Source organism: Allomuricauda sp. MMSF_3307, assembly GCF_030733585.1.
GTDB lineage: Bacteria > Bacteroidota > Bacteroidia > Flavobacteriales > Flavobacteriaceae > Flagellimonas.
On sequence record NZ_JASHIQ010000003.1, the window covers coordinates 288,357 to 519,042 of the forward strand.

The window sequence follows — 230,686 nt, forward strand, 5'->3', positions numbered from 1 at the left end:
CGTCAATATCTTGATTCCAGAGGTGAAACAACTGATGCCGGAAAGCATCCAGAAATTGTTCAACGACAATATCAAATACCACATTAATCCAACCGGAAAGTTTGTGATTGGCGGACCGCACGGAGATGCCGGTCTTACCGGGAGAAAAATCATTGTGGATACTTACGGGGGCAAGGGAGCCCATGGGGGTGGAGCCTTTAGCGGAAAAGATCCAAGCAAAGTGGATAGAAGTGCGGCCTATGCTGCACGCCATATGGCCAAAAACTTGGTGGCCGCAGGGGTCGCAGGAGAAATTTTGGTACAGGTGAGCTATGCCATCGGGGTGGTAGAACCAACGTCCATTTATGTGGATACGTACAACTCCTCCAACGTGGATATGAGCGATGGTGAAATTGCCAAAAAAGCTTCCGAGCTCTTTGATATGCGTCCGTTTGCCATCGAGAAACGTTTAAAACTCCGGAATCCCATATATCTGGAAACAGCGGCTTACGGACACATGGGCAAAGAGCCCAGAACAGTAAACAAGGTTTTTGAATCCCCGTACAATGGGCGTATTGAAAAAGAAGTGGAACTCTTCACTTGGGAAAAATTGGATATGGTGGATAAGGTAAAGGAAGTCTTTGGCTTATAACCCATCAACATCAATAAAACAAAAAGGGAGCTTTCAGGCTCCTTTTTTTATTGGCATACTCTTCCGAACTTTAGTAGCTTTAGCCTATCAAAAAATTAAACGTATGAGAAGTTCGTTCAGAGTCCTGTTCCTTGGAATGTTTGTGTTGTTGGTCGCGGTTGGTTGTAAAAAGACCGTCAAAACGCAAATCGAAACAGTAGATACCTATGTAGCCGATAATTACACCAAAAAAGAGGTTGACATTGAGATGAGGGACGGCGTTAAACTTCATACGACTATTTATTCCCCTAAGGATACCTCAAAGAAGTATCCTATCATCATGCAGCGCACGCCGTACAGTTCTAGACCCTACGGTGAAGAAAACTTTAGGATCAAAATCGGCCCCAATGAGCATTTGATGAAAGAGGGGAATATTATCGTTTACCAAGATGTAAGAGGACGATGGCTGAGCGAAGGCCATTATGTGAACATGAGGGCTTACATTCCCAACAAAACCTCCAACGATCAGGTAGATGAGAGCTCTGATACCTACGATACCATTGAATGGTTGGTGAACAACGTAGAGAACAATAACGGAAATGTGGGTGTTTGGGGGATTTCTTATCCCGGTTATTATGCAACATACGCTACCGTGGATGCGCATCCAGCGTTAAAGGCCGCCTCCCCCCAAGCCTGTATCGGTGATTTCTTTTTTGATGATTTCCACCATAATGGAGCCTATTTGTTGAGCTATTTCAGGGCAACCTCGCTCTTCGGGACCCCACGGCCCAATGGGGATGCACCCATCGATACGGCATGGTATACCTTGCCCAGCTTGCCCACGGAGGACCAATATCAGTTCTTTTTGGATGCAGGCCCCTTGAAAAATCTCGATTACTTTTTTGAATACGAAACGGCGGATACCCCAACAATGCGACCAGAAGGTGTGACCGATGATTTCTTTTGGAACGAACTCAAGGAGCATCCGAATTATGATGAAATGTGGCAGAGCAGGGGACTGATACAACATTTAAAGAATGTAAAGAGTAGTGTGGCCACCATGATCGTAGGCGGCTGGTTTGATGCCGAGGACCTATACGGACCGTTGGAAACCTATAAAAACATTGAACAATACAACAAGGACAATTACAATACCATGGTGTTCGGACCATGGGACCATGGAGCTTGGGCAAGGGACAAGGTGCGCAATGCCGTAGGCAATTATTATTTTGGAGATTCCATTTCATTATTTTATCAAAAGGAAATTGAGACCAAGTTTTTCAATCACTTTTTGAAAGGGGAGGGAGACAAGGATTCTGGCCTGCCCGAAGCATATGTGTTCGATTCAGGAAAGAAGGAATGGAAAAAATATGATACATGGCCACCAGAGAATGCCACCAAACAGACCATGTACCTTTCGGACAACCAAGAACTCACCACCGAACAAAAAGAAATCAAGGGAATCCAGTTTATCAGCGACGTAAAGAAGCCCGTTCCGTATTCCGAAGATGTAAAAACGGTATTTACTCCACGTAAATACATGACGGACGATCAGCGTTTTGCGGCCCGTCGTTCCGATGTGTTGGTTTTTGAAACCGATGTCATGGAAGAAGATTTTACGCTGGCGGGAGATATTATGGCCAAATTGAAGGTAGCCACTACGGGCACCGCCGCCGACTGGATCGTAAAGGTCATTGATGTGCACCCACCGGATGCCGAAACCAATGAGGAAATGCAGGACCACCTAAAATTGAGCAATTACCATTTAATGGTGAGGAGCGAGGTGCTTCGCGGCAGGTTCCGAAATAGCTTTTCCGATCCGGAGCCCTTCACGCCCAACGAGAAAACCGATGTGAACATTAAGCTTCAAGATGTGTTCCATACCATTAAAAAGGGGCACAAATTGCAGATTCAGGTACAGAGCACCTGGTTTCCGCTTATTGATTTGAATCCACAAACTTACGTGGACAACATCTTTAAGGCGGACGAATCCGATTTCAAGACACAGACCCATACCGTGTTTACCGATTCCAATATTGAGTTTACGGTATTGAAATAAAAAGCTATTGGTGAGGTCGATTTTTGAAAATTTCCCAAAAGATTAGGAAAATCGACCTTTCCATCAGTATATTTGTCCACGAAGTTCAAATATGTATTGTAAGTTATCAAGAAAGGTGGAGGGAATAGACCCTTTGAAGCCTTAGCAACCCTTGACGCTTGTCGAGAAGGTGCTACATTCTATCCCTCAGGGAATAGATAACAACACGGGTAGTTTCTGCCATCTTTTCTTATAACCTTATTTTTTAGTAATCATCGGCCCTTGGGCCTATCACTTTTTTGTATGGATTTAAGGCATTTGGCCATATCGGATTTTAAAACAGCAACCGGGTCTGTTCAGGACCTAGAATTGTCATATCAGGTCTTTGGGAAGCCCTTGCACACTGCACCGATTGTTTTGGTTAATCATGCACTCACTGGGAATTCCAATGTGGCAGGAAAAGATGGATGGTGGTCCGATTTGATCGGGGAAGGAAAATGTATCGATACGGACACATACACCATTTTGTCCTTTAACATTCCGGGCAATGGTTTCGATGGTTTTGTGATCGATAACTACAAGGATTTTGTCGCTGCCGATATAGCAAGGATATTTTTATGGGGATTGAAGGAACTCGAGATTGCAAAGTTGTTCGCTATTATAGGTGGCTCATTGGGAGGTGGAATTGCTTGGGAAATGGCAGCTCTCAACCCAAACATTACGGAACATTTGATTCCGGTGGCATCCGATTGGAAATCCACGGACTGGCTCATTGCCAATTGTCAGATTCAGGAACAATTCTTGGTCAATTCCAAACAGCCTGTGCACGATGCGCGCATGCATGCCATGTTGTGTTACCGTACTCCGGAATCCTTTAAAGAACGATTTAAGAGAAGCACCAATGAAGAACTCAAGGTGTTCAATGTGGAATCCTGGTTGATGCACCACGGTAAAAAATTACAGGAGCGTTTCCAATTGTCCGCCTATAAGTTGATGAACCAACTATTAAAGTCAATCGACATTACTCGGAACGGTGAAGAAGCCTTTAAGGCTTTGCAGGAGAGCGATACCAAAATCCATATCATTGGGGTCAATTCCGATCTGTTCTTTACTGCCGAGGAGAACAAGGAAACCTTTAAGCGATTGGCACAGGCGAATACGAATGTGACCTATGGGGAGGTACAATCCGTGCATGGACATGATGCTTTTTTGATGGAGTTTGAACAACTGGAAAAGTTATTGGAGACCGTTTTTCAGCAAAATACGGAGCGAATCAAAATTTTGAAGTTTGGCGGAAAGTCCTTGGCCAACGGGGAGGGAATTGACCGAGTGTTGAACATCATCCATAAAAGATTTGACGAGAAAGAACACTTTGCCGTGGTGGTATCCGCCCGTGGAAAAGCTACGGACCAGCTGGAGAGCTTGTTGGAAAAGGCGTCCAAAGGCGCAGACTTTGATGCAGACCTTAAAAGGTTTGTCGACTATCAAAAGAACAATTTCGATGGCGTAGACCTTTCAGAAGAACTGGCTACGATTGAAAAGATACTGAGAGGCGTCGCCTTAACGGGTGATTACAGTTTAAAGACCAAGGATGAGGTGCTATCTTTTGGCGAATTGTTGTCCGCCAAATATGTAACCGCCGCGCTCAATGTCAGGGGATTAAAGGCAAAGCTTTTTGATTCGAGGAAGTTGATCACTACGGACGATAACTATAGCAATGCAGAGGTGGACCAAGGCACATCCAAGGAAAATGTGCTCCGGTATTTCCATGAATTGGAAAAAGATACCATTCCCATTGTTACTGGGTTTATCGGTTCCAACCGGAATGGCTCCACAACAACCTTGGGCAGAAATGGAAGCAATTATTCCGCTGCCCTATTGGCCAACTTTTTGGATGCGGGCGAGTTGATCAATTATACCCATGTGGACGGTATTTTTACCGCCAATCCGGATTTGGTGGAAGATGCCCGCCTGATCGATGTGATATCCTACGGAGAAGCCAACGAATTGGCCAACTTTGGGGCAAATATTTTGCATGCGAAGACCATTATTCCCCTTATTGAAAAAAATATACCCTTGCGCATTTGCAATACTTTTAATGATGATAACCAAGGGACATTGATCGGCCCAAAGACCGAAAACGGCGGAATCAAATCCCTTTCCGTACTGGACCATATGGCACTCATCAATTTGGAGGGCAGGGGATTGCTCGGTAAAGTGGGGGTGGACATGCGAATTTTCAGGGCCTTGGGCCAAAATGGAATCAGTGTGGGCATTGTATCACAGGGTTCCTCTGAAAGGGGGATTGGCTTGGTGGTCGATGCCTCCAAGGCAGATAAGGCCAAAAAGGTGCTTGACCAAGAGTTCGAAACCGATTATTCCTCCCAGGATATCAACCAAATCTCCGTAGTTAAGGATGTTTCGGTCATTTCCATTGTGGGAATGGACCTGAGCAGCTTCCACAAACCCTTTAATGCCTTGGCCAAAAACCAGATTATTCCGTTGTTGTTCAACAATACGGTTACGGGCAAGAACGTGAGTATGGTGGTCAAAAAATCTGATTTGAACAAAGCCATCAATGTCATTCATGGACAGATTTTCGGTATTGCCAAAAAAATCAATCTGGCCCTCTTTGGGCATGGTAATGTGGGGGGTACGTTGATCAGCCAAATATTGGATTCAAAAAACAACATTGAGGAGCGAAAGGGTATCGACCTTAAGGTGTTTGCCGTAGCCAATTCCAGAAAGGTACTTCTAGATGCTTCGGGCGTGGGATCGGATTGGAAAGAACGTTTGGAAAAGGAAGGTCAGCCCTATCAACTGGAAGACATTACGGCCTTTGCCAAAAAGTACCATTTGGAGAACTTGATCGCCGTGGACAATACGGCAAGCAAAACTTTTGTGGAGCAATATGAGCCGTTGATTGCCCATGGTTTTGATTTGGTCTCTTCCAACAAGATAGCGAATACCCTGAACTTTGAGAAATACAGGTCCATACGAAAATGCTTGGACAAAAACCAAAAACAATACCTCTATGAAACCAATGTGGGAGCAGGTCTTCCCTTGATAGATACCATCAAACTATTGCACCTTTCCGGGGAGAACATTACAAGAATCAAAGGTGTATTTTCGGGATCACTGTCCTACATTTTCAATACTTTTTCTGGGAAGGAAGTGGCATTTTCCGAAATTGTTAGGGAAGCGATGCAAAAAGGCTTTACGGAACCCGACCCGAGGGAAGATTTGTCAGGTAATGATGTCGGACGAAAATTGTTGATTTTGGCCCGCGAGTTGGATCTTCAAAATGAGTTTTCCGACATCAGTGTGCAAAACCTGATTCCCAAAGAACTTCAGACCTTGGAGTTTGAACAGTTTATGGAGCGCATTGATGAAATGGACCATAACTACAAGGGAATCAAGGATAGCCAAGAATCGGGTCACGTGTTGCGTTATGTGGGCGATTTGCATGGCGATTTGCAGCAGGATAAGGGGATTTTAGAAGTGAAGTTGGTTTCCGTGCCCAAAGAAAGTGCTTTGGGACAGGTAAAAGGTTCGGATTCCATTATCGAAATTTATACAGAATCTTACGGAGAACAGCCACTGGTGATTCAAGGCGCTGGCGCCGGCGCAGCGGTGACAGCTAGAGGCGTCTTCGGGGATATTTTACGGATAGCGGAGAAAGTGTAGCTTGAGCATGTTTCAAAGGAAAGAAATGAGTTAGTGAATGCAGTGGATAAGCGTAGTCGAAATAGCTAGTTGAAAAAATCGTAACGGTGGCTGAGCGTAGTCGAAGCCACACTGAAAAATGAAAGGATACCTCTACATATTGGAGTGCTCAGATGGAAGTTACTACACCGGCAGCACTATTGATTTGCAGAAACGAATAAATGAACATCATAATGGCCAAGGTGCAAATCATACGAAGAAAAGATTGCCGATTAAGTTGGTATATGTAGAAGAGTATTTAAATATTGCAACGGCTTTTGAACGTGAAAAACAAATTCAGGGATGGTCGAGAGCAAAGAAGGAAGCATTGATAACTGGAGATTTTGATGCGCTACCAAATTTGTCGGAGTGCAAAAACGAGACGAATTTTAAATATTATAAGGAGAAAAAATAAAGTGGCTTCGACTACGCTCAGCCACCGAAAAAAGTAAAGACAATGAAAGACAAAAAATTCGAAACAAAAGCCATACGCACACAAATGGAGCGCAGTCAAAATTTGGAGCATTCCAGTCCTATTTACATGACTTCAAGCTTTGTTTTTGAGGATGCCGAAGATATGCGTGCGTCTTTTGCAGAAGAAAAGGAACGAAATATTTACTCCAGATATTCCAACCCCAACTCCTCCGAGTTGATCGATAGGGTTTGCCAAATGGAGGGAGCGGAAAGCGGTTTTGCCTACGCCTCGGGTATGGCAGCGGTTTTTTCGACCTTGGCCGCAATGTTGGATACAGGGGATCATGTGGTTTCGTCCAAAAGTATTTTTGGCTCTACCCATACCCTGTTCACCCAGTTTTTTCCGAAATGGAATATCCAAAGCAGTTATTTTGATGCCAATGACCTTTCGGAAATCGAAGGATTGATTCGGCCCAATACCAAAATTCTTTATGCAGAAACTCCGACAAACCCTGGAGTGGACGTCCTGGATTTGGAGGAACTGTCTCGAATAGCCAAGAAACACGGGCTCATTTTTATTGTTGATAACTGCTTTGCGACACCCTATTTGCAACAACCCATAAAATTTGGTGCGGACTTGGTCATCCACTCCGGCACCAAACTAATGGACGGTCAAGGAAGGGTCTTGGCTGGTATCACCGTGGGTAGCGGAGCATTGATGGATAAGGTATACCGCTTTTCCCGAATAACTGGTCCTGCATTGTCGCCCTTCAACGCCTGGGTGCTATCCAGAAGTTTGGAAACCTTGGCGATTCGTGTGGATAGGCATTGCGAAAACGCCCTGAAATTGGCTACCTACCTGGAAGGCCATGATAAAATTGAATGGGTCAAATACCCATTTTTGAAGTCACACCCCAAATACGAAATAGCCAAAAAGCAGATGAAAGCAGGAGGCTGTGTAGTTGCCTTTGAAGTGAAGGGAGGCCTGGAAGCTGGTCGGAATTTTTTCGATAGCATACAACTGTTGTCCCTGTCCGCCAACTTGGGCGATGCTCGAAGCATTGTTACGCACCCTGCATCCACCACACATAGTAAACTGACTACCGAAGAGCGCAATGCCGTTGGTATTTCTGATGGAATGGTTCGGGTGTCGGTAGGTCTGGAACACATTGACGACATTATAGCGGACATCGCCCAAGCATTGGGCTAATCTTTCTGGCGGCGGGTTTTGCCCATGCAGTGTTAATTTTTCCTATCTTCGTAAGATGCTCTCCAAGAAGACAAAATACGGACTTAAGGCACTTACCTATCTCGCAAGAGTCGAGGGACGGGAACCTGTTCAAATTGCCGAGATCGCCAAGTGTGAGAACATTTCCCAAAAATTCTTGGAAAGTATTTTGCTTACCCTGAGACGCAATGGACTGTTGGGCTCCAAAAAAGGAAAGGGTGGTGGATATTATTTGATCAAAGACCCCAAAGAAATCCAAATGACCACTGTGATGCGGGTTTTGGAAGGACCGATAGCCATGGTGCCCTGCGTAAGCCTGAATTTCTACGAAAAATGTGACGATTGTCCCGATGAGGAAGAATGTTCCGTTCACAAACTGATGCTCAAGGTACGGGACAGTGCTCTTGATGTCTACCGAAATAACTCCTTGGCTGATTTACTCTGATAAGTTCCTGATCAATCTATTTTTTTGAATTCGAAATCCCTAAAGCCCATCTTCATTTTGGATAGTCTACTAAAACTATGGGGTAAACGGAAATTTAAGATAGAATTTGCTTTTCGTTCCCAAAATAAAGTTTACTTTTGAAATTCCTATTAAAACTATAGACTTAATATTTTATGGCACTTGATATAGACTTAGAATACTACAACAAGCAATTTAGAGGAATACCCCCCGAAGAAATAATCAGTTGGGCTTTGCAATTGTCAAAGAGAAGAATAGTTACAACAAGTTTTGGAAAATATTCAGCTGTACTTTTGAATACATTTAGTATAGAGGATCCAAACATTGATGTAGTTTGGTGTGACACGGGTTATAATTTACCGGAAACTTATGAACATGCCTCATATTTGACAAAATTACTCAATCTAAATCTTCATACCTATGTTCCAAAGGAAACAAAGGCTTACACGGAGCATCGTTTAGGTTTTCCCTCTGTTGATCAGCCAGAACATATAGAGTTTTCAGAGATTGTTAAGCTAGAGCCTTTCAGAAGGGCGCTGGCAGATTTTAAGCCAGACATTTGGTTTTCTAACATAAGAATACGTCAGACTGAATTAAGAAGCTCCAAAGATATCCTCAGTTATAGCAAAGAGGGCATCCTGAAAATTAGTCCCTTTTACTATTGGTCCGATGAAGACTTGGATGCCTATCTCGAGCAACATAATCTACCAAAAAACAGTACATATTTTGATCCAGTCAAAGCTTTGGAGAGCAGGGAGTGTGGTATTCATTTACAATAAATAATAAGATAGATTGCTTTGGAATTTTGTACTGATTTAATCTGAATTCCTTCATGATCTAGCAAAATAATTGATTATGCAAAGCTTTAGAACAGAGATAGAAAACCCGGTGGTTGAGAAGGACATCATCGAATTGGAGAAGAAGATTCGTCAGTTCAAAGGTGGTGAAATGGACGAGGAAAAATTCCGTAGCCTGCGTTTGGCACGTGGGGTTTATGGACAACGCCAGCCTGGGGTTCAGATGATTCGAATCAAGTTGCCCTACGGAAAAGTCACATCCAACCAATTGCTCCGTATTGCCGATGTTTCCGATGAGTATTCCAGAGGAAGGTTGCATATCACCACCCGACAGGATATCCAAATCCATTATGTCGATTTGGAACGCACTCCAGAACTTTGGGCCCAGTTGGAAAAGGACAAGGTTACCCTAAGGGAAGCCTGTGGAAACACGGTAAGGAACGTAACTGCCAGCGAAACAGCTGGAATCGATGTGGACGAACCCTTTGATGTTTCTCCCTACGCCCAGGCCGTTTTTGAGTATTTTCTTAGGAATCCCATAGGACAGGAAATGGGAAGGAAGTTTAAGGTCTCCTTCTCCGCAAGCGATGCCGATACTGGACTTTCCTACATGCACGACCTAGGCTTTATTGCCAAGGAAAAGGATGGTGAAAGAGGTTTTAAGGTAATGCTCGGAGGTGGATTAGGTTCACAGCCGCGGCATGCCGATGAATTGTACAGCTTTTTGCCCACCGACAAAATCATCCCGTTGATGGAAGGGGTCATCCGTGTGTTCGATAGGTACGGGGAACGAAAAAGTAGAGCAAAGGCCCGAATGAAGTTCTTGCTGAAGGATTTGGGTCTCGATGGTTTCAAAAAGTTGCTGGAAGAAGAACAATTGGCGATTCCACATCATACCTATCCCATCGAAATCGATAGTTATCCTGAAGTTAAGGTGGCCGAGGTAGAAACGCCAAAAGTGGTTATTGAGGATAAACAAGCCTTTGAGGCCTGGAAATCCACCAATTTGGTGCCCCAAAAACAAGAGGGCTTTGTGGCTATCGGAATCAAGGTACTTTTGGGAGATTTCTATACCGACAAGGCACGCGAACTGGCCCAATTGGTTCAAGACTATGCGGCCGGAGAGATTCGTTTGTCGCTCAGACAAAATATATTGATTCCCTACGTGAAGGAGGAATTGGTTCCCTTCTTTTATCAGGAACTTCAAAAACTTGGTTTTGCCGAAGCGGGATACAATAAAGCATTGGACATAACCGCTTGTCCTGGCACCGATACCTGTAATCTGGGCATTGCCAGCAGTACCGGAATCGCAGCCGAACTCGAAAGGGTCATCAAGGCGGAATATCCACAATACATTAAAAATCCAGATGTTGTCATCAAGATCAGCGGGTGCATGAATGCTTGCGGACAGCACAATATGGCACATATCGGTTTTCAAGGAATGTCCGTGCGTACCAAGGATAAGTTGGTTGCACCTGCGCTTCAAGTGTTGTTGGGTGGTGGAAATTTTGGTGATGGTAGGGCCAGATTCGCGGATAAAGTAGCCAAAATCCCGAGCAAAAGAGGGCCACAAGCGCTACGTCTTATTTTGGATGACTTTGAAGCCAACGGAAATGGAGCTTCGTTCACCGATTATTACGAGGAAAAGGGGCAGCTTTATTTCTATGATTTCCTAAAGCCATTGACCGATGTTGACAACCTCACCCAAGATGATTTTATTGATTGGGGGAACGAAGAAAAATATAAAAAGGAGATAGGTATTGGGGAATGCGCTGGGGTTATTGTAGATCTTGTCGCCACCCTCTTCCTAGAAAGTCAAGAGAAAATTGACAACGCAGAAGAAGCTATCCAAGAAGGTAAATGGGCAGCCAGTATCTACTATTCCTATCAATCCATAGTCAATTCTGCCAAGGCTTTATTGACAGCCGAAAAAGTGAAGACCAATACCCATGCCAGTATCGTCAAGGATTTTGATGAACTGTATGTGGAATCAGGAAAAATAGCCTTTGAGGGCGGGTTTGCCAATATAGCCCTTCAATTGAACAAGAACGAACCGTCTGAAGCCTTTGCAAAATCCTATGTGCAAGACGCCAAGGAGGTATTGCAACGATTGGAAGCGTTCAGGAAAATGGAGTTGGAACATGCATAGAGGAAAATTGACCGTAGTGGGCGCAGGTCCAGGAGATGTGGATTTGATAACGCTCAAAGGGGTGAAAGCGCTGCAAAATGCCGATGTGGTGTTGTACGACGCTTTAGTGTCCAACGAACTATTGGAATATGCTCCCAAAGCCGAAAAAATATTTGTAGGCAAACGCAAAGGTTGTTACTCGTACCAACAAGCTCAAATCAATGATTTGATTGTGGAACGCGCAACGCAAGGATGGCACGTGGTCCGATTAAAGGGGGGAGACCCTTTTGTTTTTGGAAGGGGAGCCGAAGAAATGGAGCATGCCGCAGCCTTTGGGGTAGAAGTGGATGTGGTTCCAGGTATTTCGTCTTCATTGTCCGTACCCGCTTCACAAAACATCCCAGTCACCAAAAGGGGAGCAGCGGAAAGTTTTTGGGTAATCACAGGAACCACGAAAGAACATAAACTGTCCAACGATGTGGCTTTGGCAGCCAAATCAAATGCCACCGTGGTCATACTTATGGGAATGTCCAAACTTGGGGAAATCATGCAGCTTTTCAAAAAGGAAGGTAAAGAGGATACCCCAGTGGCCATTATTCAAAACGGAACCACGGAACACGAAAAAATAGGAATTGGCACTGTTGCTTCCATGGAGAACAAGGCAAGGGAGCAGCAGTTGTCCAACCCAGCCATCATTATTATTGGCGAGGTGGTCCACCATCGTCAGAACATATTGGATATCCAACATAGATATCAACATCAGGACATAAAATTGCACGAAAAAGTTTAGTCAAAATGTAAGCTCGAGAAGCCGGCTGCAGCAGGCATGCAGTAGAGAGCATTTAAAATTAGAATTATGATCAAAACAGATATCATTATCATAGGAGCCGGTCCAACCGGACTGTTTACCGTTTTTGAAGCAGGATTGCTCAAGTTGAAATGTCATTTAATCGATGCCTTGGCACAGCCTGGCGGGCAATGTTCCGAGATATATCCAAAGAAGCCCATTTACGATATCCCTGCCTATCCAGAGATTTTGGCGGGTACTTTGGTGGATAAGCTCATGGAGCAAATAAAACCTTTTGAGCCAGGTTTCACCTTGGGCGAGCGTGCGGAGACTTTGGACAAACAAGAAGACGGTTCTTTTATCGTGACCACGAACAAGGGAACCCAGCATCATGCCCCGGTTGTTGTTATTGCGGGCGGTTTGGGCTCGTTTGAACCCAGAAAGCCCCTTATTCCCAATATTGAACTTTTTGAAAGCAAAGGGGTGGAATATATGATTAAGGACCCGGAGCAGTTCCGGGACAAAAAAGTGGTCATATCCGGTGGTGGCGATTCTGCCTTGGATTGGGCCATTTTCTTGGCCGATGTGGCTTCAGAAGTTTCTTTGGTACACCGAAGAAACGAGTTCCGCGGAGCTTTGGATTCGGTTGAAAAGGCACGCGAACTCGCCAAACTGGGCAAGATTCAACTCTACACCATGGCGGAAGTAAAAGAGGTACACGGAAAGGAAGATTTGCATGCAGTAGTTATTGAATACAACGATGGTGAAAAGGAATCGACCTATGTGGAAACCGATTACTTTATCCCGCTGTTCGGACTCTCCCCAAAATTGGGGCCATTGGGCAACTGGGGGTTGGAAATCGAAAAAAATGCCATCAAGGTGAACAATGCCAAGGATTATCAGACTAACATCCCAGGGGTATTTGCCATTGGAGATGTGAATACCTATCCGGGCAAACTCAAGTTGATTCTGTCCGGGTTTCACGAAGCGGCCGTGATGTGCCAATATGCGTATCAAATCATCAACCCCGATAAAAGATTTGTGATGAAGTATACCACCGTTGGGGGCGTACAAGGGTTTGATGGTTCCAAAAAAGAGGCCAAAAAAGAAGTGGTGCAGAGCATCAACTAATAAAATTAGATGTTTTTAGAAGCGAAAAGCCTTCCGAAAGCGATTTTGGGAGGTTTTTTTGTTTTTGACTGGCGAGTACCGTTTCTTTGCAGTTCAGTTCATGTATAAATTGAAAGTGTTATCAAGAAAGGTGGAGGGATTGGACCCTTTGAAGCCTTAGCAACCCTCGTCTTCGAGAAGGTGCTACATTCTACCCCGGTCCGCAATTTGTTTGGGGGCCACATGGAGCGTATTCATACCTAACATGGGTATAGGGGGAAGGATAACGAAACGCATACCGCAACGTATCCACACACTTTTCTTGATTTCGCCACATCCTTCTTTTGAAGGAAAACTATGTTATGGGAAAAATTGAAGACATATTGAAACAGCGGATTTTAGTGTTGGATGGAGCCATGGGTACCATGTTGCAGCGCTATAAATTCAAGGAAGCCGATTTTAGGGGTGAACGGTTTAAGGATTGGCCAAGTGATCTGCAGGGCAACAACGACCTGTTATCCTTGACCCAACCCGATGCGGTGAAGGAAGTCCACCGCAAGTTTTTGGAAGCAGGGGCGGACATCATCGAAACCAACACCTTTTCTGGGACCACCATAGCCATGGCCGATTATGGCATGGAAGAATTGGTCTACGAACTGAACTATGAGTCGGCGAAGCTTGCCAAGGAAGTGGCGCAAGAGTTTACCGATAAAAATCCCGATAAACCGAGGTTTGTGGCGGGTAGTATTGGGCCTACCAACAAAACGGCCAGTATGTCGCCCGATGTGAACGACCCGGGTTTCCGCGCTATTTCCTTCGATGAGCTACGTAAAGCATACAAACAGCAAATTGAGGCCCTTCTCGATGGTGGTGCCGATATTTTGTTGGTGGAGACTATTTTTGACACGCTGAACGCCAAAGCAGCGCTTTTCGCCATAGAAGAGGTGAAGGAAGAACGAAACATCAATGTGCCAGTGATGGTCAGTGGAACCATCACCGATGCTTCAGGCAGAACATTGTCCGGTCAGACTGCCGAAGCATTTCTCATCTCTATTTCGCACATTCCCATTTTGTCCGTAGGTTTCAATTGCGCTTTGGGAGCCAAACAGTTGGTGCCCCATTTGGAGGTGGTGTCGGCAAAATCGGAATTTGCCATATCTGCCCATCCCAATGCAGGATTGCCCAATGCCTTTGGGGAGTATGATGAAACTCCAGAACAAATGGCAATTCAAATAAAGGAGTACGTGGAAAAAGGATTGGTGAACATCGTAGGCGGTTGCTGTGGCACCACTCCGGAACATATCAAAGCCATTGCAGAAGTCGTAAAGAATTATGAACCTCGAAAAGTTTTGACGCACGCATAGCGAAGGCCTATGACAACGAATAAAGAACAACGATACCTAAAATTATCGGGTCTTGAGCCCTTGGTCGTCACCCCGGAAAGTAATTTCATCAATGTGGGGGAACGTACCAATGTGGCAGGTTCCAAACGTTTTTTAAGGCTCATCAAAGAAGAAAAATTCGATGAAGCCTTGGATATCGCCCGCGAACAAGTGGAGGGTGGGGCCCAGATCATCGACATCAATATGGATGATGGCCTTATTGACGGCAAGGAAGCCATGGTCAGGTTCTTGAATTTGATCGTTTCCGAACCCGATATTGCCCGTGTACCCATCATGATCGATAGTTCCAAATGGGAAATTATCGAAGCCGGTCTTCAAGTAGTGCAGGGGAAATGTGTGGTCAACTCTATCAGCTTGAAAGAGGGCAAGGAAGAGTTTATCCATCATGCCAAATTGATCAAGCGATACGGTGCAGCCGTGATCGTAATGGCTTTTGATGAGGTGGGACAGGCGGATAATTATGAGCGCCGTATTGAAATTGCGAAGCGTTCCTACGATATTTTGGTCAACGAGGTGAATTTTCCTCCCGAGGATATCATCTTTGACCTGAACATTTTTCCCGTGGCCACGGGTATGGATGAGCATAAGAATAACGCCATCGACTTTATCGAGGCCACACGCTGGGTGCGGGAAAACCTGCCCTATTGCAGCGTTAGTGGTGGTGTGAGTAACGTATCCTTCTCCTTTAGGGGGAACAACCCCGTTCGTGAGGCCATGCACTCCGCCTTTTTGTTCCATGCCATCAAAGCTGGAATGAACATGGGTATCGTAAACCCGACCATGTTGGAGGTGTACGATGATATCCCAAAGGATTTATTGGAGCACGTGGAGGATGTACTGCTCAACAGGCGCGACGATGCTACCGAACGATTGCTCGAATTTGCAGAGACCGTTGTGGGAACAGCCAAGGAAAGCAAGGTCGATTTGTCTTGGCGGCAAGACCCGCTCCAGGATCGGATTACCCGGGCCTTGGTGAAGGGCATTGACCAATATATCATCGAAGATGTGGAGGAGGCCCGCCAACAGGCAGCCAAACCTTTGGAAGTCATCGAGGGCAACTTGATGACGGGAATGAATGTAGTAGGTGATCTGTTCGGCAGCGGAAAAATGTTTTTGCCCCAAGTGGTCAAATCCGCCCGTGTGATGAAAAAGGCCGTAGCTTATTTGACACCCTATATTGAGGCTTCCAAAGACAAGAATGCCAAGGCAGCCGGAAAAATATTGATGGCCACCGTTAAAGGTGATGTTCATGACATCGGAAAGAATATCGTAAGCGTGGTCCTGGCTTGCAACAATTATGAAATTGTGGATTTGGGCGTGATGGTTCCTCCAGAGAAAATCATCAACAAGGCCAGGGAAGAGCAAGTAGATGTTATTGGGTTGAGCGGACTCATTACGCCTTCATTGGACGAAATGGTGTTCTTGGCCAAGGAGATGGAACGCCAAAACTTTGATGTTCCCCTTTTGATAGGTGGCGCCACAACAAGTAAGGCACACACGGCGGTAAAAATCGACCCACAATACAGTCAGTCCGTGGTGCATGTCAACGATGCCTCAAGGGCCGTTACCGTGGTGGGGGATTTGCTTCAGGAAGAAACCTCGGCCAACTATAAAAAATCCATCAAACTGGATTACGAAAGTTTTAGGGAAAAGTTTCTAAAACGTGGCAAGCAAAAGGAATATTTAACCTTGGATCAGGCTAGGAAAAACAAGCTTCAAATCGATTGGAAGCCATCGGACATCAAAAAGCCAAACCAATTGGGTATTGAGGTTTGGGACGATTTTGACTTAAAACAATTGGTAGATTTTATCGATTGGTCCCCATTTTTTAGAAGTTGGGACTTACATGGAAAATATCCCGATATTTTGACCGACGAAGTCGTAGGCGAGCAGGCCAAAGAGCTGTTTGAAGATGCGAAGGTACTTCTACAGCGAATCTTGGACGAGAAGTTGTTGAAGGCCAAGGCTATTTTTGGATTGTTTCCGGCCAACCAAGTCAACGAAGATGATATTGAAGTGCACTTGTCACCTCGAGCGCAATCGAGAGGGGATGAATCGGATGCGCTAGAAACGACAAAAGATTCAACCTTCCTGTTTAGGACCCTTCGCCAGCAAACCAAAAAACGGGCTGGGGTGCCCAATATCGCCCTGGCGGATTTTATAGCGCCCAAAGCATCGGGAATTCAGGATTATATCGGTTGCTTTTGTGTAAGCACAGGATTTGGAACACAGGAATTGGCTGCGGAGTTCGAAAAGAACCATGATGATTACAACTCGATTATGATCAAAGCCTTGGCGGATAGGTTTGCCGAGGCGTTTGCCGAATATCTGCATAAAGAGGTACGTACCAAACACTGGGGCTATGCCGTTGACGAGAATTTGGACAACGATGAATTAATCAAGGAAAAGTACCGTGGCATCCGACCAGCACCAGGCTATCCTGCCTGTCCCGACCATTTGGAAAAGCTCACCATTTGGGAAATGATGCAGGTTGAGGAAAGAATAGGGGTAAAGCTCACCGATAGTCTGGCCATGTGGCCCGCTGCTAGTGTCAGCGGGTATTATTTTGCCCATCCCGAGGCCAAGTATTTTGGTTTGGGAAAAATAAAACAGGACCAAGTTCAGGATTTTGCCGAACGAAAACATATAACTTTGGAGAAAGCCCAAAAATGGCTGGCTCCCAATATTGTTGATGAATAACCGATGAAGATTACCGACCACATAAAAAAGGCGAACGGCGAAACCCTTTTCAGTTTTGAAATTGTGCCGCCCGTAAAAGGAAAGAGCATTCAGGAACTGTACAACAACATCGACCCTTTGATGGAGTTCAAACCTCCGTTCATTGATGTGACGACCTCTCGCGAAGAATACATCTATAAGGAAAAAGATGGTCTGTTGGACAAAAAACTGATTCGTACCCGTCCCGGGACCTTGGGCATTTGTGCTTCATTAAAGCACAAGTACGATGTGGATACCGTTCCCCACGTGCTGTGTGGTGGATTTACCAAAGAGGAGACGGAGTATTTGCTGGTGGACTGCCAATATCTGGAGATTGAAAACGTGATGGCCTTGCGCGGAGATGCCCGAAAGGAAGAAAAGTATTTTACTCCCACCAAAGGCGGACATCAATATGCGACAGAGTTGGTTGCACAAATTCAGAACATCAATAAAGGAAATTATCTGCACGAAACTTTTGAGTCAAGCGAGTTGACCAGTTTTTGCATTGGTGTGGCAGGATACCCTGAAAAACACATGGAAGCCCCATCGCTTCAATCTGATCTTAAACGTTTAAAGGAGAAGGTGGATTTGGGAGCGGATTATGTGGTAACCCAGATGTTTTTCGATAATAAAAAATTCTTTGCTTTCGTAGAAGCGGCCCGAGAAATGGGAATAGACGTGCCCATTATTCCGGGTATCAAACCGATTGCCGTAAAAAAACACCTTCATTTATTGCCTCAAGTGTTTCGGGTGGATATTCCGCAAGAACTCATTGATGCCGTGGAGGCCTGCAAGGACAACAAGGAAGTCCGTAAAGTGGGTGTAGAATGGGCCATTCAACAATCCAAGGAACTTCGGGATGCAGGAGTGCCCGTGTTGCATTACTACTCCATGGGTAAATCGGATAATATCATGGACATAGCTCGGGAACTTTTTTAATTTCCTACTTTAGCGTCCCATGAAGCACCTACTGTACTTGGTTTTTCTGTTGTTTTTTTGCTTTGGATTTGCCCAAGACGGTGACATTCCCAAGAAGTATACCTTGGATATCAGCCAATTTTATGGTTCCATTCTTCTACACAATCCGGATATTTCCCATTTGATTACCAATCACCCTGGCGGGGTTATTATCGGTTTCAACAGGAAACGATTCGGTCACGAAGATTGGGAAGCCGATTTGGGATATCCCGATACCGGTTTTTCTTTTGTTTATCAGGATATGAACAATCCAACCCTGGGTAAGCATTTTGGATTGTATGCGCATTATAATTTTTATTTCTTCAAACGGAATTTACAGTTTAGGGTCGCGCAGGGTATCTCGTATAACACCAATCCGTACGACAGGACTGAAAATTTCAGGAACAATGCCTACGGTACCCATTTGTTGAGTTCCACCATGTTGATGTTCAACTATCATAAGGAGAACATTTTAGCTGGACTGGGCTTTAAGGCTGGGATTTCCCTGTTACATTACTCCAATGCCAATTTTAAGGCACCCAACACCTCCACCAATACGATGGCTTTCAATTTTGGGCTCACGTATAATCTGAACCAAGCCGTAGAGCTGGACTATTTGGAACCTGAACCCAAGGAAAGAATCAAAGAGCCCATCCGATATAATTTGGTGCTTCGTGGCGGGGTCAATGAGAGCGATGTCATCAACATGGGGCAATATGGCTTTGCCATAGTTTCGGCCTATGCCGATAAACGATTGGGTAATCGCAGTGCCATTCAACTGGGAACCGATATCTTCTTTTCAAATTTTTTAAAGGAATTGATAAGATATCAATCCATTTCTTTTCCCGAACTTGAGGTAGCCCCCGATACGGATTATAAAAGGGTAGGGGTTTTTGTTGGTCATGAACTGTTCGTGAACAAATTGAGCGTAGTGGCACAATTGGGGTATTATGTATATTATCCCTTCGATTTTGAAGGTAGGGTATATAATCGGATAGGGTTGAAACGGTATTTTGGGGATAGGGTTTTTGGCGCCGTGACCCTAAAATCGCATGGGGCGAAGGCAGAGGCCATTGAATTTGGAATAGGAATACGATTATGAAAAGGGTACAGTACGAAATACAAAATACGAAGTGTCCCCTTGAGGGGACTTTAGGGGTGTTTTTGATACTGTTCACCTTTCTGTTAATCTCTTGCAACGGTGACAATGTTCCCGACTGCTTCCAAAACGCCGGTGATTTGGTGCGCCGACCCATCGAAGTGTCGGATTTTAGCAAGATTACCGTTTTTGAAAACCTCAATTTGGTCGTTAAACAGGGTGAAGCATATAGCGTTGAAGTGGAAACAGGGGAATATTTGCTCAACGAGGTTTCTGCTGTGGTAGAGGACGACCGTCTCATTCTACGGAACGAAAATGGCTGCAATTTTGTACGGGACTATGGGCTGACCACAATTTATGTGACTGCTCCCAACCTCACCGACATACGCAGCAGCACCGGACTTTTAATTTCAAGCGATGGGGTGTTGAATTACCCCAATCTCAATCTGGTGGCCGAAAGTTTTAATAATCCCGAAGCAGACACTACGGATGGTTCTTTTGATATGCACCTTAGTGCTACCAACGTGAGGATTGTGGTAAACGGCATTGCTTATTTTAAACTTCGTGGGGAATCGGAAAATTTTACTGTTAGTGTAGCAGCTGGAGACTCAAGAATTGAAGCTGAAAATCTAGTTTCAGAAAATGTAAATGTCAATCACCGAGGTTCCAATGATGTTTTTGTGAATCCGCAGCAACGCTTATCGGGCGTTATTCGGGGAACGGGCAATGTAATCAGTGTCAATACCCCGCCAGAAGTGGATGTGGAAGAAATTTTCAATGGTCGATTGATTTTTCAGGATTGACATTCATCTTCAAAAACAATCATTTTTCTCTTTATTTTCGATGTTCAAACTGACTCTTGGGAAATTTCTTTTCACATATTAAAAATCTCTTTACACCTCTTCCAAAGGTCAAATCTTTGAACGGACTTGTTGGATGGCAAAAGGCAGATGCGCTATTCCACAATTTGGTCGCTGAAAAAAAAGTGCCTGGTTTGGCAGTGTCCATCTTGGAAGATGGGCAAACCATTCTCGAAAAAGGATATGGCTTCGCCAATTTGGAAAAACGAAAAAAGGTACATCCCAAACGTACGGTTTTCCGCATCGCAAGTATTTCTAAGTGTATTACCTCGCTCGCACTGGGTAAAATGGTGGAAGATGGTGTGTTGGATCTGGATGAATCCTTTTATACTTACGTGCCTTACTTTCCAAAAAAAAAGTATGATTTCACACTTCGCCAATTGGCCAGCCACACCGCTGGTATTCGAGGCTATCGGGGAAAGGAATATGCATTGAATCAAGATTTTTCCATTAAAGAAGGGATTGAAATCTTTAAAAACGACCCACTTTTTTTTGAACCCGGTACCAGTTATCTGTACAATAGTTTTGATTTTGTATTGTTGTCCTTGGCCATGCAAGAAGCTAGTGGAATTCCATTTGATCAGTATGTAGATGAGCATATTTTGATGCCTTTGGGCTTGAAAAATACGTTTCCACCACCAGAAAATGTCAGTTTGAGCACCCAAAAGCGGTCCGGGCAGACAGCTGAGAACATAGCGCAATTCTACACTAAAAGAGGATTAGGTTTTTCAAGGGCAGTTGAGGTAAATAACACCTACAAACTGGCAGGCGGTGGCTATTTGTCCACCTGCGAGGATGTGTGCAAATTGGGACAGGCTATCATGGAACAAAAGTTGCTCCAAGAAGCGACCTATGAACAATTGTTGACTTCAACGATCATTGACGGTAAACCGACCTATTATGGATTGGGATTTCAAGTGAGCCAAGATGCCAAAGGAAGGCCCTTTGTGGGTCATGTGGGCAATAGCGTTGGCGCATACACCAATCTTTTTGTGTATCCGAAGCACAAAAAAGTAATTGCTATTTTGATGAATTGTACCGACCCCAAGGTGCAGCCAATTTTGGATGAAGCAATCAACGCTCTTTTTGAGCATCCAACCGTTTAGACCTTGCTAGCTAGCTGCTCCTCAATTTCAAGAGCATAGGTTTTGCACAAATCAAAAGTATCGGTAATGTCTTTCATGGTAGTTCGCGGGTTGATGAGGCACATTCGCAATACCACTTGGCCATTCAAAATGGTAGTGACGAGCATGGCCTTGCGTGACTCCATCACTTTTCCGGAAATGTATTGGTTGATACTGTCCAACTCCTTCTCCGAGTACGTTTTGTTGATGGGGTTGTACCTAAAATTGATGACAGCCAAGGTGGCCGGGTACACCACTTCCCAACTTTTGCTGCCGCGAAGCATGGTTTCCACTTCTTCGGCCAAATCGATGTTGTAGGTAATGGCATCTCGGAACTCCTTCAAACCAAAGGTTTTTAAGGACATATAAAACTTTAAGGCCCTAAATCTTCGGGTCAGTTGGATACCATGATCGTAAAAATTGATCTCCGAGGTATTGCCTTCGATGTCCCTTAAATATTCTGGCTTTTCGGTAAAGGTATGGCTCAGGTTTTTATGGTTTCGGACCAAGAGGCACCCCATTTCGTACGGTTGAAAGAACCATTTATGTGGATCTACGGTTAAGGAGTCGGCTTTTTCGATACCTTTCATAGCTTGCTTGCCCTTTTGGGATAAGATCGCCGCTCCTCCGTAAGCACCATCAATATGGTACCAGATATCCTCTTTCTTGCAAATTTTTCCCAATTCTACCAAGGGGTCAACAGTTCCGGTATTGGTGGTTCCTGCAGTTGCTATCAAACAGAATGGTTGAAGACCCTCCAGCCTATCTTTGGCAATACAGTTTTTCAGTTTGTTCACGGAAAACTTGAGTTCGTTGTCGGTAGGGATGATTCTAATCTGTTCCTTTTTGAAGCCAAGTGCACGAATGGCTTTGATATTGGAAGAATGTGCCTGATCGGAAAGGTAGATGACGGCTTTTGAAAAGTCATCCCCACATTTGATCCTGCGAGCCGTGACCACTGCGGTGAGGTTGGCCATGGAGCCTCCACTGGTAAAAATACCCCCGCCCTTTTTCTTGGGAAAACCAAAAATCTTCAACAGCCATTGAATGGTAACAATCTCCAGCTCTGCTGCTGCCGGGCTGGCTGCCCATCCTCCAGAAAAAATATTGTAGCCTGTTGCCAAGGCATCCGCCATCACACTGATATAATTACTGGGACCGGGAACAAAGGAAAATGATTTAGGGTGGGCCATATTCGCACTATTGGTCATCACCTTTTCCAAAACAAAGTGCAGTACCTGCGATGGGTCGGTACCCTCTTCGGGAGCCTCCTCCAAAAACAAAGAGTCCATTTCTTCGCGGGAGCCGGAAGCTACGGGCATTTTCTCTGCTTGTGTGGCATAGTGTTCCACAATGGCATCAACAACCTCATACCCGTATTTTTGCATTTCCTCTTTTGAAAGTTCCAATCTGGCGCTGTTCTTCTTCATATGTCCAATATCTTCTGGACTGCAAAAGTACCATATTTGGAACGGTTTTCCATCTGATTTGGAGGTCTTCTGCCCACAAATCGGATAACGGGAAAACTAAGAAGTAAGTTCGGTGAAAAGGCTTTCGAGGTTTTTGTTTTTTCTGCTGAGTTGGAGTGTCTTTAATTTATTGTCGTGTGCAAAATCAAAAACAGCAGGCCGCATGTCCTTGGAAGTGCCAAAAGTGATTTCGTAGATAAAACCACCGGTATTTTTTACTTTGGAAACATCGGGTAGTTGTTGCAGTAACTGTTCCTCCACCCGATAGTCAAATTCCACTTCGATGATTTGTTCTTCTGCCTCGCGAAGTTCCTCGAGCTTTTTATCGGCCACCAATTGCCCTTTGTTAATGATGATCACACGGTCGCAAACGGCCTCTACCTCCTTCATGATATGTGTGGAAAGTAAAATGGTCTTTTCCTTTCCTATCTCGCGAATCAATTTTCGGATTTCGATCAATTGGTTGGGGTCAAGCCCTGTGGTGGGCTCATCCAAAATAAGGACTTCGGGATTGTGCAGCAAGGCCGCCGCAAGCCCAACCCGTTGACGGTATCCTTTGGATAACTGACCTATTTTTTTATGCGCTTCTGGGGTTAACCCGGTTTGTTCGATTACCTCTTGGATTTTGGATTTATCCACCTGATATACATCTGCATTAAAGGCCAAATATTCCTTCACGTACATTTCAAGATAGAGTGGGTTGTGTTCTGGAAGGTACCCGATACTTTGTTGAACGGATTTTTCATCGTTCAACACATCAAATCCGTTTACGGCCGCCTCCCCTTGGTCTGCCTTGTAGTAGGTGGTCAAAATCCGCATCATGGTAGATTTCCCGGCACCGTTAGGGCCTAGAAAACCAACAACTTCCCCTTTGTTGATGCTAAAAGAGACATTGTCCAATGCCTTTTGTGTACCAAAGGTTTTTGTAATGTTCTGAACAGTGATGGACATTCCGTTGAATTCTTTGATTTCAAAAATACACTTTTAGTCATTGTAAACCTTACATTTCAAAAACCAGAAAATGAGACGACGCTTTTATGGAAATTAATGGAAGCATCAGTATTCGTAAAAAAGTATCATTTCTATAAAATAATGTGCAGCGAAAATGTCTTTTTTGAAAAAAATCAAAAAAAATTTGGGAATCTCTGGGTCTTTCCAATTGAATACCTAAATTAGCCGACAATTAACAACAAGATGACAAACACGTATTTCTGGAACCGTTTTTATTTTTACTTCTTTTTTGAGAGGGAAGCGGGACTGTTATAGATACGTTTAAAGTATAACCACTATATAAAGTCCCGATGCATCGGGACTTTTTTTTTTGAATGAAATCCAAGTTGGTAATAGCCAATTTGATGATTGAATTCATCCCGAACTGCTGCCAGCAGGCAAGGTGTTTCGGGATCTAACAAACAAAAAGTATGTCTTTAAAAGTCGCCATACAAGGAATCAAAGGATCGAACCATCATCAAGTGGCCATCGATTTTTTTGGAGAAGGAATTGAACTATTGGAATGCAATTCCTTTGATGCGGTAATCGACAGTTTGTTGGTAGGTGCGGCTGATAAGGGCATTATGGCCATTGAGAATTCCATAGCGGGGTCCATCATTCCCAATTACAATTTAGTGTACCATAATAATATCCACGTAATCGGGGAGCATTATTTGAACATCCATCACAACCTTATGGTGATGAAGGGAAAAACCTTTGATGACATTCAAGAGGTACATTCCCATCCGATGGCTTTATTGCAGTGCAAGGAATTTTTCAAGGCCCATCCGCAGATCAAACTGGTAGAAAGTGTGGATACCGCGGAGACGGCAAAGCGGATTCAAGAGGAAGGATTAACGCATATTGCTGCGATAGCCCCTAAAATGGCTGCCGACCTCTATGGTTTGGAAATTATTGCAGACAACATCCAGACGATTGTCAACAACTCCACAAGATTCATCATCCTAAAAAAGCAGAACAAAGTACTCCCGGAGGAGGAAATCAATAAAGCATCCCTTCGGTTTATCACCGATCACAAAAGAGGGAGTTTAGCCACCGTGTTGAACGTGATGAGCGATTGCAACATGAACCTGACCAAAATCCAGTCGTTGCCCGTGATCGAGACTCCTTGGAAATACGCCTTTTTTGTGGATGTCACTTTTGATGAATACGAGCACTTTGCCAAAACCAAATCCTTAATGCAGATCATGGCAGAGGATTTCAAGGTATTGGGAGAATATAAAAATGCATTGTTGTAATGGTAACAGCTGATCGGTTAAATAGTGTAAAGGAATACTACTTCTCTACCAAATTGAGAGAGGTTAGGGGATTGATGGCCCAAGGGAAGCCCATCATCAATATGGGGATAGGCAGTCCGGATTTGGCACCATCTCCTCAGGTATTGGAAACGCTTCGGAATTCCATTATCGATGCAGGTGCGCACCAGTACCAAAGCTATCAGGGTTTGCCACAATTGAGGAAGGCCATTGCCGATTTTTATCAGCAAAAGTTCGATGTAGCAGTGGAGCCAGATTCTGAAGTTTTGCCATTGATGGGGTCTAAAGAGGGCATCATGCATATCAGCATGGCTTTTTTGAACGAAGGTGATGAGGTGTTGCTTCCCAACCCTGGGTATCCTACCTATGCATCCGTGACCAATTTAGTGGGGGGTGTGCCGGTCACCTACGACCTTAAGGAGGAAAATGGCTGGTTTCCCGATTTGGCCGAACTGGCTAAAAAGGACCTCTCCAAAGTAAAATTGATGTGGATCAGCTATCCGCATATGCCAACGGGCGCCACCGCCACCATGGAACAATTGGAATCTTTGGTGGATTTTGCCAAAAGGAACAGCATCCTATTGGTGAACGACAATCCGTACAGCTTTGTGCTATCCAATAATCCAACCAGTATATTGTCCATTGAGGGAGCAAAGGAACATACCTTGGAACTCAATAGTTTGAGCAAGACCTTCAACATGGCCGGATGGCGTGTGGGGATGGTGCTGGGCAGTGCAGCCCATATCACAGCAATTTTGAAAGTAAAGAGCAATATGGATTCGGGGATGTTCTATGGCATTCAAATGGGGGCGATTGCTGCTTTGCAAAGTGGCCCTGAATGGTTCGAGGCCTTGGATAGGGTGTATTCCACAAGACGCGAACTGATGTTTGAATTGGCGGATACCTTAGGATGTACTTACGATAAAAATGCAGTGGGAATGTTTGTTTGGTGCAAGCTGCCGAAAGGGGCTTTGCCATCTGAGGAATTTATAGACCAGGTCTTATACGACAAGGACATATTTATTGCGCCAGGGACCATTTTTGGTAGCAATGGTGAGGGCTACATCAGGTTTTCGCTATGTGTGAAAGAAGAAAAGATCAAAGAAGCCATTGCAAGATTTTAAGATATGAGAGTAGTCATTATAGGAGTTGGATTGATTGGCGGTTCTTTTGCAAAGGATGTAAAAAAACTACATCCCGAAGCGGAAATTATTGGTGTGGACACAAGTGATGCCCATCTCGATGAGGCCTTACAACTTGGGATAATCGATAAAAAAGGAACCTACGATTCACTGGCTACGGCAGATTTGGTCTACGTGAGCATTCCTGTAAACGTATTGGTCAACGAATTGCCCAAGATATTGGATGCTGCAGGCGATGAAACCGTGGTAATGGACGCTGGCTCCACCAAACGTTTAATCTGTGAGCAGGTCGCCGAGCACCCAAAGCGAAGGAACTTTATGGCCTGTCACCCTATCGCTGGAACGGAGTTTTCAGGTCCCACAGCAGCTTTGGAGGGGTTGTACGCTGGCAAAACAATGATTATTTGCGAGGTGGAGAAAACAGCCTTCAAGCTTCAAGAAAAGGCATTGGCCATTTTTCAGGATATCGGAATGCGGATACGGTATATGAATCCCGAAGCGCACGATAAACATATCGCCTACGTCTCCCATTTATCACACATTAGCTCTTTTATGTTGGGAAAGACAGTTATTGAGAAGGAGAAAAATGAGCGTGATATTTTTGACATGGCGGGAAGTGGTTTTGAGAGCACCGTTCGCTTGGCGAAAAGTTCACCCGATATGTGGACCCCCATTTTTGAACAGAACAAGGACAATGTGGTGGAAACTTTGGAGGAGTACATTCAGAACCTTACGGCTTTCAAACAACTGATTTTGGACAACGATTTTGAGCATGTCCATCAAGAAATGAGCAATACCAATAGAATAAAACAAATATTAAAAGGAATACCACTTACAAAAAAATAGGACGTATTATGGAAAACAAAAAGGAAATGAGGAAATGGTTGGATGACATGAACTTGGGTCATCCCTTGGTAGTAGCGGGACCGTGCAGTGCGGAAACCGAAGACCAAGTATTAAAAATAGCACACGAGCTAAAGGATACCGATGTGAGCTATTACCGTGCCGGAATCTGGAAACCAAGAACGCGTCCAGGAAACTTTGAGGGAGTTGGGGCCATTGGTTTGAAGTGGTTGCAGAAGGTAAAGGAAGAAACTGGGCTGAAAACTGCTACGGAGGTTGCCAATAGGGCGCACGTGGACTTGGCTTTGGAGCACGACGTGGATTTGCTCTGGATCGGGGCACGTTCCACCGTAAGCCCGTTCATTGTCCAAGAAATAGCGGATGCGTTGGAAGGGACTGATAAAGTTGTTTTGGTTAAGAATCCCGTTAACCCGGACCTCTCGCTTTGGCTGGGAGCTGTGGAACGGTTGTCCTCCGCCAATATTGAAAAGTTGGGTGTGATCCACAGAGGATTCTCTACCTACGAAAAGACCAAATACCGGAATATTCCAGAATGGCAATTGGCCATCGAATTGCAGACCAAATTCCCTGATTTGCCCATCATTAACGACCCAAGCCATATTACCGGAAAACGCGACATGGTCTTTGATGTATCGCAAACCGCATTGGATCTCAATTTTGATGGATTGATGATAGAGACGCATTACGACCCGGACAATGCCTGGAGCGATGCTGCACAACAGGTTACCCCTAAAACATTGGTGCAAATCATGAAAGACCTTAGAATTCGAAAGGAAACCGATGAAGAAGCGGAATACAATAACAGTTTGAGTAACCTTAGGGCACAAATCGATGTGCTGGACAACCAATTGATCGATCTTTTGGGCAAACGAATGAAGGTTGCCGATGGTATTGGCGAATTGAAAAAACAACGAAACGTAGCCGTACTTCAAAGCAACCGTTGGAACGCTATTCTGGGCAACATGATCTTGGAAGGCGAGCAGCGAGGTTTGAGCGAAGAGTTTGTTTTGAAAATGTTCAAGGCGATTCACCAAGAATCCATCAACCACCAAGAAAAAATCATCAACGCCTAGGCGGATTTTTCATCAGGTTGATTGCAAAGACTGTTTGTGGTCCCGATAAATTCGGGTTTGCAAACAGTTTTTTTGTTTCAAACTGTAACAAAACAAGAGAAAGCACATCTCTTAAGCGTAAAAACACTTTATCATGAAAAAATTATATACACTAAGTCTTCTTTTATTGCCCTTGGTCATGTTTTCGCAACGAATCATTGATACCGAGGTAGGTGAATTCAACAAAATCAAGGTTTTTGATTTGATCGAGGTCAATTTGATCCAATCCAATGAGAACAAAATTATGATCAAAGGATGGAATGTCGATGACATTAAATGGACCAACAAAAATGGAACTTTGAAGCTGCGCATGCAGTTGGACAAAAAGTTTCAGGGGGAGGACACCATGATTGAAGTCTATTACACAAATTTGGATGTCATCGACGGCAACGAAGGTGCCCAGATTACCTGTAACGAGATGGTTCAGAAAAGCAAAATTGAATTGCGTGCCCAAGAAGGTGCCACCATCCGTATTGGAATGGATGTGGATTATGCCGACATACGTGCTGTGACAGGCGGTATCGTGAAAGCTTCAGGTTTGGCCAAAAACCAAACCGTTGTCATAAACACCGGCGGTATTTTTGAAGGTAGGGAACTACGCACCAGTACCACAGATGTAAAGATTTCCGCAGGTGGCGAGGCCGATGTATTTGCTTCTGAGCTGGTGGATGTCAATGTTAGGGCAGGCGGCGATGTACATGTTTACGGAAATCCGCAAACGGTGAACAAAAGAACCTTTGTGGGCGGAAGGGTCTACATTAAGAATTAATAAAACTTGTTGTCTACAAAAAAAAGCCCTCCAAGTTTTGGAGGGCTTTTTGGTTTTACATCGGTCGGTAAGGTTATTTTCTAAAAATATATCGGGTAATGAAAATTCCTTGTCCATCCCCTTTTCCGCCTTCACTCTCCACACCACTTACCACAAAGGCCAGTTCCCACCCGTTGGAAATCATATCGTTGATCATGGAAGTGATCACGGCATCGTTGGCTGCGATATTCTGGAATCGGATACCACCGAGGTTATAGAAGTTCAAAAGTTTGGTCTCCTCAAAATTCTTCACACGGATTTCACTTCGGTCAGACTTGTTTCGTGTGTTGTCGTCTTCCGTTTGTACAGTGGTGAATTCCTTGTAATCTTTCTCTTCCAAAGCGTTGATGATTCTAGATCTTCCCAAACCATTGGGGACGATGGATTCAACACTGGTAATGACCCGGTACTGCTGTGCACTCATGGTAAAACTTGCTGCAAACATGACCACAGCAGCCAAAATGATTTTTTTCATAATAGATTAAGTTAATGATTGTTAAAACTATTGATAAAGATATATAACGAAGAAGATGGAATATTGTTTCTTTGTAATCAAAATATAAACAAAAAGTGAACGGAACTGTTTATAAATCAACGGGAAGCTGGTACACCGTAAAATCCTCGGAGGGAGTATTTTATGAGTGCCGAATCAAAGGAAAGTTCCGTACCCAAGGTATTAAAAGCACCAATCCCGTTGCTGTGGGGGATATGGTCGAGTTTGAGTTGGAAACGATTGGCGATGAAACTGTTGGGATAATTTCAGCTATCGAAGATCGAAAAAACTATATTGTCCGTAAATCTGTGAAGCTTTCCAAGCAGACCCACATTATTGCCGCCAACTTGGACCAGGTATTTTTATTGGTCACTTTGAACAATCCACCAACCTTTACCAGTTTTATCGATCGCTTTTTGGTGACTGCCGAGGCTTACGACATTCCCGTGGTGCTGCTATTTAACAAGATGGACGTTTACTCCGAGGAGGAACGGTTCGAAGTTGACTGGTTAATGAACCTATATACCAAAATAGGGTACGCATGCCTTCAAATTGAAGCCAAACAGGGCTCGAATGTAGATAAAGTAAGGGAACTGATGCTTGGCAAAACCAGCATGTTCGCTGGGCACTCGGGGGTAGGCAAGTCAACCTTGGTCAATGCCTTGGAACCTGGACTGCAACTCAAGACCGCGGAGATTTCCGAGCAACATATGCAGGGACAGCACACCACCACTTTTGCCGAGATGTACGACCTTTCTTTTGATGCCCGTATCATTGACACGCCCGGTATCAAAGGTTTTGGCATTGTGGATATGGAGAAAGAAGAAATTGGAGACTATTTTCCCGAGTTTTTTGCATTAAAATCCGAATGTAAGTTCAATAATTGTCTCCATTTGGACGAACCTAAATGTGCCATTAAGGAAGCTTTGGAGCGCGATGAAATAGCCGCTAGCCGTTACCGAAGCTATGTTCAGATGATAACTGGGGAAGAAGATCAAACATATAGGTAGGGAATATTATGAGAGCTGTATTGCAAAGAGTATCCAAAGCAAGTGTTACCGTAGATGGTCAGGTCGTTTCCTCCATCGGGGACGGTCTCTTGGTACTATTGGGGATTGAGGATGCTGATGGCCAAGAAGATGTGGAATGGTTGGCCAATAAGATGGTGAATCTGCGCATCTTCAATGATGAAAATAATGTGATGAACCGATCGGTGGTGGATATTGACGGAGAAATTATCGTGGTGAGCCAATTTACCCTGCATGCCCAGACCAAAAAGGGAAACAGACCTTCCTATATCAAAGCGGCAAAACCTGAGGTTGCGATTCCCATGTATGAAGGATTTGTAACGGTTTTGGAGCAAAAGCTGGGAAAGAAGGTGGGTACAGGTATTTTTGGGGCCGACATGAAAGTGGAACTTCTGAATGATGGTCCGGTGACCATACTAATTGACACAAAAAATAAAGAATAAGTGCTTTTTATCGAAAAAAAGCTCGTTATTGTAGGAAATTAACCACTTTAGCGTTGTCCTAAAAAAGATTTCCTACAACCAATGCGATTTTATTTTCTATTCCTCTCAACCTTACTTTTTCAGTATTCATTTTCCCAAGATTACAGTCTAACATCCATCCCCAAAGAACTATTGGATAATGCCGATGCCGTAGTTCGTTTGGATAAAATGGACGTAGTTGTCGAAGCTCTGGACAAGATGACCATAACCAGCAAGCGTGTCGTCACCGTTCTTAACGAAAATGGGGATGAGCATGTACATGCTTTTGCCTTCTATGAAAAAAATGACAAGGTTTCCAACTTGGAGGCCATTGTTTATAATGCGAGTGGTGAGGAAATCAAAAAAATAAAGAAAAGGGATTTTTTGGACCAAAGTGCCATTAGTGGGGGAACGCTCTATTCCGATTCAAGGGTTTTGGTCATGCGCTATACCCCTTCTCAATATCCTTATACCATCGAATTTAGTAAAGTCTATACAACTCCTAACACCGCTTTTGCCCCGAATTGGTCCTTTTTGGATGATTATCGGGTGGGTACCGAGAGAAGTGAGTTTTCCTTTACCGTGGAGAACGGCATACCCTTCAGACATAAGGAAGTGAATTTTGGTGACTACGGGATTGCTGCGAAAGAAATGAACAATGGCATTTCGTACGAGGCTAAAAACTTGGTGCCCATGGAGCGGGAACCATTATCCCCATCGTTTCGCAATCTTGTACCCCAAGTAAAAATAGCTATGAACGAGTTTCATTTGGAGGGAGTCAATGGTAGGGCCACCACCTGGCAGGAGTTGGGCAAGTGGATGAACGATGAGTTGTTGGCGGGCAGGGATGAGTTGTCCGAAGCCACGATTACTCATGTAAAAAACTTGGTAAAAGACATATCCGATCCTTTGGAGAAGACTAGGATCGTGTACGATTATGTACAGGAAAATACCAGATACATCAGTGTCCAGCTCGGGATAGGCGGCTGGATGCCCATCAGTGCATCAGATGTAGACCGCGTAAAGTATGGAGACTGCAAGGGGCTTACCAATTATACCAAGGCACTGCTGAAGGCTGTAGGGGTCGAGTCCTATTATACAGTCGTGCATGCGGGAAGACAGATCAGACATTTGGACAAGGATTTTCCTTCTATTCAAGGGAACCATGTTTTTTTAAACGTACCCTTGGAGAACGAAGAAATTTGGTTGGAGTGTACCAGCCAAACCACTCCCGTAAACCATTTAGGGACGTTTACCGATAATAGAAATGTACTAAAAATAACCCCACAGGGTGGAGAATTGGTGCGGACCAAAAGAAATCCAGATGAAGAAAATTATCAACTTACCAAGGCAGATGTTCAAGTGGGAAACCAACGGAATGTAACCGGACATGTACAAATATATTCAAGGGGATCCCAGTACGACCAAAAATATTGGCGAACCACAAACACACGATCGGAGCAGGAGGAATTTTACAAATCATACTGGAGCTACGTTCAAGATTTGCAGCTTGGAGAGGTAGCCTATCAAAATAATGAAGATAAGATCGAATTTCTGGAAACGGTTGATTTTAAGGCCGACAATTACCTTTCCAGTGCGGGTGACAAACTCTTGTTCGCACCCAACATTTCCAACAGAAATTTGGGGGTTCCCGATAGAGTGAGAAACAGAAAAATGCCACTGATCATTTCTAGGGGATATTTGGATGAGGATGAGTTTACCATCCGTTTGCCCGAAGGCTATGTTGTGGAAACCTTGATACTTCCCATAGAAGAAGATACCAAGTTTGGTTCCTATGCCGTATCTGTTGAGCCAAAGGAACCTGGGGTCCTTGTCTATAAAAGGCGACTGCTCATCAAATCAGGAGAGTATCCAAAGGAAGATTATAAACTATATCGGGATTTTAGAAAGAAGGTCGCCGGATATGACAACGCAAAAATCGTTTTAAGTAAAAAGAAGTCATGAAATTAAGATTGTTTTTTCTGCTTTTGCTAGCTCAGCAAGCAGTGGTAAGTGCCAAAGAAGTAAAATTTGGAAAAGTGTCCGAAGAGGAGGTATCAGCAACACAACATGCCCTCTATCCAGAGGCCAATGCGGCAATATTGCACAAAAATGAATGGGTACGTTACAATTATCAGTATGAAACAGGCTGGAGCCTTGTGAGAGAGGTGCATTACCGGATTAAAATCTACAACAAGGAGGGGTTTGATTGGGCCACCCTTCAAGTTCCACTGTATGCAGGAGGTACCAATAAGGAGGATATTTCCAGCATAAAAGGGTTTACCTATAATATGGTGAATGGAAAAGTTGTGGACACCAAATTGAAGAATGACGGTGTTTTTATTGAAGAAGTAAACGAATACAGGAACAAGGCCTCCATCACTATGCCAGAAGTTAAGGAAGGTAGTGTGTTGGACATTGAGTATAAAATTGTATCTCCCATGTACTGGAGTATCGATGAGTTCAAATTTCAATATGATATTCCCGTGGACGATGTAGAAATACGATTGGAGATTCCGGAGTATTTTTACTTTAAGCAATATAGCAGGGGATTTCATGCCATCAAGTTTGATCAATCCAATGAAAATAGAACGATTAATGTTTCCTATAGAAGCTCTGATCAAACGGGCAGCCTAGGGAGAACCACACGAACAAGTGGGACCCTAAACTTTTTAGAAAACATCTATACCATGAAAGCTTCCGGTATTCCTGCACTGCTGGAGGAAAAATATACCAGCAATATCAACAATTTTAGAACATCGATAAAATTTGAACTGGCTTCTACCCGTTTTCCCAACCAACCATTTAAAAACTACAGTTTAACCTGGGAGGATGTGGCCAAATCCATTTACGACTACGACAGTTTTGGAGATGAGCTGAACAGGAAAAACTATTTTGATGATGATGTGGACCAAGTTCTAAATGGGCTTTCATCCGATTCAGAGAAGGCAATGGCCCTATTCCAGTTTGTAAAGAACAAAATGAACTGGGATAATTTTGTAGGTGTGGGCTGCAGCAGCCAAGGCATTCGTAAAGCTTATAAAGAAGGCAAGGGCAATGTGGCCGAGATCAATCTGATGCTTATAGCCATGCTTCGGTATGCCGGATTGCAAGCAGATCCTGTCTTGGTAAGTACAAGGTCACATGGTATCCCTTTACTGCCTACCAGCGATGGCTTCAATTATGTAGTGGCAGGGCTCCAGCTCGATAATGGCTTTGTACTTTTGGATGCGACCGAAAAAAATGCATTTCCCGATGTGCTGCCCATGCGTGCGCTGAACTGGTTTGGCAGACTGATCAAAGAAGACGGTACTTCTGTTCAAGTAGACCTTACCCCAAAAACAAAATCACTCGATGCTGTTATGATGAGCGTTGACCTAAACGATGATGGTTCCATTCATGGTAGGTACCGTCAGCAGTATACCGCAAACAATGCCTTTATTTTCAGGAACAATTTTGGGGAAGGATCCGAGGATTCATATTTGGATGAGTTGGAAAAGCGGTATGGCGACCTGGAAATTTCGGATTTTGAACTCCAAAATCAAGACGACTTGTCCAAACCTGTCGTCCAAACGTTCAGCTATAGCAAAGAATCAGCCTATGAGGAAATAGCAGGGAAACTATACCTATCACCTCTTTTTTATCTCACTACCAGTGAAAACCCCTTCAAAACAGAAAAGAGGGAGTTCCCTATCGATTACGGATATCCTTGGACGGATAAATACTTGATTACCATCAATATTCCCGAAGGATATGCCGTAGAGTCAATCCCGGAACCCATTGCGGTTGCCCTTCCCGAAAACATGGGACAGTTTACGTACATCATATCTGCCGAAAACAACATCATCAACGCCCGTGTCGAAACTGAACTTAACACCCATGTGATTCCAGCCAGTTATTATCCAGATTTAAAGGAGTTTTACGGTCATATCGTGAAAAAGGAAGCTGAAAAAGTAATCCTTACCAAACTGTAGCACACCTATGAAAAAAATAGGGATTCTCTTGCTGCTTCTGCAGCATATGGTTTTGCAGGGACAGCAATTGGAATTTGGGGAACTGACCATTTTCGAATCTGCATTCAAGACCTATGAAAAGGACACGACCGCCCATGCAGTGTATCTTTTTGAAAAAGGAGACAATTTCTTTGAAGTTAGGCGAGGGTATGTCTGGTTGATAAAAAAGTATCATGCCAAAATCAAGATATTGGACAAAAAGGGGTTTTCGGAGGCAGATATCCGTATTCCCTACTACCATTCCGATACGGGTACTGAAGAGGTAAACGATATTAGAGCCATAACCCATACAGATGGCTTAAAGCACATTGTGATGGACAATAATATATTTGATGCCGAAGTCAACGAACATTGGTCGGAGAAAAGATTTACCTTTTCCAATGTGCAGGAAGGATCTATTTTGGAATTTACTTATGAAGTTCAGTCCCCATTTTTTTATAACTTAAATGGATGGGATTTCCAAGATGACATTCCCAAGGTTTACACGGAGTATAATGCTAAGATCCCTGGAAACTACAGTTATAACCGATCTTTATTTGGAAACCTGCCCTTAACGGTAAATGAAGCAACAATAAAAGAGAATTGCTTTAGTATTCCCAACGTCAATAAACAAGCGGACTGCGAGGTGCTCAAGTACGTTATGGAAGATGTGCCTGCTTTTAAAAGTGACGAGGAATATATGCTTGCCGCTTCTAATTATCAATCTCGTTTGGAGTTTGAGCTATCCGAATACCTGAGCTTTCGGGGCGTTAAAGAGCGGTATACCAAATCTTGGAAAGATGTTGATAAGGAATTTAGATCAGATCGTGATATCGGGGGGCAACTTAGAAAAAAGAATTATTTTGAACGAAACGTACCAATAGACATTATCACTGGTGCGGAGGAAGAGTCGGAAAAGGCAATCAATCTTTACAACTTTGTGAAATCCCATTATTCCTGGAACGGAAAGTTTGGAATCTTTCGGGACAATAATGTGAAAAAAGCATTTGACGAGGGTGTTGGCAACGTAGCGGAAATCAACATTACTTTGATCAATCTGCTCAATGCTGCAGGAATGGATGCCGATTTGATGTTGCTCTCCACAAGGGCTCACGGGCTTCCAAAAAGAAGCCATCCAGTAATGTCGGATTTTAATTATGTAATTGCGAAACTCGATATTAACGGAACCACATATCTTTTGGATGCCACGGAAAAACAGCTTCCCTTCGGAATGCTTCCCTACCGTTGCCTAAACTATTATGGAAGGGTTATGGACCTCGATGGGGAAAGTTATTGGTACGACATCGAATCACCCAAAGGGAATAGCAAGGAAGTGATGCTCCAGCTTGACCTAAATTTAGAAGAGGGCACTGCGCGAGGAACTTTCGATGAGATGTCCCGAGGATATGAAGCCTACTTCAAAAGAATCCATTTATCAAGTATTACCAATCAGCAATATTTGGATGAGGTGGAAAAGAATACCAATGGTGACTTTTACATAGATCAATATGAGCTGGATGCCGAGAAATCCAATGACAATTTGTTAATGGAACATTTTAGCTTCGAGTTGGAAAACTTGGATACTTCTTCCAGCATTTATTTTAACCCGTTTTTGATTCGCTTTTTCCAAAGTAACCCTTTCAAAAGCTCAGAGAGGAACTACCCTGTCGATTTTGGGTACCTTCGCAATTACAAGTACATGGCCAACATTACTATCCCAAAAGGTTATCGGGTGAAGAGCCTTCCAGAAAACAACAACTTGGTACTTCCGGGAGGGAGCGGAGTGCTTAGGTTCAACTGTTCTACATCCGAGAACAATGTCATCATTTTCTTTAACCTTCAATTGCGTTCAACACAATACAAAAGTGAGGGCTATTTATTTATAAAAGAGTTGTTTGAACAGGCTGTGACCAGCATCAACCAAAGTTATTTGGTGTTTGAAAAGGTCTAAAAGAGTATTGTTAGTACCTTAGTGCAGATTTTAAATTCCTCTGAGGTGAACATAGAAAATGCACAAAAAGCGGTTGATGAATGGATCAAAAATCACGGGGTCCGATACTTTAACGAACTGACCAATATGGCCCAGCTCACCGAAGAGGTGGGAGAGGTGGCACGAATAATCGCCAGACGCTACGGCGAACAAAGCGAAAAGGAATCCGACAAGGCCAAAGATTTAGGGGAAGAACTCGCCGATGTGGTCTTTGTGGTGCTTTGTTTGGCCAATCAAACGGGCATCGACCTGCAAAAGGCTTTTGATAAAAAGTTGGACCTAAAGACCAAACGTGACCACGACCGTCATCAAAAAAACAAAAAGCTCAAATAAAGTTGGCCCGCTGACAGGACATTAGGCCTGTTTTTTCTAGTTTTGACCATTCATGCAAACCCAAACGAATTGAAACTCCAACTTTCAGCACCCGACCACAAAAAAATCCAAAAGTCCATTGCTATTACCGGCTCCAAGAGTGAAACCAACCGCTCCTTGTTGTTGCAGGCACTGTTTCCCAATATCAAAATTGAGAACCTTTCCAATTCGGATGATGGAGAAGTCATGCAGAAAGGATTGGGCAAATCCGAGGGTACAGTGGATATTCACCATGCAGGAACAGCCATGCGTTTTTTAACCGCCTATTTTGCTTCGCAAGAAGGCAAGCACGTAACCTTAACGGGTTCAGAACGTATGCAGGAACGACCTATCAAAGTTTTGGTCGAAGCATTACGTTCCTTGGGTGCGGATATCGAATACCTAAAAGAGGAAGGCTACCCTCCCTTGAACATCAAAGGGAAAACATTGGAAAAAAGTACAGTTTCACTACCGGCCAATATCAGTAGCCAATACATTTCAGCCTTGTTGCTGATTGCCCCGAGCCTGAAAAACGGACTAGCCTTGGAACTTGTAGGCAAGATCACATCGGTACCCTATATCAAAATGACCCTGGCCCTTTTGGAACAAATTGGGGTTGAAACGACTTTTGAAGGAAACAAAATCACCGTGGCACCCCAAAAAGCTGTTTCCGATACCATCTTGGTGGTGGAATCCGACTGGAGTTCCGCCAGTTATTTTTACAGCATAGCGGCCCTCTGCGAAGCAGGTTCGGAGATTCAACTGGCTTCTTACAAAAAGAATTCCCTGCAAGGGGATAGCATTTTGGCCGCAATCTATACCAGTTTCGGAGTCGAGACCTCTTTTTCCAACAACTCCATTGTGCTGAGAAAAACCACAGCTCCCATTGTAGATCATTTGGAGTATGACCTGTCCAATGCCCCGGATATTGCACAGACCATTGCAGTGACCTGTTTGGGTTTGGGCATAGGTTGTCATTTGACTGGATTGCACACCCTGCCCATAAAGGAAACGGACCGATTGGCCGCATTGCAGACCGAATTGGGTAAGTTTGGGGCCAAAGTGGAAATTGATGCCGAGAGCTTGACCCTTCACCCGCAAAAGCACTTAAAACCAGAAGTTTCGGTCGATACCTATAACGATCATCGAATGGCGATGGCCTTTGGACCACTGGCCCTCAAGGCTGATTTTACCGTGAACGATGCCGAAGTGGTTTCCAAATCCTATCCCGATTTTTGGAGCGACCTAAAGGCGCTTGGATTCCTGGTCCAAGAATTGTAATCCACATTTAATCATCAAATTACTTGACATCCGCTATGGGTAGGTTGTATATTTGCCCCTCTTTTAAAAAATCGAAAAAAAGTCCACATGAAATTATCAAACTTCAATTTTGAATTGCCTAAAGAGTTATTGGCAGAATATCCTGCGGAACACAGGGACGAATCCAGACTAATGGTGGTTCACCGTGATAGCGGAAAAATTGAACATAAAATGTTCAAAGACCTTGTCGATTATTTTGATGAAGACGATGTCTTGGTCTTGAACAACACTAAGGTATTTCCAGCCCGACTTTTTGGAAACAAGGAAAAAACAGGAGCCCGTATCGAGGTTTTCTTGTTGAGGGAACTAAACCAAGAACAGCGTTTATGGGATGTCTTGGTAGATCCAGCAAGGAAGATCCGTATCGGTAATAAACTGTATTTTGGGGAGGACGAAAGCTTGGTGGCCGAGGTTATCGATAATACCACATCAAGAGGTAGGACCCTACGTTTTCTTTACGATGGCTCTTACACTGATTTTAGAAGAAAATTGAGGGAATTGGGAGAAACCCCACTTCCAAAATACATCAAAAGGGAAGTCACACCAGAAGATGAGGAACGCTACCAGACCATTTATGCCAAGCATGAAGGTGCCGTAGCCGCCCCAACTGCAGGACTTCATTTTTCCAAGCATTTGCTCAAGCGATTGGAAATTAAAGGTATCAACTTTGCCGAGGTTACCCTTCACGTAGGATTGGGGACTTTTAATCCGGTTGAGGTGGAAGACCTGTCCAAGCACAAAATGGATAGCGAGGAGTTGGTCATCGATGAAAAGGCCACCGAAATCGTAAATACGGCTAAAGCCAATAAAAGAAAAGTATGCGCTGTGGGGACCACGGTGATGAGAAGTTTGGAAAGTGCCGTTTCATCCGAGCATACGTTGAATACCTTTGAGGGCTGGACCAACAAGTTCATTTTTCCTCCTTACGAATTCAGCATCGCGAATTGCATGGTGACCAACTTTCACTTGCCCAAATCCACCTTATTGATGATGATTTCGGCATTTATGGGGCACGACCTCATGAAAAAGGCCTACAAACAAGCCATTTTGGAAGGTTACCGCTTCTATTCATACGGGGATGCCATGCTGATTCTGTAAAACGGAATATTCATAAAACAGAAATCCCGTTCGCTTATGGCCAACGGGATTTTTTCTTGCTTATCTTTAACTAGTGGAAGTCAAAAAAAAGGACATAAGGGCATTGACCAAGGAGCAGCTCCGCAATTTTTTTGTGGAGCAGGGCGATAAAGCATTCCGGGGCAACCAAGTCTATGAATGGTTGTGGCAAAAGTCTGCCCACGATTTTGATGCTATGACCAACATCTCCAAGGAAACCCGTAAAATGTTGGAGGATAATTTCGTGATCAACCACATTCGGGTGGACCAAATGCAGCGCAGTTCGGATGGTACCATAAAAAATGCGGTGCGTTTGCACGATGGTCTGGTCGTGGAGTCCGTTCTGATACCCACCGAAACCCGCACCACGGCATGTGTTTCCAGTCAAGTGGGCTGTAGTTTGGATTGCCGATTTTGTGCTACCGCACGTTTAAAGCGGATGCGAAACCTGAATCCCGATGAAATCTACGATCAAGTGGTGGCGATAGATAACGAGAGTCGATTGTATTTTGACCGTCCGTTGAGCAACATCGTTTTTATGGGGATGGGCGAACCCTTGATGAACTACAACAACGTGCTCAAGGCCATTGATAAGATTACATCGCCCGAGGGACTCGGTATGTCTCCGAAGCGCATTGTGGTTTCGACCTCCGGCGTACCCAAAATCATAAAAAAAATGGCAGATGAAGAGGTGAAATTTGGTTTGGCCGTTTCCCTACACTCCGCGATAGACGAGGTTCGCACCTCCATAATGCCCTTTAATGCCACATTCCCTTTGAAAGATTTACGGGAATCCTTGGAATATTGGTACAGCAAGACCAAGAACAGGATTACCTACGAATATGTGGTGTGGAAAGGAATCAACGATACCCAAGAAGCAGCCGATGCCTTGGTCAAGTTCTGCAAGTTTGCCCCTTCAAAAGTAAATTTGATAGAGTACAACCCCATTGATGACGGCGAGTTTCAACAAGCCTCCAATCAAGCGGTGGAAATGTACCAAAATACCTTGGAACGCAACGGAATCACGGTCACCATCCGCAGATCTCGTGGAAAGGATATCGATGCCGCCTGTGGTCAGCTAGCAAACAAGAGCTAGTTTTGAGACAAGGGACAGGAGACAGGAGACAGGAGACATTTTGTTTTTCCATTTTTCCCTTTCACCTTTTCCCGTTCACCCTTGGTCCTTATTCCCTGCAAATCATCGATAGTTTGAGGACTGTATCTTAAAACTCGGATTTCATTCCACCAACTCTTTCATTTTCCCTACTTTTAGGGTTTCAAAATCAAACACCACCCGTTACGTTGAAAATCGTTTCGCAGATAAGGGAGCCCATTGAGAATGAGATGCAGCTTTTCGAGGAAAAATTCCTCAAGTCCATGTCCTCCAAAGTCGCATTGTTCAATAGGATTACCTATTACATAGTCAACAGAAAGGGCAAGCAAATGCGCCCGATGTTTGTTTTTTTGACCGCCAAATTGTTGAACGGCGAAGTCAACGAACGGACCTACACCGGAGCTTCCATTATTGAGTTGATACATACTGCAAGCTTGGTTCATGACGATGTAGTGGACGACAGCAACAAGCGCAGGGGCTTTTTCTCCATCAATGCCCTGTGGAAAAACAAAATTGCCGTTTTGGTGGGGGATTTTCTGTTTTCCAAAGGCCTTTTGGTCTCTTTGGAAGGCAAGAACTATGATTTATTGCACATTATTTCCAATGCCGTTCGCGATATGAGTGAAGGGGAACTCCTCCAAATCGAAAAGGCAAGACTTTTGGATATTACGGAAGAGGTGTATTATGATATCATCCGGCAAAAGACCGCCACTTTGATTGCCGCCTGTTGCAGCATGGGAGCCTGTTCCGTGCGTCCCGATTCGGAAGAAGTGGAAACCTTTCGGAAATTTGGGGAACTCTGTGGCATGGCGTTTCAAATAAAGGATGACCTTTTTGACTACGGCGCCGAAAAAATCGGCAAGCCCACCGGAATCGATATCAAGGAACAAAAAATGACCCTTCCTTTGATCTACGCCTTAAACCAGAGTGATAAGGAAAAGAAAAAGTGGTTGATCAACTCCATCAAAAAACACAATAAAGACAAAAAGCGCGTCAAGGAAGTCATTGCCTATGTGAAGGAAAAAGGTGGACTCGATTATGCGGTTGTGAAGATGTTGGAGTTCAAGGATGAAGCCTTGGCCATTTTGGACAATTACCCTGATTCCGAATACAAAAGTGCCCTCAAACTTATGGTCAACTACGTGGTAGACCGAAAAAAATAATTTTTAATAAATTGAAAATCAATATTTTAATGAAAATTTTTAATTTTCAGGCAACTATTTGTGTTTGTATCCCGTCTCTATTAATAGAAGCACTTTTGTAAACCAAACTTTTTTGAAAATCATTACGCTACATAGCAACGAAAAGCAGTTGATCAAGAAATCGATCAAGGGAGACCCACAGGCCCAAAAGGAGCTGTACGATAGGTTTTCCCCTAAAATGCTGAGCGTTTGCAGGCAGTACATTAAGGACCTGCATTTTGCCGAGGACGTGATGATCAATGGATTCGTTAAGGTATTCAACCATTTAGGTTCGTATCAATTTAAGGGCAATTTTGAAGGTTGGATTCGAACCATTATGGTGCGGGAAAGCATTTCCTATTTGCGGAAAAGACAGTTTGTGGTCTACGATGATGAAATCATGGAGGAAACAAAAGACATTGATTTTGGACAGAATAACGGTCTTTTGGATGTGGAGTATGTGCAGCATTTGATCGATGGACTGCCCGAAGGTTATAAAGCGGTGTTTTTGTTGTATGCCATGGAAGGGTATGGGCACAAGGAAATCGCCGATATGCTCGAAATCTCCGAAGGCACGTCAAAATCACAACTGTTCAAGGCCCGAAAGATGCTTCAGGAAAATTTGAATTTAAAAGGAATGTCGCCCAAATCACAATCGGCGAACAAACAATAAGGGATATGGATAAATTGGAAAAACATATCAAGGAAAAACTGGAGGAGCGAACCATTGCACCGTCCGAAGGTGCTTGGGACAAGATTGCTTCACAGGTCAAAGGACCTTCGCCCAAAAGGAGAACCCCTTGGTTGCTATATGCCGTCGCCGCCAGTGTGGTGGGTGTGGTATTGGTGTCGGTTTTCTTTTTCACGAACGAGTCACCCAGAGTAGAGGAAAACCAAGTAGTGGAAACGGCAACAAAACCCGAAACCACGATTGAGCCCGAACAAAATACTAATGTCGAACCTCTTGAGGAATCAATGGAAGTTGTCGGGATTGAGGTTGACTCCAAGACTGCCGAGCTAGAGGAGCCTTTGAATCTCGAGCAGCCTTTTTCCAACGATAGGGTAGCGGAGGAAGAAACCAAAACCCCGTTAAAGGATGAAATTTTAATCAACTCGGATGCGTTGATTGCCCAAAAAGTGGAAGAAGTGGTGGCACAGGTAGAACTGATGGAGCATGCGCATCAGGATGTGACCGATGCCGAAGTAGACTCCCTTTTGAGGGCGGCCCAGCGCCAAATCTTAACGGATAAGCTGTTCACGGAAAGCGGCTCTGTCGATGCCATGTCGCTGCTGGCCGAAGTGGAAGACGAGCTGGACGAAACGTTCCGTGACCAAATCTTTGATGCACTCAAATCAGGTTACCTAAAATTACGTACTGCGGTGGCAGACCGAAATCAGTAGAATTATTCATCAATCAAGTCAAACCTCTTACAACTTCCTGCCCAAACGGCAGGAAGGAGGGAGGTTTATAATCCAAAAACAATCATGAAAACAATTGCATTTTATTCAATCATCTTAGTCTTGTTCCTTGGTTCCGTAGCGGCTTTTGGACAAGAAGATTATCAACAGAAAATTGAAGCGCTGAAGTTGGAAAAACAGCGCATCATTGAACAAGAGAAAGAAGCCTTAAAATTGGAGGTAAGGGATATCAATCAGCGTTTGGACAATGGGGATATCACTGAAAACGAAGCTAGGGTTTTGAAGGAAGAAGTGGCCAAACAACGAGCCCTGAACATTGAAAATCGCGTGGCCATTATCGATAACAGAATTGCCTTGCTGGAACGAAACAAAGGGGAGGTGTTGACCTTAGCCGAAACGGATACCATTTATGATGATTGGGGACGTTTGGGTATCCTTATCGATGGCAAACCGATTATCAGCTTTAGACGAAATCCAAGAAAGCGGGAGATTAAATACGATAGGCGAACGTATTCCGATTTTGTCATGGCCGTTGGTTTAAACAACGCTTTGATTGAAGGGCAGTCCTTGAACGATACCCCCTATAAAGTTGGAGGAAGCCGTTTTTTTGAAATGGGCTGGCAATGGCGTACCAGGGTCTTTAAAAATTCCAATTGGCTTCGGTTCAATTATGGCTTTTCTTTTCAGTTCAATGGCCTAAAACCTGACGGGAACCGAATCTTTGTTCAAGAGGGAAACCAAACCGTTTTGGAGGAATTCGAATTTGATTTGGATAAATCCAAGTTCCGAATGGACAATCTAGTTTTTCCCGTTCATTTTGAAGTTGGTCCCTCGCGATTACGAAAAACGGAGCGTAGCATGCGATACTCCATCAGAGATCAATTTAGACTTGGTTTTGGGGGCTACGGCGGATTCAACCTTGGCACTCGTCAAAAATTAAAGTACAATCGCGATGGCGAAAATGTAAAGGACAAGCTCAAAAGGGATTACAACAGTAGCGACCTTATCTATGGTGTGAGCGGATACATGGGCTTCGATGGGGTGTTGCTTTACATCAAATATGATTTGAACCCAATTTTCAAGGATGCCGAAATCAAACAAAACAATATATCACTGGGCCTTCGGTTTGATATATAACCACTCCAATGGGTTAGCTAACGGTCGGGTTTCCCGGCCGTTTTTTATTTCAGTAGGGCCTGTTCCATTTCTGGCGTAAAATCTTCCTTGTAGTAGACTTTTTTGCAGTGGGAACATTCCGCATAGCGGATATTATTGATCGTAAATAGCGGAATCCAGAACAAATGGGCATAGTTGGGCTGTGCCACGGCTGTCAATGTCCCAGTTTGGCTGCAATAGGGGCAAGTTGCGTGGGTAAGTACCTTGGTCTCTTTTTTGCCGGGTCGTGTTCCAAAAAATAGAATCATGGCTATTGGATGTTGATATGTTCAAAATTAGGGTTTCCCAAATGATTAAAGAAAAATGAATTTCGTTTTTAATTATTTTCTACATTCGCCCACATTTTTGAAGCATTGAACGCCTATCACGGTTTGGAGGATTGGTTGTCCTGGATGGATGACATCTCCAGTAAGGATTATGTGATTATCGACCACTTTCTGAGGGACGAGCTTTATACGGAGATCAAAACTTTTTTTCTCGGTAAGCTGCCCAGTTTTAAGGAAGCGGGAATAGGTGCCCATGCCGATCATCAAATCGACACGAAAATACGGGGGGATTTTACCTATTGGTTGGACAGGAACCGTGACGCCCAATTAACGGGCTATTGGAGCCTGCTGGATGAGACGATGCACATTTTTAACCGTTATTGCTATCTCAGTCTATCGGGATATGAATTCCATTTGGCCCATTACCCATTGGGTGGTCATTACGATAAGCATTTGGACCAGTTCGAAAACCGTAACAACCGGATGATTTCCATAATTATCTATTTGAACGATGACTGGAAACAAGGGGATGGTGGCGAGCTCGAAATCTTCGAAAAAGATGGTTCCAGTTTTTTGGTAGAGCCCTTGGCGGGCCGCTGTGTTATGTTTAAAAGTGCCGAAGTACCCCATGCAGTGCTCAAGGCCCACAAAAGTAGATTTAGCCTTACGGGATGGTTGTTGCACCAACCCTCTTCGGTGGGCAAATTGTTCGTATGATCAATCCTTTTTGTACGGAATCTGTTTAATGAGTTCCTCGTTTTGCCCACTAGTGGCGCTATAGGACATCACCATGGTGCCCTTGGTGCCGTCCTTTGCCTCAATGGCAAATACAGTAGACTGATCGCCCGGATTGGTCATTCCCTCAAACCGATAGGAATCGATGATCTGTAGGTCATCAGGCTGATACTCCCTTTTGGAATAGAGTGCCTTAATGCACGTCTCGTCGGCCTCAAAATCCTCTTTATATCCGTCCTCTTGTGTCAATGTATTTATTGCTTCTGAAAGTGTTGTAAAACTATGTCTGTCCATATATGTTGATTATGTTTTTAATCGGTTCGAAAAACTGAGGACCTGTTCCTTAACTTTGGTCCAATCCGTGTATTCATGGTCTTTGTCCGTATCCACGGACCCTCCTTCTTTTTTGGCAATGGAACGCATGATCAGCTTTTTGAAATAATTATATTTTGTGTATTTCAAAGCGCCTGCGATATGCCAAACGGTTGCAGTGTTCCATTGCGTTTCTTTCAAAAAGTCCTTGGCTACCTGTGCTATCTCTTCGTGTTCCTCTTTGATGGACGATGCCATGGCCATACTCACCGAAAAAAAAGCCGTTGGCATGCTATTCAAGGTGTCTAAATGTTCCAGTACATATTCCTTGATCAAGGTGTTGTACTTCTGTACATGTACGGAGCTCCCGATAAGGGCAGCATCAAAATCGTTCGGGGCGGGAGGTTCCTCCACAGCGTTGGCAATAGCTACTTGATGGCCTTCCTCCTGAAGAACCTGTTCCATAAACCGGGCAATTTTTCGCGTTTGCCCTTCCACGGTGCCATAAATGATCAAGATTTTCATGAGAACTTAGGTATTGGTTAAACTCCCCTAAGTTCTTGAATATCTTCTTTAAGTTACATGATTTTGGTCAGTTGACCATCCAAAACCATCATAATTTCCCACCTACAATGGGCAGGGTGAGTGTAGTTCCTTCCAAATCTACGGTCAATTCGGTGCCGGGCTCCGGCCAGAGGGTGAATTCCTTGTCGCTGGAGAATATCATCAAGCCAATTTGTTGCCCCTTTGGGATTATTTGGTCATCGGGCATCAACTCAAATTCCATTTCATAAAATTTCCCTGGAACCAAAGGTTCACTCTCGGTCAATGACCGATAGTTTTGAGGGTCGGCCCATCCACGCGTGATGATGTTATCGGTAATTTTGGTGTTCAGGGCTTCCGACCATGGCAATGAAACCAACCATACGGATAAATTGGCAGCAGGTTTGCTACTGGCCATCTTGATCTTGATTTTGGGTATGCCGGAGATGTGCACATCCTCGGTTAATATTGGAGTGACATATAGTAATCGGTGTTCGGTGGTCTCCGCTTTTGCCAAACTGGAGCCTGAAAAGGAATAATTGTCCACCAAGGTCTCGGTTCCAGCATTATCTGGTTTATCCGTAGACAATCCACCTTTTCCTGGGGCTCCTGGACTTAGGTAAAGTGTGACATCCTTGGCATCCGGATTGGGATAGTCTGCATAGGGCGTTGGGTTGTCCTTTGCATCATTTTCCCTCACGATCCATGCTTTGGGGTCGTTTTCCACCCCGTTTTCTACCCCGTACAGGTAACGGGTAAACCAGCGGTTCATCATCGAAATGGGAGGTGGGCCACCATGTCCGTTCTGATGATAATAAATTTGGACAGGCAATCCCATTTCTTTGGCTTTTTTATAAATCCGATAGCTGTGTTCGGGCATTACGTTCCAGTCGTTAAAACCGTGCGACATTAATAAGGCCGCTTTCATGGGTTTCATGTTGTTCAGATAATCCCTTCCGGCCCAAAAGTCATTGTAATCACCGGTAATACGATCGAGTCCGTTCTTCATTTCCGTATCACGGATTACTTTATTGTTCCGTGCTCTTTTGGATTCGTCACCGCTGTGGATAAAATCATAAAGCACATCAATATCTTCACCCAAATACCCTCCTGGAGACCGAACCAATCCATTGGAACGGTAATAGTGGTAATAGGAAGTGTTCGGGGCAATGGGGATGATGGCTTCCAGTCCATCGACTCCCGTTGTAGCGGCCGCCAATGGTAGGGTCCCGTTGTACGAAGTACCCGTCATGCCCACCTTTCCAGTGGACCAATAGGCCTTCACTTCTGTATCCCCATCCCTTTCGGTATAGCCTTTGGCCCTTCCATTGAGCCAATCGATAACGGCTTTTGGGGCAAGGGATTCATTGTCGCCGCCCACAGTTGGAGCACCGTCCGATAGCCCTGTGCCCGGGGAGGAAGAATGGACAACGATATAGCCTCTGGGCACCCATGTCATCACTTGGGAGTTTGAAATAATGGGGCGTTCCCCAACACGTGTCACGTTGGGATGTGTTCTCGGTTTTGGAGCTTCTCCCAGTTCGTGTTTTACGTCCCAAAAAATACCTTTATCCATTCCTGCGGTACCTGCATAATAGGGACTTGATTCATAAATTACGGGAAATTGTAGTCCTTCTGTTTCGGTTTGTTCCGGTCGTGTGACATCTACGTGCATACGGTCTAGTTTTCCGTCACCATCCGAATCAAACTCCGTTTCTACCCAAAGGTCGTGGCGAATCCATTTGCTGGGGTCGGAAAAGGCTTCGACCACTTGTGCTTCGCCATTTTCGATAATGGGACCCGCTTTTTTGGCCATTTGGCCGTAGGCAGATACAATAAAAGTCAATAGTATGGTGGTGATGGCCCACCGAGTACTTGCCATTTTTTTGATCTTCATATTTCTTCTAATCTATTTTACTTGCTTCAACGGCAAGAGCCTCTAAGATACAAAATGTAAAAGATGGAATTCCTTCTTGTATTCACCAAAAACATTGTTTTTATTTACCTTTAACCGCTAGATTCATAAAGTACCGTGATTTCAAAAACCACCATAGACCAAGTATACGAGACTGCCCGTTTGGAGGAGGTCATCGGTGATTTTGTACAATTGAAGAAATCAGGGTCCAATTTTAAGGGATTGAGTCCTTTTACGGATGAACGGACCCCTAGTTTCATGGTTTCTCCAGTGAAGCAGATATGGAAGGATTTCAGTAGCGGGAAAGGAGGCAATGTGGTGGCTTTTTTGATGGAGCACGAACATTTTACCTATCCCGAAGCCATAAAGTACCTGGCCAAAAAATATAATATTGAGGTTGAGGAAACCGAACAGACCAATGAGCAAAAGGAGCAGGCCAACGAGCGGGAAAGCATGTATCTAGTCTCGGAATATGCCCAAAAGTACTTTGCCCAGACCCTTTGGGAAAGCGAACCTGGAAAGGCCATAGGGCTGTCGTACTTCAAGGAACGTGGGTTCACGGACGAGACCATCAAAAAGTTTGGCCTTGGCTATAGTTTGGATGAGTGGGAGGCCTTTACCAAAACCGCCTTGGATAAAGGGTATCAGTTGGAGTTTTTGGAAAAAACAGGGCTTACCATTGTCAAGGAACAGGCAGGGGGCGAGAACAGGACCTTTGACCGTTTCAAAGGGCGGGTCATGTTCCCCATCCATTCCATGAGCGGCCGGGTGCTCGGTTTTGGTGGGCGTATTTTGACGAATGATAAGAAAGCCGCCAAATACTTGAACTCGCCCGAAAGCGAGATTTACCATAAAAGTAAGGTGCTCTACGGCATTTATTTTGCCAAACAGGCCATTGCCAAAGAGGACAACTGTTTTTTGGTGGAAGGGTATACGGATGTCATCCAAATGTACCAAAGCGGTATTGAGAATGTGGTATCCTCCAGTGGAACCGCATTGACCCCCGAACAAATTCGGCTCATCAATAGGTTGACCAAGAACATTACCGTTCTTTTTGATGGTGATGCTGCAGGACTTAGGGCTTCCCTTCGCGGTATCGACCTTATCTTGGAACAGGGGATGAACGTAAAGGTGTGCACTTTTCCGGAGGGCGAGGACCCCGATAGTTTTTCAAAGAACAATACCTACGAGGATTTAGTGGCATATCTGGAGGGGAATGCCATGGACTTTATCCAGTTCAAAACTTCCTTGCTGGCCAAGGAAGCCGCCAACGACCCTATCAAAAGGGCCGATACGGTGCGGGATATTGTAAACAGTATCAGTAAAATCCCCGATCGTATCCGACAGGAAATTTATGTGCAGGAATGTGCCAAGATGATGCAGATTTCCGAAGAAGTCCTGTACAATACCTTGGCGCAGCTTGACAAAAAGCATCAAACCGATACGGCAAAAAAGGCCAAACAAGAACAGAAGGCCTTTGAAGTGGTCAAGAACGATGCAGTGGTGGAAAAGGTGGATGTCCAGCACGAGTTGGAGCGGAAAATTATAGAGGTCCTATTGTTGTATGGTAACCAAAAGCAGGAATTTGAGGACTTGGTGCTGAAAGAAAACGAAAATGGTGAATTGGTGCTGGAGCCCGAAATTGTGGAGTCCAAAGTATATGAAAAAGTGTATTTGGACCTTCAGGATGATGAGATTGAACTGACGAATGAGCAGTTCAAGACCATTTATTACAAATTGATAGAGCGGCTGAACGAGGATACCGAATTTTCGGTGAGTACCTTTTTATCGGAACTTGATCAAGAAATCGTTGCCGAGGTGTCTTCCATATTGATGGAGGAGGAACAATATGTGCTCCATGATTGGGAGCGACGGGACATTTATCCCAAGGAGAAAAAAATAGGAGTGGCACAATTGGTAGGGGAGACCATTCTAACCCTTCGATGCAACCTTATTAAAAACCGTATTGAAAAGCTGAAGGAAAAAACACAGGACCACGTGGGCGACAATACCGAAATTTTGGAGGAAATCATGAACTACCTTCAACTTAACAAACTCCTTAATGCCAAATTGAACCGCGTACTTTCCTAAACGTAAAAACCCTTTCCAATACAATTGAAAAGGGTCAATACAATAGTTGGTTTGGTTGGGTATTTCTAATAGAGTTCCAGGGCTTTGGCCTGTTGTAGCAAGTCCACCAAATTATCCACGTTCAACTTCTTCATCAATCGTGCTTTGTAGGTGCTTACTGTTTTTTCATTCAGATTTAATCCCTCTGCTACTTCTTTGTTTCGTTTACCGCTGGCCAAGAGTTTCAATACTTCAACTTCTCGGGAAGAGAGTTTCCTAAAGAATCTTCTTGGTTTTTGGGTACTTTCGTCGAAGGCAAGTCTTTGGGCCAGTTCATTGGTGATGAACATATTGCCTTCGCTTACTTTTCTTACGGCTGAAATAATGTACTCCAAATCGGCAGTTTTGGAAAGGTATCCGTAGGCACCGGCTCGTATGGTGCTCAAGGCGTACACATCTTCGGATTGTCCGCTGTACATCAAAGTTTTAATGTCAGGGAAATCCTGTTTCATCTTTCTTAGGGTGGCAATTCCGTTGATCTCGGGAATGTCCATCTCCAAAATAACTACATCGGGGGTTATGGATTTCAATGTATTAAAAAGCTCTTCGGTAGTTGATACGTCTGCAATGATTTCAATGTCAGAGCTGGATTCAAGTACCTTTTTGATACCAAGCCTTACAACCGGATGGTTATCAGCTATCAATACTTTTATCATTTTCTTAAGATTTGTTTAATGAATGGTTAGTGGCTAAAAACTTACAATAATTAGCAAGCAAGATAACAATTTAATCATGTAAAAGTGTAATTTTTTTCTTAAAACCATAGTTTTTATATGGTTTTTTTCGTCTTAATCTAAGGTTTTTAGGGTGAACCGCTACTTTAAATTACTTGGAATTTCACAAATGGGAATCGGAACCATCTTGTGTTTGTTGGCGGTGTTGTATCTTTTATAAATAGTGAAAACTTCCTTTTCCCGACCCGTAAAATCGGCTGCGGTTTTACCCTTATCGTCCATGTCCATCGCCCATTCCAGTTCGGGGTACGATGCCCCTATTTGGTCTTCGTCCGTTCTGCTATCTCCCCAGAGTCCATCGGTGGGGGCTGCCTCCATGATATCTTGGTTGACACCCAGCACTCTTCCTAGTTCGTACACTTCTGTTTTGACCAGGTCGGCAATAGGGGAGAGGTCTACACCGCCGTCACCATATTTAGTATAGAAGCCTACGCCAAAATCTTCAACCTTATTCCCGGTTCCCGCTACCAAATACCCTTTTAGGGCAGCAAAATAATATAAGGTTGTCATCCGGAGCCTTGCCCGGGTATTGGCAAGCGACATCATCCGTTCCTCCTCATCATCCACTTTTGGGAAAGCACCCACCAAACTGTCAAAGACGGGAGTAAGGTCAACGGGTTGTCTGGACACATTGGGAAAGTTTTCCATCAACCAATCAATATGTCGGTCCGCACGGGTTACCTGATTTTTACCTTGGTGAATCGGCATTTCCAAACACAAAAGGTCCAATCCGGTTTTGGCACATAAGGTAGAGGTGACCGCAGAATCGATACCTCCCGACACCCCAATGACAAAACCCTTGCACTTGGCATTTTCGGCATAGTCCCTTAACCAATCAACAATATGTGCGATTACCTTTTCTGTTTGCATATCTTCCTATTTAGATTCAATAATTTACCTTTGTGCCCTGTAAATTTAAACCCTGTACCCTTAAAAATGAAGCGGTTGTTGAAATACTTTAGGAATAGGATAGGTCATGGGATGCCTTTGGCTCTTATCTTGGTGCTTTGGTCTTGTGGGGAAACCGATAAAACGGAAGCAGAAATCGATAAAATTGCCGTTGATCTCCGTATTTCAAGGTTCGACCAAGAATTTGCCGATGCCTCTGCTACGGAAATACCCGAATTAAAGGCAAAATATCCTTATTTGTTCCCGGAACAGTTTCCCGATAGTGTATGGGTGGCCAAGTTGTCGGATACCATTCAAATTGAGCTTTCCGAAGAAGTGGACAAGGCTTTTGGAGATTTTGAAGAGGAGGCTGCCGATTTGGAGTCGCTGTTCAAGCACATTAAATATTATTTTCCAGATACGGAGATACCGCATATTGTAACCTTGACTTCAGATGTGAGGTACGAGAACCGAATTATATTGACAGACACACTTTTGCTTATCGGCCTAGATAACTATTTGGGCGAAGACCATCACTTTTACGAAGGAATGCAGCGCTACATTGCTGCTTCTTTGGATAAAAAGTTTTTGGCTTCGGATGTGGCCAATGCCTTTGCCAAAAAGGTGATTTCTTATCCAAGGAACCGGACGCTTCTCTCCCGTATGGTCTATTATGGCAAGGAATTGTACCTGAAGGATAAATTGCTTCCATCGGCTACGGATGCCCAAAAAATTGGCTACTCGGAAGAGCAAATGGATTGGGCCACGGCCAATGAGGAGCAAATGTGGACCTACTTTGTGGAGCGCGAGCTGTTGTACAGCACAGACACAGGTTTGGACCGTAAATTTCTTGACCCAGCACCCTTCACAAAATTTGGTCTGGAGCTGGACAATGAATCCCCACCACGTTTGGGAAGGTACATGGGGTGGCAAATTGTGCGGGCCTTTATGGAAAAAACGGATACGGGTCTTCAACAATTGCTGGAAATGCCCGCGGATGAAATTTTAAAACAGTCAAATTACAAACCAAAACGATAAATGGCAGTAACACATACTTCGGAAATCACTTTAAAAGTTGGATTGGACGAGAACCGAGTTCCCGAGGAATTGAAATGGTCGGCACAGGATGGTGGCATCAACGAAGAGGAGGCCAAAGCCATGCTATTGTCCGTTTGGGACAGCAACAACCAAGAATCCCTCAAAATAGATTTATGGACCAAGGATATGCCTGTGGACGAGATGAAGGTGTTCTTTCATCAAACCTTGGTGACGATGGCCGACACCTTCTACAAAGCGACCCAGGACGAAAAAATGACGGCTACGATGAAGGATTTCTGTGATTATTTCGCGGAAAAGCTGGAATTGAAAAAATAACGCTTTAGACCAAGGGTTCATCAAGGCGATTAAATTTTGCTTTTTCTGCTCCCTGAAGGTTTAATGCAGCCTCAATTTTCTGTTTGGTGGGGCGTTGCAGAAAAAGATAAAATAGTAAGAAGGCACCGATAATCAAATACAATAGATTTTGGGTGTTCCCAAAAATCACTATGCTAAAAAGCGATGCTCCCTCCAATAGTGCGTATTTGATAATGGAAGCTGTCTGGAATTTCGCCAGTTTGGGCCTGAGTCCTTCATTTTGGGGTATGGAGGCCACTATTTTTTTAAAAATAAGGTCGCTAACATAAATGCTGGCTAGGGCCAATATGGGAACTATGGCCAAAAAGACATCATTGGAATCCGAAACCAAAAGTTTTGGATCATCGTTGTTGAAATAAAAAAGTGCCCCAAGTATAATGGGGGTCACGGCAATGCCCATGTGCAAAAAGGACATCAGTTTTATAAAACTGGCCGGCGTAAATTTATTGGTAGGATTTTGGGTCATGATTAATGGTGTTTATGACCCTAAAATAAGCAAAAAGCCCCTAAAAAGGGGCTTTTTTTAAAGGATGGCCTAACGTCCAATTTGATCTAGGCTCATCGGGACTTCCATTAGCAAGACCCTGCTCTCGGTAATCGATGTAAAGTTAAATGCATCGGTGTCCCAAATTCCTAAACCGTCCCGTTTGTCCAATTTTTGGCCATTAATTTCCACTTCTCCTTCCAGAATAAAGGCATACACCCCGTTTCCTTCTTTTTTGATTTCATACGAATCGGTGGCACCTGCCTCAAATTTCCCTAAATGGAACCAAGCATCTTGGTGTACCCAAACACCATCGTCCTCTGGATTTGGGGAAAGAACCTGATAAAAGGTGTTCTCCTTTTCAATATCCCGAATGGAAATCTGGTCATATCGTGGTTCCACATTACGTTTGTTAGGGAAGACCCAAATCTGCAAGAACTTGACCTCTTGGTCATCATTCTTGTTGTACTCGCTATGTTGTATTCCAGTTCCAGCACTCATCACTTGGACATCGCCTTGTTTGATGGTCTTCGTGTTTCCCATGCTGTCTTTATGTTCCAAGTCACCCTCTAAGGGAATGGAAATAATCTCCATATTGTCGTGTGGATGGGTTCCAAAACCCTTTCCGGGAGCTACTTGGTCGTCGTTGAGCACTCGCAGCACACCAAAGTTCATACGCTCAGGGTTATGGTATCCCGCAAAGCTAAAAGTGTGGTGCGAATTCAACCAGCCATGGTCGGCATGGCCTCGTGTTGCTGCTTTATGTAAAACGGATTTCATATGCTTTTAGATTTTTGTTTGATACAAAGATCCTCACAAACAAAGGATAATACCATATAAAAATACGGGAAGGACTTATGAAAATCCGATATCAGACACTTTGTTTGAACTTGCTGGGTGCCACGCCCGTACAGGATTTGAAGAAAGCGCTGAAGTTGGCTGGTTCGGAGAACCCCAATTCAAAGGCAATTTCTTTGTTGGAAAGCGTTGTGAAGTAAAGCATACGTTTGGCTGCAGTGGTCAACCGGCTTTGTATGTGCTCTTTTGCGGTTTTACCTGTCAACGATTTCACCACTCGGTTCAAGTGGTCTGGGGTAATATTCAGGGCATCGGCATAGGCCGAAGCATGGTGCCATTCCTTATAGTTTTGGTTCACCAATCGCTTAAAATTTCGAACGAGGGAACCTCCCGATTCCATGGTCTGCACGTCCAACTGGTTGAGCGAACACAGATGATGGCATGAAATCAGTATGAGTTTGAGCAATGCCCCGATGGCGTCATAGTTATAAGCATGTCCAGAACCCATGAACTCCATTATGTCCATGGCGTAGCGGTCAATTTTTGCCATTTCTGCCTTGCTCAGTTCCAAAGGAGGGGTGCTGCCAAAATCATTAAAAAGGTTGATATCCTCTATAAAATCGACCAAAATTTGGTTCATCGCCAAAAACTGGGAGGAAAACACGACGGAATAGCCTTGGGTGGGAAGCTCTTCCGTGAGTTGGTGCACTTGTCCCGGACCAATAAAATAAATCTGATTGCTGGAGAGTTCGTAGTTCTTGAAATCGATAGTGTGCCGACCCTTGCCATTTTTTATGATCAGAATGGTGTAGAAATCATGACGATGAGGTGTATCCGGTTTCCCATCACGCTTTTTGTAAATATCCTCCATTTTGGAAATTCCAAAATCTTGGGAGCCATCCGCTCTGTTCACCTGATGATAGGTCTTTACCGTATCCATGCCTTAAAGCTAGCAAGAAAACTGTTGATTTGACAGATTCTCGGAAAATCCAATCAGGTATTGCTGAAAAAATCGTGATTAATACCGTCAATAAATTCCAAAAGCTCTTCCCTTCCCATTCGGTTGCTCGATGAAGTGGTAAAATGTGGAGGTGCTTCTTCCCAAGCACCTTCCAACAGTTTTTGCAGATAAGCATTCACCTGTCGTTCAATCGCATTGGGCTTTAACTTGTCCGCTTTTGTAAAAATGATGGCAAAGGGAATCTGGTTGGTACCCAGCCATTCCATAAATTCCAGATCCACCGGTTGTGGTTCGTGGCGGATATCGACCAGAACAAAACCGCAGACCAGTTGTTTGCGCTTTTGGAAATACTCGGTGATATATTTTTGAAAGGTCTTTTTGTCTTTTTTGGAGACACGGGCATAACCATATCCCGGCAAGTCCACCAAAAACCAATTGTTGTTGATCTTAAAGTGGTTGATGAGCTGTGTTTTGCCCGGTCTGCCCGAGGTTTTGGCCAACGCCTTGCGCTCTACCAGCATATTGATCAGGGAAGATTTTCCCACATTGGACCTTCCTATAAACGCATATTCGGGCAACGGTTCATTGGGACATTTGGCAACATTGGAGTTGCTCATTACAAAATCTGCCGAGGTGATTTTCATGCCTAGAAGTTACGCTTTTTCAGCCAAGCTTCCAGAATTCGGTTAAAGTCATTGGGGTGCTCCATCATAGGGGCGTGGCCACATTTTTCTATCCAAAATAGGTCGGAGTCCGGTAAAAGCTCGTGGAATTCCTTGGCCACGTTTGGCGGGGTAACCGTATCGTTCTCTCCCCAAATAATACAGGTCGGCGTGTGCATATGTGGTAAATCCTTTGCCATGTTGTGGCGAATTGCACTCTTGGCAATGGCCAACGTTTTTACCAGTTTCATCCGGTCGTTTACCGTTGCAAAGACTTCGTCCACAATCTCCTTGGTAGCTACTTTTGGGTCGTAGAAAACATCCTCTGCCTTTTTCTTGATAAACTCATAGTCACCGCGCTTAGGGTAACCATCGCCCATAGCACTTTCATAGAGTCCAGAGCTACCTGTAATTACCAAAGCCTTGACCATTTTCGGGAACATTTTGGTATGCAAAAGCCCAATGTGTCCACCAAGTGAGTTACCTAATAGAATAACATCCTTTAGTCCTTTGTGCTCAATGAAACCCTCTAAGAAATTGGCAAAATTCTTTACCGTAGTCTTTAGAAGGGGCATGTCGTAGATAGGTAATTCGGGGATGAGAACCTTGTAGCCCTTTTGAGGGAAATATTCAGAAACGCCTTGGAAGTTGCTCAATCCTCCCATCAAACCGTGTAATATGATCATGGGAGTACCTTCTCCCTTTTCTATATAGCGGTATTTCCCGTCCTCAATTAAGTGCTCTTCCATCTATAGTCAGTTGGTACTAAGAGGGGCAAATATAGGAATTTCATATCACAAAGATTTTAGGTTTTTAACATAACCGATAGAAGTTTTTCAATTCCGGACAAAACACTTTTCCCATCAACAAGAAAACTCAGCTTCTATTTGAGGGTAAGAAGATGTGCTTTTCGTTTAAAAGTGGAGAATTTATTAACAAAAGTGGTGTTTAGTGGAGAAATGTGGAAATAAAATCTATATATTTGAGTTGTATTAACTAACCAATTGATTTCTAGTGACCCATATCATCGGACAACATGATTGCAAAGCGGACTCCAAAGGAAGGGTATTGTTGCCCATTTCTTTGAAGAATCAGCTATTGCCCGTGATCAAGGATGGGTTCGTGATCAAGCGGTCGGTATTTCAGCAGTGTTTGGAGTTGTACCCAAAGGCCGAGTTCGATGTGTTGATGCAGAAGGTGATGAAGAAAAGCAAAATCAACCGGAAGTACGATGCTTTTGTGAGAAATTTTGTGGCAGGCATGAAGGAGGTCAGTATAGATGGGGATTCTGGACGACTGCAAATTCCAAAGAACCTTGTTGATTTTGCCGCCATAGATAAGGAAGTGGTGTTGAATGCGGTTTTTGATAAAATCGAGATTTGGAACAAGGATATGTACGAAAAAGTCTTGGCGGAAGGAGAGAAGGATTATGCCGACCTGGCCGAGGAGATTTTTGACGACGATGAGTAGTGCATACCACAATCCGGTGCTGTTGCATGAGTCGGTTGACGGATTGAACATAAAAAAAGATGGAGTGTATGTGGATGTCACTTTTGGTGGCGGAGGGCACTCCAAAGAAATTTTGAAAAGATTGGGCGATAGCGGAAAATTGTTCGCCTTTGATCAAGATGAAGACGCCTTGCAGAATGCATTGGGAGATGACCGGTTTCAGTTGATCAATCAGAACTTTCGCTACCTCAAACAGTTTTTAAAGTTCTATGGCATTCGGAAAGTTGATGGAATCTTGGCAGATTTTGGGGTTTCATCCCATCAGTTCGATGAGGCCGAACGTGGTTTTTCCATCCGTTTTAATGCGGATTTGGATATGCGGATGGACAAAAGCAGTGAAATATCGGCCTATCAGGTGGTGAACACCTATTCCCAAGAAGATTTAGCATCGGTTCTTTTTCAATATGGCGAGTTGCGAAATGCCAACGCCATGGCTAAGACCATAGTTGAGGCAAGGTCGGAAGAGCCCATAAAAACTACCGATAACCTTAAAAAGGTGTTGAGCAGGTTTTTGCCCAAAATGAAAGAGAATAAAATATTGGCGCAGATCTATCAGGCCATTCGGATTGAGGTCAACCAAGAGATTGAGGTGCTCAAGGAATTTTTTGAGCAGGTGCCAGAGGTGTTGAAGGAAGGTGGGAGATTGAGCGTCATCAGCTATCACTCTTTGGAGGATAGATTGGCCAAACGATTCATCCGGGCAGGAAGATTCGATGGCGAGCCAGAAAAGGATTTTTATGGAAACATTGATGTGCCCTTAAAAAAAGTCGGAGGATTGATTACGCCATCAGCAGAAGAAATAGCCCAAAATAATAGGGCGCGAAGTGCAAAGCTCCGGATTGCGGAGCGCATATAGCTAGATTCCCGCCTACGTGGGAACGATAAAACGAATATGAAATGAGAAAAGGATTACTGGACATACTGAAAGGAAAGTTTTTGGTGAGCGGGGATGCTCCCAAGAACTGGATGTTCCTATTGTTCGCCTCTTTCTTGGCGGCACTGATGATTTCCAGTAGTCACAATGCCGATAAAAAAGTGCTGGAGATTGCCGAGTTGAACGAAGAGGTGAGAAAACTCAAAAGTGAGTTTTTCGAGGCCCGTTCCAGCGTGCAACAATTGAAACTCGAATCGACCTTGCGGGAAGTGGTGGCCGAAAAAGGATTGGCGCCATCACAAAACCCACCCAAAAAAATCAAAGTTAAATCAGCGGAATAGTGGCCATTACGGAAAAAAATATCATGAACAGACTATACCTCGTAGCCGGGGGGCTTCTTGTTTTGGCCATAGCCGTAGTGGTAAAGTTGGTGGATATTCAAATGGTGCAGGGCGAAAAGTACAAGGAACTCGCCCTGAGCAAGACCGAAAAGATGTTCACCATTGAGCCCAATCGTGGAAACCTTTATTCGGAAGATGGTAGTTTGCTGGCCGCATCCGTTCCCAAATATGAGATTCGATTTGATGCCCAGACGGTCTCCCAAGAAAATTTCGAGAACTACGTGGGAGCACTTTCCGATTCGTTGGGCAATATGTTCAATAGGCCTTCTTCCTATTATCGTCAGTTGTTCCGTAAAGCACGAGCCAATGGCAATCGCTACAAATTAGTGGCCCGAAACATTGGCTATCTTGATTATGTCCGCATCAAACAGTTTCCTTTATTCAATTTGGGTCCATACAAGGGTGGTTTTATTGAGACCCATCGTGTGGTACGTGAATATCCGTTGGGGAAAATGGCTGCCAGGAGTATTGGCTACGAGCGCGTAGATGAAAATGGGTACTATACCCGAGTTGGGTTGGATGGTGCCTTTGGGGAAACCTATTTGAGGGGCAAAGAAGGGAAGCGATTGAAGCAAAAAATAGCCAAGGGACAATGGAAGCCCGTAGGTCTGGACAATATCGTGGAGCCAAAGGATGGACTGGATGTGGTATCTACGATCGACATCAACATACAGGATATTGCCCACCACGAATTGCTAAAACAGCTCGAAAAGTATAAGGCCGACCACGGTTGTGTGGTGGTCATGGAAACGGAGACGGGTGAAATCAAGGCGATTTCCAACTTGGGACGTACTTCCGAAGGAAAATATTATGAAAAATTGAACTATGCCGTAGGGGAATCCCATGAGCCCGGTTCTACCTTTAAATTGATGTCCATGGTTGCCGCTTTGGAAGATAAAGTGGTCGATACGAGTACCGTAATTGATACGGAAAAGGGACGCTACCGTATTTATGATGGTGTAGTAAAGGATTCCAAATGGGGTGGATACGGAAAGATTTCTGTAGCAGAGGCCTTTGCTGTTTCCTCCAACACGGCTTTTGCCAAAATCATTCATGAAAATTACAAGGAGCAGCCCGAAAAATTCGTCAACCGCTTGATGAACATGGGCCTTCATAAAAAATTGGACCTTCCCATCATAGGCGAGGGCGACCCCGTTATTCGATACCCTGGAGATAAAGGATGGTCCGGAATCTCTTTAGGATGGATGTCGCACGGGTACGAGGTATCGCTTACTCCCATTCAGACCTTGGCCTTTTACAATGCCATTGCCAACAATGGCGCATATGTGAAGCCCCGATTGATACAGGAAGTACGGGAGGGAAACAAGGTGGTCAAGCGATTCGACCGAGAAGTGCTCAATCCCTCTATCTGCTCCAAGGAAACCGTAAAAAAGGCGCAACAACTTTTAAAGGATGTAGTGGAAAAGGATTATGGTACCGGCCATAAGCTATATTCCAAAAACTTTTCCATGGCCGGCAAAACCGGTACTACGCAAAAGAATTATGTGGAGAAGAACCCTGACAAGTTGGCCTACATCTCCTCCTTTGCCGGATATTTTCCGGCGGACAACCCGAAGTATTCCTGTATCGTGGTAATCCATGAGCCGGATAAGGAAGAGGGCTACTACGGAGCCGATGTATCGGGCCCCGTATTCAAGTCCATGGCGCAAAAGATACATGCCATTTCGCCCATGGTCGATGAGGTAGATGGCAAACTGATAGAGGACAAAAAGCTGGATGAAGCCTACAAACAATACTTCGCCCAAGTGCAGAAAAAGCACAGTACAGTCCCCAATCTTCGAGGAATGAGCGGAATGGACGCTGTTTCACTTTTGGAAAATTTGGGAATAGAAGTGGAGGTGCACGGTAATGGAAAGGTTAAAAATCAATCAGTGAATCAAGGGACCAGCATCAAACAGGTAAAAAAAATAGTATTGGAGCTTTCATGAAGTTATTGAAGGACATATTATATGGAGTAAGTCTCTCTGCAGTGAGCGGGGATACCAATGTGATGGTGAACGATGTGCATTTTGATTCCCGAAAGGTGGAAATGGATGATGTGTTCGTGGCCATACGTGGTACTGTGGCCGATGGTCATGACTTTATCCAAAAAGCCGTAGACTCAGGGGCTAGGGCCATCGTTTGTGAGGAACTGCCCGAGCTCATGGTGAACGGCGTCACCTATTTGCAGGTGGACAATTGCAATAGTGCCCTGGCCGTAATCGCTTCCAATTTTTACGGTAACCCATCCAAGAACCTGAAACTGGTCGGGGTAACGGGTACCAATGGAAAGACAACAGTGACCACACTCTTGTACAATTTGTTCAAAAAAGCTGGATTCAAGGTGGGATTGATCTCCACCATCAAAGTGTTGGTGGATGACAAGGAATACAAGGCTACCCATACCACTCCCGATGTGCTCACCATCAACAACTATCTGTCCAAAATGAACGAGGTTGGGGTGGAGTTCTGTTTTATGGAAGTGAGCTCTCATGGAATCCATCAAAAAAGGGCCGAAGGATTGCATTTTGAAGGGGCCATTTTTACCAATTTGTCCCACGATCATTTGGATTACCATAAAACCTTTGCCGAGTATAGGGACACCAAGAAAAAGTTGTTCGACGGACTGTCCAAAAAGGCATTTGCCTTGGTCAATATCGATGATAAAAATGGTTTGGTGATGCTACAGAACACCAAGGCCAAAAAATATACCTACGCATTAAAATCCTTTGCCGATTACAGGGCCCAAATTTTGGAAAAGCAATTCAATGGTCAGTTGTTAAAGGTTGATGACAATGAGTTGTGGACCAAGTTGATAGGGGATTTCAATGCGTACAACTTACTGGCCATTTATGCCACTGCCGATATTTTGGGACTCGAAAAAATGGAGATCCTGAGATTGATGAGCGAGTTGGAAAATGTGGATGGCAGGTTTCAATATTACATATCAAAAGATAAAATAACGGCTATTGTTGATTATGCCCATACGCCGGATGCACTAAAAAATGTGTTGATAACCATCAATGCATTGAGGACTGGAAATGAAAACGTCATCACCGTAGTGGGGTGTGGTGGTGACCGTGACAAGTCTAAGCGTCCGGTTATGGGTCATATCGCATCAGAAATGAGCAATCACGCCATATTTACTTCGGACAACCCTCGGACCGAATCGCCCACAACCATCATCGAAGAGATGGAGGCAGGAGTGGAGGCCCAGAACGCTCGAAAAGTATTGTCCATTGAAAATAGAAGACAAGCGATAAAGACTGCTTGCAAATTGGCGGTGCCCAACGATATTATCCTAGTGGCGGGAAAAGGCCACGAAACCTATCAAGAGACCAATGGCGTCCGTGTAGAGTTTGACGATTTCAAAGAAGTAAAAGAAGCGCTGGAAAGCCTAAAAAAGTAATGTAGTCCATGCTATACTATTTGTTCGAATATCTAGAGAAACAATACCAGCTTCCCGGAGCGGGACTTTTTCAGTTCCTCACCTTCAGGGCGGCCATGTCCGTGTTGTTGTCCCTATTGATAGCGATGGTCTACGGAAAGCGAATCATTGTTTTCCTTCAGAAAAAACAAATAGGCGAAAGCATTCGCGACCTTGGTTTGGAAGGGCAGCAACAAAAAGCGGGAACCCCTACCATGGGTGGGTTGATCATTATCATCTCGACCCTGTTGCCCGTGATTCTTTTTGCTGATATCAAAAATATTTATGTCATCCTTTTGATTGTAACCACCATTTGGATGGGCATTATCGGGTTTGTCGACGACTATATCAAAATCTTTAAAAAGGACAAACAGGGGCTGAAAGGAAGGTTTAAAGTGATGGGCCAAGTAGGTTTGGGACTGATTGTTGGGCTGACCCTCTATTTCCACCCAGAGGTAACCATCAAAGAGAAGGACACCACCACCATTACCAAGAGCTTTCAAGTAGAGCAGGTCTTTGGTAAGGAGACCAAAACACTCCGGACCAACGTCCCGTTTTTCAAGAACAATGAGCTTGATTATGCCGATTTCATTTCATGGATGGGCGAAGGAGCGGAAGACTATGCGTGGCTCATTTTTATTCCCGTTGTGATTTTGATCGTGACAGCCGTATCCAACGGGGCCAATCTTACGGATGGCATCGATGGTTTGGCGGCAGGTTCATCGGCAATTATAGTATTGACCCTTGGAATTTTTGCCTGGATATCAGGAAACATACTGTTCTCAGGCTATCTCGATATTTTCTACATCCCTCGGGTGGGGGAATTGGTGGTATTTATTGCTGCCTTCGCTGGAGCCTTGGTGGGCTTTTTGTGGTACAATACCTTTCCCGCACAAGTATTTATGGGAGATACGGGTAGTTTGACCATTGGCGGGGTCATTGCCGTAATCGCAATCATTGTTAGAAAGGAACTGTTGATTCCCATTTTATGCGGAATCTTCTTTGCTGAGTCCTTATCCGTAATGCTACAGGTGGGGTATTTCAAACATACCAAGAAGAAGTACGGAGAGGGCAAGCGCATATTCTTGATGGCGCCATTACACCATCATTATCAGAAAAAATCCTATCACGAGAGCAAGATAGTAACCCGTTTTTGGATTATCGGAATCATGCTGGCCATCATCAGTATCGTTACCCTTAAAATTCGATAACCATGGGTCGTTTGGTGATACTCGGAGGAGGAGAAAGTGGCGTTGGAACGGCCATTTTAGGAAAGCAAAAAGGATTTGAGGTCTTTGTTTCGGACAAAGGCGAAATCCAAGAAAAATATAAAGAAGTTCTTGAACATTTTGAGATTGAATGGGAATCTGGTGAGCATACCGAAGCCAAAATTTTAAATGCCGACCTGGTGATGAAAAGTCCAGGTATTCCTGATTCGGTGCCATTAGTAAAAACACTGGTCGAAAAAGGGGTGCCCGTGATTTCGGAAATTGAATTTGCATCGAAATATACGGATGCCACTTTGATTGGAATCACAGGAAGTAACGGAAAAACCACCACGACCATGCTTACCTATCACCTTCTGAAAAATGGGGGGCTAAATGTGGGTATGGCAGGGAACATTGGCGACAGTTACGCCAAAATGGTGGCCGAAAAGGACTTTGACCACTATGTGTTGGAGATAAGCAGTTTTCAGTTGGACGGTATTGTGGATTTTAAACCGCATATCGCCATAATCACCAATATCACGCCCGACCATTTGGACCGATATGAGTACAAATTTGAGAACTATATCGCATCCAAATGTAGGATAGCCATGAATCAAGATGCCAACGATTACCTGATTTATGATGCTGATGATGAAGTGATTCGGGAAGCATTGAAAAAACATCCTATTCAATCCAAATTGGTTCCCTTTTCGGTAAAGCAAAAACTGGAAGAGGGAGCTTGGTTGGAGGACAAAACGATAAAAATAAAATTAGAACATAAAACCTTGGAAATGAGTGAAGACATTTTGGCCTTGGAAGGTCAGCACAACGTAAAAAACACAATGGCGGCAAGTATGGCGGCCATGCTGGTGAAGGTCAGAAAAGAGGCCATTCGCGACAGTATTCAATCGTTTCAGGGCGTACCCCATAGATTGGAAAAAGTGTTGAAGATCAATCATGTGGAATACATCAACGATTCAAAAGCCACCAACGTAAACGCTACATATTATGCTTTGGACGGTATCAAAAAACCCATTGTTTGGATTGTGGGCGGAGTTGATAAGGGCAATGACTATGCGGAACTGATGCCTTTGGTGCGAGAAAAAGTTAAGGCCATTGTTTGCTTGGGCGCCGACAATTCCAAATTGATTGATGCTTTTGGGAATGTGATAGACCTTATGGTTGAGACCTATTCCATGCAAGAAGCCGTGAAAGTGGCCTATAAGATAGCGGAACGAGGTGATGCCGTATTGCTTTCGCCGGCATGTGCCAGTTTTGATCTGTTCAAAAACTATGAGGATAGGGGAGACCAATTTAAAAACGCCGTAAAAAATTTGTAGAACGTGTTCGCAATTTTCAAAAATCTGAAAGGTGATAAAGCCATTTGGGGAGTAGTGGCCCTCTTGGCACTTTTCTCATTTTTGCCCGTGTACAGCGCCAGTACCAATTTGGTCTATGTAAACGGGGATGGGACCACTTTTGGCCATTTGGTCAAGCATGCAGTGCTCCTGTTTTTGGGCTTCGGAATCATCTACGCTGTGCACAGGATACCTACCCATTATTTCAAAGGGCTGTCCATCATTGCCATGCCCATTGTCATCCTGTTGTTGATCTACACCTTAACGGTGGAAACCCGAATAGGTGGGGTAACGGCCAACCGGTGGATTAAGATTCCTTTGGTCGGGGTCAATTTTCAGACTTCCACTTTAGCATCGGTAGTGTTGATGATTTGGATTGCGCGATATCTAACAAAAATCAAGGATGTCAAAATCACCTTTAAAGAAAGTATTTTGCCGCTTTGGCTGCCTGTTGCGTTGGTGGTGCTATTGATTCTTCCCGAAAACTTTTCAACCGCAGCCATTATTAGCCTAATGGTATTGGTGCTATGTTTTCTGGGAGGATACCCCCTAAAATATTTGTTTGCCATGGTGGCTACTGGAATCGTATTCGCAGGAATGTTCCTGTTTGTACTGTTCAAGGTGCCAGAGGTATTGCCACAACGTGCTGGAACTTGGAAATCACGGATCGAAACCTTTGTCCATCCCGAGCAAGCGGATAAAGATGATCTGCACCAGTTGACCTTGGCCCAAATTGCAGTAGCTGAAGGTGGCGTAGTGGGCAAAGGAGCAGGAAAAAGCGTGATGAAGAATATGTTGTCCCAAAGTACATCGGATTTCATTTTTGCCATCATCATTGAAGAATATGGCTTATTGGGCGGGGGGGCTTTGCTCTTCTTTTATCTTTTATTGCTGTTCCGTATTGTGGTTGTGGCGCATTCGTCCAAAACGGTTTTTTCAAAATTATTGGTGATCGGCGTCGGGCTGCCCATCGTGTTTCAGGCGTTTATCAATATGGCGGTGGTGGTACAGTTGTTCCCGGTTACGGGTCAGCCGTTACCGTTGATCAGTATGGGAGGAACGTCCATTTGGATGACCTGCATGGCCATTGGAATTGTATTGAGTGCCAGTAACAAAAAGGAAAATCTAGAGGATCAATCCCATGGAATAGATGAAACAAACCCTTTAGAAGTATTGAGTGGACAATTATAGGTTTATACTTTCTGGAGGAGGAACGGGCGGACATATTTATCCGGCTGTGGCCATCGCAAACGAATTGAAGCGGAGATATCCCGATGCGAAATTCTTGTTTGTTGGAGCCAAGGATAAAATGGAAATGGAAAAAGTACCGCAAGCTGGATATGAAATCAAAGGCTTGTGGATAAGTGGATTACAACGGAAACTGACATTGAAGAATCTCATGTTTCCCTTTAAAGTGATAAGTAGTTTGTTGGAAGCGCGCAACATAGTGAAACAATTTAATCCCCATGTGGCCATTGGCACGGGTGGCTTTGCCAGCGGACCCTTGCTGCGAATGGCCCAAAGGGCTGGTGTTCCCTGCGTGTTGCAGGAACAAAATTCCTTTGCGGGTATCACCAACAAATTGTTGGCGGCAAAGGCTGAGAAGATTTGCGTGGCCTATGATGGGATGGAGCGATTTTTTCCAAAAGAAAAGATTGTGAAAACCGGAAACCCTATCCGCACGGATTTGGTTGCTGTCTCGAAAAATAAAGAAGAAGCACTTGATTTTTTTGGACTGAAAGGAGATAAAAAAACGGTATTGGTATTGGGTGGGAGCCTAGGAGCCCGCAGAATCAACCAATTGATAGAAAAGGAGCTCGATTTTTTTGCAAAGCAAAATCTCCAAGTGCTCTGGCAATGCGGCAAACTGTATTACGAAGCCTATAAAAAACATGATTCGGATACCGTAAAAGTTATGGCCTTTGTCAATCGAATGGATTTGGCCTACGCTGCTGCCGATGTAATCATCTCAAGGGCCGGTGCCGGTTCGGTTTCGGAACTTTGTTTGATGGGCAAACCAGTGATTTTTATACCATCGCCCAATGTGGCAGAGGACCATCAAACACAAAACGCAAAGGCCTTGGTGTCCAAAGACGCCGCCATCATGCTTAAGGAGGATGAATTGGATGCCGAATTTGAAACCAATTTTTCAAACCTAATGGGCTCCGAAGCCCTCCAGGAAAAATTGGGAAAGAACATTAGAAAAATGGCTATGCCCAAGGCTACGGAACATATTGTGGATGAAATAGAAAAGTTGTTGAAGTGAATTTGAAAGATATACATAGCGTTTATTTTATCGGAATTGGCGGCATTGGAATGTCCGCCTTGGCGCGCTATTTCAAATTTGTGGGTAAAGAGGTGGCAGGATATGATCGTACCCCAACGCCCATTACCGATGGATTGATGGAGAAGGGTATTTCCGTGCATTTTGAGGATAATGTCGATTTGATTTCCGATACCTTCAAGCACCCAAATACGTTGGTGGTCTATACTCCTGCAGTTCCTTCAAAGCATTCCGAATTCCAGTTTTACAAAAACGGAGGTTTCAACCTTAAAAAGCGTTCGGAGGTGTTGGGCATCATCACCAAGGATTCCTTTTGTTTGGCCGTTGCCGGTACACACGGTAAAACCACTACGTCCAGTATTTTGGCCCATTTGCTGAAGGAGTGTGAATTGCCCATGACCGCATTTTTGGGCGGTATTTCTGAAGATTTCGATAGCAACTTTGTGTTGGATGGCACCGAATATTCGGTAGTGGAAGCTGATGAGTTCGATCGCTCCTTTTTACGATTGACGCCAACGGTGGCCTGTGTCACCTCCATGGATGCCGACCATTTGGATATTTATGGCACCAAGGAGGAATTGGAGCATTCATTCCGTGAATTTGTGGATAGAATCAAGCCGGGTGGAAAGCTCTTCGTGCGCAAGGGACTTCCTTTGGAAGGAACCACTTTTGGCATAGAGGATGGTGCTGATTACTGCATAGAAAACATCAAAATTGAACATGGAGCCTACATATTTGATATCGTAACACCTTCCGAGGTTATCAAGGACGTAAAGTTCAACAAGCCGGGCAGACACAATCTGCTCAATGGATTAGCTGCTTTTGCGATGGCGGTGCAAACAGGTTGCCCACCTCACCGCCTTGCCAAAGCTTTGGAGACTTTCAAAGGGGTTCAGCGCAGGTTTTCATATCAAATCAAGGAAGAGGATTTTGTGTTTATCGATGACTATGCGCATCATCCAACGGAAATCAGTGCAGTGCACCAAGCGATTCGTGAAATGCACGCTGGGGAAAGGATAACGGTGATTTTTCAGCCCCATCTTTTTTCGCGCACACAAGATTTTGCAGATGATTTTGCGGCAAGTCTTTCCGATTTTGATGAAATCATCCTATTGGACATTTACCCGGCCCGAGAAGAACCTATTGAGGGTGTCACATCGCAATGGCTGTTGGATGAAATAGAAAACCCCAATAAAAAACTGATGTCGAAATCGGAATTATTGGAAGAGGTAAAGAACTGCAAAACAGGGGTTTTGGTTGCCCTTGGAGCAGGGGATATTGGAATGGAAGTGCCAAAAATCAAAAACATATTGGGTTATGCGCATTAATTGGGATTACATCAAACTCACATTTTTGTCGGTTGCCGTAATTGCGCTTTATGGGTTTGCTGACCAAAGAAACGAACGCAGAACGGTGCAGGGTGTGACCGTAAAATTTGTTGGTGAAAACAATTTGTACTTAACTGAAGATGCGGTTAATAAATTGTTAATACAAAAATACGGAGCCCTAGAGAATAGGCCCAAAGAACAGTTAGTTTTGAATAGCATAGAGGAGGTTATACTATCCAACGATATGGTCAAAAATGCCCAGGTCTATCTCACTGTAAACGGGGAACTTGTATCCAAGATTGTTCAGCGAAAGCCAATTGGAAGAATAGAAGGTGCCTCCAAATTTTATTTGGATGATGAGGGCAAACGCATGCCGTTGTCAAGATACCATTCGGCAAGGGTGCCCATCATTACAGGGAAAATCACAGGGAAAACCCTTGAGGACGCCTATGTGATTTTGGACTATATCAACAATGATGATTTTTTACGAAAAAATGTCATTGGGATACACATCGAGGATGAAAATAAATATCAGCTCAAGTTCCGCATGGAAAACTTTGTGGTGAATTTGGGCGGAGTGGACAATTTGAACAAAAAGTTCAAAAATTTTATGGCCTTTTATGCAAAGGCAGCCAAGGACAATTCCTTGGAGGATTATGCAACAGTGAGTTTGGAATTCAACAATCAAGTGGTTTGCACCAAAATTTAACGTATGGAACAAGGTAATTATTCAGTTGGGTTGGATATAGGAACTACCAAGATCGTGGCGATCATTGGTAGGGAAAATGAGTATGGAAAAATTGAGATTTTGGGCACCGGACGGTCTAAAAGCTTAGGTGTTCACCGTGGTGTGGTCAACAATATCACACAGACCATTTCGTCCATACAGCAAGCTGTGGAACAGGCCGAGTTGAATTCTGGCCTAAAAATCGGCTCCGTTGTAGTTGGCATTGCAGGCCAGCACATCCGAAGCCTACACCACAGTGATTACATCACCCGTCCCAACTCGGAAGAAGTGATAGACAACGATGATTTGGATAAACTGTGCAACCAAGTGTACAAATTGGTAATGCTTCCGGGTGAGGAAATCATTCATGTGCTGCCTCAGGAGTACAAAGTGGACGGTCAGTCCGAAATCAAGGAGCCCGTGGGAATGTACGGTGGTCGATTGGAGGCCAATTTTCATGTGGTGGTCGGACAAGTGTCCTCCATAAAAAATATTGGAAGGTGCATCAAAAGTGCTGGATTGGACTTGGGGAACATCACCTTGGAACCCTTGGCATCCGCAGACGCCGTATTGAGCCAAGAGGAGAAAGAAGCTGGTGTAGCCTTGATCGATATAGGTGGTGGAACCACGGATTTGGCCATCTTCAAGGACGGCATCATCCGTCATACCTCTGTTATTCCATTTGGAGGTAACGTGATCACCGAAGATATTAAAGAAGGTTGTTCCATCATCGAGAAACAGGCCGAATTACTTAAAATAAAATTTGGTTCCGCCTGGCCCGGAGAGAACAAGGATAATGAAATCGTATCCATACCTGGACTTAGAGGCCGTGAGCCCAAGGAAATTACCTTGAAAAACCTTTCGAAAATCATTCACGCCCGAGTGGTGGAAATCGTGGAGCAGGTTTATGTGGAAATCAAAAATTATGGCCACGAGGAACAAAAGAAAAAGTTGATTGCTGGTATTGTGCTGACCGGTGGGGGAAGCCAATTGAAACACTTGAAACAATTGGTGGAATACATCACTGGCATGGATACCAGAATCGGTTATCCGAACGAGCATCTAGCGGGAGATTCCGATGAAGAAGTGGCCAGTCCACTCTATGCAACGGCGGTCGGATTGTTGATGAACTCTTTGGAGGCCAAGAAGAAAAATAGAAAGGTGCAGCACCAAGAAGAAGAACTCAAGGAGGAAGAAGTATTGGTTGGCGAGGAAAACGAGATGGGAGCGAAAACCAATGCAGCTACCCATCCGGAGAGAAAATCCATTTTTGACAAATGGTCAGAAAAGTTGAAGGACTTTTTGGACAACGCAGAATAATAACCCCAATAGAGAAACACAACTGTCATGAGTAAGAACACTGAATTTGACAACATCGCTTTTGATTTGCCCAAGAACAAGAGCAACGTAATTAAAGTAATTGGAGTTGGTGGAGGTGGAAGCAATGCCATCAACCACATGTTCCAGGCCGGTATCAACGGAGTGGATTTTGTAATCTGTAACACCGATGCCCAAGCCTTGCAAAACAGTCCGGTGCCCAACAAAATCCAGTTAGGGGTATCCCTTACGGAAGGATTGGGTGCAGGGGCCAACCCAGAAATTGGGGAGCAGGCCGCTTTGGAAAGTATGGAAGATTTAAAGGCCATGTTGGAGCACAATACCAAAATGGCATTTATAACCGCCGGAATGGGCGGTGGAACCGGTACAGGTGCGGCTCCCGTAATAGCCAAGTTGGCCAAGGAAATGGATGTTCTTACTGTAGGGATTGTTACCATGCCGTTCCAGTTTGAAGGAGCCATGCGGAACAAGCAAGCACAGATGGGGATTGAAAAGCTTCGTGCCAATGTGGACTCCCTGATCGTCATCAACAACAACAAGCTTAGAGAAGTATACGGCAATCTTGGGTTTAAGGCCGGTTTCTCAAAAGCGGATGAAGTATTGGCCACTGCAGCAAGGGGTATTGCAGAGGTAATTACGCATCACTACACCCAGAACATTGACCTTAGGGATGCCAAGACCGTACTGTCCAATAGTGGCACTGCCATTATGGGCTCCGCGACGGCGTCCGGTTCTGCAAGGGCAACGGAGGCCATCATGAAGGCTTTGGATTCGCCATTATTGAACGATAATAAGATCAACGGGGCCAAAAATGTGTTGCTATTGATTGTTTCCGGTTCGCAGGAAATCACCATTGATGAAATCGGTGAGATCAACGACCATATTCAAATAGAAGCAGGTCACGGAGCCAACATCATCATGGGGGTAGGAGAAGATGAAAGCCTTGGTGAAGCCATTGCAGTTACTGTTATTGCGACAGGATTCAATGTAGACCAGCAGGACAATATTGTAAATACAGAGTCCAAAAAGGTGTTTTACACTTTGGAAGACGAACAAATCGCGGAGCAAGACTTGACACCTGAATCTACCTCGGTGCAAGAAGTCCAAACGGAAAAAGTACCGGCTCCACAACCGGAACCAACCCCTCAGCCAGAACCGAAAGTAGTGAAGCATACCTTGGAAATGGAGGAGGAGAAGGTAGCACCAAAAATACCATCAAAGGATCCTGATCTGATTCCGACCACGAGCTATATCAGAAACTTCAATGTGTTCTATGAGGAAGTAGTCGCAGATAAGGTGGAGGATGATTTTGTTATTATAGAGGCAAAGAATGTCATCAATAATTTTGATGTGATAGATGCCGAAGTGGTACCATCAAAGAGCAACGAAGACCAGTTTACGCTTAGCTTTGATATGCCTTTGAACAACGAAACCGAGGAGTCGGATGAAAAGGAACATACCGTAACCTTTAATCTGGATGATGATGGTTTAGGGGATGTAGAGGTAAACGACTACGTAGAGGTAAAACCTGTTTTGGAATACAAGAAAGAGGGCGAGACTAGATACGACCTCCAAGAGTACATGGAATTGGAGGAAAGGTTGACGGGCGCCAAATCCAAAGCGGAGACCCACGAGCCAAAATTAGTGGAGAACGAGCTGGTTTTTGAGAAGAAGACCGTGAAAGTGGAAGAGGGCGAGGGTCCTGGAAAAAACGAGGAAACCATGGATAGCCTTGACCCCATGAACAGTTCCATCAGCGATATCTTGAAGAACCGTGCCGATGAGCGCAGAAGAAAACTGAAAAACTTTAACTATAAGTTCCAAAACAACAGGAGCAGTATAGACGACATTGAAAAAGAGCCTGCTTACAAAAGGCAAGGAGTGGACCTGAATGATGTTCCAAAGGAACAGAAAGTCTCCAGGACCACTTTGGGAGAGGATAGTAACGATGATTTGCAATTGCGCTCCAACAACTCTTTTTTGCACGATAATGTTGATTAGTAGTGTTTAGATTAACATCCATTTTTTATGGAAAGCATAAACCCGAAGGTGACCATACTTTCGGGTTTATTTTTTATCTTCGCGCTCTAAATAAGAATACATGGGTTTGCAGGATAAGGTAATGACAGAAATGAAGGCCGCGATGAAGGCAAAGGATACTGTTGCCTTGGAAGCATTAAGGGCCATTAAGTCAGCTATTTTACTGGCCAAAACCGATAAAGGTGCTGGAGCGGAGTTGTCCGAAGAAGATGAGATAAAATTGGTTCAGAAATTGGTAAAGCAGCGGAAAGATAGTGCTGTAATTTACCAAGAGCAAGGTCGTGAGGATTTGGCAGAACCAGAATTGGCTCAGGTTGCCGTGATTGAGAAGTTTTTGCCAGAGCAACTTACCGAAGAAGAAATCGAAAAAGTGGTGGTACAGACCATCGATTCGGTCGGAGCATCGGGAATGCAGGATATGGGCAAGGTAATGGGAATTGTTTCCAAAGAATTGGCCGGGCAGGCTGACGGGAAGACCATTTCAGCCATTGTCAAGGCAAAATTGAGTTCATAGTTTAAAAAATATTGGCCCAGTAGTTCAACTGGATAGAATATCAGATTTCGGCTCTGAGGGTTGGGGGTTCGAATCCTCCCTGGGTCACCACAAAAAAAGCAAGCTTTAGTTTTAAGCTTGCTTTTTTTTGTTTTTGGAAGGTTTAAGCCACCTTGTCTATGTGCGTATCGGGCAGTATACTTTTCTGCATTTTTGCCAATAAACGGGGTCCATTGACGGGTTTTGTCAGTAAGTCGTTGGCGCCTAGTTCAAAAATCTTCTTGCGGGTTTTTGCGGTGTTGTCGGCTGTCAATACAATAATTGGAATTTCAGGTTCACAGGCAGCTTTTCCGCTTCTTATGATGGACGTGGTCTCAAAACCATCCATTTCGGGCATTTGTAGATCCATCAAAATAAAATCAAAGCTTTCTTTTGTGAGCAGTTCAAGTGCCTCTTTACCATGGTTGGCAATGTACAGCTTCGCTTTTGGCCAACTCTTTTTAAAGAGCAGTTTTACCACGGTTTGGTTCATTTTGTTGTCCTCCACCAATAGCACACTACAGGCTTTTGGTTCCTCTGGACGGATACTTGTATTGGGTACAATGTCCAAAATCTCTTCATCTTCCTCAATTTCAAAATTCAGATTCAATTTACAGATGGTACCCTTAGGTTCATTGCTTGCAAATTCAACCGTGCCCTCCTGTAGATCAACATAGGTTTTTACGATATAAAGCCCTAGGCCCAATCCACTAAACTCCCGCTTGTCCATAAACGATTTCTTGGTGAACGATTCAAATACCGTACTCATTTTTTCCTTGGATATACCAATCCCCGTATCCTTGATGGTAAACTGAAGCGACGTCCGATTACCTTTCTTGTTACAATCAATGGCTATCTCCACACCGCCTACGTTGGTAAACTTAATGGCATTGTCCAATAAGTGATTTAGGATTTGGGTGAGTTTGGCCTTATCGCCTACGATTCGGGATGGTAAGCCTTCATCCACAGAGCTTTTAAATTCCAATCCTTTGGCAAGTGCTTTCTTTTGCTGTTGATCTAGTATTTTCTGCAAAGCAGGTTTTAGTTCAAAGGGTACCTCTTTGAGTTCTTGGTCTCCCTTTTCGATAACGGTAAAATCCAGAATGTCTTCGATATGCCCCAAAAGGTTCTTGGACGAGTTCAGAATCATTTTGCATTTTTCTTCAAGTTCCTTATCCTGTTTTTCCTCTTTGAGGGAAGAGGCTACCGCCATGATCAAGTTTAACGGCGTTCGCAATTCATGGCTGATATTGGATAAAAAGGACGATTTGATTTGGTTCATATCTTCCGCTCGTTGCAGTGCCAATAGTTGGTTTTGCTCATTTTGCATCCTGAGGTCCCTGATTCTATTAATCATGGAAATGGACAGAAATGCGATTTCCAATCCAATCCCAAATTTGGCTCCATTACTGGTAAGGAATGAATTTTCGATGGCATTGAAATTGTTCAGGATAAAAACGATAAACCCTATAAGCAGGAAGGAAATACCTATGATGAAATAAGGATCAATTTTTACTTTTTTGATTTTCAACACCACTATGGATATAATCATGTGGGCCAAAACCAAGATGCCCAATCCGTTGGCCAAGGGATAACAGTACTCAAATGAGGGGGCAAAGGCCAATAGTGCGAGCCCTATAATCAATGAAAAGGCCAATATGTTGTTGGCGATGTGCAATGCAGGGCTGTTCTTTTTCAAATCGAGGTAGGCCCCACCGTACTTCCCAAAAAAGAAGAGTGAAACAAAAGCGGTGAACAGTACGGCCCTATCGGACAGCCATCCACCTTGTGGGGTAAAATATTGATGAAAAAAACCATCCAATGAAAATTGCATCAATGCGATAAAAAGCACATAGAGTGGATAATACAAAAACGCCTTGTCCTTAAGTGCAAAAAAGAAAAATAGATAAATGATGCAGGCGAGAATCAAAATCCCATAAAAGAAACCGTAGAACACCTGTTCTTTATAAGTGAGTTCAAAAAAGCTGCTGTCTGAGTAAAGTCTCATAGGAAGCATGACCACCTCGCCGTCGCTCTTGAGGTGTAGGTAAGCTTCTACCTTTTCATTTGGCCTTAATCGTATATCAAAAATTGATTTCCGATGTTGGACACTCTTTTCTTGAAACGGAACCTTATCACCGCTAATTTGCTTTCTTACCTTGCCGCTATCATCCACCAAAAAGAGTTCAACAACATCTGTAATAGGTCTGGCAGTTTCCAAGTAATAGTTGCCAAACTCCTCGGTTGGGTTGTCCAAGGTGAACTGTAACCAGTAATGCTCATTGGAAAACCCGAGGTTTTCTTTTACATTGGATAACGGGATAAATTCACTGTTGCCAAGTTTCCTGACCTCCTCAAAACTATAGGCATTTTGCCCAGCCATAAAAATGGAGGTGTGTGAACGAAGGGAAATAATATCGGAATCGATTTTTTCTGGATGCAGTTGTGCATTGCAGACGAAGGACCATAATAAAAACAGGACCGAAATACCAGCATAGGATGTTGGGGGAGTTATGCGGTGCATGAAGTAGGCTTTTTAAGTCCGCCATTGGGATAGCGAACATATTTCGTTATTTGAACGCTGCCAAGCCTTGAATTATTTCATTTTAGGCAGTTGAGGGCTTTTTTAATGGAAACTGAACGATGTAATCCCAAAATCTTCGATGAATGAACAAAAGAACAAGCCCGACACACTCAGTTTTTGGTGCATCGGGCCAGTTGTTGGTTCCATATGTTATAGGTAAGTATGCTATTTTATAATCCCAATAATTTGGATGTCTCCTTATAGTTGTTCAGGTTTAAACCGTTTGTTTCGACTACGTTTGCTGGCACTAGTACATAGCGTATCATATAATCTGGATTATCTTGGACTGTTAATACATTGTTGTTGGAATCTGTCATCTGAATCCTAATACCATCAATATCTGGAGAAGTATAAATAAAAAAGGTAAAATATACTTTTCCAATTGTTGTCGGAAGGGTGTATACAAAACTGGTTTGATTATTGATTCCTCGAAAGTATACCATAATAACTCCTCCTGTAGCGATAAACTCTTCCAGGTCAATATCCTTCACTTCTATTGACATTTCGCCAAAGCTTGGAGTAGCGCCATCATCCCATTTAATGGTTTGCCAATCCGAAGCTATCACATTGGCATTTCCATCTTGTCCAGCCGGCCCTTGGGCCCCATCTTTGCCATCAATACCGTCAATACCATTAATACCATCCTTTCCGTCTTCGGGCGAGCAGGAGGTTAAAAGTACACTTAGGCCCATAATCGCATACAGACCCATTTTCAAAAAATTCAAAGTTGTTGTTTTCATAATTTTTGATTTTTGTTAAGGTTCCATTTTGGACTTGGTTTCGGACTTTCTCACCGCCCTTCGTTTGCCAAAATCTTAGATGGAGGTTGTTCATTTTAGGGTCAAAGTTAGATGTGGTTTTCATTCCATTTTGGGCCAATTGATGGATGCGCCTTTTGAATTGACGGATGGGCCTTTTGGCTTGATCTGTGAAAAAAGAAATAAGATATATCCTACAAAATTTTAATGCTTCTGACCATTTTTAATCTCATTACAAGTATTACTACATCCAAAGTTTGAGGTTGGTCTAAGCTTAACATTGAATTATTCAACACATCAACTGAAAGGAATGTATCTGGTTATGGACTAAAAGTGGAGAAGTGAACTTATTCACCACACAAATCATCAAATAAAAAGGACTATGCGCTTTATTTTTAATGTACTTTTTCTGTTAATCGGCACTTTTGGTTTTGCCCAAGCCGTGGATTACAACACCAAAGGGGGCTATGCCGTGGAAGGTTACGACGTCGTTTCCTATTTTGAAGGGCAACCGTTGGAAGGAAAAAAGGAGTTTACCACAACCTATGACGGAACCAAATTCAAATTTGCCACCAAAGCGCATTTAGAAACCTTTCAGAGGGACCCAAAGGCCTATTTGCCACAATATGGGGGCTATTGTGCCTATGCTGTTGCCATTAATGGTAAAAAGGTGAGCGTAGACCCACTTACGTATGAAATCAGGGAAGATAAGCTCTATCTATTTTATAATAAAGGCAAAAACAACACCTTGGAATTTTGGCGCAACGAATCTCCGAACGAATTGGTTTCCAAGGCAGATAAAAACTGGGAGCGGATCAAGAATTGATTATTCTTTCTATCTTATACTCCAATTGATCAAAAAACGAATACAAAACCAATATCTAAACTATCATGTTCAAATCATCCTTGGAAACCTTGGAGCAGTTTAAGCAGGTGCTTTTAGAGTTGCCGGCCGACTGTTATTCCCAATCCTGCGAAACCTTGTCCAATGCTTCCATAGGGCAGCATACCCGACATGTAATCGAACTTTACCTCTGTTTATTGCATGGATACGACCTTTCCGAGATTTCATATGACCGTAGGGAGCGTAACCTTCAAATTGAACAGGATTTGAATTATGCCCTGGAACGCATTTCCTACATTCAAGGGCATTTGGTAAAACCGAACAAGTCAATTCGGATTAGTTATGAACTGGGTGGTGAAGAAAGTAATCTGGAGTCCAATTATTTCAGGGAGGTGATGTACAATTTGGAGCACACCATACATCACCAAGCCTTGATCAAGGTTGGGATTCGGCATTTTTCCACCCAACAGCTACCAGACTCCTTTGGAGTAGCGCCATCTACCATGCAATACAGAAAGGAATGTGCACAGTAAGCTTTATTTCGCAAGGTGAAAGTTATTGGATTACCTCCAACAGGGACGAGCATATATCTCGCCCCTCTGCCCATAAGCCAAACGAAGAACGGATAGGTAAGGTTAAAGTACTTTTTCCCAAAGATCCCAAGGCAGGAGGTACTTGGTTCGCACTGAAGGAAGATGGTGCCGTAGCCGTGCTGCTCAACGGGGCCTTTGTAAATCACGCATCAAACGGAAAGTATGCCAAGAGTAGGGGATTGGTGCTGTTGGATATCATAGCATCAGAAGAGCCCTTTGTATTCTTGCAAGAGATGGATCTATATCGAATCGAGCCCTTTACCTTGGTGCTTTTTCATAAGAAACTATTGGAATTCAGGTGGGATGGTCACCAAAAATATTTTAAGCCCTTGAATCATCAAAAGAATCATATATGGTCATCCGCAACTTTATATCGTGATGATGTCATTGCATATCGAAAACAGTTGTTTGAGAAGTTCATGGCTAATACGAGTGCTGTTTCGTTTGAAAAGATATTGGATTTCCATTCCAATAACCATAGCGATTTTGAAAATGGGTTTATCATTGATCGGGAAACCGGATTAAAAACCTTTAGTGTCACCCAAGTGGTTTTGAATAGTGACGGAACCACAATGAGACATTTGGATTTACGGAATGATAGGTCTTTTGAAGTGCCTTTTACATCCAATCAACTTACGTTTTAAAAGCTATGGATTTTTTGAAACTGACATGGCATCGTATCACTCATTGGGAATATTGGCCCTTTTGGTTGATCTACTACCCCATGTTTCCTGTGTGGCTTTACTATTCCTTCAAAGCGAGGTCGATATTCTTTTTTAACGCCGCCAATCCGGGTATGAAGAATGGCGGCATGGCGATGATTTCCAAAATGGACATCTATCAAATGATTCCTTCGCAGTTCATCCCCAAGACCTTGTTCGTGGATAAAAATGCCGCTGCTGACGCGACCTTGGAACTCATACGGGACCAAGGCATTGATTTCCCATTTATTGCCAAGCCCGATATTGGGATGAAGGCCTTTGGTGTAGAGAAGATTCATGATAAAGATGAATTTGCGCAGTATGTGGAATGGAGCCCTTCCCATTTTTTAGTACAGGAACTGATTCCGTATCAAAAGGAAGTGGGCGTTTTTTACGTGCGCAGGCCCGGGGAACCATCAGGTACCGTTACGGGAGTGGTGGCCAAGGAGTTTCTTTCTATCACTGGGGATGGCCATAGCAGTATGTTGGAACTTATTAAGAAGAACACGCGCAGTCATCTACAATTAAAAGTATTGCAAAAGAAATACGGTAACCAGTTGGAAGAGGTGCTGAAAGATGGGGAAACATTTGTTTTGGTTCCCTACGGTAGCCACACTCGTGGAGCCAAATTTGTTGATATCAGCCATCGCATCAATAAAGATTTGGAGGAAACCATCGATGCCATCTGCTCTCAAATGAACGGGTTTTACTATGGACGGTTGGATGTGCTGTGCAACTCCTTTGAAGATTTGTGCCAAGGCCGCAACTTTAGTATTATCGAAGTGAACGGGGCAGGAGGAGAAGCGACCCATATTTACGATCCCAAGCATTCCTTATGGTGGGCGTGGCGAGAAGTGGCCCGCCATTGGGGCATGTTATGTGAAATCAGCATTCTCAATAACCAAAAAGGACATGCCTACCTGAGTTTTCGTGATGGCCGGTCTATGCTGAAGCAAAATGGAGCCTTGCAGTCCCGTTTAAAATTCCATTGAAATTAATTTAGGCCTTCTGTTCCGCCAATTCCAATTTATGCTTGATCGCATTCATGATGATGGGTGCGTGGATACGGGAGTTCTCGATAAACCATTTATGGGTTTCCATTCCCCCACAGATAACACCTGCCAAAAATAGGCCCTCGACATTGGTTTCCATGGATTCCGGGTCATAGTTGGGCAATCGTTTCGCGTCTTCGGATAATGCAATGCCCAGTTTTTCCAAAAAGGCAAAATTGGGACGATACCCGGTAAGTGCCAGTACAAAATCGTTCTCCAAAACAACTTCACCGTCTGGGGTTTCGATGACAATCTCGTTGGACCTGATTTCCTTGACCGTCGAATTGTAATAGGCCTTGATACTGCCTTCCTCAATACGGTTGATGATGTCGGGGCGCACCCAATATTTTACCCTTGGGCCCACCTCCGGGCCACGGATGATCAAGGTGACCTCGGCACCTTTACGCCAACATTCTAATGCCGCGTCTATTGCCGAGTTACTGGCACCAATAACCGCCAATTTTTGACTGGCATAAAAATGGGGGTCATTATAGTAATGGGATACTTTGGGTAAATCCTCGCCAGGAACATCGATGGTGTTGGGCAAATCGTAGAATCCGGTGGCGAGCACTACATTTTTGGCAACATATTCCCCTTTGTTGGTCTTTACCAAAAAGGAATCATCCTGTTTTTCGGTATCCAGAACTTTTTCAAAAAGATGGATATTGAGTTGGTTGGAGGTTACAATCCTTCGATAATACTCCAATGCTTCGTTGCGTTTGGGTTTGGCCTCCTTACTGATAAAGGGGATGTTGTCGATTTCCAACTTCTCCGAAGAAGAGAAAAACTGCATGTTCACGGGATAATTGAACAACGAATTCACTATGGTCCCTTTTTCAATGATGATATAGGAAATCCCTTGTTTTTTGGCTTCTAGTCCACACGCAATCCCAATGGGACCACCTCCAATAATGACAACATCAAACTCCTGCATTAGGCTATTTTTTCCTTTAATTCTTTAATGGTAGCCGTTGGGTCTTCGCTTTTGAACACAAAACTACCCGCTACCAGCACATCTGCTCCATGGTCCACCAGTTTTTTGGCATTTTCTGCATTTACGCCTCCATCGATTTCGATTAAGGTTTTCGCATTCTTGCGGTTGATAAGTGCTTTCAGGTCGGCTACTTTTTGATAGGTGTTTTCGATAAAGGATTGTCCGCCAAATCCAGGGTTTACACTCATCACAAGAACAATATCAATATCCTGAATGGTATCTTCCAACAAATTCACCGAAGTGTGCGGGTTGATGGCCACACCAGCTTTCATCCCCTCGGCCTTAATGGCTTGCAATGTTCTATGCAAATGTGGACATGCTTCGTAGTGGACGGTAAGGTGGTCTACCCCCAAATCACCAAAAGTTTTGATGTACCTGTCCGGGTCAACAATCATTAAATGGGTGTCCAACGGTTTTTTGGCATGCTTGGCAATGGCCTCAACCACAGGCATTCCAAAGGAAATATTGGGTACAAAAACCCCATCCATGATATCCAAATGGAACCAATCGGCATCACTTTGATTCACCATTTCTATTTCCTGTTGAAGATTGGCAAAGTCGGATGCCAGTAGCGAAGGGGCAATCATTGATTTGTTCATGTTACAAAGTTAGCCAATTAGGGCCATCTTTAAACGAAAAAAACTCCGGTAATCAGCCGGAGTTTATTCATCAATCAAAAAACGAACAGTCATGATAAACTGTTATATCTTACTAAATTACAACTTTCCTGCCAAAAATCAAATTTAAGGATAGTTTAACTGTAATTATTCGTGTGTTTTTTACCCTTTATCCTAAATAAGTCTTTAAAATCTTACTTCTGGAGGTGTGTTTCAATCTTCGGATAGCTTTTTCCTTGATCTGGCGAACACGCTCCCTGGTCAGGTCAAAAGTTTCCCCAATTTCTTCCAAGGTCATGGAATGCTGTCCGGCCAACCCAAAGTAAAGTCGGATAACATCGGCTTCACGAGGGGTCAAGGTTTCCAATGCACGCTCGATTTCTGTACGAAGGGAGTCGTGCAAAAGTTCCTTGTCCGGGTTAGGGGATTCACCACTACGCAATACATCATATAGGTTGGAATCTTCACCATCGATCAAAGGTGCATCCATGGATACGTGGCGCCCTGAGTTTTTCAAGGATTGCTTCACATCTTCCACGGTCATGTCCAATTCTTTGGCAATTTCCTCTGCGGAAGGTGGACGCTCGTGCGCTTGCTCCAAGAAAGCAAAGGTTTTGTTGATCTTGTTGATGGAACCGATTTTGTTCAATGGCAAACGAACAATACGGGACTGCTCCGCCAAAGCCTGAAGAATGGATTGACGAATCCACCAAACAGCGTAAGAAATAAATTTAAATCCACGGGTTTCATCAAAACGCTGGGCTGCTTTAATAAGGCCCAAGTTTCCTTCATTGATCAAATCCGGAAGTGTCAACCCTTGATTTTGGTATTGTTTTGCTACAGAAACCACGAACCTAAGGTTGGCTTTGGTCAATTTTTCCAGGGCAACCTGGTCTCCCGCTTTAATGCGCTGTGCCAATTCCACTTCCTCATCGGCGGTAATCAAATCCACCTTTCCAATCTCCTGCAAATACTTGTCCAACGACGCGGTTTCCCTATTGGTAACCTGTTTTGTAATCTTTAACTGTCTCATCTAATTATCCCTTCAAATTTTATTTTGTGAACCGGAGCTCAATAGGTTATACGTTCATCAAACGGAAAAAGTTACATTTTAGTTACATTTTTTTAAAAAAAACCTCATTTCTAGCTATTGAGATCGACCACTTCTCGACTGCGCTCGAAGTGACAATGTAAGACCCTGCCTCTGATTAAAAAACAAAACCCCGAGGAATTTCCCCGGGGTTGTTTTTATGATCTAGAAAGGTTGATAGTTAATCCCTTCTCGGCTTTCTATCGCGGTTGCCACCTCTGCGGTCGCCTCCACCTCTGCGGTCACCGCCTCTGCGATCACCATCTCTATCGTTTCTTGGTGCACGCTCTTTGTACCCTTCAGGTTTTGGCAACAAGGCTTTCCTTGATACCTTCTCCTTTTTGGTTCTTGGGTCCAGCCCGAAGTATTTCACATCGAACACATCACCCATGTTCACCACATCGGATACATTTTCAGTACGTTCCCATGCCAATTCCGATACATGGAGTAGGACCTCGTTACCTGGTGCCTCGGTGTATTCCACCACAGCTCCAAAGTCAAGCATTTTGATGACTTTTACTTCGTAAACGCTGCCTACTTCCGGTTTGAACATCAACGCATCGATTTTGGCCAATACCTTGTCGATACCATCTTGATCTGTACCCAAGATTTCCACGATACCTTCCTCGGTATCTGGGTCCTCATTGATTACAATAGTGGTTTTGGTCGTTTTCTGAAGCTCTTGAATCACTTCTCCACCTTTACCGATAAGGGCACCAATGTACTCTCCAGGAATAATTCTGGTAACGATTTTTGGTGCGTAGGATTTCACCTCTGGTCTTGGCTCGGCAATGGTTTCTACCAATTTGTCCAAAATGTGCATTCTGCCATCTCTGGCCTGCATCAAGGCTTTTACCAAAATTTCGTAGGAAAGCCCTTTTACTTTGATGTCCATTTGACAAGCAGTGATACCATCTGCGGTACCGGTAACCTTAAAGTCCATATCGCCCAAGTGATCTTCGTCACCCAAGATATCGGATAGAACCGCATATTTACCAGTTTCGGTATCGGAAATCAATCCCATTGCAATTCCAGAAACGGGTTTTTTCAGTTGAATACCAGCATCCATCAATGCCATGGTACCGGAACATACAGTGGCCATTGAAGAGGAACCGTTGGATTCCAATACCTCGGACACCACACGCACGGTGTATGGGCAATCCGCAGGAATCATACCTTTTAATGCACGTTGCGCCAGGTTACCGTGACCAACCTCTCTACGGGAAGTACCTCGAATGGGTCTTGCTTCACCAGTGGAGAAAGGAGGGAAGTTGTAGTGCAAATAGAATGTTTCTTCACCTTCATAGGATGGCATGTCTATTTGGTTCGCTTCTCTTGAGGTACCCAAAGTGACCGTAGCCAAGGCTTGGGTCTCGCCACGGGTAAAGATGGCAGAACCATGTACGGATGGCAAATAATCGATTTCGCACCAGATGGGGCGGATATCGGTAGTTTTACGGCCATCCAAACGAAGACCTTCCTCTAGGGTAAGGTTTCTAACGGCTTCTTTTTCGGCTTTATGGTAATATTTGGAAACCAAATCACCAATCTCTTCCAATTCTTCCTCGGAAAAGGAGGCTTTGATTTCTTCCTTGATTGCAGCAAAGGCTTCGCTACGTTCCTTTTTGGATGAACCTGCTTTGGCCACTTCGTAAACTTTGTCGTAAGCCATGTCGTGGATTTTCTTTTCCAGATCGGCATCTTCGGCTTCGGGCTCGTACTCACGAACTTCTTTTTTGCCAAAAGCTTCAGCCAATTTTACTTGGGCGGCACATTGTACTTTGATAGCTTCGTGGGCAAATTTGATGGCTTCTACCATCTCCTCTTCGGAAATCTCGCTCATTTCTCCTTCTACCATCATAACAGAATCTGCGGATGCACCGATCATCATATCGATGTCCGATTCTTCAAGTTGGGCTCTGGTTGGGTTGATAATGAGCTCGCCATTGACTCTACCTACGCGTACCTCAGAAATAGGGCACTCAAAAGGAAGGTCCGATAGTTGGATGGCTGCGGAAGCGGCCAATCCAGCCATTGCATCGGGCATCACTTCTTCGTCGTGCGACATGAGTTGGATCATGACCTGTGTCTCGGAATGGTAATCCTTGGGGAACAAAGGTCTCAATACCCTATCCACCAAACGCATGGTCAATACTTCACCATCGCTCGGTCTGGCCTCTCTTTTGAAGAAACCACCTGGGTAACGTCCTGCCGCAGCAAATTTTTCACGATAATCAACGGTAAGTGGCAAAAAGTCCACATCCGAAGCTTTGTAATTGGAGACAACGGTGCATAATAACATACACTTGCCTGATTGGACAACAACAGAACCATGGGCCTGTTTTGCCAGTTTTCCGGTTTCGATAGAAATCTCTCTACCGTCACCAAGGTCTATGACCTCTCTGAATGTCTTTGGAATCATAAAAATAATCTTACCCTGCCTTATGGCGGGGTCGTTAAACATTTGGTCTACCGCCATCCGGGCGGTCGGGTTGTGTTGTTGTTGTGTGTGCCTTGGAGGCACTTGACCAATGAAAAACTATTTGTAGCTTTTTGTGTTTGCCCGGTTGCCCGGGACTTTTGGGTGATTGGAACACGTCCAATCAAAACAAAGGGGAAGCCAAAGCCTCCCCGATTGTTTTATTTTCTAATATTCAATTCCTTGATCAAGGAACGATATTTTTCAATGTCTTTTTTCTTTAGGTAATCCAAAAGACTACGTCTTTTACCTACCAATGCCACCAAAGAACGCTCGGTGTTGTAATCCTTGTGGTTCCTTTTAAGGTGACCTGTCAAATGGTTGATACGGTGCGTGAACAATGCAATTTGTCCTTCCGTAGAACCGGTGTTGCTCTCAGAGCCGCCGTATTTCTTGAAAATTTCGGCTTTTACTTCTTTTGTTAAATACATTCCAATATTTTTTTAAATGATTTTTATGTATTGATTGTCAGTTCCTTTGCGGTGCTCAGGTTGAGCAATCAGCCTGCAAAGATAAACTCTTTTTCCTAATCTACGAATTTTAATGGGAAATTAAACCTTTTCCCAAAGTTTCTATCCAAGAAGCAAACCTATAAATTCAATCAGTATGAAAAAGAGACTAAAATCAATCCATTTAACTGGAATCGCTTCTTTGCTTACGGGTATCTTATTATTGATGTTTGTATCCTGCAGCAAAGATTCCTCAAATGAGGAGGAACTCACCACTGCGGAGGTCATGTCGGCCACAGAGCTACAATTTAGTGACGAAACGGATATGATCACCGAAGAAATTATGAGCATTGCGGAAGATGTATACGCCACGGAAGAGATTGCTGCCACTTCAAAAGGGAATTATAGTTCGGATTATCTGCCAGATTGCGTTACCGTTTCGGTTGTTTTGAACCAAGGTATGAGAGAGGTTACGCTAGATTTTGGGGAAGGATGTGAGCTGCCCACCGGAAATTTGGTCAGTGGAATGGTTAACCTTAGCTATGTCTTGGATTTGGAAGCTGCTTCCAATAGGGTGGAACTGACCCTGGAGGATTTTACGTTTAACGATGTTTTGGTAGAAGGTGATGCCACCATTGTGAGGGTGCGAAGCAATGAAAGCGGAAATCCACAGGGAACAGCCAACGCTACTTTTGTGGCCACATGGCCCAACGGGGATACAGCTTCTTTTGCAGGTACCCGAACCCGGGAATGGATTGAAGGGTTTGGTACGGGGTTTTGGGGCGATAATGTGTTCCTGATTACTGGAAAGCGCACCTATATCAGTAGGGCAGGGAATGAATTTGTAAAAGAAGTGATTACTCCCTTGCGACGGGAACTGTCTTGTCGATTTATTGTAAGTGGCGTTTTGGATATTTCTCGTTTGGGGAATACCGCGCGTCTCGATTTTGGTGATGGTAGTTGCGATGCCAAAGGTACGCTTACTTATGCTGATGGCACCGAAGAAGAAGTGTTTCTACGACGGTTTAGGAAATGATTCTCAAGTAAAAGGTACTCGACGGCGCTCGAACCGACAGCAAATGAAAAAGCCCCGATTTCGGGGCTTTTATTATTCTCTTATGGGTTGATTCGTGATCAAATCTATGTACAGATTGATTTTTTTCTTCAAATCGCGTCGATGTGTGATAAAATCCAAGAAACCATGTTCTTTCAAAAATTCCGCAGTTTGGAAACCTTCGGGAAGGTCTTTCCCTGTGGTGTCTTTTACAACTCTGGGCCCTGCAAAACCTATCAAGGCACCTGGTTCTGCAATGTTGATGTCACCAAGCATGGCATAGGACGCCGTGGTTCCACCCGTTGTAGGGTCGGTACACAAAGAAATATATGGAATCTTGGCTTCGGCCAATTGTGCCAGCTTTGCCGAGGTCTTGGCCAACTGCATCAAGGATAGGGCGGCTTCCATCATACGGGCGCCTCCTGATTTGGAAATCATTACAAAAGGAATCTTTTTCCTCTTCGCCACATCTATGGCCCTTGATATTTTTTCGCCGACAACGCTCCCCATAGATCCCCCTATAAAGGCGAAGTCCATACAGGCGACCACAATATCCTTTCCTTGTGATTTACCGACCGCAGTTCTTACGGCATCCTTCAATCCCGTTTTTTTCTGGGCGGCCTGCAAACGGTCCGAGTATTTTTTGGTATCCACAAACTTCAAGGGGTCCTTGGAAGTCATTTTGGTATCCAGCTCACGGAACTTGTTATCGTCAAAAAGAATCTCAAAGTATTCTTTACTGCCTATTCGAACATGGTAATCATCCTCTGGACTTACATAAAAGTTTTTGGCCAAATCTTCGGCCTCCACAATCTTACCGGTAGGGGATTTGTACCAAAGCCCTTTTGGGGTGTCTTTCTTCTCCTCCGTAGCGGTCTGTATTCCTTTTTCCTTTCTTTTAAACCAAGACGACATGCAATCAATATTTAATTAAACAAAGGATTATAGGGTGTTCACGTTGTTCAAATCTTCAAAAGCCTTTTTTAAGCGGGCAATGAAGGTTTTTTCACCTTCGCGAAGCCAAACACGTGGGTCGTAGTACTTTTTGTTGGGTTGGTCTTCACCCTCTGGGTTTCCAATTTGGGCTTGTAGGTAATCTGCTTTTCCTTGGATATAGTCCCTAACTCCTTCCAAAAATGCGTATTGCAAATCGGTGTCGATATTCATTTTGATGACCCCATAACCGATAGCTTCGCGGATTTCCTCCACTGTGGAACCGGAACCTCCATGGAATACAAAGTCGATATGGTTGTGCTCTACTCCGTATTTTTCTGTGATAAACTCTTGTGAGTTTTTCAAGATTTTTGGTGTCAATTTTACGTTTCCAGGCTTGTATACCCCGTGAACGTTACCAAATGCAGCTGCTATGGTAAATCTATGGCTTACTTTGGAAAGTTCCTCATAAGCGTAGGCTACTTCCTCGGGCTGGGTGTATAATTTGGAATCGTCCACATCCGTATTATCCACACCGTCTTCTTCCCCTCCAGTGATTCCCAATTCAATCTCCAAAGTCATATCCATTTTGCTCATGCGCTCAAGATACTTTTTGCAGATTTCAATATTTTCCTCGAGCGGTTCTTCGGAAAGGTCGATCATATGCGAACTGAACAAGGATTTGCCAGTTTCTTTATAATGTTGCTCACTAGCGTCCAAAAGCCCATCGATCCAAGGCAACAGTTTCTTTGCACAGTGGTCGGTATGAAGAATCACGGTAGCTCCATAAGCCTCTGCCAATTGGTGTACATGTTTTGCTCCTGCAACGGCTCCCAAAATGGCAGCTTGTTGGTTTTCGTTGGAAAGTCCTTTACCTGCGTTGAACTGGGCCCCTCCATTGGAAAATTGAATGATTACGGGAGAGTTTAGTGCGGCAGCCGTTTCCATGACGGCATTGATACTGTCCGATCCGATTACATTAACGGCCGGAAGTGCATATCCGTTGGCCTTGGCATGGTTGAAAATTGCTTGTACTTCATCCCCGGTAGCAACGCCGGGCTTTATATTGTGGGACATAGTTTAAATTGGTTTCGAATTAAATAGGAAACAAAAGTAATAAAATATTTGCTCTAGAAGGGATAATTGATCCCGATGTTAAATACCGCTCTTTTAAAGTTATACCCATCGAACCAACGATCCGAACCCTCTCTGGCGGGATTGTAGGTTTTGAATCCTACATCCAACCTAAATACAAAATAGGTAAAGTCGTACCGCAAGCCCAATCCCGTACCCAGTGCAATATCGGCCAATGAGGAGAATCCGCTGAAAATGGCTTCTGGGTTGTTCTCGTTATCGAATACGTTCCAGATATTCCCGGCATCGGCAAATAGCGCCCCTTTTACGTCACCGGCGATGGGGAATCGATATTCCAGATTTAAGGCCAGTTTTAGGTTGGCTTCGTTAAAGTCGTTGATGTTGTTGGTTCTACCTGGGCCCAATTCGTAGGCATTCCAGGCACGGTTGTCGTTGGAGCCACCGGCAAAGTAACTTCGTACAAAGGGAATATTGTCTGCATTGCCGTAAGGAATCGCAATTCCGGAGAAACTTCGAAAAGCGATGACCTGACCGCCTCCAATGCTCCAATGGCGAATGTAATCGAATTCTGTTTTTACATATTGGGAAAAGGGTACCCCAAAAACAAGGTTTTGGCCTTGGTCGTTTTGGTTGTAGGGAATCACATTGGTGAGCAGGGAAAGCATAGCGCCCGCACTTTCCAGTTTGATGCGATATTGGTAAAAGTCCAAATCGTTGATTCCGGATTTGCTGTTTTTGGTATGGGTAAAGTTACTGGCAAAAATAAGGTTGTTTTCCGTTAGTCGCCTGCGTCTTTCGGCAATGCTGTTCACTTGCTCAAAATCGTCGTTGCTCACTGGGATTTCGCCCTCCAGCACACGACGCACAAAGGTATTTGCTCCAGTAGGAATGTTCAATCGGGGATCCTCGCCCTCTTCATCCACGGGATTGAACAAATCCGCATACTGTGGGTCGTCCTGAAAGGCATCGGCGATGTCGTCCAAATTGGAAAATGTATTCCGGTAGACGTTGAAAAAATTGTTTGGGTTCACGTTGCGCACAAACTCAACGTTTATCAATTCTATATTGTTCTTTAATCGTTCCGTGGGAGACCAGTTGAACGACAAGACGGAGTTAAGGGACTGTTTGTCCAGACCAATGTTCTTTTGAAAATTCGTACCCGCCGATAGTCGGCTCTGTGGCAACATATAGTATGGAATAATCCTCTCGGTGTTGAAGGGCAGCCAGATCCTTGGGAATGTAATATTGATGTCACCACCAAGTTCGGAGGTAAAGGTTTCGTTGGACAAGGATGCGTCGCTTAAAAGACCAATGGAACCGCGAGCGGAGACATTCAAGGTTTCCGCACCGCCAAATACATTTCTGGTAATTACACCAGCGCTAAATGCAGTTCCCACCCTTTGAATGTTCGAATGGGTTACATCAAAATTGAGGTTTAACGAGTATTTGGGTTTTGCAGCTAGGTAAATATTCGATTCCAAACGGGTGTGTGAGGAATCGGGTATAAACTCAACGTTCGGATACTTAAAGGTATTGAGGTTCGTAATCTGCCTGTAGGTGCGAATGCGGTCCAAATCCCTGTAGATACTATCTTTTTCAAAGAAAACGGCATCGGTAAGTGCTTTTGGCCTGTACTTTAATTTTCCTTTATAGTAAATGTTGTAATTCTCGTACTCCACTTTTTGCAAGGTGTCCGTGCCGCCACCAATATCGTAATCCGCATAAATGTTGATTTCTTTATGTCGTGCCACTTTATAAGGCATACTGGTGTCGGTACTGTCGTTGGTACTTCGGAATTTTTTGATGTTCAACTGTACATCCATCAATTGGTCGTCCGCAGCGAGGGTGGTATCCCGTAAAATATTGTAGTTGATGGAGCTTTCCTGAAAATTGTAGACTCCCGAATTCCGGAAAAGATTGGTCAACCGCTCCCGTTCCAAGGTGAATTTTTCCAAATCAAATTGTTCTCCCTGTTTCACAAGGCTACTGCGCTCGGCATTTTTATAAATGGAATCCAACTCGGGCGAGGTGATGCTTTTTTGAATGGTGTCCACTATATAGGGCTTGTTCAGTGTCACACGATACTCGATTTGTGCCTTTCTGTTGTTTTTTCCGGGGATGATTTCGTATTCCCCTGAGTTGTTGAAGTATCCCTTGGTATTGTAGTACGCCTCTAACTTACTGACAGATTTGTTCGTTTTTGAAGTGTCGATAATCGCCGGAGGTTCCCCGATACGTTTGAGAAATTCGCTCGCACCCTTTACCATGAAGGATTCCCTCAGGCGGTTTACCTGCTTTTCGGAGAGCAGATTGTTCAGGCGTTTTTCCCTTTTTTCTTTTCGGTTCAGCCAATCTTCAAAGGAAGAGTCGGGATTTTCTTTGGCAAGGTTATAGAGGTTCAACTTTAAAGGGTACCCCAGTACGCTGCTATTGGGTTTTTGGGTAATAAGACCTTTTATTTCGCTGCTGGTCACTTTTTCGTCATCGACCAGAATGGTGTTTTTGGTGAGCAATAGTTCATCCTCCCCAACCTTTTTTAAGGTATTGCAACCCAAAATGCTTAGCAAAAGCAACAATAATCCTATTTTTGCCCAGTTGCACGATACACCAAAACCACTCATAGACGCCAAAAATACACGATTTAGATGGTTACAAAAAACCAAATTAAACTAGTTGTAAGCTTGAAGCAAAAAAAGTACCGATCTCAACACGGTCTTTTTGTAGTGGAAGGCGAAAAGGTGGTTCGGGAACTGATGGAGGCCACTGTAAAGCCCTTTGCGCTCTTTGTTGATGATTCAACCCTTTTGAAAAAGTTTGAAGATGCGGAGTTGGTTTCGCCCCAAGTGTTGAAACAAATGAGCAGTTTGACCCATCCCAGCGGTATTTTGGGTGTTTTTCACATGATGGAGCCCAGGGATAAAACCAAAGCGGATTGGACTGTGGTGTTGGACGCGGTTAGAGACCCGGGGAATTTGGGCACTATCATCCGATTGTGTGACTGGTTCGGTATAGATGAATTGGTGTGCTCTAAGGATACCGTAGATTGCTACAATCCCAAAGTGCTGCAGGCGACCATGGGTTCCATTGCACGGGTTTCCGTTACCTATACCAATATTGCTGACTATCTGAGTGAATCGGAACGTCCGATATATGGCGCCTATATGGACGGAGCCTCTGTTTATCGCACCAATTTGGGTGAAAATGGCATTTTGGTGATGGGCAATGAAGCTAATGGGATTTCGGAGGAAATCGGCAAGTTGATTACTGAGCGGATATCGATTCCGCAGTTTGGTGGGTCCACCACCGAAAGTTTGAACGTCGCCACCGCAACGGCCATCCTATTGAACGAAATCCGAAGAGGATAGCTTATTCAAAGGTAAAATTGATGAAAATGCCCCTTGTTCGCATAGCTGCTATGTTTCCGGTCCATGGGCTGTTTGGGTCATTGTCGGGAACCAGTTCATCCGTTAGCGCAAAAACGCCACGAATGGATGGGGTAAATTTGAAATATTCGGTGTAGAGATCAATCCCGAATCCCAGTTCATACCCATACACATTCTGTTTCATACGGAATTGTCCTGTGCTGTTGTCGTCCAAGCTGTCTTCATTGCTCCCAAGATTGATGGACGTGTACACCCCAGCTGTGATGAATGGTTTCCAGTTCCCGATTCTTCGGGTGCTGGCCTTGATCAACAGTGGAAATCGAATGTAGGTGGACCGTACCTCACGAATGGCATCCGCTTGATTGGTGAAGCCGGGAAAACCCAAAGTGCGGGCGGTGTAGAGCAGACCCGGTTCAAAACGGGCATCCAAAAACTCGTTGATTCGCAGTTCACCAATCAACCCCACATTGAAACCAAAACTCTTATCCACCAAAATATCCCTTCCTATGTCCTCTTTGTATTCAAACTGGAAATCGTATTGGTTAAAACCGAGATAGTACCCCCAATTCAGGAATTTTTTGTCCTCGTTCTGAAGGTTCAATATTGGATCGCCTCCAAACTGGGCTTGGGCCATTGGGCATGATAGTACAATCAGTCCAAAGAAAATCAGGAGATTTTTCATCAATCTATTTTGAAGCAACATAAATGGATGCTACACCCATTGTCTGTGGTTTGTTCTCTACTCCTATAAACCCAATTTTCCTCAAAATATTGTTGAAAGCCTCCCCATGTGGAAAAACAGACGCCGATTCGCTCAAATAGGTGTAGGCTGATCTGTCCTTGGAGAATAGTTTGCCAATGGAGGGCATAATATGTTTGGTGTAGATGTTGTACCCTTGTTTAAATGGAGTTTTTGTGGGAACGGAGGTTTCCAATACCACAAAATGTCCTTTTGGCTTGAGTACCCTGTAAATTTCTTCCAGTCCTTTTTCGAGGTCCTCGAAATTACGTACTCCAAAGGCAACGGTAATGGCGTCAAAGGAGTTGTCCTCAAAGGGCAGGTTCTCGCTATCGCCCACCACCATCTCAATGGTGCTGTCCAGTTTTTTATGGGCCACTTTGTGTTTTCCTACTTCCAACATCCCGGGGGAGAGGTCGAGGCCCACAATTTTTTCGGCCCCTGTTTTGGCCATGGCAATGGCCAGGTCCCCGGTGCCCGTTGCGATATCCAAAATAGAGTTAGGGGATTTATCCTTTAAAAAGGCCACGATGCGCTTACGCCATTTAACATCTGTTCCAAAGGAAATTACGCGGTTGAGACCATCGTAGCTTCCCGAAATATTATCGAACATTTGCCTTACCTGCTCTTTTTTACCAAGCTCAGATTCTTTGTACGGGGTTACCTTTTTCGACATTACTTCAATTTGATCGCAAATATACAACTTAGGTTAGGGGATGAAGACAAAAATATTTGTGTAATTTTGCCCCCTGACGGAATTTATTTTCCCGTAGTTGTTTAAAAGTATGGACTTTACGTTGGGCGTACCAATCGTTGCACAAGTTGTATGGTGCAAATTGAACTTATTTAAGAACACATCCTATTCTAATCCATGAGAATCATTATTGCAGGTGCTGGTGAAGTGGGATTTCATTTGGCGAAATTAATGTCTTACGAAGCGCAGGAAATTACCCTGATCGATACCGATAAGGAACGACTGTCCTATGCGGATAACCATTTGGACATTCGGGTGCTTCGCGGCGATGCGACCTCTATTCAGGTTTTGCAGGATGCCCAAGTGGACGGTTCCGATCTTGTGATCGGGGTTACGGCCTCGGAGACCACCAATTTGACCTTGTGTGTTCTTGCGAAGCAGTTGGGTTGCAAGCGGACCATGGCGCGTATATCCAATACCGAGTTTATGGACAACCGGGAACTGATCAAGTTTGAGCAGTTGGGCATCGATGAACTGATTTCTCCCGAGCGACTTGCCGCCATGGAAATCCAGTTGATGCTCAATCAGTCCGCTTTTAACGATACCTACCAATTCGAAGAAGGTCTGTTGACGATGTTTGGGGTAATTCTGCCCAAAACCGCGCCTTTTGTTGGTAAAATGGTCAAGGAAGCCGCACGAATTTTCCCGGAACTCAATTTTATGCCCATCGCCTTGCAGCGTACAGGTACCCAATTCACTTTGATCCCGCGGGGGGATACCGTCTTCAAAGAAGGTGATCAGGTGTATTTTATTACTTCTGACAAAGGGGTAGAGGAGTTGTACAAACTTTCCGGGATGCAAAAACAGGACATCAAAAATGTGATGATCTTGGGAGGAAGCAAAGTCGGTTTTAAAACGGCACGCGATCTATGCAACAAAAGGTTCAACGTTAAATTGATCGAAAAGAACAAGGAAAAGGCCTTTGATATTGCCGACGAACTACCGCATGCCTTGGTTATAAACGGAGACGGGCGGAATGTGGAACTCCTGGAAGAGGAGAACCTCGAATCCATGGATGCCTTTATTGCGGTAACGGGTAACTCCGAAACCAATATTATGTCCTGCTTGGTGGCCAAGAACAAAAAGATCAAGAAGACCATCGCCTTGGTGGAAAATATGGATTACTTTCAGTTGTCCCACTCTATTGGAGTTGACACCTTGATCAATAAAAAGCTCCTTGCCGCCAATAGTATTTTCAGATACATCCGTAAGGGCGAGGTGTTGGCCTTGACCCGGTTGAACAATTTAAATGCCGAGATATTGGAGTTTGAGGTGAAAGCTACCTCCTTGGTGAACGGAGAGATTATCCGAGAGTTGAATTTTCCCAGAGAGGCCAGTATCGGTGGGGTCATCAGAAATGGAGAAGGGATTATTGCCCTCGGTGATTTTAGGATCATGGAAGGGGACAAGGTTGTGGTCTGCTGCTTGCCTAAAGCCATTCCACGGATAGAAAAGCTGTTCCTCTAATGAAGCTCAATACACAGATCATTATCCATATTATGGGGCTATTGCTGCTTTGCAATGGTTCCTTTATGCTTTTGGCCGCTTTGGCGAGCGGTATCTACAAAGACGGCGTTACCATGGATATTATGCTTGCCGCCATTGTTACCATGCTTTTTGGAATCATGGCCATGTTCTACACCCGTGGTCATAAAAAAGAGGTCAAAAGGAAGGAAGGATACATTGTTGTGACCTTCGGATGGATCATCATGTCGATATCGGGAACCCTGCCCTATCTATTTTCCGGGGCCATACCTTCGATTACCGACGCTTTTTTTGAGACCATGTCGGGCTATACCACTACAGGAGCTTCTATTCTGGATGATATTGAGGCCCTCCCCGAAGGTATTTTACTTTGGCGAAGCCTTACGCACTGGATTGGGGGAATGGGGATCATTGTTCTGGCCATTGCCATATTGCCGTTGTTGGGTATTGGGGGAATGCAGTTGTTCGCCGCTGAAGCGCCTGGTCCGGGCGGTGACAAGCTCCACCCTAGGATTACCGATACCGCAAAGCGTCTGTGGCTGATTTATTTTGGGTACACCGTATTGGAAAGTTTACTGCTCAAATTTGCGGGAATGTCCTTTTTTGATGCCATCAACCATGCCTTGGCGACCATGTCCACCGGAGGTTTTTCTACTAAAAATGCCAGTTTGGCCTATTGGAACGACCAACCCTTGATTCAGTATATCGTTATCCTGTTTATGTTTTTGGCAGGAAGTAATTTTGTACTTAGTTATTTTGCGTTAACAGGTCGCGGACAGCGTATTTTAAGGGATGAGGAATTCAAATATTATTTTGGGTTTATCGTGATATTTACACTGATTGTTGCTTTGGGCGTTTACTTCAAAGCAGATGTTCCGGTGTCCGATTTTCACCCCATGATTTTTGGGGAGGCCGAAAGTGCCTTTAGGCATAGCCTCTTTCAAGTGATAGCGGTTATTACCACCACGGGTTTTGTCTCGGCAGATTTTACCTCGTGGACCCCGTTTTTGACCGTTTTCTTTTTTGGTTTGATGTTCCTCGGGGGGTCTGCGGGCTCCACGGCAGGGGGAATTAAGGTGATGCGCCACTTGCTCATCATTAAAAATGGAATTTTGGAGTTTAAGCGTACCCTCCATCCCAACGCCGTGATTCCTGTTCGATACAATCAAAAAACAGTTACTGAGCATATCGTGTATAATGTAATAGCCTTTTTCGTGCTCTACATGCTGCTGTTTATCATCGGGTCGTTGGTGCTTGGTTTTCTGGGATTGGACTTTGTTTCTGCCGTGGGTGGTTCGGCCTCCTCTCTGGGTAATGTAGGTCCTGCTTTGGGTAGTTTGAACCCGGTGAGCAACTATAACAGTCTTCCGGCAGCGGGAAAATGGTGGTGTGGCTTCTTAATGCTCTTGGGCCGATTGGAACTCTTTACTGTGCTGATTGTCCTAACCCCTTATTTCTGGAAAAAGACCTAAGTTCATCGAGATCCTTCATGAACAATCGTTTTTAATTTGATGCACTGTGTTAATCAAAAAGGATAACAACGGATGGCATTGAACTACAAGTCAATGTGTCTAAGTTAAAATCCGGGGAAGAATTTACCCACTACGGAAAGGTCAGGCCTATGTTGAGGCCCCTTTCTACCTTGCCGTTAAAATAGCTTTGGGCATATCCAACACGTAAAAACCGGAATTTTTTAATGCCTAAATTTCCCAATGCAATGCCAAATTCAGTGTAGGGCGTATTTCCTTCGGTGGCCAAAAGCTTGCCTGAAAAAATTAAATGGGCATTGAGTTTGCGCAATAGGGGTAGTTTGTTCATGAACCAACCCTTGAAATTATGCTCAACATGCCCTTCAAAATAGCTTTGGTTGGTGCTTAAGTTGTAATAGGGCAGTAGAAAAAAGGAATCCATATAGCTTCTTACGGTGACGTGGGATTCGTTGCCATTGAAATGTTGATAATCCACAAATGAAATATTGTCGGCATTCAAAAAGCTGCCTCCTCTAAAATTGTAGGCAAAACGTCCCTTGTCGGCAATGTTAAAGGCTTGGAACAAGCCAGCCTTGAACTGGTGAAAGTGGTTGTCGCTGTTGTTCGACAAAAATCCGTTTTCATAGCCCAGCGTAAGCGTGGGATACCGTTCATTGGGGATATTGACTTTTTCGTCGGGATAGCTCAGGTACTTTTGCCCAAACCTGATACGGAACCCCAAATCCATCCGTACCAAGGTATGGTCTGCAATGCCAGCATTATTGGTGTCGGTGGGGTCCAAAGGGTTGTTGGACGAAAAATCAGCAGGGTCGGAACTAAAAGGGGTGCTCGATACGGTATTGAAGAGCGGCTTGCGGTCTTCGTAGGCAACCAACACATTGCCTCGAATCCCATTGGTCAACTCTATGGAATGGAAAACCTCCGTAAAGGTACGGTCGTAGAATTTGGCGAAGTTATTTTCAAAGAAAAGTGTCGCAATGGTATTACCTATCGGAGTGATGGGCTCTTCACCATTGAACTGAACCGCCTCCGTGCCCGCCCTGAGCCTTAGATAGGGCCTGGAGAACTTATTGAAACGGTACGACATGGAAAAAGTGGGCCTTAAACGTTTGTCGGACTGGCCATAATTAAGGGCTCCGCCAAGGCTAAATCGGCTGCCTTTTTCCTCATTTAATTTTATATAATCCAGCGTTAGCCAGCCATGCCATCCTTGCACTGTGTTGAAAGATAGATTCTGAATTGGCGACCCCACCACATAATAGGTTTCATTGAAGGTATCGCTGTAGGTATAGCCCAAAAATAGGTTTGACCATTTAAATCGATTGCCCTTCGCATCTATCGAATCCAAATATTGTTCGGATTTCCGGATAACTTGAATGCTATCTTTTTTGAGATAATCCTTTTTTTCCTCCTGTGTCAATGGAACAGGGCGTAGACTTGACCAGTATAGTGAGTCTTTTTTATTGGCGTTTTCCTCAAAATCCAAGATTTTATTGGTAAAGTCTGATTTGGTCAAATTGGGCTCAAGGTCATAATCCTTAAAGGCGGCTGTAAATCGACCATCTCCTTTAAAGCCCAAAATGGAGTATTTAAAATCCAGACTTTGTAATACTTTGAGCCATAGCTTTTGTTTGGGGGAGTAATTGAAGCGTTGTTTCAGAAAAAAGGTGTCCACGGGAATAATCTGCGCTTGCTGTCCAGTAGTTTGAAGGTCGGCGGCGTAAATGGACCAGTCGTTTTCTACAATGTAGATGGTACCACTAAAGGTCTTGTCCTGCTCCCGCTTTGGTGTGATTTCGATTTGGTTGATCAGGATATTTCCATCTTCATAAAAGGTGCCTGCCAACTCGTAGTTGTAGTAATTAAAGGCATTTTCAGCTATGGGCGATACCAACTGTGTGGCACCTCCGAGCGAAAAGGAGTTGTCGTATAGGGAGAAATCAACATCGGAGGCAGCGTTGAAACTAAATCCATTGTCGTCTCCTGCCACCTTGGAGGCTACAATGGTCTCGGTAAAATCTTTGTCTTTTTTTGCAATATTGGAAACAGTTTCGGAAAGATATACGATACCCGTTCGTGTAGAATCCAGTCCTCCTCCAAAATCTCCCAAATCCTGCCCTAGGATTCGTTCGGGAGCACCCTCGATGCGAATCAATCCTTTGGAATAAAAACTTGCGGTATAGTTGGCTAACTGTTCTTTAATGTTAGCTCTTTTTTCAATGGCTTTTTGAATGATGTAATTGGCGGGATTTTCTTTGGCATTCACTTCAATCCCACTCAATTGTACACTCTCCTCTTGGAGTACCATATCCAATTCAACACTGTTCTGATTGGCTGCAATGGTTCTTTTTTCTGTCTTGTAGCCCAAGTATTTAAAAACGATGGTTTGTTCTTGACCGGTAGATAAAGGCAATTGATACGTCCCGGCATCATTGGTAGTGGTTCCATTAAGAGTACCTTCGATATAGATATTGACAAACGGGAGAGGCTCTTGTTCCGAGTTGGTAACCTTTCCAAAGACTTGCGCTCTGCAGTCGATGCTCATCAGCATCAAAAACAATGAAAGTATAATTTTATGGTACATAGCAGTTGATACTCAACCTATGAGTTAAGTGACACGGTTATTTGGGAAACATTCCTGTTCAGAGTAAATATAGCAAAGGTCAAGGAGAAGGAATCATAATAAAAACCCAATCGTTTTATTTTAAGGATATGCAGTAGAAATTATGGTCTGAATTGTATCCAAAAAAAAAGACCCTAGCCAAAGCTAAGGTCCTTTAATTGGTATTTATATTCTCAATTAGCTCAATGCGTCTTTGATACGCTTGATGGCTTCTTTCAATTCATTTTCTGATGCTGCGTAGGAAATGCGGATACAATTTGGATTTCCGAACGCCTCACCTGTAACGGTGGCCACATTGGCGTGTTCCAACAAATAGAGGGAAAAATCCGAGGCATTGTTGATAGCAACACCGTTCAAGCTTTTTCCAAAGAATGCCGAAATATCGGGGAATACATAAAATGCTCCTTCTGGCACGTTTAGGTTGAACCCATCAATTTCTCCCAAGAGCTGAAGCACAAGGTCCCTTCTTTCATGGAACTTGTCAATCATGTATTTGATTTTGCTCACGGGCGCTTCCAAAGCGGTGATTACGGCACGTTGGGCAATGGCATTTGCGCCACTGGTCACTTGTCCCTGTAGTTTGGTACATCCCTTGGCAATCCATTCGGGAGCTCCAATGTACCCGATTCTCCAGCCCGTCATGGCAAAGGCTTTGGAAACACCGTTCACGGTCACCGTTCTGTCATACATGCCATCAATCCCCGCTATGCTTACGTGTCCGCCAGCAAAATTGATGTGTTCGTAAATTTCGTCGGAGACCACATATATGTTTGGATACTTTTTAAGTACCTCGGCCAAACCTTTCAATTCTTCCTTGCTGTACACTGAGCCACTTGGGTTGCAGGGCGAGCTGAACCAGAGCATTTTTGTTTTTGGGGTGATGGCCGCTTCCAATTGCTCGGGCGTCATTTTAAAATCGGTATCGATTTGGGTCAGGACTTCCACGGGAACGCCTTCGGCCAATTTTACGATATCGCTATAGCTTACCCAGTAGGGTGCAGGCAATATCACCTCGTCCCCTGGATTCAGAACCACCATGGCCACATTGAACAGCGATTGCTTCGCTCCTGTGGAAACCACGATTTGGTTAGGCTTATAATCAAGATTGTTATCTCTTTTGAACTTATTGGAAATAGCGGTCTTGAGCTCCGCATATCCATCTACTGGTGTGTAGCTGCTATAATTCTCGTCGATGGCCTGTTTGGCGGCATCCTTGATAAAATCGGGAATGTTGAAATCGGGTTCCCCCAAGCTCAAGCCGATAATATCCTTTCCTTCATTTCGTAATTCCCGTGCTTTGGCGGCCATGGCCAAAGTTGCTGACGTGGACATGTTCTTGATCCTGTCAGATAGATGGTTGCTCATTAGTGCTTCTTTTTACTGGTACTGAACGGCTGGATTTTTGCCCAGCTCCTTCAGATGTTTGAAGTGCGAAATTATAGCTTTTCTGGTAGTTTTGTACTCGTGGTATGGCAAATTGAATTCCCGTGCCGTTTGTTTCACAATTTTGGAAATATTTGTGTAATGGATGTGGCTAATGTTCGGGAAGATGTGATGCTCCACCTGATGGTTCAATCCACCTGTAAACCAGTTTACGATACGGTTCTTGGTGCCAAAATTCACTGTGGTAAACAATTGGTGGATGGCCCAAGTGTTTTTCATGTTTCCGGCTTCATCGGGAAGCGGTGTGTCCGCATGATCCACAATGTGTGCCAATTGGAAAACAACGCTTAGGATAACTCCTGCCACATAGTGCATGATAAAGAATCCAAGAAGTACCTGCCACCAGGCAATGTCTACAAAAATCAATGGTAGCACGATCCAAATGGTTATGTAAATCACTTTTGTTATGACCAAAGTGCTCCAGTTGATGACTGGATTGGGCAGTTTACCATAGCTCAATTTCCGTTTCATGTAACGGTACATCTGTTGGAAATCTGTGGTGATGGCCCAGTTAAAGGTCAATAGACCATAAAGCAAAATGGAATAGTAGTGTTGAAATTTGTGGTGCTTTCTCCATTCGGCATGCTTGGAGAACCTTAAAATCCTTCCTGCTTCCATGTCCTCATCGTGTTCATGGATGTTGGTGTAGGTGTGGTGCAGCACATTATGCTGTACTTGCCAGTTGTACACATTTCCGGCCAAAATGTAAATGCTGCTGCCCATGAGCTTGTTTACCCATTTTTTGTTGGAGTAGGCTCCGTGATTACCATCGTGCATCACGTTCATTCCCACTCCGGCCATTCCCACACCCATGGTTATGGAAAGTAACAAATAGCCCCAAAAGGGTAAATCCAGGGTCAACATTAAAAAATAGGGGGTCAAAAAAATGGCGAACATCACTATCGTTTTCAAGTGAAGTTTCCAGTTCCCGGTTTTCTTGAGGTTATTTTCTTTGAAGTATTCGTTCACTCTTTTGTTCAATGTTCTGAAAAATTGTGCGGAATCCTTTCGTGAAAACCGGATGGTATTCGTATTCATAAAAAAAATTTTTACAAAGGTAACTAAAATGCTTCTTTAGGTTAACAAGGTTATGTTAGAACGGTGTTAAGGTCGTTAAAAGTATTAGTTTTGTCAAAAATAATGGTTGTAGATGAAAGCGGAACTTGTCTTTAAATATTTTACGACGCTCAACAATGAACAACAAGAGCAGTTCGCCAAACTGGAAGCGTTGTACAAGGATTGGAACCAAAAAATAAATGTGGTTTCCAGAAAGGATATTGATGAGCTTTATCTGCGCCATGTGCTTCATTCCCTTGGGATTGCCCAAATTCAAACGTTCAACGAAGGTTCTCAAATTTTGGACGTGGGCACTGGTGGTGGCTTTCCCGGTATTCCCCTGGCCATACTATTTCCAAACGTAAAGTTCACCCTTGTGGACGCTATTGGAAAAAAAATCAAAGTGGTGGATGAGGTCGTTGAGGGACTTGGATTGCAGAATGTGAAAACCTACCATTCCAGGGTAGAGGAGATTCCGGGTCAGTTCGATTTTATTGTAAGCAGGGCGGTGGCCGCTATGCCCACCTTTGTGCACTGGACCAAGGGAAAAATCAAAAAAGATTCCTCCCACCAACGAAAAAATGGCTTACTTTACCTTAAAGGCGGTGACCTTACCGAAGAATTAAAAGGTTATGAGACCGTCCAAGTATTTGATTTGAATGAATATTTTGAAGAGGAGTTTTTCGAGACCAAAAAGGTGGTATACTTGCCCCAAAAGTATAAGGGTTAGTTAAATACTGTACATCCTCTTATACACCAATCTACATTTTCTGGCGTAGTCCTTGGCATATTGCCATAATTGCTGATACTTTTTGATCATCAATTTTCCCCATGCGTTTATTCCTGCTGTCATAACAAATTGATTTTAAAATGTAAAGATAGACACATTACATTTAGTTTACAATTAGTTAACGTTAAATTTACATATAAATTACATTGGAGTCATCATTCTTGTGGTTTTTGGTGGTCAACGGTTTGTATTTCAGGTAGATATGCTAATCGTACAAGGTGTTGATATCTGCTTCTGCGATATCCACTAAAAGTTGTCCCATTTTGGCGCAGACCATGTTAAAGAACACTTGTCCTTTTTCAGCTGTTGCCTTGCTAGGGTCACCGACTCCAGTGTCTTCACTTATCTTGGACCACGGGCGTTCGGTCCAAGCCCATCCTTCGGAAAAGGCTTTTATGTTGTTCTTGAATTCCTTGCCGCTTCCCCAATCTTCTCTGGGCAATACCAGTTCAGGGGTCAAGTGCAGAATCAAGCTGGTCTCCATTTCATCGGCATGGTCTCCTGGTAGTTCAAACACCCCGGATTCACTGCCGAGTTTAAACCAGTTGGTGACGCAAAGGAACATTTCAGGAAAAAGAAGTCCCAATTCCCGCACGATGGCTTTCCAATTGTTTCCGCCATGACTGTTCAGGATCATGAACTTTTTTACGCCCTGACGGTCCAGCACGGTAAGGATGTCCTTCAAAATGGCGAATTGGGTACTTGGGTTCAGGTTCATGTCCAAGTAGATATCCGACTGCCCCGTGTTCACCCCAAATGGAATGGTAGGTAGCACAACCACCTTGCTCCCTTTTTCCCATGCAATACGTGCCGATTCCTCGGCAATTGAGGTTCCTTCGATAACATCGGTGGCGTAGGGGAGGTGGTAGTTATGGGCTTCTGTGGCGCCCCAAGGCAGTACGGCGAGGTCGAAGGATTCGTTTTTTAAGTGTTTCCAATTGGTCTCGGCCAAAATATAGGGTCTGGGCATGTATCTAGTGAATTAGGTTGAACAAAAAAAGCCGTCATGTTTTGATGACGGCTTTTAAATTAATTGTTTTTGAGGTTATCCCAAAAATGGATATCGATAATCTTCAGGAGTCACAAAAGTTTCCTTGATCAATCTAGGGGAAACCCATCTGAGCAAATTCTGCATAGATCCGGCTTTATCATTGGTTCCGGAAGCCCGTGCTCCCCCGAAGGGTTGTTGTCCCACAACGGCCCCCGTAGGTTTGTCGTTGATGTAGAAGTTACCGGCCGCATTCTGTAATGCTTTCGTGGCTTCGTCGATGGAGTAGCGGTCGCCTGATAGGACAGCTCCCGTCAATCCATATTCAGAGGTGCCGTCCACCAATTTCAAGGTTTCGCTCCAGTCGTTGTCCTCATACACATACACGGTGACCACAGGGCCAAAAAGCTCGGTGTACATGGTCTCATACTGCGGATTGGTGGTCAGGATTACGGTCGGCTCAATAAAGTAACCTACGGATTTATCGTAATTTCCTCCGGCAATAATCTCGGCATCTTTATCTGCTTTTGCCTTGTCGATGTACTTCGCCAATTTATCGAAAGCGCCTTCATGGATCACGGCGGTAATAAAATTGCTCATGTCCTCGGGCGACCCCGGTTTGTTGAACGAAGCAATATCCTTTTTGACCAATTCCAAGATTTCATTGGCTGTGGACTTGGGCAGGTATACCCTTGATGCCGCACTACATTTTTGTCCTTGAAACTCGAATGCCCCTCGGGTAATGGCTGTGGCCACTTGTTGTGGTTTTGCCGTTGGGTGGGCAATGATGAAATCCTTGCCTCCAGTTTCGCCAACAATTCTTGGGTAGGTTTTGTAGTTGTGGATGTTGTTTCCAATCTGTTTCCAAAGAGATTTAAAAACATCCGTAGAGCCGGTAAAGTGAATCCCAGAAAAATCTGGGCTGGCAAGTACCGTATCGGAAATCATGACCGGGTCTCCGTACACTACGTTGATGACCCCGTCGGGCAGTCCAGCTTCCTTGAACACATCCACAATGATTTTGGCGGAATAGATTTGGCTATCACTTGGTTTCCAAACTACTACGTTGCCCATCATGGCCGCGCTTGCGGGAAGGTTTCCGGCGATGGCGGTAAAGTTGAACGGGGTAATGGCGTAAACAAATCCTTCCAGCGGACGATACTCTACGCGGTTCCAAACGCCTTCGGACGATTCGGGTTGCTCCCCGTAAATCTGTGACATGTACTCTACGTTGAAACGCAAAAAGTCAACAATTTCGCAAGCAGAGTCGATTTCGGCCTGGTAAATATTTTTGGATTGCCCCAGCATCGTGGCAGCATTCATTTTTTGGCGGTAGGGTCCTGCAATTAGCTCGGCAGCCTTCAGAAAAACGGCGGCGCGCTGTTCCCAAGTAAGGTCGGCCCACTGCTTTCTTGCTTCCAAACAGTTGGAAATGGCCTTTTCCACATGACTTTTTTCCGCCAAGTGGTAATGCCCCAATATGTGCTTATGGTCATGGGGAGGAGAGAGTGGCTTGGTATTGCCCGTCTTTATTTCTTCGCTACCGATATAAAGTGGAATGTCCACTTTTTGGTTGTAGAATGCCTTATATTGATTCAGTACTTCTTCTCGTTCGGGAGAACCTGGAGCATAGCTCAATACAGGTTCGTTGTAAGCCGTCGGAACTTGAAAAAATCCTTTTCCCATAGAAATGTCTTTTTAGTGTTTTACAATTCTATCAAAGGTAGTGAAACCTGTAGGGAATATAAAATGACCCGTACTAGTTTATCGCGAATGGCGCCGCAAACTTGAAAGTGGGAATGTCCACTTCAAACTCCTTGGCGTTGGTAAAGTTGACCATATGGTAGTGACCACGCATGGCTCCTACGGGCGACGCCAAGAGGCAACCTGAACTGTACGTATGGGAACCACCCGGCTTTATCACTGGTTTTCGGCCGATAACACCTTCGCCGTCTATGGTCTCCATTTCCTTAAGGGCGTCGAACACATCCCAATGCCTTGCGGTGAGCTGTACGGTATCCTTGCTGAGGTTTTCGATGCAAATGGTGTAGCCAAACGCATAGTGCACCTTGTAGTTTTTGAAGAAAGTGCCCTCAAAAGTGGTGCGGACCGAAACTTTGATTCCTTTGGTGACCTGTGTAAACATATTAATAAGTTAAACCACTTCCTGCAAACGTAAGTATGATCGTAAAAAATGCTAAAATCATAAATACAGTGTTCAGAAAAATATACTTTACAATTGTTTTAAACCTTCCCTGTCCGTAGAATTTTCGCATGGCCTTGTACAGGTAAATGCCAAAAATCAACAAAAAGATTCCCGAGCTGTTCCAGTTGAAAATGGTATCCAATGTAAGGCTAAGGATGAGCAAGATAAATAAGAGCGATTGATTGTGGAAACTAAAGATAAGATGATCGGTGTAGGTATTATTATTTCTGATGTACACCAACCAAATGAAGACCGTGAACACTGGTATAAAGAAAAATATGATAAAAGGAAGCTTGGAAATGGTGCTATTGATCCAGTTACTAGGTTCTCTGATGGCCCTTAAAATACTGTTTGCGCTATTAAAGGCCATTTTGTTGGTCATGGTTGCTTCCACGCCATATTTTTCACGCGCCTCATCAAAACTATATAGCGTGTCCTGTTTGATGAAATAGCCGAAAAACTCCGCTTTTTTGGAAAAGTTTTCCAGCCCGGACCCATTCCCCAAACTTTTAAAATAGGCCCTAGGGTCCGCCTGCATCAAGGAATCCTTTTTCCTTTCCTTGCGCTGTGCACTTTGCACAAAAACCCCGATGGAGTCCATGTATTGGAGCTGTTCGGACAATTTTGGGTCGGCTTCCTTAATGGAGTCCAACTTGTTCATGCCCAGCAAAACACCGGGATTTGTTTTCTTTAAGGAGTCCAACATGTTTTTGGTCTTATCGGACTGTTCTTCGAGCGCCGTGCTGTCCACTTCAAAATTGCCGGAGTCCACATCAAAACTGATCGGGGAGCCGCCATAAATATTCCCGTCGAATTCACGTGCGGCCTTGTCCAAATCTGTAAAATTACTATTGTAAGTAAACATCAAAAAGTAGAGAAATGCCAAGCTCAACAAAAAGCGGAAAGGATTGGTGTAGGTGATTCGTTTGCCGTTTACATAGTCCTTTGTGATGCTACCGGGCCTAAGTAAAAGGGCGGAAAGGGTTTTTAGCAGTTTGGAGTCGTAGTTGATCAGCCCGGAGAAGAACTCGTCCAAGAAATCCTTAAGCGTTAGTTTTTTGGTGCTGTTGGCTTGGGAGCAATTGGGGCAGTACCTGTCACTAATGTCCAATGGGTGGCCGCAGTTTAAGCACTCCACGCCACGGAACTTTAGTTCGTACCGTCCTTTGGTAATCAACCCACCCTTTTTGGCCATATAATTTAGATAAGGATAGGGTAAAGATAATTAATTGCTGATATTTTGGGAGTTTACGGAGCCTATACCTATTATACTATCGTACATTTCACCAAAATCACGGTAGTACACCAAGATGAGATAGTTGTTTTCGGTAAAATGGAAATTGCCGCTGACCAAATTGGGTTCTAGGGTGCCGTCTTCGCGCTGCACTACATATTTATAATTGTAAAACCCTTGTTTAATGGGCAGGGTCACTTCAAATTTGCCGCTTTCTTCATTAAAGGTCATCTTGTTCTCTTCCGAAAGTGCGTAATTGTTGAACTTTCCGATGACGTACACATCATCCAATCCAATCAAGTTACTGTAGGGTAGACTAAAGTGCACTTTGGAATATTCCGCTTCGCGGGAAACATCCTCTCCTTGCATTGTCCTGACCACAAAATCCCCATTGATATCAGGAAAGTAGGTGTATTCCTGGTCGAAACGATATTGATTCGTGAACAGATAGTGGTGGTAGACCTCCCTCATTTCAATCTTGGAAATGGCAAAAGTGGGCGACCTGAGGTCTTTTGTGTCAAAATTTAGGTATTCGTTACCCCCAAAAAAACTGGTCTCCTCATTGTAACGATATACGAGTTCGGTGCCAATGGTGAATTGGGGCGGAATATTGTAGAGTGCCGTGGGCCATTGGTGGTTCTGGATGATGGCCACCTTGATTTCCCGCTTTGGATTTACCACGTTGAAACCAGCAGTATTGATGGTAAATTGCACCACTTGCTTGGTGTTGATAAAATTGAAGTCCCTAGATCGTTTTACTACGCCGGAAACGTTCACCACATTGCGGTATACCACAAACCTTCTGGAAAACTGAAGGTCGCCATAACTGTTGTATACCTCCAGTACGTAGTTGCCGCTAACCCTCAACCTTACGTTTTGATTGGGAATGGTGAGTCGATAGTTGGAATAGGGCTGTAGGGTGGTATAGCTGTTTTCGTAGTCGATAATGCGCTGGTTGTCCGCTCCGTCCAGATATTGGGATTTTAACAATTGGGAAGGTGTCCAATCGTAATCGCAATGAAAGATTTTGTAATAGTAGTCCTGTTCATTGGCCAGCAGGTCGTCGAACTCCAAGGTGATGGGGTCGCCCAGTTGGATGACGGGAAATTGATCTTCCGTAGGCCCCTTGAAAACAATCGATTTGATATTCTCCGGTGGCTCCACCTCCTCCATCACTTGGCCAAAAGTTGGCTGGGCCATCAAACCGAAAAGAACTAAAATGTAGGTTAAACGCATCTGGGACACTATTTTGCGGTAAAGTTAAACAAAAACTGTGCTCGATGAAGTAAGCTCGTTATAATCCCAATTTTATAGTTAATTATTATGAAAACAATCCTTTTAGTGCTATTTTTGCGTTCGATTTTGATAACCTAAGGTCTACAATAATATGTCTAAAGACATCCGGATTAAAAAGGGGTTGAACATCAACCTCGTCGGGGCAGCAGAGCAGACTATAGCCAATGCCGTTGCGAGTAACGTATATGCCCTGAACTTAGATGATTTCCACGGAATCACTCCAAAAATGTTGATTAAGGAAGGTGAAGAGATAAAAGCTGGCGAGCCCATCTTTTATAACAAGAACAACGAAGACATGCACTTCGTTTCCCCTGTCAGCGGAGAACTTGTGGAAATCGTGAGGGGAGCTAGGAGGCGAATCTTAACCCTAAAGATTCTTGCCGATAAGGAACAGCAATACATGATCAACAAGGTGCCGGATTTGGATACGGCCGATGGTGAGGCCATTAAATCCTACCTTTTACAGTGTGGTGGATGGCCTTTTATCAAGCAAAGACCTTACGATGTGATCGCTGATCCCAGCGCCACTCCCAAAGCTATTTTTATTTCCGCCTATTCCACGGCTCCTTTGGAGGCCGACCCGGATTTTGCCTTAAGGGGCAAGGAGCAGGAAATCCAAGCTGCAATAATGGGATTGAGCAAAATGACCCCTGGAAAAATCCATGTGACAGTTGGGAAGGGCAATGCAAGGTCGCCTTTTGTTGATTTAAAAGGAGTTGAGCTTCATAGAATCACAGGTCCACACCCAGCAGGATTGGTAGGCACACAGATCAATAAAATAGACCCCATCAACAAAGGTGAGGTGGTTTGGACCCTTTCACCGCAGGACGTTGTGATGTTGGGTGAGCTTTTGCTGACCGGTAAATTCAATGCTGAGCGAATAGTTGCGTTGGTTGGTTCAGTGATCAAAGCACCGAAATACTACAGGACCAAGATCGGGGCTGAAATTTCTACCTTTTTATATGCCAGCGGCGTAACGGAAGATAGGTTCAGGTTGATCAATGGCGATGTGCTGACAGGCACCAAAACCAATACTGAAGGATATTTGGGCTTCTACAATAATACGGTTACGGCCATTCCAGAAGGCGACGATTATGAGTTTTTTGGATGGAACAAGCCGGTTTTCGATAAAATATCGTCCACAAGGGCATTGACCTTTTCTTGGTTGCAGCCCAAAAAGAAATACGATTTAGATACCAATACCAATGGCGAGCACAGGGCTTTCGTGGTAACGGGAAGGTATGAGGAGGTTTTTCCAATGGATATCTACCCGCTTCAATTGTTAAAGGCCTGCATGGTAAAGGATTTGGACGAAATGGAACAATTGGGCCTTTATGAAGTGGCCCCTGAGGATTTCTCTTTGACGGAATTCATCTGTATTTCAAAACAACCGCACCAACAAATAATCAGGGAAGGATTGGATTTGTTACAAAAAGAATTAGGATAATATGGCTTTGAAAGAAAAATTACACCAGTTAAAACTTAAGTATCAGGGCAAAAAAATGGCCCCGGCCTTTAACGCACTGCATACTTTTCTTTATACTCCCAATGAAACGACCCATTCGGGAGCTCACGTTCGTGCTGCTGACGATTTGAAACGCACCATGAACACCGTTATTTTGTCGTTGGTGCCCTGTTTGTTGTTCGGAATGTTCAACGCAGGATATCAACATTATTCGGCAATCAACGGTTTTCCTGAGAATTTCTCCCTATTCGAGCATTTCTTGACTTGGGACAATTTCTGGGTTGGAGTAACCACCGTATTGCCGTTGGTCATTGTTTCCTACGGTGTCGGTTTGGCCATCGAATTCTTGTTTGCCGTAATCAAGGGACACGAAGTAGAGGAAGGATACTTGGTAACAGGTATGTTGGTTCCTTTGATCGTGCCGGTTGATACTCCACTTTGGATGTTGGCCATCGCCGTTGTATTTGGCGTTGTTATCGGTAAGGAAGTGTTCGGAGGAACCGGAATGAATATTTTAAATCCCGCATTGACGATTAGAGCCTTTTTGTTCTTCGCCTATCCAACTTGGATGAGTGGTGACAAAGTTTGGGTCCATGAAGCGGTGGAAAGAGCGGGCACTGCCGATGCCATTTCTGGAGAGACTATTCTTGGGTCCTTGGCGCAAGGTTCGGACTATTCCTATTCCTTGGCAGATATGTTCTACGGATTTATCCCAGGTTCAGTGGGTGAAACATCGACCTTGTTGATTCTTTTGGGAGGACTCTTCTTGATTTTTTCCAAGATAGCGTCATGGCGCATCATGGTGAGTGCCGTAATCGGTGCCTTGGCCATGGGACTTATCTTTAATGGTATCGTGGACGCTGGATGGCTTCCCGAATACAGCAAGTTCTACACTTTGATGAGCTTCCCCTTCTGGCAGCATTTGATCGTAGGAGGTTTGGCTTTCGGTATCGTTTTCATGGCAACCGACCCGGTAACAGGTTCCCAGACCAATAAAGGAAAATGGTACTACGGATTCTTCATAGGATTCCTGTCCGTCATGATTAGGGTGTTCAACCCAGGATATCCAGAAGGCGTATTCTTGGCCATCCTATTGATGAACGTATTTGCACCTACCATCGACCACTACGTGTTGAAGGGCAATATCAAAAAGAGATTGAAGAGATTGAAAACCGCAACCATCTATCCCAAAGCTTCGGATGAGGTTGATTCATTAAAAACGGAAACAGCGTAATTATGGCAGTCAATACAGAAAAGAATGGCTATACTGTAATTTTTGCAGTGCTAATGGTTGTTGTTGTCGGATCGCTCCTTGCTTTTGTTGCGTCCGGCCTTAAGCCAATGATAGATGAGAACGTGCGCTTTGAAAAGCAACAGAACATCCTTTATGCCATGGGTGTCAATGAGAATGAAGGCGATGGAGATGTTTCTTTTGTGCCTACTTCCGAGGTAGAGGGCGCATTCTCAAAATACATCACCCAACAATTGGTATGGGACGGTTCCCAAGTGGTTGAAAGGGACAACGCCTATTTGATCAACGTAGAGAAGGCACTTGCTGAAGCCAAAAGCGGTGGAAACGCAGAACTTCCGCTCTTGGTCGGAGAAAAGGACGGTGAGAAATATTATATCATCCCTATGTACGGTAAAGGACTTTGGGATGCTATTTGGGGATACATGTCCGTTGGTGAGAATATGGAAATCAAAGGGGTCTTTTTTGATCACAAAGGAGAAACGCCCGGACTCGGTTCCAACATTAACCAACGTTTCTTTATGGATGACTTTAAAGGAGAATCCGTAATGGACGGGGATACTTACGAAGGTGTACAGGTGGCCAAAGGAAACAATGACCCCCTCAACGAAAATAAAGAAGACAATGAAGTGGATGCTTTGGCAGGTGCTACCATTACCGGAAACGGGGTAAGCGCCATGATCAAAGAGAGCTTGAAGCTTTACAAACCTTATTTACAAACTATTAGATCCAATTAATATGGCGCTACTATCAAAAAAAGATGCAAATCTTATAAAAGACCCGTTGGCCGATAACAACCCCATTACCATTCAGGTATTGGGTATCTGTTCTGCCTTGGCGATTACCGCAGAATTGAAAGCTTCGGTAGTGATGGCGATATCCGTATTGTTTGTAATGGGAGTAGGTAACGTGGTCATTTCATTGATCAGGAATATTATCCCTTCCAAAATCAGGATTATTGTCCAGTTGGTGGTTGTTGCCGCCTTGGTAATTATTGTGGATCAAGTGTTGAAGGCATTTGCTTACGACCTAAGTAAAACCTTGTCCGTATTTATTGGACTTATCATTACCAACTGTATTATTATGGGACGTTTTGAGGCATTTGCACTCGGAAACGGACCAAGAAGAGCTTTTCTTGATGGGATCGGAAACGCGTTGGGATATGGTGTGATCCTTGTAATCGTTGGTTTCTTTAGGGAACTTTTAGGTTCTGGTACATTGTTCGGAATCAAAGTTCTTGGAGACCCCATCGCCAAAACCGGATTGTACTCCATCGGATACGAGAACAACGGTTTTATGATCATACCGCCTGCAGCCCTGATTGTCGTAGGAATCATTATATGGGTGCAACGTTCCAGAAACAGGGCATTAATTGAAGAAGCATAAACTGAGGAAGCATGTTAGAGCATTTAGAATTATTTTTTAGATCAATCTTCGTAGACAATATGGTGTTTGCGGTCTTTTTGGGCATGTGTTCCTATTTGGCCGTATCCAAAAAAGTGACCACAGCTGTAGGTTTGGGGGCAGCCGTAATATTCGTATTGGGTGTTACCGTACCATTGAACTGGTTGTTGGACAAATATTTGCTTCAAGATGGAGCTTTGGTATGGTTGGGTCCTGAATATGCCGATTATGACCTAAGCTTTTTGTCCTTCATTCTTTTTATCGCAACCATCGCAACAATGGTTCAGCTAGTAGAAATTGTAGTGGAGAAATTTTCTCCATCCTTGTATAATTCCTTGGGTATCTTTTTGCCATTGATTGCGGTAAACTGTGCCATTCTTGGGGGGTCTTTGTTCATGCAGACCAGGGATATCCCTAACATCGGTTTGGCATTGAACTACGGAATCAGCTCTGGTATTGGTTGGTTCTTGGCTATTTTGGCCATTGCCGCCATCCGTGAAAAGATTCGTTACTCGAATGTGCCCGCACCCTTGCGTGGATTGGGCATTACCTTTATCATAACAGGTTTGATGGGAATCGGGTTCCAAAGCTTCGGTGGTATGCTTACCGGGGATAACGAACCACCAGAGGAGACCCAAAACACCACTGTGGAGACCCAAAAGGAAAAAGAAATTAAAAAAGAGATTGATGAAGACGAAAAAGCAATCTCTTATAACGAAGCCTTAAACAAATAAAAGATGATATTAGCCGCAAGTACCGGAGGTACTATCTTAATAACAGTAGTTGCATTTCTTGTTTTGTTGTTAGTGTTGGTGGCATTGTTGCTGTTCACTAAGGAAAAATTATCACCATCTGGCCCCGTGACCATTACCATTAATGGCGAAAAGGAGTTGGAAGTGGGTTCTGGTGGATCGTTGTTGTCCACTTTGGGTAATCAAAAAATATTCTTGCCATCCGCTTGTGGTGGTGGTGGTACTTGTATCCAGTGCGAGTGCCATGTGCTCTCCGGTGGAGGAGAGGCACTTCCTACGGAGACCCCTCATTTTTCCAAAAAGGAATTGCAAGAAGGAGCGCGTTTGGCCTGTCAGGTCAAAGTAAAGCAGGATATGGAAATTACGATTCCAGAAGAGGTGTTCGGTATCAAAAAATGGGATGCCAAAGTAGTGCGTAATTATAACGTGGCCTCTTTTATCAAGGAATTCGTAGTGGAAATTCCAGAGGATATGAACTACAAGGCTGGCGGATATATCCAAATTGAAATACCCCCCTGTGAGGTCAAATATTCGGATATCGATATCACCGCTCACCCGGAGGAGCATGAAACTCCAGATAAGTTCCAAGCGGAGTGGGATAAATTCAATTTGTGGCCATTGGTCATGAAGAACCCTGAGACGGTTGAGAGAGCCTATTCTATGGCTTCTTACCCTGCGGAAGGAAGAGAAATTATGTTGAATGTCCGTATCGCGACCCCACCATGGGATCGTAACAAGAATGGATGGATGGACGTAAACCCAGGTATTGCTTCCTCTTACATCTTTAGTTTGAAAGAAGGTGATCCTGTAACCATTTCTGGTCCGTTCGGTGAATTCTTTATCAACGAATCCGAAGCAGAGATGCTATACGTAGGTGGTGGTGCCGGTATGGCCCCGATGCGTTCCCACTTGTACCATTTGTTCAAGACGTTGAAAACGGATAGAAAAGTGACCTATTGGTACGGAGGACGTTCCAAGAGAGAGCTGTTTTACATCGACCACTTTAAGCAATTGGAGAAGGAATTCCCGAACTTTAAATTCTATATGGCACTTTCTGAGCCATTGGAAGAGGATAACTGGAAGGTGAAGAAAGATATCAATGATGAGGAAGGCGACGGATTTGTTGGATTTATCCACAACTGCGTTATCGATAACTACCTGAACCATCACGAAACCCCTGAGGACATCGAATTGTATTTCTGTGGACCCCCATTGATGAACAAGGCCGTTCAAAAAATGGGCGAGGACTTTGGTATTCCAGATGAGAATATCAGATTTGATGACTTTGGTGGATAAAAACCAAGATGATATAGCACCTCGAGCATTGTCGAGAGGGAATATAAAACCAAACCGATGCTCCCAGCATCGGTTTTTTTGTTAGGTATGGGAAGAGAATTAACAGAACAGGAACTTCATAACTTGGCCATGAACATTGTGGGCCGGGAACTGGAAGCGGATGGGTTTGAATTTATGGCCATCAACAGTAAACTCAAAAAGAACCCACAGTACGTTTGCCTTAAGGAGAAAGTCCTACATTTTATCGTGGTGCGCAACGTGGAATTTCCATTCAATCCCAGAGAATATGATAAGGAATTGATGCAGAAAGTCAAGAACCATGCAGAAAAGTTCGAGGCAAAAACCTACTTTGCGGGTGTGGGTCTTTCCAATGCGGCGGATAGGACCGAGCCGTTATATCTGAACGAGGAGTATGTGGTGGATTATCAAGGATTAATTGAAATATAGATGAAGCATAAACCGATTACCTTAGTGTTGATGGTGCTTTTTTTAGCAAGTTGTACACCCAAAGAGTACATCAAAAACCAATCTTGGGGCAATGCCTTGGGAACCACCTATTCCATCATTTATATTGCGGATGAGGAGTTGGACTACCAACAAGAAATTGATTCGGTGTTTCAGGTGCTTAACCAGTCCATGTCTACCTATATTCCTGATTCTGATATTTCGAAAATCAATGCTGGGGACTCCACCATTCAGGTAGATGATATGTTTAGGGAGGTTTTTCAGGTATCCAGTGAGGTCCATAAGGCTTCAAACGGTTATTTTGACCCTACCATCGGTGTTTTGGCAAACGCATGGGGCTTTGGACCAGGGGAGCAGATAGAGCTCGATAGCCTTCGTGTGGACAGCTTGTTGCAATATGTAGGATGGGAAAAAGTGAAACTGAATACAGATAATACCATAACTAAGGAACATCCATCCATTCGTTTCGATTTCAATGCAGTGGCCAAAGGTTATGCCATTGATCGATTGGGCGCTATGCTCGACCAAAAAGGCATTAAGAATTATCTCGTTGAAGTTGGCGGCGAAGTCTTGGCCAAGGGAACCAATTTGGTGTCCGGAAAGCAATGGACCGTAGGTATTGATGACCCCCAAGTGGAAACAGGTCGCCAGCTCAAGCAAATCGTTTCCCTGAAGGATGTGGCCATGGCATCATCTGGAAACTATCGAAAATTTAGGGTAGACCCAGAAACAGGCGAGAAGTTTGTGCATACCATCAACCCCAAAACTGGATATACCAAAAATTCCAATGTATTGGCCACCAGCGTCGTTGCTAAGACCTGTGCTTTGGCCGATGCTTATGCCACTACTTTTATGGCACTCGATTTGGAGGACTCAAAGGATGTACTTCAGAATCATGACGAACTTGAAGCCTATATCATCTATTTGGACAAAAATGGGGCAACACAAGAGTTTTTTACCCCTGGCTTTGAAGCCTTGGTCAAGCAATAATCACTTTTTTACCAGCGGGATGATTTCCCCCTTGGCCAAACGGTACTTTTCTACATCTTCCTTTGGAATTGTATTGGTGTAATCCACTTCTTCAACCTTGAAGCCTACACTACGAAGCTTATCAAAATAGTCCCTTCCGTAAATGCGTACATGGTCGTACTGACCGAAAATCCGTGCCCGTTCCTTTCGGTCAGTAATGGTATTGTCCTCAAAGGTTTGCTCTCTTTTCAGGTCCTGCGGAATTTGGAATATGCCCCAACCCCCCGGTTTCATCACACGGTATAGCTCCTGCATGGCTTTGGTGTCATCGGGGATATGCTCCAGCACATGGTTGCACAAGATGACATCAAACGTGTCGTCGTCAAAAGGTAAGTGGCAAATATCCGCTTTTACATCGGCCAATGGCGAATTCAGATCAGTAGTAGTGTAGGTAATATGGTCTAACCTTTTAAATCGCTGATAAAAGGCCTGCTCGGGTGCAAAGTGCAACAGCTTTATGGGCTTGGTAAAGAAGTCTGTCTCATTTTTGAGATAGAGCCACAAGAGTCGATGCCTTTCCAGGGATAAGGTAGAGGGGGAGAGGACGTTTTCACGAGGATTTTCGTATCCGTAAGGCAAAAACTTCCTGAAATTTTTTCCATCGATGGGGTCGGTATATGTTTTTCCCTTTAGGGAAAAGGCAATCAGCGGCCTCACCCAATAGCTCAATCGGATGAGTAAAGGACGAGGAATTAGATTCAGAAAATATTTAAATAGTATTGACACGAATTAAGTGGTTATTGCCTATGGTAAACTTTGCATGCAAAATGTCAGTTCGAGAACTGGAGTTTTTGTTCTGATACTTTAATTCTCGATACAATTTTTCTTCGTTTCACTCCTAAAAATCACTCGAATTGACAAATTTTATCAGAAACTCACTTAAAGCACCAACTTCTTACTGCGAAACTCATCCTCTTCATCACTGGTGATGCCCAAAGCTTCGTAAATGTATTGGAAAGTGGACAGCAGTTCTGGTTTTCCGTCAATCAGGGCAACATCGTGTTCAAAGTGAGCACTTGGTTTGCCATCGGCAGTCAAAATGGTCCAGCCATCCCTTAATTGCTTAATACGTTTGGTCCCCATGTTGATCATGGGCTCAATGGCAACCACCATTCCGTTGACAAATTTTTTGCCTCGTCCTCTTTTGCCATAATTGGGCATTTGCGGATCTTCATGCAGTTCACGGCCCAAACCATGGCCTACCAATTCCCGGACAACACCATAGCCGTGGTCTTCGGTATATTTTTGAATAGCATAGGCCACATCGCCTACGCGGTTCCCCAATTTGAATTCCCTTATTCCCAAGTAAAGCGATTCTTTGGTGACTTGGAGCAGTTTTTTGGTTTCTTCGTCTACCTCGCCTACTTCAAAGGTATAGGCATGGTCTCCATAAAAGCCATTTTTTAGCGCACCGCAATCCACAGAAATGATATCACCTTCCTTGAGGGGCTCATTTCCGGGAATACCATGTACCACTTGGGCATTAGGGCTCCAGTTGAGCGTGTTCGGAAAATCGTACATCCCTAAAAAGCCAGGTTCGGCTCCTTGTTCCCGAATGAAGTCCTCGGCCATTTTATCCAACTTCAAGGGGTTGGCACCGGGCTTTATTTCTTTGGCCAACATACCCAAGGTACGGGATACGACCAATGCGCTTTCGCGCATCAACTCAATTTCCTCTGCTGTTTTTACTTTGATCATGCGGCAAAGATAAATTGATTCTATCGATTTAGAGGTATTTGACCTAAACCAATGGTTTTTGTGTCATGGCTTCGGGTTGTGGAACGTTCAACATTTTTAGTATGGTTGGGGCAATATCCCCCAGAACGCCATTTTGTACTTCTTTGATGTCCTTGTCCACCAAAATCAGAGGAACTGGATTGGTGGTATGTGCCGTGTTTGGGCTGCCATCAGGATTGATCATGGTGTCGCAGTTACCGTGGTCGGCAATTACAATGGTGGAATAACCGTTTTCCAATCCGGCCGTAATAACGTCCTTCGCGCATTCATCAACCGTTTCACAGGCTTTAATGGCTGCTTCCATAACCCCGGTGTGGCCCACCATGTCTGGATTCGCAAAATTGAGGCATACAAAGTCGGCTTCCCCTTTTTTGAGCTCGGGAATGATGGCATCCCGAATGTCATAAGCGCTCATCTCTGGCTGAAGGTCGTATGTGGCTACCTTGGGTGACGGGCAAAGAATCCGTTGTTCGCCCATGAAAGGCTCCTCGCGTCCACCATTAAAGAAGAAGGTAACGTGCGGATATTTTTCGGTCTCGGCTATTCGAATCTGCTTTTTACCATGCTTGGCAAGGGTTTCACCGAGAGTGTCCTTAATGTTCTCTTTGTTGAAAATGATTTTGATGCCCTTGAAGGATTCATCATAATTGGTCATGGTCACATAATACAGGTCCAATTTGTGCATGTTCTGCTCGTGAAAGTCCATCTGGCTCAGGGCCTGCGTGAGCTCACGGCCCCTATCAGTCCTGAAATTAAAGAAAATGATGACATCACCATCCTTGATTTTGGCAAGCGGTTCGTTATTTGAGTCGGTCATGACCAAGGGCTTGATAAATTCATCGGTTACCCCTTCATCATAGCTCTTTTGCATGGCTTCCCCAATGTTTTGGGTTTTTTCGCCTTCGGCGTTTACGATCACGTCGTAGGCCATTTTTACCCGCTCCCAACGTTTGTCACGATCCATGGCGTAGTATCTTCCGATTACAGAAGCCAGTTTGGTCTTTTTGTCCGCACAAAATTGGTCCAAGTCCACCAAAAAGCCCTTTCCGCTTTTGGGATCTACATCACGGCCATCTGTAAAGGCATGAATATAGGCGTGCTCTACCCCGCTTTCATCGGCAGCTGTGATCAAAGCCTTTAAATGGTCGATATGGCTGTGCACCCCACCATCGCTCACCAATCCCAAAAAGTGGACGGGTTTGTTGTTGGTTTTGGCGTAGTCGAATGCATCTTTAAGGACCTGTTCGTTTTTTAAGGTGTCTTCTTTTACGGCTTTGTTGATTTTTGCCAGATCTTGATATACGATACGTCCAGCTCCCAAATTCATGTGCCCCACTTCGCTGTTTCCCATCTGTCCTTCGGGCAGCCCCACGTTCATGCCATCGGTGAGCAAGTCCGCATCTGGGTAGTTTTTATAGAGTGAATCAACGAATGGTGTGTTTGCTTTTTCAATGGCCGAAACATTTGGATCGGGAGATTTGCCCCAACCATCCAAAATCATAAGAATAACCTTTTTGTTCATAGTTGAAAGTTGTACTACAAAAGTAAAATGATCTCCTTGGATGCCCTAGCTTTTTGTTAAAATTATAATTGCGGAATTGTTAATTATTTTATGTTAAAATTGAAGGATAGTTAAAATTTAGTTATATAACTGTTAATCGTGTAACAGGACGGGTTTTTGAAAGTCTATTTTTATAACAAGTAAATTCATTAATCAAAAACATTCATCATGAAAAAAACAATTTTCACAGTGGCCGCATTTTCCATGTTGGCCCTGAGCGGCATTACTGCCAACGAACCTGTTACCACTAACAACACGGTCAACCTTGAAATGGTAGCTCCCGATGAACTCAGCGCTTTCTGCAAGGCGGTGATGCAAGGGGATGTGGACACTGTAAAAAAGTTTATCGAACTGGGGGAGGATGTCAACCAAAAATCTTTGGGAAGGGCTCCTATCCATTATGCCGCCAGGTACAACAAGGCGGAAGTTTTGAAGGTACTCATTGAAAATGGGGCCAACCTGAAAATGCGCTGCGATGGGGGGATGACCGCCATGAAGTACGCAAAAATGTCCAATGCAACTGAAGCTCAGTCCGTTTTGGAAACTGCTATGAAAAAATAGAAAAGGAGTTTATTCGTCGAACGAAAAAGGCCCTATCCAAACGGATGGGGCCTTTGCTCATTTTACATAATTATAGTGTCCTTGCAAAAGAGTGTGTCTCGCGGCTTAGAATTCAAAGCCTGTAAAAGCTCTGTACAAAAATGCGTAAAAGGCCATGAACAACATGACCGCGCAAAATATCGAATATCCCTTCAAGAAATATACGACAAAGCTAGGTTTGCAATCGTCAAACGCCTCTAAATAGAGATCTTTAAAGTGTACTAGTGTTCCCATATGTTCTCTCTTTTTACCGCATAAAAAGGTCAAGAGAACGCAGGTAGGATTCGGGTTTACTCAAAGATAAGGAATTAAAGACAGAATGCCTTTTTTATCGATAAACAGCCAATTCTATCGACCGGAATATTTTTCGATGGCCTCTTTTATTTTTTCTATCCTGTTTTCGGGGTCGGGATGGGTACTTTGGAACTCTGGTACCCTGTTAGGGCCTGCGGCCGATTTCAGGATTTCCATGACAGTGATCATCTCGGTGGGGTCGTACCCGGATTCAATCATAAAAAGGACACCCAGTTCATCACTTTCCAGCTCGTCGCCCCTTCCATTTTTCAGTAAGGTGTTCTGCCCAATCCCAGCGACCAGGTTCCCCATGTCTCCTCCAACGGAGGCTCCTGTGGCCAAGGTTTGCCAAAAACTGCTCTCAGCGATACGTTCGGCGGAATGTCTTCCCAGTACATGGCCTATCTCATGCCCCAAAACGCCTGCTAGTTGTGGTTCGTTCAGTTGGGAAAAAAGGGCGTAAGTGATAAAAATCTGTCCGCCCGGAAGTGCGAATGCGTTGATGGTGCTGTCATCGGCCAAAAGATGGAATTCGTACTGGTAGGGAGTCTCACGGGCCACACTGTTGTTTACCAGTTTGTTGCCAACGGCGTCCACCAACGCCTGTAGCTGTTCATCGGGGTAGAGCCCTCCGTGCTGTTGTGCCATTTGGGGTGCGCTTTGTAGCCCTATGGCAATCTCTTGCTCGGCCGTCATGTCAATGTTCTGCGTTCTACCGGTATAGGGGTTTTCCTCTTGGTTGCTGCAGCGGCGAATAAAGGCAAAGGCTACGATGGCCAAGCCGATAAGGATGCGTATCCTCCAACTTCCTCTTCTCATGGTGTAGTGTTCTAGCTAACGGAAGATACAAAAAAACGGTTATAGCAATACGGGGTTGATGTCCAAAATATTGTCCTGTATGTAGGTGCGTACAAACCTATTGGTAAAGTGTTCGATACCGAAGAAATCCTCTTTTTGGAGCAATTTCAGAATGTTCAACTTTCGGTATTCGGTGAGCATGGGAATGGAAAGAGGCGCGTAGCTGTAATGCCATGGCTCATATTTGAAGCCCCTTCGTCTAGGATTGTTGGTGTATACCAGATAGAATCCATATTTGGTCGAATTTTCATCCAACCACTGTTTTAAGCCTTCAAAAGGACCGCCTGCCTCAAATTTGTCGGCCTCAAGTACATCTCCGGAAACTTCTGGGAAGCCATCAATAATGTCGATATCCGTACCCCAATGATGCCTGCTCGTACCTGGAATGGTGGAGTACTCTATGATTTTGTCGATGGCATCCAAGGGTGTCATGCCATCTTCCTCGGTGAAGGCCAGATATTTCCGTTCCCAAATGGTCCGCTGCCGGAAAAAATCCCGGTAACTGGATACCATTTTGATGTCAAACCCGTCCGAATAGGCAGCTTTTTTCATTTCCAAGAAGGACTCATAAGCCTCTTTTCTAAGGTTGATGCCCTCACCAAACAACTCGATTTTGGCTTTCCCCATTAATTCTTCTGTGGAATAAATTGGGTCGAGAATCGTGGGAAGTAGAGGAGGAAGGGCACAGGCCAATCCAGAAGCCGAGGTGGTTTTGATAAAGTTTCTTCTTTTCATGAAAACGAATTTTGCAACAAGTTAAGAAGTATTTTTAATTCGTCTTTTGAAATATTTAGGACCTGTTCAAACTATCGGGCGATGTAAATATAACCGTTTACCTTACTGCCCGTATCTTTTAGGGTAAGGATGTAAAAATATACGCCACTGGGCAGTCCCTTATTCCGCTTAAAAACGGAGTTAACGTTCGAGATTCCATCAAATTCGTTGCGATAGTTGATTTTTGAGTAGACGAGTATCCCGTTTCTATTGTAAATATTTAGAATATTATTAGGGCTGTTTTCCGCATCAATAGGTCTAAAAGAATCGTTGGCGCCATCACCATTGGGTGTTAGTAAGTAGTTCTTGGATGCTAATGAAAGTGTTTCCAGGGCGTTCTCCATACCGGCCAAAGTGACCACGGCATATTGATTGGGAACAAATAGATCCGAAGTGATACTGCCGGATTCCAAATTACCCGTCACCGCGGTGTTCCCAAGATCTTCCCATTGTTGCGTACTTTTGTTCCACCCAACAATCCGAAGTTTTTGGGCATTATCGGAAAGCAGGCTTAGAAAACTGTCAGGGAACCATTTGATGGTGACTGTGGATGGGTACTCGCTTTCTACGGCCCAAAATTCAACATTGCTGATTTCGAGTTCTTCATTTTCTTTGCTGTTGGTGTTGAATTGTGCGTTAACGGATAAGGGATTGTTTGGGTCTTCGTGGAAGTAGGCGGACTTTGCCATAGCATTGGTTTGTGAAGACGCCAAGGTCAAACCCCTTAATCGGGTTCCATCACCTATGGGAAAGGTAAATAGCTCTTTATTGGTTATGCTGGCATACCCATTTATGTGGGAAGTGTTTGCTGCACCAATGTAGAATGCATCGTCCACAAAACCAATGGCAATGTTTGAGCTGTTTTTTGCGGTAATCAAGTCCCCTATCACAAAGTTGATATTGTTTCTCACCTGTAGTCCATTGGATAGCAATAATCCATTTTCAGCAAAGATTTCAAAATCAAAAAACGCAACAGGCTCCGAGCCCGAAACTTCCAACTCTTGTTCACCATAAAAACCCACTAACCCCAGGTTTTGGTCAAATGGTCCATTGTTGATGAGGTTTGTATGAAAACCGACCATACCATTTTCATGAACACGAAGGTTCCCAAAATTTTGGAGTGCATCCTGCGTCAGGCCTTTTTGAAATATCAGAAGCAAAAAAAGCATCACCCAGTTGTGGAAGGAGTAAGAGTTGGTATGAACGATTATCGACCTCATAAATCCAAAAGCGTAAACATAAATTCAGAATCAAATCTTCCCGTATCCGTTCCTCCGTTGTCGTTATCCCCTATGATTACTTCAAAGCTTGAAACCGATTGATTGAGATAGGCAATGCTGGGGTCATCGTTTCCTGCGCCTTCGCGACTGGGTTGTGCAATTTGTATGATGTAGTTGGCATCGGACATCATACCCAATGGAAGATTGACTCGATAATGTCCGGCACCTGCCAGTTTGGTAATGGTTATTCCTGCCGTGGCACGCAATATGGTTCCGTTTGGTGCAATCTTTCCAAAAGCCTTGATGGGGCTTTCGTAATAGGCGCCGCCATCACTTCCGACCGTAATATGATTGTTGGCGTCAGTGGAAATGATTTCTATCGTCTGGTCTACGGCGGATTCGTTGGTATAGGTCACCACTCCGGTCATATTGTCCTGGACCAAGTTGGTTACCGTGTTTTGATCCCCATCGGCAATATCAGCGGGTATGTTGGTGAGGGAGGACCAATCGCCATCAAAATCATCGGTGGTATCACTGTCGTAATTGCTGAGGTCAATTTGGGTGTTCCCAGGATCATCGGAGAGGCTTATAATGCCTCCGTTGAACTCTAGGTTTTGAATTTCATTTTGATTGTCAGCATCTGCATCCTCAACGTTCAGTACTACACTATTGCCATTTGAAATTTCGATATGGCCTGGATTTCCATTGGTGCCCAAGGTCTGTTCATCGGTATTCAGGATGTTGATGACGGTCTCATTTCCGGCTTCATTCGTATAGGTGAACGAGCCATCCATGTTATTGACAAGGGTGGTTACCGTCTCCGGAGCACCATTAAAGGTGGTTTCGTTTCCTTGCCCGTCTTCCAAGGTAATGCTGCCATCACCGTTATCCGTAAACGTGAGGCCGGTCAGCGCTGTACAAAGATTTATCCATTGGATTCCATTGTGATAGTGCAAACAGGCTGTGTCCGAATTATAGATTAAAGCCCCACTTAGTGGATTTAAACCCAGCATTTGTTCATTATTGAGCCGGGTAAGCACGAGGGCCTTATTGGAACTTTCCAGTTCGAGGATGGAGCCCGCGTCTATGGACTCTGGATGGGCACCGATCTTGACCTGTGCAAAAAATATGGTAGGACCAAGCAGCGCCAACAAAAAAAGAAACTTTTTCATTGAACCATAATTTTAGTTCTAATGACTACTGCAAAAGTGTTTGGGAAAGAAGAGGTGGTCTTGCGTGAGGTATTATCTTAGGACCAGCACAAATTTATGAAAAAGAATAAAACGGAAAGAAATAATGTTCAATGGCTTTATCTGTCCAGAAAAAGGAAGCCCGTGTACTGCAACTCTAGGTCGTCCAACGAAACCAAGTAAAAATAGACACCTTCGGGTAGCCCAGCATCTTGGCTCACCACAAAACTTCCCGTGTTGGATACCCCGTTAAATTCGTTGATGTAGTTGAACTTTTCAAACACTTTTTGACCAAAGCGGTTAAAGATACGCAAGCTATTGTTCGGTGATTCTTCCATCCCATCGATGACCAAAAAATCGTTGATGCCATCCCCATTAGGACTCAAAAAATAATTGCCAAGGGTCGGGTTTTCCACGGCAAAAGTATCTGTGGGCAATGGAATGGTACCAAAGGTAATGGCCGCAAAATCGCTCGGAACAAAGGTCTGCGAGGTGATAAACCCCTGTGCAAGGTCGCCACTAATGGCCGAATTTCCAATAATGACCCATTGGTTGGACGCTTTGCTCCAGCCTACCACAATGATGGACTCCAGTGTGGCATTGGGTATGGTGGCCAAGGAGCTTCGGCTGTTCCACGAAATAGTGACCTGTGCAGGCAGATCACTTTGGATGATCCAGAACTCACGGTCCGACACCGTTCCAATATCCCTGACTTTTTGTTCGGTATCGAAACCCTGCAAAATGGTCTCCGGATTGGAAGGGTCCTCAAAAAAATAAGCGCAAACAGCCAAGGGGGTATTGCCTTGGGAATTCAGGATCAGTGGTCTGAGCTGTGCCGAATCGCCCACCGGAAAGGAAAAAACATCCTGATTGGTAATCGCGGCAAAGCCAGTGACCTTGGAGGCATCGCTTTCCCCGGTAAAAAATCCGGTGTCCATAAAATTCAGGTTCACCGCCGAAATGTTCGTTGGGCTTAAAAAGTCCCCATCAATAAAATTGACATTGTTGCGTACCAATAGGGTGTTTTGCAAAAAGACGTTGCCGCTCATCAAAATCTCGGTGTCCCAAAGGGTGGGGGGAATGCTTCCGGAAACAATGATGGGCCTATTGCCATAAAACCCGACGAGTCCGGTGGTCTGGTCAAAATTGCCATCGTTGATAAAATCGGTATGCAGCCCGATCTGGGCATTGTTTTGCACCGTAAAGTTGCCACTATTGTACAGCCCGCTCTGGGCCAAACAAAAAGAGACCGAAAGAAGGGCGGTTATGTGGAGGAGGGGTTTCATTAGTTGATTTGTTGCCAATTGGTTCCATCACTTTGAAGTTGAGTGATTCCAGCGCCAAAATTTGTTTCAACTTCACCTTGACTATCTAAGAAATTTTGGCCACCTAAAGTTGTCACCGTATAATCTGGTGAAGCAATTATTGCCGATGTATCAGGGCATTTGATGATATAAATCCTTCCAGGAGTTGCATTAGCTGGCGGTAGCGTAATGGTCGAATTTCCAGTTATTATAATCGTTTGAATGTCAATGGAAGTTAAATCAATTGAGCCGCTTAAATTGTCAATCCCTGTAGCAAACGATCCCCCTGTTTGTAGAGTGGAAGTTGGATTTCCAGTAGTTTCAACACCGACACTCCCGTTTGTGAAACTTAGGCTTCCAGCGTTAATGTCATATACTCTATTTGCATCAGATTGTGTTAAATCGTTTGTTGCTAATGTTGTATCTACCGCCGCAGCAATGTCTGCAAGTGCCACGGTCGCGGTGTTCCCGTTTTCCAAGGTGATGCTCAGGTCTGTTCCCACGATGCTGAAATCCGTAACCGTCTGGTCGTCTGTGTCCACACCCGCAGCAATGTCTGCAAGCGCCACGGTCGCGGTGTTCCCGTTTTCCAAGGTGATGCTCAGGTCCGTTCCCACGATGCTGAAATCCGTAACCGTCTGGTCGTCTGTGTCCACACCCGCAACAATGTCGGCAAGTGGTACGGGCAACGTTCCATTAGAATCCTCTAATTCAAGATTTGTGCCCACGACCTCGAAACGAGTGTTGATTTCGTTTGTCGGGCTTGAGTCAGCATCATTTACATTTAGATTCAGGACGCTTCCGTTATCAATTTGAATATTTCCTGGATTTCCATTTGTATCAATGTCCTGTTCATCTGTATTATCCAAATATGAACTGAGATCGACTTGATTTCCTGGTGTTGCTGGATTGCTAAGCGTCAAAATATTTGTGGCTAAGTCTAAATCCTGTAACTCATTGGTTGCATCGGTATCATTATCATTAGACTCAGAAGCCAAAATTGCCGCATTCAAAGACTGTAAGTTCACAGCATCCAAAGCATCTACAGGATCAGCAAGATCAACAATCCTATTGTTTCCCAAATCAACATTCGCAGCAGCGGGCCCAAATCCGCTTAAAGGGATATTCGCTTTATCAAGTTTGGCGTTGGTCACCGCCCCGTCAATAATCTTTACGGTGGTCACCGCATCATCCGAAATATCTTCTGTAAGTATGTTGCCATTTAAAATTTCATCCGTGGTCACTGCATCGGTCGCAATCTCAAAAGCGGTGATTCCGCCTTCGGCCACATCCAAAGTCAACGGGTCTGCTTGACTTCCAGCACCATTTACAAGGAGAGTGGCATCGGTAGGACCAACCACCTCATTCCCCACAATACTGTCCAACTGGGTGTTCAGCAGGTCGGTACGGTTCACAAAGTTCCATGCGGTTCCATTGTACATCAACAGGTCGCCAGTATTGGTGGCATCGGCCAAATTCCGTAGTCCTACGGACTTTTCGGCCAATTTGTTATTGGTCACGGATTCGTTCTGCAGTTTGGTGGAACCGTTGATGGACGTATCCACAATGTTCGCCCCCGTAATTCGGTTGACCTCAAAATTATAATTGGTGCTTCCATCTGGGTTGATGGACTCCAAAATGGCAATGGTGTTGTCCCTTGCATTGGGATTTACCTGTTGCAGGGAATCAGCCCTTGTACTCACGGTAAACGAATTGTCCAACTCCTCACAGATATTGATCCATTCCGTTCCATTGTAATAGTGCAAACAGCCTTGGTCCGTATTGTAGACCACGGCACCGGGCAGTGGGGAAATACCGCTCATTTGGGCATCGGTAACCCGGGTAATGACCAAAACACGATTGAAGCTTTGAAGTTCCAATAACGATGCGGGGTTCAAGTTCTGCGGGTTGTCACCGATTTTTACCTGCGCGCTCAGGGAGTTGATCGCCACTAGGCCAATGACCAAATAGACAATGTAAGTTTTCACAGTGTTAGTTATTTGAGGATTTCACCAAACGTAAAAAGCAAAACTAAACTTATGTTCCAATTTTTATCATAAATACCGTCCAAACACGAAATTTACGGGTGAACGGAAAGCACTTTCCTATATTTGGCAACGCAGAATTAACAAAAGTTTAGAACCACTTAATTTTTTATATCGGTGTCAAGGTTTTTCTTTAACTTGTAGTAAACACGTATACATGAAAAATACATTTTTGATAGTGTTCTCTTTGCTCCTGAGCGGCTGGTGCTTAGCACAGGATTCACGCACCATGCTGAGGGGGAAGGTGCTGTATAGGAGTTCCAATGTGCCCAATGAGAATGTTATCAACTCCACTAGTGGGCGGGCGACCATTACCAACGATAACGGTGAGTTTATGATCGAAGTGAAGGAAGGAGACCAGTTGGTATTTACCGCCATCAACTATCAGCTGAAAGTAGTGGATGTCACCCCAGAAATTTTGGCCAATAACCGTTTGGTGGTCGAAGTGGACGAAAAGGTGCAGGAGTTGGACGAGGTGATTGTTACCCCGGAAAACCAAGAACGTTTCCTAGAGGTCAAGAACGAAGACTTTAAACAGTTTGAATACGAAATAGATCGTGGCACAGAGGTAGAAAATGTGGCCAATTCCCGGATTACTCGGGGGATGCGGGACGGTATCAACTTCGTGAACATTTTCAAGGCGCTGTTCAAGTCGCAGGATGAAAGCGGACAGGAAAGGGAGCCTTTAAAGGTAAGCGAGGTACTTCGCCAAGTGTACGACGATGAATTTTTTGTCGTAGATCTTCGACTTCCACAGGATAAAATCGATGCTTTTCTACTATACTGCGACGATAAAGTACCTTCACAGACGCTTCTAAAAAAGGAGAACGAATTTCAGTTGATCGATTTTCTAGTGACCCAGAGCAAAGAATATCTGGCAACCTTGAACGAAGAATGAAAAACTGCTGGCTTGCGGTATTGTTTTTTGTAACCCAATGGGTCGTTGCCCAATCTGGTGAGGAAAAGGTATTGCAGGGAAGAGTGGTCAGCGAAGATAAGGATGTGGTCGGGGTGGTGGTCCAAAATCTAGGCACCCAAAACGCCGTTATCACCGATTTGGACGGGAATTTTGCCATCGAGGTCAGCGTGAACGATACCTTGGTGTTCTCTGCCGTACACTTTCTTAGGAAAATAGTACCTGTCACCGAAACCCTGTACAATTCCAACTTTGTTGAGGTTCCCATGCAGGAGTTTGTGAACGAATTGAAAGAAGTGGTGGTGACCCCTTATAATCTTACGGGAGACCTCACAAAGGACATCGACCGGGTGGTACTGGAAAAAGATGTGACTGCTGAGGCCTTGAATCTGCCCAATGCCCATCGTCGGATACCCACACAGAGCGAACGAAAGCTGCAAGAAGCATCTGCCATGAGCGTAACCGCTGGGGGCGGACTTGGCGGAGCCGGTGGGGGTATGAGCCTGAATCCCATCATCAATGCCATCACCGGACGTACAAAAATGCTCAAGAACCGGGTAAAAATTGATAGAACTTATGCCCAGACCCAAGAAGTGCAAGGATTTTATGGAGATTCCCTGTTTTTGACCACTTTGAAGATTCCCATGGAGCGCATTGACGATTTCATGTATTTCTGCGAAGTGGACGAAGCATTTCAAAATGCGATAGCTTCCGAGGACAAACTGCAAATTTTGGATATCATGATTCGGAAAAGCAGGGCGTATCGGGAGAACAATGATTTGGATTGATTTTTTAGGAGTCGGGAGTGGTAAGTTACGAGTTATGGGATTCATGTTGGGAGTTGACACGAATTTCACGAATTAGCACCAATAGGGTTCTTGTCATTTCGAGCTGTCACCCTGAGCGCAGTCGAAGGGGCAGTCGAGAAATCTTTGTTGGAGTCAAAAGTCAAAAGTCAGGAGTCGGGAGTCAGCAATAGAATATCTAACATCTAAAATCTCAATTCTGTTATCTAAACGAATTTGGCAAGTTAATTGCGTTAGCTAGCATAAAACCGTAACATTGTTTCCCAATTAAAGATTATGATGCGATGAGGAAATTCAAGAAATTAAAAAAGGCATTGCTTCCCATGGTACTTTTTCTAATGGTATCTTTTGCAATAGCCCATAAATTCTACGTCAGCGTTACCAATATTAACTATTCCGAGGATGATGCCGCCTTTCAGATTACAAGCCGGATATTTATTGATGATTTGGATAAACTTCTTAAAGAACGCTATGGAATTGAAGCCAAATTGGCGACACCGAACGAATCCAAGGTGGCAGATGAGTATATCGAAAAATACTTCAGGACAAAATTTTTGGTGGAACTCGACGGGGAACCTGCCAATTATACTTTTCTTGGAAAGCGGTACGACACCGATGTGGTAATCTGCTATTTGGAAATTTCCAATGTCAATTTATCGGAAACCAAAACCATGTCCGTACAGAACGAAATCCTTACCGATCTGTTCGATGAGCAAAAGAACATCGTGCATGTCAAATGGAAGGAAAACAAAAAAAGTTTTGTGCTCATTCGGGAAAACAATAAAGGAATGTTAAACTTATAACCTATTCTTAACAATTGGTTAAAATTAGTTATTTTTCACCCTTATAAAATCAGATAGAAAATGAACAGATTTAAGTATTGCTTTGCTTCCGTGTTGTTCCTTTTTGGTGCCATGGTCATGGCGCAAGAAGAGGGCGAAGTGAAACAGGAACGGGAGCCCGGTCATTACAACCAGAGTAAATTCAAACAATTGTATGAGGAGTTTTCAACTCCCAACACCTATCGGTCCGCCTCCGGGGCACCAGGTCCCGATTATTACCAGCAGCAGGCCGATTATGTAATGGACATCCAATTGGACGACAAGAACGCGAGAATCAGTGGAGAGGAAACCATTACCTATCATAACAATTCGCCAGACGACCTAGAGTTTCTTTGGGTGCAGTTGGACCAAAATGTACGTGCCAAGGATTCCAAATCCCCATTGCGCGATGGAAACGGTGTGAACATTGCCTACACTGCCGATAATTTTGCACAAACCTATATCAGCGAACCTTTTGATGGCGGGTTCAATATCGAATCCGTAACCGATGCCAATGGCAAACCATTGTCGTACACCATCAACCAAACCATGATGCGAGTGAACATTCCGCAGGCTTTAAAGAGCGGTGAGAAGATTTCATTTTCCATCAAATGGTGGTACAACATTCCAGACCACACTGTAAACAGAGCACGTTCGGGATATGAATATTTCCCAAAGGATGGAAACCGTGCGTATGTAATCGCCCAGTTCTTTCCAAGAATGGCGGTTTACAGCGATGTCGAAGGATGGCAAAACCACCAGTTCTGGGGAAGCGGCGAGTTCGCTTTGCCTTTTGGTAACTACGAGGTAAGTATCACGGTACCCGCCGACCACGTGCTGGATGCCACTGGGGAACTTCAGAACCGTGACGAAGTTTTCTCCAAAGAAATGATGAAGCGTTACAAGCAAGCTACCAAGTCGTACGACAAGCCTGTGCTCATTGTAACCCAAGAAGAGGCCGAAGCTGCCGAAAAAGGATTTTCCAACGATACCAAGACTTGGAAGTTTAAAGCAACCAATGTAAGGGACTACGCCTTTGCTACCTCCAGAAAATTTATCTGGGACATGCAGGCCGTCAAAATAGGAAATAAGGATGTGATGGCCGTATCGCTTTACCCCAAAGAAGGAAATCCCCTTTGGGAGGAGCAGTCTACAAAAGCTGTGGCACAGACCCTAAAGACCTATTCAAAACACACCTTTGATTATCCATACCATAAAGCCATATCCGTTCATGCCAAGAACCAAGGAATGGAATACCCAATGATTTGTTGGAACTATGGTCGTCCTAACGAGGATGGTACCTATTCCGATAGGGTAAAGTATGGGATGATCAGTGTGATTATCCACGAAGTAGGACACAACTTCTTCCCGATGATCGTCAACTCCGATGAGCGTCAGTGGGGTTGGATGGACGAAGGATTGGATACCTTCATGCAGTATTTGGCCGAGCAAGAATTTGGCGAAAACTATCCAGATGTTATTGCTCCAAACGAAAAATACCCGTCCAGAAGAGGGGAGCCATCCAAGATTGTTCCCTACATGGCAGGAGACCAGAGTTATATTTCTCCCATCATGTCCAATCCGGAGAACGTGTACCAGCTTGGTCCAAATGCCTATGCTAAGCCAGCCACGGCCCTTAACATTCTTAGGGAGACCGTAATGGGCAAGGAGCTTTTTGACCATGCCTTTAAAACCTATGCGCAACGTTGGATGTTTAAGCACCCAACCCCTGAGGATTTCTTCCGCACCATGGAAGATGCATCTGCAGTGGATTTGGATTGGTTCTGGAGAGGATGGTTCTACACTACTGATTATGTAGACATCGGCGTGAAGGGCGTTAAAAAGTACTACGTATCCAACAAGCCTACCAAGGAAATGGAAAAATATATGGCCGATAGAAATCTTACCGAAGCCGACCTACCACCATTGGTGTACTTGGCCGAGGAAGACAGCGAGGACTTTGAGCCTGAACTGAAAGGAAAGTCGCCAACAGAGACTTCCCAAAACTTGAAGGCATTTATGATGGACAATATGACCGAAGCCGAAAGGTCTCAGGTAAAAGAGCCTAAGTATTTCTACGAAATCACTTTTGATAAGCCAGGAGGTATCCCGATGCCATTGATCGTGGAGTATACCTACGCAGATGGCACCACCGAAAGCGTAACCTATCCACCAGAAATCTGGAGAAAGAACGATGCTGAGGTGAAAAGAGTAATGGCCACCCAAAAGGAGATTGTAGGAATTGTGGTAGACCCCAAATTGGAGACTGCCGATATCGATACCACCAATAACTCATGGCCTAAGAAAGAAGAGAAGTCCGACTTTGATAAGTTCAAGGAGAACATCAAAGGAAAATAAGACTCCAAAAAACTATGTTAAGAGCCCCGTGATTTCACGGGGCTTTTTTTATTTTGAACCTAAGATCTGATTATATTTGTGCCATGCAATTTTTATTCATCAGCGGAGCCGAGATATTTTTCATCCTATTTGTAGTGGTGATGGTGTTTGGTGCGGATAAAATCCCTGGAATAGCCAGGGGGCTCGGCAAAGGAATGCGCCAACTCAGGGATGCCACCGACGATATTAAGCGCGAAATCCAAAAAAGCGCCGACGTGGATACCGACTTTACCAAGAATATCCGAAAGGAAATTGACGATGTCAAGAAGAATGTGAACGAAGTTTCTGGTTCCATCAAACGAGATCTCAATAAATAAATATCCATGTGGGAAAGACTGCTCAAATGGGACAGGGACACTTTTATTTATCTCAATGGGCTGGGTATAGAACAATACGATGTTTTCTGGTCCACGGTCACTCAATTCACCACTTGGATTCCCCTTTTTCTGTTATTTATAGCGCTATTTTTTCTGAAGTTCCCCAAAAAGGAAGCTTGGTATAGGTTTCTGATGGTTTTGGGGCTAGCTGTTTTCATCGGATTGATAACACATGTCACCAAAATTTCGGTAGCGCGGCTACGTCCCAACAATACGGAAGAAATCAATACCCTTATCCGAATACTAAAAACACCCACGGATTATAGTTTTTTCTCTGGACATGCCTCCAGTTCGTTTTCGATTACCATGTTGGTGTTCCTCTTCCTGAGGCACAAAGTAAAATGGGCGATTTTGTTTTTTATCTGGCCCATGCTTTTTGCGATGAGCCGAATTTATGTCGGGGTACACTTTCCTATCGATATTTTGGTTGGAATGCTGGTTGGATTATTGTCTGGCTGGTTGTTTTATGTGCTGTACGAACGATTTATAGTACCCGGCTCAAGGTCAGTCCGTCCCTAATGGGCAAAAGAACGGTCTCCACCCTGTTATCCTCTTTCAATTTTTGATTGTAAGCCAGTAAAGCTTTCGTAGCCTTGTCCGATTTTTGCAAAGGTTCCACCACCTTTCCCGACCAGAGTACGTTGTCCGAAAGAATAATGCTGCCCGGTCTTGTTTTTTGGATGACCGCCTCAAAATAGGCATCGTAATTGACCTTTTGTGCATCGATAAAAACAAGGTCAAAGGTTTGGAGCAAGTTGGGAATAATGTCCAGTGCATCACCAATATGTTGATGGATTTGGGAACCATGCCCGCTTTTATCAAAATACCTCCGCTGCATGGGATAGAGTTCTTCGTTGACCTCAATGGTGTGTAATTCCCCATCTTTTTGAAGCCCCTCCGCCAAACAAAGCGCCGAATAGCCCGTATAGGTCCCGATTTCCAAGATGTACTTTGGGTGGATGATCTTGGACAACATACTCAAGACCCTCCCTTGAAAATGTCCCGTGATCATTCTGGGCTGGATTACCTTTAAATGGGTTTCACGGGTGAGTTCTTGCAACAGTTCCGGTTCGTCCTCCGAATGGTTGGCAATATAAGTTTCCAATATGGGCGATAGGAAATGCATGTGATATTTTTCGCAAAAATAGGGAAAACAACTACATTGGTGTACCTATTAAACAAAACAACTTCATGACATTACCAAAGGTAACGGTTCGGGCGGCGACTATGGACGACCTCCCCGTACTGCTCAATTTTGAACAGGAAATCATTAAGGCGGAACGCCCATTCGATGTGACCATAAAAAGTGGAACCATCAGTTACTACAATATTGGTGCTATGATTCAAGATAGCGAATCCCATGTGGTGGTAGCCGAAGTTGAAGGGAAGATAGTCGCTTCAGGCTATGCCATTCCCAAACAGGCTAGGCATTATCTTAATCATGAACGGTACGCTTATTTGGGTTTTATGTATACCGATGTAGCCTATCGCGGCAGGGGAATCAATGCCCAAATCGTGGAAGAGCTCAAACAATGGTCGCATGCCAAAGGGTTTCAGGAGATTCGGCTTACCGTTTATAATGACAATATTTCGGCCATTAAAGCCTACGAAAAGGTGGGCTTTAAAAAACATATCATCGAAATGCGGTTGGAATAGTTTTCTTTTCGCCACATTACCCCCACAAGTTGTATTTTTGGGACAAACCAAAAGAAAAATGACGTTCCAAAATACACTCGAATTCGCCAAACAATTAGACGCTTCCGATGCCTTGGCCCCGTACCGAAATGAGTTCCACTACCCTCAGGTCAACGGAAAGGATGTGATTTATTTTACCGGCAATTCCCTTGGGCTGCAACCCAAACGAACCCAACGGTTTGTGGACGAGGTGATGAAGGATTGGCGGGAACTCGCCGTGGAAGGACATTTTTATGCCGATAAACCTTGGTGGGATTACCACGAGCGGCTTGCCGAAGGATTGGGCAAGGTGGTGGGAGCCAAGCCCAAAGAGATTTCGGTGATGAACACGCTCACCGTAAACCTTCATTTATTGATGGTTTCCTTTTACAGGCCCACGGCTAAGCGATTCAAGATAATTTGTGAAGAGAAAGCCTTTCCATCCGACCAATATATGCTCCAAAGTCAGGTGCGTTTTCATGGATTGAATCCCGAAGAAACAATTGTAGAGGTAAAAAAGCGGGAAGGGGAGCACGCATGGCGTACGGAAGATATCATCCAAAAAATCCAAGAAGTGGGCGATGAGCTTGCCTTGGTGTTGATGGGTGGCGTTAACTATTACAATGGCCAGGTTTTGGATATGGAAGCCATTACCAAGGCAGGAAAAGATACTGGCGCCTTTGTGGGTTGGGATTTGGCACATGGCGTGGGAAACATCAAACTGCATTTGCATGATTGGGGCGCCGATTTTGCCGCTTGGTGCAGCTACAAGTATATGAACAGCGGGCCTGGTAACGCATCTGGAATATTTATTCATGAAACCCACTTGGGCAAGGAGGATATTCCCCGTTTTGAAGGTTGGTGGGGCAACAAAAAGGAAACCCGTTTTTTGATGAAGCCCGAGTTTGACCCCATTGAGAGTGCCGACGCATGGCAGTTGAGCAATCCGCCCATACTTTCCGTTGCTCCTTACTTGGCCTCCTTGGAGCTTTTTGATGAAGTGGGCATGGATGCGCTTATCGAAAAACAAAAGACCATTGTGGCCTATTTGGAGTTTGTGCTGCACGAAATCGATAAGGAGGTGGATAGTACCTTCGAGATCATCACACCCCAAGATAGAGGATGCCAGCTTTCGGTGTTTTTGCATGGTGAGGGCAGGTCCCTTTTTGATTATTTGATGAAGCACGGTGTAATCACGGATTGGAGGGAACCCAATGTGATTCGATTGGCCCCTGCACCATTTTATTGCTCCTATGAAGATATGTACCGTTTTGGACAGATATTAAAACAAGGCATCCAAACTAAATAACTTCTTTCTTTTACAAGAATTCAACCAACCAGTTCCATTTATGAAGTCCTTACAACTGATTTTGTCCAATCCAAGATATTTTGGAGTTTCATGGGTGTTTACCAGTATCAATATTTGGTTCGGTACATGGGCCATTTATATTCCCACTGTTAAAGAAAAACTGGGGATAGACAAGGCTGATCTGGGCATAGCCCTGTTTTGTCTGTCGCTTGGAGTATTTACCATTATTCCCGTGGCATCCAAATTGATCAACCGGATTGGGGTGGGCAGGGCTTCTTGGCTTGGGGTTATCTTTGTGTCTGCCACCGCCATGCTACCACTCATGGCCCCCAATTATTATCTGTTGATGTTGGCCCTCTACCTATTTGGTGCGGGCAACGGTTTTATCGATATTGCCATAAATACCTTGGTCACTGAGATTGAGAAAGAGGATAAGCAAAACTTCATGTCTGCGGCCCACGGGTTTTTCAGTTTAGGCGGTATTCTGGTGGGACTGGGCAGCTTTTTGATTCCCGTAATCGGAAGTCCAGTGTTGCACATGGGCATAACGGTGGTATTGGTGTTCATCATCAACCTATATTTTAGAAAGCATTACATCCACATTGTAGCAGCGCCCGTGGAAAAGGAACCGTTCAGCTTCAAACTTTTTAAACCCTTGCTGTTGTTGGGAATCATTGGGTTTGTTTCCTTTGGTAGCGAAGGGGCCATCATCGACTGGAGCGCCCTTTATCTCAAGGAAATGACCAAGGCTCCGGAAATGCTCATTGGTGCGGGCTTTTTGGCCTTTTCCACCACCATGACGCTTGGTAGGTTTTTAGGTGATGGCATCAGTGCCCGGATGGGCTCCATTAAGTTGGTGGGGTTGGGTGCGCTGATTGCGGCCTGTGGATATTTTTTAGTACTGACCCAACAAACCACTTGGTCCATAATCGGTTTTGCCCTAAACGGGTTGGGATTTTCGGTAATTGTACCCGAATTGTTCCGTATTGGTGGCAACGTGAAGGGCGTGGATTCTTCCCAAGGTGTAGCCTTTATCGCGGGCTTTGGGTATATCGGGTTTTTGTTGGGCCCTGTAATTCTCGGTTTTATTGCGGAAAGCGCCTCGCTCAATTATAGCTTTATGTTGCTCTTGTGCATGGCCCTGTTGGTTTTTGGGATTACTTTTTTCCTAAGGAGAAGGGGGAGATGAGTATTTATTAATTTAACCCTTTACTAATCTTGGACTTAACTGTTAGGTTTGCTTACTTGGGACTTGTGCGGATGGTAGATATGTCAATGGTCATATTAGGCATTAGTTTTGCCATTTCCTCGCCTTCCTCCTTGCCTTGTTGGTACCTTTCCATTCCACGGACAATTACCTCGGTCATTTCTTTCTGAAGCTCGGCAATCTCTTCTTCTGTAAACTGCACCATATCTTTTTTCGAAAATAGCTTTGTGATTTTTTTCATGTTGTGGGATTCAATATCAACAGGAACCAATTTAACAGCCGCCTTAAGCCCTCCCATTCTAGGAAGTGCCTCTATCATATAAGTTTTTCCGCCTGCTAAATTAGCCTCAACAAAAGATCTGTTTTCGGACCGTGCCCAAAAAAGGTGTTCTCCAGGGTCACACTCATATCGGAGATATTTTCGTCCATTGAATTTTCCAATTGCTCGTTCTCCATCAAAATAAGTGAAATTCACCAGGGACCCCATTGATTTTGCCCGTACAAAATAAACAACAGCTTTGTTGTTGGGCACATTGTCGGAATCTTGAGCTTTAACAGGGGATGCTGCATAAATGGCTAGTAATAAAAAGATGTTCAAAAAATGTTTCATGATAACCGTTGTTCTAATTAAAAACCCAGGTGAAAATAAGTTTAATTGTGCTTGTTCTTTTAGTCTGTGCATTTGGATCAAAACTCTCAAAATCCAAGGTGTTCGCCAGTCCTAGTTCGGATTGGAGCTCAAGGATATAACTGGATTTGCCTTTTGATGGAAATTCTTTTCCCAAACCAGCGGTAAGACCGTAATCCGTACTTTTAAAAGATGAATTAATACCTTCACTTCGAATGGAATCGTCTAACAGAAGACCTATAAATGGTCCGAAACCTATGTGCCAGAGTTCCTTTTGTCCAAAAGGTACTTTAATCAGAATCGGGATATTTAGATAATGGTACTTATCCTTATAATTATATTCCTCCGTAGGCCGGCCCTCATAATTAAAATATATTCCATTTCCATCTACGGTGCGGCGTTCGTAATTTACATTGGCTACCAAGATGATACCAGGGGTAAACTCATATCCATAATGGAGCCCCAATAGAATTCCAACATCATAATTAACAGCTCTTGCAAAATCGTTTCCCCAAAGTGAGGTGTAGGTAGCACCAAAGTTAAGGCCCCAATCACTTTTGTCTTGGGAATGTAGATTATATATGCTGAGGAAGGAAACCGTCATAAAAATGACGATTGATTGCTTAAGGGATAGGCTTGTTTTCAAAGGTTGATTTTGGTTTATCGAAACGAAATTCGATAAATATTTTCTTACAAACAAGTTTGATCAATCGATATTTTGATGATTATACTAGTTTTATCTCTACATGGCATGAAATTCATTTTTAAGAATTTCAAAAGTTTACAAACAATCTAAACGGATTTACTGCGTACTCACAGAAAGCCCTGTAAAGTATAGACTGGTTCCACCCTCCGGTCGGTTATGCTGTTGTGCCAACTGGAGGCCTTCCATCTCCACATAATCTTCCCAAGTGGATACCAAATTCGGCTCCTCTTGGTTGGATTTTCGATAGGCCCACTCCCGAATAACGTAATCGTCCTTGAAATAAAAGTCGTAGGCATCACCAGGAGTGTAGCCGCCTTCGTTGGCGTATACAATGGTCAGCTTTTGCATAGGTTCTTGGCTAATGGGGGCAGTTGCCTCTGCTGTATGCTCAAAGGTATAGTTATTAGCATCCCACATGAGATTAAAGGGGGCCATCAACCAATACCTATCATTGATAAAACCACCATTGGTCTTTAGTGCAATACTATCCATCGCATTCCGGTCATACCTTAAGGTATCCGCACCCGAAATGGCTGTTACTATATTGGTTTTGGGTTCCCAATCCCAGCTACGCTCAAAGTGCATGGAATCCCTGTCCACATTGAACGTAAAAGTGATTCGTTCCACATCCTTCCAATGCTCAAAACCATGGGCCTCCGCAATCCGTTCGGGAACGGTCTTTTCGGTTTCGGTAGTTTCGGCCGCAGTTTCGGTTTTCTTCGGTTCCGTTTTACAAGCGGTAAAAAATAAAAAGGCAAGCAGTCCGGCGATGTAATAGGTCTTCATGTCTGGTTTTTAACCAAATATACTAGGAAAATCCGTTAATTTGCCCCCCATTTTAAAAAGCTGGGTCAAATAAATCTGTTTTTGGAGTGACTTTTTTAAAAAACCTGTTTCTCATACTTATAAGTAACCCCGACAAAGCGTTTTTGGAAAAGGAAGACTTATACGTGCAGCTATCTGATGAGGAATTGGTGAAACAGATTGTTGCGGACAACGACCCCATGCTTTTTGGAAAGTTGTACGACCGCTATGCTACAATGGTCTATAACAAATGTTACGGATTCGCAAAATCCGCGGACGAAGCGGAGGATCTCACCCAAGATGTGTTCCTTCAGCTTTTTATCAAACTTCGAACCTTTAAGGGCAAATCGAAGTTTTCTACATGGCTCTACTCATTTACCTATAATTTTTGTGTCAATTATGTCAACCGGAACAAACAACTGAAAATACGGGACAAGTCCGTTCAGGTGGAAACTTCCGAACATAAGCTTACCGAAGAAGTGCCCGATGAGAGCTTGTTTGAAATGAAAGCTGACAAACTCAAAAAGGCATTGGAGCTGATTGCGGCAGAAGACAAATCGTTGCTGCTGTTAAAATACCAAGATGGGGCCAGCATCAAAGATCTGGTCTCCTTGTTGGAGATTGGGGAAAGTGCGGTGAAAATGCGCATTAAAAGAGCAAAGGAACGACTAGTGGAAATCTATAATACCTTGGAATAGATGGCAAAGAAACACAAAAACCCATTTAAGGAACTGGAGGCCTCCCTACACGAGGCCCCTCCCGAAATGAAGCAAAAGGTCATGAACGACATTGCGGCGGCAAAGTTGATCATGGATATGGCTTCACTCTTCTCCATCAATCTGGGGGGTGCTTTGCGCAAACTATTCAGAACCATGGGAAACAACTAATCAACTTAACAGAACACTATAAATAAACAACAACTATGGAGACTATTAACGAATGGAAAAATGTGACCCTTGATTCACTATCGGGAATGGGCAAAGAGATTGCATCTGCCTTTCCTAAAATCTTGGGGGCCTTGGTCATTTTGTGCCTAGGTTGGATTGTCATCAAAATTGTACTGTTCCTATTAAAGAAAATCCTAAAATTGGCCAAAGTTGACCTGCTCAACGATAAGATCAATGGAATGCAGGTCGCCGGGAAGGGCGAACTCAATGTGGATGTCATAAAAATCATATTGGGTTTTGTGCGATGGTTTTTGATTTTGGTCTTTTTGATTGTGGCGGCTGATATTTTGGATTGGAAGATCATTTCACAGGAAATAGGCAACCTTTTACATTACTTGCCACAATTCTTTAGTGCATTGGCCCTATTGATGCTCGGGTTTTATATTGGAAACTACGTGAAGAAGACCATCAAGCGGTTGTTCGATTCCCTTGAGTTTGGCGGTTCCAATATTGTGAGCAACCTGTTCTTTTACGTGATTGTCGTTTTTATGTCCATTACAGCATTGAACCAAGCAGGGGTAGATACTACCATTATCACCAACAACATTACCCTGATCATGGGTTCCTTCCTATTGGCATTCGCTTTGGGGGTAGGGTTGGGGTCCCGCGAGATCGTGGCCGATATCCTTAGGGCATTCTACACCCGCAAGACCTATGTGGTGGGCGATAGAATTGTGATCAACGGAGATGAAGGGACCATAAAGGCCATTGAGAACAACAGCCTTACCCTAGAGACCAAGGAGGGAAAATTTATCATTCCGATAAAGGATGTGGTTTCCCAAAAGGTGGAGATAAAATCATAATCGGGTCATTGTGGCGAACAAGTGCCTCAACTTCCTTGGAATTTGATTATTTTTGAAGTCTTACAATAGCTATATAATGAGTTCAAAAAAAGGAAAAGTTCAGGAATTGATCCAAGAAAAACTGTTAGAGGACCGAAAAGTGTTCCTTTGGGGCCAAGTAGATGACGATTCTGCCAAGCATGTCATAGACAGATTGCTCTACTTGGATATGTTGAACCATAAGGAAATCCAATTGATCATCAACAGCCCAGGGGGATACGTAACCTCCGGTTTTGCCATTTACGATACCATCAAGCAAATCAAAAGTCCGGTATCTACGGTATGCTCTGGTTTGGCAGCGTCCATGGGATCCATACTGTTATCGGTAGGGGAAAAGGGAAGAAGGTTTATACAGCCGCATGCCCGAGTGATGATCCACCAACCCAGTGGTGGCGCAAGGGGACAAGCCTCCAATATCGAAATCCAAGCAAGGGAAATCATCAAGACCAAAGAATTGGGCGCCAAGATCCTTTCGGAAAACTGTGGCCAACCTTATGAAAAGGTGATGAAGGATTTTGATCGTGATTATTGGATGAGCGCCGAAGAATCCGTGGAGTACGGGATCGTGGATGAAATCCTGAAATAGGAAAACAATAGTTCCAAAAAAGTGAAAAGTCCTTCGCAATGCATTGTGAAGGACTTTTTATATATAGACGCCGAAGCGGAATATTTTAAAGATATACGGCGGGGCAGCTACTCTCGGATATTAAAGAATCGTTAAAATCAAAATTCATCCGGATGGGCTATCACTTGTTGGGCCCTTTCCCTTAACTCTTTCAATTCATCGTTGCTTTTCTTTTCCAGCAAGCTCAACATCATCGACATGCGTTGGTTGTTTTTGAAATGAGCTTTTTTCTCATCCAAGAAATTCCAATACAGCGCATTGAACGGGCATGCTTTTTCATCTGTCTTTTTAGTATGGCTGTAGTGGCATTCCTTACAATAATTGCCCATTTTGTTGATGTAGTTGGCACTGCTTACATAGGGTTTGGTGGCCACAATGCCTCCATCGGCAAATTGGCTCATCCCCCTGGTATTGGTAATTTCCACCCATTCAAGAGCATCGATGTACACTCCGAGGTACCAGGCGTCCACTTGATCGGGGTGTATTTGGGTCAACAACGCATAATTGCCTATCACCATTAATCTTTGAATATGATGGGCGTAGGCATCGTCCAAACTTTGGGTAATCGACTTCTGCAGACAGTTCATTTTGGTCTTGCCCGTCCAGAAAAAATCTGGTAATGGATTATGGTTATCCAATTCGTTCAATTGGGCATATTGGGGCATCTCTTTCCAGTAAATTCCTCTCATGTACTCGCGCCAACCTAAAATCTGGCGTACAAATCCTTCTACTTGCGAAATATGGATATCGTTTTTGTGATTATGGTAATGGTTTACAACAGCATCCACAACCTCTTTTGGGGAAAGCATTTTGCTGTTCATCGCAAAGGACAATCGGGAGTGGAACAGGTATTTTTGCTCCGTATGCAATGCATCTTGATAATCCCCGAAGTAAGTCAGTAGATCGGAACAGAAAAAGGCCAACAGTTTTTTGCATTCCTGGTAGGAAGTAGGCCATGCAAAGTTTTTAGGGTCGATATTGCCGAAGGTCTCCACTTCGGCCTTTTTGATTTCTTCCAAAATAGCACTAACATCATTGTCGAAGGAAAGTTCCTTGGGAATGTTGGGCGAACCATCCCATTTTTTCCGGTTGCTCTGGTCAAAGTTCCATTTTCCGCCTTCGGGCTGGTCGTTTTCCATTAAAACATGGTGTTTTTTCCGCATCATGCGGTAAAAGCTTTCCATGATCAATTGTTTTTTGCCCTTGAAGTGATTTTTGAGTTCGTCGCGTGACGTATAAAAATGTTCGGTGTCAAAAGCCTCACTGGGAATGGAAAGGGTTTGGCAAATATCCTTAAGCTGCTTGTCCAATCGATATTCATCCGGTAATTGGTACTCAAATTTTTCTATTTGCCGCGTTTCGATTACTTGGTTGATGAGGTCGGGCAAGTTTTGCGGATTCTCCTTGTCGGTTATGGTGAAATACATCACTTGATGGCCATTGTTTTCCATAGTGTTTGCGAAATTTCGCATGGCACTAAAAAAGCCAACGACTTTCTGGATATGGTGCTTTACATAGTCGGTCTCCTGACGCATTTCCGCCATTAGGTATACATGGTCATCGCTTGTTTCGTGGAACCAGCTATGTGAAAGGTTGAGTTGATCGCCAAGGATCAGTCGAAGTTTTTTCATGGATTAAAATAAAGAGTGTTGCAGCCACAGCCTTTGGAATTTTCCATTGGAATCGTACATCTCTGCTTGCCGTTTGGTATTGAAGGTCCGATTCCTGGGGTCGTTTCCAACGCCGCTATTGTACATCCAGTTGCCCCAATTGCTGTGTACATCGTAATCGATGAGCATTGCTTCAAAATAGGAGGCACCGATACGCCAGTCTTGTTGCAGGTGTTTGGACCAGTAGCTAGCCACGTTCTGTCGGCCACGGTTGCTCATCCAACCCGTTTCCTTCAGCTCTATCATATTGGCGTTGACAAAATCATCATCCGTTTGCCCGTTGATCCAATCATGTTGGGCAGCTTTGTTGTTGTGCCAATCATATTCGTTTCCAAGGATACCATCAATTTTAAAGATCTGGTTCTCGTGCTTTAAGGATACATATTTAAAGTAATCACGCCAAATCAGCTCAAAGATGAGCCAATAGGTGTCCTGGTTTTTCTTTACCTCTTTCTCAAAACGCTTTACTTCCCAATAAATCGTTCGAGCGGAAATACTACCATTGGCCAACCAAGGGGAAAACTTGGAGCTGTAATCCGTGCCCACAAGTCCGTTTCTGGTCTTTTTGTAGTAAGCCAGTTTTTGGGTATCCCAAAAATAATGTTGCAAGCGTTCGAGTGCCTCATCCTCACCACCTTTAAAAGGAAAGGCCGACCTTTGGTCCATTTCAAAGTGGGGAAAACCGAGTTCTTCCAAAGTAGGCATTTTGGGAGTTTCTTCAACGAGGTTATCTGTTGGGAATGGTTGTGGAGCGTCAAAACAAGGCCTTACTTCGCAATGTTTTTCGCACTTTTTACGGAAAACCGTAAATACCTGCGGAATCTTTTCGTAAGCTTCAAAAGGAATATCTTCTGGATGAAACAGAAATTGGTCAAAGGTTTCATAGAATTGGATATTTTCCGGAACCTTTCGCTTTACGTTTGCTATAACAGTAGTTTCTTCCGAAGTCCATTCCTTTTGTAGATAAATGGTATCTATTTGAAAGCGTTCCACCAATTCTGGAATGCGATTTTCTGGTTGCTTCGGATAGATCAGCAGGCTAATGTTTAGAGTTTTTAACCTCTTTTGAAGCTGTTGAACTGTTTCCAAAAGAAATTTTGCCCGAAACCGCTCCGTCTTCTTAAAGCCAAATGGACCGATTTCATAATGTCTAGGGTCAAAAAAATAGACCGCAATCAGTCTATCGGCCTTTGAAGCCAAATGCAAGGCCTCGTTGTCTGATACCCGTAAATTATTTCCAAACCAAAGCAGGCTAGTGTTCATGTTTATGCATGTTTTTTCTGCAACGCTCGCTACAGTACACCACTTGGTCCCAATCCTTTTTCCATTTTTTTCTCCAGGCAAAGGGCCGTTGGCAAACGGGACAGATTTTGGTGGGAAGGTGCATTTTTTTGTGTGCCACGACGTATAATTGTTTAACAAAAATACATAAAAATTAAACAAAAATATATGTATGTGGTGGAAAGCTTGGAATCGCCCCGTCGTAACGACCAAAATGCTTATTTTTATCGTTTTAATCAGAATTCGCCCACTGGGCATTTATGGCACAGACTCCAAAAAATATAGCCATCATCGGTTCCGGATTGGTGGGTTCCCTGTTAGCAATTTATCTACGAAGAATTGGTCACACCGTGACCGTGTTCGATCGAAGACCGGATATTCGAACCATTAAGTTTTCAGGAAGATCCATTAACCTTGCCATGAGCAATAGGGGATGGCGTTCCTTGGATGAGGTTGGTATTGGTGACCGAATTAAGGATATTGCCATTCCGTTGGACAAACGGGCAATGCATGTGAATGACAAACCTGTTTACTTTCAAAAGTACGGAAAGGAAGGGGAGGCCATTTGGTCCATTTCCAGAGGGATATTGAACAAACGGATGATCGACCTGGCCGAAGAAGCTGGTGCGCAGTTCCGTTTTAATGAAAAGGTTTGGGATGTTGATTTGCCCGAAGCAAAGATTTTTACCGGGGAATCCGAAAAAAGTGAATGGAAGGAGTACCGTTTTGACCTGATTTTTGGTTGCGATGGTGCTTTCTCAAGGGTACGGCACAAAATGCAGCGACGAAGTCGCTATAATTATTCCCAGGAGTTTATTGATGTGGGCTATAAAGAGCTCACCATTCCCGCCAATGAAGATGGCACGCACAAACTGGATAAAAATTCATTTCATATTTGGCCAAGGGGCGAGTTTATGCTCATTGCTATGCCCAATATTGATGGAAGCTTTACCTGTACCTTGTTTTTGCCTTTTGAAGGGGAGGTTTCTTTTGAAAGCCTCCAAACCGAAGGGCAGGCCAGGGAATTCTTTAAAACGTACTTTCCCAACGTGCGCAAGGTGATCGAGGACCTCACCAAAGACTTTTTCAATAACCCTACCAGTGCCATGGTCACCATGAAATGCTACCCATGGACGTATTGGGACAAAGTGGCTCTAGTGGGTGATTCTGCCCACGCCATTGTACCCTTTTATGGGCAGGGCATGAATGCCGGGTTCGAGGATATTTACGTACTCGACCAACTCATGCGGCAACACGGTGATGATTGGGAGACCATTTTCTCCAAATACCAAGAGGAGCGAAAGCCGAATGCGGATGCCATTGCGGAATTGAGCTATCGGAACTTTGTGGAGATGAGCAGTAAAACGGCCGACCCTAAATTCCTATTGCAAAAGAAGATTGAAAAACACTTTGCTGCAAAATATCCCGATAAATGGATTCCGGTGTACAGCCGTGTAACATTTTCGGACAGGCCCTACGCCGAGGCCTTGGCCATTGGGGACCAACAGGAGGAGATAATGCAAAAGGTGATGCAAATGCCCAAAATTGAGGAAAAGTGGGATTCTCAAGAAGTGGAGGATAAAATCTTGGAGTTTTTGGAACAGTAGGATGTCAACTATTCCATCTTGAGCACAGTCGATAAACTCTTTCTTCTGTTGTTTGGCACAAATAGCATGAATTTCAGCTAATTAGCGCGGGATGCCGAAACTAGTTCGGCATCACGTATTTCTTGGAACGTTTTTTCTATGAGTTGTTATGTCGAGCGCAGTCGAGACATCTTTTTATAACGGTCGTGTGATACCAATTTCATTTTTTTTTGAGAGATGAAAGGATTTAAGATTTCCTGCGGTACTTCGAATTCGTTCGGCACTGGACCTGGCATTGCCTGCTTTGTATTTCTCAAAGGTAGCCCTCATTTCGAAATGACTGTACCAACAAAAAAAGCCACCCGAAAGGTGGCTTTTTTTTGGTATAGAAATATTTTGGATTATAGCTTAGTAAAAAGCTTTTCCATGCGTTCTTGTTCTTCTTCGGCCAATAACGGGTCAACCAAAATTCGACCACTGTGCTCATCGGTAATGATTTTTTTGCGGGATGCAATCTCTACCTGAACCTGTGGTGGAATGGTGAAAAAGGAACCTCCAGAAGCTCCACGCTCTACGGGAACTACGGCCAGACCATTTTTTACGTTCTGACGGATTCTTTTATAAGCCTGGATCAAACGCTCCTCAATCTTGTCCTCGTATTCCTCGGACTTTTTCAAAAGGGCCTTTTCTTCTTTTTCCGTTTCGGCAAGAATGGCGTCCAACTCACCTTTTTTGTGTTTTAGGTGACCTTCGCGCTCGGATAATTTTTCCTTAGTGGCAGCGATGACCTCTTTCTTCTGCTCGATCTGCGCCTTGAATTCCTTGATGTTCTTCTCAGCTAGTTGAATCTCCAATTCCTGGAACTCCACTTCCTTGGTCAGCGAGTTGAATTCTCGGCTGTTCCTTACGTTTTTCTGCTGCTCGCTATATTTTTTGATAAGCGCTTTGGCCTCGTCGATCAGGTTTTTCTTGGCAGTGATTTCGTAGTTGATGGTCTCAACATCCGTTTTCAATTTGTCCATTCTGGTCTTAAGACCAAGAACTTCGTCTTCCAAGTCCTGTACCTCCAAAGGCAATTCGCCTCTAACGTTGCGGATTTCATCCACTCTGGAATCAATGAGCTGTAAGTCGTACAATGCTCTCAACTTGTCTTCCACAGTGCTTTCTTTCTTGTTCGCCATATATGTTATAAATACTTGATGGGATTCGTTATACTCTCCGATAAAGAGACTGCAAAATTAGGAATTTTTTTCGTAAGATAATCAACCAATAAATCTTTTGTAAACTGCTCAGTTTCAAAGTGCCCCATATCGGCGATTACCAATTGGTTTTCGGCTTGGTAAAAATCGTGGTATTTCATGTCGGCTGAGATGAAAATATCCGCTCCAGCCTTCTTGGCGGCACCAATGGCAAAAGCACCACTACCGCCCAACACGGCCACTTTATTGACTTTTTTGCCCAGTAATGCGGAGTGGCGGACCACTTTGGCATTCAAGCGTTCTTTGGTACGTATCAAAAACTCTTTCTCGTCCATTTCCGTATCCAAGGTACCGATCATCCCCATGCCCAAATCCTGATTGCTATTTTCCAGCGTCAACACTTCGTAGGCCACTTCTTCGTAAGGGTGGGCTTCAAAAAGGGCGTTTAAAATGGATTTTTCCCTTTCAAAGGAGTAAATAACATTGATTTGCGCCTCCTTTTCAAAATGGACCTCACCTAATTTGCCAACGGTAGGGTTGGCCCCGTTACCTGCTTTAAAGCTGCCCGTGCCTTCCAAGCTGAAACTGCAGTCGCTGTAGTTGCCGATTTCTCCAGCGCCAGCTTTGAAGAGTGCCAGTTTAACGTTTTCTGCATCGGCAACAGGTGCGTAGGTCGTCAATTTTTTGATGCTCTTGGATCTCGGAATCAAAATTTGCGGATTTTTGATGCCCAATACTTCACAAATTTTGGCATTGACCCCCATTTTGCTGTTGTCCAATGCCGTATGCATACTGTAAATGGCAATATTGTTGGCAACGGCCTTTAGTACTACCCGTTCCACATAGGTGGCACCTGTTAATCTTTTAAGTCCCTTAAAGATGATGGGATGGAAGCTGATGATCAGATTACATTCTTTAGCTATGGCCTCATCGACCACATTTTCCAAGGTATCCAGTGTTACCAATGCCCCTTCCACCTTCATGTTGGGGTCGCCGACGAGCAGCCCTACGTTGTCAAAATCTTCGGCGTGGGCCAAAGGAGCTAGTTCTTCAAGCACTTTTGCGATGTCGTTAACGGTCATTTTAAAATTGTTAAGTGGCCTAAAGATAAAATATTATATTTTCGTCCAATGCTTCCATTACTCCGGAAAATAGCGTTCCCCATTTCGTTGGTATATGCCGCGGTCGTTTACTTGAGAAACTATTTGTATGATGTGGGGATGTTATCATCCAAATCATACGGTACACCCACCATTTGCGTCGGGAATTTGAGTGTGGGCGGTACGGGAAAAACACCAATGACAGAATATATATTGAGATTGCTGTCCAATCATCGTGTAGCCGTTCTCAGCCGGGGATACAAGCGAAAGTCAAAGGGGTTTTATTTGGCCGGGCCAAGAAGTACGGTATTGGAGCTTGGAGACGAACCTTACCAAATCCATCAAAAATTTCCCGAAGTTCCTATCGCGGTGGATGCTGATAGGCGCAACGGTATTGAACAATTGGAGCGTTTGGTCCGACCGGATATGATTGTTTTGGATGACGCCTTTCAGCATAGAAAGGTAAAACCGACCTTTTCCATTTTGCTCACTACCTATCAAAAGCCTTATAGGGATGATTGGTATTTGCCCACTGGGGATTTGCGGGATTCCAAAAGGGAAGCTAAACGAGCAGATGTGATCATTGTAACCAAATGTCCTGATAAACTTTCGGAAGATGATAGGATGGACATGGTTGCAAAACTAAAACCAAATACGAATCAGAAGGTATTGTTCGCAGCTTTTGCCTATAAAGATGTTGTATCCGACGGTGGCCAAAAAAAGATTCCACTCTCCCATCTCAAGAACAAAAAGTTTCCTTTGGTCACAGGAATAGCGGAACCTGGCCCGTTGGTTCAATTTTTAAAGTCGCAGGGTTTGGATTTCAATCACTTTAAATTCGTAGACCACCACCCATTTACGGAGAGGGAGATTGAAGGTTTTAAGGGTAGCGAGTTGATTGTGACCACGGAAAAGGATTTTGTCCGCTTGCAGGGCAAAGTAGAAAATCTATATTATTTGGAAGTGGCCCATAGTTTTTCTTCCGAAGATGAAGCTTATTTGGCGAATGCTGTTCGAGCATTGCTCTAAACAGAACCTTCCATTTTGCTTCTAAAAATGTTTTCCCCAATTTTTTGATAGAACACTTCTGGCTTAAAGGGTTTGGTGACCACGTCGTTGCAACCAGCTTCATAAAAACTATCCAAACTATCATCCAAAGAAATGGCGGTCAAGGCAATTATAGGAATGTTTTTATCGAACTTGCGTATTTGTCGCGTAGCCTCCTCACCGCTGATGCCGGGCATGTGGATGTCCATCAGAATGGCATCGTAGGTATTATTTTTTGCCATATCTATGGCTTCGTTACCATTGTTGGCAATGTCGCAGGTAATCTCTTTTTTGGTGAGCATTTTTTTGGTGATTACCTGATTGATTTTATTGTCTTCCACGACCAATACATGCAGTCCCTTAAATTGGAATTCCTCAACATTCAGTTCAAATGGGACCTCTTCGCCATCCTTGGCCTCGTAATCCACATCGAGCTCAAAATAGAATGAGCTTCCATGGCCCAATTCGCTTTCCAATTGGATGGTAGTACCGAACAGTCCCAATAGGCTTTTTACAATGGTTAGGCCGAGCCCTGTTCCACCGTATTCCCTGTTGATCTGAATAGATCCCTGCTCAAAACTTTCAAAGATATTTTTCTGTTGGTCTTCCGAAATACCTATTCCGTTGTCGCGGACCTCAAAATATAATTTTACTTGGTCCTCATCTTTTTTCAGCATTTTGGCAATGACTTCCACCTTACCATTTTTAGTGAACTTCAATGCGTTCCCAACAAGGTTCATGAAGATTTGTGAGAGCTTGATGGGGTCGCCCATCAACTTTTTTGGAATGGTGGGGTCATAATCTAAAATAAGCTCCGTCTTCTTTTCATTGGCATTCTGTTGCAGCGATTCCACTACATCTTCGAGCACTTTGTGCAGTTTGAACTCAATATTGAGCGGTTCCAATTTTTCTGCATCAATCTTGTTGATCTGCAAAATGTCGTTGATGAAATTCAGCAGGTATTCCCCTGAAAACTTGAGGGACTTCAAATGTTCTTTTTGGTGTTCCGAAGGATTTTCCTCCAATAACAGGTGCGTGAGGCCTGTTACGGCGTAGAGTGGTGTTCGAAGTTCGTGCGTTACCGTGGACAAAAAGTTGGTCTTGGCTTCCATGGCCGATACCGCTGCATCCCTCGCCAACTCCAATTCCTTGTTCTTGGTATAAAGCAGGTCGTTGGTCTTTAACTTGATTTGGTTGTTCCTAAAGAGCGAAACGGCCAATAGGGAAATAATTGTCAAAAAAGCAGAGGTTAATATCGCTGTTATCTCAGAGCGGTTTTTGGACTCGCTCAACTCCTCGTTTTTGGCCTGCAGTTTGTTGAGTTCGTTCATCTGGTGGTCGAAACGGACCTTATCGGCAGTATCTGCATCCAATTTTGCCTTTTCGATATTGAAAACGGAGTCCTTCAGTTTTGCCAACGCCTTTGTGTAGACCAAGGATTCCCCGTAGTTCCCCTTTTTTTCGTAGATATTGGACAATTGCTCGTAGGCGTTTTTGATTTCTTTGGAGTAGCCATGTTTTTGGGCCAGTTCCAAGGCGGCCTTGGAATGGATGATTCCTTCATCAAGGTCATTTAAGGTCACACTGATCTTGGCCAGTTCCAGATTGGCCATCGTGGCCAAATAGGCCCTTTCCTCTTCATCTGAGTTGACAATTAGGGCATGTAAGTTTTTGACCGCATCATCATATTTTTCGATGTTGGAATAGATTCGTGCTTCCAGCAATAAAATATTGTTGGTGAGGTTTCGGTTATTGCTTACTTTTCTTGACTCCTCAAGTTGTTTTAACGCCTGAAAATTATTTCCCTCGCCATAGCGAAGTGCGGCATCCAAATACAAGTGGAATGCCTCTCCATAGGAATAAGAGGTGTCCTTGAGCAGAATACTTGCCCTATCCCAGTAAAATATGGCCGTTTCTGGATCTCCTTCTTCCAAAAAAAGGCGGGCGTACTGATGATAGGTGTCCAGCAGGAGCTTGGAATCTTCATTGGTCTCGGCAACATTGGCGGCTTCGCTAAGAGATTCCAGGGCTTTCTCTACATTGTTTTCATGGCGATACTTCATGAAATCGTCGAAAATGGTCTTCACGCCGGATGCTGAATTACCAATACTTTGGGCATAAAAAGGCTGGGTGCAAAACCAAATGCACAGTAGAAGTAGCGTGGTAACGCTTATCCTTTTGTTGGCCAAGGTTGAAATCAAACGTAGTTTTTCTTTATGAGCAAATCTATTAAATCAATAATCCTGGAACAATATCCAGTCTCGTTATCGTACCATCCAATGATCTTTACCATTTTGCCGATCACCGATGTCATCAAAGAATCAAACGTACAAGAGTGACAACTATTGTTTATATCGATAGAAACAATAGGGTCTTCGGTATAGTTGAGTATGCCTTTTAGGGTACTTTCCGCTTGCTCCTTAAAGGTAGCATTTATTTCTTCAATAGAGGTTTCTTGGACCACATTAAAGGTAATGTCGGTCAGGGAGCCGTTGGGAACCGGGACCCTTATTCCGCAGCCGCCTATCACATCTGACAGCTCGGGGAAAATACTGGTAAGGGCCTTTGCGGCTCCTGTAGTGGTAGGGATTATGGATTGTCCTGCCGCTCTTGACCTTCTTAGATCGCGGTGCGGGCTATCGTGCAAACTTTGATCCGAAGTGTAGGAGTGTACTGTGGTAATGTAGGCCTGTTCTATGCCGCATAGCTCATTGATGATTTTGATCATGGGAGCGGCATTGTTGGTAGTACAAGAAGCGTTGGATATAATATCGTCGTCTGGAGCTATAATTTTTTCGTTTACGCCCAATACCACCATTTTAATGGAATCGTCCATCGGTGGTACGGAGAGAATCACTTTTTTGGCTCCATTTTTTAAATGGTGACCCAAGTCCTCTCTGGTCTTGAACTTTCCCGTGGATTCCACCACAATATCCACACCATGTGATTTCCAGTCGATTTCTTTGGGATGATGGTGGTTGAGCACAGGAATTTCTTGATTATCCACTAAAATATGGTTGCCCTTGTAGGTTACATCGGTTTTCAGTACCCCATGTATACTATCATATTTGAGCAGATGTGACAAGGTTTCGGCATTCGCCATGTCGTTGATGGCGACTACCTGTATATTTGGATGCTGCCGCAGGAGCCTAAATAGGGTTCTCCCTATGCGCCCAAAGCCATTTATTCCAACCGTAATGTTTTTCATAGGCGGGGGAGGTGGATGGGCTAGTGGATGTGCTTGTGTGCTTTGTAGGAGGATCGCACCAAGGCCCCGCTCTCTACGTGTCTAAAGCCCATTTCCAAGCCTATTTCCTCATATTTTTTAAACTGTTCCGGTAAAATAAACTGTTTTACGGGCAGGTGTTTTTTTGATGGTTGCAAATATTGTCCAATCGTTACTACATCCACATTGGCCTTTCGCAGGTCTTCCATGGTTGCGATGACCTCGTGCTCTTCTTCGCCCAAACCAAGCATAATTCCGGACTTGGTTCTATTGGCACCGTTTTTCTTCAAATAGTCCAGTACTTCCAAGCTTCTTTCGTATTTGGCTTGGATTCGGACCTCACGGGTCAGCCTTTTTACGGTTTCCATGTTGTGGGAAATCACCTCTGGAGCCACTTTGAGGATTCGGTCCAAATGGGTAGAAATGCCTTGGAAATCTGGAATCAAAGTTTCCATGGTGGTATCGGGATTCATTCGTCGCACGGCCTTTACGGTCTCCGCCCAAATGATCGAACCCATATCCTTCAAATCATCCCGGTCTACGGAGGTGAGCACCGCATGTTTGATCTGCATGATTTTTATGGAACGGGCCACTTTTTCGGGTTCTGCCCAGTCCACGGTTTCCGGACGGCCTGTTTTTACCCCACAAAAGCCGCAAGAACGCGTACAGATATTCCCCAAAATCATAAAGGTGGCCGTACCCTCTCCCCAACATTCGCCCATATTTGGGCAGCTGCCTGAGGTACAGATGGTGTGCAGATTGTACTTGTCCACAAGTCCCCTAAGCTGGGTGTACTTCTTGCCTGTGGGCAATTTTACCCTAAGCCATTTTGGTTTTCCTTTAGGTGGATGAACGTTTTCTGCTACGCTTGTGCTCATACGATTAATTTTGGTTTACAAAGATACGAAACTGGTGAGGAAACTTAATAGTGGTGAAGGGGTCACTTTTTTTTGATGATTTCCGCCAACAGCTTTTTGGCCCGGAGCAGTTTCACTTTCACATTGTTAACGGGTTCATTGAGTTCTTTGGCGATATCGGCATAGCTCATTTCGTGAAAGTATCTTAGGTTGATGACCTCTTGATAGTGCGGTTTTAGTTTTTTGATGTCCCTGAGCAGGTTGGCCAAGTTTTGTTCGGTGATCAGTCGATCCTCGACAGATGGGGTTTCGTCCAAGACCTTTTTTACCTCATCTCCACGGGATTCCATGTCATTGATCAGGCTTCTCTTGCGCTTTCGAAGCAGGTCTACATGCAAGTTTTTGGAAATGGTGATGAGCCACGTTTTAAATTCGTAGTTCTCGTCGTAGGTGTCAATTTTGTCAAAAGCTCTGGAAAATGTGCGGATGGTAATGTCCTCCGCATCGTTCTCATTTTTGGTGCGAAGCACTTGAAAGCCGTAAACATCGTTCCAAAAAGTATCAACGAGGTTGCTAAAGGCAATTTGGTTTCCTTCTTTTGCCTTTTGGATAATCTCCTGAATGGAATCGTCGGTTTTTTCCAAAAAATGAATCTTGTATCTCTGTACGGATGGGGATTATTGGGTCTGGGTCACCGTATCTTTTTTGCAGTCCTGCTCCTCGGGAAGTTTTCCGCAAAATCCACATGCTTCTCCATCTTTGTTCAAAAAAGGGCTTTGACTTGCACAGGTTCCGGCAAATTCTCCGTCTTTTTTACCCCAAATCTTAATGGCGATACCTGCAAAAGCAAGTGCTAAAAGTCCAATGGTAACCAATACTAACTTCATAATCCATCTTTTGCACAAAGGTACAAAATAGCTAATTAAGACAAGCGGAATTAGAGTTTCTTTAGCCCTTTGGCTTAGTTGTATTTGATGTTCGCCACAATGTTGTCCACCGATGGCGTGGTGTTTCCACCTTCTGGCTCAATGGTGATATAGCCTACGGCATTGTCTGCGTAGGGTAGGGCAAGGAGTTTATCCTTTTCATCAAAATTTTTGATTACGCCCAAGTTGACCAACTCACCGTTCACCTCGGCCCACATCTGGAAGCACTTGTTCTCAGGAAGCTCTGGCACATTGCTCACGTTAATGTAGGAAAGCTTTTTTACCGGATTTATATATGCTATGGCCTTAAGTTCCTTGGCTTCGCGTTCACCCCTCACGGCATATTTTTTGGTGGCCGGGTTGTTCAGGACAATAAATTGGTTCCTCATATCGGCCAATTGGTCCTTCATGTTGTTTTCCAAATACTTGATTTGGTTCGTCACCATGGTGTTTTCCTCTTGCAGGGTCTTGTTTTGGTTCCAGAAGAAGATGGAAGATCCGGCAAAAATCATGATGGCGATACTTGCTGCCGCAGCATAGCGCCAGAACCTTTTGCTGACCATGGTCTCTTTCTTGGCACTTGCCATTATAATTTCCCTCAGGCCTTCCGGAGTTTTTCTCGCGTACATGTTGGCGAACGTCTCCAGATTTTTTTGAAGCTCGTCGTAGGTTTGCCTGACCTCGGGGTACATGGCAATATAGCGTTCTGCCTTTTGGGATTCCTCCTTGGTGGTGTCGTCCAAAAGGTATTTCTCCAAAATGTCGGATTCCAAAAATAATTTTACTTTCTCCTTCATGACAATAGATTTAAGATAAAGAGCAAGGACATGGTGGTACCGTAAATCTTTCCAAGTTCCCTAAGTCCGATTTTTAATCTGGACTTTATGGTCCCAAGAGGGATATCCAATTCATCACTTGCCTCCTGCTGCGTCATTCCCTCAAAAAATAGGGCCTCTAAAACAATTCTGTACTTATCTTCTATTTTATCCAAATTTTCTTGGATGTCCAGATGTTCCGGATTAATGGCCTTCACTCCAACATTATATACGTCCGAAACGTCGATTTGGATTTCCTTGTCGGATTTATTGTTGATGCTCCGCAATTTATCGATGGCCGTGTTGCGGACAATACGGAACAACCATGTAAAAAGCTTTGCTTTGGAGGCATCGTAGGTATCTGCCTTTTTCCAAATTTTTATAAAACTTTCCTGAAGCACATCTTGGGCCAGATCCTCATCCTTTACCACTTTAAAGGCGACACCAAACAAGGTATCCCCATAATTTTCGTAAAGTAGGGAAATCGCCTTGTCGTCTTTCTCAGCAAGGAGCGAAACAATATGTCTCTCGATCAGTGTGCTCATTTAGGGTGGTTTTGGTAATTTTTTTTAATGCCCAAAATCTAAAATAGGATTTATCTCGTATATAAGACAAAGCTACGACGGAAAAAGCGTTTTTGTCTCGTAGGATTTTGGAAACACAAAGGGTAAACAGCCCTTTTCGATATATATAAGTTTGGTTAGTTTGGTTTGGTATAACCCTCGTTATTGTCTTCAATGCGAGGGTTATTTTATGATATTGACCTCCGGTTGTATTTTTATCTTGAACTGCTTGTATACTTCTTCCTGAATCTTTTTGCTGAGGTCAAGGATTTCCTGCCCGGTGGCATTCCCATGATTGACCAGTACCAAGGCCTGTTTGTCGTGCACACCAGCATCACCGAACCGTTTTCCCTTAAACCCACATTGCTCTACCAGCCAACCAGCAGGTATCTTGAATCCGCTGTCATCGACCTCATAAAAAGGGGCGTCGGGATGTTTTTTGATGAATCGGTCGAAGGCCTTCTTTGAAATGACCGGGTTTTTGAAGAAACTTCCGCTGTTTCCAATTTCTTTGGGGTCCGGCAGTTTGCTCCTTCGGATGGCGATCACTGCTTCCGAAATATCCTGAATAGTGGGGTGTACAATGCCCTTTTCCTTGAGCTCGTTCTCGATGGAGCCATATCCAGTGTGCAGTACATGGTTCGTTTTGGTCAGTTTTAGGACCACCGAGGTGATGATGTATTTGTCCTTGGCCTCGTTTTTGAAAATAGAATCCCTGTAACCAAAGGCGCAGGCCTCGTTGTCAAAGCCTTCCAACTCTCCGGTTGTTACATCCATGGCCGCACAGCTCACGAATACATCCTTGAGTTCAACCCCATAGGCACCTATATTCTGAATGGGCGCTGTTCCCACATTACCGGGAATCAACGAAAGATTTTCCAGTCCGCCGTAACCTCTCTCCAAGCTCCATAGCACCAGTTCGTGCCAATTTTCGCCGGCCATCACTTTAACCTCTACGCTGTGTTCATCCTCCTCTACAACAGTGATTCCCTTGAGGGCAATATGCATGACCAAGGCATCGATATCCTTGGTGAGCAGCATATTGCTTCCACCGCTAATAATGAATTTTTTGGGATAGGCCTTTAGTTCCAGTACTTTCTGAACCTGCACCAGACCGGTTATTTGAACAAAGAACCGTGCCTTAACGTCAATACCAAAGGTATTGTAGTTTTTTAAGGATATGTTTTCCTGTATGTTCACTGTTTGTTGTACTCGTTTAAGGCCTTGCCCAAAATTTGGACGGCCTTTACAAGTTGCTCTTTTTCGAGCACATAGGCAATTCTTATTTGGTTTTTTCCAAGGCCTGGTGTTGCATAAAAGCCTGCGGCCGGTGCCACCATCACGGTGTTCCCGTTTACTTCAAAGCTTTCCAGCAACCATTGGGCAAAGTGGTCGGCATCTGCAATGGGCAGTTCTGCAACGCAGTAAAAGGCACCCTGTGGCGTGGCCACTTTTACTCCTTCCAATATATTGAGCTCGGTAATCAATAGATTTCTTCGGGCAACGTACTCATCGATGACCTCCTCGAAGTAGGATTGCGGTGTTTCCAAAGCCGCTTCACTAGCAATCTGTGCAAAGGTGGGAGGGGACAAACGGGCCTGCGCAAATTTCATGGCCGTTTCCATTACCTCTTTGTTTTTCGAAATCAAACATCCGATTCGTGCCCCGCACATGCTGTATCTTTTGGACACGGAATCCACTACAATGGCATGTTGTTCCAGTCCCTCCACCTGGAGAATGGAGTAGTGCTCCCTTCCATCATAGGTGAATTCGCGGTATACTTCATCGGCCACCAAAAAAAGGTCGTGTTTTTTTACTAGTTCTGCCAGTTGATGGATCTCTTCCCTACTGTAAAGATAGCCGGTAGGATTACCTGGATTACAGATAAGAATGGCCTTGGTTTTTGGGGTGATGAGCTCCTCGAACTTTGAAATAGGGGGAAGTGCAAAATTATTGTCGATGGATGAAGCAATCGGTTTGACCTTTACACCTGCAGCCGTCGCAAAACCGTTATAGTTGGCGTAAAAGGGTTCGGGAATGATGATTTCGTCATCGTTGTCCATAATGGTTCCCATGGCAAAGGACAAAGCTTCCGAACCACCTGTGGTCACAATAATGTCCTCGGAGTCCACAAAAATGTCCTGTTTGGCATAGTAGCCCGCAATTTTTTTGCGATAGGCCTCGGAGCCTTGGGTCATACTGTATTCAAGTACTTCAATGGTGTGGTTTCTCACCGCATCGAGCGCCACTTTGGGGGTTTTTATATCGGGTTGTCCAATATTGAGATGAATAACATGTGTTCCCCTTTTTTTGGCAGCCTCGGCGTAGGGCACCAATTTACGGATGGGCGATGCGGGCATCTGTACCCCTTTGTTCGAAATACTTGGCATGTACTAAAGTTTTCGCAAAAATGAGAAAACCTAGTATCGAAAACAACAAGTTTGAGGATAATTTCCTTGTCTACTAAAATGTTAAAGTATAGCAAGTTATGGAGCTTTATTTGTATATTTCTTAATGGAGATGCAATAAGGTTGCTTATGTGGAAAAGAATTGCTTTAATTTTTACACTTCTTTTAGTTGTGCCGAATTTTATTTGGGCACAGGGGTTTACCTTGCCCAGCAATAAAAAACATCAAAAAATTCGGTTTGAGCTCATCAATAACCTAATTATTATCCCAGTGGAGATCAATGGGGTGGAGCTTACTTTTATTTTGGATTCTGGGGTGAGCAAACCCATCCTTTTCAATCTTTCCCAATCCGATTCCGTTCCTATCAATAATGTATCGGAAGTAACCATACGTGGGCTCGGTGATGGCGAACCGATGAAGGCACTGAGTTCCAAAGGAAACAGATTTACCTTGGGCGATGCCAAAAACTATTCGCAAGACTTATATGTGGTGATGGATAGGGGCATTGACTTTTCTACCAGTTTGGGAATACCTGTTCACGGTATTATGGGCTATGACCTTTTTAGGGATTTTATTGTTGAGGTTAATTACAATAGCAAGAAGCTAAAACTGCACAACCCCGAACTTTATACACACAAAGAACGACGCAATAGGCAAACCATTCCATTAAAGGTAGAACGTCGAAAAGCCTATGTGGAAGGAACCGTGCTCATGAAGGACACGGCCAATATTCCCGTAAAATTATTGGTGGATACGGGCAGTAGCGATGCCTTATGGCTGTTTCCTGAGCCTGAAAAAGGTTTGGAAATTCCTGAGAAAAACTACGAAGATCACTTGGGGCGGGGCCTTAGCGGTGACATTTACGGAAAACGGAGTAAGATCGATGGGGTCCAGATAGGTGGCTTTAAGTTGGATGAAGCCAAAGTAGCCTTTCCTTATCGGGAATCTTTTCAAGGATTGGATAGCCTTGGTGATCGTAACGGAAGTCTTGGAGGCGAAGTACTCAAGCGGTTCAATATGGTTTTTGATTATGCCCGAGGTAAGGTCACCCTAAAAAAGAATGGAAATTTTAAAGAACCCTTTCAGTATAATTTGGCGGGAATAGATTTGCAGCACAACGGATTACGGTACATAGCAGAGCGCATTGCTGATGCCAATGGGATTGTCAAAGAGGACAATGCAGATACTTTTGGAAATGTCCAGATTTTATTGGAAAACAAAACAAGACTGAGCTTGGTCCCCGAAATCGTGGTATCCGGTATCCGTGCCGGAAGTCCAGCCGCCGAAGCCGGACTTCGTGAGGGTGATGTGATATTGGCCGTCAACGGGAAAAGGGTGCACCAATATAAATTGCAGGAAATCCTTAAAATGATCAACGAAAAAGAAGGGAAACGGATAAAAGTCCTCATCGAACGATACAATCAGGATCTGTTGTTCACCTTTGTCCTCAAAAAGATGTTTGACGACGATTAAAAAGCAAAAGCCCCGAACCAATGGTTCGGGGCTTTATTCATCGATATTTCTTAACGCTTACTTTGCGCCAGGAGTTTTTACATTACCCTTGATCTTCAACACTTTTGTAGGCGTGTCGGCATTCGAGGTTACCGTAATGGCCTTACGAATGGGGCCAACCCTGTTGGTATCATATTTCACTTCGATTTTACCAGTTTTGCCGGGCATAATGGGCTCTTCGGGCTTTTTGGGGATCGTACATCCACAGCTAGATCTAACGTTGCTGATTACCAAAGGCGCATCACCTGTGTTGGTAAATTCAAAAACACGGACACCATCACTACCTCTTTCAATTTCTCCGTAATCAATGGTCTCGCTTTTAAATTCGATTTTAGCGGTCTCTTGGGCATATACCCCTAAGGATAAGAGCCCTACAAACAGCATGAGTACAGTTTTTTTCATCATTTTTGGTTTTTGGGTGAACTTCAAATGTAGATGTTTTGATACCTGCATCCAAAATTCTTTTGTTATAGAATAACGTTACTTATTTTTGTTTCGTATTTCTGGATTGGCCCTCATCCGAAGAATAGCGTAAAATTAACATTTAGCTTTCCCTTCAAAAAAACCAATCACAGTCCAATTAAACAAAAACTGTACCGAAACATGGAAATTCCATCAAAATATGACCCAAAACGGGTGGAAGAGCACTGGTATGCCTACTGGTCGGAGCATAAGTACTTCAGTTCCAAGCCCGATGATAGGGAGCCCTATACCATCGTAATCCCCCCGCCCAACGTTACGGGCGTACTTCATATGGGCCACATGCTCAACAATACCATTCAAGATGTGTTGATTCGCAGGGCAAGGCTCTTGGGTAAAAACGCCTGCTGGGTTCCTGGAATGGACCATGCATCCATTGCTACCGAAGCCAAGGTGGTAGCCAAATTGAAGGCTGATGGTATTGATAAGTCAAAACTATCGCGGGATGAATTTTTGAAACACGCCTGGGACTGGACCAACGAGTACGGAGGGGTTATTTTGCAACAGTTAAAAAAACTGGGCTGTTCCTGCGATTGGGATCGCACCAAATTCACCATGGATGACGATATGTCAGCATCCGTGATCAAAGTTTTTGTTGATTTATATAATAAAGGGCTGATTTATAGGGGGTACCGAATGGTGAACTGGGATCCCGAAGCCAAGACCACCCTATCGGATGAGGAGGTCATTTATGAAGAACGACAAGGCAACCTGTATTATTTGTCCTATGCCATTGAAGGTTCCGATGAAAAAGTGACCATTGCCACTACGCGTCCAGAAACCATTTTGGGAGATACCGCCATCTGCATCAACCCCAATGATGAAAGATATCGTCATTTACGGGGCAAAAAGGCCATTGTGCCCATTTGCGACCGAGTCATACCTATCATTGAGGACGAGTACGTCGATGTTGAGTTTGGAACCGGATGTCTCAAGGTTACTCCGGCTCATGATGAAAACGATAAAAACCTTGGGGACAAGCACAATTTGGAGGTTATCGATATCTTTAATGAAGATGCTACGCTAAATTCCTTTGGACTACACTACGAAGGAAAGGACCGTTTTGAGGTGCGAAAGGAAATTGTAAAGGAGCTACAGGAAAAGGGATATTTGGTGAAGACCGAACAACATACCAATAAAGTGGGTACTTCCGAACGGACCAAAGCGGTAATCGAGCCTCGACTGTCCGATCAATGGTTCCTAAAGATGGAAAATTTAGCCAAACCCGCCTTGGAAGGCGTTTTGGAAACCAAGGATGTCAAATTATACCCGTCCAAGTTCGATAACACCTATCGCCATTGGATGGAAAATATCCGCGACTGGAACATTTCCCGACAATTATGGTGGGGTCAGCAGATTCCTGCCTATTACTATGGTGATGGAAAAGAGGATTTTGTCGTGGCCGAAACTCCGGAAGAAGCACTTAAACTGGCACAGGAAAAAACTTCGGACCTCGGACTTCGTGCTTCAGACTTGAAACAGGACCCAGATGTATTGGATACCTGGTTCTCCTCTTGGTTGTGGCCCATCAGTGTGTTTGGAGGTATTTTGGAGCCAGAAAATGATGAGGTCAATTATTATTATCCGACCAGCGACCTGGTTACCGGACCCGATATTTTGTTCTTTTGGGTGGCCAGAATGATCATGGCCGGGTATGAGTATAGAGGAAAACGACCCTTTGAAAATGTTTACCTTACAGGATTGGTTCGCGATAAGCAACGTCGAAAAATGTCCAAATCCTTGGGGAACTCCCCCGATGCACTCCAATTGATAGATGATTTTGGTGCTGATGGAGTCCGTGTGGGCCTTTTATTGAGCTCCGCCGCAGGTAACGATTTGTTGTTTGATGAAGCCCTTTGCCAGCAAGGAGCGAACTTCGCCAACAAAATATGGAACGCCTTTCGTTTGGTAAGAGGTTGGGAGACAGCCGATATTGCTCAGCCCGAAGCAGCAGCTAAAGGAATCGAATGGTACAAAGCCAAATTCAATCAAACTTTGGTTGAAATTGAGGACCATTTTTCCAAATACCGTATTTCCGATGCCCTCATGGCCATTTATAAATTGGTTTGGGACGATTTCTGCTCGTGGTTGTTGGAAATTGTAAAACCGGAATACCAGAAACCCATCGATCGGAAAACATACGACGAGGTATTGCATCTTTTTGAGGAAAACCTAAAACTGTTGCACCCCTTCATGCCATTCTTGACCGAGGAGGTTTGGCAGCACATTGCCGAGCGCAGTCCAGAGGAGGCACTTATCGTTTCCCAATGGCCAAAAGCAGAAAAGGTGAATACCCAGTTGATCTCAGATTTTGATTTTGCTGCGGAGGTCATTTCCGGAGTCAGAACCATCAGAAAAGAGAAAAACATCCCGCAGAAAGATGCGTTGGAGCTTTTTATGTTGAATGCCGAGGGCGTAAGTTCCCAAATGGATGCCATCATCATCAAATTGGGCAACCTCTCGACCATGGAAACCATAGATGCCAGTTTGGATGGTGCCCTGACGTTTCGGGTGAAAAGTAACGAGTACTTTATTCCCATAAGCGGAGCTATTGATGTGGAGGCGGAAATAGCCAAGATTACGGAGGAGCTTAACTATACCAAAGGATTTTTGAAGTCCGTCGAAAAAAAGTTGGGCAACGAACGCTTTGTAAACAATGCTCCCGAGCAAGTCGTGGCCATGGAACGCAAAAAAGCGGCCGACGCGGAGGCCAAAATCGAGACCTTGGAAAAAAGCCTAGCCAGTTTAAAATAACTTTGGCTGTCATATCATGATTTTGAGAAGGGAAGTCTGCTTCCCTTTTCTTTTTATTTTTCATACTTTGGACCAACAATAACCAACGTCTTTTGTTCGTATGAAAAACCTCGATAGACGAAGTTTTATCCAAAAAACTTCACTTTCTGCTGCCGCGATAACCATTGCTCCATCATATTTAAAAGCCAATTCGGAACGCCCATTGGCATCGACCTATATGGGTGGATTTGCAGCGCCCAAATTGGAAAAGGTTCGTGCCGCTTTTATTGGTGTAGGTGCCAGAGGGGGAACACATGCCAAGTTCTTTGCTGCGCTGGAAGGTACCGAGGTGGTCGCCATCTGTGATTTGTATGAAGATTTGGTAAAAGAAAAAACCCAATGGGTAAAAGAGGCGGCCGGGGAAAATCGGCATAAAAACATCAAACCGTACTGGGGTGATGAGGATGCATGGCGGACCATGCTGAAAGAAGTGCGACCAGATATTGTTTTTATTGCCACTAATTGGGCCAACCATGCCCCAATGGCCATCGGTGCCATGGAACACGGGGCACATGCCTTTGTTGAGGTACCCATCGCAACCACCATTCAGGAGATGTGGGATATTGTGGATGCGAGCGAACGCACCCGAAAACACTGTATGATGTTGGAAAACGTCAATTACAGTCGGGATGAGCTGATGTTCCTCAATATGTGCCGACAAGGGGTCATTGGTGAAATCTTGCACGGGGAAGCTGCGTACATTCACGAATTACGCTGGCAAATGGAAGAGCAGGAGCGAGGTACGGGCTCATGGCGGACCTACCACTATGCCAAAAGAAATGGAAATTTATATCCGACCCATGGTCTGGGACCAGTGGCCCAATATATGAACCTCGCACGCCAAGATGATACTTTTGGCAGCTTGGTTTCCTTCTCCACGCCAGCGAGGGGGCGTGAATTATATGCCGAGAAAAATTATCCATCCGATCATAAATGGAATCGACTCGATTTTAAAGGTGGAGATTTAAATACATCCATCATTAAAACCGCTATGGGAAAAACCATTATGGTGCAGTGGGACGAAACCAGTCCAAGACCTTATTCGAGACTGAATTTGGTACAGGGAACCAAAGGAATTTTGGCAGGCTTCCCAACCCGCGTTGCATTGGAAGGTGGAGTGGAAGGGCTTACCAAAGACCATCACTCCTGGGTGCAAGGAGAACAACTTCAAAAATTATATGAGAAATACGACCATCCTCTTTATAAAAGACTGAACGAGGCCGCCAAGGGCAGTGGACATGGAGGCATGGATGGCATCATGGTGTACCGTATCGTGGAATGCCTCCAAAAAGGGCTTCCTTTGGACCAAAATGTGTACGAGGGTTGTTTGTGGAGTGCAGTTTCCCCATTGAGTGAACGTTCCGTGGCCAGCGGTGGGGCGCCCCAGCCTTTCCCTGATTTTACGAGGGGCAACTGGAAAGAAACAGCACCTTTGGAAATTGTTGATTAATAGAGCAAATTGATGATTGACATAAAAGTTCCGGCCCGAATCTGTTTTTACGGCGACCATCAAGATTATTTAGGTCTGCCCGTTATTGCGGGAACCATAGACCGTTACATCAAGATTAAGGGAACACCAAATTGCAATGGGAGCTACGCTATAAAACTATTAGATCTTGATGAAGGGGTGTCCGTTGCTTTGCAAGATAGTTTGAAGGAGGTCAGATCAGGAGATTATTTTAAATCGGTGATGGCCGTTTTAAGGCAGAACGACTTCCATTGGCAGCAAGGCTATGATGTGGAGATTACCGGAAACATACCATTGAATGCTGGCTTGTCCAGTTCTTCGGCCTTGGTGGTTGCTTGGATACGTTTTTTGGTCGAGGCAGCAGGCAAATCCCATCAAATCAGTGATGAACAAATTGGGAAATGGGCCTATGAGGCCGAAGTTCTGTTCTTTGATCAGCCCGGGGGACTCATGGACCAGTACACCATCGCTCAAAAAGGACTCATTTATATCGATACGGAAACAGGTGAAAGTACACGATTGAAGGCTGATTTGGGAAAATTGCTCGTGGCGGAATCGGGAGTACCCAAAAAGACATTGGAAGTACTCAAAAATGCACGGGTATATGCTCAACAGGCGGTGGCATCGGTACAAAATGAACATACCGACTTCAATTTGAAGCATGCCACGCCAAAAGACTACGAAAAATATATCGATTTGGTTCCCGAAGAACTTAAAGGGTACTGGTATGCCACTATTTATAACTACCATATTACCTTGGAAGCAAAAAAGGAGTTGCTCCGGCCAAATCCGAATATCCTGTTTTTGGGAGATTTGATGAACCAGCACCAGCGTATCCTTGAAAATGAAATCAAGAACACCCCTTTGGAAATGGCGCAGATGATGAAGGCCGCACGCGAAGCCGGAGCCCTTGGGGCAAAGACCATTGGTTCGGGAGGGGGCGGCTGTATGGTAGCCATGGTAACGGAGGATACGGAGGAAAGGGTGAAACGCGCCTTTTTGGACCATGGGGCCAAAGCTGTCTATGCGGTGAACCTAACGAATTGAGAAAGATGGAAAACACGAGTTTGATTGTAATGGTAGGGGGTGCGTCCTCACGTATGAAGCGAAGTCTAAAAGCTAGGGAAGAAAGAACTATTATGGACCACATTCCCCATAAAAGCTTGATTCCCGTAGGTAAGAAAGGGTATCCTTTTTTGTATTATTTGGTACGGAATGCGGTAAAGGCAGGATACACCAAACTGTACTTGATCACCAGTCCGGAAAATACGGCCTTTCAACAATTGAAAGATCAAGAGATGTTTTCGAAAGACCTGGAAGTCCACCTGGCCGTGCAAGAAGTTCCCGTAGGACGGCAAAAACCCTTGGGTACGGCGGATGCACTTCAGCAATGTTTGGATCAATACCCTGAATTGCAACGGACCACTTTTACGGTTTGTAATGGCGATAACCTTTATTCTGTTGGTGCCCTCAAGGATTTAAGGAAAGATAGAAAAGCCCCTCATGCGTTGATTAGCTACGGAAGTTCAGGTTTTGAGTATACCGAGGAGCGCATAGCCAAGTTTGCCGTAATGGATATTTCTTCGGATGGATTTTTACAGCAAATCATTGAAAAACCAAATGTGGAGGATGTGCCCCAATATAAAGATGCCATGGGCGAGCTTCGGGTAAGCATGAACATTTTTAGTTTTTTTGGAGCTGAGGTTTATTCATATTTAAAAAACTGCCCCATGGACCCGGTTCGTAATGAAAAGGAACTCCCGAAGGCAGTTGGAATGTTGGTGGCCGACCACCCTAAAGCCGTACTTTGCATACCACGTTCCGAACATATTCCCGACTTGACCGATGCCAACGATATTCAATTATTTAAAAATTTGGACTAACTTAAGGGCAGCAAATCCCATGTTTGCATCGGGTAACGTTTAAATTTTTGAAATGGAATCGTATGCAACGGCATTGTTATATGCCACGCCATTTTTTATCGGTCTTGTACTTATCGAAATTTTGTATGGCCGATTTGTAAAGGATCAAAAACACAACCTCATGGATACCGTGAGCAGTCTTAGCTCAGGTTTGACCAATGTAGTGAAGGATTCATTGGGTCTTGTGCTTATTTTGGTAAGCTATCCCTTTTTGTTGGAACATTTGGCACTTATCGAGATCAAGGCAACTTGGTTGGTCTGGGTGGTGGCTTTTATTGCTTTGGATTTTGCCGGTTATTGGAACCATAGGTTGAGCCATCACATCAATCTTTTCTGGAACCAGCATGTGATACATCACAGCAGTGAAGAGTTTAATTTGGCCTGTGCGCTACGGCAGCCTATTTCCAACTTGTTGGGGTACTATGCCCTTTTGTTGATTCCGGCCGCCCTATTGGGAGTTCCCAATCAAGTGATCGCCATATTGGCCCCGATACACCTGTTTGCCCAGTTCTGGTACCACACCCAGTATATTGGCAAAATGGGGATTCTGGAATATGTTATCGTGACCCCTTCGCAACATCGTGTGCACCATGCCATCAATCCAGAGTATATCGACAAAAACCTAGGACAGATTTTTTGTATTTGGGACCGCATGTTCGGTACCTTTCAAGAAGAGTTGGATGATGTGCCGCCACAATACGGGGTGCTGAAACCGGCGAATACTTGGAATCCCATCATCATCAATTTTCAACATATATGGCGATTGATGCAGGACGCATGGCGCACCCGAAGCTATTGGGACAAACTCCGGATATGGTTTATGCCCACAGGATGGCGTCCGCAGGACGTGAAAGACAAATATCCCGTTGAGGTTATCCAAGATGTCTACAATTTCAAAAAATACAGTCCCGAAACTTCACCTTGGTTAAAGGGATATGCCCTTTTCCAATTGATCGCGACTACTTTTTTGATGCTTTTTATGTTCTACAGCTATTCGGAAATCGGATTTGATGGCTTGCTGTTGTTTGGGGCGTTTATTTTTGTCGGGATTTATGGGTACACTACTCTAATGGACCGAAAATCGTATGCTGTTTGGATTGAGGTGATTCGGGGTGTGGCAGGATTGGTACTAATCTATTTGTCGGGCGATTGGTTTGGCATCGATGCTTATGTAACCATTGGGAGCTATCTGGTGGCCCTCTATTTCTTGATTACTATTTTCGGTGGTGTTTACTTTACTTATGTGGAGAAATCCTTTGCGACGGCTGATTTGGCCTCTTAAAGGTTTTTAAGCTCCTTCTCAACTATGTTCACATAGTTTTCCATGGCCTCTTCCACACTGATGCTCTTGGCCTGAAAGAGTGCATTTGCCTTGAACGCATTGATGAGCGGAGTTCGACTGCCTGGGTTTTCAAAATTTTTGTTGGCAATCTTAAAGTAGGCGTAGAGTTTTAATAAGAGGTCCGCAGGAAGTGGGTCCGTGTAGTCGTTAACAAAGTTAACGGCATCCTCAAATCGTTTATGTAACTCCTCCTTAGTCATCCAATGGTCTTACCGATGCAATGCACGTGCGTGCCCCGATTACTTTTTGATTCAGTTTTACTGTGATGTCGCAGTCAAGCGGCAAAAGTAAATCCACCCGTGAACCGAATTTGATGAAACCAGCATCTTCCCCTTGTGTAACCTGTTCGCCCTCCTCGGCGTAGTTTACGATTCTTCGTGCCATGGCACCTGCAATTTGTCGGTATCCGATCTCGCCAAATTTTGGGGTATGCAGTATTATCGTGGTTCGCTCGTTATCGGTGCTGGATTTGGGATGCCAAGCCACTAAATATTTTCCGGGGTGATATTTGGAGTAGGTGACAGTACCACTGGCGGGATAACGGGTAACATGCACATTGACGGGCGACATAAAAATGGAGACCTGCTTTCGCTTTCCTTTGAAATATTCGGGTTCGTCCACCTCTTCGATTACTACTACCTTTCCGTCCACTGGAGCCAATATTTCATCAAAGTTAGGGGTCACCAATCTCTTTGGGTTTCTAAAAAATTGCAAGATGGCCACCAAAAGCAATAGCGCGGAAATCTGGACCGTCATTCGGGCCCATTCCAAATCCATAGTATATTGTGCCGCCAATACAATGGCCACCACTATAAAAAAAGTGAATATGATTATTTTTTGACCCTCTTTATGAAACATAGGAGAAAATATTTAAAATCAAATATGCAAATGGTGCGGCAAACACCAAACTGTCCAATCGGTCCCAGATTCCACCATGTCCCGGCAGGATAGCGCCACTATCCTTTACTCCGGCCATTCGTTTAAACTTGGATTCCAACAAGTCGCCCAAACTTCCTGCGACCACAATCAAGCAAGCCATTGCCATCCACTCGAATATCGAAAGCCGTGTTTCGTACCACGATAAAAAATAGGCGGCGACCAGTGCAAAAATAAGACCTCCGACAGAACCTTCAATAGTTTTTTTTGGGGAAACTGCAGGAAAAAGTTTGGTGCGTCCCAAAGTTCGTCCTACCAGATAGGCAAATGTATCGTTTACCCATATCAAAATAAAGATGCCCATGATCAAAAATTGGGCAAATTCATCAATCTTGTAAGGTATCATCGTCAAAAAAATACACCCGCCACCAATGTAGAAGAGCCCGATCAAGAATTTCTGTACGTCATTGAAATATTTGGGTTTTTTGGAGAACAGGAACATCAATAGGGCAATGTCCACCGCGATGGTGCAAAGCATGAGCATGTTCACGGCCATAGTGTCGTTGGTGAGGTAAATAAAAACCCACCACAGTGCCAAATAGGCCATGAATATGTAGTACCCCTTTAGCTTTACAATTCGCTTGTACTCATACAGACATCCAAGTCCGAAGGCCATAAAAAGAAAGTCGAAGGCGTCCGAACTCAAAAATACTGCGCCCAACAGAAGTACTACGTAAATTACCCCTGTTATGGAGCGTCTTAAAATTTCTCTCATCTACTCAGAAATCTTCTAGGAGTAAAAGATATACATTTTTGGAAGCACTCCCATAGGAAAGAAAATCATCTTTGTTTTCGGGTGTTTGTTGAAAGTGCTTTAGGGTGGTGATATTGTTGGGGATGTTTTTCTGGTACCGTTCCTTGATTATTTTGAGTGCTTCGCTTATGGAATCGACCAACTGGCTCGTAGTGGCGAACACAATGAGGTTGGACGGTAGTTCGTCCAGTTTCTTTTCCTTGATTTGATGGGAACACACCAAAATGGACCCATTATGGGCCACCAAGTGTTCGCAGGTGGTAAAGAAAATATCACTTTCGTTGCGATTGTTGGTGAATTGAAGCTTTTCCGAAGCAAACTTAGTCTCTATCCTTGGATCCAGCGAATAGAAGAGGTGGTTTTGCCAGTCGTTTTCCGAAACGATGTTTTTGAGGGCCTCGGAAACCTCGGCAAAATCTTCACAGTAAATGAACTTTCCACCATTTTTTTTGAAGTAGATGGTAAACTTTTCATCAACGGGAATTTTTAGGTCGGGCATGTGTTCTCCCCGGGTTTCCGCAGTTTCTTTGGAAACCTTTTTTCCTCCTCCGAAAAGTTTTTTAAAAACTCCCATTAATGGTTTTGTGTTCTTTCTACTTAATCAATATAACTCCTTTGATTAGATGTTGTTTGTAGCGATTACTCTGCTGGCTCCAACTTTTCTTCCTCTTTTTCAAAAGGGCGCTGTCCAAAGATTTTTTCCAAATCATCCTTGAATATGACCTCCTTGTCCAAAAGACGTTCAGCGAGCTCGGTGAGTTTGTCCTTGTTGTCCTCCAACAATTTAATGGCCCTTTGATATTGCGCTTCAATCATTTTGGATATTTCCTGATCAATCTTTTGGGCCGTTTCCTCACTATAAGGTTTGGTAAAGCCGTACTCGTTTTGACCCGTGGAATCGTAATAGGTGATGTTGCCCAATTCGTCATTCAGTCCATAAATGGTCACCATGGCCCTGGCCTGTTTGGTCACTTTCTCCAAATCGCTCAATGCTCCTGTTGAAATTTTTCCGAACATCACTTTCTCCGCTGCTCTGCCTCCCATGGTGGCACACATTTCGTCCAACATCTGTTCTGGTCGTACGATCAAGCGTTCTTCAGGTAAATACCAAGCGGCTCCAAGCGATTGACCGCGAGGAACGATGGTCACTTTCACCAAAGGCGCGGCATGTTCCAACATCCAGCTTACCGTGGCGTGACCTGCTTCGTGGAACGCAATGGTCTTTTTCTCTTCTGGGGTGATGATTTTGTTCTTTTTTTCCAGACCACCCACAATTCTATCCACGGCATCCAAGAAATCTTGTTTGGTAACTGCTTTTTTCTCCTTACGGGCAGCGATCAATGCCGCTTCGTTACAAACGTTGGCAATATCGGCTCCGGAGAATCCTGGGGTCTGTTTGGCCAAAAAGTCCAAATCCAGGGTTTCAGCGGTTTTTATAGGACGAAGGTGTACTTCGAATATTTCTTTTCTTTCGTTGAGGTCGGGCAGGTCCACATAGATTTGACGGTCAAAACGTCCTGCACGCATCAAGGCTTTGTCCAGCACATCGGCACGGTTGGTAGCGGCCAATACAATTACGTTGGTATTGGTTCCAAATCCATCCATTTCGGTCAATAACTGGTTCAGGGTATTCTCACGTTCGTCATTGGAACCTGTAAAGTTGTTTTTTCCCCTAGCTCGTCCAATGGCGTCGATTTCATCAATAAAAATGATAGCGGGTGACTTATCCTTTGCTTGTTTGAAAAGGTCACGCACCCTTGATGCTCCAACCCCTACGAACATTTCCACAAAATCCGAACCGGACAAGGAGAAGAAAGGAACCTTGGCCTCACCTGCTACAGCTTTTGCCAAAAGGGTTTTACCCGTTCCCGGAGGGCCTACCAATAAGGCTCCCTTTGGGATTTTACCACCAAGTGAAGTGTATTTATCCGGGTTTTTAAGGAATTCTACAATTTCTTGGACCTCTTCCTTGGCCCCTTCCAAACCAGCTACATCTTTGAACGATGTACGGGTATCGGTTTTCTCGTCGAAGAGTTTGGCCTTGGACTTCCCTATGTTGAAAATCTGTCCACCAGCACCGCCCCCGGCACCGCCTGACATTCTACGCATCAGGTAGATCCAAATACCAATGATCAAGGCAAATGGTAAGAGCGTCAAAAATATTTCGCCAAGTACATTGGATTCCGTGTCAAACTCGACAATGGTATCCAAGTTGTTCTCTTTCTTTATCTCGGTGATTTCGTTCTGGAAAATCTGAAGGTCACCATAGTCCAATACATACTGGGGAACCAGATTGGTTGATGGGAACAGCGGCTTTTCGGCCACTCCTTTGTGAACGTCCTTCTTCATGGCCTCCTCGGTGAGGTATACCTTGGCCTGTCTGGTATTGGTAATGATGACAATCTTGGAGATATCACCATTGCGCAAGAATTCCTGTAATTCGGAGGTTGTTGTTTTTTCCGTACTTGAAAAATTGCTTCCACCAAAAAACTGGAAGCCGATGATCAATGCGATGACTACGCCATATATCCACCACGAACTAAAACGTGGCTTCTTTGGTGTATTATTTGGGTTGTTTTCTTTTGCCATTTTTTTTAAGAATTGTAACTGCTTTCCACCATAGTGACCTTGGCATCTCCCCAAAGCCCCTCAATATCATAGAATTCCCTAATGTGTTTTTGAAATACATGCACCACAACGTTGACATAGTCCATAAGCACCCATTCGGCGTTCTCAGAACCCTCAACATGCCATGGCTTGTCCTGCAGGGCCTTGCTGACCTTTTTCTGCACGGAGGATACAATTGCGTTCACATGTGTGTTGGAAGTACCGTTACAGATGATGAAGTAGTCGCAAACTGTATTTTCGATTTCCCTAAGGTCCAGTAGATTTATGTCAACTCCTTTAACGTCTTCTATTCCTTCCAGGATCAAGGCAATCAATTCATCTGCGCTAGCTTTCTTTTTCTGCATTCAAAAAGTTTAGTTTTTACAAAGTTATGTTTTTTTTGTTTTCTTAGCCCTAGTTTTTAACAAATCGTAAAGGCTTGTCACATTGGGAAAACATTTTCAGATACTCAAACTTGATGCCACGGATTCCACAAATATCTTTTTGAAAGATTTGTTGCGCTCGGAAAATCCTTTGGATTATACCGTGGTCGTAACCCGTAGGCAGCTCAAGGGCAGGGGGCAAATGAATACAGTTTGGGATTCTGAAGGGGGTAAAAACCTAACGTTCAGTGTCTTGAAAAAGTTTGACGCCATGAGTGTCCGACATCAATTTGCGCTCAATATTGCAGTGTCCTTGGCCGTGTTCAATGCCTTGAACAAGCTAGCCATTCCTGATGTACAGATCAAATGGCCTAACGACATTATGTCAGGTTCGCGAAAAATCTGTGGCATTTTGATAGAAAACTTGCTTAGGGGCAATAAAGTGGGCGAAGCGATCATAGGCATCGGGCTTAATGTAAACCAGACGGATTTTGGGGGTTTGGACAAGGCGTCTTCCTTGAAGCTGGTGACTGGTAGGAATTTCGATTTGGACGAACTCCTTCATACCATTTTGGAATGCCTTAAACTCCAACTGGATACCGTGGAAGCTAAAACAGTCACCCAATTGCTGCCCGCCTACGAGCAACTGTTGTTCAGAAGAGATAAGCCCTCGACCTTTGCCAACGCGAAAGGAGAGCGGTTAATGGGTTATATCCGAGGGGTGTCCACCTCCGGAAAGTTGGTCATCGAACTGGAGGACCGGATTATAAAGGAATTTGATCTAAAGGAGGTAACGCTTCTTTACTGACCGATTTTATCCATATTGTTGGACAGGGTTCCCATAAAATTGGTGATGGGTCCTTTGATCATCATGGCCATCATGGCGTTGAATTCCCCTTCGAAACTTAGGCCGACCTCACTTTGATCATTATCCAAAGCTTTGATGTCAGCTGTAAGTGTAAACGGTAATTTATCGCTTGCTGCACCCAAGACTACCTTTTCGTTTGGATGCTGTTCCTTGAGCCGTAGCACAATTTCCGGCATACCTTTCAAGGCAAACTTGAAGGTGTTCTCGTCCAACACTTCAAACTTTTCGATATTCTCGGGCATTAAGGTTTCAAAGTTTTTGATATCCGTCAGGAATTCAAACACTTCTTTATCGCTTTTGGATACGATTTTTTTTGAGGTCTCAATGTGCATGGTAAACTAAGGTTTCCATTGTTGTGGATTCGATCTCCACTCCAATAGGGTCTGTAATTGATTTTCTTTTATGTATTGGGTGTCGGAAGCCTGCTCTATCAAATTCTCGTAGTCGGAGAGGGTATGCAGTTCCACACCTTCTTTTTTAAAATTTTCGGTTGAAACGGGAAAACCGTAGGTGAAGATGGCAATCATTCCTTTGATATCGGCGTTTTGCTCCTTCAGGGCTTGGACGGCATTAAGGCTACTATTCCCAGTGCTGATCAAATCTTCGATGACCACAACACTTTGTCCGGGCTCAAAATAGCCTTCAATCTGATTTTGCCTACCGTGCTCTTTTGGTTTTGGCCTTACATAAACAAAGGGAAGACCTAGGGCCTCTGCTACCAAAATACCGATTCCGATGGCACCCGTGGCCACGCCGGCAATCACGTCGGGCCTTCCGTAGAGGTTCTCTACTTGCTTTGCAATTTCTTCTCGAACAAAGTTTCTTACCGCGGGGTAAGAGAGCATGATTCTATTATCGCAATAAATAGGCGATTTCCAACCTGAGGCCCATGTAAAAGGATTTTCAGGTTCCAACTTAATTGCATTAATTTGTAATAACAGCTCTGCTGTTTTTTTTGCGATTCCCTTATCTAAAACCATTGCGCAAATGTATGAAGTTTTTGTTAATGAGGCTCCACTGATCTTAACAAACGAGCGACCCCAGGATTCCAATGGTAATTTGTTTTCTTTGGATGGTGATTCCATAGTTGAGGCGATTCGCCTATTGTCCAAAAAGAAGCTGAAAAAGGCGTATTTATATCATCCTGACGACAAAAAGATCCTCAAACTTTTCATGCACAAAATCCCCGTGGTTGTTGCGGGCGGTGGTTTTGTCATCAATAAAAAAGGAAAAGTGCTTTTCATTTACAGAAATGGGAAATGGGACCTGCCCAAAGGTAAGGTGGATAAGGGGGAGTCCATAGAGAGCGCTGCCGTTCGCGAGGTGGAGGAGGAAACAGGGGTGAAAGATTTGGTCATCGAGCGGTTCCTTCATACTACCTACCATATTTTTAAGCGCAACGGGGAATATCGGTTGAAGCAGACCCACTGGTTCATCATGTCAACGGACTATACGGGCAAATTGGTCGCAGAAAAATCCGAAGGCATCAAAAAAGTGAAATGGAAAGGCCCTCGCAAAACCAAAAAAGCACTAAAGAACTCCTACCACAATATTAAGGTACTGTTCGAGGATTGGCCCTTTGACTAATTGGCGAACAATCCCGCAGCTTCACTGTTTTTGGCGACCCTGTAGATGGGGTAGGTCAAATAAGCCTCTTCAAAATGTACGGAACGCTCAAAAATCCAATTGAGCTGTGCATACCAATTGTTCGAAAAATTCAGGTCTTCCTCTTTTTTGGCTTCAAACTCTTTTGCCAACAAAGAATCCTTTTGTAGCATTTCCAAAGCCACGTCCTCAAAAACATAGGGAGAAAAGCCTTCCTTGCGCTGTAACACAGTATCAAAAAAGTTCCAATTGAAGAATGAGTCCGCTCCTTGGGGCTCCAAGGTTTCCAACAGGTAACGAATACCGGGCTGTTTTGTAGGTACCCAAAGATCACCTTCCCTAAAATGGATGTCCTTTACGTTTTTGGATACCTTGGTATCCGAATGGAGATAGTGGCCTTCGTAGGGCGAATTTCTGGTATCGTATTCCTCAATACTATACACTTCCACCGAAAGCGTGGTGTCCTTTTTTATGGGGATGTATTGTATTTTGTTGGCATCCAACCGCTCGATTACCCTGTTCCAACTCCGCTTAACAATGTAGGCTTCTGGAATGGTCACCGTATCCATGGGGTAATAATAATCCTGATAAATGGTTTCTTTGGTAAAGGGCTTATCGCGATTGTATTTTAACCGTGGTAGGCCGGTTACTTCACTTGTCAGTCGTTCTGCTTCATACCCCTTAAAGTTGAGGGTACTGGTTTGCGTGGTATCCACTTGCCAATTGAAATAGTATTCGGAAAGCTCCAAATTGGATTCCAATGTTTCCTTACGGAGCGTTTTGATGGTGCTGTGCTCTTTTTCCACTACATCAATCAAGCTTTCCATCAAAGCATAGGTGCCTTCCACACGTTGTTGGTAGGGTTTTAGCATATGGGTCTCTACCATTAGCCCCAAAGTGCTCCATAGGGTGGTGTAGCCGGTGGAGTATCGGGGGTGGTCCATAAATTGGCTAAAACCTTCTTCCGGCGGAACATTGAACACATTAACGTAGGGGGTAATGTCCCACTCCTTTTTGATTAAGGATTGTTCGAGACCTGGCATAAAAGTGTCATGGAGGTATTTGCCCATTTCACCTCCCAATTTATTGTGCTGTGTGAACAAATGGGTCAAGGTGTATTGGTAATCGGCCCCGTTGCTTACATGGTTGTCCACAAAAACATCTGGTTTTACCATATGGAATATTTGGGCAAAAGTTCTAGCGTTTTGGGTGTCCATTTTTATGAAGTCACGATTCAAATCGTAATTTCGGGCGTTGCCCCGAAATCCGTAGGATTCTGGACCGTTTTGGTTGGCCCGGGTGGTGGAGTTTCGGTTGAGCGCACCGCCCACATTATAGATCGGAATCGTAACCAATACCGTGTTCTTTGGAGCTTCCAATGCACCTGTGGCCAAATCGCGGTACAGCATCATGGTGGCGTCGATACCATCGCTTTCCCCAGGATGTATACCGTTATTTATTAGGATGATGGTCTTTTCCTTGCGGATATTTTCAAAATTAAAGTCCCCGTCAGGGTTAAAGGTAACGGTGTGCAAGGGGTAGCCACTGTCCGTTTTTCCTATGGTCTGGATATTGATTTCTGGAAATTCGCGGGCCAAGGCCATGTAGTAATCAATGGTCTGTTGATAGGTCGCCGTTTCCTTGCCTTCCGAAAGTTCGTAATGGGTAGGATAAGACGATTGCTCGTCCTGTGTTTCAGACTTACAGGAGACTATGAGAACTACGGACAAAAAAAGAATAATCTGCTTCAAAATGCTTCGGGAACTTTAGGTTGCACAAATGGTGTACTTGCAAGTGCCAAAAATACAGAATATTATGATCTACGACGCAATCCCCATACAACCCAGTTCGTTTGCTTCGATTTTGAAAATGGGTTTGTTCTTAAAGTTGAGCGGATAGGGACAGCGGTCTTTGAAGTCCGCCCACTTTTTATGGTCCAACGGGTCTATGGACGAAGTGATCATATTGATGACAATCTGCTCTTTGATGTCCAGTTCAATCATTGCGTCCAAAAACTCCCATCCATCCATTATGGGCATGTTGATGTCCAAAAAGATAACCTCGGGAATGTTCCCTCCGGTTTTGTTTCTTTCCTTAAGTGCTTCATGGGCCTCGTGGCCATTTTGAAAAATTTGGATGTCATCGCATTCCGCTACCGACTTCAACATTTTTTTGATGCCAAAAACAGTTATGGGGTCATCGTCCACAATAAAAATACAACTAACTTTCTTCATTAAAACTTACATTGAATGTAGTGCCTTTATCTACTTCACTCTGCACTGTTATACTTCCGCCCATGGCCTCGATTTGGTTCTTTACCAAGTAAAGCCCAAAGCCTTTGGCATCTTCTCTGTTGTGGAACGTTTTGTACATTCCAAATATTTTGTTTCCGTATTTGTTTAGATCAATTCCCAGTCCATTATCGGATATGCTTAGTTCAATCCCTTTTTGGGATTTTAGGGCATTGATGGTAATCTGGAGTTTTCGGTCGGGACTTTTATACTTGACTGCATTGGATACCAGATTCAACAATATGCTATCCAGATAGGCCGGTACACAGTTGATCTGTAATTCCTCAGGAACATGGTTTGTTACCTGTGCGTGGTTGTGCTCCAGTAGTGCCGACTGGTCCTGCAATACCTTTACCACAGCATGGCGTAGGTGCACGTTTTTTTTGATCACCAAGGTATTTGAGTTTACATCTACCACTTGGTTCAGGTTGGCCAAGGTTTCCAAGAGATTGTCGGAAGCTTGGCGCAGCATCTTGATCAATCGCAGCCTTTCCGTGGGATTCTTTTCAGCATCTAGAAATCCCAATAACATGGAAAAGTTGGCGGAATGCGACCTTAGGTTATGTGAAACAATATGTGCAAAGCTGATCAGTTTTTGGTTTTGCATCACCGCAATGGTGTTGAGGCTCCGCAATTGTTCCTCCTTCTTTTTCATGTGCGTAATGTCCATGCTCGTCCCAATAAGGCCACAGACTTTGCCGTCCAGATCAAAATAGGGGATTTTGGAGGTAAGATGATGGGTTACCTTACCATTTATGACACTTTTGGTCTCTTTTCCAATAATTGGCGTCAGGTTTTTCATGACCTGAAGGTCTTCCTCACGGGAAATTTGGGCATACTCTTTTTCAAACAGGTCAAAATCGGTTTTACCGATGAGGTCAATTGGTTTTTTGCCCAAATAGTTGCATTCACTCTTGTTGACCAAAATTTTTCTGGATTCCAGATCCTTTACGTAGACGTTTAAGGGGAGGCTATCGACCAAAGTGGACAATAACTGCTGGTGTTCCCTTACCCGTGTATCTGCCATCACTTCCTCATGAATATCCTTGATTGTTCCAAATACTTTGATGATCTTTCCATTTTTTACCAAAGGTTTACCCGTAATACGTACCCATCGCTCTTGTCCCATATAGGTAACCAGCAAAAGGTTGATATCGTAAGGTTGAAGGTTATTGGTTACTCGATGGAACAGCATGGAAGCCTTGTTTCTGCTGTATCCCACTTTGTAAAAATTGATGGCCTCCTGCGCGTTTGGCAGATAATTTTCCGGAACCTGATGAATGCGTTTGGTTTCTTTGCACCAGAATAGCTCTTCGGTTTTTAAATCAAATTCCCACCAACCGGTCTTGGACACTTCCATCTTGGTCTCCAAAATGTTATGGAGCCAGTCCAATTCTTCTTGTTTTTTTACTTCGGAGGTGATATCGTCCGTTTGGACAATGGTACCAATCACATTTTCCTTTTCATCGAACCAGGGAGCAAAATGGCTTTTGAGGTGTAGGGTGGTATAGTTGACTTTGATGGTATGCTCAAGGGTGAAAGAAAGGTTGTCCTTGAGTTGCTGCTTTAATTCGATGTTCTCGGGAAACAAGGTAAAAATTTCCGGGCCATTTCCCTTGGTGAAGGAAGGAATTCCGAACATTTTCAACCAAGAGCAGGAAGCATCCAAAAGAGTACCCTCTTGGGAAATAAGCGCCGTTGCCTTGGGCAACTGTTTCAAAACATAAAATGGATCAACTCTCTCAACTGCTTTCAAAACTCGGGGGATGCTTAAAAAACGTTCTACCTACTCAGAAATTTCTGACCAAAGTAGAGCTATTTGTCCGAATTACAATTTTTATTGTTGTGAAAACAACCCACAGTGTTGTATTTATTCGTTTGAGGATTGTTTGTTGTTATATAAAAATAAAGAAAAATCTTACAAAAGTAAAATGTAAACTAGGATTTGACCACGACCGTATCCGGCACCAGACCGGAGTAGTCCCCGCCATTTCGGATAACGTCGCGAACAATGGAGGAGCTGATGTACGATTTGCCGGAGGAGGTCAACAGAAATACCGTTTCAATTTCGGAAAGCTTGCGATTGGTGTGTGCAATGGCCTTTTCAAACTCGAAATCAGCAGGGTTGCGCAGTCCCCTTAAAATAAAATTGGCACCGATTTTTTTACAGAAATCCACCGTAAGACCTTGGTAAGTGGTCACTTTGATCTTGGGTTCGTCCTTGAAGGCCTCTTCAATAAACCTCACACGTTCCTCCAAGGAAAACATGTAGCTTTTATCGGCATTGATTCCTATGGCTATGACTAGTTCGTCAAAAAGGGTAATCCCTCTTTTAATGATGTCATAGTGGCCTAATGTCAATGGATCAAAGGAACCGGGGAAGAGTGCGCGTCTCATGTTGTGGTTTAAAGTTGTTTAAAAATACGGTTTCTAGCGCAAAGCTTCAACAATCGCACTGTCAAAAAGGTCTTCGAGGGAAATTCCAGCTGTTCTGGCTTGCTGTGGTAGGAGACTTTCCTCTGTCAGTCCGGGAGTTGTGTTTATTTCCAATAGATGAGGTGCATCCCCAATAAAAATGAACTCACTTCGGGTATACCCCTTCAATCCCAATGCTTTATAAATGAACTCGGCCAATTGCCTCACATTGGACTCTTGTTTTTCCGAGATTCTCGCTGGTGTTATTTCTTTGGACTTGCCCAAATATTTCGCCTCGAAATCGAAAAAATCGTTTTCCGAAATGATTTCCGTTGCCGGTAGCACGGTTACTTTGTTTTCATATGTGATGACACCGACAGAGACTTCGGTACCATCCAAAAAAGATTCTATGATAATCTGTGTGTCTTCCTTAAATGCGTTTTCTATGGCGTTTCCAAGTTCTTCTTTTTGGTACACCTTGGACACCCCGTAGCTGCTACCGGCCCGGTTGGCCTTTACAAAGCAGGGCAGTCCCACCTTTTCCACTATGGCATCTTCATCCACATCTTGGCCCTTGTTCAAAAAGTAGGATTGTGCACAGGGTACTCCATAAGGTTTCAAAGTACTCAACAGGTCCCTTTTGTTAAAGGTGAGCGCGGCCTCATAGTGGTTGCAAGACGTATGGCGAATACCCAAAAGTTCAAAGTAGGCTTGCATCAACCCATCTTCACCGGGAGTGCCGTGGATGGCATTGAAAACACAATCAAAATGAATTTTATTACCATCGATGTTAAGGCTGAAATCGGATTTTTCCATAGGAAACTCTCGGTTGTTCTCATCGAGATAAAACCACTTTTCCCGTGTGATGACCACCCTGTACGGATGGTATTTGTCCCTGTCCAGATACTTGTACACCACGTTTCCGCTTTTGATGGAAATACCGTGCTCACTGGAATAGCCCCCCATGATGATGGCAATGTTCTTTTTCATTGGCTGGTAAAATATCGCTGGACCAAAGTAAAGAAAAAAGGGTTGGCTTTCCTATCTTTGTTGCGTTAAGGTGAACTATATGAAGAATTTTTTGAACTTTTTAAAAAGCAAGACTTTTTTGATCCAATTGGGATTGGCGGCAGGAGCAGTCCTTGTTTTGGTGTTCCTTGCTTTGCAATGGCTAAAGGGCACCACCAATCACGGTGAATTTGTAGAGGTTCCCGATTTTTCCAAAATGTCGGTGATGGAGATGCGCAAGGCCGTAGAGGAGGCAGGACTAAGATATCAAGTATTGGATTCTTCCGATTTTAATCCAGAGTATCCACGATTTTCCATATTGGACCAAAATCCACCAGCAGGCAATAAGGTAAAGGCCAATCGCAAGATTTATTTTACTGTAAACCCATCGGGATATAAGAAAGTGACGGTACCGGATATCATCCAAGTAACCCAACGAAATGCAGCTTCCATGTTGCGTGCGGTGGGGCTTGAGGTGGAGCGTGTAACCTATATCGACGAACTCGGAAAGGACATGGTGTACCGAATGAAGCACAAAGGGAAATACATTAAGCCTGGCGACCGATTGCCCAAAACTTCGCAAGTGGAGTTGATCTGTGGTAATGGAACCATTCCCGGTAGTGCAAAAGTACAGGCAGACTCCCAATAACTATGGATATTTCCGATAATCAGGACGAGCTTTCCCAAGATGATCTTTATGAACATCATGGTTTTTTGGCATCAAAGGGGCAAGAACCACTTCGTGTGGATAAATTCCTGATGAACTTTATTGAGAATGCTACGCGAAACAAAATCCAGCAGGCCGCCAAACGAGGGCACATTTGGGTAAACGGTGCCATCGTCAAACAAAATTATAAGGTTAAGGCAGGGGATGAGGTCAAAGTGATGTTTGAGCACCCGCCCTACGAGTTTTTGTTGACGCCCGAAAACATCCCTTTGGACATTGTGTACGAGGACGAAGTACTTCTTGTGGTGAACAAGCCCGCCGGAATGGTGGTGCACCCGGGACATGGAAATTACTCGGGGACCTTGATCAATGCATTGGTCTACCATTTTGAGAATTTGCCCAACAACAGTTCGGACCGACCCGGATTGGTCCATCGCATTGATAAGGATACCTCTGGATTGTTGGTGATAGCCAAAACGGAGTCCGCCATGACCCATTTGGCGCAGCAATTTTTTGAAAAAAGCAGCGAACGGGAATATGTAGCCTTGGTTTGGGGCAATGTGGAAGAGGACGAGGGGACCATAGAGGGGCACATCGCCCGCAATCCCAAAAATAGGCTGCAAATGATGGTATTTCCCGATGGGAGCGACGGTAAGGAAGCTGTAACCCATTATAAAGTCTTGGAACGATTTGGTTATGTTACCTTGGTATCTTGCCGTTTGGAAACTGGTAGAACCCACCAAATTCGCGTCCACATGAAATATATTGGCCACACCCTGTTCAACGATGAGCGCTATGGTGGTGACAAGATTTTGAAAGGGACCACATTTACTAAATACAAACAATTCGTGGAAAATGCCTTCAAAGTACTGCCGCGTCAGGCCCTACATGCCAAGACCCTTGGCTTTGAGCATCCGGTCACCGGGGAGTTTATGCGGTTTGATTCCGAATTGCCAGAGGACATGGTAAACGGGATTGAAAAATGGCGTGGTTATGCCAAGCATCACGAATCATAGGTTTCCTCAATCCAAAGATTGAAAACACCTTTGGAATCCCCTTCCGAAAAACGAAAATCCTCGTTATTTTTACCAAAAAGGAATACCATGAAAATTGTCATATCCCCGGCAAAGTCGCTTGATTACGAGACTGCTTTGCCCACTTCAAAATACAGTCAGCCCCAATTTTTGGAACAAGCGGAAAAATTGAACGCCGTCTTGAAGAAGAAAAAACCCAAAGCACTGTCGGAACTTATGTCCATTTCGGATAAGTTGGCAGATTTGAACTGGGAGCGCAACCAACAGTTTGAACTACCTTTTACCGCGGATAACGCCAGACCTGCGGTTTATGCCTTTAACGGGGATGTATACCAAGGTTTGGATGCATACACCATTCCCGAAGAGCAGTTGGATAATCTGCAGGACACACTTCGGATTTTGTCGGGACTATATGGTGTTTTAAAGCCACTGGACCTTATACAGCCCTACCGATTGGAGATGGGCACCCAACTAAAGGTGGGCCGTAAAAAGAACCTTTACGAATTTTGGAAGGACCAAATCACGGCGTCTTTGAATGAAGAGCTTCAGGACGATGAATTATTTGTAAACCTGGCCAGTAACGAATACTTCGGTGCCGTGGACGAAAAAAAGCTAAAGGTTCCTGTGATAGCCCCCGTTTTTAAGGATTGGAAAAACGATAAACTGAAGGTGATCAGTTTCTACGCCAAAAAAGCCCGCGGTTCCATGGTGCGTTATATTTTGGACAAAGGTGCCGAAACCTTGGACGATATCAAGAATTTTGACTACGATGGCTACATGTACAGCGAGGAGCATACAGTGAAGAAAAACGAGCCTGTGTTTGTTCGTTAAAAAACTTTGGTAAAATCCGAAGTAATCTTTAAGTTATCCAAATGGGGTATGATGTTACGATTGAAGTGCCCATACCTTAAATTGTGATACGCCTAAATTTAACCCAGAGGTTACACTTTATTCACGACCTTTGAGTGAACGTCCATTGATAACACTAACATAAACGAAATCCATGCAGCAGACTAAACGGTTAGAAGAATTCAAAAAATCGGTAACCAATAAGTTCAATATTTACAACAGCCTTTTCCTTAGCTTGCCCTACAAGAACGTGGAAAATGTGGGGAATTTGGTTCCGCTTTTGCTTGATCAATGCGAAAAGGGACTGAAGGAAGGTAAAGATCCACAGGAAATATTGGAAGTGTTCTTTTCCAATTTTGTGAATATTCAGGATGAAAGGGAGCGGTTGGATTTTATGTTCCGGATGATCCAATATGTGGAGCGGCAAGTGGTCCTCTATGATAGTGTCGAGGATTCGGCATTTCCCAAGCTGCAGAAATACAGTAGCTCCTTGACCATAAAGGATTATTTTGAGCTGGTGAACCGCACCAAAAATTGGGACAAGGTATCCAAAAAACTGTCCACCTTTAGTGCGCGTATCGTTTTAACGGCCCACCCAACCCAGTTTTATACCCCGGCTATTTTGGACATTATCGCGGAACTTCGTTCGCTCATTGATCAAGACCGGATTTATGACATTGATGTGACCCTTCAGCAGTTGGGACTAACATCCTTGATCAATGCCAAAAAGCCCACTCCTTTGGATGAGGCAAAAAACATCATCTATATTCTAAGGCATACCTATTATGATGCCGTTGGGGAATTGTACCAATACGTAAAGAGCAACATTCGGGATGACAAATTCGAGAACTACAACCTGATGAAACTTGGATTTTGGCCAGGTGGTGACCGCGACGGCAACCCTTATGTCACTGCCGACATCACCAAGCAGGTTGCCGATGAACTTAGGCTTACCTTGATGAAATGCTATTATAACGAATTGAAAGGTCTTCGAAAAAAGCTAACCTTTAAGGGGATGCAGGAAGATTTGAACGACCTGAGCTCAAAACTGTACAATGCCATGTTCAACGTGGACGCCGCCATTTCCTATTCAGAAATTATTGGCTACTTGGAAAAGATCAGGGAAAAATTGCGCTCGGATTATCATGACCTCTATTTGGACGAATTGAACCAACTGATGGATAAGGTCCACATTTTTAAGACTCATTTTGCCACACTGGATATCCGTCAAGATCACAGTAAGCATTTATTGGTGGTGGAGAGTGTCCTCAAGAAAGAGGGTATCATTAAAGAAAGTATCGACGAGATCAAGGAACAGGAATTGGTGAAACTGTTGCTGGAGAAAAACTTCCAACTCAATCCAAAGGATTTCGAGGATGATATCGTAAAAGATACCATTGTCAATATCAAAAACCTTAAGTCCATTCAGGAAAAGAACGGGGAAGATGGTTGCAACCGTTACATCATCAGCAATTCCGAAGATATTTTTTCCGTATTGTTCGTGTTCGGGCTGTTTAGATGGTGCGGATGGGACGAAAAGGAAATCACCTTTGATATTGTTCCATTGTTCGAAACTATGAAGGGTATGGATGCTTCCGAGGAAGTGATGCAAACCTTATTCGATATTCCACAATATCGCCAGCACTTGGAACGAAGAAGGGATATCCATACCATAATGCTCGGCTTTTCGGATGGTACCAAGGACGGTGGCTATTTAAAGGCCAACTGGTCCATTTTAAAGACCAAGGAGACATTGAGCAAGGTCTGCAAGAAAAACGGTGTGGCCGCTATTTTCTTTGATGGTAGGGGCGGACCGCCAGCAAGGGGAGGAGGTAAAACGCACAGGTTCTACGCAGCCCAGACCAAGGATGTGGCCAATCATGAGATTCAGCTTACCATTCAGGGACAGACCATAACCAGTACCTACGGTACCAAAGAGCAGTTTATCCACAACTCCGAACAGTTGCTCACGGCGGGTTTGAGCAACAACCTCTTCGGCAAGGAACTTACTATTTCCGCTGCCCAGCGTAAATTGATCGAAGAACTCTCAGAACTCAGCTTTGAGAAGTACGATGCGTTGAAGCAGCATGAGAAATTTATGCCCTATTTGGAACATCGAAGTACGTTAAAGTACTACACCAAAGCAAACATTGGCAGTAGGCCGGGAAAACGTGGAAATAAAAAACAATTGACATTGTCCGACCTAAGGGCAATATCCTTTGTAGGCTCTTGGAGCCAACTCAAACAGAATGTGCCCGGATACTTTGGTCTGGGAACGGCCATAAGTGCCTTGAAAGAACAAGGAAGACTGTCCGAAGTGAAAAAGTTATACAAAGAGGTGCCATTCTTCCGGGCGTTGATGCACAACAGTATGATGTCGTTGGCGAAATCCAACTTTAATTTGACCGGTTACATGAAGGAGGACCCTGAGTTTGGAGATTTCTGGAACATTTTGCACGACGAGTTCCAGTTATCCAAAAAAATGCTCTTGCAGATTTCGGGCGATAAAATGTTGATGGAGGACGAAGCCGTATCACGGGAGTCGGTCAAAATCAGGGAAAAGATTGTATTGCCTCTGTTGGTGATACAGCAGAATGCTTTATACCATATCACACAAAATTCAGAGTACAAGGAATTGTACGAGAAAATTGTGACACGCTCCCTTTACGGTAACATCAACGCGAGTCGAAACTCTGCATAGATCGGTAAAGGATTGGCCCAAAAAGTCTTTAAGCATATACATCCGTACGAACCATTTCTCTTGGAAAAGGCCACAAAGTTGATTGTGGGCACCTTGCCACCGCCCCGTTTTACTACCGGTGAGTTAAAACCACAGGATGTCGATTTTTGCTATGGAAGTTGTAACGGACAGCTATGGCCCATTTTGGATAACATTTTCCATCTTGGTCTAAAGTATGAAACGACCCAAGAGGCCGTGGAGCAACGGAAACGATTCTTGATGAAAAACAAGATTGGCGTCTGCGATATTGTGGAAAGTGCTGAACGCGAAAAAATTGACGCATCCGACTTGGGGATGCAAAATGTGGTGCTTCGTGATTTGGTTGGCTACTTAAAAGAATACGACAACATCGAGACACTTTTGTTTATGGGCGGAAACAGTAAAAATGGACCTGAATACTTCTTTAGAAAACAGCTGAAAGAACACGGCCTCAAACTAAAAGTAGTATCAGACATAGTTCCTCGTATCCATCATTTGGAGTTGCCGATTACTTCGAGTTCTGTGTCAGTTCGAGCGCAGTCGAGAACGATAAAAACCGTTTCCCTGATAGCACCTTCGGGAGCAGCCAACCGTGCCGTTGGCAGTTTACAGGCCTACAAGGACCTAAAAAACAAAAACCCTGAATTCAATACACTTGATTTCAGGGTGATGCAGTATAGGGAGTTTTTTTAGTGCCCTAAAGGTTTGGTTCGATGAAATTATGAACATCCAATTTTTTGGCGAATTTTGCGTTAAATTCAATAGCTTTGAGCAATCCCAAAAACTGAAATATGAAAAACCTACTTCAAATTGCAACAGTATTGTTTATGATTACAATTCTTACGGTTTCGTGCAGTGCTAATCGAAGAACCGTTAACCGTGGAACTGTAAATAGCAGTACAGCTCCGGGTCAAGTAAAGAAAGTGACAGGTGCTAAAAGTGCTAAAGCCTATGCCCCTGGTCAACAAAAGAAAAATGGCAATAAGAACTAATTATAACTTGAGATAAATTTTAAAAAAAGCCCTGATTTTTCAGGGCTTTTTTATGATTTTAATCCAACTTGGCCGATAGCAGATTATAAAAAGTTTTTATACCGTATGCCAACTGCCCAATTTTAACATTCTCGTTGGGACTGTGCTGGTTATTGTCCGGGTTTACCACGGGTACGATAAAGGCAGGTATTTTTAACTCGTTCACAAAGGGTGAAATAGGCACGGTGCCACCCATGGTCCGTATTTGAATCACTTCTTCCCCAAAACTTTGGTGCAAGGTGTTCACGATAAAATCTCCATAAGGATTGTCCAGCTCCGTGCGGAACGCATCCGTTACACTACCTTCTTCCACAGTCACGATTTTGTCAAATTGCATTCGCTCTTCTCTGGAGGGAACATGGTCCAATACCTTATATCCTTGTTTGGCAATGTGGTCTTTCACCAACTGTTTCAATCGGGTGCCATCGCTTTCTACAACTAATCGTAAATCCAATTCGGCGGTAGCACTTTCCGGAACAATGGTCCTTGCTTTATCACCGACCCAGCCAGAGCCGAGTCCTCTAATGTTCAAGGAAGGATATTGCAAGGCTTCTTGATAAAAACCACCCACTTTTTCAGCGGTCTTAAACTGTAGCTTCTCCGCAATGGCCTCATCACTATCGGGAACGCTTTTTAAAATGGAATCCGTTTTTTTATCAATGGAAATACCATCGTAATAGCCGGGAATCGTCACTCTGCCCTCATCATCTTTCATAGTGGCCAATAATTTGGCTAATTGGAACCCTGGGTTTGGGGCGTAGTTGCCATAATGTCCGCTATGTTGCGGTTTGATGGGTCCGTAGGTGGTCAGTGTCAAGGTGGTGATTCCACGACAACCATAAACCACGGTGGGCTTTTCCGAAGCATGGACCGGTCCGTCCACGATCATCAAAAAATCGGATTCCAACAATTCTCGATATTGCTTTACGGCCGCAGGAAGTGGCTTGCTGCTCTTTTCCTCTTCGCCGTCCAAAATTACCTTGATGTTGAAGGGTATTTCCTTGGCATCCTTCTTCAACAGATCCATGGCGTTCAAAAGCATCACAATGGGCGATTTGTCATCAGAAGTGGACCGTCCGAACAGACGCCAATCATAATTGATGTCATCATCCAATTGATCAAAGGAAACCGTTTCAAACCCACCATCCTTGGGAGCTTTCAATACTACCTGATACGGATTGGGCTGGTCCCATTTGGTGGGGTCCACAGACTGACCATCAAAATGCATGTAGATAAGCACTGTTGGCTTTTCTCCGCTCACCGGGGTTGCTGCAAAAAACAATGGGAGTCCTTCGGTCTCCAAAACGGCCGTATTAAATCCCCTGTCTCCGAATTTTCGTTTGAGCCACATAATGTTTCGGTCGATATCGGCTGCATCCAGCGCGTCGTTGGGAATGGCGATAAATTCACGAATTTCATTGATGGCATCGGCCACTTGCGATTTTATGGCCACATCGTCTTGGGCAAAAAGCGAAAAACCAAAGAGTGAGCAGACAAGTAACAGCGTTTTTTTCATGTTGTCTTGGAATAATTTTAGAGGTGAAATTTAGCGAATTTGCTTTACAAAGTCACCAATAGTATAAACTCCATTTTTAGTGAGGTGTTTGATGAAGGCCGAACCAATGATAGCTCCCTTAGCTTTTTGGGTGGCTTGTTGAAACGTTTCGGCATTGCTGATACCGAATCCAACGATTTGCGGATTTTTCAAATCCATTTGCGCAATACGGTCAAAATAGTCCGATTGTTCACTGCCAAAACCTTGTTTGGCTCCAGTGGTACTTGCCGAACTTACCATATAAATAAAGCCTTCTGATGCATCGTCGATTGCCCTGATACGTTCTTCGCTAGTTTGAGGGGTAATCAAAAAAACGTTGATCAATCCATGCTTTTTAAAAATGGCCTCGTATTCCTCTTTATAAACATCCAACGGCAAATCGGGCAGGATGAGTCCATCGATGCCAATTTTTTCGCATTGGTCGCAGAATGCTTCTACCCCGTATTGTAGTACTGGATTAAAATACCCCATAATGATCAAGGGAATGGAGACCGTTTTTCGGATATCCTTCAATTGCTCAAAGAGCAAGGCGGTATGCATGCCATTTTTAAGGGCTGCGGTGGAGCTTTCCTGAATGGTAGGGCCGTCTGCCAGGGGATCGCTGAAAGGAAGCCCGATTTCGATAAGGTCGACCCCATTTTTCTCCAAATCTTCGATGATTCTTACCGTATCGTTAAGCTTGGGATAACCTGCTGAAAAATATATGGAAAGGATTTTTTTATCCTCCTGGAGTTTTTGTTTGATTCTGTTCATACATCCTGATTTCAGATGTGAGATAGTAGAATTAGGACTCTAGCGTCTTATATCTTCTGTCTAACATCTATAATTTAAAATAATCAATATAGTTCTGAAGGTCCTTATCACCTCGTCCTGACAGGTTGACCACCACTACGTCATCCGGGTTGAATTTCCGTTCTTCAAAAATGGCCAGCGCGTGCGAGGTTTCAATAGCTGGAATGATACCTTCCAATTTAGAAAGTTCCAGCCCAGCTTGCATGGCGTCATCATCGGTAATAGAAATAAACTCACCACGGCCCGAGGCGTACAAATGGGCATGCATGGGACCTACGCCCGGGTAATCCAAGCCTGCCGAAATGGAGTAAGGTTCCGTAATCTGTCCGTCTTGGGTTTGCATCAATAGGGTTTTGCTGCCATGGATAATGCCCACTTTTCCAAGTGCTGATGTCGCGGCACTTTCACCGGAGTCAATTCCTTTTCCGGCAGCCTCAACGGCAATGATGCCCACTTCGGGAACATCCAAATAATGATAGTAGATGCCAGCTGCATTGCTGCCTCCACCAACACAGGCCACCACATAATCTGGATTTTCCCTGCCTTCGACTTCTTGTAGTTGTTGTTTGATTTCTTCCGAAATCACGGACTGAAAACGGGCCACCATATCGGGATAGGGATGTGGTCCTACTACGGAACCAATAATGTAATGGGTGTCCACTGGATTGTTGATCCAATCACGGATCGCTTCGTTGGTAGCGTCCTTTAAGGTTTTACTGCCCGATGTGGCCGGCCGTACCTCGGCCCCCAACATTTTCATTCGGGCTACATTCGGGGCTTGGCGTGCAATATCGATTTCTCCCATGTACACCACACATTGAATGCCCATTAAGGCACACACAGTAGCCGTGGCCACCCCATGCTGACCTGCGCCTGTTTCTGCAATGATTCTGTTTTTGCCCAATTTTTTGGCCATTAAAATCTGGCCGATGGTATTATTGACTTTATGGGCTCCGGTATGGCATAGATCTTCCCGTTTCAGGTAGATTTTGGTGTTGTACTTTTCGGACAGGCGTTTTGCAAGGTATAGAGGGGTAGGGCGTCCTACATAATCCTTCAACAGTTGATGGAACTCCTCCTGGAACGAGGGCTCCTTCATAATACTGAGGTAGTTTTGCCGCAGTTCCTCACAGTTGGGATAGAGCATTTCGGGGATAAAAGCTCCCCCGAACTCGCCGTAATATCCGCGTTCGTCAGCATGATAACTTTTCATAGGTTCTTTTTTTGGTTCTGACCGCCTTTGAGCGATTTAATAAATAGGTTTAAATCCTTTATGTTTTTTAGCCCTGGGGCCGTTTCAAATTTACTGTTCACATCGATGGCAAAACAGTGAGTTGAAGCTGGGCTCCCCAAAAAGGCTTGTAGTTGTTCCTTGGAATCCAATCCAATGCCTCCGCTCAAAAAGTAAGGCTTTTGGGATGGATATTTTTCCAAAACGGACCAATCGAATGTGTAGCCATTTCCTCCGGGGAGTTTTCCTTTGGTATCAAAAAGAAAATAATCGCATACGTTTTCATAATCTTTCAATACGTTAAAATCAAAATCATCCTTGATGGAAAATACTTTGATGATTTCAAATTCGTCATCGTGAACATGTCCCTCAGCCTCATCCTTGTGAGATGCTGAATCAAGTTCAGCATGACGTAAAGCTGAGCAATATGCAGCACTTTCCTGTCCATGGAGTTGCACGGTATCCAACTGATACTGGGCCACTTTTTGCAAAACTTCTTCTATAGGTGCGTCTACAAAAACCCCAACTTTTTTGATGGAATTGGGCAAGACCGGCATCTCTCCCGAAAAATATCGGGAGGAAGGTTCCCAGAAAATAAACCCCAAATAATCGGGTCGCAAATTTGCAACCTCTTCGGGGTTATGGTTCATGCCGCAGATTTTTAGTTTCATAGTTTAATTGTGTCAGGTCGAGTTTTTTGAAAATTGTTTCAAAAAGTATCGAGACCGATTGCTTCTCGATACAATTTACCTTTGGTAAATCACTCGAAGTGACATTTACGAGATTATTTTGGTTATAAATTCTTCCGCACTTTTACCGGGATTATCCGTTTTCATAAAATTCTCCCCGATCAAAAATCCTTGATAATCAAATTCCTTGAGCTCACGGATGGCTTCCACAGAGCTAATGCCACTTTCGGAAACTTTTACAAAATCATCAGGGATTTTTTTGGACAACGTTTTACTGATATCCAAATCCACCTCAAAGGATTTAAGATTCCGATTGTTCACCCCCAACATATCCAGACTCGGCATCAGGGATTTTTCGAGTTCTTCCTCGTTGTGGACCTCCAGCAGTACATCGAGTCCCATTCCCTTGGCCAGTTCGGACAAGTTCTTGATTTCGTCCTTGGATAGGATGGCGGCAATCAATAGAATCACGTCTGCACCGTAGGCTTTTGCCTCCACAATCTGATATTCATCTATGATGAACTCTTTTCGTAAAAGTGGGATGTTGGTTGAAGCCCTGGCAAGTACCAAATCGTCCAAAGAGCCGCCAAAATATTTACCGTCAGTGAGCACGGATATGCCACAAACACCTGCATCGGTGTATCCCTTGGCCACATCCTGAACGCTCAGGTCGTGATTGATCACGGATTTGGACGGGGAACGCCGCTTGTGTTCGGCGATAATACCGGAGTTGCTTTTGCGCAATACTTCTGCCAATGAGACGGAGGTGCGTTCCATCATTACCGACGCCTCCAATTGGGCCACCGTAATTAGGGATTTTTTCAAATCGACCTCTTTGCGCTTATCGGCTACTATTTTTTCTAGAATGTTCATATTTTATTATTCCGTACTTGATGTGGAATTTAATTTTTATTTCTGCTGGATTCCTGCGGACCCTGAGCGGAGTCGAAGGGAAAGCAAGAATGGCATTTATATCGTATTTAGTTTTTACTCAATTCCTGCAGTTTTTTCAAAGCTCGTAATCCGCTACCCCCCAATAACGATTCCTTAGCCATTTCAAAGCCTTCTTTCGGGGTGATGCCCTTTACAGTGGCAATAGCGACCCCTGCATTGGCACAAACCACATTGTTCTGCGCATCGGTGCCTTTGCCCTGAAGAATGTTCATGAATATTTGTGCCGACTCGGCCACATCTTCCCCTCCGGTAATTTCTTGTTGTGAAACTTTTTCCACACCAAAATCAGCTGGCGTTAACATGGCTTCGGTATGGTTAGAAATGGTCTTGGTATCGCCCGTTAAGGAAATTTCGTCGTATCCGTCCAAGGCATTTAGAATGGTGAACTTTTTGTCCGTATTCTGGTATAGGTACCCGTACATTCGGGCCAGTTCCAAATTGAACACCCCGACCATCTGATTTTTTGGAAAGGCCGGGTTTACCATGGGGCCCAACATATTGAAAAAGGTCTTCACGGCCAGTTCCCTGCGGATGGGGGCCACATTTTTCATTGCTGGGTGGAACAAGGGCGCGTGCAGCACGCAAATTCCTGCTTCCTCAATGGTTTTCTTTAGAAAATCAGCATCATTGCTGAATTTGATGCCCAAAAACTCCATCACATTACTACTGCCACATTTGGATGAAACCCCATAGTTGCCATGTTTGGTGACGCGGATTCCCGCTCCGGCCGTCACAAAGGAGGCCAGGGTGGAGATGTTGAAGGTGTCCTTGCCATCCCCACCTGTTCCACATAAATCAATAGGGTCATACTCGGCAAGATCAACGGCCAAGCATAGTTCCAAAAGGGCATCGCGGAACCCTTCGAGCTCCTCAATGGTTACGCTTCGCATCATGTAAACGGTCAAAAATGCAGCAATTTGCGAGGTATTGTATTCCCCATTGGCAATGTTGACCAAAATTTGCTTGGCTTCTTCCTTGGGGAGAATTTCGTGATTGATGAGTTTATTTAAGGTCTCTTTCATTGTTCTTCTTTGTCATTCCTGCGAAGGCAGGAATCTATTTTGTTATTGTTTTGAATTCCTGCTTACTCTTCGACTACGCTCAGAGTTCCGCAGGAAAGACATATTTCTAGCTTTCCAACCAATTTTTCAACATTTGTTTTCCTTCGGGGGTCAAAACCGATTCGGGATGAAATTGTACCGCGGTCACATCGTAGGTTTTGTGCCGAAGTGACATTACCTGTCCGTTTTCATCTACCGCTGTGATTTCCAAATCATCGGGCAAATTAGGGTCTACCACCCAGGAATGGTACCTTCCTACTTGCAGGGTTTTGGGCATATTTTGATAAATAGGGTCATCCTTCGTAACGGTAATCGTGGTGTCCACTCCGTGATAAACTTGGTCCAGATTGATCAATGTTCCTCCGAATACCTCCCCAATGGCCTGTAGTCCCAGGCACACTCCAAAAATACGTTTGGTAGGTGCATAAGTTTTGATGATTTCCTTCAGCAATCCAGCTTCATCGGGAATCCCTGGTCCTGGTGAAAGTACTATGTATTCAAACGGTTCCACCTCCTCTAAGGTGAGCTGATCGTTCCGTTTCACGGTGACCTCACAATCCAAATCTTCCAGATAATGCACCAAATTGTAGGTGAAGCTATCGTAGTTGTCTATCATTAAAATCTTTCGTCCCATGCTTAGATTGTTTCGGCGATTTCCAGCGCCTTGGTCAATGCGCCCAATTTGTTGTAGGTCTCCTGTAGTTCGTCATCGGGGTTGGATGCCGCTACCAGACCAGCTCCGGCTTGGTAATACAATTCGTGGTCCTTGCTCAGGAAGGTGCGTATCATGATGGCGTGGTTAAAGTTGCCCTCAAAGTCCATAAACCCAATAGCGCCCCCGTAGTAAGATCGGCTTGTTTTTTCATATTTCTCTATGAGCTGCATGGCCATATGTTTTGGCGCGCCGCTCAAGGTGCCCGCGGGGAAGGTATCGGCCACTACTTTCATCGTAGTGCTGTCCTCTTTCTTTTGTCCGGTTACTTTGGATACCAAGTGGATTACATGGGAGAAATACTGTACCTCTCTATAGGTTTCCACATATACGGTGTTGCCATTGCGACTTAAATCGTTTCGGGCAAGATCAACGAGCATCACGTGTTCGCTGTTCTCCTTTTCGTCCTGTGCCAATTTTTTGGCCAATTCGGCATCTTTTTCATCATTTCCGGTACGTTTGTAGGTTCCGGCTATCGGATGGATTTCGGCTTTGCCGTCCTTCACGATCAATTGTGCTTCCGGGGAACTTCCGAATATCTTAAAATCTCCATAATCAAAATAAAATAGGTAAGGGGAGGGGTTGATGGAACGTAGTGCCCGATACACATTGAACTCGTCTCCCTTGAACTTTTGTTTGAACCTTCTGGATAGAACCAATTGGAACACATCGCCACGCTGGCAATGTTTTTTGGCCAGGGCAACTTGGTCTTTATAGTCTTCGTCCTCAAGATTGGATTCAGGCTTGCCCTGTTTGGTGAAATTGTAGGAAGCGAAGGTGCGAACGCTGAAAAGTTGCTCCATTTCCTCCACGTTACTTTCGGTATTGTAGCAGTGGGCGAAGAGATAGGCCTCGTTCTTAAAATGGTTGATGGCGATTATATTCTGATAAACGGCATAATAAATATCTGGGATATGGGCCGAATCTTCCTTTTTGGAAATCTCCACATCTTCAAAATAACGAACGGCATCGTAGGCCATATACCCAAATAGCCCATTATAAATAAACTTGAAGCCATTTTGTGTGGTTTTGAACTGCTGGCCGAAGTTGTGGATTACTTGGGTCACATCCGTTTCCGGGGTAATCGCGATTTCTTTCTTTGTCCCATCGGGAAAGCGCTGTGTAATGATTTCGTTCGCCACTTTAATGGAAGCAATGGGATTGCAACAGATATACGAAAAGCTGTTGTCGTTCGCGTGGTAGTCGCTACTCTCCAAAAGAATGCTGTTGGGGAATTTGTCCCTGATCTTCAGGTAAACGCTAACGGGTGTGATCGTGTCCGCGAGGATTTTTTTGTAATGGGTCTTTAATGAATAAGTCATTTTGTTTCTATTTCCACGCAGGTGGAAATCTATTTTTGGTTAATCAAAGAAATAGGTTAAATCTTCCCAATTTGGATTAAAATCGTTTATCAGGTTGATTTTCCAACTCCTATTCCATTTTTTTTATTGTTTTTCTCTTCTTATGGCAGGTATTGGGAAATTGAATTTTTCATAATAGACCAATGTTTTAAGATTATATCTACTTGCAAACTTACTCCCGATACCTTTTTTGTGCCTGTACATTCTCTTTTTTAGATCGTTGGTATAGCCTATATAAATAGTTCCCATTTTCTTATTGGATATGATATAGACATAAAAACTCATTTTTTAATATTTAGGATTTCCGCCTTCGCGGAAATCAAATCTAAAGTTCTTAAAAATGAAAAAGGCTTGTCGTGATGACAAGCCTCTTATATGGTTATAATGGGGACTTAGCTCACGACGTTTGACGTAAGTTTATCCACCACCAGTTATTTGCTGTTCCAGAAATCATAGGCTCAAATATAGGGAGGAATTTTTAACGGGACAACAATGTTTTGTTTAAAATAAAAAATCCCGTCCAAGAATAGCTCGAACGGGATTTCCACACACTAAATAGGAGTTGATTACATCTGTAGATCAACTACCAAATCAAACTCATCATAGATCAATTTGTCCTTGGCAGTACCGATGATACCTGACCCGTATTTTACATCGTATTTGGTTCTATCCACTTTCAAGGAAGCAGTTGCTTTGTCACCGTAAACGGATACCTCAAAAGTGACTGGCTCTGTAGTACCTTTAATGGTAAGGTCGCCAGTAACATCGTAGGAGTTTTTTCCGGTTGATGTCACTTTGGTGAACACCAATTTGGCCGTTGGGTGATTGGCAGTGCCAAAAAAGTCGTCGGATTTCAAGTGACCGTCCAATTTGTCCTTGTACTCTCCTTCCAAATCGGTGGTGTTGATGCTTGCCATGTCCACAACAAACTCTCCACCTACCAAGGTTTCCCCGTCAAATTCCAAAGCGCCGGATTGAAGGCTGATGGTTCCTGTGTGAGAACCTCCTACTTTGTAGCCTTTCCAAGTAACGGTACTTTCAGTTGTTTTTACTTCTTTGGTTTCTTTGATCGGGTTTGCGATAGCGGATGAACCCACAAGGGTCATCAATGTTAAGCTCAAAATTGTCTTTTTCATGATTGTTGTAATTTCTGTTTTAATTGTTAATGATTTATATATGTGTAAATAATTCTTCTTTTGATTTTCTCACCTTGGGCAAATGCTGAGTTTCGTCTTTTTCAGAACGGTAACCAACTGCCAATACGACCGCTGCGTTCAGGTTTTTGTCGTTGAGTCCTAAAATCTCATTGTACTTTTCTGTCTCGAAGCCTTCCATGGGGCAAGTGTCAATTTTAAGCTCGGCCGCTGCCTGCATCAAATTTCCAAAGGCGATATAGGCTTGTCTCGCTGTCCAATTGCTTTTCATATCCTTGGGCAGGTCCATCAATTTGGACTTCATAAAGTCTGAATATCCTTTTAAGTTGTCGGTCGGGATTCCCCTTGTCTCGCTAACGTTGGCCAAATAATCATCTACCAACTCTTCCCCAAAATCGGTGGCATTGGCAAAAACGATGATGTGCGATGCATCCGTAATCTGTGACTGCCCCCATGAGACCGGCTTCAATTGCTCCTTAAGGTCTTGATCTTGGATCACAAATACGTGGTAAGGCTGTAACCCATAAGAGGATGCACTTAGGCGAGTGGCCTCCAACAAGGTTTGAAGGTCGTTTTCCGATACCTTTTTGCTGGGATCGAATTTTTTGGTGGCGTAGCGCCATGTTCTATGTTCTAAAACGTTGCTCATTAGTTTAAAATTTATCCAATAGTTGATTTAATTGTTCGAGTTCTGGTTTGGTAAAATTTACCAAGATGGTGTCATGGGCCTTGTCCAAAGCTTCATCCATTTGTGATAGAGCCTTGAGACCTGAGTCGGTGATCAGAATCTCCACCTTACGACGGTTGGAAGGGCAGACAGTTCTGTTCACAAAACCTTTTGCAATAAGTTTATCCACCAAACGGGTAGTGTTGCTCATTTTGGTCACCATTCTTTCGTTTATGGTAGAAAGATTGGCTGGATTTCCCTGTTGGCCCCTCAATATGCGAAGTACATTGAATTGCTGAATGGAAACCTCAAAAGGCTTTAGGGTAGCCGTCATCATCTCACTGATTTTATTGTGCACCAATTCCATATGTATGATTGTCCTAGGCTCCAAGGGAATCTTTTTTGAGGTTTTTATGACTTCTTCAACATTCATGTACAAACAATAATTGTATATACAAATGTAAAACGATTTTGATGGATGTACCAAATTTTGGGCCGATAAATTTTTGTTAAAGAATGGAATGGCATTTTTTAGGTGTGTATTTTAGAGGGCCTAAAAATCAGAGAATGAAGAGATTGATTGTTTTGGCCCTAGCGATGATGGTTGGGTCCTGTGCCGAAAAGAAAAAAGAGCCGAATGAAGCCGAAGGAGAGGCCACTACCATATCCAAGGAAAAAACTGCCGATACCGATGTCAAGTTCCCGGTGTATGATTTTGCGGCCTTTGAACCTATTCTCCATAAAGATGACGGCACTACCTACGTGATTAATTTTTGGGCCACATGGTGTAAGCCCTGTATAGAGGAAATGCCCCATTTTGAGCGAATCAATGCCGAGCAAAAGGATAACAATGTAAAAGTTATTTTGGTCAGTTTGGATATGCCCAATATGTGGAAGTCGCGTTTGGAGCCTTATGTGGAGAACAAAGACATTCAATCCGAAGTGGTGATATTGGATGATCCCAAGCAGAATGACTGGATTCCCAAAGTATCCGAAGAATGGAGCGGAGGCATTCCAGCTACCTTAATATATAATAAGGACAAGCGAGCTTTTTACGAACGTGGTTTTACGTACGAAGAACTTAATGAAGCATTACATCAATTTACAAAATAGTATGGCATGAAAAGAGGAAGAATTTTAGGATGGTCAGCTTTGCTGGTCGTTTTTGTGGCAGCATTTGCCACTGGTTTTAAAGTGGCGAACGAACATAGTTTGGATAAAGGTTACAAGGTAGGCGATATGGCCACCGATTTTTCATTGAAAAATGTGGATGGCAGCATGGTGTCCCTTTCTGATTTTGAGGAGGCCAAAGGGTTTATCGTGATTTTTACCTGCAACACCTGCCCATATGCGCAAGCTTATGAGGATAGGATCATGGATTTGGACGCCAAATACAAATCCCAAGGTGTTCCTGTAATCGCCATTAACCCCAATGACCCCAGCGCCAAGCCGGGCGACAGTTTTGCGAAAATGAAGGAGCGCGCTGCGGAAAAAGGCTTTACTTTTCCCTACTTGTTCGATGAAGGCCAAAAGGTATATCCGGCGTATGGCGCTACACGGACGCCCCACGTTTTCATATTGGAAAAAACAGCTTCAGGGAACCAAGTGAAATACATTGGAGCTATCGACGACAATTATCAGGATGCTTCACAAGTGGATGAGAAATTTGTGGAAAATGCCGTGGATGCCATGTTGGCCGGCAACGAAGTCAACCCGAAAACGACAAAAGCTATCGGATGTGGCATCAAATAGGCCATCATCAAAATAAAACCATTAGAAATCCGGAGTAACGCTTCGGATTTTTATTTTTGTAGGAATCTAAATTGAAAAATAATGTCAAATCTATCACAAGAAGAGTGGGCGGAACAACTGCAAAACGACGATAACGCCTTTATTTTGGATGTGCGTACCCCCGAAGAGGTAGAGGAGGGGTATATTCCCGGAGCTACCAACATCGATATTTATTTGGGACAAGAGTTTATGGACGAACTCGAAAAGCTGGACAAGTCCAAAAACTATTACGTCTACTGCCGATCGGGCAACCGAAGCGGACAGGCCTGCGCCTTGATGAACAGTATCGGAATTGAGAATGCCTATAATCTGGAAGGTGGCTTTATGAACTGGGAAGGCGATGTAGCAGAGTAGACCTCCATTTGTCCCAAATCAATGCGAGAAGACCTACTTTATTTTATATGGAGGCACAACAAACTTCCCAAGATTGGCCTGCGTACCACTAATGGAACCTCGGTTGCCATTAAGGCAACTGGAATCCAAAACCATTTGGCAGGCCCAGACTTTTTTGATGCAAGAGTCGAAATTGATGGCCAGCTCTGGGCTGGCAATGTGGAGATGCACCTCAAATCCTCGGATTGGTACGTGCACCATCACGAATCGGATGAAAACTACGACAATGTCATTCTCCACGTTGTATGGGAGGATGACATTGCCGTTTTTAGGAAAGATGGTTCCCAGATACCGACCATGGAAGTGCGCCAATATGTCTCCGACGAACTGTTGGACCGGTATCGCGAACTGGTTGAAAACGCAAGGCCTACATTTATCAACTGTGAAAAGGATTGGAAGGCCGTAGATGAATTTTTGGTGGAGAATTGGCTCCACCGCTTGTACATCGAACGGCTGGAACACAAGTCTAAATTGATAGCAGAACTGTTGGGGGCAACCAAAAATGACTGGGAGGCGGTTTTGTTTATGTTGTTGGCCAAAAGTTTTGGATCGACCGTCAATGGCGCCCATTTTTTGGAACGGGCACAACGGTTGGATTTTTCGGTGATGCGAAAGGTCAGTAATGAACCCCTGCAATTGGAGGCTCTGCTTTTTGGCCATTTTGGGCTTTTGGGTGAAGTTGATTGTTCTGATACCTACTACACTCGACTTCAAAAGGAGTTTCAGTATTTGGCGCATAAATTTAGTTTGGACCAAAACCCACCGAAGCCTGCGTTTTTTGGTCTTCGGCCACCGAACTTCCCCACGATTCGGGTTTCGCAATTGGTACAGTTGTATTCGGGTAGGCACCATTTGTTTTCCGAACTGATGCTGCTCAAGAGCAAGGAAGATGTTTACACAACTTTGGAAGTTACGGCAGGGGCCTACTGGGATAACCATTATACGTTCGGTAAGGTTTCCAAAAAAAGCACCAAGCGATTGTCCAAAGGCTTTAAGGATCTTCTGACCATGAATGTTCTGCTGCCCTTAAAATTCTGCTATGCCAAATATACAGGGCAGGACATGAACGAGGATTTGATAGAACTGTTGTCCCAGCTGGACGCGGAAGACAACTCCATCATCAAAAATTTTGGGCGTATAGGTGCAAAAACGCAAAACGCCTTGGAGAGTCAGGCCAAATTGCAGCTTTACAGTAATTATTGCACGAAAAATAAATGCATGCAATGCGTCATCGGCACCCAATTATTAAATAGAAATACATAATTTTAACCATGTCTTTGTTTTACGATACATTATATTATTTTCAAAAGCGTGGTTTCGAGGTCTGTAGACGGATTGCGGAACGCTTGGGCATACGTGCCCGTGTGGTTCGTACCAGTTTTATTTACTTGACTTTTGTGACCTTGGGTTTTGGTTTTGCCCTTTACCTTTTTATCGCATTTTGGCTACGGATCAAAGACTTGATTTACACCAAAAGAACCTCTGTATTTGACCTTTAATCAATGATAAGACTGATGCGCTCCAAAATAGTATTGGCCCTTTCCTTAATGGTGGTGGTGCTCGTATTCGGGGTGGTCGGGTATAAAATGCTGTCCGATTTCACTTGGGTGGAGGCCATCTACATGACCATTATTACGGTTACTACGGTCGGGTTTTCGGAGGTAAGGCCATTGGATGCCAATGCAAAGATTTTTACCGTATTTTTAATCGTTACCAGTGTTTTTATCTTTGGTTTTGCCATTTCCGTGGTCACGGAATATATTCTGGGTAGAAACTCGCTCGAACTACTAAAAAAGAAAAAAGTGAAGAAACAGATAGATAGTCTTTCCAACCATGTGGTGGTCTGCGGTTTTGGTAGGAACGGTATGCAGGCAGCGGAAAAATTAATAGCCTATAAAAAGCCGTTTGTGGTTATAGAAAAGGATAAGGAAATTATAGATCGGTACGAGGAAACGGTATTGTTCGTGGAAGGGGATGCCAACGAGGATGATGTGCTCATCCAAGCGGGCATCGAACGTGCACAATATTTGATTACGGCAGTGCCCGATGATTCGGCCAACCTGTTTATCGTACTATCCGCTAGGCAACTCAATAAGGACCTCTTCATCATCAGTAGGGCCTCTCAAATCACCTCTGTAAAAAAATTGGAGTTTGCTGGGGCCAATAAAGTGATCATGCCCGATAAAATTGGGGGCGACCATATGGCTTCATTGGTGGTCATGCCAGATTTGATTACATTTTTGGATCAACTTTCCATTGAGGGGGAGCATACGACCAACTTGGAAGAGGTCAGCATTGAAGACTTTACCGACCAGATGGATTGCAACTCTTTGCGCGATCTGGACCTTCGAAGAAAAACGGGCTGCACCATTATCGGTTATATCGATCCCGAAGGAAACTACATCATCAACCCAGAGGCGGACCTTATTCTACAGCCCAAAAGCAAGGTGATCGTGCTGGGACGACCCGAGCAAATACGGAAATTAAATCAAATGTTTCAGATTGGTTAGTTAAAAAAACATAAAATTTGATAGCGTTGATTTTTTTTTGGATATTGCTGCCTTTACCATACCGAAAACTAACTAATTCCAATATATGAAGTATTTTCTTTCTCTATTGTCTTTTTTTGCATTGACCACTGGTTTTGCACAGGAATTGACCGTAGTTGGCAAAACCTATAATGTTTCCGATAATATCAATGATGGGGCTATTGAGCTTGAAGTAGATGGAGGGGTAGAGCCCTACACCTATAAGTGGAGCGATCAAGAAACCCCGCTCACTTCAAAATCGGCCCAAGGCCTTGTGGAAGGCATCGCGTACACTGTGGTGGTCACGGACGCTGCCGGTAATTCGGTAACCAAGGAATTTACAGTGGAAACCCAATCCATCACAGAAGTCTTTAACGGAACCATGACCCCTGCAGTAGGCGGTTTGGGCTCCGTTTTGTTTTGGGACCCTTTTGCTGCCATCGGAATTTATGATCCAGTTGCTTACGCTGATGTAAAATTGATCGGTATTCCGGATTGGAGCAATGAAACCCAAGATAAGTTCATTTTAAAGGAGTGGCTCAAGGAAAACAGAGCAAGTGTTGTTGAAGGGGAAGATGTTGCCATTATTACCAGCGACAAACGAGGTGATATTACCATTCAGGCCAACGCCAAGGGAAAGTTGGTGCAAAAGGTTAAGCAAGGCAACGTCATCTATAATTCTGAAAATCAAGAACACGTTATTGAGCAGGGCGCACATTATTTTGCCGAAATCGAGTACGACGAGCCCGTGGCGATGTTGCACCCCAATGGCGACCCCATTATTAAAGGTATTCCTTTTATCGTAATATGGTTGGTGTTCGGTGCGTTGTTCTTTACCCTTCGAATGGGCTTCATCAACATTAGAGGATTTAAACACTCGATTGACCTTGCCAAAGGAAAGTATGATGATCCGGATGCTCCTGGCCAGGTGACCCACTTTCAGGCTTTGGCTACCGCAGTTTCCGGTACCGTAGGTTTGGGTAATATCGCAGGTGTGGCCGTTGCCGTATCCTTGGGTGGAGCTGGGGCTACTTTTTGGATGATTGTTTGTGGTCTTCTAGGGATGTCCTCCAAATTTGTGGAGTGTACCTTGGGGGTAAAATATCGTGATATCCTTCCTGATGGGCGGGTATTCGGTGGTCCGATGAACTACCTTCGTTACGGACTGGAAAAAAGAAACCTTAAAGGTTTTGGAAAAGTATTGGCAGGTGTTTTTGCATTGCTTGCCGTGGGAGCCTCTTTTGGAGGAGGGAACATGTTCCAGGCCAATCAATCCTTTGAACAATTGGCAGGACAATTCCCAGTGCTTGCCGGTAACGGATTTTGGTTCGGTGTGGTCACTGCCATCTTGGTAGGTGTGGTGATTATCGGTGGAATCAGCAGTATTGCAAAGGTGACCGGTAAGATTGTGCCCATTATGGCCTCCATCTATATTGTAGCAGCCTTGGCTGTAATCATCATGAACATTCAAAATATTGGCCCAGCGTTTTCTGCGATCGTGGATGGCGCATTCAGCCCTTCAGCCTTAAAAGGTGGAATCCTGGGTGTTTTGGTCATCGGGTTCCAACGTGCGGCCTTCTCAAATGAGGCTGGTGTAGGTTCCGCTGCCATAGCGCACAGTGCGGCAAAAACCAACCATCCACCATCCGAAGGATTCGTGGCTTTGTTGGAGCCGTTTATCGACACCGTTGTGGTGTGTACCCTTACCGCTTTGGTTTTGATTTTTACAGGAATGCACGAAGTGGAAGGAATGGCAGGAGCCCAATTGACTTCCGATGCCTTTGGTAGCCAAATTTCATGGTTCCCCTACGTGTTGGCATTAGCGGTATTCCTATTTGCCTTTTCTACCATGATCAGCTGGTCTTATTATGGGATGAGGGCTTGGACCTATCTTTTTGGAAAGAGCAAGCGTTCGGAAATGATCTACAAAATGCTTTTCTTGGTATTTGTAGTTGTTGGAGCCTCCGTGAGTTTGGGTGCAGTACTGGACTTTTCGGATATGATGATCTTGGCCATGTCCTTCCCGAACATTATCGGATTGTATATTATGTCCGGTGAGGTGCGCAAAGATTTGGATGGTTATCTAACGAAGTTAAAGGCAGGTCAACTCTTTAAAAAGTTGAAAAGCTAATCCTTTCCGTATAAACATACAATGAGAAAACAATCCCACTTCAGGTTCAACAAACAGGAACGAAGTGGGATTTTCTTTTTATTGCTGATAGTGGTTCTGCTTCAATGTGTGTATTATTTGGTTAAAGCAAATCCAGCACCCCTGAAAAATAATTTTGTGCTGAATGCAGTGGAGCAGTCCAAGTTGGATAGCCTTAAAAACCAACAGTTTGAAGCATCCCAAAGGATTTTCCCTTTTAACCCCAATTACCTTTCCGATTACAAGGCATACACCTTGGGGCTGTCATCGACCGAATGGGATAGACTGTCCGCCTTTAGAAAAGAGGGCAATTTTGTGAATTCTGCGAAAGAATTTCAAGCTGTTACCCAAGTTTCCGACTCTCTTTTGCATCAAATGGCACCCTATTTCAAATTTCCGGAATGGGCCGGAAAAGCAAAAACAAAATCAAAGCGGGTTTCAGAAAAGCCAATTGCGGCCCAGGTCAAGGACCTTAACAAGGCCACAGTCGAGGAATTGGAAACTATATATGGTATTGGGGCCACCTTATCCCAGAGAATTGTAAAGTTCAGGGATAGGTTGGGCGGCTTTTTGGTGAACGAGCAATTGTACGATGTGTACGGCTTGCAGCCCGAAGTAGTGGAAAGGACTTTACGGAAATATCAAGTGCAAGACCCTCCCACTGTGGTAAAAATCAATGTCAATAAAGCGACTTTGGATGAGTTGTCCCAGTTGGTTTACATCAATAAGACCTTGGCGTTCAATATCGTTGCCTATCGAGATAAAAATGGTTTATTTGCATCGTTTGGGGATTTAAGTCAGGTTGAAGGATTTCCAACAGAAAAACTAGATAGAATAGCGTTATATTTGTCTCTATAAAATAGTTGCTATGAATGATATGTACTTCACGGAAGAGCATAACTTATTCCGCGAAAGTTTAAAGGATTTTTTACAGAAAGAAGTAGTTCCCCATATAGAACAATGGGAGGAAACCGGAAAGATAGATAGGGCTATTTGGAACAAATTTGGCGAAATGGGGTATTTTGGTTTGATGACCCCTGAGTCGTATTCCGGTTTGGACCTCGACCTTTTTTACACTGTTATTTTCCTCGAAGAATTACAAAAAATAAATTCCGGTGGTTTTGCCGCGGCCATGTGGGCCCACCAGTATTTGGCCATGACCTATTTGAACAAATTGGCCAACGACGAGCAAAAGCGCGCTTATTTGGAGCCCAGTGTATTGGGCGAAAAAATTGGTTGTTTGGGTGTTTCTGAACCTTTTGGGGGCAGCGACGTGGCAGCCATGCGAACCACTGCGGAGAAGAATGGGGACGTTTATATTGTGAACGGCTCCAAAACCTTCATCACCAACGGGGTGTATGGGGATTACATCATACTTGCTGCCAAAACGGATAAGGATGCCGGAAATAAGGGTATCAGTATGTTCATTATGGACAGAAATGCCAAGGGTGTTTCCGCCAACAAGCTGAACAAGCTGGGTTGGCGTGCTTCCGATACGGCAGAATTGGCTTTTGACAATGTAGAGGTGCCGGCCGCCAATCTATTGGGAGAGGAGAACGAAGGTTTTGCCTACATCATGGAAGCTTTTGCCCTGGAGCGTTTGGTGATGGGCGTAAATGCCCATGCCCGGGCGGAATTTGCCTTGGATTATGCTTTGCAATACATGTCCGAGCGTGAGGCCTTTGGCAGAACTATAGATCAATTCCAGGCACTACGCCATCGATTGGTAGACCTTTATTCCGATATGTTGCTTTGCAAACAGTTCAATTACGCTACCGTAGCACAAATGGAAAAGGGTGCCTATGTGGTGAAAGAGGCTACCATTTCCAAACTCAAATCCACAAAAATGGCCGATGAGGTCATTTACAATTGTCTTCAGTTTTTGGGCGGTTATGGCTATATCGAAGATTATCCGATGGCGCGTTTGAGCCGCGACAGTAGGTTGGGCCCCATTGGGGGAGGTACCTCGGAAATTTTGAGGGAAATTTTGGCCAAGATCATTGTGGATAAAAAGGAGTACAAAAAGCGAATGGTGTAGGAAGAATCAAAAAAGTAAAATATTTCTTTACCCATTGAATTTCATTTGTATATTTGCAGACCAAAATTTTAAAGAAAGGAGGTTGTAGCCCATGTTAATTATACCAGTAAAAGAAGGAGAAAACATCGATAGAGCTTTGAAGCGTTTCAAACGTAAGTTCGACAGAACAGGTACCATGCGTCAGTTAAGATCAAGACAGCAGTTCACCAAACCTTCTGTGGAGCGTAGAGCGCAAATTCAAAAAGCACAGTACATTCAAGGTCTTAGGGACCAAGAAGAAGTATAGGCTTACAGCTTCAACAAAATATATCCATCCCGTTCCAATATTGGAACGGGATTTTTCGTTTTATATCTATACATTATTGAATCGTTACCTTTGATATATGTCGCTGTCTGCTTTCATATCCTATTTGAGATTGGAGAAGAACTACTCCCAACATACCATCAAGGCGTACGAGAGGGATTTGAAAAGCTTTTCGGGCTTCTGCAAGGAGCAGCATGATGAACAGGATATCGCAACTGTTTCTTACCCCTTGATCAGGAATTGGATCGTTCATTTATCGGAGCAGGGAGTTTCCAATAGGAGTATCAACAGAAAGATTTCGTCACTTCAGGCCTACTACCGTTTTTTGTTGAAGGTCGGTGACATTATCGTCTCCCCCTTGGTCAAGCACAAGGCGCTTAAAACCAGTAAAAAGGTAGAGGTGCCGTTTTCTGAAATGGAGATGGATACCATACTCTCCGAAATTCCTTTTGAAGATGATTTTGAAGGCATCCGTGATAAGCTCATCATTGAACTGTTGTATGCCACGGGAATGCGAAGGGCTGAGCTTGTGAGCTTAAAGGTGACGGATATTGACTTTTCTGGTGATGCGCTCAAAGTGCTGGGCAAACGGAACAAAGAGCGTATCGTTCCCATCTTGTCCTCTACTGTGGAGCAAATCAAGAGCTATTTGGAAGAACGCTTCAAGTTGGAAAAGGTAGTCGATTCGCAGTATCTATTTTTAACAAAAGAAGGTCTTAAAATTTATGAAACACTTGTTTATCGAACTATAAATAAGTATTTTAGTTTGGTGTCCCCCAAGGTAAAAAAGAGTCCACACATACTCAGGCACACCTTTGCAACGCACTTGCTGAACAGGGGGGCAGATTTAAATTCCGTAAAGGAACTATTGGGTCATTCAAGTTTGGCATCTACGCAAGTGTACACGCACAATAGTATTGCCGAACTCAAGAAGGTACACCAGAAGGCCCATCCAAGAAACAAGAAGTAGCATTCTTGTATTGTTTAACTTCACTGTCCCGGACAGTACTAAAAACGTCGTCTTATGAAAGTAAACGCACAATCGGTAAATTTTACAGCTGATGGTAAACTCATTGACTTTATCCAAAAGCGAATGGACAAGATGGAATTGTTCTATGACAAGGTCATTGAATCGGATGTGTATCTCAAAGTGGAAAACACAAGTGCAAAAGAAAATAAGATTGTGGAAATCATGGTGTTCATCCCCAGGGATAAAATCATGGTCAAAAAACAATGCAAGTCCTTTGAGGAGGCTGTGGATTCCGCCTGTAGTTCCTTGGAAAGACAATTGGTAAAAAAGAAGGAAAAGATGAGGGCGAACGCCTGACGAAAATTTTTCAAAATTTATTTTGAATTAAAATATAAATATATACATTTGCAGTCCGTTAGAAATAGCGGGCTTTTTTAGTGAATAAAAAGCGGTGAAATGCCGATATAGCTCAGCTGGCTAGAGCAGCTGATTTGTAATCAGCAGGTCGTGGGTTCGAGTCCCTCTATCGGCTCGTAAATTACTGAAAATAAGGCGGGGGGATACTCAAGCGGCCAACGAGGACAGACTGTAAATCTGTTGGTTTTTACCTTCGCAGGTTCGAATCCTGCTCCCCCCACAAAGATTGTTCGTCGGAACAATTGGGATAAAAGGTTTTTTGAAATAATGGAATGTTTGGGTTTAGGCCCAAAAAAAATGCGGGAGTAGCTCAGTTGGTAGAGCGTCAGCCTTCCAAGCTGAATGTCGCCGGTTCGAACCCGGTCTCCCGCTCTAAATTTGAAACTGCGGTTTCAAGACGAAGGTTGAAGTTTTAACGAGCTAGACTTGTAACTTTTAAACTCTAAACCTGATAACCCATAGGCCGGTGTAGCTCAGGGGTAGAGCGTTTCCTTGGTAAGGAAGAGGTCAGGGGTTCAAATCCCCTCATTGGCTCAAAACGATTTGTACACTAATATAAACTAAGATTAAAATTATTTTAAAATGGCAAAGGAAACTTTTGATCGTTCCAAACCCCACTTAAATATTGGTACCATTGGACACGTGGATCACGGTAAAACAACATTGACTGCTGCTATTACCACTGTATTGGCAAACGCTGGTTTGTCTGAGCTTAGAAGCTTTGACTCCATCGACAACGCGCCAGAAGAAAAAGAAAGAGGTATTACTATCAACACTTCACACGTTGAGTACCAAACTGCTAACCGTCACTACGCTCACGTTGACTGTCCTGGTCACGCGGATTACGTAAAGAACATGGTTACAGGTGCTGCCCAGATGGACGGTGCTATTTTGGTGGTTGCCGCAACAGATGGTCCAATGCCTCAAACTCGTGAGCACATCCTTTTGGGTCGTCAGGTAGGTATTCCACGTATCGTTGTTTTCTTGAACAAAGTTGACATGGTGGACGATGAGGAGCTATTGGAGCTTGTTGAAATGGAAGTAAGGGAATTGCTTTCTTTCTACGAGTACGATGGTGACAACGGACCTGTAATCTCTGGTTCTGCACTTGGTGCTTTGAACGGAGAGCAAAAATGGGTTGACACTGTAATGGAATTGATGGATGCTGTTGATTCTTGGATCGAGGAGCCAACACGTGAGGTTGATAAGCCATTCCTAATGCCAATCGAAGACGTATTCACCATTACTGGTCGTGGTACCGTAGCTACTGGTCGTATCGAAACTGGTGTTGCCAACACAGGTGACCCTGTGGATATTATTGGTATGGGTGCTGAGAAATTGTCTTCTACCATTACTGGTGTTGAGATGTTCCGTAAGATTTTGGATAGAGGAGAAGCTGGAGATAACGTAGGTCTTCTTTTGAGAGGTATCGAGAAATCCGATATCAAAAGAGGAATGGTAATCTGTAAGCCAGGTTCTGTTAAGCCTCACGCTAAATTCAAAGCAGAGGTGTATATCTTGAAAAAAGAAGAAGGTGGACGTCACACTCCATTCCACAACAACTACCGTCCTCAGTTCTACGTTCGTACAACTGACGTAACAGGTAACATTAACTTGCCTGATGGTGTTGAAATGGTAATGCCTGGAGATAACTTGACAATCACTGTTGATTTGATTCAGCCTATCGCATTGAGCGTAGGTCTACGTTTCGCTATCCGTGAAGGTGGTAGAACAGTAGGTGCTGGTCAGGTTACCGAGATTCTAGATTAAGATTCGATTACTATAAAATTGCACTCAAGGGTGTCCCGATTTCTTCGGGATACCTTTCAGTGTAAATATAAACGGGTGTAGCTCAGTTGGTAGAGCACTGGTCTCCAAAACCAGGTGTCGGGAGTTCGAGTCTCTCCTCCCGTGCAAGTACAAAATACATAAATCATGGTCACTTACATAAAGGAATCATTTGAAGAATTGAAGAACAATGTTACCTGGTTGGAAAGAGGTAAAGCCTCCAACCTTATGGTAATCGTAGCTGTATTTTCCATCTTGTTTGCGTTGGCAACTTGGGGCGTGGATTCCTTGTTCAGTAATTTGATCACATTGTATTTTGAAAAATTAATAGGGTAAAGATCGGTCGATATGTCTGAGGTTCTGGAGAAAAAATGGTATGTAGTAAGAGCGGTCAGTGGTCAAGAGAACAAGATCAAGGGCTATATTGAAAGCGAGGTAGAGCGCGCCGGTTTTGGCGACTATCTTGATGAAGTTCTGGTACCTACCGAAAAAGTTGTTCAGATCAGAAATGGAAAGAAAATCAATAAAGAAAGGGTTTACTTTCCAGGATATATCATGATCAAGGCCAATCTTGGCGGTGAAATGGTCCACATCATTCGTTCCATAACCAATGTTATCGGTTTTTTGGGCGAAGTTAAAGGAGGTGACCCCATTCCGCTAAGAAAGTCAGAAGTAAACCGTATGCTCGGTAAGGTGGATGAATTGGCCGTGAATACGGACAATGTTGCAATCCCATTTGTATTGGGCGAAACGGTCAAGGTAATCGATGGACCTTTCAACGGATTCAATGGAACCGTGGAAAAAATCAACGAGGAAAAGCGTAAGCTAGAGGTAATGGTGAAGATTTTCGGAAGAAAGACACCATTGGAGCTCAGCTATATGCAAGTAGAAAAAGTATAACAAGAGCTGTTACATATATAAAGCTGTGTTGCTTCCAATTGACACACTTTAAATTTAATTAGAAACAATGGCAAAAGAAGTAGATAAGGTAGTTAAATTACAAGTTAGGGGAGGTGCTGCGAACCCATCGCCACCGGTTGGACCCGCCTTAGGTGCTGCTGGTGTTAACATCATGGAGTTCTGTAAGCAGTTTAATGCGCGTACACAGGACAAACAGGGTAAAGTTTTACCTGTTGTTATCACCGTTTACAAAGACAAATCTTTCGAGTTTGTTGTAAAAACACCACCTGCGGCAGTTCAATTGATGGAAGCAGCCAAGATTAAAAAAGGATCGGGAGAACCTAACAGGGTTAAGAATGGTTCGGTAACCTGGGATCAAGTAAAAGCAATCGCCGAAGACAAAATGGCGGATTTGAATGCCTTTACCGTGGAGTCTGCAATGAGTATGGTTGCAGGTACTGCAAGATCTATGGGTCTGAAAATAGCCGGAACAAGACCTTTTTAAAATCTGAAAGCAATTAAGAAATGGCAAAATTGACTAAAAAGCAGAAAGAGGCCCACGCCAAGATAGACAAGAATAAGCTCTATACTTTGGAAGAGGCATCAGCTTTAGTAAAAGAAATAACCAATGTAAAATTTGACGCTTCCATTGATTTGGCAGTTCGTTTGGGCGTAGACCCAAGAAAAGCCAACCAAATGGTGCGTGGTGTTGTTACCCTTCCCCACGGAACAGGTAAGGACGTAAAAGTTTTGGCATTGGTGACTCCAGACAAAGAAGCAGAGGCCAAAGAAGCTGGTGCTGACTTTGTAGGATTGGACGAATATTTGGAGAAAATCAAAAACGGTTGGACAGATGTTGATGTGATTATCACTATGCCAAGCGTTATGGGTAAATTGGGACCATTAGGTAGAATTTTGGGACCAAGGGGCTTAATGCCCAATCCAAAGACCGGAACAGTAACTATGGATGTTGCAAAAGCGGTATCTGATGTGAAGGCCGGTAAGATAGACTTTAAAGTGGACAAAACCGGAATTGTACACGCTGCAATCGGAAAAGCATCATTCTCTGCGGACAAAATCGCAGGAAATGCGAGGGAGTTGATCGAAACCCTTATCAAAATGAAGCCTTCTGCAGCAAAAGGTGTGTACATGAAGAGTATTTACTTGTCCAGCACCATGAGTCCTAGTGTTCAATTAGATCCAAAAGCAGTTCAATAACTGGTAGTTCAATTTTTTTAACTATGACAAGAGAAGAAAAAGCAACAGTAATAAAAGACTTGACTGCACAGTTGGCTGATAACCCAAATATTTATTTGGCGGATATATCAGGATTGAATGCCGTGGACACCTCCAACTTAAGAAGGGCGTGTTTTAAGGCGAACATTAAGCTTGCGGTCGTAAAGAACACCTTGCTTGCAAAAGCAATGGAAGCTTCTGATAAGGAATTTGGTGAACTTCCCGAAGTATTGAAAGGCAATACATCTTTGATGTTGTCCGAAACCGGTAACGCACCTGCGAAACTTATCAAGAACTTTAGAAAAAAATCAGATAAGCCCGTATTGAAAGGCGCCTTCATTGAAGAGGCCATCTACATCGGGGATAATTACCTTGATGCACTTGTTGAAATCAAGTCCAAAGAGGAAGTTATCGGGGATATCATCGGATTGTTGCAATCTCCCGCCAAGAACGTTATTTCTGGTCTTAAGTCCGGAGGTGGTAAATTGGCAGGTATCCTTAAAACCCTATCTGAAAGAGAATAATTCGCGCACAATAAACTAAGTATATTTTTAAACATTTTTATTAAACGATAGAAAAATGGCAGATTTGAAAGATTTTGCAGAACAGTTGGTAAACCTTACGGTAAAAGAAGTAAATGAGTTGGCCGACATTTTAAAAGAAGAATATGGTATCGAGCCTGCTGCTGCTGCAGTAGCCGTTGCTGGTGGTGCTGCCGCTGGTGGAGGTGAAGAAGCTGCTGAGGAAAAAACTGAATTCGATGTGATCCTTACCGCTGCTGGTGGTTCTAAATTGGCAGTTGTAAAATTGGTTAAGGAATTGACCGGTCTTGGTTTGAAAGAAGCTAAGGACATCGTAGACAGCGCACCAAAAGCTGTTAAGGAAGGTATTTCCAAAGACGAAGCAGAAGGTATCAAAAAATCATTGGAAGAAGCAGGAGCAGAAGTTGAGCTTAAATAATCGCTTTTCCCATTAGAACTTGGTTAAGGTCTTTCCATTTTTTGGTTAGACCTTAGCCTATTTATATAAGGAGTGTATAAAGCCGTACACGAACCCACATAGTATTCACGATCAAAATTTGTCCATAGATGTTCACAAACACTATTGAAAGAGTTAATTTCGCATCCGCTAAGAACATACCGGAATACCCGGATTTCTTGGACATTCAGATAAAATCGTTCCAAGACTTTTTCCAGCTTGAAACTAAATCTGACGAAAGAGGAAACGAAGGTCTCTACAACACCTTCATGGAGAATTTTCCAATCACCGATACCAGAAACCAGTTCGTACTTGAGTTTTTGGATTACTTCATTGATCCGCCAAGATACTCCATCCAAGAATGTATCGAGCGTGGACTCACCTACAGCGTTCCCCTTAAGGCGCGTCTAAAATTGTACTGTACTGATCCAGAGCACGAAGATTTCGAGACCATCGTACAGGATGTGTACTTGGGTACCATCCCTTACATGACTCCAAGTGGAACCTTTGTGATCAACGGTGCGGAACGTGTTGTAGTATCCCAGTTGCACAGATCTCCAGGGGTTTTCTTTGGACAATCTTTCCACGCAAATGGAACAAAATTGTATTCGGCCAGGGTAATCCCGTTTAAAGGATCTTGGATCGAATTTGCCACCGATATCAACTCGGTGATGTACGCCTACATCGATAGGAAGAAAAAGTTGCCCGTAACCACATTGTTCCGAGCCATCGGTTTTGAAAGGGACAAGGATATTTTGGAAATCTTCGACCTTTCGGAAGAAGTAAAAGTTTCCAAGAGCGGGCTCAAAAAAGTATTGGGCCGTAAATTGGCCGCTAGGGTGTTGAACACTTGGCATGAGGATTTCGTGGACGAGGATACAGGAGAAGTGGTTTCCATCGAAAGAAACGAAATTGTATTGGATCGTGATACCATTTTGGAAAAGGAGCATATCGATGAAATCATTGATGCCGATGTGAAGACCATTTTGCTTCACAAGGAGAACAATGCGCAATCCGACTATGCCATTATCCACAACACCTTGCAAAAGGATCCTACCAACTCCGAAAAGGAAGCGGTAGAGCACATTTACCGACAATTGCGTAATGCCGAGCCGCCAGATGAAGAGACTGCTCGTGGCATTATCGACAAATTGTTCTTCTCCGACCAACGTTACAATCTTGGTGAAGTAGGTCGTTACCGAATGAACAAGAAGTTGGGACTGGATATCGGAATGGACAAACAAGTGTTGACCAAGGAAGATATCATCACCATCATCAAATATTTGATCGAGTTGATCAACTCCAAAGCGGAGATTGATGATATCGATCACTTGTCCAACCGTCGTGTAAGAACCGTTGGGGAACAATTGTCCCAGCAGTTCGGCGTAGGTTTGGCACGTATGGCGCGTACCATCCGTGAGCGTATGAACGTACGTGACAACGAGGTGTTTACCCCGATTGATTTGATCAACGCGAAGACCTTGTCATCCGTGATCAACTCTTTCTTCGGTACCAACCAGTTGTCCCAGTTCATGGACCAGACCAACCCGTTGGCCGAGATTACGCACAAAAGAAGATTGTCCGCACTAGGGCCAGGAGGTCTTTCCCGAGAAAGAGCCGGTTTCGAGGTGCGTGACGTTCACTACACACATTACGGAAGATTGTGTCCGATCGAGACACCTGAAGGACCGAACATTGGTTTGATCTCTTCCTTGTCCGTATTTGCCAAGGTGAACAATATGGGCTTCTTGGAAACCCCTTACCGAAAAGTGGAAGATGGAAAAGTGGATACCAAAAATCACATCTATCTAAGTGCAGAGGAAGAAGAGGGGATGAAGATTGCCCAAGCCAACATTCCATTGGGAGATGATGGCACCATTGAAAGAGAAAAAGTAATCGCCCGTGAAGAAGGGGATTTCCCGGTGGTGGACCCAACAGAGGTAAAATACACCGACGTTGCCCCGAATCAGATTGCATCTATCTCAGCTTCCTTGATTCCTTTCTTGGAGCACGATGATGCGAACCGTGCCTTGATGGGATCGAACATGATGCGCCAAGCCGTACCATTGCTGAGACCAGAATCCCCAATCGTAGGTACAGGTCTGGAAAGACAGGTAGCTACCGATTCCAGGGTATTGATCAATGCCGAAGGAGACGGGGTCGTGGAATATGTGGATTCACAGAAGATTACCATAAAATATGATAGGACCGACGAAGAGCGTTTGGTAAGTTTCGACGAAGACTCGAAGACCTACCAATTGGTGAAGTTTAGAAAAACAAACCAAGGGACCAGTATCAACTTGAAGCCTATTGTGAAGAAAGGCGACAAGGTGAAAAAAGGTCAGGTGCTTTGCGAAGGTTACGCTACCGAAAAAGGTGAATTGGCCTTGGGTAGAAACATGAAGGTTGCCTTTATGCCTTGGAAAGGATACAACTTTGAGGATGCGATCGTGATTTCCGAAAAAGTGGTACGTGAGGATATCTTTACCTCCATCCATATCGATGAGTATTCCTTGGAAGTAAGGGATACCAAATTGGGTGCGGAGGAGTTGACCAACGATATTCCGAACGTTTCCGAAGAGGCCACTAAGGATTTGGACGAGTACGGTATGATCCGCATCGGTGCCGAAGTGAAGCCTGGTGACATTCTGATCGGTAAGATTACTCCAAAAGGGGAGTCCGATCCAACACCGGAAGAAAAACTATTGCGTGCCATCTTTGGTGACAAGGCAGGTGACGTAAAAGACGCTTCATTGAAAGCTTCGCCATCCTTGAGAGGTGTGGTGATCGACAAGAAATTGTTCTCACGTTCCATTAAGGACAAGAGAAAGCGTTCTGAAGACAAAGAAGCCATCGCAAGATTGGAGATGGACTACGAAGTGAAATTCCAACAACTGAAAGATGTATTGATCGAGAAGTTGTTCGGATTGATCAGCGGAAAAACATCACAAGGTGTCATTAACGATTTGGGTGAAGAAGTACTTCCAAAAGGAAAGAAATACACCATCAAAATGTTGAACGCCGTAGATGATTTCGCTCACTTGGTAGGAGGTAGCTGGACAACGGACGACAAGACCAATGCATTGGTGGCCGATCTGTTGCACAACTACAAAATCAAATTGAACGATATTCAAGGTAACCTGAGAAGGGACAAGTTTACCATCTCCGTAGGGGATGAGCTTCCTGCAGGTATCATGAAGTTGGCCAAGGTGTACATCGCCAAAAAGCGTAAGCTAAAAGTTGGTGATAAAATGGCGGGTCGTCACGGTAACAAAGGTATTGTTGCCCGTATCGTACGTCAAGAGGATATGCCGTTCTTGGAAGATGGAACCCCAGTGGACATTGTATTGAACCCACTTGGTGTACCTTCAAGGATGAACATCGGTCAGATCTACGAAACCGTATTGGGTTGGGCCGGATTGAAGTTGGGTCAGAAATATGCGACACCAATTTTCGACGGTGCTTCCTTGGACGAGATCAACAAGCTTACCGATGAAGCCGGTGTTCCAAGATTTGGACATACCTATCTGTATGACGGTGGAACAGGTCAGCGTTTTGACCAACGTGCAACCGTAGGTGTGATCTACATGCTGAAATTGGGCCACATGGTGGACGATAAGATGCACGCAAGATCGATTGGACCATACTCCTTGATCACACAGCAACCATTGGGTGGTAAGGCACAGTTCGGTGGTCAGCGTTTTGGAGAGATGGAAGTTTGGGCATTGGAAGCCTACGGCGCATCATCTACCCTAAGGGAGATATTGACCGTTAAGTCGGATGATGTGATCGGAAGGGCCAAGACCTACGAGACCATCGTAAAAGGTGAGACCATGCCAGAACCTGGATTGCCAGAATCTTTCAACGTATTGATGCACGAACTTAAAGGTTTGGGCTTGGATATCCGTTTGGAAGAGTAGAATACTATCATTACATTAATTATATCATCACCATATTGTTATGGCTAGAATAAAAGATAATAACGCACAAAAAAGGTTCAACAAGATTTCCATAGGATTGGCCTCTCCAGAGTCGATTTTGGCCGAGTCCCGTGGGGAAGTGTTGAAACCCGAAACCATTAACTACAGAACGCACAAACCAGAGCGTGATGGATTGTTCTGCGAGCGTATCTTTGGTCCTGTAAAGGATTATGAGTGTGCTTGCGGTAAGTACAAGAGAATCCGTTATCGTGGTATCGTCTGTGACCGTTGTGGTGTTGAAGTGACAGAGAAAAAGGTACGTAGGGACCGTGTGGGTCACATTAACCTTGTGGTTCCCGTAGCGCACATCTGGTACTTCCGTTCGCTGCCCAACAAAATAGGGTACCTTTTGGGATTGCCATCCAAAAAGTTGGACATGATCATTTACTACGAAAGGTATGTGGTCATCCAGCCAGGTATTGCCAAAGGTCCCGAAGGTGACGAAATCCACAAAATGGATTTCTTGACCGAAGAGGAGTATTTGAACATTTTGGAAACGCTTCCTACCGAGAACCAATACTTGGAGGATACCGACCCCAATAAGTTCATCGCCAAAATGGGTGCCGAATGTTTGATCGACCTATTGTCCAGAATCGATTTGGAACAATTGTCCTACGAACTTCGTCACAAGGCAAACACAGAAACATCAAAGCAGCGTAAAACTGAGGCCTTGAAGCGTCTTCAAGTGGTAGAGGCTTTGCGTGAGTCGCAAGGAAACAGGGAAAATAACCCAGAGTGGATGATCATGAAAGTGATTCCTGTGATTCCACCAGAATTGCGTCCTTTGGTACCGTTAGATGGTGGTCGTTTTGCCACATCCGATTTGAACGATTTGTACCGAAGGGTAATCATCCGTAACAACCGTTTGAAGCGTTTGATGGAAATCAAGGCACCAGAAGTGATCTTGAGGAACGAAAAACGTATGCTTCAGGAAGCTGTAGATTCGCTTTTCGATAACACAAGAAAAGCATCTGCGGTAAAAACAGAATCTAACAGGCCATTGAAATCCCTTTCCGATTCCTTGAAAGGTAAGCAAGGTCGTTTCCGTCAAAACTTGTTGGGTAAACGTGTGGATTACTCCGCTCGTTCCGTAATCGTCGTTGGACCGGAATTGAAATTGTACGAATGTGGTCTGCCAAAAGATATGGCAGCTGAACTTTACAAACCGTTCATCATCCGTAAGTTGATCGAGCGTGGTATTGTAAAGACCGTTAAATCTGCCAAAAAGATCATTGACAAGAAAGAGCCCGTAGTATGGGACATTCTTGAAAACGTCCTAAAAGGACACCCGGTACTATTGAACCGTGCCCCCACATTGCACCGATTGGGTATCCAAGCGTTCCAGCCTAAACTTATCGAAGGTAAGGCGATTCGTTTGCACCCCTTGGCGTGTACCGCATTTAATGCGGATTTTGATGGGGACCAGATGGCAGTTCACTTGCCATTGGGGCCAGAGGCCATTTTGGAAGCACAACTATTGATGTTGGCTTCGCAGAATATCCTTAACCCTGCCAACGGTTCTCCGATTACCGTACCATCCCAGGATATGGTTTTGGGATTGTACTATATGACCAAAGAGAAAAAGTCCACCGAAGAGGAGCCTGTTGCAGGTGAAGGCTTGACCTTCTATTCTTCCGAGGAAGTTGAAATTGCCTTCAACGAGAAAAAAGTATCGCTTAATGCCGGTATTAAGGTAAGGGCCAAGGACTTTAACGAAGAAGGTGAGTTGGTGTACAAAATCATCGAAACCACTGTGGGTCGTGTATTGTTCAACACTGTAGTGCCAGAACAAGCAGGATTCATCAACCAAGTGTTGAACAAGAAAGCCCTAAGGAACATTATTGGGGATATTCTTGCGGTAACCGATGTACCTACCACTGCCGAATTCTTGGATAAAATCAAGGCCATGGGATACGATTTCGCTTTCAAAGGCGGTCTATCCTTTAGTTTGGGAGATATCATCATTCCAGCCGAAAAGCAGGAGATGATCGCCGATGCCAACGAGCAAGTCGATGGCATTATGATGAACTATAACATGGGTCTTATCACCAACAACGAACGTTACAACCAGGTAATCGACGTTTGGACATCCACCAATGCCATGTTGACCGAATTGGCCATGAAGCGAATTCGTGAGGACAAGCAAGGATTCAACTCTGTGTATATGATGTTGGATTCCGGTGCGAGGGGTTCCAAAGAGCAGATTCGCCAGTTGACCGGTATGCGTGGATTGATGGCCAAGCCGAAAAAATCTACTGCAGGTGGTGGTGAAATTATCGAAAACCCGATTCTTTCCAACTTTAAGGAAGGATTGTCGATTTTGGAATACTTTATCTCTACCCACGGTGCGCGTAAAGGTCTTGCGGATACCGCTTTGAAAACAGCGGATGCGGGTTACTTGACCAGACGTTTGGTGGACGTTTCACAAGACGTAATCGTGAATAGCGAGGATTGTGGAACCTTGAGAGGTATCGAGGTAGAACCATTGAAGAAAAATGAGGAGATTGTTGAAACCTTGGGTGAAAGAATCTTGGGTAGGGTATCGTTGCACGATGTGTACAACCCATTGACCGAAGAATTGATCCTAAGAGCAGGCCAAGAAATCAACGAGGTCGATGTGAAAAGGGTTGAGGCAGCTCCAATTGAAAAGATAGAAGTACGCTCACCGTTGACCTGTGAGGCAGCTCAAGGTATCTGTGCCAAGTGTTACGGTAGAAACCTTGCGACCAACAAAATGGTACAAAGAGGTGAGGCCGTTGGTGTGGTTGCTGCACAATCTATTGGAGAGCCTGGTACACAGTTGACCTTGCGTACCTTCCACGTGGGTGGTATTGCAGGTAACATTTCTGAGGACAACAAGTTGGAATCCAAATTCGACGGTATCGCCGAAATCGAGGACTTGCGTGTTGTAGAAGGTCAGGGTAGCGATGGAAGTAAAACCAATATCGTGATTTCCCGAACTTCTGAAGTGAAAATCGTAGATCCAAAAACTGGAATTACCCTAAGTACCAATAACATTCCTTATGGTTCTCAATTGTACATCAAGAATGGTGAGAAGATAACCAAAGGTACTGTGATTTGTGAATGGGATCCTTATAACGGTGTCATCGTTTCCGAGTTCTCTGGTGAAATCGCTTACGAGAATATCGAGCAAGGGGTTACTTACCAAGTTGAAATCGATGAACAAACCGGTTTCCAAGAAAAGGTAATTTCCGAGACCAGAAACAAGAAGTTGATCCCGACCTTGTTGATCAAAGATGGTAAAGGTGAAACATTGCGATCCTACAACCTACCAGTAGGTTCCCACTTGATGATTGATGACGGTGAAAAGGTGAAGGAAGGTAAGATTTTGGTGAAAATCCCACGTAAATCTGCCAAGGCAGGGGATATTACCGGTGGTCTTCCAAGGGTAACCGAGCTTTTCGAAGCCCGTAACCCATCCAACCCAGCCGTTGTATCCGAAATTGATGGTGTGGTATCCTTCGGTAAGATTAAGCGAGGTAACCGTGAAATCATTATCGAGTCCAAGACAGGCGATATCAAAAAGTACTTGGTCAAATTGTCCAACCAAATTTTGGTTCAGGAGAATGACTACGTACGTGCAGGTATGCCATTGTCCGATGGTTCCATTACACCAGAAGATATTTTGGCCATCAAAGGACCATCTGCGGTACAGCAATATTTGGTGAACGAAGTACAGGAAGTATACCGTTTACAAGGTGTGAAAATCAACGATAAGCACTTTGAGGTTGTTGTAAGACAAATGATGAGAAAGGTGAAAATCGAAGATCCAGGAGATACTATTTTCTTGGAGAATCAATTGGTGCACAAGGACGACTTTATTAACGAGAACGATGAGATTTTCGGTAAAAAAGTTGTTGAGGATGCCGGTGATTCCGAGCGATTGAAACCAGGACAGATCTTGACCGTACGTGAACTAAGGGACGAGAACTCGATTCTAAGAAGAGAGGACAAGACCTTGGTAACGGCAAGAGATGCGGTTGCAGCCACTGCAACACCTATCTTGCAAGGTATCACAAGAGCGTCGTTGCAGACTAAGTCATTCATCTCTGCCGCATCGTTCCAAGAAACCACTAAAGTATTGAACGAAGCTGCTGTAAGCGGTAAAGTGGATAGCTTGGAAGGATTGAAGGAGAATGTGATTGTAGGACATAAGATTCCTGCCGGTACCGGTATGAGGGATTATGATAGCATTATCGTAGGTTCCAAAGAGGAGTACGATGAAATCATGGCCCGAAAAGAGGAATTCAAATTCTAAATAACAACAAACCCTGGCCGAAAGGCCGGGGTTTTTCTTTTAAGACATTATGGCGGAAGACAAGAAAAAACAAAAGCAGATCAATATAGAGTTGGATGAGAAAACGGCAGAGGGGACCTATTCCAATCTGGCCATCATCAACCATTCCGTATCGGAGTTCGTTGTGGATTTTATCAGCTTGATGCCAGGCGCTCCCAAGGCGAAGGTAAAGAGCAGGATTATTTTGACGCCCCAGCATGCCAAAAAGCTGCTAAAGGCACTCAATGATAATGTAAGCCGTTTTGAAAAGACACACGGCACCATACAGGATTACGAACAGCCGGCCATTCCATTAAATTTTGGCCCTACTGGTGAAGCATAGAAAAGCCCCGTTTAGGGGCCTTTTTTATTTTAACCAGCCCTTCTCAATTCCCTTTTTAGCAAAGAAAATCAAGTAGATGCCTATAAGTACGACCACTATTGGCATGCCATAGGTAGACGGCCCAAACGCTTCCACGGCGTTGGAAATAAATAGCCAATGTGCAAATTGTATCACAACGGCTACCAAGGAGACGATAAAAAGCGGACGCGCCCATTTTTTTCGTACTAAAAGACCGATGGATGCCAAGGTTCCAGAAAAGACTGCAATGGCAAAGGCGGCAGTGGCCCATGCAGGAATTCCTTCAAATACCTCACGTTGCGCTTGGTCCATGGCTTCCATTAGGGCAACTTGATTAAAAGCCTGATTAAGGTAGTTCATCACTCCCAGTAGATTCCATAAGAGTGCAATAACACTTACCACCCAAAACCAAACAGGCGGTTTTACCGATGTATTCATAATTTGATTATTTATTGGTTACTCAAATCAAGGTACGAAAAAAACTTACATGGTGAGTGCAACCAATTCACCTACAATGGTCTACGGGTGTGTCAACCGTGGTAAGACTATTCGAATTCCGAAGTATAGTGCAGTTTTACGGAAGGGTATTTTTGTTGGGTCATTTGCAAGGAAAACGGAGAATCTGCCAAAAATACCAGCTGCCCTTTTTTGTCAGTGGCCAAAAACTTCTGTTTTACTCGCTTAAATTCTTGGAACTCTTCACTTTTCTCATTTTCGGGCTCTACCCAACAGGCTTTGTGTACCGGAAAGTTTTCATAGGTACATTTGGCCCCATATTCGTGCTCCAAACGATATTGGATTACCTCATACTGTAAGGCCCCAACGGTACCGATTACTTTTCTTCCATTCATTTCCAACGTAAACAATTGGGCTACCCCTTCGTCCATTAACTGGTCGATGCCCTTGTACAGTTGCTTGGCTTTCATGGGGTCGGCGTTGTTGATGTACCTAAAGTGTTCTGGTGAGAAGCTTGGTATACCTTTATAATGCAATTCTTCACCACTGGTCAAGGTATCCCCGATCTTAAAGTTGCCTGTATCGTGGAGTCCAACAATATCCCCGGGGTATGAAACATCCACAATTTCTTTTTTCTCGGCAAAAAAGGCATTGGGACTGGAGAATTTTAGTTTTTTTCCTTGTCTGACATGTAAATAGGGAGTGTTTCTTTCAAATGTCCCTGACACAATTTTTACGAAAGCCAATCGGTCCCTGTGTTTAGGGTCCATGTTGGCATGGATCTTAAATACAAAGCCTGAAAAATCCTTTTCATTGGCCTGCACCAAGCGCTCCTCAGCTTTTTTGGGACGCGGAGAGGGGGCAATATTTACGAAGCAATCCAACAGTTCCCTTACCCCAAAATTATTCAATGCAGAACCAAAAAATACGGGTTGCAGTTCACTCTTCAAATAAGCTTCTTTGTCAAATTCGGGATATACTCCCTCCACAAGTTCCAAGTTGCCACGAAGTTCCTCAGCGGCTTTGGTACCGATGATTTTTTCCAATTCCGGATTGTTGAGGTCGTCAAAAGCGATGGTTTCCTCAATATTTTTTTTGCTGTTCCCGCTGAATAGGTTGATGTTTTTTTCGTAGATGTTGTAGATACCCTTAAAATCGTAGCCCATCCCAATGGGAAAACTCAATGGCGTAACCGTGAGGCCAAGCTTTTGTTCCACTTCGTCCAAAAGGTCGAATGCATCTTTACCCTCGCGATCCAATTTGTTGATGAAAACAATCATGGGAATATTACGCATCCGGCAAACCTCGACCAGTTTTTCGGTTTGCTCCTCCACACCTTTGGCCACATCAATCACAACGATTACGCTATCCACCGCAGTGAGGGTGCGAAAGGTATCCTCTGCAAAGTCTTTGTGTCCGGGGGTATCAAGGATATTGATTTTTTTGTCTTTGTAAATAAATGCTAAAACAGAAGTAGCCACCGAAATACCTCTCTGGCGCTCGATTTCCATGAAGTCACTTGTGGCCGATTTTTTGATTTTATTGCTTTTAACGGCTCCGGCCTCTTGAATGGCACCACCGAATAAAAGCAACTTTTCGGTCAAAGTGGTTTTACCGGCATCGGGGTGGGAGATAATACCAAAAGTTCTTCGCTTCGCTATTTCCTTTTCGAATTCCATCAACAAAAATTTCGGCAAAAATAATGGATTTATATGGTTTCCCGTTGATTTTTGGAATGATTCGGAATTGTTGATATAAAAGGAAAAAAATACGGGAAATACGCTAGCCATCAAGAAAAAGAGAAGTATTTTTCGGCCGTTTTTCTGTTGCTGGCCATTGGTGTTGGTTTTATCCATTTGGAAAACAGGCAGATGAGGTAAATAATGATGATGAATTCGCCTTTTATCGATTAAAATAGGAGGTAAAACACAAATAAGTTAATTATGTGACTTGTTTGTGTAGATATGTGTCGAAACAGGCCGGATAGAAGAACATAATTAAGAAAACCCCAATTTTCTTACAGCTTACGAGAACCACTTGTTGCCATGGTGATCAGTTGACCAAAACTTATCATTTATGGAGAACATTACTTTCTTTAACCTTAAGAAGAGCATGTTTGCTTTGCTACTTCTGGTCTTAGGATTTACCATATATTCCGCCCTTATTTCGGCGACCCCTCCCAATATAAATCCTATCGGAATGCATCCTTTTAGCGGCACTACCGATTCGGATGGGGATGGAGTCCCGGACCATATCGATTTGGATGCTGACAATGATGGTGTTTTGAACACTTTGGAAGATGCCAATTTGGACGGAGATAACAACCCTGAAACCAATCCAACCGATACCGATGGAGATGGTATCCCCAATTACTTGGACATCGATTCTGATGGTGACGGATTACTGGACAACTATGAAGCCCAAAACTTTAACAATTTTCAATTGCCTTCTGGGGAAGATACTGATGGCAACGGCTTGGACGATGTGTATGAAACCGACCCCGGCGCTGGTAACGGAATTGTCCCCATTGACACAGATAGTGACGGTATTCCAGATTACATAGATTTAGACTCCGATAACGATGGTATTTTAGATCAAAATGAATCCAGTATCATCAGCACGGATTTGGATTGTAGCACAGTCCCCAAATTAAATTTTGGAAGCGAACCGGTATTGGAATCGGGCATGCCACTTTCCGAAGGAGCTATTTATCGCTATTCAAATATTGCTAACGGACTGGATGCCTTGGTATTGATTGAGGAAGTCGTAAACGGAGAGATATTGTTTCTCGACCAAAACCAAACTGATCCAGAGTTTTTTAAACCCGAGATTTTTTTCACCACAACGTCCGAACAACGAAGACCTTATGTGGATTTCAGGATTTCTTTCGTCGAAAATGGAAGTTCCACACCGGTGGTATTGGAGGAGTTGAGCGCCAACTTTATTGATGTGGATGGTAATGGTGATTACCAAGAATACAATCGATTCAATACCCCTGCAAGTTACACCCTTGATACGGATAATGAGATTACAGTTCAAAATACCACTGGAGGCTTTTTGGTCAACGGTGGAAGCAGGGAATATGATGGCATTTCAAATCAAGTTTCATCGGTCAACGTAGCGGTGGAGTTTGTTTCTATAGATTCTTTTGTGTTTCGGTTTGGTATACAGGCTGATATAGATGATAATTTTAAAACAAACGTAGCTAGGCAAGCTGGTATACAATTTGATTGTTTGGACAACTTTAAAGATCCACAAACAGTCAATTTTAGCGAAGATGTGGATAATGATAATGACGGATACCCAGATAGGCTTGATATTGATAGTGATGATGATGGCATACCGGATAACGTGGAGGCCCAACCTACATTTGGATACATTCCACCATCTGGAGAGGATACTAACCAAAACGGAGTGGACGATGCCTATGAAGTAGGGGAGACCATTGGTCTGTCTCTTGAGGATACCGACAGTGATGGTACCCCAGACTATTTGGACGATGATAGTGAAAACGATCTGGTTCCCGATAATAACGAAGGAAACGACTTCAATTTCGACGGAATTCCAGATTGGACCTACACCGGTGTGGATACCGATGGGGACGGATTGGATGACGGCTACGAAGGAAGTGATGTCAATGATGGTTTCGATGTGAATGATGAGATTGATAATCCAGCAACCGACTTACCTGATCGTGATGGCGAAGGGGATGTGAATTATCGTGATTTTGACGACGACGGGGATGCTATCAACACTCCTGATGAAGATGCCAACGGCAATGATGACCCTACTGATGATGATACCGATGGAGATGGTACTCCTGATTATTTAGACCCGAACAACGACACGGATACCGATGGTGATGGTGTAACCGACGAAGATGAAGAAGAGGACGGAACAGACCCTACTGACCCTTGTGATTTTGTGGAAGAACATATTACCCAACCGCAAACAGGAGATTATTTGACAGCTGATTGCGACGGGGATGGCGTTACCAATGAGGATGAAAAAGAGGATGGAACAGACCCGTTTGACCCATGTGATTATAATCCTGATAGCATCACCTTGCCACAGACTGGCGATTATTTGATAGCTGATTGCGATGGCGATGGAGTCACCAATGGTGATGAGGAAGAGGACGGTACCGACCCTCAAGACGCCTGTGATTTCGTTCTGGATAGCCAAACTGTAAATCCTGATTCCACCTGGAACGCTTCGGATTGTGATGGTGACGGAGTAACCAACGAAGATGAAAAGAACGATGGAACTGATCCGCTGGATCCATGCAGCTATAATCCCGATAGCATCACTTTGCCCCAGTCGGCAGATTGGAATGCATTGGATTGTGATGGGGACGGGAACCCCAATGGGAACGATCCAGACCCACTGACCGCAACTGCAAACGATGACTTCGGTTCAACTCCGGCCTTGACCGAGGTGGCCATCAATATTTTGGAAAATGATGATTTCCTTCCCAATGCCGATGAGATCAATCTAGGTGTTACCAGTCTATCAAGACTTGGAGGTAATGCGACAGGAACCGTAACTTTTGATGCTGAGACAGGATTTGTGAACTACTTGCCTACTTTGACTGAGTCCAGTTCAACCGTTACCATTGAGTACCAGGTTTGTAATGTGTTGCTGGATCCCAATGTGTGTGCCTCGGCGACTATTTTTATTGAAGTCGGTGCCAATACGCTGGATGCCGTGGACGATGTGTATTCTGCAACAGTAGGTCAAGATGGTGTCATAGCCGATAGCAACGTGTTGTCCAACGATACCTTGAACGGAGAACCACTAACCCTTTCAGATGTCATATTGACCTCGACACCTACGGATGAACTTACGATAAATGAGGATGGAACGGTAAGTGTGAATCCTGGTGTAATGGCCGGAACCTACACCATCAATTATACCATTTGTGATGTATTAAATGTGGATAATTGTGATACCGCTACCGTAACGGTTCAGGTAATGCAAGGAAGTGCAAACATGATTGACGCCGTGGACGATACCTATACAGCAACTTCTGAAGAAGAAGGAGTGATTTCCGGAAGCAACGTGCTTTCCAACGATACCGTCAACGAATCCGTTGCTACCCTAATGGATGTAATATTGACTTCGACCCCTACCGAAGCCCTTATAGTGAACGAAGATGGAAGCGTGAGTGTTGTTCCGGGCACTATGCCAGGCACCTATACCATTAGTTACACCATTTGCGATATCATGGATGTGGATAATTGTGATACAGCCATAGTGACAGTGGAAGTGACCCAGGGAGAAGATAATGTAATCGATGCGGTGGACGATAGCTATAACGCAGGAATCGGAGGAGGACTTATTCCCAACAGTAATGTGTTGTTGAATGACACCCTGAATGATGCCCCGGTGTCCTTGACTGATGTTATATTGAGTTCTACACCTACCAATCAACTCACGGTAAATGAAGACGGTAGTGTAACGGTAAGTTCTGGAACACAGCCCGGAACCTATACCATCGAGTACACCATCTGTGAAGCTGGCAATCCCGATAATTGCGATACGGCAACGGTTCAGGTGGTCGTTGAAGCCATTGAAGTGAACCAAATGTTGACACCAAACGGCGATTTGAAAAACGACTTCCTGTTCATTCGAGGTACGGAGTATATCAAATCAAGTACCATCAAGATTTTCAACCGTTGGGGAACCATGGTTTTTGAAGCGAACAATTACGACAACATCAATAATGTTTTTGACGGCCGTGTGCGTGGCAAGTCGGCAATAAGTGTAAATGATTACCTTCCAGCGGGTATTTATTTCTATATTTTCAATTATGAGACAGAGCAAGGAAGCTTCACGGACTCCGAATACATTTATTTGAGCAGATAACCTTATGTATAGCATGACTAAAAAATATTTATTCGCCACATTATTGTTTGTGGGTATCATGGCTTCGGGAGTAAACGCCCAGCAAGATGCCCAGTACACGCAATACATGTACAATACGTTGAGTGTTAATCCAGCCTATGCAGGATCACGGGGTCAACTCAGTTTTGCAGGCCTGTACCGTTCGCAATGGGTGGGCTTGGACGGCGCTCCCGAAACCTTTACCATTAACCTTCACTCACCAATTCGTAACAGCCGATTGGGTTATGGGGTTTCCATCGTAAACGATAATATTGGTGACGGTGTAGTGCAGGAAACCTATTTGGATGCTGTTGTTTCCTATACCATTGATTTGGCCATGGATGCCAAATTATCTTTTGGATTAAAGGCGGGAGGAAATATGCTCAGTCTTGACTTTAATGGACTCCGGAACTTTGATCAAGAAGTGGTCAACCAGAACAACATAGACAATAGGTTTACGCCGAATTTTGGTCTTGGGGTGTATTATCACACGGATAAATTCTATGCAGGCCTATCAGCTCCCAATGTACTGGAATCGGAATATTTTGATAATGATAATTCAGGTGATGGGGTCAACTTTTTGTCCGCAGAGCGTATGAATATTTATTTGATCACAGGATATGTGTTTGATATTGGAGCGGACCTTCAATTTAAACCCGCACTCCTTACCAAGGCAGTATCCGGTGCTCCATTGCAGGTAGATTTGTCAGCCAGCTTCCTTTTTGCAAACAAATTTAGTTTTGGAGCAGCATACCGCTGGGATGCAGCAGTAAGTGGGTTGGTAGGTTTTCAGGTGACAGACCAGATTATGTTGGGATTGGCATACGACCGTGAGACCACCGAATTGGGTGGAACACAGTTCAACGATGGATCGTTTGAAGTATTTCTCCGCTTGGAATTGTTGAAATCGTTCCAAAGGACCATATCACCAAGATTCTTTTAATATAGTACAGCATGCTGAAAAGAATACTCATAGTATCGATAATCATTTACGGGTGCTTTCAAAAGGCAACAGCGCAACAGGACAGTATTCCCGATAAGCAAATTGAACGGATCATGGAAAGGGCCGATGAGCGCTATCAACAATATTCCTTTAGTCCGGCCATCGATATCTACAAAAAAGTGTTGGACAGGGGCTATTCTTCGTCCGACCTTTTAAAAAAACTGGGTAATTCCTACTATTTCAATGCAAAGTATCAAGAAGCTGCCGACACCTACGGTAAGTTGGAGAAAAGCTATCCGAACGACATGTCCGTGGAAGACATCTTCCGTTATGCGCAGAGTTTAAAGTCCATCGGGAATTATGATGAATCGAACAGGGTAATGGAAAACTTTAGGGAGTTGACCGCTGCCATGGTGGATTTTGATGTGGATTATATGGCCAAAATCGAAGAAAATTCAGGTAGATACGATATAAAGCCATTTCCTTACAACAGTGCATATTCCGATTTTGCCGCGGCCTATTACGAGAAGGGACTCATTTTTGCATCGGACAGGGATACAGGGAACTTTGCCAGATATCGTCATACCTGGAACGCCAGTGACTTTTTGGATTTATATAAGGTGGATGCCGATAGCGCTTCCCAAGGGAAGGTGATGAAATTGGAAGGGGACGTAAACACCCGTTTGCACGAATCCACATCTGTGGTAACCAAAGATGGCACGACCATGTATTTTACTCGGAACAACTTTTTCGACGGTCGAAGGAAAAAGGATGAAGAAGGAATAATTCGTCTTAAAATCTATAGTGCCGAGTATGTTGATGGCGAATGGACCAATATAGTGGAACTGCCCTTTAACAGTGACTCCTATTCTGTGGCGCACCCCATGCTCAGTCCAGACGAAAAGAAGCTCTACTTTGTTTCCGATATGACGGGGAGCCTAGGGGCATCCGATATATTTGTCACCGAAATCATAGGGGATGGAACCTATGGCCCCATCCAAAACCTGGGCAGTAACGTCAATACCATTGGAAGAGAGACTTTTCCATATATTACGGAAGAAGGAGTACTATATTTTTCTTCGGATGGGCATCAAGGATTGGGAGGATTGGATGTATTTGCCACAAAAATCACTTACAACGACTATTCACAGCCAGTAGTCAACGTAGGAAGGCCGGTAAACTCGCCCAAAGATGATTTTTCGTTCATTTACAGGGCAAACGACAAAACAGGATACTTCGCATCTAACCGCGAAGGAGGCATGGGAGGCGACGACATCTATGAATTCGTGGAGACCGAACCACTTACTCTGGACTGTATCCAAGAAGTCACGGGTACCGTTAGAGATCGTATTTCCAATGAAGTGTTGGCCGGTGCCACTGTTAAGATAATTGACGAAGAAAATAATGAGATTTCATCGACCATTACCGATTCTGATGGAAACTACATACTGATGCTCGATTGTTCCAAAGGAAATTTTGTTAGGGCATCAAGGGACGGTTACGTTCCGGCAGAAGAATATCTGCCCATATCTGACGGAAAGCCAAGGATTGTTGATTTTTATCTGGAGCGCGATTTGGTGACAGGAGGTTTTGGTGACGACTTGGCCAAATTGCTGCAATTGAGCACCATCTACTTCGACCTCAACAAGTACGATATACGACCCGATGCGGAGATTGAGATTCAAAAGGTAATCGTGGCCATGGAGAAATATCCAAGTTTAAAAATCAAGGTAAACTCCCATACCGATAGCCGGGGAGTTGATGCCTACAACCTTTGGTTGTCCCAAAAGCGGGCAGAATCCACTGTTAACTACATGATATCGAAGGGTATTGCCCCAGATAGGCTGGAAGGTGAAGGATTTGGAGAGACCAGATTGGTAAATGATTGTGTTAACGGCATGCCATGTTCAGAAGAACAACATCAATTAAACCGTAGATCCGAGTTCATCATATTTGAATAGATCTGGTTCAATTTTATAATGTAAAGCGACTCCTTTTTGGGGTCGTTTTTTTTGCTCAAAAATGAAGAAAATTGAATATAAACGATAATGTCGGATGTGCGAATTATCCCATTATTATTGGGTTTCATC

At 44.0% G+C, this 230,686-nt stretch carries 215 protein-coding genes, 6 tRNA genes and 2 riboswitches (1 of these 223 running past the window's edge); of the genes, 130 read left to right on the top strand and 91 right to left on the bottom strand.

Annotated elements, in window-relative coordinates; translation table 11 throughout:
- From metK to RBB12_RS09700, 16 genes are all read left to right on the top strand, one after another.
- A protein-coding gene (gene metK, locus RBB12_RS09625; protein ID WP_306013625.1) for a methionine adenosyltransferase crosses the window boundary here: on the top strand, window positions 1–631 show its 3' portion. Its footprint begins 623 nt before the window's first position; only the last 631 of its 1,254 coding nucleotides appear in the window; its start codon lies off the left edge, out of view; the stop codon is at window positions 629–631.
- 103 nt (window positions 632–734) lie between these two features.
- Complete coding sequence (locus RBB12_RS09630; RefSeq protein ID WP_306013623.1) at window positions 735–2,669, top strand: CocE/NonD family hydrolase; 1,935 nt, start codon at window positions 735–737, stop codon at window positions 2,667–2,669.
- A 100-nt stretch (window positions 2,670–2,769) separates the two neighbouring features.
- Window positions 2,770–2,873, top strand: a riboswitch (SAM riboswitch).
- Between the two features lie 78 nt (window positions 2,874–2,951).
- Window positions 2,952–6,335 (top strand): bifunctional aspartate kinase/homoserine dehydrogenase I, encoded by a 3,384-nt coding sequence (thrA, locus tag RBB12_RS09635; RefSeq protein WP_306013621.1) that lies wholly within the window; start codon window positions 2,952–2,954, stop codon window positions 6,333–6,335.
- Between the two features lie 118 nt (window positions 6,336–6,453).
- The gene (locus RBB12_RS09640) at window positions 6,454–6,768 is read left to right on the top strand and encodes a GIY-YIG nuclease family protein (protein ID WP_179385262.1); all 315 of its coding nucleotides are present in this window, start codon (window positions 6,454–6,456) and stop codon (window positions 6,766–6,768) included.
- 42 nt (window positions 6,769–6,810) lie between these two features.
- Window positions 6,811–7,977 carry a PLP-dependent aspartate aminotransferase family protein gene (locus RBB12_RS09645; RefSeq protein ID WP_306013620.1) on the top strand — a complete coding sequence of 389 codons (1,167 nt, stop codon included), beginning with the start codon at window positions 6,811–6,813 and terminating at the stop codon, window positions 7,975–7,977.
- 55 nt (window positions 7,978–8,032) lie between these two features.
- Window positions 8,033–8,440: an RrF2 family transcriptional regulator gene (locus RBB12_RS09650; protein WP_306013618.1), complete on the top strand. Its 408-nt coding sequence runs from the start codon at window positions 8,033–8,035 to the stop codon at window positions 8,438–8,440.
- Window positions 8,441–8,613: 173 nt separating this feature from the next.
- On the top strand, window positions 8,614–9,237 hold the full coding sequence (locus RBB12_RS09655) for a phosphoadenosine phosphosulfate reductase family protein (RefSeq protein ID WP_306013617.1): 624 nt from the start codon (window positions 8,614–8,616) through the stop codon (window positions 9,235–9,237).
- A 76-nt stretch (window positions 9,238–9,313) separates the two neighbouring features.
- Complete coding sequence (locus RBB12_RS09660) at window positions 9,314–11,404, top strand: HEPN domain-containing protein (protein WP_306013616.1); 2,091 nt, start codon at window positions 9,314–9,316, stop codon at window positions 11,402–11,404.
- On the top strand, window positions 11,397–12,173 hold the full coding sequence (gene cobA, locus RBB12_RS09665) for a uroporphyrinogen-III C-methyltransferase (protein ID WP_306013615.1): 777 nt from the start codon (window positions 11,397–11,399) through the stop codon (window positions 12,171–12,173). The genes RBB12_RS09660 and cobA overlap by 8 nt, the downstream gene beginning before the upstream one ends.
- A gap of 66 nt (window positions 12,174–12,239) precedes the next feature.
- Complete coding sequence (locus RBB12_RS09670; RefSeq protein WP_306013614.1) at window positions 12,240–13,301, top strand: NAD(P)/FAD-dependent oxidoreductase; 1,062 nt, start codon at window positions 12,240–12,242, stop codon at window positions 13,299–13,301.
- Window positions 13,302–13,416: 115 nt separating this feature from the next.
- A riboswitch (SAM riboswitch) is annotated at window positions 13,417–13,530 on the top strand.
- Between the two features lie 112 nt (window positions 13,531–13,642).
- Window positions 13,643–14,644, top strand: a complete 1,002-nt coding sequence (locus tag RBB12_RS09675) for a homocysteine S-methyltransferase family protein (protein ID WP_306013613.1) — start codon at window positions 13,643–13,645, stop codon at window positions 14,642–14,644.
- A 9-nt stretch (window positions 14,645–14,653) separates the two neighbouring features.
- Window positions 14,654–17,383 (top strand): methionine synthase, encoded by a 2,730-nt coding sequence (gene metH / locus RBB12_RS09680; protein WP_306013612.1) that lies wholly within the window; start codon window positions 14,654–14,656, stop codon window positions 17,381–17,383.
- A gap of 3 nt (window positions 17,384–17,386) precedes the next feature.
- Window positions 17,387–18,340, top strand: coding sequence for a methylenetetrahydrofolate reductase [NAD(P)H] (metF, locus tag RBB12_RS09685; protein WP_306013611.1), 954 nt, complete (start codon window positions 17,387–17,389; stop codon window positions 18,338–18,340).
- A gap of 19 nt (window positions 18,341–18,359) precedes the next feature.
- Window positions 18,360–19,460, top strand: a complete 1,101-nt coding sequence (locus tag RBB12_RS09690; RefSeq protein ID WP_306013610.1) for an acyloxyacyl hydrolase — start codon at window positions 18,360–18,362, stop codon at window positions 19,458–19,460.
- Window positions 19,457–20,260, top strand: coding sequence for a head GIN domain-containing protein (locus tag RBB12_RS09695; RefSeq protein ID WP_306013609.1), 804 nt, complete (start codon window positions 19,457–19,459; stop codon window positions 20,258–20,260). Before RBB12_RS09690 ends, RBB12_RS09695 begins: the two co-directional genes overlap by 4 nt.
- A 116-nt stretch (window positions 20,261–20,376) precedes the next feature.
- The gene (locus RBB12_RS09700; protein ID WP_306013608.1) at window positions 20,377–21,423 is read left to right on the top strand and encodes a serine hydrolase; all 1,047 of its coding nucleotides are present in this window, start codon (window positions 20,377–20,379) and stop codon (window positions 21,421–21,423) included.
- Here the strand turns inward: RBB12_RS09700 and RBB12_RS09705 are convergent.
- Both RBB12_RS09705 and gldA read right to left on the bottom strand, forming a co-directional pair.
- Complete coding sequence (locus RBB12_RS09705; protein WP_306013606.1) at window positions 21,420–22,871, bottom strand: pyridoxal phosphate-dependent decarboxylase family protein; 1,452 nt, start codon at window positions 22,869–22,871, stop codon at window positions 21,420–21,422. The genes RBB12_RS09700 and RBB12_RS09705 overlap by 4 nt on opposite strands.
- Window positions 22,872–22,967: 96 nt before the next feature.
- Window positions 22,968–23,861: a gliding motility-associated ABC transporter ATP-binding subunit GldA gene (gldA, locus tag RBB12_RS09710; protein WP_179385245.1), complete on the bottom strand. Its 894-nt coding sequence runs from the start codon at window positions 23,859–23,861 to the stop codon at window positions 22,968–22,970.
- 470 nt (window positions 23,862–24,331) lie between these two features.
- On the opposite strand from gldA, the gene RBB12_RS09715 reads away from it, so the two are divergent.
- From RBB12_RS09715 to RBB12_RS09735, 5 genes are all read left to right on the top strand, one after another.
- Window positions 24,332–25,159 carry a prephenate dehydratase gene (locus tag RBB12_RS09715; protein WP_306013605.1) on the top strand — a complete coding sequence of 276 codons (828 nt, stop codon included), beginning with the start codon at window positions 24,332–24,334 and terminating at the stop codon, window positions 25,157–25,159.
- A complete protein-coding gene (locus tag RBB12_RS09720) occupies window positions 25,159–26,301 on the top strand; it encodes a pyridoxal phosphate-dependent aminotransferase (protein WP_306013604.1) in 1,143 nt (380 codons plus the stop codon). Before RBB12_RS09715 ends, RBB12_RS09720 begins: the two co-directional genes overlap by 1 nt.
- A 3-nt stretch (window positions 26,302–26,304) precedes the next feature.
- Window positions 26,305–27,165 (top strand): prephenate dehydrogenase, encoded by an 861-nt coding sequence (locus RBB12_RS09725; RefSeq protein WP_306013603.1) that lies wholly within the window; start codon window positions 26,305–26,307, stop codon window positions 27,163–27,165.
- An 8-nt stretch (window positions 27,166–27,173) separates the two neighbouring features.
- Window positions 27,174–28,256, top strand: coding sequence for a bifunctional 3-deoxy-7-phosphoheptulonate synthase/chorismate mutase type II (locus RBB12_RS09730; RefSeq protein WP_179385241.1), 1,083 nt, complete (start codon window positions 27,174–27,176; stop codon window positions 28,254–28,256).
- A gap of 133 nt (window positions 28,257–28,389) precedes the next feature.
- Window positions 28,390–29,064, top strand: coding sequence for a head GIN domain-containing protein (locus tag RBB12_RS09735; RefSeq protein WP_306013602.1), 675 nt, complete (start codon window positions 28,390–28,392; stop codon window positions 29,062–29,064).
- Window positions 29,065–29,137: 73 nt separating this feature from the next.
- Here the strand turns inward: RBB12_RS09735 and RBB12_RS09740 are convergent, their stop codons facing one another.
- Window positions 29,138–29,578 carry a hypothetical protein gene (locus RBB12_RS09740; RefSeq protein ID WP_179385239.1) on the bottom strand — a complete coding sequence of 147 codons (441 nt, stop codon included), beginning with the start codon at window positions 29,576–29,578 and terminating at the stop codon, window positions 29,138–29,140.
- Between the two features lie 95 nt (window positions 29,579–29,673).
- Here RBB12_RS09740 and rsgA point away from each other — a divergent pair, with 95 nt between their 5' ends.
- The 13 genes from rsgA to RBB12_RS09805 all read left to right on the top strand — a co-directional run bounded on the left by rsgA (window position 29,674) and on the right by RBB12_RS09805 (window position 44,705).
- Complete coding sequence (rsgA, locus tag RBB12_RS09745) at window positions 29,674–30,606, top strand: ribosome small subunit-dependent GTPase A (RefSeq protein WP_306013601.1); 933 nt, start codon at window positions 29,674–29,676, stop codon at window positions 30,604–30,606.
- An 8-nt stretch (window positions 30,607–30,614) separates the two neighbouring features.
- Window positions 30,615–31,067, top strand: coding sequence for a D-aminoacyl-tRNA deacylase (dtd, locus tag RBB12_RS09750; protein ID WP_306013600.1), 453 nt, complete (start codon window positions 30,615–30,617; stop codon window positions 31,065–31,067).
- An 81-nt stretch (window positions 31,068–31,148) separates the two neighbouring features.
- Window positions 31,149–33,050, top strand: coding sequence for a DUF3857 domain-containing transglutaminase family protein (locus tag RBB12_RS09755; RefSeq protein ID WP_306013599.1), 1,902 nt, complete (start codon window positions 31,149–31,151; stop codon window positions 33,048–33,050).
- Complete coding sequence (locus tag RBB12_RS09760; protein WP_306013598.1) at window positions 33,047–35,059, top strand: DUF3857 domain-containing protein; 2,013 nt, start codon at window positions 33,047–33,049, stop codon at window positions 35,057–35,059. The genes RBB12_RS09755 and RBB12_RS09760 overlap by 4 nt, the downstream gene beginning before the upstream one ends.
- Before the next feature lie 7 nt (window positions 35,060–35,066).
- Window positions 35,067–37,028 carry a DUF3857 domain-containing protein gene (locus RBB12_RS09765; protein ID WP_306013597.1) on the top strand — a complete coding sequence of 654 codons (1,962 nt, stop codon included), beginning with the start codon at window positions 35,067–35,069 and terminating at the stop codon, window positions 37,026–37,028.
- Between the two features lie 45 nt (window positions 37,029–37,073).
- Window positions 37,074–37,400: a nucleotide pyrophosphohydrolase gene (locus RBB12_RS09770; protein ID WP_306013596.1), complete on the top strand. Its 327-nt coding sequence runs from the start codon at window positions 37,074–37,076 to the stop codon at window positions 37,398–37,400.
- A 69-nt stretch (window positions 37,401–37,469) separates the two neighbouring features.
- Window positions 37,470–38,699, top strand: coding sequence for a 3-phosphoshikimate 1-carboxyvinyltransferase (gene aroA / locus RBB12_RS09775; protein ID WP_306013595.1), 1,230 nt, complete (start codon window positions 37,470–37,472; stop codon window positions 38,697–38,699).
- Between the two features lie 87 nt (window positions 38,700–38,786).
- Window positions 38,787–39,836, top strand: coding sequence for a tRNA preQ1(34) S-adenosylmethionine ribosyltransferase-isomerase QueA (gene queA / locus RBB12_RS09780; RefSeq protein WP_179385231.1), 1,050 nt, complete (start codon window positions 38,787–38,789; stop codon window positions 39,834–39,836).
- A gap of 73 nt (window positions 39,837–39,909) precedes the next feature.
- On the top strand, window positions 39,910–40,950 hold the full coding sequence (gene rlmN, locus RBB12_RS09785) for a 23S rRNA (adenine(2503)-C(2))-methyltransferase RlmN (RefSeq protein WP_293283376.1): 1,041 nt from the start codon (window positions 39,910–39,912) through the stop codon (window positions 40,948–40,950).
- 206 nt (window positions 40,951–41,156) lie between these two features.
- Entirely contained in the window at window positions 41,157–42,131 is a 975-nt protein-coding gene (locus RBB12_RS09790; protein WP_179385229.1) for a polyprenyl synthetase family protein, read from the top strand.
- Window positions 42,132–42,243: 112 nt separating this feature from the next.
- Window positions 42,244–42,822, top strand: coding sequence for an RNA polymerase sigma factor (locus RBB12_RS09795; RefSeq protein WP_306013594.1), 579 nt, complete (start codon window positions 42,244–42,246; stop codon window positions 42,820–42,822).
- Between the two features lie 5 nt (window positions 42,823–42,827).
- Window positions 42,828–43,550: a hypothetical protein gene (locus RBB12_RS09800; protein ID WP_306013593.1), complete on the top strand. Its 723-nt coding sequence runs from the start codon at window positions 42,828–42,830 to the stop codon at window positions 43,548–43,550.
- An 84-nt stretch (window positions 43,551–43,634) separates the two neighbouring features.
- Entirely contained in the window at window positions 43,635–44,705 is a 1,071-nt protein-coding gene (locus RBB12_RS09805) for a hypothetical protein (RefSeq protein WP_306013592.1), read from the top strand.
- Between the two features lie 44 nt (window positions 44,706–44,749).
- Here the strand turns inward: RBB12_RS09805 and RBB12_RS09810 are convergent, their stop codons facing one another.
- Window positions 44,750–44,992, bottom strand: a complete 243-nt coding sequence (locus RBB12_RS09810) for a zinc-ribbon domain-containing protein (protein WP_306013591.1) — start codon at window positions 44,990–44,992, stop codon at window positions 44,750–44,752.
- A 105-nt stretch (window positions 44,993–45,097) separates the two neighbouring features.
- Here RBB12_RS09810 and RBB12_RS09815 point away from each other — a divergent pair, with 105 nt between their 5' ends.
- A complete protein-coding gene (locus RBB12_RS09815; RefSeq protein WP_306013589.1) occupies window positions 45,098–45,727 on the top strand; it encodes a 2OG-Fe(II) oxygenase in 630 nt (209 codons plus the stop codon).
- On the opposite strand, the gene RBB12_RS09820 is transcribed toward RBB12_RS09815, so the two are convergent.
- From RBB12_RS09820 to RBB12_RS09830, 3 genes are all read right to left on the bottom strand, one after another.
- Entirely contained in the window at window positions 45,728–46,039 is a 312-nt protein-coding gene (locus RBB12_RS09820; protein WP_179385224.1) for a phosphoribosylpyrophosphate synthetase, read from the bottom strand. It abuts the gene before it with no gap.
- Window positions 46,040–46,048: 9 nt separating this feature from the next.
- The gene (locus tag RBB12_RS09825) at window positions 46,049–46,582 is read right to left on the bottom strand and encodes a flavodoxin domain-containing protein (protein WP_306013587.1); all 534 of its coding nucleotides are present in this window, start codon (window positions 46,580–46,582) and stop codon (window positions 46,049–46,051) included.
- 88 nt (window positions 46,583–46,670) lie between these two features.
- The gene (locus RBB12_RS09830) at window positions 46,671–48,497 is read right to left on the bottom strand and encodes a Xaa-Pro dipeptidyl-peptidase (RefSeq protein WP_306013585.1); all 1,827 of its coding nucleotides are present in this window, start codon (window positions 48,495–48,497) and stop codon (window positions 46,671–46,673) included.
- Between the two features lie 135 nt (window positions 48,498–48,632).
- On the opposite strand from RBB12_RS09830, the gene dnaG reads away from it, so the two are divergent.
- On the top strand, window positions 48,633–50,606 hold the full coding sequence (gene dnaG, locus RBB12_RS09835; RefSeq protein ID WP_306013584.1) for a DNA primase: 1,974 nt from the start codon (window positions 48,633–48,635) through the stop codon (window positions 50,604–50,606).
- Window positions 50,607–50,671: 65 nt separating this feature from the next.
- Here dnaG and RBB12_RS09840 read toward each other — a convergent pair whose 3' ends face one another.
- Both RBB12_RS09840 and nadE read right to left on the bottom strand, forming a co-directional pair.
- Window positions 50,672–51,301, bottom strand: a complete 630-nt coding sequence (locus RBB12_RS09840) for a response regulator transcription factor (protein WP_179385221.1) — start codon at window positions 51,299–51,301, stop codon at window positions 50,672–50,674.
- 159 nt (window positions 51,302–51,460) lie between these two features.
- On the bottom strand, window positions 51,461–52,249 hold the full coding sequence (nadE, locus tag RBB12_RS09845; protein ID WP_179385220.1) for an NAD(+) synthase: 789 nt from the start codon (window positions 52,247–52,249) through the stop codon (window positions 51,461–51,463).
- 66 nt (window positions 52,250–52,315) lie between these two features.
- Between nadE and gldB the strand changes: the two genes are divergently transcribed.
- Both gldB and gldC read left to right on the top strand, forming a co-directional pair.
- Window positions 52,316–53,305, top strand: a complete 990-nt coding sequence (gene gldB, locus RBB12_RS09850) for a gliding motility lipoprotein GldB (RefSeq protein WP_306013583.1) — start codon at window positions 52,316–52,318, stop codon at window positions 53,303–53,305.
- The gene (gldC, locus tag RBB12_RS09855) at window positions 53,306–53,641 is read left to right on the top strand and encodes a gliding motility protein GldC (RefSeq protein WP_179385218.1); all 336 of its coding nucleotides are present in this window, start codon (window positions 53,306–53,308) and stop codon (window positions 53,639–53,641) included.
- A 4-nt stretch (window positions 53,642–53,645) separates the two neighbouring features.
- Here the strand turns inward: gldC and RBB12_RS09860 are convergent, their stop codons facing one another.
- From RBB12_RS09860 to RBB12_RS09880, 5 genes are all read right to left on the bottom strand, one after another.
- Window positions 53,646–54,146, bottom strand: coding sequence for a hypothetical protein (locus tag RBB12_RS09860; RefSeq protein WP_306013582.1), 501 nt, complete (start codon window positions 54,144–54,146; stop codon window positions 53,646–53,648).
- A 69-nt stretch (window positions 54,147–54,215) separates the two neighbouring features.
- Window positions 54,216–54,944, bottom strand: coding sequence for a pirin family protein (locus RBB12_RS09865; RefSeq protein WP_306013581.1), 729 nt, complete (start codon window positions 54,942–54,944; stop codon window positions 54,216–54,218).
- Window positions 54,945–55,035: 91 nt separating this feature from the next.
- Window positions 55,036–55,902, bottom strand: a complete 867-nt coding sequence (locus RBB12_RS09870; RefSeq protein WP_306013580.1) for a helix-turn-helix transcriptional regulator — start codon at window positions 55,900–55,902, stop codon at window positions 55,036–55,038.
- Window positions 55,903–55,955: 53 nt separating this feature from the next.
- On the bottom strand, window positions 55,956–56,567 hold the full coding sequence (gene yihA, locus RBB12_RS09875; RefSeq protein WP_306013577.1) for a ribosome biogenesis GTP-binding protein YihA/YsxC: 612 nt from the start codon (window positions 56,565–56,567) through the stop codon (window positions 55,956–55,958).
- Window positions 56,568–56,569: 2 nt separating this feature from the next.
- Entirely contained in the window at window positions 56,570–57,334 is a 765-nt protein-coding gene (locus RBB12_RS09880; RefSeq protein ID WP_179385213.1) for an alpha/beta fold hydrolase, read from the bottom strand.
- 265 nt (window positions 57,335–57,599) lie between these two features.
- On the opposite strand from RBB12_RS09880, the gene RBB12_RS09885 reads away from it, so the two are divergent.
- The 15 genes from RBB12_RS09885 to RBB12_RS09955 all read left to right on the top strand — a co-directional run bounded on the left by RBB12_RS09885 (window position 57,600) and on the right by RBB12_RS09955 (window position 73,683).
- Entirely contained in the window at window positions 57,600–58,055 is a 456-nt protein-coding gene (locus RBB12_RS09885; RefSeq protein ID WP_293283410.1) for a division/cell wall cluster transcriptional repressor MraZ, read from the top strand.
- Window positions 58,048–58,950 carry a 16S rRNA (cytosine(1402)-N(4))-methyltransferase RsmH gene (rsmH, locus tag RBB12_RS09890; protein ID WP_306013576.1) on the top strand — a complete coding sequence of 301 codons (903 nt, stop codon included), beginning with the start codon at window positions 58,048–58,050 and terminating at the stop codon, window positions 58,948–58,950. Before RBB12_RS09885 ends, rsmH begins: the two co-directional genes overlap by 8 nt.
- A gap of 41 nt (window positions 58,951–58,991) precedes the next feature.
- Window positions 58,992–59,309: an FtsL-like putative cell division protein gene (locus tag RBB12_RS09895; RefSeq protein ID WP_179385210.1), complete on the top strand. Its 318-nt coding sequence runs from the start codon at window positions 58,992–58,994 to the stop codon at window positions 59,307–59,309.
- Window positions 59,309–61,318, top strand: coding sequence for a penicillin-binding protein (locus RBB12_RS09900; protein WP_306013575.1), 2,010 nt, complete (start codon window positions 59,309–59,311; stop codon window positions 61,316–61,318). Before RBB12_RS09895 ends, RBB12_RS09900 begins: the two co-directional genes overlap by 1 nt.
- Window positions 61,315–62,778 (top strand): UDP-N-acetylmuramoyl-L-alanyl-D-glutamate--2,6-diaminopimelate ligase, encoded by a 1,464-nt coding sequence (locus tag RBB12_RS09905; RefSeq protein WP_179385208.1) that lies wholly within the window; start codon window positions 61,315–61,317, stop codon window positions 62,776–62,778. The genes RBB12_RS09900 and RBB12_RS09905 overlap by 4 nt, the downstream gene beginning before the upstream one ends.
- 8 nt (window positions 62,779–62,786) lie before the next feature.
- A complete protein-coding gene (gene mraY, locus RBB12_RS09910) occupies window positions 62,787–64,007 on the top strand; it encodes a phospho-N-acetylmuramoyl-pentapeptide-transferase (RefSeq protein ID WP_293286899.1) in 1,221 nt (406 codons plus the stop codon).
- Between the two features lie 2 nt (window positions 64,008–64,009).
- Window positions 64,010–65,344, top strand: a complete 1,335-nt coding sequence (gene murD, locus RBB12_RS09915; protein WP_306013574.1) for a UDP-N-acetylmuramoyl-L-alanine--D-glutamate ligase — start codon at window positions 64,010–64,012, stop codon at window positions 65,342–65,344.
- Between the two features lie 3 nt (window positions 65,345–65,347).
- Entirely contained in the window at window positions 65,348–66,553 is a 1,206-nt protein-coding gene (locus tag RBB12_RS09920) for an FtsW/RodA/SpoVE family cell cycle protein (RefSeq protein WP_306013573.1), read from the top strand.
- A complete protein-coding gene (murG, locus tag RBB12_RS09925) occupies window positions 66,540–67,628 on the top strand; it encodes an undecaprenyldiphospho-muramoylpentapeptide beta-N-acetylglucosaminyltransferase (RefSeq protein WP_306013572.1) in 1,089 nt (362 codons plus the stop codon). The genes RBB12_RS09920 and murG overlap by 14 nt, the downstream gene beginning before the upstream one ends.
- Window positions 67,625–68,974, top strand: coding sequence for a UDP-N-acetylmuramate--L-alanine ligase (gene murC, locus RBB12_RS09930; RefSeq protein ID WP_306013571.1), 1,350 nt, complete (start codon window positions 67,625–67,627; stop codon window positions 68,972–68,974). The genes murG and murC overlap by 4 nt, the downstream gene beginning before the upstream one ends.
- Entirely contained in the window at window positions 68,964–69,683 is a 720-nt protein-coding gene (locus RBB12_RS09935) for a cell division protein FtsQ/DivIB (protein WP_293286909.1), read from the top strand. The genes murC and RBB12_RS09935 overlap by 11 nt, the downstream gene beginning before the upstream one ends.
- 3 nt (window positions 69,684–69,686) lie before the next feature.
- On the top strand, window positions 69,687–71,021 hold the full coding sequence (gene ftsA / locus RBB12_RS09940; RefSeq protein ID WP_179385201.1) for a cell division protein FtsA: 1,335 nt from the start codon (window positions 69,687–69,689) through the stop codon (window positions 71,019–71,021).
- Window positions 71,022–71,048: 27 nt separating this feature from the next.
- Window positions 71,049–73,040 carry a cell division protein FtsZ gene (ftsZ, locus tag RBB12_RS09945; protein ID WP_306013570.1) on the top strand — a complete coding sequence of 664 codons (1,992 nt, stop codon included), beginning with the start codon at window positions 71,049–71,051 and terminating at the stop codon, window positions 73,038–73,040.
- 100 nt (window positions 73,041–73,140) lie between these two features.
- Complete coding sequence (locus RBB12_RS09950) at window positions 73,141–73,593, top strand: GatB/YqeY domain-containing protein (protein WP_179385199.1); 453 nt, start codon at window positions 73,141–73,143, stop codon at window positions 73,591–73,593.
- A gap of 13 nt (window positions 73,594–73,606) precedes the next feature.
- Window positions 73,607–73,683 (top strand) — tRNA-Arg (locus RBB12_RS09955).
- Between the two features lie 52 nt (window positions 73,684–73,735).
- On the opposite strand, the gene RBB12_RS09960 is transcribed toward RBB12_RS09955, so the two are convergent.
- Both RBB12_RS09960 and RBB12_RS09965 read right to left on the bottom strand, forming a co-directional pair.
- Window positions 73,736–76,135 carry a hybrid sensor histidine kinase/response regulator gene (locus RBB12_RS09960; RefSeq protein WP_306013569.1) on the bottom strand — a complete coding sequence of 800 codons (2,400 nt, stop codon included), beginning with the start codon at window positions 76,133–76,135 and terminating at the stop codon, window positions 73,736–73,738.
- 230 nt (window positions 76,136–76,365) lie between these two features.
- Window positions 76,366–76,935, bottom strand: coding sequence for a hypothetical protein (locus RBB12_RS09965; RefSeq protein WP_306013568.1), 570 nt, complete (start codon window positions 76,933–76,935; stop codon window positions 76,366–76,368).
- A 400-nt stretch (window positions 76,936–77,335) separates the two neighbouring features.
- On the opposite strand from RBB12_RS09965, the gene RBB12_RS09970 reads away from it, so the two are divergent.
- From RBB12_RS09970 to RBB12_RS09985, 4 genes are all read left to right on the top strand, one after another.
- The gene (locus RBB12_RS09970; RefSeq protein WP_306013566.1) at window positions 77,336–77,779 is read left to right on the top strand and encodes a YHS domain-containing (seleno)protein; all 444 of its coding nucleotides are present in this window, start codon (window positions 77,336–77,338) and stop codon (window positions 77,777–77,779) included.
- A 65-nt stretch (window positions 77,780–77,844) separates the two neighbouring features.
- Window positions 77,845–78,330, top strand: coding sequence for a DinB family protein (locus RBB12_RS09975; protein ID WP_306013565.1), 486 nt, complete (start codon window positions 77,845–77,847; stop codon window positions 78,328–78,330).
- Window positions 78,318–79,034 (top strand): NRDE family protein, encoded by a 717-nt coding sequence (locus tag RBB12_RS09980; RefSeq protein ID WP_306013564.1) that lies wholly within the window; start codon window positions 78,318–78,320, stop codon window positions 79,032–79,034. The genes RBB12_RS09975 and RBB12_RS09980 overlap by 13 nt, the downstream gene beginning before the upstream one ends.
- A gap of 5 nt (window positions 79,035–79,039) precedes the next feature.
- A complete protein-coding gene (locus tag RBB12_RS09985) occupies window positions 79,040–80,083 on the top strand; it encodes a D-alanine--D-alanine ligase (protein ID WP_306013563.1) in 1,044 nt (347 codons plus the stop codon).
- A 7-nt stretch (window positions 80,084–80,090) separates the two neighbouring features.
- On the opposite strand, the gene RBB12_RS09990 is transcribed toward RBB12_RS09985, so the two are convergent.
- From RBB12_RS09990 to rpsO, 5 genes are all read right to left on the bottom strand, one after another.
- Entirely contained in the window at window positions 80,091–81,077 is a 987-nt protein-coding gene (locus RBB12_RS09990) for a YpdA family putative bacillithiol disulfide reductase (protein ID WP_306013562.1), read from the bottom strand.
- Entirely contained in the window at window positions 81,077–81,736 is a 660-nt protein-coding gene (rpe, locus tag RBB12_RS09995; protein ID WP_306013561.1) for a ribulose-phosphate 3-epimerase, read from the bottom strand. The genes RBB12_RS09990 and rpe overlap by 1 nt, the downstream gene beginning before the upstream one ends.
- A 187-nt stretch (window positions 81,737–81,923) precedes the next feature.
- The gene (locus RBB12_RS10000; protein ID WP_100817395.1) at window positions 81,924–82,787 is read right to left on the bottom strand and encodes an RNA polymerase sigma factor RpoD/SigA; all 864 of its coding nucleotides are present in this window, start codon (window positions 82,785–82,787) and stop codon (window positions 81,924–81,926) included.
- Between the two features lie 238 nt (window positions 82,788–83,025).
- The gene (locus RBB12_RS10005; protein ID WP_306013812.1) at window positions 83,026–85,266 is read right to left on the bottom strand and encodes a polyribonucleotide nucleotidyltransferase; all 2,241 of its coding nucleotides are present in this window, start codon (window positions 85,264–85,266) and stop codon (window positions 83,026–83,028) included.
- A 218-nt stretch (window positions 85,267–85,484) separates the two neighbouring features.
- Window positions 85,485–85,754, bottom strand: coding sequence for a 30S ribosomal protein S15 (rpsO, locus tag RBB12_RS10010; RefSeq protein ID WP_179385189.1), 270 nt, complete (start codon window positions 85,752–85,754; stop codon window positions 85,485–85,487).
- Window positions 85,755–85,929: 175 nt separating this feature from the next.
- On the opposite strand from rpsO, the gene RBB12_RS10015 reads away from it, so the two are divergent.
- Window positions 85,930–86,808, top strand: a complete 879-nt coding sequence (locus tag RBB12_RS10015; RefSeq protein WP_306013560.1) for a hypothetical protein — start codon at window positions 85,930–85,932, stop codon at window positions 86,806–86,808.
- Window positions 86,809–86,880: 72 nt separating this feature from the next.
- Here the strand turns inward: RBB12_RS10015 and accD are convergent, their stop codons facing one another.
- Genes accD through RBB12_RS10030 form a run of 3 tightly spaced genes read right to left on the bottom strand, consistent with a single transcriptional unit; the run spans window position 86,881 to window position 91,475 of the window.
- Window positions 86,881–87,741, bottom strand: a complete 861-nt coding sequence (accD, locus tag RBB12_RS10020) for an acetyl-CoA carboxylase, carboxyltransferase subunit beta (RefSeq protein WP_179385187.1) — start codon at window positions 87,739–87,741, stop codon at window positions 86,881–86,883.
- 27 nt (window positions 87,742–87,768) lie between these two features.
- Window positions 87,769–88,836: a class II fructose-bisphosphate aldolase gene (gene fbaA / locus RBB12_RS10025; protein ID WP_306013559.1), complete on the bottom strand. Its 1,068-nt coding sequence runs from the start codon at window positions 88,834–88,836 to the stop codon at window positions 87,769–87,771.
- Window positions 88,837–88,889: 53 nt separating this feature from the next.
- A complete protein-coding gene (locus RBB12_RS10030; protein ID WP_306013811.1) occupies window positions 88,890–91,475 on the bottom strand; it encodes a BamA/TamA family outer membrane protein in 2,586 nt (861 codons plus the stop codon).
- A gap of 60 nt (window positions 91,476–91,535) precedes the next feature.
- Between RBB12_RS10030 and RBB12_RS10035 the strand changes: the two genes are divergently transcribed.
- Window positions 91,536–92,219: an RNA methyltransferase gene (locus RBB12_RS10035; RefSeq protein WP_313882847.1), complete on the top strand. Its 684-nt coding sequence runs from the start codon at window positions 91,536–91,538 to the stop codon at window positions 92,217–92,219.
- A 1-nt stretch (window position 92,220) separates the two neighbouring features.
- On the opposite strand, the gene RBB12_RS10040 is transcribed toward RBB12_RS10035, so the two are convergent.
- Entirely contained in the window at window positions 92,221–92,919 is a 699-nt protein-coding gene (locus RBB12_RS10040; protein WP_179385184.1) for a porin family protein, read from the bottom strand.
- A gap of 4 nt (window positions 92,920–92,923) precedes the next feature.
- Window positions 92,924–93,652 (bottom strand): bifunctional demethylmenaquinone methyltransferase/2-methoxy-6-polyprenyl-1,4-benzoquinol methylase UbiE, encoded by a 729-nt coding sequence (gene ubiE / locus RBB12_RS10045; RefSeq protein ID WP_179385183.1) that lies wholly within the window; start codon window positions 93,650–93,652, stop codon window positions 92,924–92,926.
- 195 nt (window positions 93,653–93,847) lie between these two features.
- Between ubiE and trkA the strand changes: the two genes are divergently transcribed.
- Both trkA and RBB12_RS10055 read left to right on the top strand, forming a co-directional pair.
- Entirely contained in the window at window positions 93,848–95,197 is a 1,350-nt protein-coding gene (trkA, locus tag RBB12_RS10050) for a Trk system potassium transporter TrkA (RefSeq protein WP_179385182.1), read from the top strand.
- A complete protein-coding gene (locus RBB12_RS10055; RefSeq protein WP_293283457.1) occupies window positions 95,197–96,687 on the top strand; it encodes a TrkH family potassium uptake protein in 1,491 nt (496 codons plus the stop codon). Before trkA ends, RBB12_RS10055 begins: the two co-directional genes overlap by 1 nt.
- Window positions 96,688–96,817: 130 nt before the next feature.
- Here RBB12_RS10055 and RBB12_RS10060 read toward each other — a convergent pair whose 3' ends face one another.
- The 3 genes from RBB12_RS10060 to RBB12_RS10070 form a co-directional block, all read right to left on the bottom strand.
- Complete coding sequence (locus RBB12_RS10060; RefSeq protein ID WP_306013556.1) at window positions 96,818–99,289, bottom strand: DUF5686 and carboxypeptidase regulatory-like domain-containing protein; 2,472 nt, start codon at window positions 99,287–99,289, stop codon at window positions 96,818–96,820.
- A gap of 216 nt (window positions 99,290–99,505) precedes the next feature.
- Window positions 99,506–100,693, bottom strand: a complete 1,188-nt coding sequence (locus RBB12_RS10065; RefSeq protein WP_306013555.1) for a pyridoxal phosphate-dependent aminotransferase — start codon at window positions 100,691–100,693, stop codon at window positions 99,506–99,508.
- Window positions 100,694–100,705: 12 nt separating this feature from the next.
- Entirely contained in the window at window positions 100,706–101,809 is a 1,104-nt protein-coding gene (locus tag RBB12_RS10070) for a fatty acid desaturase family protein (RefSeq protein ID WP_179385178.1), read from the bottom strand.
- Window positions 101,810–101,921: 112 nt separating this feature from the next.
- Here RBB12_RS10070 and rsmG point away from each other — a divergent pair, with 112 nt between their 5' ends.
- Window positions 101,922–102,557 carry a 16S rRNA (guanine(527)-N(7))-methyltransferase RsmG gene (rsmG, locus tag RBB12_RS10075; RefSeq protein WP_306013554.1) on the top strand — a complete coding sequence of 212 codons (636 nt, stop codon included), beginning with the start codon at window positions 101,922–101,924 and terminating at the stop codon, window positions 102,555–102,557.
- On the opposite strand, the gene RBB12_RS10080 is transcribed toward rsmG, so the two are convergent.
- From RBB12_RS10080 to RBB12_RS10105, 6 genes are all read right to left on the bottom strand, one after another.
- Entirely contained in the window at window positions 102,558–102,680 is a 123-nt protein-coding gene (locus RBB12_RS10080) for a hypothetical protein (protein ID WP_257024025.1), read from the bottom strand.
- A 142-nt stretch (window positions 102,681–102,822) separates the two neighbouring features.
- Window positions 102,823–103,587 (bottom strand): creatininase family protein, encoded by a 765-nt coding sequence (locus tag RBB12_RS10085; protein ID WP_306013553.1) that lies wholly within the window; start codon window positions 103,585–103,587, stop codon window positions 102,823–102,825.
- 75 nt (window positions 103,588–103,662) lie between these two features.
- The gene (pruA, locus tag RBB12_RS10090; RefSeq protein WP_306013552.1) at window positions 103,663–105,291 is read right to left on the bottom strand and encodes an L-glutamate gamma-semialdehyde dehydrogenase; all 1,629 of its coding nucleotides are present in this window, start codon (window positions 105,289–105,291) and stop codon (window positions 103,663–103,665) included.
- Between the two features lie 73 nt (window positions 105,292–105,364).
- Window positions 105,365–105,751 carry a Co2+/Mg2+ efflux protein ApaG gene (gene apaG / locus RBB12_RS10095; RefSeq protein ID WP_179385174.1) on the bottom strand — a complete coding sequence of 129 codons (387 nt, stop codon included), beginning with the start codon at window positions 105,749–105,751 and terminating at the stop codon, window positions 105,365–105,367.
- Between the two features lies 1 nt (window position 105,752).
- Window positions 105,753–107,006 (bottom strand): DUF3667 domain-containing protein, encoded by a 1,254-nt coding sequence (locus tag RBB12_RS10100; protein WP_306013551.1) that lies wholly within the window; start codon window positions 107,004–107,006, stop codon window positions 105,753–105,755.
- Between the two features lie 30 nt (window positions 107,007–107,036).
- Window positions 107,037–108,281 carry a type IX secretion system plug protein domain-containing protein gene (locus tag RBB12_RS10105; protein ID WP_306013550.1) on the bottom strand — a complete coding sequence of 415 codons (1,245 nt, stop codon included), beginning with the start codon at window positions 108,279–108,281 and terminating at the stop codon, window positions 107,037–107,039.
- Window positions 108,282–108,432: 151 nt separating this feature from the next.
- Between RBB12_RS10105 and RBB12_RS10110 the strand changes: the two genes are divergently transcribed.
- The 8 genes from RBB12_RS10110 (at window position 108,433) to RBB12_RS10145 (ending at window position 115,962) form a co-directional block, all read left to right on the top strand.
- Window positions 108,433–109,788 carry a Na(+)-translocating NADH-quinone reductase subunit A gene (locus tag RBB12_RS10110; protein WP_293283476.1) on the top strand — a complete coding sequence of 452 codons (1,356 nt, stop codon included), beginning with the start codon at window positions 108,433–108,435 and terminating at the stop codon, window positions 109,786–109,788.
- A gap of 1 nt (window position 109,789) precedes the next feature.
- Window positions 109,790–111,040 carry an NADH:ubiquinone reductase (Na(+)-transporting) subunit B gene (locus RBB12_RS10115; RefSeq protein WP_306013549.1) on the top strand — a complete coding sequence of 417 codons (1,251 nt, stop codon included), beginning with the start codon at window positions 109,790–109,792 and terminating at the stop codon, window positions 111,038–111,040.
- 2 nt (window positions 111,041–111,042) lie between these two features.
- Entirely contained in the window at window positions 111,043–111,792 is a 750-nt protein-coding gene (locus tag RBB12_RS10120; protein ID WP_179385169.1) for a Na(+)-translocating NADH-quinone reductase subunit C, read from the top strand.
- Between the two features lies 1 nt (window position 111,793).
- The gene (locus tag RBB12_RS10125) at window positions 111,794–112,441 is read left to right on the top strand and encodes an NADH:ubiquinone reductase (Na(+)-transporting) subunit D (protein ID WP_179385168.1); all 648 of its coding nucleotides are present in this window, start codon (window positions 111,794–111,796) and stop codon (window positions 112,439–112,441) included.
- 11 nt (window positions 112,442–112,452) lie between these two features.
- Entirely contained in the window at window positions 112,453–113,193 is a 741-nt protein-coding gene (nqrE, locus tag RBB12_RS10130; RefSeq protein ID WP_306013548.1) for an NADH:ubiquinone reductase (Na(+)-transporting) subunit E, read from the top strand.
- A 3-nt stretch (window positions 113,194–113,196) separates the two neighbouring features.
- The gene (gene nqrF, locus RBB12_RS10135; RefSeq protein ID WP_179385166.1) at window positions 113,197–114,507 is read left to right on the top strand and encodes an NADH:ubiquinone reductase (Na(+)-transporting) subunit F; all 1,311 of its coding nucleotides are present in this window, start codon (window positions 113,197–113,199) and stop codon (window positions 114,505–114,507) included.
- 87 nt (window positions 114,508–114,594) lie between these two features.
- Entirely contained in the window at window positions 114,595–114,954 is a 360-nt protein-coding gene (locus tag RBB12_RS10140; RefSeq protein WP_306013547.1) for a Na(+)-translocating NADH-quinone reductase subunit F, read from the top strand.
- Window positions 114,955–115,962 carry an FAD:protein FMN transferase gene (locus RBB12_RS10145; RefSeq protein ID WP_306013546.1) on the top strand — a complete coding sequence of 336 codons (1,008 nt, stop codon included), beginning with the start codon at window positions 114,955–114,957 and terminating at the stop codon, window positions 115,960–115,962. It abuts the gene before it with no gap.
- Here RBB12_RS10145 and RBB12_RS10150 read toward each other — a convergent pair whose 3' ends face one another.
- The 3 genes from RBB12_RS10150 to gpmI all read right to left on the bottom strand — a co-directional run bounded on the left by RBB12_RS10150 (window position 115,963) and on the right by gpmI (window position 119,260).
- Window positions 115,963–116,727 (bottom strand): class I SAM-dependent methyltransferase, encoded by a 765-nt coding sequence (locus tag RBB12_RS10150; RefSeq protein WP_306013545.1) that lies wholly within the window; start codon window positions 116,725–116,727, stop codon window positions 115,963–115,965.
- A 153-nt stretch (window positions 116,728–116,880) separates the two neighbouring features.
- Complete coding sequence (map, locus tag RBB12_RS10155) at window positions 116,881–117,699, bottom strand: type I methionyl aminopeptidase (protein WP_306013544.1); 819 nt, start codon at window positions 117,697–117,699, stop codon at window positions 116,881–116,883.
- 43 nt (window positions 117,700–117,742) lie between these two features.
- A complete protein-coding gene (gene gpmI / locus RBB12_RS10160) occupies window positions 117,743–119,260 on the bottom strand; it encodes a 2,3-bisphosphoglycerate-independent phosphoglycerate mutase (protein ID WP_306013543.1) in 1,518 nt (505 codons plus the stop codon).
- 207 nt (window positions 119,261–119,467) lie between these two features.
- On the opposite strand from gpmI, the gene RBB12_RS10165 reads away from it, so the two are divergent.
- Window positions 119,468–119,860: an ankyrin repeat domain-containing protein gene (locus RBB12_RS10165; protein ID WP_306013542.1), complete on the top strand. Its 393-nt coding sequence runs from the start codon at window positions 119,468–119,470 to the stop codon at window positions 119,858–119,860.
- 105 nt (window positions 119,861–119,965) lie between these two features.
- On the opposite strand, the gene RBB12_RS16115 is transcribed toward RBB12_RS10165, so the two are convergent.
- From RBB12_RS16115 to RBB12_RS10195, 7 genes are all read right to left on the bottom strand, one after another.
- Entirely contained in the window at window positions 119,966–120,133 is a 168-nt protein-coding gene (locus RBB12_RS16115; RefSeq protein ID WP_306456993.1) for a DUF6747 family protein, read from the bottom strand.
- A gap of 114 nt (window positions 120,134–120,247) precedes the next feature.
- On the bottom strand, window positions 120,248–121,012 hold the full coding sequence (locus RBB12_RS10170; RefSeq protein ID WP_179385158.1) for a M48 family metalloprotease: 765 nt from the start codon (window positions 121,010–121,012) through the stop codon (window positions 120,248–120,250).
- Window positions 121,013–121,051: 39 nt separating this feature from the next.
- Entirely contained in the window at window positions 121,052–121,786 is a 735-nt protein-coding gene (locus RBB12_RS10175; RefSeq protein WP_293283496.1) for a M15 family metallopeptidase, read from the bottom strand.
- Window positions 121,787–121,857: 71 nt separating this feature from the next.
- Window positions 121,858–122,994 (bottom strand): gliding motility-associated C-terminal domain-containing protein, encoded by a 1,137-nt coding sequence (locus tag RBB12_RS10180; protein ID WP_306013541.1) that lies wholly within the window; start codon window positions 122,992–122,994, stop codon window positions 121,858–121,860.
- Between the two features lie 47 nt (window positions 122,995–123,041).
- On the bottom strand, window positions 123,042–124,217 hold the full coding sequence (locus tag RBB12_RS10185; protein WP_306013540.1) for a hypothetical protein: 1,176 nt from the start codon (window positions 124,215–124,217) through the stop codon (window positions 123,042–123,044).
- Between the two features lie 137 nt (window positions 124,218–124,354).
- Entirely contained in the window at window positions 124,355–125,521 is a 1,167-nt protein-coding gene (locus RBB12_RS10190) for a gliding motility-associated C-terminal domain-containing protein (protein ID WP_306013539.1), read from the bottom strand.
- The gene (locus RBB12_RS10195) at window positions 125,521–127,527 is read right to left on the bottom strand and encodes a hypothetical protein (protein WP_306026651.1); all 2,007 of its coding nucleotides are present in this window, start codon (window positions 127,525–127,527) and stop codon (window positions 125,521–125,523) included. The genes RBB12_RS10190 and RBB12_RS10195 overlap by 1 nt, the downstream gene beginning before the upstream one ends.
- Window positions 127,528–127,741: 214 nt before the next feature.
- On the opposite strand from RBB12_RS10195, the gene RBB12_RS10200 reads away from it, so the two are divergent.
- The 6 genes from RBB12_RS10200 (at window position 127,742) to RBB12_RS10225 (ending at window position 133,420) form a co-directional block, all read left to right on the top strand.
- A complete protein-coding gene (locus tag RBB12_RS10200) occupies window positions 127,742–128,482 on the top strand; it encodes a carboxypeptidase-like regulatory domain-containing protein (protein ID WP_179385154.1) in 741 nt (246 codons plus the stop codon).
- Window positions 128,479–129,288, top strand: a complete 810-nt coding sequence (locus RBB12_RS10205) for a carboxypeptidase-like regulatory domain-containing protein (RefSeq protein WP_306013535.1) — start codon at window positions 128,479–128,481, stop codon at window positions 129,286–129,288. Before RBB12_RS10200 ends, RBB12_RS10205 begins: the two co-directional genes overlap by 4 nt.
- Window positions 129,289–129,590: 302 nt before the next feature.
- Window positions 129,591–130,109 carry a DUF6702 family protein gene (locus tag RBB12_RS10210; RefSeq protein WP_306013534.1) on the top strand — a complete coding sequence of 173 codons (519 nt, stop codon included), beginning with the start codon at window positions 129,591–129,593 and terminating at the stop codon, window positions 130,107–130,109.
- 60 nt (window positions 130,110–130,169) lie between these two features.
- A complete protein-coding gene (locus RBB12_RS10215; RefSeq protein ID WP_179385151.1) occupies window positions 130,170–132,485 on the top strand; it encodes a M1 family metallopeptidase in 2,316 nt (771 codons plus the stop codon).
- 83 nt (window positions 132,486–132,568) lie between these two features.
- A complete protein-coding gene (locus tag RBB12_RS10220) occupies window positions 132,569–132,841 on the top strand; it encodes a twin-arginine translocase TatA/TatE family subunit (protein ID WP_179385150.1) in 273 nt (90 codons plus the stop codon).
- Window positions 132,842–132,847: 6 nt separating this feature from the next.
- Window positions 132,848–133,420, top strand: a complete 573-nt coding sequence (locus tag RBB12_RS10225) for a phosphatase PAP2 family protein (RefSeq protein ID WP_306013533.1) — start codon at window positions 132,848–132,850, stop codon at window positions 133,418–133,420.
- Here RBB12_RS10225 and RBB12_RS10230 read toward each other — a convergent pair.
- Entirely contained in the window at window positions 133,386–134,027 is a 642-nt protein-coding gene (locus RBB12_RS10230; RefSeq protein ID WP_306013532.1) for an O-methyltransferase, read from the bottom strand. The genes RBB12_RS10225 and RBB12_RS10230 overlap by 35 nt on opposite strands.
- A 65-nt stretch (window positions 134,028–134,092) precedes the next feature.
- On the opposite strand from RBB12_RS10230, the gene RBB12_RS10235 reads away from it, so the two are divergent.
- From RBB12_RS10235 to RBB12_RS10245, 3 genes are read left to right on the top strand one after another with little or no spacing between them, the layout of a single operon-like run.
- Window positions 134,093–134,557 carry a GNAT family N-acetyltransferase gene (locus RBB12_RS10235; protein WP_306013531.1) on the top strand — a complete coding sequence of 155 codons (465 nt, stop codon included), beginning with the start codon at window positions 134,093–134,095 and terminating at the stop codon, window positions 134,555–134,557.
- 58 nt (window positions 134,558–134,615) lie between these two features.
- Window positions 134,616–135,884, top strand: coding sequence for a kynureninase (kynU, locus tag RBB12_RS10240; RefSeq protein ID WP_306013530.1), 1,269 nt, complete (start codon window positions 134,616–134,618; stop codon window positions 135,882–135,884).
- 40 nt (window positions 135,885–135,924) lie between these two features.
- Window positions 135,925–137,073: an MFS transporter gene (locus RBB12_RS10245; RefSeq protein WP_306013529.1), complete on the top strand. Its 1,149-nt coding sequence runs from the start codon at window positions 135,925–135,927 to the stop codon at window positions 137,071–137,073.
- Between the two features lie 52 nt (window positions 137,074–137,125).
- Here RBB12_RS10245 and RBB12_RS10250 read toward each other — a convergent pair whose 3' ends face one another.
- The 3 genes from RBB12_RS10250 to RBB12_RS10260 form a co-directional block, all read right to left on the bottom strand.
- The gene (locus tag RBB12_RS10250) at window positions 137,126–137,791 is read right to left on the bottom strand and encodes a hypothetical protein (RefSeq protein ID WP_306013528.1); all 666 of its coding nucleotides are present in this window, start codon (window positions 137,789–137,791) and stop codon (window positions 137,126–137,128) included.
- Window positions 137,715–138,323, bottom strand: coding sequence for an outer membrane beta-barrel protein (locus tag RBB12_RS10255; RefSeq protein ID WP_293283526.1), 609 nt, complete (start codon window positions 138,321–138,323; stop codon window positions 137,715–137,717). Before RBB12_RS10255 ends, RBB12_RS10250 begins: the two co-directional genes overlap by 77 nt.
- A gap of 198 nt (window positions 138,324–138,521) precedes the next feature.
- Window positions 138,522–139,211: a hypothetical protein gene (locus RBB12_RS10260; protein ID WP_306013527.1), complete on the bottom strand. Its 690-nt coding sequence runs from the start codon at window positions 139,209–139,211 to the stop codon at window positions 138,522–138,524.
- 86 nt (window positions 139,212–139,297) lie between these two features.
- On the opposite strand from RBB12_RS10260, the gene RBB12_RS10265 reads away from it, so the two are divergent.
- The 4 genes from RBB12_RS10265 to RBB12_RS10280 all read left to right on the top strand — a co-directional run bounded on the left by RBB12_RS10265 (window position 139,298) and on the right by RBB12_RS10280 (window position 141,604).
- Complete coding sequence (locus RBB12_RS10265) at window positions 139,298–139,927, top strand: RNA polymerase sigma factor (protein ID WP_306013526.1); 630 nt, start codon at window positions 139,298–139,300, stop codon at window positions 139,925–139,927.
- Window positions 139,928–140,116 carry a hypothetical protein gene (locus tag RBB12_RS10270; protein ID WP_179385140.1) on the top strand — a complete coding sequence of 63 codons (189 nt, stop codon included), beginning with the start codon at window positions 139,928–139,930 and terminating at the stop codon, window positions 140,114–140,116.
- A 35-nt stretch (window positions 140,117–140,151) separates the two neighbouring features.
- Window positions 140,152–140,979: a mechanosensitive ion channel family protein gene (locus RBB12_RS10275; protein WP_306013525.1), complete on the top strand. Its 828-nt coding sequence runs from the start codon at window positions 140,152–140,154 to the stop codon at window positions 140,977–140,979.
- 76 nt (window positions 140,980–141,055) lie between these two features.
- Window positions 141,056–141,604 carry a ClpP family protease gene (locus RBB12_RS10280; RefSeq protein WP_179385138.1) on the top strand — a complete coding sequence of 183 codons (549 nt, stop codon included), beginning with the start codon at window positions 141,056–141,058 and terminating at the stop codon, window positions 141,602–141,604.
- Between the two features lie 137 nt (window positions 141,605–141,741).
- Here the strand turns inward: RBB12_RS10280 and RBB12_RS10285 are convergent, their stop codons facing one another.
- Genes RBB12_RS10285 through RBB12_RS10295 form a run of 3 tightly spaced genes read right to left on the bottom strand, consistent with a single transcriptional unit; the run spans window position 141,742 to window position 144,700 of the window.
- Window positions 141,742–143,274 (bottom strand): cryptochrome/photolyase family protein, encoded by a 1,533-nt coding sequence (locus tag RBB12_RS10285; protein WP_306013524.1) that lies wholly within the window; start codon window positions 143,272–143,274, stop codon window positions 141,742–141,744.
- A 3-nt stretch (window positions 143,275–143,277) separates the two neighbouring features.
- Entirely contained in the window at window positions 143,278–144,576 is a 1,299-nt protein-coding gene (locus RBB12_RS10290; RefSeq protein ID WP_306013523.1) for a DASH family cryptochrome, read from the bottom strand.
- Window positions 144,566–144,700 carry a DUF2256 domain-containing protein gene (locus RBB12_RS10295; protein ID WP_306013810.1) on the bottom strand — a complete coding sequence of 45 codons (135 nt, stop codon included), beginning with the start codon at window positions 144,698–144,700 and terminating at the stop codon, window positions 144,566–144,568. The genes RBB12_RS10290 and RBB12_RS10295 overlap by 11 nt, the downstream gene beginning before the upstream one ends.
- Window positions 144,701–144,854: 154 nt before the next feature.
- Here RBB12_RS10295 and RBB12_RS10300 point away from each other — a divergent pair, with 154 nt between their 5' ends.
- Window positions 144,855–146,201, top strand: a complete 1,347-nt coding sequence (locus RBB12_RS10300) for an NAD(P)/FAD-dependent oxidoreductase (protein WP_306013522.1) — start codon at window positions 144,855–144,857, stop codon at window positions 146,199–146,201.
- Between the two features lie 380 nt (window positions 146,202–146,581).
- On the opposite strand, the gene RBB12_RS10305 is transcribed toward RBB12_RS10300, so the two are convergent.
- Together RBB12_RS10305 and RBB12_RS10310 are read right to left on the bottom strand one after the other, a co-directional pair.
- Window positions 146,582–147,361 carry a zinc ribbon domain-containing protein gene (locus RBB12_RS10305; protein WP_179385134.1) on the bottom strand — a complete coding sequence of 260 codons (780 nt, stop codon included), beginning with the start codon at window positions 147,359–147,361 and terminating at the stop codon, window positions 146,582–146,584.
- Window positions 147,362–147,366: 5 nt separating this feature from the next.
- Entirely contained in the window at window positions 147,367–148,461 is a 1,095-nt protein-coding gene (locus RBB12_RS10310) for a Nif3-like dinuclear metal center hexameric protein (protein WP_306013521.1), read from the bottom strand.
- A 48-nt stretch (window positions 148,462–148,509) separates the two neighbouring features.
- Here RBB12_RS10310 and lpxK point away from each other — a divergent pair, with 48 nt between their 5' ends.
- Complete coding sequence (gene lpxK, locus RBB12_RS10315) at window positions 148,510–149,508, top strand: tetraacyldisaccharide 4'-kinase (RefSeq protein ID WP_306013520.1); 999 nt, start codon at window positions 148,510–148,512, stop codon at window positions 149,506–149,508.
- Here lpxK and RBB12_RS10320 read toward each other — a convergent pair.
- The 9 genes from RBB12_RS10320 to RBB12_RS10360 form a co-directional block, all read right to left on the bottom strand.
- On the bottom strand, window positions 149,505–151,727 hold the full coding sequence (locus RBB12_RS10320; protein ID WP_306013519.1) for an ATP-binding protein: 2,223 nt from the start codon (window positions 151,725–151,727) through the stop codon (window positions 149,505–149,507). The genes lpxK and RBB12_RS10320 overlap by 4 nt on opposite strands.
- Complete coding sequence (gene gap / locus RBB12_RS10325; protein WP_293290465.1) at window positions 151,724–152,734, bottom strand: type I glyceraldehyde-3-phosphate dehydrogenase; 1,011 nt, start codon at window positions 152,732–152,734, stop codon at window positions 151,724–151,726. Before gap ends, RBB12_RS10320 begins: the two co-directional genes overlap by 4 nt.
- 20 nt (window positions 152,735–152,754) lie before the next feature.
- Window positions 152,755–153,630: a lipoyl synthase gene (gene lipA, locus RBB12_RS10330; protein WP_179385129.1), complete on the bottom strand. Its 876-nt coding sequence runs from the start codon at window positions 153,628–153,630 to the stop codon at window positions 152,755–152,757.
- 62 nt (window positions 153,631–153,692) lie between these two features.
- Entirely contained in the window at window positions 153,693–154,253 is a 561-nt protein-coding gene (locus RBB12_RS10335) for an RNA polymerase sigma factor (protein WP_293290461.1), read from the bottom strand.
- Window positions 154,254–154,286: 33 nt separating this feature from the next.
- Complete coding sequence (locus RBB12_RS10340) at window positions 154,287–154,496, bottom strand: membrane or secreted protein (protein WP_179385127.1); 210 nt, start codon at window positions 154,494–154,496, stop codon at window positions 154,287–154,289.
- A gap of 74 nt (window positions 154,497–154,570) precedes the next feature.
- Window positions 154,571–155,332 (bottom strand): anti-sigma factor, encoded by a 762-nt coding sequence (locus RBB12_RS10345; protein ID WP_306013518.1) that lies wholly within the window; start codon window positions 155,330–155,332, stop codon window positions 154,571–154,573.
- A complete protein-coding gene (locus RBB12_RS10350) occupies window positions 155,329–155,895 on the bottom strand; it encodes an RNA polymerase sigma factor (RefSeq protein ID WP_293283553.1) in 567 nt (188 codons plus the stop codon). The genes RBB12_RS10345 and RBB12_RS10350 overlap by 4 nt, the downstream gene beginning before the upstream one ends.
- 201 nt (window positions 155,896–156,096) lie before the next feature.
- Complete coding sequence (gene murB, locus RBB12_RS10355) at window positions 156,097–157,113, bottom strand: UDP-N-acetylmuramate dehydrogenase (protein ID WP_306013517.1); 1,017 nt, start codon at window positions 157,111–157,113, stop codon at window positions 156,097–156,099.
- Window positions 157,110–158,303, bottom strand: a complete 1,194-nt coding sequence (locus RBB12_RS10360) for a pyridoxal phosphate-dependent aminotransferase (protein WP_306013516.1) — start codon at window positions 158,301–158,303, stop codon at window positions 157,110–157,112. Before RBB12_RS10360 ends, murB begins: the two co-directional genes overlap by 4 nt.
- 189 nt (window positions 158,304–158,492) lie before the next feature.
- On the opposite strand from RBB12_RS10360, the gene RBB12_RS10365 reads away from it, so the two are divergent.
- Window positions 158,493–159,794 (top strand): aspartyl protease family protein, encoded by a 1,302-nt coding sequence (locus tag RBB12_RS10365; protein ID WP_313882848.1) that lies wholly within the window; start codon window positions 158,493–158,495, stop codon window positions 159,792–159,794.
- Window positions 159,795–159,851: 57 nt separating this feature from the next.
- On the opposite strand, the gene RBB12_RS10370 is transcribed toward RBB12_RS10365, so the two are convergent.
- The gene (locus RBB12_RS10370) at window positions 159,852–160,238 is read right to left on the bottom strand and encodes a DUF1573 domain-containing protein (RefSeq protein WP_349352838.1); all 387 of its coding nucleotides are present in this window, start codon (window positions 160,236–160,238) and stop codon (window positions 159,852–159,854) included.
- Between the two features lie 198 nt (window positions 160,239–160,436).
- On the opposite strand from RBB12_RS10370, the gene RBB12_RS10375 reads away from it, so the two are divergent.
- The 5 genes from RBB12_RS10375 to RBB12_RS10395 all read left to right on the top strand — a co-directional run bounded on the left by RBB12_RS10375 (window position 160,437) and on the right by RBB12_RS10395 (window position 167,778).
- Window positions 160,437–163,067: a valine--tRNA ligase gene (locus RBB12_RS10375; protein ID WP_306013513.1), complete on the top strand. Its 2,631-nt coding sequence runs from the start codon at window positions 160,437–160,439 to the stop codon at window positions 163,065–163,067.
- A 100-nt stretch (window positions 163,068–163,167) separates the two neighbouring features.
- Window positions 163,168–164,556 (top strand): Gfo/Idh/MocA family protein, encoded by a 1,389-nt coding sequence (locus RBB12_RS10380; RefSeq protein ID WP_306013512.1) that lies wholly within the window; start codon window positions 163,168–163,170, stop codon window positions 164,554–164,556.
- A 12-nt stretch (window positions 164,557–164,568) separates the two neighbouring features.
- Window positions 164,569–165,621, top strand: coding sequence for a mevalonate kinase (locus tag RBB12_RS10385; protein WP_306013511.1), 1,053 nt, complete (start codon window positions 164,569–164,571; stop codon window positions 165,619–165,621).
- Between the two features lie 5 nt (window positions 165,622–165,626).
- Window positions 165,627–166,457: a sugar phosphate nucleotidyltransferase gene (locus RBB12_RS10390; protein WP_306013510.1), complete on the top strand. Its 831-nt coding sequence runs from the start codon at window positions 165,627–165,629 to the stop codon at window positions 166,455–166,457.
- 52 nt (window positions 166,458–166,509) lie between these two features.
- Window positions 166,510–167,778: a sterol desaturase family protein gene (locus tag RBB12_RS10395; RefSeq protein ID WP_306013509.1), complete on the top strand. Its 1,269-nt coding sequence runs from the start codon at window positions 166,510–166,512 to the stop codon at window positions 167,776–167,778.
- Here the strand turns inward: RBB12_RS10395 and RBB12_RS10400 are convergent.
- The 6 genes from RBB12_RS10400 to rsfS form a co-directional block, all read right to left on the bottom strand.
- On the bottom strand, window positions 167,775–168,038 hold the full coding sequence (locus RBB12_RS10400) for an acyl-CoA-binding protein (protein WP_179385115.1): 264 nt from the start codon (window positions 168,036–168,038) through the stop codon (window positions 167,775–167,777). The genes RBB12_RS10395 and RBB12_RS10400 overlap by 4 nt on opposite strands.
- Window positions 168,031–168,696: a phosphatidylserine decarboxylase family protein gene (locus tag RBB12_RS10405; protein ID WP_306013508.1), complete on the bottom strand. Its 666-nt coding sequence runs from the start codon at window positions 168,694–168,696 to the stop codon at window positions 168,031–168,033. Before RBB12_RS10405 ends, RBB12_RS10400 begins: the two co-directional genes overlap by 8 nt.
- Window positions 168,686–169,489, bottom strand: coding sequence for a phosphatidate cytidylyltransferase (locus RBB12_RS10410; RefSeq protein WP_306013507.1), 804 nt, complete (start codon window positions 169,487–169,489; stop codon window positions 168,686–168,688). Before RBB12_RS10410 ends, RBB12_RS10405 begins: the two co-directional genes overlap by 11 nt.
- Before the next feature lie 4 nt (window positions 169,490–169,493).
- Window positions 169,494–170,102 carry an LUD domain-containing protein gene (locus RBB12_RS10415; RefSeq protein ID WP_179385112.1) on the bottom strand — a complete coding sequence of 203 codons (609 nt, stop codon included), beginning with the start codon at window positions 170,100–170,102 and terminating at the stop codon, window positions 169,494–169,496.
- Between the two features lie 65 nt (window positions 170,103–170,167).
- A complete protein-coding gene (ftsH, locus tag RBB12_RS10420; protein WP_293290226.1) occupies window positions 170,168–172,117 on the bottom strand; it encodes an ATP-dependent zinc metalloprotease FtsH in 1,950 nt (649 codons plus the stop codon).
- Between the two features lie 5 nt (window positions 172,118–172,122).
- Window positions 172,123–172,500: a ribosome silencing factor gene (gene rsfS / locus RBB12_RS10425; protein WP_179385110.1), complete on the bottom strand. Its 378-nt coding sequence runs from the start codon at window positions 172,498–172,500 to the stop codon at window positions 172,123–172,125.
- 82 nt (window positions 172,501–172,582) lie between these two features.
- Here rsfS and RBB12_RS10430 point away from each other — a divergent pair, with 82 nt between their 5' ends.
- Entirely contained in the window at window positions 172,583–173,326 is a 744-nt protein-coding gene (locus RBB12_RS10430) for a biotin--[acetyl-CoA-carboxylase] ligase (protein ID WP_306013506.1), read from the top strand.
- Here the strand turns inward: RBB12_RS10430 and RBB12_RS10435 are convergent.
- Both RBB12_RS10435 and pyrE read right to left on the bottom strand, forming a co-directional pair.
- Complete coding sequence (locus RBB12_RS10435; RefSeq protein ID WP_179385108.1) at window positions 173,320–173,718, bottom strand: SRPBCC family protein; 399 nt, start codon at window positions 173,716–173,718, stop codon at window positions 173,320–173,322. The two genes, RBB12_RS10430 and RBB12_RS10435, sit on opposite strands and share 7 nt — an antisense overlap.
- Window positions 173,719–173,724: 6 nt before the next feature.
- Window positions 173,725–174,366 (bottom strand): orotate phosphoribosyltransferase, encoded by a 642-nt coding sequence (gene pyrE / locus RBB12_RS10440; RefSeq protein ID WP_306013505.1) that lies wholly within the window; start codon window positions 174,364–174,366, stop codon window positions 173,725–173,727.
- A gap of 7 nt (window positions 174,367–174,373) precedes the next feature.
- Here pyrE and RBB12_RS10445 point away from each other — a divergent pair, with 7 nt between their 5' ends.
- Window positions 174,374–174,973, top strand: coding sequence for an NUDIX hydrolase (locus RBB12_RS10445; protein ID WP_179385106.1), 600 nt, complete (start codon window positions 174,374–174,376; stop codon window positions 174,971–174,973).
- On the opposite strand, the gene RBB12_RS10450 is transcribed toward RBB12_RS10445, so the two are convergent.
- From RBB12_RS10450 to RBB12_RS10470, 5 genes are all read right to left on the bottom strand, one after another.
- Window positions 174,970–176,742, bottom strand: coding sequence for a M14 family metallopeptidase (locus tag RBB12_RS10450; protein ID WP_306013504.1), 1,773 nt, complete (start codon window positions 176,740–176,742; stop codon window positions 174,970–174,972). The two genes, RBB12_RS10445 and RBB12_RS10450, sit on opposite strands and share 4 nt — an antisense overlap.
- 69 nt (window positions 176,743–176,811) lie before the next feature.
- Window positions 176,812–177,225 (bottom strand): response regulator, encoded by a 414-nt coding sequence (locus tag RBB12_RS10455; protein WP_306013502.1) that lies wholly within the window; start codon window positions 177,223–177,225, stop codon window positions 176,812–176,814.
- Complete coding sequence (locus RBB12_RS10460) at window positions 177,212–179,038, bottom strand: PAS domain-containing protein (RefSeq protein ID WP_306013500.1); 1,827 nt, start codon at window positions 179,036–179,038, stop codon at window positions 177,212–177,214. The genes RBB12_RS10455 and RBB12_RS10460 overlap by 14 nt, the downstream gene beginning before the upstream one ends.
- Before the next feature lie 182 nt (window positions 179,039–179,220).
- On the bottom strand, window positions 179,221–179,679 hold the full coding sequence (coaD, locus tag RBB12_RS10465; RefSeq protein WP_293283593.1) for a pantetheine-phosphate adenylyltransferase: 459 nt from the start codon (window positions 179,677–179,679) through the stop codon (window positions 179,221–179,223).
- 33 nt (window positions 179,680–179,712) lie between these two features.
- A complete protein-coding gene (locus tag RBB12_RS10470) occupies window positions 179,713–180,687 on the bottom strand; it encodes a D-alanine--D-alanine ligase (RefSeq protein WP_306013499.1) in 975 nt (324 codons plus the stop codon).
- A gap of 79 nt (window positions 180,688–180,766) precedes the next feature.
- On the opposite strand from RBB12_RS10470, the gene RBB12_RS10475 reads away from it, so the two are divergent.
- From RBB12_RS10475 to RBB12_RS10500, 6 genes are all read left to right on the top strand, one after another.
- Window positions 180,767–181,354, top strand: coding sequence for a PASTA domain-containing protein (locus RBB12_RS10475; protein WP_179385100.1), 588 nt, complete (start codon window positions 180,767–180,769; stop codon window positions 181,352–181,354).
- Window positions 181,355–181,356: 2 nt separating this feature from the next.
- Window positions 181,357–182,388, top strand: coding sequence for an RluA family pseudouridine synthase (locus RBB12_RS10480; protein WP_306013498.1), 1,032 nt, complete (start codon window positions 181,357–181,359; stop codon window positions 182,386–182,388).
- A gap of 87 nt (window positions 182,389–182,475) precedes the next feature.
- The gene (gene yaaA / locus RBB12_RS10485) at window positions 182,476–183,237 is read left to right on the top strand and encodes a peroxide stress protein YaaA (RefSeq protein WP_306013497.1); all 762 of its coding nucleotides are present in this window, start codon (window positions 182,476–182,478) and stop codon (window positions 183,235–183,237) included.
- Window positions 183,238–183,409: 172 nt separating this feature from the next.
- Window positions 183,410–185,956 (top strand): phosphoenolpyruvate carboxylase, encoded by a 2,547-nt coding sequence (locus tag RBB12_RS10490; RefSeq protein ID WP_306013496.1) that lies wholly within the window; start codon window positions 183,410–183,412, stop codon window positions 185,954–185,956.
- 60 nt (window positions 185,957–186,016) lie between these two features.
- Complete coding sequence (locus tag RBB12_RS10495; protein WP_409557901.1) at window positions 186,017–186,667, top strand: uracil-DNA glycosylase family protein; 651 nt, start codon at window positions 186,017–186,019, stop codon at window positions 186,665–186,667.
- 98 nt (window positions 186,668–186,765) lie between these two features.
- Window positions 186,766–186,966, top strand: a complete 201-nt coding sequence (locus RBB12_RS10500) for a hypothetical protein (RefSeq protein ID WP_306013494.1) — start codon at window positions 186,766–186,768, stop codon at window positions 186,964–186,966.
- Window positions 186,967–187,024: 58 nt separating this feature from the next.
- On the opposite strand, the gene RBB12_RS10505 is transcribed toward RBB12_RS10500, so the two are convergent.
- The 12 genes from RBB12_RS10505 to RBB12_RS10560 all read right to left on the bottom strand — a co-directional run bounded on the left by RBB12_RS10505 (window position 187,025) and on the right by RBB12_RS10560 (window position 197,614).
- The gene (locus RBB12_RS10505; RefSeq protein ID WP_306013493.1) at window positions 187,025–188,521 is read right to left on the bottom strand and encodes a M20/M25/M40 family metallo-hydrolase; all 1,497 of its coding nucleotides are present in this window, start codon (window positions 188,519–188,521) and stop codon (window positions 187,025–187,027) included.
- A gap of 30 nt (window positions 188,522–188,551) precedes the next feature.
- Window positions 188,552–189,313, bottom strand: coding sequence for a tryptophan synthase subunit alpha (gene trpA / locus RBB12_RS10510; RefSeq protein WP_306013492.1), 762 nt, complete (start codon window positions 189,311–189,313; stop codon window positions 188,552–188,554).
- A 67-nt stretch (window positions 189,314–189,380) separates the two neighbouring features.
- Window positions 189,381–190,565 carry a tryptophan synthase subunit beta gene (trpB, locus tag RBB12_RS10515; RefSeq protein ID WP_306013491.1) on the bottom strand — a complete coding sequence of 395 codons (1,185 nt, stop codon included), beginning with the start codon at window positions 190,563–190,565 and terminating at the stop codon, window positions 189,381–189,383.
- A complete protein-coding gene (locus RBB12_RS10520) occupies window positions 190,562–191,254 on the bottom strand; it encodes a phosphoribosylanthranilate isomerase (protein ID WP_306013490.1) in 693 nt (230 codons plus the stop codon). Before RBB12_RS10520 ends, trpB begins: the two co-directional genes overlap by 4 nt.
- Window positions 191,255–191,359: 105 nt before the next feature.
- A complete protein-coding gene (trpC, locus tag RBB12_RS10525) occupies window positions 191,360–192,145 on the bottom strand; it encodes an indole-3-glycerol phosphate synthase TrpC (RefSeq protein WP_293289859.1) in 786 nt (261 codons plus the stop codon).
- Window positions 192,146–192,252: 107 nt separating this feature from the next.
- Entirely contained in the window at window positions 192,253–193,248 is a 996-nt protein-coding gene (trpD, locus tag RBB12_RS10530; protein WP_306013489.1) for an anthranilate phosphoribosyltransferase, read from the bottom strand.
- Window positions 193,249–193,354: 106 nt separating this feature from the next.
- Entirely contained in the window at window positions 193,355–193,921 is a 567-nt protein-coding gene (locus RBB12_RS10535; protein ID WP_306013488.1) for an anthranilate synthase component II, read from the bottom strand.
- 2 nt (window positions 193,922–193,923) lie between these two features.
- Window positions 193,924–195,321 (bottom strand): anthranilate synthase component I family protein, encoded by a 1,398-nt coding sequence (locus tag RBB12_RS10540; protein ID WP_306013487.1) that lies wholly within the window; start codon window positions 195,319–195,321, stop codon window positions 193,924–193,926.
- A 123-nt stretch (window positions 195,322–195,444) separates the two neighbouring features.
- On the bottom strand, window positions 195,445–195,645 hold the full coding sequence (locus tag RBB12_RS10545) for a GIY-YIG nuclease family protein (protein ID WP_313882849.1): 201 nt from the start codon (window positions 195,643–195,645) through the stop codon (window positions 195,445–195,447).
- Between the two features lie 281 nt (window positions 195,646–195,926).
- Window positions 195,927–196,496: a YceI family protein gene (locus tag RBB12_RS10550; RefSeq protein ID WP_179385085.1), complete on the bottom strand. Its 570-nt coding sequence runs from the start codon at window positions 196,494–196,496 to the stop codon at window positions 195,927–195,929.
- Between the two features lie 34 nt (window positions 196,497–196,530).
- Window positions 196,531–197,163, bottom strand: a complete 633-nt coding sequence (locus RBB12_RS10555) for an NAD(P)H-dependent oxidoreductase (protein ID WP_293283627.1) — start codon at window positions 197,161–197,163, stop codon at window positions 196,531–196,533.
- Window positions 197,164–197,167: 4 nt separating this feature from the next.
- The gene (locus RBB12_RS10560; protein ID WP_306013486.1) at window positions 197,168–197,614 is read right to left on the bottom strand and encodes a MarR family winged helix-turn-helix transcriptional regulator; all 447 of its coding nucleotides are present in this window, start codon (window positions 197,612–197,614) and stop codon (window positions 197,168–197,170) included.
- Between the two features lie 134 nt (window positions 197,615–197,748).
- Here RBB12_RS10560 and RBB12_RS10565 point away from each other — a divergent pair, with 134 nt between their 5' ends.
- The 27 genes from RBB12_RS10565 to RBB12_RS10695 all read left to right on the top strand — a co-directional run bounded on the left by RBB12_RS10565 (window position 197,749) and on the right by RBB12_RS10695 (window position 221,293).
- A complete protein-coding gene (locus tag RBB12_RS10565) occupies window positions 197,749–198,294 on the top strand; it encodes a TlpA disulfide reductase family protein (RefSeq protein WP_306013485.1) in 546 nt (181 codons plus the stop codon).
- A 6-nt stretch (window positions 198,295–198,300) separates the two neighbouring features.
- Window positions 198,301–198,933 carry a thioredoxin family protein gene (locus RBB12_RS10570; protein ID WP_306013484.1) on the top strand — a complete coding sequence of 211 codons (633 nt, stop codon included), beginning with the start codon at window positions 198,301–198,303 and terminating at the stop codon, window positions 198,931–198,933.
- 81 nt (window positions 198,934–199,014) lie between these two features.
- Entirely contained in the window at window positions 199,015–199,326 is a 312-nt protein-coding gene (locus RBB12_RS10575; protein WP_306013483.1) for a rhodanese-like domain-containing protein, read from the top strand.
- Window positions 199,327–199,347: 21 nt separating this feature from the next.
- Window positions 199,348–200,628: a DUF2851 family protein gene (locus RBB12_RS10580; protein ID WP_306013482.1), complete on the top strand. Its 1,281-nt coding sequence runs from the start codon at window positions 199,348–199,350 to the stop codon at window positions 200,626–200,628.
- A gap of 8 nt (window positions 200,629–200,636) precedes the next feature.
- On the top strand, window positions 200,637–200,864 hold the full coding sequence (locus RBB12_RS10585; RefSeq protein ID WP_179385078.1) for a PspC domain-containing protein: 228 nt from the start codon (window positions 200,637–200,639) through the stop codon (window positions 200,862–200,864).
- A gap of 3 nt (window positions 200,865–200,867) precedes the next feature.
- Entirely contained in the window at window positions 200,868–201,875 is a 1,008-nt protein-coding gene (locus RBB12_RS10590; RefSeq protein ID WP_293283633.1) for a TrkA family potassium uptake protein, read from the top strand.
- An 85-nt stretch (window positions 201,876–201,960) separates the two neighbouring features.
- Window positions 201,961–204,024 (top strand): amino acid carrier protein, encoded by a 2,064-nt coding sequence (locus RBB12_RS10595; RefSeq protein ID WP_179385076.1) that lies wholly within the window; start codon window positions 201,961–201,963, stop codon window positions 204,022–204,024.
- A 21-nt stretch (window positions 204,025–204,045) separates the two neighbouring features.
- Window positions 204,046–204,900: a ComEA family DNA-binding protein gene (locus tag RBB12_RS10600; protein ID WP_306013481.1), complete on the top strand. Its 855-nt coding sequence runs from the start codon at window positions 204,046–204,048 to the stop codon at window positions 204,898–204,900.
- A gap of 10 nt (window positions 204,901–204,910) precedes the next feature.
- The gene (locus tag RBB12_RS10605) at window positions 204,911–206,080 is read left to right on the top strand and encodes an acyl-CoA dehydrogenase family protein (protein ID WP_179385074.1); all 1,170 of its coding nucleotides are present in this window, start codon (window positions 204,911–204,913) and stop codon (window positions 206,078–206,080) included.
- Between the two features lie 91 nt (window positions 206,081–206,171).
- Window positions 206,172–206,366, top strand: a complete 195-nt coding sequence (gene rpsU / locus RBB12_RS10610; RefSeq protein WP_090299076.1) for a 30S ribosomal protein S21 — start codon at window positions 206,172–206,174, stop codon at window positions 206,364–206,366.
- A 97-nt stretch (window positions 206,367–206,463) separates the two neighbouring features.
- The gene (xerA, locus tag RBB12_RS10615) at window positions 206,464–207,354 is read left to right on the top strand and encodes a site-specific tyrosine recombinase/integron integrase (RefSeq protein ID WP_306013480.1); all 891 of its coding nucleotides are present in this window, start codon (window positions 206,464–206,466) and stop codon (window positions 207,352–207,354) included.
- A 54-nt stretch (window positions 207,355–207,408) separates the two neighbouring features.
- Window positions 207,409–207,711, top strand: a complete 303-nt coding sequence (hpf, locus tag RBB12_RS10620) for a ribosome hibernation-promoting factor, HPF/YfiA family (protein WP_179385072.1) — start codon at window positions 207,409–207,411, stop codon at window positions 207,709–207,711.
- A 101-nt stretch (window positions 207,712–207,812) separates the two neighbouring features.
- Window positions 207,813–207,886, top strand: a tRNA-Thr gene (locus RBB12_RS10625).
- A gap of 22 nt (window positions 207,887–207,908) precedes the next feature.
- Window positions 207,909–207,991: transfer RNA gene (locus tag RBB12_RS10630), tRNA-Tyr, on the top strand.
- A gap of 79 nt (window positions 207,992–208,070) precedes the next feature.
- Window positions 208,071–208,143 (top strand) — tRNA-Gly (locus tag RBB12_RS10635).
- A gap of 90 nt (window positions 208,144–208,233) precedes the next feature.
- A tRNA-Thr gene (locus RBB12_RS10640) sits at window positions 208,234–208,305 on the top strand.
- 48 nt (window positions 208,306–208,353) lie between these two features.
- Window positions 208,354–209,541, top strand: a complete 1,188-nt coding sequence (tuf, locus tag RBB12_RS10645) for an elongation factor Tu (protein ID WP_179385071.1) — start codon at window positions 208,354–208,356, stop codon at window positions 209,539–209,541.
- A gap of 71 nt (window positions 209,542–209,612) precedes the next feature.
- A tRNA-Trp gene (locus RBB12_RS10650) sits at window positions 209,613–209,685 on the top strand.
- Window positions 209,686–209,706: 21 nt separating this feature from the next.
- A complete protein-coding gene (gene secE, locus RBB12_RS10655; protein ID WP_100817505.1) occupies window positions 209,707–209,895 on the top strand; it encodes a preprotein translocase subunit SecE in 189 nt (62 codons plus the stop codon).
- A 12-nt stretch (window positions 209,896–209,907) separates the two neighbouring features.
- A complete protein-coding gene (gene nusG, locus RBB12_RS10660; protein ID WP_127140999.1) occupies window positions 209,908–210,459 on the top strand; it encodes a transcription termination/antitermination protein NusG in 552 nt (183 codons plus the stop codon).
- Window positions 210,460–210,526: 67 nt separating this feature from the next.
- Entirely contained in the window at window positions 210,527–210,964 is a 438-nt protein-coding gene (rplK, locus tag RBB12_RS10665; RefSeq protein ID WP_127140998.1) for a 50S ribosomal protein L11, read from the top strand.
- A 20-nt stretch (window positions 210,965–210,984) separates the two neighbouring features.
- Window positions 210,985–211,677 carry a 50S ribosomal protein L1 gene (gene rplA, locus RBB12_RS10670; protein WP_306013479.1) on the top strand — a complete coding sequence of 231 codons (693 nt, stop codon included), beginning with the start codon at window positions 210,985–210,987 and terminating at the stop codon, window positions 211,675–211,677.
- 23 nt (window positions 211,678–211,700) lie between these two features.
- Entirely contained in the window at window positions 211,701–212,219 is a 519-nt protein-coding gene (gene rplJ, locus RBB12_RS10675) for a 50S ribosomal protein L10 (RefSeq protein ID WP_179385070.1), read from the top strand.
- Between the two features lie 55 nt (window positions 212,220–212,274).
- Window positions 212,275–212,655, top strand: coding sequence for a 50S ribosomal protein L7/L12 (gene rplL / locus RBB12_RS10680; RefSeq protein ID WP_127140995.1), 381 nt, complete (start codon window positions 212,275–212,277; stop codon window positions 212,653–212,655).
- A gap of 128 nt (window positions 212,656–212,783) precedes the next feature.
- The gene (gene rpoB, locus RBB12_RS10685; RefSeq protein WP_179385069.1) at window positions 212,784–216,593 is read left to right on the top strand and encodes a DNA-directed RNA polymerase subunit beta; all 3,810 of its coding nucleotides are present in this window, start codon (window positions 212,784–212,786) and stop codon (window positions 216,591–216,593) included.
- 40 nt (window positions 216,594–216,633) lie between these two features.
- Complete coding sequence (gene rpoC / locus RBB12_RS10690; protein WP_306013478.1) at window positions 216,634–220,932, top strand: DNA-directed RNA polymerase subunit beta'; 4,299 nt, start codon at window positions 216,634–216,636, stop codon at window positions 220,930–220,932.
- Between the two features lie 49 nt (window positions 220,933–220,981).
- Window positions 220,982–221,293 (top strand): DUF3467 domain-containing protein, encoded by a 312-nt coding sequence (locus tag RBB12_RS10695; RefSeq protein WP_293283651.1) that lies wholly within the window; start codon window positions 220,982–220,984, stop codon window positions 221,291–221,293.
- A 24-nt stretch (window positions 221,294–221,317) separates the two neighbouring features.
- On the opposite strand, the gene RBB12_RS10700 is transcribed toward RBB12_RS10695, so the two are convergent.
- Both RBB12_RS10700 and RBB12_RS10705 read right to left on the bottom strand, forming a co-directional pair.
- Window positions 221,318–221,749 carry a hypothetical protein gene (locus RBB12_RS10700; protein ID WP_306013477.1) on the bottom strand — a complete coding sequence of 144 codons (432 nt, stop codon included), beginning with the start codon at window positions 221,747–221,749 and terminating at the stop codon, window positions 221,318–221,320.
- A 107-nt stretch (window positions 221,750–221,856) separates the two neighbouring features.
- Complete coding sequence (locus tag RBB12_RS10705; protein ID WP_306013809.1) at window positions 221,857–223,446, bottom strand: peptide chain release factor 3; 1,590 nt, start codon at window positions 223,444–223,446, stop codon at window positions 221,857–221,859.
- 397 nt (window positions 223,447–223,843) lie between these two features.
- Between RBB12_RS10705 and RBB12_RS10710 the strand changes: the two genes are divergently transcribed.
- The 3 genes from RBB12_RS10710 to RBB12_RS10720 are packed head-to-tail and all read left to right on the top strand — an operon-like array spanning window position 223,844 to window position 230,557.
- Window positions 223,844–227,635, top strand: coding sequence for a gliding motility-associated C-terminal domain-containing protein (locus RBB12_RS10710; RefSeq protein WP_306013476.1), 3,792 nt, complete (start codon window positions 223,844–223,846; stop codon window positions 227,633–227,635).
- Between the two features lie 13 nt (window positions 227,636–227,648).
- Entirely contained in the window at window positions 227,649–228,596 is a 948-nt protein-coding gene (locus tag RBB12_RS10715) for a type IX secretion system membrane protein PorP/SprF (protein WP_179385063.1), read from the top strand.
- Window positions 228,597–228,607: 11 nt separating this feature from the next.
- On the top strand, window positions 228,608–230,557 hold the full coding sequence (locus RBB12_RS10720; RefSeq protein WP_306013475.1) for an OmpA family protein: 1,950 nt from the start codon (window positions 228,608–228,610) through the stop codon (window positions 230,555–230,557).
- Window positions 230,558–230,686 lie beyond the last annotated feature (129 nt).

Bases quoted from the DNA above. Each gene is read 5' to 3' on its own strand.
- ftsA (WP_179385201.1), top strand. From the start codon at position 69,687: ATGGAACAAGGTAATTATTCAGTTGGGTTGGATATAGGAACTACCAAG.
- RBB12_RS10490 (WP_306013496.1), top strand. From the start codon at position 183,410: ATGCAGCAGACTAAACGGTTAGAAGAATTCAAAAAATCGGTAACCAAT.
- RBB12_RS10300 (WP_306013522.1), top strand. From the start codon at position 144,855: ATGGCACAGACTCCAAAAAATATAGCCATCATCGGTTCCGGATTGGTG.
- RBB12_RS10310 (WP_306013521.1), bottom strand. From the start codon at position 148,461: ATGACCGTTAACGACATCGCAAAAGTGCTTGAAGAACTAGCTCCTTTG.
- thrA (WP_306013621.1), top strand. From the start codon at position 2,952: ATGGATTTAAGGCATTTGGCCATATCGGATTTTAAAACAGCAACCGGG.
- RBB12_RS10030 (WP_306013811.1), bottom strand. From the start codon at position 91,475: ATGAGTGGTTTTGGTGTATCGTGCAACTGGGCAAAAATAGGATTATTG.
- RBB12_RS10040 (WP_179385184.1), bottom strand. From the start codon at position 92,919: ATGAAAAATCTCCTGATTTTCTTTGGACTGATTGTACTATCATGCCCA.
- RBB12_RS09630 (WP_306013623.1), top strand. From the start codon at position 735: ATGAGAAGTTCGTTCAGAGTCCTGTTCCTTGGAATGTTTGTGTTGTTG.
- RBB12_RS09650 (WP_306013618.1), top strand. From the start codon at position 8,033: ATGCTCTCCAAGAAGACAAAATACGGACTTAAGGCACTTACCTATCTC.
- RBB12_RS10175 (WP_293283496.1), bottom strand. From the start codon at position 121,786: ATGAAAAGAAGAAACTTTATCAAAACCACCTCGGCTTCTGGATTGGCC.
- RBB12_RS10600 (WP_306013481.1), top strand. From the start codon at position 204,046: ATGAGAAAACAATCCCACTTCAGGTTCAACAAACAGGAACGAAGTGGG.
- lpxK (WP_306013520.1), top strand. From the start codon at position 148,510: ATGCTTCCATTACTCCGGAAAATAGCGTTCCCCATTTCGTTGGTATAT.
- RBB12_RS10285 (WP_306013524.1), bottom strand. From the start codon at position 143,274: ATGAAAAAACTTCGACTGATCCTTGGCGATCAACTCAACCTTTCACAT.
- mraY (WP_293286899.1), top strand. From the start codon at position 62,787: ATGCTATACTATTTGTTCGAATATCTAGAGAAACAATACCAGCTTCCC.
- pyrE (WP_306013505.1), bottom strand. From the start codon at position 174,366: ATGGTTTTAGATAAGGGAATCGCAAAAAAAACAGCAGAGCTGTTATTA.
- rplK (WP_127140998.1), top strand. From the start codon at position 210,527: ATGGCAAAAGAAGTAGATAAGGTAGTTAAATTACAAGTTAGGGGAGGT.
- rpoC (WP_306013478.1), top strand. From the start codon at position 216,634: ATGGCTAGAATAAAAGATAATAACGCACAAAAAAGGTTCAACAAGATT.
- RBB12_RS09755 (WP_306013599.1), top strand. From the start codon at position 31,149: ATGCGATTTTATTTTCTATTCCTCTCAACCTTACTTTTTCAGTATTCA.
- RBB12_RS10235 (WP_306013531.1), top strand. From the start codon at position 134,093: ATGACATTACCAAAGGTAACGGTTCGGGCGGCGACTATGGACGACCTC.
- RBB12_RS10570 (WP_306013484.1), top strand. From the start codon at position 198,301: ATGAAAAGAGGAAGAATTTTAGGATGGTCAGCTTTGCTGGTCGTTTTT.
- RBB12_RS09825 (WP_306013587.1), bottom strand. From the start codon at position 46,582: ATGAAAATCTTGATCATTTATGGCACCGTGGAAGGGCAAACGCGAAAA.
- murD (WP_306013574.1), top strand. From the start codon at position 64,010: ATGGGTCGTTTGGTGATACTCGGAGGAGGAGAAAGTGGCGTTGGAACG.
- RBB12_RS09870 (WP_306013580.1), bottom strand. From the start codon at position 55,902: ATGGATACGGTAAAGACCTATCATCAGGTGAACAGAGCGGATGGCTCC.
- RBB12_RS10445 (WP_179385106.1), top strand. From the start codon at position 174,374: ATGTATGAAGTTTTTGTTAATGAGGCTCCACTGATCTTAACAAACGAG.
- RBB12_RS09935 (WP_293286909.1), top strand. From the start codon at position 68,964: ATGCGCATTAATTGGGATTACATCAAACTCACATTTTTGTCGGTTGCC.
- queA (WP_179385231.1), top strand. From the start codon at position 38,787: ATGAAATTATCAAACTTCAATTTTGAATTGCCTAAAGAGTTATTGGCA.
- RBB12_RS09740 (WP_179385239.1), bottom strand. From the start codon at position 29,578: ATGAAAAAAATCATTTTGGCTGCTGTGGTCATGTTTGCAGCAAGTTTT.
- nadE (WP_179385220.1), bottom strand. From the start codon at position 52,249: ATGCAAACAGAAAAGGTAATCGCACATATTGTTGATTGGTTAAGGGAC.
- xerA (WP_306013480.1), top strand. From the start codon at position 206,464: ATGTCGCTGTCTGCTTTCATATCCTATTTGAGATTGGAGAAGAACTAC.
- RBB12_RS10085 (WP_306013553.1), bottom strand. From the start codon at position 103,587: ATGCCCAGACCCTATATTTTGGCCGAGACCAATTGGAAACACTTAAAA.
- RBB12_RS09905 (WP_179385208.1), top strand. From the start codon at position 61,315: ATGAAGTTATTGAAGGACATATTATATGGAGTAAGTCTCTCTGCAGTG.
- RBB12_RS09985 (WP_306013563.1), top strand. From the start codon at position 79,040: ATGGATTTTTTGAAACTGACATGGCATCGTATCACTCATTGGGAATAT.
- tuf (WP_179385071.1), top strand. From the start codon at position 208,354: ATGGCAAAGGAAACTTTTGATCGTTCCAAACCCCACTTAAATATTGGT.
- RBB12_RS09840 (WP_179385221.1), bottom strand. From the start codon at position 51,301: ATGATAAAAGTATTGATAGCTGATAACCATCCGGTTGTAAGGCTTGGT.
- RBB12_RS10585 (WP_179385078.1), top strand. From the start codon at position 200,637: ATGTCTTTGTTTTACGATACATTATATTATTTTCAAAAGCGTGGTTTC.
- RBB12_RS09760 (WP_306013598.1), top strand. From the start codon at position 33,047: ATGAAATTAAGATTGTTTTTTCTGCTTTTGCTAGCTCAGCAAGCAGTG.
- yaaA (WP_306013497.1), top strand. From the start codon at position 182,476: ATGAAAATTGTCATATCCCCGGCAAAGTCGCTTGATTACGAGACTGCT.
- yihA (WP_306013577.1), bottom strand. From the start codon at position 56,567: ATGAAAATCACCTCGGCAGATTTTGTAATGAGCAACTCCAATGTTGCC.
- RBB12_RS10560 (WP_306013486.1), bottom strand. From the start codon at position 197,614: ATGAATGTTGAAGAAGTCATAAAAACCTCAAAAAAGATTCCCTTGGAG.
- metF (WP_306013611.1), top strand. From the start codon at position 17,387: ATGAAGATTACCGACCACATAAAAAAGGCGAACGGCGAAACCCTTTTC.
- rpsO (WP_179385189.1), bottom strand. From the start codon at position 85,754: ATGTATTTAACAAAAGAAGTAAAAGCCGAAATTTTCAAGAAATACGGC.
- RBB12_RS09895 (WP_179385210.1), top strand. From the start codon at position 58,992: ATGAGAAAAGGATTACTGGACATACTGAAAGGAAAGTTTTTGGTGAGC.
- RBB12_RS10115 (WP_306013549.1), top strand. From the start codon at position 109,790: ATGGCTTTGAAAGAAAAATTACACCAGTTAAAACTTAAGTATCAGGGC.
- dtd (WP_306013600.1), top strand. From the start codon at position 30,615: ATGAGAGCTGTATTGCAAAGAGTATCCAAAGCAAGTGTTACCGTAGAT.
- RBB12_RS10055 (WP_293283457.1), top strand. From the start codon at position 95,197: ATGAAGCTCAATACACAGATCATTATCCATATTATGGGGCTATTGCTG.
- RBB12_RS10200 (WP_179385154.1), top strand. From the start codon at position 127,742: ATGAAAAATACATTTTTGATAGTGTTCTCTTTGCTCCTGAGCGGCTGG.
- RBB12_RS10275 (WP_306013525.1), top strand. From the start codon at position 140,152: ATGGAGACTATTAACGAATGGAAAAATGTGACCCTTGATTCACTATCG.
- RBB12_RS09735 (WP_306013602.1), top strand. From the start codon at position 28,390: ATGAAAAAATTATATACACTAAGTCTTCTTTTATTGCCCTTGGTCATG.
- RBB12_RS09810 (WP_306013591.1), bottom strand. From the start codon at position 44,992: ATGATTCTATTTTTTGGAACACGACCCGGCAAAAAAGAGACCAAGGTA.
- fbaA (WP_306013559.1), bottom strand. From the start codon at position 88,836: ATGTCCCACAATATAAAGCCCGGCGTTGCTACCGGGGATGAAGTACAA.
- RBB12_RS10185 (WP_306013540.1), bottom strand. From the start codon at position 124,217: ATGAAAAAGTTTCTTTTTTTGTTGGCGCTGCTTGGTCCTACCATATTT.
- RBB12_RS10565 (WP_306013485.1), top strand. From the start codon at position 197,749: ATGAAGAGATTGATTGTTTTGGCCCTAGCGATGATGGTTGGGTCCTGT.
- gpmI (WP_306013543.1), bottom strand. From the start codon at position 119,260: ATGAACAAAAAGGTTATTCTTATGATTTTGGATGGTTGGGGCAAATCT.
- RBB12_RS10710 (WP_306013476.1), top strand. From the start codon at position 223,844: ATGGAGAACATTACTTTCTTTAACCTTAAGAAGAGCATGTTTGCTTTG.
- RBB12_RS10470 (WP_306013499.1), bottom strand. From the start codon at position 180,687: ATGAAAAAGAACATTGCCATCATCATGGGGGGCTATTCCAGTGAGCAC.
- RBB12_RS10065 (WP_306013555.1), bottom strand. From the start codon at position 100,693: ATGAGCAACCATCTATCTGACAGGATCAAGAACATGTCCACGTCAGCA.
- RBB12_RS09830 (WP_306013585.1), bottom strand. From the start codon at position 48,497: ATGAAGATCAAAAAAATGGCAAGTACTCGGTGGGCCATCACCACCATA.
- RBB12_RS10120 (WP_179385169.1), top strand. From the start codon at position 111,043: ATGGCAGTCAATACAGAAAAGAATGGCTATACTGTAATTTTTGCAGTG.
- RBB12_RS10395 (WP_306013509.1), top strand. From the start codon at position 166,510: ATGGAATCGTATGCAACGGCATTGTTATATGCCACGCCATTTTTTATC.
- nqrE (WP_306013548.1), top strand. From the start codon at position 112,453: ATGTTAGAGCATTTAGAATTATTTTTTAGATCAATCTTCGTAGACAAT.
- RBB12_RS10500 (WP_306013494.1), top strand. From the start codon at position 186,766: ATGAAAAACCTACTTCAAATTGCAACAGTATTGTTTATGATTACAATT.
- RBB12_RS10375 (WP_306013513.1), top strand. From the start codon at position 160,437: ATGGAAATTCCATCAAAATATGACCCAAAACGGGTGGAAGAGCACTGG.
- RBB12_RS10110 (WP_293283476.1), top strand. From the start codon at position 108,433: ATGTCTAAAGACATCCGGATTAAAAAGGGGTTGAACATCAACCTCGTC.
- rpsU (WP_090299076.1), top strand. From the start codon at position 206,172: ATGTTAATTATACCAGTAAAAGAAGGAGAAAACATCGATAGAGCTTTG.
- trpA (WP_306013492.1), bottom strand. From the start codon at position 189,313: ATGAACAGAATCAAACAAAAACTCCAGGAGGATAAAAAAATCCTTTCC.
- RBB12_RS10165 (WP_306013542.1), top strand. From the start codon at position 119,468: ATGAAAAAAACAATTTTCACAGTGGCCGCATTTTCCATGTTGGCCCTG.
- RBB12_RS10225 (WP_306013533.1), top strand. From the start codon at position 132,848: ATGTGGGAAAGACTGCTCAAATGGGACAGGGACACTTTTATTTATCTC.
- RBB12_RS10255 (WP_293283526.1), bottom strand. From the start codon at position 138,323: ATGACGGTTTCCTTCCTCAGCATATATAATCTACATTCCCAAGACAAA.
- RBB12_RS10005 (WP_306013812.1), bottom strand. From the start codon at position 85,266: ATGATTCCAAAGACATTCAGAGAGGTCATAGACCTTGGTGACGGTAGA.
- RBB12_RS10555 (WP_293283627.1), bottom strand. From the start codon at position 197,163: ATGAGCAACGTTTTAGAACATAGAACATGGCGCTACGCCACCAAAAAA.
- RBB12_RS10305 (WP_179385134.1), bottom strand. From the start codon at position 147,361: ATGGCGAACAAGAAAGAAAGCACTGTGGAAGACAAGTTGAGAGCATTG.
- RBB12_RS09645 (WP_306013620.1), top strand. From the start codon at position 6,811: ATGAAAGACAAAAAATTCGAAACAAAAGCCATACGCACACAAATGGAG.
- rsmH (WP_306013576.1), top strand. From the start codon at position 58,048: ATGAGTAGTGCATACCACAATCCGGTGCTGTTGCATGAGTCGGTTGAC.
- RBB12_RS10545 (WP_313882849.1), bottom strand. From the start codon at position 195,645: ATGAGTTTTTATGTCTATATCATATCCAATAAGAAAATGGGAACTATT.
- rpe (WP_306013561.1), bottom strand. From the start codon at position 81,736: ATGAACAAATCAATGATTGCCCCTTCGCTACTGGCATCCGACTTTGCC.
- RBB12_RS10190 (WP_306013539.1), bottom strand. From the start codon at position 125,521: ATGAAACCCCTCCTCCACATAACCGCCCTTCTTTCGGTCTCTTTTTGT.
- RBB12_RS09720 (WP_306013604.1), top strand. From the start codon at position 25,159: ATGGTAACAGCTGATCGGTTAAATAGTGTAAAGGAATACTACTTCTCT.
- lipA (WP_179385129.1), bottom strand. From the start codon at position 153,630: ATGAGCACAAGCGTAGCAGAAAACGTTCATCCACCTAAAGGAAAACCA.
- accD (WP_179385187.1), bottom strand. From the start codon at position 87,741: ATGTCGTCTTGGTTTAAAAGAAAGGAAAAAGGAATACAGACCGCTACG.
- rplJ (WP_179385070.1), top strand. From the start codon at position 211,701: ATGACAAGAGAAGAAAAAGCAACAGTAATAAAAGACTTGACTGCACAG.
- ubiE (WP_179385183.1), bottom strand. From the start codon at position 93,652: ATGTCGAAAAAGGTAACCCCGTACAAAGAATCTGAGCTTGGTAAAAAA.
- RBB12_RS10535 (WP_306013488.1), bottom strand. From the start codon at position 193,921: ATGGGACGAAAGATTTTAATGATAGACAACTACGATAGCTTCACCTAC.
- RBB12_RS10105 (WP_306013550.1), bottom strand. From the start codon at position 108,281: ATGCGTTTAACCTACATTTTAGTTCTTTTCGGTTTGATGGCCCAGCCA.
- RBB12_RS09860 (WP_306013582.1), bottom strand. From the start codon at position 54,146: ATGACCCAAAATCCTACCAATAAATTTACGCCGGCCAGTTTTATAAAA.
- RBB12_RS09800 (WP_306013593.1), top strand. From the start codon at position 42,828: ATGGATAAATTGGAAAAACATATCAAGGAAAAACTGGAGGAGCGAACC.
- RBB12_RS09970 (WP_306013566.1), top strand. From the start codon at position 77,336: ATGCGCTTTATTTTTAATGTACTTTTTCTGTTAATCGGCACTTTTGGT.
- RBB12_RS09705 (WP_306013606.1), bottom strand. From the start codon at position 22,871: ATGAAGAAGAACAGCGCCAGATTGGAACTTTCAAAAGAGGAAATGCAA.
- RBB12_RS10180 (WP_306013541.1), bottom strand. From the start codon at position 122,994: ATGCTTTTTTTGCTTCTGATATTTCAAAAAGGCCTGACGCAGGATGCA.
- trkA (WP_179385182.1), top strand. From the start codon at position 93,848: ATGAGAATCATTATTGCAGGTGCTGGTGAAGTGGGATTTCATTTGGCG.
- RBB12_RS10415 (WP_179385112.1), bottom strand. From the start codon at position 170,102: ATGGGAGTTTTTAAAAAACTTTTCGGAGGAGGAAAAAAGGTTTCCAAA.
- metH (WP_306013612.1), top strand. From the start codon at position 14,654: ATGACAACGAATAAAGAACAACGATACCTAAAATTATCGGGTCTTGAG.
- RBB12_RS09690 (WP_306013610.1), top strand. From the start codon at position 18,360: ATGAAGCACCTACTGTACTTGGTTTTTCTGTTGTTTTTTTGCTTTGGA.
- trpD (WP_306013489.1), bottom strand. From the start codon at position 193,248: ATGAAAGAGACCTTAAATAAACTCATCAATCACGAAATTCTCCCCAAG.
- RBB12_RS16115 (WP_306456993.1), bottom strand. From the start codon at position 120,133: ATGGGAACACTAGTACACTTTAAAGATCTCTATTTAGAGGCGTTTGAC.
- RBB12_RS10540 (WP_306013487.1), bottom strand. From the start codon at position 195,321: ATGACTTATTCATTAAAGACCCATTACAAAAAAATCCTCGCGGACACG.
- nqrF (WP_179385166.1), top strand. From the start codon at position 113,197: ATGATATTAGCCGCAAGTACCGGAGGTACTATCTTAATAACAGTAGTT.
- RBB12_RS09950 (WP_179385199.1), top strand. From the start codon at position 73,141: ATGGGTTTGCAGGATAAGGTAATGACAGAAATGAAGGCCGCGATGAAG.
- RBB12_RS09670 (WP_306013614.1), top strand. From the start codon at position 12,240: ATGATCAAAACAGATATCATTATCATAGGAGCCGGTCCAACCGGACTG.
- RBB12_RS10705 (WP_306013809.1), bottom strand. From the start codon at position 223,446: ATGGAATTCGAAAAGGAAATAGCGAAGCGAAGAACTTTTGGTATTATC.
- RBB12_RS09640 (WP_179385262.1), top strand. From the start codon at position 6,454: ATGAAAGGATACCTCTACATATTGGAGTGCTCAGATGGAAGTTACTAC.
- RBB12_RS10400 (WP_179385115.1), bottom strand. From the start codon at position 168,038: ATGACTAAGGAGGAGTTACATAAACGATTTGAGGATGCCGTTAACTTT.
- apaG (WP_179385174.1), bottom strand. From the start codon at position 105,751: ATGTTTACACAGGTCACCAAAGGAATCAAAGTTTCGGTCCGCACCACT.
- RBB12_RS10435 (WP_179385108.1), bottom strand. From the start codon at position 173,718: ATGCACATTGAGACCTCAAAAAAAATCGTATCCAAAAGCGATAAAGAA.
- RBB12_RS10370 (WP_349352838.1), bottom strand. From the start codon at position 160,238: ATGATGAAAAAAACTGTACTCATGCTGTTTGTAGGGCTCTTATCCTTA.
- trpB (WP_306013491.1), bottom strand. From the start codon at position 190,565: ATGAAAAGTTATCATGCTGACGAACGCGGATATTACGGCGAGTTCGGG.
- RBB12_RS10205 (WP_306013535.1), top strand. From the start codon at position 128,479: ATGAAAAACTGCTGGCTTGCGGTATTGTTTTTTGTAACCCAATGGGTC.
- RBB12_RS10390 (WP_306013510.1), top strand. From the start codon at position 165,627: ATGGAAAACACGAGTTTGATTGTAATGGTAGGGGGTGCGTCCTCACGT.
- RBB12_RS09655 (WP_306013617.1), top strand. From the start codon at position 8,614: ATGGCACTTGATATAGACTTAGAATACTACAACAAGCAATTTAGAGGA.
- RBB12_RS10410 (WP_306013507.1), bottom strand. From the start codon at position 169,489: ATGAGAGAAATTTTAAGACGCTCCATAACAGGGGTAATTTACGTAGTA.
- ftsH (WP_293290226.1), bottom strand. From the start codon at position 172,117: ATGGCAAAAGAAAACAACCCAAATAATACACCAAAGAAGCCACGTTTT.
- trpC (WP_293289859.1), bottom strand. From the start codon at position 192,145: ATGAACATTCTAGAAAAAATAGTAGCCGATAAGCGCAAAGAGGTCGAT.
- gldC (WP_179385218.1), top strand. From the start codon at position 53,306: ATGGCAGTAACACATACTTCGGAAATCACTTTAAAAGTTGGATTGGAC.
- RBB12_RS09805 (WP_306013592.1), top strand. From the start codon at position 43,635: ATGAAAACAATTGCATTTTATTCAATCATCTTAGTCTTGTTCCTTGGT.
- RBB12_RS10700 (WP_306013477.1), bottom strand. From the start codon at position 221,749: ATGAATACATCGGTAAAACCGCCTGTTTGGTTTTGGGTGGTAAGTGTT.
- RBB12_RS10270 (WP_179385140.1), top strand. From the start codon at position 139,928: ATGGCAAAGAAACACAAAAACCCATTTAAGGAACTGGAGGCCTCCCTA.
- RBB12_RS10695 (WP_293283651.1), top strand. From the start codon at position 220,982: ATGGCGGAAGACAAGAAAAAACAAAAGCAGATCAATATAGAGTTGGAT.
- RBB12_RS10220 (WP_179385150.1), top strand. From the start codon at position 132,569: ATGCAATTTTTATTCATCAGCGGAGCCGAGATATTTTTCATCCTATTT.
- RBB12_RS10590 (WP_293283633.1), top strand. From the start codon at position 200,868: ATGATAAGACTGATGCGCTCCAAAATAGTATTGGCCCTTTCCTTAATG.
- rsfS (WP_179385110.1), bottom strand. From the start codon at position 172,500: ATGCAGAAAAAGAAAGCTAGCGCAGATGAATTGATTGCCTTGATCCTG.
- RBB12_RS09980 (WP_306013564.1), top strand. From the start codon at position 78,318: ATGTGCACAGTAAGCTTTATTTCGCAAGGTGAAAGTTATTGGATTACC.
- RBB12_RS10140 (WP_306013547.1), top strand. From the start codon at position 114,595: ATGGGAAGAGAATTAACAGAACAGGAACTTCATAACTTGGCCATGAAC.
- RBB12_RS10340 (WP_179385127.1), bottom strand. From the start codon at position 154,496: ATGAAGTTAGTATTGGTTACCATTGGACTTTTAGCACTTGCTTTTGCA.
- RBB12_RS10060 (WP_306013556.1), bottom strand. From the start codon at position 99,289: ATGTACCATAAAATTATACTTTCATTGTTTTTGATGCTGATGAGCATC.
- RBB12_RS10260 (WP_306013527.1), bottom strand. From the start codon at position 139,211: ATGAAGACCTATTACATCGCCGGACTGCTTGCCTTTTTATTTTTTACC.
- RBB12_RS10100 (WP_306013551.1), bottom strand. From the start codon at position 107,006: ATGGCCAAAAAGGGTGGGTTGATTACCAAAGGACGGTACGAACTAAAG.
- hpf (WP_179385072.1), top strand. From the start codon at position 207,409: ATGAAAGTAAACGCACAATCGGTAAATTTTACAGCTGATGGTAAACTC.
- RBB12_RS09715 (WP_306013605.1), top strand. From the start codon at position 24,332: ATGTCTTTAAAAGTCGCCATACAAGGAATCAAAGGATCGAACCATCAT.
- RBB12_RS10350 (WP_293283553.1), bottom strand. From the start codon at position 155,895: ATGAGCACACTGATCGAGAGACATATTGTTTCGCTCCTTGCTGAGAAA.
- kynU (WP_306013530.1), top strand. From the start codon at position 134,616: ATGACGTTCCAAAATACACTCGAATTCGCCAAACAATTAGACGCTTCC.
- RBB12_RS10380 (WP_306013512.1), top strand. From the start codon at position 163,168: ATGAAAAACCTCGATAGACGAAGTTTTATCCAAAAAACTTCACTTTCT.
- pruA (WP_306013552.1), bottom strand. From the start codon at position 105,291: ATGGGAAAAGGATTTTTTCAAGTTCCGACGGCTTACAACGAACCTGTA.
- map (WP_306013544.1), bottom strand. From the start codon at position 117,699: ATGATCAAAGTAAAAACAGCAGAGGAAATTGAGTTGATGCGCGAAAGC.
- gldA (WP_179385245.1), bottom strand. From the start codon at position 23,861: ATGTCCATCACTGTTCAGAACATTACAAAAACCTTTGGTACACAAAAG.
- RBB12_RS09960 (WP_306013569.1), bottom strand. From the start codon at position 76,135: ATGCACCGCATAACTCCCCCAACATCCTATGCTGGTATTTCGGTCCTG.
- RBB12_RS09730 (WP_179385241.1), top strand. From the start codon at position 27,174: ATGGAAAACAAAAAGGAAATGAGGAAATGGTTGGATGACATGAACTTG.
- nusG (WP_127140999.1), top strand. From the start codon at position 209,908: ATGTCTGAGGTTCTGGAGAAAAAATGGTATGTAGTAAGAGCGGTCAGT.
- RBB12_RS09820 (WP_179385224.1), bottom strand. From the start codon at position 46,039: ATGGACAGACATAGTTTTACAACACTTTCAGAAGCAATAAATACATTG.
- rpoB (WP_179385069.1), top strand. From the start codon at position 212,784: ATGTTCACAAACACTATTGAAAGAGTTAATTTCGCATCCGCTAAGAAC.
- RBB12_RS10715 (WP_179385063.1), top strand. From the start codon at position 227,649: ATGACTAAAAAATATTTATTCGCCACATTATTGTTTGTGGGTATCATG.
- RBB12_RS10290 (WP_306013523.1), bottom strand. From the start codon at position 144,576: ATGAACACTAGCCTGCTTTGGTTTGGAAATAATTTACGGGTATCAGAC.
- RBB12_RS09765 (WP_306013597.1), top strand. From the start codon at position 35,067: ATGAAAAAAATAGGGATTCTCTTGCTGCTTCTGCAGCATATGGTTTTG.
- RBB12_RS10125 (WP_179385168.1), top strand. From the start codon at position 111,794: ATGGCGCTACTATCAAAAAAAGATGCAAATCTTATAAAAGACCCGTTG.
- RBB12_RS10385 (WP_306013511.1), top strand. From the start codon at position 164,569: ATGATTGACATAAAAGTTCCGGCCCGAATCTGTTTTTACGGCGACCAT.
- rsmG (WP_306013554.1), top strand. From the start codon at position 101,922: ATGAAAGCGGAACTTGTCTTTAAATATTTTACGACGCTCAACAATGAA.
- RBB12_RS10480 (WP_306013498.1), top strand. From the start codon at position 181,357: ATGGATATTTCCGATAATCAGGACGAGCTTTCCCAAGATGATCTTTAT.
- rplA (WP_306013479.1), top strand. From the start codon at position 210,985: ATGGCAAAATTGACTAAAAAGCAGAAAGAGGCCCACGCCAAGATAGAC.
- RBB12_RS10505 (WP_306013493.1), bottom strand. From the start codon at position 188,521: ATGAAAAAAACGCTGTTACTTGTCTGCTCACTCTTTGGTTTTTCGCTT.
- RBB12_RS10245 (WP_306013529.1), top strand. From the start codon at position 135,925: ATGAAGTCCTTACAACTGATTTTGTCCAATCCAAGATATTTTGGAGTT.
- RBB12_RS10145 (WP_306013546.1), top strand. From the start codon at position 114,955: ATGAAGCATAAACCGATTACCTTAGTGTTGATGGTGCTTTTTTTAGCA.
- RBB12_RS09695 (WP_306013609.1), top strand. From the start codon at position 19,457: ATGAAAAGGGTACAGTACGAAATACAAAATACGAAGTGTCCCCTTGAG.
- RBB12_RS10170 (WP_179385158.1), bottom strand. From the start codon at position 121,012: ATGAGAAGAGGAAGTTGGAGGATACGCATCCTTATCGGCTTGGCCATC.
- RBB12_RS10605 (WP_179385074.1), top strand. From the start codon at position 204,911: ATGAATGATATGTACTTCACGGAAGAGCATAACTTATTCCGCGAAAGT.
- RBB12_RS10595 (WP_179385076.1), top strand. From the start codon at position 201,961: ATGAAGTATTTTCTTTCTCTATTGTCTTTTTTTGCATTGACCACTGGT.
- RBB12_RS09660 (WP_306013616.1), top strand. From the start codon at position 9,314: ATGCAAAGCTTTAGAACAGAGATAGAAAACCCGGTGGTTGAGAAGGAC.
- RBB12_RS10575 (WP_306013483.1), top strand. From the start codon at position 199,015: ATGTCAAATCTATCACAAGAAGAGTGGGCGGAACAACTGCAAAACGAC.
- RBB12_RS10405 (WP_306013508.1), bottom strand. From the start codon at position 168,696: ATGTTTCATAAAGAGGGTCAAAAAATAATCATATTCACTTTTTTTATA.
- RBB12_RS10580 (WP_306013482.1), top strand. From the start codon at position 199,348: ATGCGAGAAGACCTACTTTATTTTATATGGAGGCACAACAAACTTCCC.
- RBB12_RS10295 (WP_306013810.1), bottom strand. From the start codon at position 144,700: ATGCACCTTCCCACCAAAATCTGTCCCGTTTGCCAACGGCCCTTTGCC.
- RBB12_RS09990 (WP_306013562.1), bottom strand. From the start codon at position 81,077: ATGCAGGAGTTTGATGTTGTCATTATTGGAGGTGGTCCCATTGGGATT.
- RBB12_RS10360 (WP_306013516.1), bottom strand. From the start codon at position 158,303: ATGCCAAGTATTTCGAACAAAGGGGTACAGATGCCCGCATCGCCCATC.
- RBB12_RS10000 (WP_100817395.1), bottom strand. From the start codon at position 82,787: ATGAGACAGTTAAAGATTACAAAACAGGTTACCAATAGGGAAACCGCG.
- RBB12_RS09965 (WP_306013568.1), bottom strand. From the start codon at position 76,935: ATGAAAACAACAACTTTGAATTTTTTGAAAATGGGTCTGTATGCGATT.
- secE (WP_100817505.1), top strand. From the start codon at position 209,707: ATGGTCACTTACATAAAGGAATCATTTGAAGAATTGAAGAACAATGTT.
- cobA (WP_306013615.1), top strand. From the start codon at position 11,397: ATGCATAGAGGAAAATTGACCGTAGTGGGCGCAGGTCCAGGAGATGTG.
- RBB12_RS10455 (WP_306013502.1), bottom strand. From the start codon at position 177,225: ATGAAGAAAGTTAGTTGTATTTTTATTGTGGACGATGACCCCATAACT.
- RBB12_RS09975 (WP_306013565.1), top strand. From the start codon at position 77,845: ATGTTCAAATCATCCTTGGAAACCTTGGAGCAGTTTAAGCAGGTGCTT.
- RBB12_RS10520 (WP_306013490.1), bottom strand. From the start codon at position 191,254: ATGAAACTAAAAATCTGCGGCATGAACCATAACCCCGAAGAGGTTGCA.
- RBB12_RS10210 (WP_306013534.1), top strand. From the start codon at position 129,591: ATGAGGAAATTCAAGAAATTAAAAAAGGCATTGCTTCCCATGGTACTT.
- ftsZ (WP_306013570.1), top strand. From the start codon at position 71,049: ATGAGTAAGAACACTGAATTTGACAACATCGCTTTTGATTTGCCCAAG.
- RBB12_RS10230 (WP_306013532.1), bottom strand. From the start codon at position 134,027: ATGCATTTCCTATCGCCCATATTGGAAACTTATATTGCCAACCATTCG.
- RBB12_RS10720 (WP_306013475.1), top strand. From the start codon at position 228,608: ATGCTGAAAAGAATACTCATAGTATCGATAATCATTTACGGGTGCTTT.
- RBB12_RS10070 (WP_179385178.1), bottom strand. From the start codon at position 101,809: ATGAATACGAATACCATCCGGTTTTCACGAAAGGATTCCGCACAATTT.
- RBB12_RS10280 (WP_179385138.1), top strand. From the start codon at position 141,056: ATGAGTTCAAAAAAAGGAAAAGTTCAGGAATTGATCCAAGAAAAACTG.
- RBB12_RS10215 (WP_179385151.1), top strand. From the start codon at position 130,170: ATGAACAGATTTAAGTATTGCTTTGCTTCCGTGTTGTTCCTTTTTGGT.
- coaD (WP_293283593.1), bottom strand. From the start codon at position 179,679: ATGAGACGCGCACTCTTCCCCGGTTCCTTTGATCCATTGACATTAGGC.
- RBB12_RS09675 (WP_306013613.1), top strand. From the start codon at position 13,643: ATGGGAAAAATTGAAGACATATTGAAACAGCGGATTTTAGTGTTGGAT.
- RBB12_RS10345 (WP_306013518.1), bottom strand. From the start codon at position 155,332: ATGAAGGAGAAAGTAAAATTATTTTTGGAATCCGACATTTTGGAGAAA.
- RBB12_RS10475 (WP_179385100.1), top strand. From the start codon at position 180,767: ATGAAGAATTTTTTGAACTTTTTAAAAAGCAAGACTTTTTTGATCCAA.
- RBB12_RS09880 (WP_179385213.1), bottom strand. From the start codon at position 57,334: ATGGAAGAGCACTTAATTGAGGACGGGAAATACCGCTATATAGAAAAG.
- gldB (WP_306013583.1), top strand. From the start codon at position 52,316: ATGAAGCGGTTGTTGAAATACTTTAGGAATAGGATAGGTCATGGGATG.
- rplL (WP_127140995.1), top strand. From the start codon at position 212,275: ATGGCAGATTTGAAAGATTTTGCAGAACAGTTGGTAAACCTTACGGTA.
- RBB12_RS10015 (WP_306013560.1), top strand. From the start codon at position 85,930: ATGAAAAAGAGACTAAAATCAATCCATTTAACTGGAATCGCTTCTTTG.
- RBB12_RS09865 (WP_306013581.1), bottom strand. From the start codon at position 54,944: ATGAAATCCGTTTTACATAAAGCAGCAACACGAGGCCATGCCGACCAT.
- RBB12_RS10550 (WP_179385085.1), bottom strand. From the start codon at position 196,496: ATGAAAAAGACAATTTTGAGCTTAACATTGATGACCCTTGTGGGTTCA.
- RBB12_RS10080 (WP_257024025.1), bottom strand. From the start codon at position 102,680: ATGACAGCAGGAATAAACGCATGGGGAAAATTGATGATCAAAAAGTAT.
- gap (WP_293290465.1), bottom strand. From the start codon at position 152,734: ATGAAAAACATTACGGTTGGAATAAATGGCTTTGGGCGCATAGGGAGA.
- RBB12_RS09725 (WP_306013603.1), top strand. From the start codon at position 26,305: ATGAGAGTAGTCATTATAGGAGTTGGATTGATTGGCGGTTCTTTTGCA.